This window comes from Oleomonas cavernae (assembly GCF_003590945.1).
Taxonomy (GTDB): Bacteria; Pseudomonadota; Alphaproteobacteria; order Zavarziniales; family Zavarziniaceae; genus Zavarzinia; species Zavarzinia cavernae.
In genome coordinates this window covers 3458220-3680585 of sequence record NZ_QYUK01000011.1, presented here as the reverse complement: position 1 = coordinate 3680585, position 222366 = coordinate 3458220, and the positions used below count along the sequence as shown (strand labels likewise).

The 222366-nt window shown below is 66.1% G+C and carries 219 protein-coding genes, 5 tRNA genes and 10 pseudogenes (1 of these 234 cut by a window edge); 114 read left to right on the top strand and 120 right to left on the bottom strand.

The window, feature by feature from the left end; genetic code table 11:
- Positions 1-564: 564 nt before the first annotated feature.
- Positions 565-1326: a DUF899 family protein gene (locus D3874_RS21730; RefSeq protein ID WP_199699193.1), complete on the top strand. Its 762-nt coding sequence runs from the start codon at positions 565-567 to the stop codon at positions 1324-1326.
- Positions 1327-1496: 170 nt separating this feature from the next.
- On the opposite strand, the gene D3874_RS21725 is transcribed toward D3874_RS21730, so the two are convergent.
- Genes D3874_RS21725 through D3874_RS29560 form a run of 3 tightly spaced genes read right to left on the bottom strand, consistent with a single transcriptional unit; the run spans position 1497 to position 3055 of the window.
- Positions 1497-1988, bottom strand: coding sequence for a PIN domain-containing protein (locus D3874_RS21725; RefSeq protein ID WP_119780819.1), 492 nt, complete (start codon positions 1986-1988; stop codon positions 1497-1499).
- Positions 1989-1991: 3 nt separating this feature from the next.
- Positions 1992-2570, bottom strand: a complete 579-nt coding sequence (locus D3874_RS29565) for an ImmA/IrrE family metallo-endopeptidase (RefSeq protein ID WP_199699192.1) — start codon at positions 2568-2570, stop codon at positions 1992-1994.
- Positions 2546-3055 carry a helix-turn-helix domain-containing protein gene (locus D3874_RS29560; protein WP_199699191.1) on the bottom strand — a complete coding sequence of 170 codons (510 nt, stop codon included), beginning with the start codon at positions 3053-3055 and terminating at the stop codon, positions 2546-2548. Before D3874_RS29560 ends, D3874_RS29565 begins: the two co-directional genes overlap by 25 nt.
- A gap of 237 nt (positions 3056-3292) precedes the next feature.
- Between D3874_RS29560 and D3874_RS21715 the strand changes: the two genes are divergently transcribed.
- From D3874_RS21715 to D3874_RS21695, 5 genes are read left to right on the top strand one after another with little or no spacing between them, the layout of a single operon-like run.
- Positions 3293-4237, top strand: a complete 945-nt coding sequence (locus D3874_RS21715; RefSeq protein WP_119780816.1) for a CBASS oligonucleotide cyclase — start codon at positions 3293-3295, stop codon at positions 4235-4237.
- 3 nt (positions 4238-4240) lie between these two features.
- Positions 4241-4735 carry an HORMA-1 domain-containing protein gene (locus tag D3874_RS21710; RefSeq protein ID WP_119780813.1) on the top strand — a complete coding sequence of 165 codons (495 nt, stop codon included), beginning with the start codon at positions 4241-4243 and terminating at the stop codon, positions 4733-4735.
- Positions 4732-5628 (top strand): AAA family ATPase, encoded by an 897-nt coding sequence (locus D3874_RS21705; protein ID WP_119782431.1) that lies wholly within the window; start codon positions 4732-4734, stop codon positions 5626-5628. Before D3874_RS21710 ends, D3874_RS21705 begins: the two co-directional genes overlap by 4 nt.
- Positions 5628-6794 carry a hypothetical protein gene (locus D3874_RS21700; protein ID WP_119780810.1) on the top strand — a complete coding sequence of 389 codons (1167 nt, stop codon included), beginning with the start codon at positions 5628-5630 and terminating at the stop codon, positions 6792-6794. The genes D3874_RS21705 and D3874_RS21700 overlap by 1 nt, the downstream gene beginning before the upstream one ends.
- On the top strand, positions 6791-7348 hold the full coding sequence (locus D3874_RS21695; protein WP_119780807.1) for a 3'-5' exonuclease: 558 nt from the start codon (positions 6791-6793) through the stop codon (positions 7346-7348). Before D3874_RS21700 ends, D3874_RS21695 begins: the two co-directional genes overlap by 4 nt.
- A 135-nt stretch (positions 7349-7483) precedes the next feature.
- Here the strand turns inward: D3874_RS21695 and D3874_RS28150 are convergent, their stop codons facing one another.
- Both D3874_RS28150 and D3874_RS21690 read right to left on the bottom strand, forming a co-directional pair.
- Entirely contained in the window at positions 7484-7987 is a 504-nt protein-coding gene (locus D3874_RS28150; RefSeq protein WP_147385772.1) for a hypothetical protein, read from the bottom strand.
- 358 nt (positions 7988-8345) lie between these two features.
- Positions 8346-8422: transfer RNA gene (locus tag D3874_RS21690), tRNA-Arg, on the bottom strand.
- Positions 8423-8571: 149 nt separating this feature from the next.
- On the opposite strand from D3874_RS21690, the gene D3874_RS21685 reads away from it, so the two are divergent.
- From D3874_RS21685 to D3874_RS21670, 4 genes are all read left to right on the top strand, one after another.
- Complete coding sequence (locus D3874_RS21685; protein WP_119782430.1) at positions 8572-8757, top strand: zinc-finger domain-containing protein; 186 nt, start codon at positions 8572-8574, stop codon at positions 8755-8757.
- A complete protein-coding gene (gene polA / locus D3874_RS21680; protein ID WP_119780805.1) occupies positions 8717-11566 on the top strand; it encodes a DNA polymerase I in 2850 nt (949 codons plus the stop codon). Before D3874_RS21685 ends, polA begins: the two co-directional genes overlap by 41 nt.
- Before the next feature lie 196 nt (positions 11567-11762).
- Complete coding sequence (locus tag D3874_RS21675) at positions 11763-13844, top strand: molybdopterin-dependent oxidoreductase (protein ID WP_119780802.1); 2082 nt, start codon at positions 11763-11765, stop codon at positions 13842-13844.
- Between the two features lie 67 nt (positions 13845-13911).
- Positions 13912-14169: a hypothetical protein gene (locus D3874_RS21670; RefSeq protein WP_147385771.1), complete on the top strand. Its 258-nt coding sequence runs from the start codon at positions 13912-13914 to the stop codon at positions 14167-14169.
- Between the two features lie 144 nt (positions 14170-14313).
- Here D3874_RS21670 and D3874_RS21665 read toward each other — a convergent pair whose 3' ends face one another.
- From D3874_RS21665 to D3874_RS21655, 3 genes are read right to left on the bottom strand one after another with little or no spacing between them, the layout of a single operon-like run.
- Positions 14314-15159, bottom strand: coding sequence for a phytanoyl-CoA dioxygenase family protein (locus D3874_RS21665; RefSeq protein WP_119780796.1), 846 nt, complete (start codon positions 15157-15159; stop codon positions 14314-14316).
- The gene (locus D3874_RS21660; protein WP_119780793.1) at positions 15144-16526 is read right to left on the bottom strand and encodes an MATE family efflux transporter; all 1383 of its coding nucleotides are present in this window, start codon (positions 16524-16526) and stop codon (positions 15144-15146) included. The genes D3874_RS21665 and D3874_RS21660 overlap by 16 nt, the downstream gene beginning before the upstream one ends.
- A gap of 7 nt (positions 16527-16533) precedes the next feature.
- On the bottom strand, positions 16534-17274 hold the full coding sequence (locus tag D3874_RS21655; protein ID WP_119780790.1) for an aldolase: 741 nt from the start codon (positions 17272-17274) through the stop codon (positions 16534-16536).
- A gap of 168 nt (positions 17275-17442) precedes the next feature.
- Between D3874_RS21655 and D3874_RS21650 the strand changes: the two genes are divergently transcribed.
- Positions 17443-18330, top strand: coding sequence for a TauD/TfdA dioxygenase family protein (locus D3874_RS21650; RefSeq protein WP_119780787.1), 888 nt, complete (start codon positions 17443-17445; stop codon positions 18328-18330).
- 214 nt (positions 18331-18544) lie between these two features.
- On the opposite strand, the gene D3874_RS21645 is transcribed toward D3874_RS21650, so the two are convergent.
- Complete coding sequence (locus D3874_RS21645) at positions 18545-19477, bottom strand: 2-hydroxyacid dehydrogenase (protein ID WP_119780784.1); 933 nt, start codon at positions 19475-19477, stop codon at positions 18545-18547.
- A gap of 323 nt (positions 19478-19800) precedes the next feature.
- On the opposite strand from D3874_RS21645, the gene D3874_RS21640 reads away from it, so the two are divergent.
- The 7 genes from D3874_RS21640 (at position 19801) to D3874_RS21610 (ending at position 26066) form a co-directional block, all read left to right on the top strand.
- Entirely contained in the window at positions 19801-20610 is an 810-nt protein-coding gene (locus tag D3874_RS21640) for a transporter substrate-binding domain-containing protein (protein ID WP_119780781.1), read from the top strand.
- Positions 20611-20790: 180 nt separating this feature from the next.
- Positions 20791-21498, top strand: coding sequence for an ABC transporter permease (locus tag D3874_RS21635; RefSeq protein ID WP_119780778.1), 708 nt, complete (start codon positions 20791-20793; stop codon positions 21496-21498).
- A gap of 7 nt (positions 21499-21505) precedes the next feature.
- Positions 21506-22276, top strand: coding sequence for an ABC transporter permease subunit (locus tag D3874_RS21630; protein WP_119780775.1), 771 nt, complete (start codon positions 21506-21508; stop codon positions 22274-22276).
- Positions 22273-23043 (top strand): amino acid ABC transporter ATP-binding protein, encoded by a 771-nt coding sequence (locus tag D3874_RS21625; RefSeq protein WP_119780772.1) that lies wholly within the window; start codon positions 22273-22275, stop codon positions 23041-23043. The genes D3874_RS21630 and D3874_RS21625 overlap by 4 nt, the downstream gene beginning before the upstream one ends.
- A gap of 150 nt (positions 23044-23193) precedes the next feature.
- Entirely contained in the window at positions 23194-24375 is a 1182-nt protein-coding gene (locus D3874_RS21620; protein ID WP_119780769.1) for an acetyl-CoA C-acyltransferase, read from the top strand.
- A 157-nt stretch (positions 24376-24532) separates the two neighbouring features.
- Positions 24533-25366, top strand: coding sequence for an SDR family NAD(P)-dependent oxidoreductase (locus tag D3874_RS21615; protein WP_119780766.1), 834 nt, complete (start codon positions 24533-24535; stop codon positions 25364-25366).
- Positions 25367-25373: 7 nt separating this feature from the next.
- Positions 25374-26066 (top strand): lysoplasmalogenase, encoded by a 693-nt coding sequence (locus D3874_RS21610; protein WP_119780763.1) that lies wholly within the window; start codon positions 25374-25376, stop codon positions 26064-26066.
- Here D3874_RS21610 and D3874_RS21605 read toward each other — a convergent pair.
- The 4 genes from D3874_RS21605 to D3874_RS21590 all read right to left on the bottom strand — a co-directional run bounded on the left by D3874_RS21605 (position 26014) and on the right by D3874_RS21590 (position 28725).
- Complete coding sequence (locus D3874_RS21605; protein WP_119780760.1) at positions 26014-26637, bottom strand: DUF3592 domain-containing protein; 624 nt, start codon at positions 26635-26637, stop codon at positions 26014-26016. The two genes, D3874_RS21610 and D3874_RS21605, sit on opposite strands and share 53 nt — an antisense overlap.
- Before the next feature lie 5 nt (positions 26638-26642).
- Positions 26643-27320, bottom strand: a complete 678-nt coding sequence (locus D3874_RS21600) for a hypothetical protein (protein WP_119780758.1) — start codon at positions 27318-27320, stop codon at positions 26643-26645.
- An 83-nt stretch (positions 27321-27403) separates the two neighbouring features.
- Positions 27404-27637: a hypothetical protein gene (locus D3874_RS21595; protein ID WP_119780755.1), complete on the bottom strand. Its 234-nt coding sequence runs from the start codon at positions 27635-27637 to the stop codon at positions 27404-27406.
- Positions 27595-28725 (bottom strand): hypothetical protein, encoded by a 1131-nt coding sequence (locus tag D3874_RS21590; protein WP_119780753.1) that lies wholly within the window; start codon positions 28723-28725, stop codon positions 27595-27597. The genes D3874_RS21595 and D3874_RS21590 overlap by 43 nt, the downstream gene beginning before the upstream one ends.
- A gap of 137 nt (positions 28726-28862) precedes the next feature.
- Between D3874_RS21590 and D3874_RS21585 the strand changes: the two genes are divergently transcribed.
- From D3874_RS21585 to D3874_RS28710, 3 genes are all read left to right on the top strand, one after another.
- Complete coding sequence (locus tag D3874_RS21585; RefSeq protein WP_158596149.1) at positions 28863-29393, top strand: opioid growth factor receptor-related protein; 531 nt, start codon at positions 28863-28865, stop codon at positions 29391-29393.
- A gap of 255 nt (positions 29394-29648) precedes the next feature.
- Entirely contained in the window at positions 29649-29798 is a 150-nt protein-coding gene (locus D3874_RS28715) for a hypothetical protein (RefSeq protein WP_158596148.1), read from the top strand.
- Positions 29799-29815: 17 nt separating this feature from the next.
- Entirely contained in the window at positions 29816-30523 is a 708-nt protein-coding gene (locus D3874_RS28710) for a helix-turn-helix transcriptional regulator (RefSeq protein ID WP_158596147.1), read from the top strand.
- A 4-nt stretch (positions 30524-30527) separates the two neighbouring features.
- Here D3874_RS28710 and D3874_RS21575 read toward each other — a convergent pair whose 3' ends face one another.
- The 7 genes from D3874_RS21575 to D3874_RS21545 all read right to left on the bottom strand — a co-directional run bounded on the left by D3874_RS21575 (position 30528) and on the right by D3874_RS21545 (position 36825).
- Complete coding sequence (locus tag D3874_RS21575) at positions 30528-30947, bottom strand: acyl-homoserine-lactone synthase (RefSeq protein ID WP_158596146.1); 420 nt, start codon at positions 30945-30947, stop codon at positions 30528-30530.
- On the bottom strand, positions 30944-31156 hold the full coding sequence (locus D3874_RS31345; protein WP_158596145.1) for an acyl-homoserine-lactone synthase: 213 nt from the start codon (positions 31154-31156) through the stop codon (positions 30944-30946). Before D3874_RS31345 ends, D3874_RS21575 begins: the two co-directional genes overlap by 4 nt.
- Before the next feature lie 125 nt (positions 31157-31281).
- Entirely contained in the window at positions 31282-32679 is a 1398-nt protein-coding gene (locus D3874_RS21565; protein ID WP_119780739.1) for a multicopper oxidase family protein, read from the bottom strand.
- Between the two features lie 62 nt (positions 32680-32741).
- Positions 32742-33908 carry a succinyl-diaminopimelate desuccinylase gene (gene dapE / locus D3874_RS21560; protein ID WP_119780736.1) on the bottom strand — a complete coding sequence of 389 codons (1167 nt, stop codon included), beginning with the start codon at positions 33906-33908 and terminating at the stop codon, positions 32742-32744.
- Positions 33909-33982: 74 nt separating this feature from the next.
- Positions 33983-34816, bottom strand: a complete 834-nt coding sequence (gene dapD, locus D3874_RS21555; RefSeq protein WP_119780733.1) for a 2,3,4,5-tetrahydropyridine-2,6-dicarboxylate N-succinyltransferase — start codon at positions 34814-34816, stop codon at positions 33983-33985.
- Between the two features lie 80 nt (positions 34817-34896).
- Positions 34897-36024 (bottom strand): ISAs1 family transposase, encoded by a 1128-nt coding sequence (locus D3874_RS21550; protein WP_119779739.1) that lies wholly within the window; start codon positions 36022-36024, stop codon positions 34897-34899.
- A 33-nt stretch (positions 36025-36057) separates the two neighbouring features.
- Positions 36058-36825, bottom strand: a complete 768-nt coding sequence (locus tag D3874_RS21545) for a pyrimidine 5'-nucleotidase (RefSeq protein WP_233560093.1) — start codon at positions 36823-36825, stop codon at positions 36058-36060.
- Positions 36826-36895: 70 nt separating this feature from the next.
- Between D3874_RS21545 and D3874_RS21540 the strand changes: the two genes are divergently transcribed.
- Both D3874_RS21540 and D3874_RS21535 read left to right on the top strand, forming a co-directional pair.
- A complete protein-coding gene (locus D3874_RS21540; RefSeq protein WP_158596144.1) occupies positions 36896-38593 on the top strand; it encodes a diguanylate cyclase in 1698 nt (565 codons plus the stop codon).
- Positions 38587-39864 (top strand): DUF2336 domain-containing protein, encoded by a 1278-nt coding sequence (locus D3874_RS21535; protein ID WP_119780724.1) that lies wholly within the window; start codon positions 38587-38589, stop codon positions 39862-39864. Before D3874_RS21540 ends, D3874_RS21535 begins: the two co-directional genes overlap by 7 nt.
- 164 nt (positions 39865-40028) lie before the next feature.
- On the opposite strand, the gene argB is transcribed toward D3874_RS21535, so the two are convergent.
- The 7 genes from argB to D3874_RS21500 all read right to left on the bottom strand — a co-directional run bounded on the left by argB (position 40029) and on the right by D3874_RS21500 (position 45434).
- A complete protein-coding gene (argB, locus tag D3874_RS21530) occupies positions 40029-40874 on the bottom strand; it encodes an acetylglutamate kinase (RefSeq protein WP_456306453.1) in 846 nt (281 codons plus the stop codon).
- Positions 40875-41029: 155 nt separating this feature from the next.
- On the bottom strand, positions 41030-41701 hold the full coding sequence (gene yihA, locus D3874_RS21525; protein ID WP_233560092.1) for a ribosome biogenesis GTP-binding protein YihA/YsxC: 672 nt from the start codon (positions 41699-41701) through the stop codon (positions 41030-41032).
- On the bottom strand, positions 41698-43287 hold the full coding sequence (gene yidC / locus D3874_RS21520; protein ID WP_338016741.1) for a membrane protein insertase YidC: 1590 nt from the start codon (positions 43285-43287) through the stop codon (positions 41698-41700). The genes yihA and yidC overlap by 4 nt, the downstream gene beginning before the upstream one ends.
- Before the next feature lie 197 nt (positions 43288-43484).
- Positions 43485-43802, bottom strand: coding sequence for a membrane protein insertion efficiency factor YidD (yidD, locus tag D3874_RS21515; protein WP_119780718.1), 318 nt, complete (start codon positions 43800-43802; stop codon positions 43485-43487).
- Positions 43799-44233: a ribonuclease P protein component gene (rnpA, locus tag D3874_RS21510; RefSeq protein ID WP_119780716.1), complete on the bottom strand. Its 435-nt coding sequence runs from the start codon at positions 44231-44233 to the stop codon at positions 43799-43801. The genes yidD and rnpA overlap by 4 nt, the downstream gene beginning before the upstream one ends.
- A 5-nt stretch (positions 44234-44238) precedes the next feature.
- Positions 44239-44373: a 50S ribosomal protein L34 gene (gene rpmH, locus D3874_RS21505; protein WP_119780713.1), complete on the bottom strand. Its 135-nt coding sequence runs from the start codon at positions 44371-44373 to the stop codon at positions 44239-44241.
- A gap of 119 nt (positions 44374-44492) precedes the next feature.
- A complete protein-coding gene (locus D3874_RS21500; RefSeq protein WP_119780710.1) occupies positions 44493-45434 on the bottom strand; it encodes a hypothetical protein in 942 nt (313 codons plus the stop codon).
- 209 nt (positions 45435-45643) lie between these two features.
- Between D3874_RS21500 and parA the strand changes: the two genes are divergently transcribed.
- Positions 45644-46288, top strand: a complete 645-nt coding sequence (gene parA / locus D3874_RS21495; protein ID WP_119780707.1) for a ParA family partition ATPase — start codon at positions 45644-45646, stop codon at positions 46286-46288.
- Positions 46285-47313 (top strand): P1 family peptidase, encoded by a 1029-nt coding sequence (locus tag D3874_RS21490; RefSeq protein WP_119780704.1) that lies wholly within the window; start codon positions 46285-46287, stop codon positions 47311-47313. Before parA ends, D3874_RS21490 begins: the two co-directional genes overlap by 4 nt.
- Here the strand turns inward: D3874_RS21490 and D3874_RS28705 are convergent, their stop codons facing one another.
- Positions 47314-48498: a hypothetical protein gene (locus D3874_RS28705; protein ID WP_158596143.1), complete on the bottom strand. Its 1185-nt coding sequence runs from the start codon at positions 48496-48498 to the stop codon at positions 47314-47316.
- A 344-nt stretch (positions 48499-48842) separates the two neighbouring features.
- Between D3874_RS28705 and D3874_RS21480 the strand changes: the two genes are divergently transcribed.
- Positions 48843-48919: transfer RNA gene (locus D3874_RS21480), tRNA-Arg, on the top strand.
- Positions 48920-49030: 111 nt separating this feature from the next.
- Here D3874_RS21480 and D3874_RS21475 read toward each other — a convergent pair.
- On the bottom strand, positions 49031-49282 hold the full coding sequence (locus tag D3874_RS21475; RefSeq protein WP_147385768.1) for a hypothetical protein: 252 nt from the start codon (positions 49280-49282) through the stop codon (positions 49031-49033).
- 282 nt (positions 49283-49564) lie between these two features.
- Here D3874_RS21475 and D3874_RS21470 point away from each other — a divergent pair, with 282 nt between their 5' ends.
- Both D3874_RS21470 and D3874_RS21465 read left to right on the top strand, forming a co-directional pair.
- Complete coding sequence (locus D3874_RS21470) at positions 49565-50215, top strand: hypothetical protein (protein ID WP_199699190.1); 651 nt, start codon at positions 49565-49567, stop codon at positions 50213-50215.
- Positions 50216-50836, top strand: coding sequence for an RES family NAD+ phosphorylase (locus D3874_RS21465; protein ID WP_119780698.1), 621 nt, complete (start codon positions 50216-50218; stop codon positions 50834-50836). It begins immediately after the preceding gene.
- Between the two features lie 154 nt (positions 50837-50990).
- Here the strand turns inward: D3874_RS21465 and D3874_RS21460 are convergent, their stop codons facing one another.
- Entirely contained in the window at positions 50991-51905 is a 915-nt protein-coding gene (locus D3874_RS21460; RefSeq protein WP_119780695.1) for an SDR family oxidoreductase, read from the bottom strand.
- Between the two features lie 75 nt (positions 51906-51980).
- On the opposite strand from D3874_RS21460, the gene D3874_RS21455 reads away from it, so the two are divergent.
- Entirely contained in the window at positions 51981-52583 is a 603-nt protein-coding gene (locus tag D3874_RS21455; RefSeq protein ID WP_119780691.1) for a TetR/AcrR family transcriptional regulator, read from the top strand.
- Between the two features lie 16 nt (positions 52584-52599).
- On the opposite strand, the gene D3874_RS21450 is transcribed toward D3874_RS21455, so the two are convergent.
- The gene (locus tag D3874_RS21450) at positions 52600-52992 is read right to left on the bottom strand and encodes a GFA family protein (protein ID WP_119780688.1); all 393 of its coding nucleotides are present in this window, start codon (positions 52990-52992) and stop codon (positions 52600-52602) included.
- Positions 52993-53583: 591 nt separating this feature from the next.
- Complete coding sequence (locus D3874_RS28700) at positions 53584-53919, bottom strand: hypothetical protein (RefSeq protein ID WP_158596142.1); 336 nt, start codon at positions 53917-53919, stop codon at positions 53584-53586.
- A gap of 79 nt (positions 53920-53998) precedes the next feature.
- On the opposite strand from D3874_RS28700, the gene D3874_RS21440 reads away from it, so the two are divergent.
- Entirely contained in the window at positions 53999-54646 is a 648-nt protein-coding gene (locus tag D3874_RS21440; RefSeq protein WP_119780685.1) for an AAA family ATPase, read from the top strand.
- Positions 54647-55349: 703 nt separating this feature from the next.
- Here the strand turns inward: D3874_RS21440 and D3874_RS21435 are convergent.
- From D3874_RS21435 to D3874_RS21410, 6 genes are all read right to left on the bottom strand, one after another.
- The gene (locus tag D3874_RS21435; RefSeq protein WP_119780682.1) at positions 55350-57239 is read right to left on the bottom strand and encodes a UvrD-helicase domain-containing protein; all 1890 of its coding nucleotides are present in this window, start codon (positions 57237-57239) and stop codon (positions 55350-55352) included.
- Positions 57236-59578, bottom strand: a complete 2343-nt coding sequence (locus tag D3874_RS21430; protein ID WP_119782428.1) for an AAA family ATPase — start codon at positions 59576-59578, stop codon at positions 57236-57238. The genes D3874_RS21435 and D3874_RS21430 overlap by 4 nt, the downstream gene beginning before the upstream one ends.
- Positions 59579-59701: 123 nt before the next feature.
- Positions 59702-60322 (bottom strand): hypothetical protein, encoded by a 621-nt coding sequence (locus D3874_RS21425; RefSeq protein ID WP_119780680.1) that lies wholly within the window; start codon positions 60320-60322, stop codon positions 59702-59704.
- The gene (locus D3874_RS21420) at positions 60297-61478 is read right to left on the bottom strand and encodes an XRE family transcriptional regulator (protein WP_119780677.1); all 1182 of its coding nucleotides are present in this window, start codon (positions 61476-61478) and stop codon (positions 60297-60299) included. The genes D3874_RS21425 and D3874_RS21420 overlap by 26 nt, the downstream gene beginning before the upstream one ends.
- Positions 61469-62857 carry a 7-cyano-7-deazaguanine synthase gene (locus D3874_RS21415; protein ID WP_119780674.1) on the bottom strand — a complete coding sequence of 463 codons (1389 nt, stop codon included), beginning with the start codon at positions 62855-62857 and terminating at the stop codon, positions 61469-61471. Before D3874_RS21415 ends, D3874_RS21420 begins: the two co-directional genes overlap by 10 nt.
- Positions 62854-63423 carry a hypothetical protein gene (locus D3874_RS21410; protein ID WP_147385767.1) on the bottom strand — a complete coding sequence of 190 codons (570 nt, stop codon included), beginning with the start codon at positions 63421-63423 and terminating at the stop codon, positions 62854-62856. The genes D3874_RS21415 and D3874_RS21410 overlap by 4 nt, the downstream gene beginning before the upstream one ends.
- Positions 63424-63985: 562 nt before the next feature.
- On the opposite strand from D3874_RS21410, the gene D3874_RS21405 reads away from it, so the two are divergent.
- Positions 63986-65353, top strand: a complete 1368-nt coding sequence (locus D3874_RS21405; protein ID WP_119780668.1) for a hypothetical protein — start codon at positions 63986-63988, stop codon at positions 65351-65353.
- 600 nt (positions 65354-65953) lie between these two features.
- Here D3874_RS21405 and D3874_RS21400 read toward each other — a convergent pair.
- Positions 65954-66604, bottom strand: a complete 651-nt coding sequence (locus tag D3874_RS21400) for a TetR/AcrR family transcriptional regulator (RefSeq protein ID WP_274380607.1) — start codon at positions 66602-66604, stop codon at positions 65954-65956.
- A gap of 108 nt (positions 66605-66712) precedes the next feature.
- Here D3874_RS21400 and D3874_RS21395 point away from each other — a divergent pair, with 108 nt between their 5' ends.
- Entirely contained in the window at positions 66713-67696 is a 984-nt protein-coding gene (locus D3874_RS21395; RefSeq protein ID WP_119780662.1) for an alpha/beta hydrolase, read from the top strand.
- Here D3874_RS21395 and D3874_RS21390 read toward each other — a convergent pair.
- Positions 67676-68515, bottom strand: a complete 840-nt coding sequence (locus D3874_RS21390; RefSeq protein ID WP_119780658.1) for a TetR/AcrR family transcriptional regulator — start codon at positions 68513-68515, stop codon at positions 67676-67678. The genes D3874_RS21395 and D3874_RS21390 overlap by 21 nt on opposite strands.
- A 72-nt stretch (positions 68516-68587) precedes the next feature.
- On the opposite strand from D3874_RS21390, the gene D3874_RS21385 reads away from it, so the two are divergent.
- The 10 genes from D3874_RS21385 to mobF all read left to right on the top strand — a co-directional run bounded on the left by D3874_RS21385 (position 68588) and on the right by mobF (position 81989).
- Positions 68588-70174: a flavin-containing monooxygenase gene (locus tag D3874_RS21385; RefSeq protein WP_119780655.1), complete on the top strand. Its 1587-nt coding sequence runs from the start codon at positions 68588-68590 to the stop codon at positions 70172-70174.
- Between the two features lie 61 nt (positions 70175-70235).
- Positions 70236-72650, top strand: a complete 2415-nt coding sequence (locus D3874_RS32535) for a DUF1329 domain-containing protein (RefSeq protein WP_119780652.1) — start codon at positions 70236-70238, stop codon at positions 72648-72650.
- A 7-nt stretch (positions 72651-72657) separates the two neighbouring features.
- Positions 72658-73827, top strand: coding sequence for a DUF1302 domain-containing protein (locus D3874_RS21375; RefSeq protein WP_158596140.1), 1170 nt, complete (start codon positions 72658-72660; stop codon positions 73825-73827).
- Positions 73828-73895: 68 nt separating this feature from the next.
- Positions 73896-74393, top strand: coding sequence for a DUF1302 family protein (locus tag D3874_RS28695; protein ID WP_158596139.1), 498 nt, complete (start codon positions 73896-73898; stop codon positions 74391-74393).
- A 14-nt stretch (positions 74394-74407) separates the two neighbouring features.
- Entirely contained in the window at positions 74408-74902 is a 495-nt protein-coding gene (locus tag D3874_RS21365; protein WP_199699189.1) for a DUF1302 family protein, read from the top strand.
- A gap of 34 nt (positions 74903-74936) precedes the next feature.
- A complete protein-coding gene (locus tag D3874_RS21360; RefSeq protein WP_199699188.1) occupies positions 74937-76166 on the top strand; it encodes a hypothetical protein in 1230 nt (409 codons plus the stop codon).
- 185 nt (positions 76167-76351) lie between these two features.
- Complete coding sequence (locus D3874_RS21355) at positions 76352-76918, top strand: TetR/AcrR family transcriptional regulator (RefSeq protein ID WP_199699187.1); 567 nt, start codon at positions 76352-76354, stop codon at positions 76916-76918.
- 1336 nt (positions 76919-78254) lie between these two features.
- Positions 78255-78635, top strand: a complete 381-nt coding sequence (locus tag D3874_RS21350; RefSeq protein ID WP_119780639.1) for a hypothetical protein — start codon at positions 78255-78257, stop codon at positions 78633-78635.
- A 137-nt stretch (positions 78636-78772) separates the two neighbouring features.
- Entirely contained in the window at positions 78773-79225 is a 453-nt protein-coding gene (locus tag D3874_RS21345; RefSeq protein WP_119780634.1) for a hypothetical protein, read from the top strand.
- A gap of 1 nt (position 79226) precedes the next feature.
- Entirely contained in the window at positions 79227-81989 is a 2763-nt protein-coding gene (mobF, locus tag D3874_RS21340) for a MobF family relaxase (RefSeq protein WP_119780629.1), read from the top strand.
- Positions 81990-82352: 363 nt separating this feature from the next.
- On the opposite strand, the pseudogene D3874_RS21335 reads toward mobF, so the two are convergent.
- Positions 82353-83116, bottom strand: a pseudogene (locus D3874_RS21335) (IS5 family transposase).
- A gap of 87 nt (positions 83117-83203) precedes the next feature.
- On the opposite strand from D3874_RS21335, the gene D3874_RS21330 reads away from it, so the two are divergent.
- From D3874_RS21330 to D3874_RS21315, 4 genes are all read left to right on the top strand, one after another.
- A tRNA-Arg gene (locus D3874_RS21330) sits at positions 83204-83280 on the top strand.
- Between the two features lie 492 nt (positions 83281-83772).
- The gene (locus tag D3874_RS21325; RefSeq protein WP_147385765.1) at positions 83773-86148 is read left to right on the top strand and encodes an ABC-three component system protein; all 2376 of its coding nucleotides are present in this window, start codon (positions 83773-83775) and stop codon (positions 86146-86148) included.
- Positions 86145-86792: an ABC-three component system middle component 1 gene (locus D3874_RS21320; protein ID WP_119780622.1), complete on the top strand. Its 648-nt coding sequence runs from the start codon at positions 86145-86147 to the stop codon at positions 86790-86792. Before D3874_RS21325 ends, D3874_RS21320 begins: the two co-directional genes overlap by 4 nt.
- Complete coding sequence (locus D3874_RS21315; protein ID WP_119780619.1) at positions 86789-89911, top strand: AAA family ATPase; 3123 nt, start codon at positions 86789-86791, stop codon at positions 89909-89911. The genes D3874_RS21320 and D3874_RS21315 overlap by 4 nt, the downstream gene beginning before the upstream one ends.
- 168 nt (positions 89912-90079) lie before the next feature.
- Here the strand turns inward: D3874_RS21315 and D3874_RS21310 are convergent, their stop codons facing one another.
- Entirely contained in the window at positions 90080-90541 is a 462-nt protein-coding gene (locus D3874_RS21310; RefSeq protein WP_147385764.1) for a transposase, read from the bottom strand.
- 32 nt (positions 90542-90573) lie between these two features.
- Between D3874_RS21310 and D3874_RS21305 the strand changes: the two are divergent.
- The 5 genes and pseudogenes from D3874_RS21305 to D3874_RS28690 form a co-directional block, all read left to right on the top strand.
- A pseudogene (locus D3874_RS21305) lies at positions 90574-90789 on the top strand (transposase domain-containing protein); the annotation flags it as partial.
- Between the two features lie 236 nt (positions 90790-91025).
- Complete coding sequence (locus tag D3874_RS21300; RefSeq protein ID WP_119780612.1) at positions 91026-91652, top strand: metallophosphoesterase; 627 nt, start codon at positions 91026-91028, stop codon at positions 91650-91652.
- Entirely contained in the window at positions 91649-91834 is a 186-nt protein-coding gene (locus tag D3874_RS21295) for a hypothetical protein (RefSeq protein ID WP_119780608.1), read from the top strand. Before D3874_RS21300 ends, D3874_RS21295 begins: the two co-directional genes overlap by 4 nt.
- A 13-nt stretch (positions 91835-91847) precedes the next feature.
- The gene (locus tag D3874_RS21290; RefSeq protein ID WP_119780605.1) at positions 91848-92177 is read left to right on the top strand and encodes a hypothetical protein; all 330 of its coding nucleotides are present in this window, start codon (positions 91848-91850) and stop codon (positions 92175-92177) included.
- Positions 92171-92341: a hypothetical protein gene (locus tag D3874_RS28690; protein ID WP_158596138.1), complete on the top strand. Its 171-nt coding sequence runs from the start codon at positions 92171-92173 to the stop codon at positions 92339-92341. Before D3874_RS21290 ends, D3874_RS28690 begins: the two co-directional genes overlap by 7 nt.
- A gap of 553 nt (positions 92342-92894) precedes the next feature.
- On the opposite strand, the gene D3874_RS32150 is transcribed toward D3874_RS28690, so the two are convergent.
- Both D3874_RS32150 and D3874_RS28685 read right to left on the bottom strand, forming a co-directional pair.
- Complete coding sequence (locus tag D3874_RS32150) at positions 92895-93236, bottom strand: helix-turn-helix domain-containing protein (protein ID WP_119780601.1); 342 nt, start codon at positions 93234-93236, stop codon at positions 92895-92897.
- Positions 93237-93374: 138 nt separating this feature from the next.
- Positions 93375-93542 carry a hypothetical protein gene (locus D3874_RS28685; protein WP_158596137.1) on the bottom strand — a complete coding sequence of 56 codons (168 nt, stop codon included), beginning with the start codon at positions 93540-93542 and terminating at the stop codon, positions 93375-93377.
- A gap of 335 nt (positions 93543-93877) precedes the next feature.
- Here D3874_RS28685 and D3874_RS28145 point away from each other — a divergent pair, with 335 nt between their 5' ends.
- The 3 genes and pseudogenes from D3874_RS28145 to D3874_RS32145 form a co-directional block, all read left to right on the top strand.
- The gene (locus D3874_RS28145) at positions 93878-94213 is read left to right on the top strand and encodes a hypothetical protein (RefSeq protein ID WP_147385763.1); all 336 of its coding nucleotides are present in this window, start codon (positions 93878-93880) and stop codon (positions 94211-94213) included.
- A 149-nt stretch (positions 94214-94362) separates the two neighbouring features.
- Positions 94363-94767, top strand: coding sequence for a hypothetical protein (locus tag D3874_RS28140; protein WP_147385762.1), 405 nt, complete (start codon positions 94363-94365; stop codon positions 94765-94767).
- 228 nt (positions 94768-94995) lie between these two features.
- Positions 94996-96051 (top strand): annotated as a pseudogene (locus D3874_RS32145) (recombinase family protein); the annotation flags it as partial.
- Positions 96052-96570: 519 nt separating this feature from the next.
- Here D3874_RS32145 and D3874_RS21270 read toward each other — a convergent pair.
- The 4 genes from D3874_RS21270 to D3874_RS21255 form a co-directional block, all read right to left on the bottom strand.
- Positions 96571-96646 (bottom strand) — tRNA-Glu (locus D3874_RS21270).
- Between the two features lie 42 nt (positions 96647-96688).
- Positions 96689-97822, bottom strand: a complete 1134-nt coding sequence (locus D3874_RS21265; RefSeq protein ID WP_119780595.1) for a threonine aldolase family protein — start codon at positions 97820-97822, stop codon at positions 96689-96691.
- Complete coding sequence (locus D3874_RS21260) at positions 97819-98244, bottom strand: Mov34/MPN/PAD-1 family protein (protein ID WP_158596136.1); 426 nt, start codon at positions 98242-98244, stop codon at positions 97819-97821. The genes D3874_RS21265 and D3874_RS21260 overlap by 4 nt, the downstream gene beginning before the upstream one ends.
- Positions 98245-98302: 58 nt before the next feature.
- Positions 98303-98542: a hypothetical protein gene (locus D3874_RS21255; protein WP_119780586.1), complete on the bottom strand. Its 240-nt coding sequence runs from the start codon at positions 98540-98542 to the stop codon at positions 98303-98305.
- On the opposite strand from D3874_RS21255, the gene D3874_RS21250 reads away from it, so the two are divergent.
- Entirely contained in the window at positions 98541-99485 is a 945-nt protein-coding gene (locus D3874_RS21250) for an RluA family pseudouridine synthase (RefSeq protein ID WP_119780582.1), read from the top strand. The genes D3874_RS21255 and D3874_RS21250 overlap by 2 nt on opposite strands.
- 109 nt (positions 99486-99594) lie before the next feature.
- Positions 99595-100500 (top strand): RNA polymerase sigma factor RpoH, encoded by a 906-nt coding sequence (rpoH, locus tag D3874_RS21245; RefSeq protein WP_119780579.1) that lies wholly within the window; start codon positions 99595-99597, stop codon positions 100498-100500.
- Between the two features lie 116 nt (positions 100501-100616).
- On the opposite strand, the gene D3874_RS21240 is transcribed toward rpoH, so the two are convergent.
- From D3874_RS21240 to D3874_RS28680, 5 genes are all read right to left on the bottom strand, one after another.
- Entirely contained in the window at positions 100617-101909 is a 1293-nt protein-coding gene (locus D3874_RS21240) for an adenylosuccinate synthase (protein ID WP_119780577.1), read from the bottom strand.
- Positions 101891-103102 carry an ATP phosphoribosyltransferase regulatory subunit gene (locus D3874_RS21235; RefSeq protein WP_338016739.1) on the bottom strand — a complete coding sequence of 404 codons (1212 nt, stop codon included), beginning with the start codon at positions 103100-103102 and terminating at the stop codon, positions 101891-101893. Before D3874_RS21235 ends, D3874_RS21240 begins: the two co-directional genes overlap by 19 nt.
- An 80-nt stretch (positions 103103-103182) precedes the next feature.
- Positions 103183-104391, bottom strand: coding sequence for a DUF1329 domain-containing protein (locus D3874_RS21230; RefSeq protein ID WP_199699184.1), 1209 nt, complete (start codon positions 104389-104391; stop codon positions 103183-103185).
- Complete coding sequence (locus tag D3874_RS29540; RefSeq protein ID WP_199699183.1) at positions 104388-104567, bottom strand: hypothetical protein; 180 nt, start codon at positions 104565-104567, stop codon at positions 104388-104390. The genes D3874_RS21230 and D3874_RS29540 overlap by 4 nt, the downstream gene beginning before the upstream one ends.
- Before the next feature lie 185 nt (positions 104568-104752).
- Positions 104753-105790 carry a spirocyclase AveC family protein gene (locus tag D3874_RS28680; RefSeq protein ID WP_158596135.1) on the bottom strand — a complete coding sequence of 346 codons (1038 nt, stop codon included), beginning with the start codon at positions 105788-105790 and terminating at the stop codon, positions 104753-104755.
- A gap of 342 nt (positions 105791-106132) precedes the next feature.
- On the opposite strand from D3874_RS28680, the gene D3874_RS21220 reads away from it, so the two are divergent.
- On the top strand, positions 106133-107290 hold the full coding sequence (locus D3874_RS21220) for a helix-turn-helix transcriptional regulator (RefSeq protein WP_119780574.1): 1158 nt from the start codon (positions 106133-106135) through the stop codon (positions 107288-107290).
- Between the two features lie 95 nt (positions 107291-107385).
- Here the strand turns inward: D3874_RS21220 and D3874_RS29535 are convergent, their stop codons facing one another.
- Together D3874_RS29535 and D3874_RS21210 are read right to left on the bottom strand one after the other, a co-directional pair.
- Positions 107386-109233, bottom strand: a complete 1848-nt coding sequence (locus tag D3874_RS29535) for a fatty acid desaturase (protein WP_119780571.1) — start codon at positions 109231-109233, stop codon at positions 107386-107388.
- A 74-nt stretch (positions 109234-109307) separates the two neighbouring features.
- Positions 109308-109910, bottom strand: coding sequence for a TetR/AcrR family transcriptional regulator (locus D3874_RS21210; RefSeq protein WP_119780567.1), 603 nt, complete (start codon positions 109908-109910; stop codon positions 109308-109310).
- 214 nt (positions 109911-110124) lie between these two features.
- On the opposite strand from D3874_RS21210, the gene ykgO reads away from it, so the two are divergent.
- The 4 genes from ykgO (at position 110125) to D3874_RS21190 (ending at position 112574) form a co-directional block, all read left to right on the top strand.
- Complete coding sequence (gene ykgO / locus D3874_RS21205; protein WP_119780565.1) at positions 110125-110250, top strand: type B 50S ribosomal protein L36; 126 nt, start codon at positions 110125-110127, stop codon at positions 110248-110250.
- A 29-nt stretch (positions 110251-110279) separates the two neighbouring features.
- Positions 110280-110918 carry an HAD family hydrolase gene (locus D3874_RS21200; RefSeq protein WP_119780562.1) on the top strand — a complete coding sequence of 213 codons (639 nt, stop codon included), beginning with the start codon at positions 110280-110282 and terminating at the stop codon, positions 110916-110918.
- Between the two features lie 28 nt (positions 110919-110946).
- The gene (locus tag D3874_RS21195; RefSeq protein ID WP_119780559.1) at positions 110947-111981 is read left to right on the top strand and encodes a CorA family divalent cation transporter; all 1035 of its coding nucleotides are present in this window, start codon (positions 110947-110949) and stop codon (positions 111979-111981) included.
- Between the two features lie 200 nt (positions 111982-112181).
- The gene (locus tag D3874_RS21190) at positions 112182-112574 is read left to right on the top strand and encodes a response regulator (protein ID WP_119780556.1); all 393 of its coding nucleotides are present in this window, start codon (positions 112182-112184) and stop codon (positions 112572-112574) included.
- Positions 112575-112598: 24 nt separating this feature from the next.
- Here D3874_RS21190 and D3874_RS21185 read toward each other — a convergent pair whose 3' ends face one another.
- Complete coding sequence (locus D3874_RS21185; protein ID WP_158596134.1) at positions 112599-112817, bottom strand: DUF1127 domain-containing protein; 219 nt, start codon at positions 112815-112817, stop codon at positions 112599-112601.
- A gap of 104 nt (positions 112818-112921) precedes the next feature.
- Here D3874_RS21185 and D3874_RS31340 point away from each other — a divergent pair, with 104 nt between their 5' ends.
- Positions 112922-113458 carry a LysR family transcriptional regulator gene (locus D3874_RS31340; protein ID WP_158596133.1) on the top strand — a complete coding sequence of 179 codons (537 nt, stop codon included), beginning with the start codon at positions 112922-112924 and terminating at the stop codon, positions 113456-113458.
- The gene (locus D3874_RS31335) at positions 113455-113814 is read left to right on the top strand and encodes a LysR substrate-binding domain-containing protein (protein ID WP_119780546.1); all 360 of its coding nucleotides are present in this window, start codon (positions 113455-113457) and stop codon (positions 113812-113814) included. Before D3874_RS31340 ends, D3874_RS31335 begins: the two co-directional genes overlap by 4 nt.
- Positions 113815-113843: 29 nt before the next feature.
- On the opposite strand, the gene D3874_RS21170 is transcribed toward D3874_RS31335, so the two are convergent.
- Complete coding sequence (locus D3874_RS21170) at positions 113844-114254, bottom strand: MAPEG family protein (RefSeq protein WP_119780543.1); 411 nt, start codon at positions 114252-114254, stop codon at positions 113844-113846.
- Positions 114255-114336: 82 nt separating this feature from the next.
- On the opposite strand from D3874_RS21170, the gene D3874_RS21165 reads away from it, so the two are divergent.
- Positions 114337-114828, top strand: a complete 492-nt coding sequence (locus D3874_RS21165) for a winged helix-turn-helix transcriptional regulator (RefSeq protein ID WP_119780540.1) — start codon at positions 114337-114339, stop codon at positions 114826-114828.
- On the opposite strand, the gene D3874_RS21160 is transcribed toward D3874_RS21165, so the two are convergent.
- Complete coding sequence (locus tag D3874_RS21160) at positions 114825-115277, bottom strand: nuclear transport factor 2 family protein (RefSeq protein WP_119780537.1); 453 nt, start codon at positions 115275-115277, stop codon at positions 114825-114827. The two genes, D3874_RS21165 and D3874_RS21160, sit on opposite strands and share 4 nt — an antisense overlap.
- Positions 115278-115364: 87 nt before the next feature.
- Complete coding sequence (locus D3874_RS21155; RefSeq protein WP_158596132.1) at positions 115365-116297, bottom strand: hydrogen peroxide-inducible genes activator; 933 nt, start codon at positions 116295-116297, stop codon at positions 115365-115367.
- Between the two features lie 226 nt (positions 116298-116523).
- Between D3874_RS21155 and D3874_RS21150 the strand changes: the two genes are divergently transcribed.
- Positions 116524-117099, top strand: coding sequence for a hypothetical protein (locus tag D3874_RS21150; protein ID WP_147385761.1), 576 nt, complete (start codon positions 116524-116526; stop codon positions 117097-117099).
- 133 nt (positions 117100-117232) lie between these two features.
- On the opposite strand, the gene D3874_RS21145 is transcribed toward D3874_RS21150, so the two are convergent.
- From D3874_RS21145 to glnK, 4 genes are all read right to left on the bottom strand, one after another.
- Positions 117233-119074 carry a long-chain-acyl-CoA synthetase gene (locus D3874_RS21145; protein ID WP_119780526.1) on the bottom strand — a complete coding sequence of 614 codons (1842 nt, stop codon included), beginning with the start codon at positions 119072-119074 and terminating at the stop codon, positions 117233-117235.
- Between the two features lie 193 nt (positions 119075-119267).
- On the bottom strand, positions 119268-120179 hold the full coding sequence (locus D3874_RS21140) for a cation diffusion facilitator family transporter (RefSeq protein WP_274380639.1): 912 nt from the start codon (positions 120177-120179) through the stop codon (positions 119268-119270).
- A gap of 199 nt (positions 120180-120378) precedes the next feature.
- On the bottom strand, positions 120379-121827 hold the full coding sequence (locus D3874_RS21135; protein WP_119780520.1) for an ammonium transporter: 1449 nt from the start codon (positions 121825-121827) through the stop codon (positions 120379-120381).
- A 23-nt stretch (positions 121828-121850) separates the two neighbouring features.
- Positions 121851-122189, bottom strand: coding sequence for a P-II family nitrogen regulator (gene glnK / locus D3874_RS21130; RefSeq protein WP_119780517.1), 339 nt, complete (start codon positions 122187-122189; stop codon positions 121851-121853).
- A gap of 290 nt (positions 122190-122479) precedes the next feature.
- Between glnK and D3874_RS21125 the strand changes: the two genes are divergently transcribed.
- From D3874_RS21125 to D3874_RS21115, 3 genes and pseudogenes are all read left to right on the top strand, one after another.
- Positions 122480-123835, top strand: a complete 1356-nt coding sequence (locus tag D3874_RS21125) for an RsmB/NOP family class I SAM-dependent RNA methyltransferase (protein ID WP_233560085.1) — start codon at positions 122480-122482, stop codon at positions 123833-123835.
- A 130-nt stretch (positions 123836-123965) separates the two neighbouring features.
- A pseudogene (gene rlmJ / locus D3874_RS21120) lies at positions 123966-124673 on the top strand (23S rRNA (adenine(2030)-N(6))-methyltransferase RlmJ); the annotation flags it as partial.
- A 78-nt stretch (positions 124674-124751) separates the two neighbouring features.
- Positions 124752-126389, top strand: a complete 1638-nt coding sequence (locus tag D3874_RS21115) for a bifunctional diguanylate cyclase/phosphodiesterase (protein WP_119780508.1) — start codon at positions 124752-124754, stop codon at positions 126387-126389.
- 152 nt (positions 126390-126541) lie between these two features.
- Here the strand turns inward: D3874_RS21115 and phaR are convergent, their stop codons facing one another.
- Complete coding sequence (gene phaR / locus D3874_RS21110; RefSeq protein ID WP_119780504.1) at positions 126542-127168, bottom strand: polyhydroxyalkanoate synthesis repressor PhaR; 627 nt, start codon at positions 127166-127168, stop codon at positions 126542-126544.
- A gap of 242 nt (positions 127169-127410) precedes the next feature.
- Between phaR and D3874_RS21105 the strand changes: the two genes are divergently transcribed.
- The 4 genes from D3874_RS21105 (at position 127411) to D3874_RS21090 (ending at position 130943) form a co-directional block, all read left to right on the top strand.
- Positions 127411-128586, top strand: coding sequence for an acetyl-CoA C-acetyltransferase (locus D3874_RS21105; protein ID WP_119780502.1), 1176 nt, complete (start codon positions 127411-127413; stop codon positions 128584-128586).
- Positions 128587-128675: 89 nt separating this feature from the next.
- The gene (gene phbB, locus D3874_RS21100; RefSeq protein WP_119780500.1) at positions 128676-129401 is read left to right on the top strand and encodes an acetoacetyl-CoA reductase; all 726 of its coding nucleotides are present in this window, start codon (positions 128676-128678) and stop codon (positions 129399-129401) included.
- A gap of 7 nt (positions 129402-129408) precedes the next feature.
- Entirely contained in the window at positions 129409-130281 is an 873-nt protein-coding gene (yddG, locus tag D3874_RS21095; protein WP_119780498.1) for an aromatic amino acid exporter YddG, read from the top strand.
- 32 nt (positions 130282-130313) lie between these two features.
- Positions 130314-130943, top strand: coding sequence for a glutathione S-transferase family protein (locus tag D3874_RS21090; protein WP_119780496.1), 630 nt, complete (start codon positions 130314-130316; stop codon positions 130941-130943).
- Positions 130944-130947: 4 nt separating this feature from the next.
- Here the strand turns inward: D3874_RS21090 and D3874_RS21085 are convergent, their stop codons facing one another.
- The 5 genes from D3874_RS21085 to gloB are packed head-to-tail and all read right to left on the bottom strand — an operon-like array spanning position 130948 to position 133631.
- Positions 130948-131220: a hypothetical protein gene (locus D3874_RS21085; protein WP_119780494.1), complete on the bottom strand. Its 273-nt coding sequence runs from the start codon at positions 131218-131220 to the stop codon at positions 130948-130950.
- Positions 131217-131759: a PIN domain-containing protein gene (locus D3874_RS21080; protein ID WP_233560267.1), complete on the bottom strand. Its 543-nt coding sequence runs from the start codon at positions 131757-131759 to the stop codon at positions 131217-131219. Before D3874_RS21080 ends, D3874_RS21085 begins: the two co-directional genes overlap by 4 nt.
- Before the next feature lie 21 nt (positions 131760-131780).
- Positions 131781-132245, bottom strand: a complete 465-nt coding sequence (locus D3874_RS21075) for a cupin domain-containing protein (RefSeq protein WP_119780491.1) — start codon at positions 132243-132245, stop codon at positions 131781-131783.
- Positions 132242-132850, bottom strand: coding sequence for a glutathione S-transferase N-terminal domain-containing protein (locus tag D3874_RS21070; protein WP_119782422.1), 609 nt, complete (start codon positions 132848-132850; stop codon positions 132242-132244). Before D3874_RS21070 ends, D3874_RS21075 begins: the two co-directional genes overlap by 4 nt.
- Entirely contained in the window at positions 132789-133631 is an 843-nt protein-coding gene (gene gloB / locus D3874_RS21065; RefSeq protein WP_456306429.1) for a hydroxyacylglutathione hydrolase, read from the bottom strand. Before gloB ends, D3874_RS21070 begins: the two co-directional genes overlap by 62 nt.
- A 47-nt stretch (positions 133632-133678) precedes the next feature.
- Here gloB and D3874_RS21060 point away from each other — a divergent pair, with 47 nt between their 5' ends.
- From D3874_RS21060 to D3874_RS21045, 4 genes are all read left to right on the top strand, one after another.
- On the top strand, positions 133679-134446 hold the full coding sequence (locus D3874_RS21060; RefSeq protein WP_199699182.1) for a class I SAM-dependent methyltransferase: 768 nt from the start codon (positions 133679-133681) through the stop codon (positions 134444-134446).
- 125 nt (positions 134447-134571) lie between these two features.
- Entirely contained in the window at positions 134572-135549 is a 978-nt protein-coding gene (locus tag D3874_RS21055) for an HlyD family secretion protein (protein ID WP_119780485.1), read from the top strand.
- A gap of 5 nt (positions 135550-135554) precedes the next feature.
- A complete protein-coding gene (locus D3874_RS21050) occupies positions 135555-136760 on the top strand; it encodes an ABC transporter permease (RefSeq protein ID WP_119780482.1) in 1206 nt (401 codons plus the stop codon).
- Positions 136757-137929 carry an ABC transporter permease gene (locus D3874_RS21045; RefSeq protein ID WP_119780479.1) on the top strand — a complete coding sequence of 391 codons (1173 nt, stop codon included), beginning with the start codon at positions 136757-136759 and terminating at the stop codon, positions 137927-137929. Before D3874_RS21050 ends, D3874_RS21045 begins: the two co-directional genes overlap by 4 nt.
- Here D3874_RS21045 and D3874_RS21040 read toward each other — a convergent pair.
- The 3 genes from D3874_RS21040 to metX form a co-directional block, all read right to left on the bottom strand.
- Positions 137926-139521, bottom strand: coding sequence for an inorganic phosphate transporter (locus D3874_RS21040; RefSeq protein WP_119780476.1), 1596 nt, complete (start codon positions 139519-139521; stop codon positions 137926-137928). The genes D3874_RS21045 and D3874_RS21040 overlap by 4 nt on opposite strands.
- 96 nt (positions 139522-139617) lie before the next feature.
- On the bottom strand, positions 139618-140220 hold the full coding sequence (metW, locus tag D3874_RS21035) for a methionine biosynthesis protein MetW (protein WP_456306452.1): 603 nt from the start codon (positions 140218-140220) through the stop codon (positions 139618-139620).
- A 29-nt stretch (positions 140221-140249) separates the two neighbouring features.
- Positions 140250-141449 (bottom strand): homoserine O-acetyltransferase MetX, encoded by a 1200-nt coding sequence (metX, locus tag D3874_RS21030; RefSeq protein WP_119780467.1) that lies wholly within the window; start codon positions 141447-141449, stop codon positions 140250-140252.
- Between the two features lie 127 nt (positions 141450-141576).
- Between metX and D3874_RS21025 the strand changes: the two genes are divergently transcribed.
- From D3874_RS21025 to D3874_RS21015, 3 genes are read left to right on the top strand one after another with little or no spacing between them, the layout of a single operon-like run.
- The gene (locus D3874_RS21025; RefSeq protein WP_119780464.1) at positions 141577-142428 is read left to right on the top strand and encodes a chorismate mutase; all 852 of its coding nucleotides are present in this window, start codon (positions 141577-141579) and stop codon (positions 142426-142428) included.
- 58 nt (positions 142429-142486) lie between these two features.
- Positions 142487-143590 carry a histidinol-phosphate transaminase gene (gene hisC, locus D3874_RS21020; protein ID WP_456306451.1) on the top strand — a complete coding sequence of 368 codons (1104 nt, stop codon included), beginning with the start codon at positions 142487-142489 and terminating at the stop codon, positions 143588-143590.
- The gene (locus tag D3874_RS21015; protein WP_199699181.1) at positions 143583-144518 is read left to right on the top strand and encodes a prephenate/arogenate dehydrogenase family protein; all 936 of its coding nucleotides are present in this window, start codon (positions 143583-143585) and stop codon (positions 144516-144518) included. The genes hisC and D3874_RS21015 overlap by 8 nt, the downstream gene beginning before the upstream one ends.
- Positions 144519-144694: 176 nt before the next feature.
- Here the strand turns inward: D3874_RS21015 and D3874_RS21010 are convergent, their stop codons facing one another.
- Positions 144695-145765: a DUF2125 domain-containing protein gene (locus D3874_RS21010; RefSeq protein WP_158596131.1), complete on the bottom strand. Its 1071-nt coding sequence runs from the start codon at positions 145763-145765 to the stop codon at positions 144695-144697.
- Between the two features lie 148 nt (positions 145766-145913).
- On the opposite strand from D3874_RS21010, the gene D3874_RS21005 reads away from it, so the two are divergent.
- The 4 genes from D3874_RS21005 to D3874_RS20990 all read left to right on the top strand — a co-directional run bounded on the left by D3874_RS21005 (position 145914) and on the right by D3874_RS20990 (position 149403).
- Entirely contained in the window at positions 145914-146468 is a 555-nt protein-coding gene (locus D3874_RS21005; protein WP_233560083.1) for a gamma-glutamylcyclotransferase, read from the top strand.
- A gap of 5 nt (positions 146469-146473) precedes the next feature.
- Entirely contained in the window at positions 146474-146770 is a 297-nt protein-coding gene (locus D3874_RS21000) for an HNH endonuclease (RefSeq protein ID WP_119780452.1), read from the top strand.
- A gap of 256 nt (positions 146771-147026) precedes the next feature.
- Positions 147027-148073 (top strand): PDDEXK family nuclease, encoded by a 1047-nt coding sequence (locus D3874_RS20995; protein ID WP_119782419.1) that lies wholly within the window; start codon positions 147027-147029, stop codon positions 148071-148073.
- Between the two features lie 160 nt (positions 148074-148233).
- Entirely contained in the window at positions 148234-149403 is a 1170-nt protein-coding gene (locus tag D3874_RS20990) for a DUF3800 domain-containing protein (RefSeq protein WP_119780447.1), read from the top strand.
- A 16-nt stretch (positions 149404-149419) separates the two neighbouring features.
- Here the strand turns inward: D3874_RS20990 and D3874_RS20985 are convergent.
- The 18 genes and pseudogenes from D3874_RS20985 to dcd form a co-directional block, all read right to left on the bottom strand.
- Positions 149420-150377, bottom strand: a protein-coding gene (locus tag D3874_RS20985) for an IS630 family transposase (RefSeq protein WP_119780444.1) whose coding sequence is annotated in 2 segments (ribosomal slippage) — positions 149420-150056 and positions 150055-150377 — 960 coding nt in all. Because the reading frame shifts where the segments join, the coding sequence is not laid out codon by codon here.
- Between the two features lie 112 nt (positions 150378-150489).
- On the bottom strand, positions 150490-150771 hold the full coding sequence (locus D3874_RS28135; protein ID WP_147385759.1) for a hypothetical protein: 282 nt from the start codon (positions 150769-150771) through the stop codon (positions 150490-150492).
- A 600-nt stretch (positions 150772-151371) separates the two neighbouring features.
- A tRNA-Phe gene (locus D3874_RS20980) sits at positions 151372-151447 on the bottom strand.
- Between the two features lie 76 nt (positions 151448-151523).
- Positions 151524-151739: a DNA gyrase inhibitor YacG gene (yacG, locus tag D3874_RS20975; protein WP_119780441.1), complete on the bottom strand. Its 216-nt coding sequence runs from the start codon at positions 151737-151739 to the stop codon at positions 151524-151526.
- Positions 151736-152026 carry a hypothetical protein gene (locus tag D3874_RS29530; RefSeq protein WP_199699344.1) on the bottom strand — a complete coding sequence of 97 codons (291 nt, stop codon included), beginning with the start codon at positions 152024-152026 and terminating at the stop codon, positions 151736-151738. The genes yacG and D3874_RS29530 overlap by 4 nt, the downstream gene beginning before the upstream one ends.
- Positions 152027-152071: 45 nt before the next feature.
- Positions 152072-152179, bottom strand: a pseudogene (locus D3874_RS32140) (hypothetical protein); the annotation flags it as partial.
- 68 nt (positions 152180-152247) lie between these two features.
- A pseudogene (locus tag D3874_RS32135) lies at positions 152248-152394 on the bottom strand (ribonuclease E/G); the annotation flags it as partial.
- Positions 152395-152438: 44 nt separating this feature from the next.
- Positions 152439-152861, bottom strand: coding sequence for a ribonuclease E/G family protein (locus D3874_RS30720; protein WP_119780434.1), 423 nt, complete (start codon positions 152859-152861; stop codon positions 152439-152441).
- Positions 152858-153460: a Maf family protein gene (locus D3874_RS20955; RefSeq protein ID WP_119780429.1), complete on the bottom strand. Its 603-nt coding sequence runs from the start codon at positions 153458-153460 to the stop codon at positions 152858-152860. Before D3874_RS20955 ends, D3874_RS30720 begins: the two co-directional genes overlap by 4 nt.
- Positions 153461-153482: 22 nt before the next feature.
- Positions 153483-153701: a translation initiation factor IF-1 gene (gene infA / locus D3874_RS20950; protein WP_119780426.1), complete on the bottom strand. Its 219-nt coding sequence runs from the start codon at positions 153699-153701 to the stop codon at positions 153483-153485.
- 160 nt (positions 153702-153861) lie between these two features.
- A complete protein-coding gene (locus D3874_RS20945) occupies positions 153862-154038 on the bottom strand; it encodes a CopG family transcriptional regulator (protein ID WP_233560082.1) in 177 nt (58 codons plus the stop codon).
- Between the two features lie 24 nt (positions 154039-154062).
- Positions 154063-154527 (bottom strand): arsenate reductase ArsC, encoded by a 465-nt coding sequence (locus tag D3874_RS20940; RefSeq protein WP_119780423.1) that lies wholly within the window; start codon positions 154525-154527, stop codon positions 154063-154065.
- A gap of 5 nt (positions 154528-154532) precedes the next feature.
- Positions 154533-155012: a UPF0262 family protein gene (locus tag D3874_RS20935; protein WP_119780420.1), complete on the bottom strand. Its 480-nt coding sequence runs from the start codon at positions 155010-155012 to the stop codon at positions 154533-154535.
- A complete protein-coding gene (gene hisD, locus D3874_RS20930; protein ID WP_199699320.1) occupies positions 155012-156313 on the bottom strand; it encodes a histidinol dehydrogenase in 1302 nt (433 codons plus the stop codon). The genes D3874_RS20935 and hisD overlap by 1 nt, the downstream gene beginning before the upstream one ends.
- 9 nt (positions 156314-156322) lie before the next feature.
- Positions 156323-156973, bottom strand: a pseudogene (gene hisG, locus D3874_RS29525) (ATP phosphoribosyltransferase); the annotation flags it as partial.
- A complete protein-coding gene (locus tag D3874_RS20925; RefSeq protein ID WP_119780413.1) occupies positions 156973-157419 on the bottom strand; it encodes a DUF2948 family protein in 447 nt (148 codons plus the stop codon). The gene D3874_RS20925 and the pseudogene hisG, both read right to left, overlap by 1 nt.
- Positions 157419-158684, bottom strand: a complete 1266-nt coding sequence (murA, locus tag D3874_RS20920) for a UDP-N-acetylglucosamine 1-carboxyvinyltransferase (RefSeq protein ID WP_119780410.1) — start codon at positions 158682-158684, stop codon at positions 157419-157421. The genes D3874_RS20925 and murA overlap by 1 nt, the downstream gene beginning before the upstream one ends.
- A 4-nt stretch (positions 158685-158688) precedes the next feature.
- The gene (gene dcd, locus D3874_RS20915) at positions 158689-159243 is read right to left on the bottom strand and encodes a dCTP deaminase (protein ID WP_119780406.1); all 555 of its coding nucleotides are present in this window, start codon (positions 159241-159243) and stop codon (positions 158689-158691) included.
- A gap of 150 nt (positions 159244-159393) precedes the next feature.
- Here dcd and pabB point away from each other — a divergent pair.
- The 7 genes and pseudogenes from pabB to D3874_RS31325 all read left to right on the top strand — a co-directional run bounded on the left by pabB (position 159394) and on the right by D3874_RS31325 (position 164813).
- Positions 159394-160757: pseudogene (pabB, locus tag D3874_RS20910) on the top strand (aminodeoxychorismate synthase component I).
- On the top strand, positions 160754-161440 hold the full coding sequence (locus D3874_RS30715) for an anthranilate synthase component II (RefSeq protein WP_233560081.1): 687 nt from the start codon (positions 160754-160756) through the stop codon (positions 161438-161440). The pseudogene pabB and the gene D3874_RS30715 overlap by 4 nt, the downstream one beginning before the upstream one ends.
- Positions 161437-162285 (top strand): aminotransferase class IV, encoded by an 849-nt coding sequence (locus D3874_RS20895; RefSeq protein ID WP_119780403.1) that lies wholly within the window; start codon positions 161437-161439, stop codon positions 162283-162285. Before D3874_RS30715 ends, D3874_RS20895 begins: the two co-directional genes overlap by 4 nt.
- A gap of 51 nt (positions 162286-162336) precedes the next feature.
- Positions 162337-162564, top strand: coding sequence for a DUF4160 domain-containing protein (locus tag D3874_RS20890; RefSeq protein ID WP_119780400.1), 228 nt, complete (start codon positions 162337-162339; stop codon positions 162562-162564).
- A complete protein-coding gene (locus D3874_RS20885) occupies positions 162561-163001 on the top strand; it encodes a DUF2442 domain-containing protein (RefSeq protein ID WP_119780396.1) in 441 nt (146 codons plus the stop codon). Before D3874_RS20890 ends, D3874_RS20885 begins: the two co-directional genes overlap by 4 nt.
- 271 nt (positions 163002-163272) lie before the next feature.
- A pseudogene (locus tag D3874_RS31330) lies at positions 163273-163641 on the top strand (AMP-binding protein); the annotation flags it as partial.
- Positions 163642-163739: 98 nt separating this feature from the next.
- The gene (locus D3874_RS31325; RefSeq protein WP_199699179.1) at positions 163740-164813 is read left to right on the top strand and encodes an AMP-binding protein; all 1074 of its coding nucleotides are present in this window, start codon (positions 163740-163742) and stop codon (positions 164811-164813) included.
- A 174-nt stretch (positions 164814-164987) separates the two neighbouring features.
- On the opposite strand, the gene D3874_RS20870 is transcribed toward D3874_RS31325, so the two are convergent.
- The gene (locus D3874_RS20870) at positions 164988-165176 is read right to left on the bottom strand and encodes a ferredoxin (protein WP_119780389.1); all 189 of its coding nucleotides are present in this window, start codon (positions 165174-165176) and stop codon (positions 164988-164990) included.
- A 162-nt stretch (positions 165177-165338) separates the two neighbouring features.
- Between D3874_RS20870 and D3874_RS20865 the strand changes: the two genes are divergently transcribed.
- The 3 genes from D3874_RS20865 (at position 165339) to D3874_RS20855 (ending at position 173085) form a co-directional block, all read left to right on the top strand.
- Entirely contained in the window at positions 165339-170531 is a 5193-nt protein-coding gene (locus D3874_RS20865) for an MG2 domain-containing protein (protein WP_119780386.1), read from the top strand.
- Positions 170532-170615: 84 nt separating this feature from the next.
- Positions 170616-172730: a penicillin-binding protein 1C gene (gene pbpC / locus D3874_RS20860; protein WP_119780383.1), complete on the top strand. Its 2115-nt coding sequence runs from the start codon at positions 170616-170618 to the stop codon at positions 172728-172730.
- Positions 172731-172797: 67 nt separating this feature from the next.
- The gene (locus tag D3874_RS20855; protein WP_233560079.1) at positions 172798-173085 is read left to right on the top strand and encodes a lipid-A-disaccharide synthase N-terminal domain-containing protein; all 288 of its coding nucleotides are present in this window, start codon (positions 172798-172800) and stop codon (positions 173083-173085) included.
- Here the strand turns inward: D3874_RS20855 and D3874_RS20850 are convergent.
- Complete coding sequence (locus D3874_RS20850) at positions 173057-174292, bottom strand: class I SAM-dependent methyltransferase (RefSeq protein ID WP_119780377.1); 1236 nt, start codon at positions 174290-174292, stop codon at positions 173057-173059. The genes D3874_RS20855 and D3874_RS20850 overlap by 29 nt on opposite strands.
- Positions 174293-174490: 198 nt before the next feature.
- Between D3874_RS20850 and D3874_RS20845 the strand changes: the two genes are divergently transcribed.
- Genes D3874_RS20845 through D3874_RS20825 form a run of 5 tightly spaced genes read left to right on the top strand, consistent with a single transcriptional unit; the run spans position 174491 to position 180366 of the window.
- Positions 174491-176632, top strand: coding sequence for a GumC family protein (locus D3874_RS20845; RefSeq protein WP_119780370.1), 2142 nt, complete (start codon positions 174491-174493; stop codon positions 176630-176632).
- The gene (locus D3874_RS20840; RefSeq protein ID WP_119780368.1) at positions 176623-177384 is read left to right on the top strand and encodes a polysaccharide biosynthesis/export family protein; all 762 of its coding nucleotides are present in this window, start codon (positions 176623-176625) and stop codon (positions 177382-177384) included. The genes D3874_RS20845 and D3874_RS20840 overlap by 10 nt, the downstream gene beginning before the upstream one ends.
- The gene (locus tag D3874_RS20835; RefSeq protein ID WP_233560077.1) at positions 177345-178178 is read left to right on the top strand and encodes a WecB/TagA/CpsF family glycosyltransferase; all 834 of its coding nucleotides are present in this window, start codon (positions 177345-177347) and stop codon (positions 178176-178178) included. Before D3874_RS20840 ends, D3874_RS20835 begins: the two co-directional genes overlap by 40 nt.
- The gene (locus tag D3874_RS20830; protein WP_119780366.1) at positions 178141-179484 is read left to right on the top strand and encodes a hypothetical protein; all 1344 of its coding nucleotides are present in this window, start codon (positions 178141-178143) and stop codon (positions 179482-179484) included. The genes D3874_RS20835 and D3874_RS20830 overlap by 38 nt, the downstream gene beginning before the upstream one ends.
- A 9-nt stretch (positions 179485-179493) precedes the next feature.
- Entirely contained in the window at positions 179494-180366 is an 873-nt protein-coding gene (locus D3874_RS20825) for an FkbM family methyltransferase (protein ID WP_119780363.1), read from the top strand.
- Here the strand turns inward: D3874_RS20825 and D3874_RS20820 are convergent.
- From D3874_RS20820 to D3874_RS20805, 4 genes are all read right to left on the bottom strand, one after another.
- Positions 180353-181420, bottom strand: coding sequence for a glycoside hydrolase family 18 protein (locus D3874_RS20820; RefSeq protein ID WP_119780361.1), 1068 nt, complete (start codon positions 181418-181420; stop codon positions 180353-180355). The genes D3874_RS20825 and D3874_RS20820 overlap by 14 nt on opposite strands.
- Before the next feature lie 119 nt (positions 181421-181539).
- Entirely contained in the window at positions 181540-182952 is a 1413-nt protein-coding gene (locus tag D3874_RS20815; protein ID WP_119780359.1) for an undecaprenyl-phosphate glucose phosphotransferase, read from the bottom strand.
- Positions 182953-182964: 12 nt separating this feature from the next.
- Positions 182965-183813 (bottom strand): class I SAM-dependent methyltransferase, encoded by an 849-nt coding sequence (locus tag D3874_RS20810; protein ID WP_119780357.1) that lies wholly within the window; start codon positions 183811-183813, stop codon positions 182965-182967.
- Positions 183814-183951: 138 nt separating this feature from the next.
- On the bottom strand, positions 183952-184308 hold the full coding sequence (locus tag D3874_RS20805) for a hypothetical protein (RefSeq protein ID WP_119780355.1): 357 nt from the start codon (positions 184306-184308) through the stop codon (positions 183952-183954).
- Positions 184309-184486: 178 nt separating this feature from the next.
- Here D3874_RS20805 and D3874_RS20800 point away from each other — a divergent pair, with 178 nt between their 5' ends.
- The 4 genes from D3874_RS20800 to D3874_RS20785 all read left to right on the top strand — a co-directional run bounded on the left by D3874_RS20800 (position 184487) and on the right by D3874_RS20785 (position 187894).
- Entirely contained in the window at positions 184487-184831 is a 345-nt protein-coding gene (locus D3874_RS20800; RefSeq protein WP_119780353.1) for a hypothetical protein, read from the top strand.
- A 26-nt stretch (positions 184832-184857) separates the two neighbouring features.
- A complete protein-coding gene (locus tag D3874_RS20795) occupies positions 184858-185559 on the top strand; it encodes an OmpA family protein (RefSeq protein ID WP_119780351.1) in 702 nt (233 codons plus the stop codon).
- A gap of 34 nt (positions 185560-185593) precedes the next feature.
- Positions 185594-186415: an FkbM family methyltransferase gene (locus D3874_RS20790; RefSeq protein WP_233560075.1), complete on the top strand. Its 822-nt coding sequence runs from the start codon at positions 185594-185596 to the stop codon at positions 186413-186415.
- Positions 186416-186490: 75 nt separating this feature from the next.
- Entirely contained in the window at positions 186491-187894 is a 1404-nt protein-coding gene (locus D3874_RS20785; protein WP_119782414.1) for a WS/DGAT/MGAT family O-acyltransferase, read from the top strand.
- A gap of 141 nt (positions 187895-188035) precedes the next feature.
- Here D3874_RS20785 and D3874_RS20780 read toward each other — a convergent pair whose 3' ends face one another.
- Positions 188036-189337, bottom strand: a complete 1302-nt coding sequence (locus D3874_RS20780) for a gamma-glutamyltransferase family protein (RefSeq protein WP_274380636.1) — start codon at positions 189335-189337, stop codon at positions 188036-188038.
- Positions 189226-189798, bottom strand: a complete 573-nt coding sequence (locus D3874_RS31320) for a gamma-glutamyltransferase (protein ID WP_274380606.1) — start codon at positions 189796-189798, stop codon at positions 189226-189228. The genes D3874_RS20780 and D3874_RS31320 overlap by 112 nt, the downstream gene beginning before the upstream one ends.
- 590 nt (positions 189799-190388) lie before the next feature.
- On the opposite strand from D3874_RS31320, the gene D3874_RS20775 reads away from it, so the two are divergent.
- Both D3874_RS20775 and D3874_RS20770 read left to right on the top strand, forming a co-directional pair.
- Positions 190389-191087: a septal ring lytic transglycosylase RlpA family protein gene (locus tag D3874_RS20775; RefSeq protein WP_119780346.1), complete on the top strand. Its 699-nt coding sequence runs from the start codon at positions 190389-190391 to the stop codon at positions 191085-191087.
- 34 nt (positions 191088-191121) lie between these two features.
- Complete coding sequence (locus tag D3874_RS20770; protein WP_158596130.1) at positions 191122-192360, top strand: aminotransferase class V-fold PLP-dependent enzyme; 1239 nt, start codon at positions 191122-191124, stop codon at positions 192358-192360.
- Positions 192361-192460: 100 nt separating this feature from the next.
- Here the strand turns inward: D3874_RS20770 and D3874_RS20765 are convergent, their stop codons facing one another.
- Together D3874_RS20765 and D3874_RS28120 are read right to left on the bottom strand one after the other, a co-directional pair.
- Positions 192461-193831 carry a flavin monoamine oxidase family protein gene (locus tag D3874_RS20765; RefSeq protein ID WP_199699178.1) on the bottom strand — a complete coding sequence of 457 codons (1371 nt, stop codon included), beginning with the start codon at positions 193829-193831 and terminating at the stop codon, positions 192461-192463.
- A complete protein-coding gene (locus tag D3874_RS28120) occupies positions 193831-194022 on the bottom strand; it encodes a hypothetical protein (RefSeq protein WP_147385757.1) in 192 nt (63 codons plus the stop codon). Before D3874_RS28120 ends, D3874_RS20765 begins: the two co-directional genes overlap by 1 nt.
- Between D3874_RS28120 and D3874_RS20760 the strand changes: the two genes are divergently transcribed.
- The 3 genes from D3874_RS20760 to D3874_RS20750 are packed head-to-tail and all read left to right on the top strand — an operon-like array spanning position 194021 to position 196610.
- Positions 194021-195061 (top strand): ABC transporter substrate-binding protein, encoded by a 1041-nt coding sequence (locus D3874_RS20760; protein ID WP_119780340.1) that lies wholly within the window; start codon positions 194021-194023, stop codon positions 195059-195061. The two genes, D3874_RS28120 and D3874_RS20760, sit on opposite strands and share 2 nt — an antisense overlap.
- Positions 195058-195867, top strand: a complete 810-nt coding sequence (locus D3874_RS20755; protein WP_119780338.1) for an ABC transporter permease — start codon at positions 195058-195060, stop codon at positions 195865-195867. Before D3874_RS20760 ends, D3874_RS20755 begins: the two co-directional genes overlap by 4 nt.
- A complete protein-coding gene (locus tag D3874_RS20750; protein WP_119780335.1) occupies positions 195855-196610 on the top strand; it encodes an ABC transporter ATP-binding protein in 756 nt (251 codons plus the stop codon). Before D3874_RS20755 ends, D3874_RS20750 begins: the two co-directional genes overlap by 13 nt.
- A 126-nt stretch (positions 196611-196736) precedes the next feature.
- Here D3874_RS20750 and D3874_RS20745 read toward each other — a convergent pair.
- The 5 genes and pseudogenes from D3874_RS20745 to D3874_RS20725 form a co-directional block, all read right to left on the bottom strand.
- Positions 196737-197618, bottom strand: a pseudogene (locus D3874_RS20745) (dipeptide ABC transporter ATP-binding protein); the annotation flags it as partial.
- Positions 197615-198631: an ABC transporter ATP-binding protein gene (locus D3874_RS20740; RefSeq protein ID WP_119780333.1), complete on the bottom strand. Its 1017-nt coding sequence runs from the start codon at positions 198629-198631 to the stop codon at positions 197615-197617. The pseudogene D3874_RS20745 and the gene D3874_RS20740, both read right to left, overlap by 4 nt.
- Before the next feature lies 1 nt (position 198632).
- Positions 198633-199538, bottom strand: coding sequence for an ABC transporter permease subunit (locus D3874_RS20735; RefSeq protein ID WP_119780331.1), 906 nt, complete (start codon positions 199536-199538; stop codon positions 198633-198635).
- Positions 199535-200545, bottom strand: a complete 1011-nt coding sequence (locus D3874_RS20730; RefSeq protein WP_119780328.1) for an ABC transporter permease subunit — start codon at positions 200543-200545, stop codon at positions 199535-199537. The genes D3874_RS20735 and D3874_RS20730 overlap by 4 nt, the downstream gene beginning before the upstream one ends.
- A 173-nt stretch (positions 200546-200718) precedes the next feature.
- A complete protein-coding gene (locus D3874_RS20725; protein WP_233560074.1) occupies positions 200719-202335 on the bottom strand; it encodes an ABC transporter substrate-binding protein in 1617 nt (538 codons plus the stop codon).
- Between the two features lie 202 nt (positions 202336-202537).
- Here D3874_RS20725 and D3874_RS20720 point away from each other — a divergent pair, with 202 nt between their 5' ends.
- On the top strand, positions 202538-204142 hold the full coding sequence (locus D3874_RS20720) for a hypothetical protein (protein ID WP_119780322.1): 1605 nt from the start codon (positions 202538-202540) through the stop codon (positions 204140-204142).
- A gap of 7 nt (positions 204143-204149) precedes the next feature.
- Here D3874_RS20720 and D3874_RS20715 read toward each other — a convergent pair whose 3' ends face one another.
- From D3874_RS20715 to D3874_RS28115, 4 genes are read right to left on the bottom strand one after another with little or no spacing between them, the layout of a single operon-like run.
- On the bottom strand, positions 204150-204578 hold the full coding sequence (locus D3874_RS20715) for a hypothetical protein (protein ID WP_119780319.1): 429 nt from the start codon (positions 204576-204578) through the stop codon (positions 204150-204152).
- A 49-nt stretch (positions 204579-204627) separates the two neighbouring features.
- On the bottom strand, positions 204628-205344 hold the full coding sequence (locus tag D3874_RS20710; RefSeq protein WP_119780316.1) for an extensin-like domain-containing protein: 717 nt from the start codon (positions 205342-205344) through the stop codon (positions 204628-204630).
- Positions 205345-205350: 6 nt separating this feature from the next.
- Positions 205351-205812, bottom strand: coding sequence for a TA system VapC family ribonuclease toxin (locus D3874_RS20705; RefSeq protein WP_119780313.1), 462 nt, complete (start codon positions 205810-205812; stop codon positions 205351-205353).
- 7 nt (positions 205813-205819) lie between these two features.
- Positions 205820-206050, bottom strand: coding sequence for an antitoxin (locus D3874_RS28115; RefSeq protein WP_147385756.1), 231 nt, complete (start codon positions 206048-206050; stop codon positions 205820-205822).
- Between the two features lie 84 nt (positions 206051-206134).
- On the opposite strand from D3874_RS28115, the gene D3874_RS20700 reads away from it, so the two are divergent.
- Positions 206135-206971 carry a hypothetical protein gene (locus D3874_RS20700; RefSeq protein ID WP_147385755.1) on the top strand — a complete coding sequence of 279 codons (837 nt, stop codon included), beginning with the start codon at positions 206135-206137 and terminating at the stop codon, positions 206969-206971.
- On the opposite strand, the gene D3874_RS20695 is transcribed toward D3874_RS20700, so the two are convergent.
- From D3874_RS20695 to D3874_RS20685, 3 genes are all read right to left on the bottom strand, one after another.
- Positions 206968-207675, bottom strand: a complete 708-nt coding sequence (locus tag D3874_RS20695) for a lipid-binding SYLF domain-containing protein (RefSeq protein WP_119780308.1) — start codon at positions 207673-207675, stop codon at positions 206968-206970. The genes D3874_RS20700 and D3874_RS20695 overlap by 4 nt on opposite strands.
- Positions 207676-207753: 78 nt before the next feature.
- A complete protein-coding gene (locus tag D3874_RS20690; protein ID WP_119780306.1) occupies positions 207754-208578 on the bottom strand; it encodes an ABC transporter permease in 825 nt (274 codons plus the stop codon).
- Positions 208575-209399, bottom strand: coding sequence for an ABC transporter ATP-binding protein (locus D3874_RS20685; protein WP_119780304.1), 825 nt, complete (start codon positions 209397-209399; stop codon positions 208575-208577). Before D3874_RS20685 ends, D3874_RS20690 begins: the two co-directional genes overlap by 4 nt.
- Before the next feature lie 15 nt (positions 209400-209414).
- On the opposite strand from D3874_RS20685, the gene D3874_RS20680 reads away from it, so the two are divergent.
- Both D3874_RS20680 and D3874_RS20675 read left to right on the top strand, forming a co-directional pair.
- The gene (locus tag D3874_RS20680; protein ID WP_119780301.1) at positions 209415-210773 is read left to right on the top strand and encodes an ActS/PrrB/RegB family redox-sensitive histidine kinase; all 1359 of its coding nucleotides are present in this window, start codon (positions 209415-209417) and stop codon (positions 210771-210773) included.
- A complete protein-coding gene (locus D3874_RS20675) occupies positions 210770-211327 on the top strand; it encodes an ActR/PrrA/RegA family redox response regulator transcription factor (protein WP_199699177.1) in 558 nt (185 codons plus the stop codon). Before D3874_RS20680 ends, D3874_RS20675 begins: the two co-directional genes overlap by 4 nt.
- A gap of 165 nt (positions 211328-211492) precedes the next feature.
- Here the strand turns inward: D3874_RS20675 and D3874_RS20670 are convergent, their stop codons facing one another.
- Both D3874_RS20670 and D3874_RS20665 read right to left on the bottom strand, forming a co-directional pair.
- Positions 211493-211981: an MmcB family DNA repair protein gene (locus tag D3874_RS20670; protein WP_119780296.1), complete on the bottom strand. Its 489-nt coding sequence runs from the start codon at positions 211979-211981 to the stop codon at positions 211493-211495.
- A 68-nt stretch (positions 211982-212049) separates the two neighbouring features.
- Positions 212050-213165, bottom strand: coding sequence for a ferritin-like domain-containing protein (locus D3874_RS20665; protein WP_119780294.1), 1116 nt, complete (start codon positions 213163-213165; stop codon positions 212050-212052).
- A 253-nt stretch (positions 213166-213418) separates the two neighbouring features.
- Here D3874_RS20665 and D3874_RS20660 point away from each other — a divergent pair, with 253 nt between their 5' ends.
- A complete protein-coding gene (locus D3874_RS20660) occupies positions 213419-214798 on the top strand; it encodes a methyl-accepting chemotaxis protein (protein ID WP_158596129.1) in 1380 nt (459 codons plus the stop codon).
- A gap of 25 nt (positions 214799-214823) precedes the next feature.
- Here the strand turns inward: D3874_RS20660 and D3874_RS20655 are convergent, their stop codons facing one another.
- Together D3874_RS20655 and D3874_RS20650 are read right to left on the bottom strand one after the other, a co-directional pair.
- The gene (locus D3874_RS20655; protein WP_119780291.1) at positions 214824-216461 is read right to left on the bottom strand and encodes a DHA2 family efflux MFS transporter permease subunit; all 1638 of its coding nucleotides are present in this window, start codon (positions 216459-216461) and stop codon (positions 214824-214826) included.
- Between the two features lie 25 nt (positions 216462-216486).
- A complete protein-coding gene (locus D3874_RS20650; protein WP_119780289.1) occupies positions 216487-217563 on the bottom strand; it encodes an HlyD family secretion protein in 1077 nt (358 codons plus the stop codon).
- 182 nt (positions 217564-217745) lie between these two features.
- Here D3874_RS20650 and D3874_RS20645 point away from each other — a divergent pair, with 182 nt between their 5' ends.
- Positions 217746-218393, top strand: a complete 648-nt coding sequence (locus D3874_RS20645; RefSeq protein ID WP_158596128.1) for a TetR/AcrR family transcriptional regulator — start codon at positions 217746-217748, stop codon at positions 218391-218393.
- A 75-nt stretch (positions 218394-218468) separates the two neighbouring features.
- A complete protein-coding gene (locus tag D3874_RS20640; RefSeq protein WP_119780283.1) occupies positions 218469-220991 on the top strand; it encodes a cation:proton antiporter in 2523 nt (840 codons plus the stop codon).
- On the opposite strand, the gene D3874_RS20635 is transcribed toward D3874_RS20640, so the two are convergent.
- The 3 genes from D3874_RS20635 to D3874_RS20625 form a co-directional block, all read right to left on the bottom strand.
- Positions 220952-221461, bottom strand: coding sequence for a hypothetical protein (locus D3874_RS20635; RefSeq protein ID WP_147385754.1), 510 nt, complete (start codon positions 221459-221461; stop codon positions 220952-220954). The genes D3874_RS20640 and D3874_RS20635 overlap by 40 nt on opposite strands.
- Before the next feature lie 175 nt (positions 221462-221636).
- On the bottom strand, positions 221637-222275 hold the full coding sequence (locus tag D3874_RS20630) for an HAD-IA family hydrolase (RefSeq protein ID WP_119780277.1): 639 nt from the start codon (positions 222273-222275) through the stop codon (positions 221637-221639).
- A protein-coding gene (locus D3874_RS20625) for an HPr family phosphocarrier protein (protein WP_119780274.1) crosses the window boundary here: on the bottom strand, positions 222275-222366 show its final stretch. It continues 226 nt past the right edge of the window; the window shows 92 of its 318 coding nt (coding positions 227-318); its start codon lies off the right edge, out of view; the stop codon is at positions 222275-222277. Before D3874_RS20625 ends, D3874_RS20630 begins: the two co-directional genes overlap by 1 nt.

The following is a 222366-nucleotide window of genomic DNA, read 5'->3' as shown; positions in this document are numbered from 1 at the left end:
AAGCCTCTGTCGCCCCTTGGCATATGTGCACGAGGAAATGCCATTATACCGACTCTGATTCCAACAGCTGAGGGAATCGCAGCCGATTTGGTAATCAGATACGATCCAACGGCGCACACATATGTTCCTATCAAAATCTGGTAACTTCTCTGATTATTCTGGCGAAAAGCGTGCATCCGTTGGATGCAACGGTGCTCAAACTTAATTTTCGCATTTCATTGAGGGTAAGGACGGTGGCATGGGGCGTTGGCCTCTACGGTTTGCCAGTTTCGCTCATGTCGGTGACCTTCAGCTTGACGATTTAGGGCTACGCGCTACTGATTATCAAAGGCCCTCTAAAGAATTGAAAGCGGCTTCAAACCTCGGCTATCGCCATGTCGTGAACCGGATACTTCTCCATATCGCGCGCAACCGGGCTCAGAGAGAGCCTGCCGATCGGGCACACGGTCTTCGAGCATCGTGACGGGAAGTGGACCAACGAGGCGAACCCGCTGGCGTCCCATCGGCCTTGAACTATCCACGCCGACGGACGTTGACCTGGCGCAAGTCGAAGTGAAGGATCCCATGGCAAATAACCTGCTGCCCGCCGCCGACCTCGCCCTCCGCAGCCCCGTACGGTTCCCTAATGAGAGCGTTGCATACCGAACCGCCCGCACAGCCTTGCTGGCGGAGGAGATCGACCTGCGCCGACATCTTGAGCGAGTAGCTTCCCAACGCAGGGCGTTGCCGCCTGGCGGAGAGGTGATCGGTGACTATCGCTCCGAGGGCGAACAAGGCCCCCAATCCTTCGCCGACCTATTCGGCACCAAGCAGACACTGGCGATCTACAGCTACATGTTCGGGCCCAAGCGCGAGCGACCATGCCCTATGTGCACCAATCTGCTGGGTGGCTGGGATGGCAATGCCGCGGACATCGAGCAGCGAATTGCGCTGGCCGTTGTCGCTCGTTCACCGATCGAACGCCTAGTAACGTGGAAGCGCGAAGGGGGCTGGAGAAATCTAAAGCTCTTCAGCGACCTCAACGACAACTACTCCCGTGACTATCATGGGCTGTTGCCAGATGGCGCAGAGATCCCGAGCTTCAATGTGTTCACCAGGCGCGACGGGACTATCCGCCACTTCTGGAGTGGCGAGATGACGGACGACTCTGCCAACCCAGGCCAGGATCCCCGTGGTGCACCAGACTTCGCCCCACTATGGAATGTGCTGGACACCACGCCGGAGGGGGCAAGGGGATCATTGGTATCCAAAGCTGGACTACGAGCGCGGTTAGCCGGTTTGATCGCGACGACCGGGTTCGGCCGAAAGCTGTCTGTCCACTTTTGAGAGGTTAGTCTGAAAAAGCGCTCGTCAACAACTCGTTCGGTGTTGAACGACAGCGGTTCGAGTCCCTTTGGGCGGGCCATACCCGATGAAGATGGGCACTACGTCTACCCATAGCCCTCTTAAGATGCGCCAAACGGAGCCACGCTAAGTGTGGCCGTACCGAATTAGCATTAAATGACATATCGCCCCAGGCGCACACGTACCTCGGTCGCGGGCAGACGGCAGCGTGGGTGTGAGGAAATCGCCATGAGTCCCGCATGTAATCTCGGGCCGGGAACGTGTTGCCCTTCTTCGAACTGATCGCATATCCACAGGACGCCATGAAATGCGATCTGACGTTCGGCCGCGAGACGGCGCAGGCCGCCATCGCCGGTGAGCAGTGGCCACCGTCGTCCTTCGGCGATGGCGAATGCAAAGGTATCGGCCGTTGATAACTCCTTCCTCTCCCGCCTTATCGTGGTAGCGCTTGCTAGTTCGATGGAGGTGAGTTCCTCAACCCGCAACCCAAGCGCCACGAGGCGGTCTCCAAGCGGACCCGCTAACTCGCGGCTGAACAACAAGTCGGGCACTGCAAATTCAAAGGGCAGCCGAAACAGATCCTCTAGAAGGGCTCCGCGTTCCAGGTCGATGATGACCGAGGTATCGGAAACGAGGACCGGCATGGGCTATGCCACAACCTGATCGAGACGGGCGTCGAGCTCACGGACGGAGATGTCAAGAAGCTCGGCTGCGCGAGATTCACCGATAATTCCCTCTGCCAGGGCCCGGTAGCATAGTCGCTCGAATCGCTTGGGCTCCTCAAGCTCTGGCTTCATCGTCGCCGGTTCCGCAAATGGAGCCGTCCTCCAACCTCTCTCTGCGAAGGTCCTGAACAGCTTTGAAAAAGCCGCTTGGTTGATGATACCCAGATCCTTGCAGCGATACGTTAGCGCCTGAATGCTCACGCCGAATCGTACTTTCAGGGCCACGAGCTCGCCTAGGCTGAGAGACGAACGATTCGCGCCGACTTCCGCGCGTAAGACGTCCGCTGGCACCAGAAAAGCGCCGGCAAACCGATGCGCGGCCTTTTCCTCGTCTATGCCTGGCATGACGTGCAAGACCATGTGGCCAAGCTCATGTGCAAGATTAAAGCGCTTTCTTTCCGACCACGTGCTGCGCTTGATAACGATCACGCGTGCAGCGTCTCGATCCCGTCGACGCACTTTTGCAGCTAGACCGTCTATATCGTCGAGATCAAGCGACATAACCTTGATACCCCGCTCCTCGAGAAGCTCTGCGAGCTGGGGAATAGGGTCATTGCCCAACCCCAGTCGTCACGAACTGAACGAGCGGCATCCTCAGCGTCGCGCAGGTCGGCAACGGGGTGCGGCGCACTGCGTGGCTGCTCCCAATCCACGCTACGAAGGTGCAGCAGGTCCTCGACCGCCAAATAGCGCTCCAGCATATGTATCGTGCGGGCCTCGAGCGCTGCCTCCTCGCGGGCGGAGGATCCCGCCTTTTTTCGGAAGTCGACGCCTTCTAGGGCAATCTCATCCTCGGCGAGCAGGTAGTCCTCCGTAACGCGCAGGGTGTCTGCGAGAGCGATCAGAACGCGGGAGCTCGGCATATCCTCATCGCGCTCGTATTTGCCAATGGCCTGCGCGGATACCAAGCCGCCCATTGCCTCAGCTAGGCCGCGCAGGGACATGCCGGATGCCGCGCGCGCGACCTTAAGCTTGTGTCCAATCATGTCGACCTCCTATGAGGATCCGGTTTTGTCAGTTTACATAGAGGCAATATAGTGCATTTTTTGTAAACTGATACCCTTGAAATCGGTCTCCGGATTGACCATCTCTGGTGTAGACGAGCAATTCTCTATGGTTTTGTAAACCGCAGCACGATGGGGCGGGGATTTCGTCGGATGAAGCGAGGTGGCCGGCCTGACGGTTGCCGCCCGATTCGCCTGCAACTTGGAAAGGGGCGGCCCATGGCGTTGAGTAATACAGAGCTTCGATACTACGACAGCAACGTGCTGCGCCTGCCCGCTGACAAGCGCAAAGAATACCACGCTCAAGTTGATCGATTGATTTTCGAACTCTGCAGCAGCATTCAAGATAAAACAGAGATTAAGATCACTAAGGTCGTGAAGGCCGGATCTTTCGCAAAATATACTATCCTGCGCAAGACGGCGGTAGACCCCGTTGACGTCGACGTGGTGTTCTACATCTCAGGGAGGGACGCTAGTAAGGAGACACTCGTCAGCCTGAATGATCTGATCTACAATCTGCTGATCAAGATTTACCCAACGAAGTCCGTTGAGGACTTTGAGATCCAGCGCAAGGCGGCGACCGTTACCTTCGTTGGCTCGGGCCTTAGTGTCGATATCGTGCCCGTCATCGAAGACCCCAGCCGGCCGGGTTATGGGTGGCAGTTCGACATTCGCGACGGATCGAAGATTCAGACTTGTGCGCCTTGCCAGATTAAATTCGTTCGCGACCGTAAGGAACAAGACAAGGAGTTCCGCACGCTCGTTCGAATGGCAAAGAAGTGGCGTAACCATGCGGGCGTCAAGCCACTTAAATCCTTCACTATCGAACTGATCATGGCTTATGTCCTGGCTGAGCAAGGTGCTGCCGGCTCGATTGAACAGCGCTTCCGCAACTTCCTGCTCTACATCGCGCAGTCGGGCCTGAAGGACGAAGTTCGGTTCCCCGAAAACGTCGGGCCCTTCACCACTTTCACCGATCCGGTGGTCATTCTCGATCCGGTTTACAGCCTGAACAACGTCGCCAGCCGCATCTCGGAGGCCGAACGCAAAGAGATTGCGTCGGCGGCCCAGGAGGCTTGGGAAACGGCGAATTTCGCATCGGCTGAAAACGACAACGAAGTCTGGAAGGAAATCTTCGGGCCTCGTTTTAAGACGGAGGACTGAGCTGTGTCACAAACGCAAACGCGAACAGCCACGTACACGGTCATCGACATCGAGAATGTAGCTCGTCGGGTGAAGGCCGACCTCATCATGATCGCGGATAGCACGGCTGGCTGGACCCCAGAGCGAGCCAACCAATACGCACACGACGTCGAGGTCCTCGCGAAGGCCGGATACCTAGAGTACGTCGACGTCACGCTCTTCAGCGCCGGCGTCGAGATAAAGGCCACGCGATTCGATGTCGACACGGATGCTGGAGGCCTGACCTCCAGCCGCCCCGGCGGAGTGCTATGGCCAAGGGTGGCTATTCCTTTTCTGCGGATCGTTCTCGGCTACACCAACGCTTACACCGCCTCTGCGAAGGAGGCCATGAAGGGCAAGCTAAAAATCAGCTGGTCGCCAACTGATGCCGATACCAGCCACAGCGGTCTGAAATCGACCGGCGGGCGTGCATACGCCAGCAACAGCTACGGCATGCAGCGAAAGGATTGGGCCGCGTGAGCCAGGTTTCGATTTTTGACAGTGAAACACCGCTTCCTGACGACGGGCTGGCTCGCCGAGCAAAGACGCTGTTGGGCTTTGATGCGCGCTATGCCCGCGTCCATGACCAGCTTCGCTTGCTGCTCAATGTGGGCGAATTGGCGAGCTGGAATAAGCTGCACCATGGGGGTCGGTTGACGCTATGCGACCTCGTCGCCGAGCAGTATCCGCTTGTCATTTTCCACGGGGACGTCGGGACTGGAAAGACGGCCGTCGCCGAATGCATGGCCAACCGGCTGGTGGCCGAAGCGCGCAGCGAAGACTCGACTCTCTTCAAACTCAGCAATCGTGTACGCGGTAGCGGTATGGTGGGCGAGATGGGCACGCTGATCGCCGATGCCTTCAAGAAGGTAGTGCAGTCCGCGGGCAAGCACCGCCGGGCGATCCTCGTCATCGACGAGGGCGACAGTCTTGCGGCCGCGAGGTCGCAGCAGTACAGCCACCACGAAGACAAGGTGGCTGTGAATACTCTGATCCAGTGCGTCGACGATCTGCGCCAATACGGCGGCCGGATCGTGGTCTTCCTCTGCACCAATCGCCTATCTGCACTTGACGCCGCTCTCCAGAGGCGTGCGGCTATCATCGAGGAGTTTCGTCGGCCCTCCGACGAGGAGCGGCGCCAACTCCTGTCGATGGATCTTGCCGCGCTTTCGTTGAACTCCGCCCAGATCGGCCAGTTGGTGACCGCTACAGGTCCGCGGAGCGGACAGCCGACGTGGACCTATTCTGATATCCGCACGCGTCTCTATCCGGCGGCTTTAGCTAGGGCCTATCCCAAGGATCCGTTGCGGTTCGAGCACCTGTACGAAATTGCAACGACGCTTAGAGCTTCTCCCATCATGGAGGACAAATAATGGCCCGCTCACCTCTGTTCGGCCGCCGCATCCATATCGCCGGCAGCATTGTCGAAGATGTCGCGGTCGCGGCCGGAGATGATGTCCGCCTAGCGCGCGACCTGGTGGCCGGTCTGGTCAAAGAGCTGGTAAAGCGGGGTGCCAACTTCGTTGTGCCGGTGGATGCGGAGCCAAAGCGCAAGAGCGATGGATCGCCGATCTGTTTCGACTGGCTGATTTGGCAAACTATCCGCGACAACCTGGCCCGTCGGCCGGCTGATGCGCCTGGGCCGTTGGCGGTCGCCGTTCAGCATCATAAGAGCGAGGATCAGATTCCGGCCGAGTTCATCGATTTGTGGGACGATTTGCGCAGCTCATCGCTGGTGCAGATTGAGAACGCCGCGTACTGGAACATGAACAGCAAACGCATGGAGGCTCAGGCGAGGTTCGGAGATATCCTCGTACCGTTGGGCGGAACCGAGGGTGTGTTATTCCTCGCCAATCTCTATCACGACGCAGGCAAACCCATCGTTCCATTGAACCTTCCCCTGTGCCCAGAGAGCACTGGCGCGCGTCGGCTCTACAGTTTCGGGCTCACCAGTCATCAAACGAGGAGGCTGTTCCAGATTGCCGATGGGGGTGACGCGCATCATTGGTTGAACCGCATCCGTTTTCCCACTCGGCAATCGACCGCCGAGCGCGTCGGCGATCTAGTGGATCTGCTGGAATCGCTCGAACGCCCGCCGGCGTTCGCGGTGCGGCTGCTGAACCCTGACCTGCCCGAATATGCTGACGTACAGGATTTCTTCGATATCGTGGTGCAGCCCGTCATAGAGAGTGAGTTGGGCTATCGCCTCGTCGTAATCGATGGCCGCCAGGCCTATGATCATGCGCGCATCGATGAGGAGATTTTCGCCAAGCTGCATCGCAGCAGCGTCGTTCTTGCTGACATCACTGGCGCCAGGCCTAACTGCTTCCTCGAACTGGGCTATGCGCTGGGGCGCGGCCTGCCAACCATGGTCATGGCGCGAGAGGGCGGTAGTCTTCCATTCGACATCACTACACTATCGGGCCTGCACTGGTCGACCAAGGGATCGGCCGAGGACCGCCGCAGCGCGTTTCGTGAGCATTGGAAGGCGATCCGCAACAGGCCACCTCTCGTTCCAGCGGAGCCCTTGATCTCATGAGCAGCAAGCGCGAAATATTCATATCCGTCGACGTGGAGACTGCCGGGCCAATTCCCGGCGAGTTTAGCCTGCTCTCGATCGGCGCTTGCGACGTTGATGACGAGTCCAAGTGGTTTAGCATCGAGCTGAAACCAATCAATAACAATGCCGATCCCAGGGCCCTGGAGGTGACGGGCCTATCGTTGGAGGAACTAGCCGAGCGTGGCAGTGATCCGACGGTGGCCATGAAAGCGTTCGCCGATTGGGCGCTGGCGCTTGCGGGACACGATGCCTCGCTTGTGTTCGTTGGCTTCAATGCGCCGTTCGACTGGTCGTTCATAAACTACTATTTCCATCGCTTCACGGGTGTGAACCCATTTGGCTTTGCCGCATTGGACATCAAAGCTTTGTATATGGGCGCAACGGGCAGCACATGGTCCGACACTCGATCGAGCCAGATCTCCAAACATCTCTCGCCTACGCGCCAGGGCGATCATGACGCCCTTCATGACGCGAAATACCAGGCCGAGTTATTCCGGCTGGTTCGTGCGCTTGGCGGCAGGGCAGTTAGTTGAATGCGGCCAGAATGGCCGAGACAGGCGCGAAGCTGCCATTGGGACCGACGTACGGCCGCGGTCATCCATGGGGTAACAGGAACAGTTTGAGCCAACGCTTGGCCACGAGAGTACGACCGCGTCAACAGGCGCGGCTCATGTACCTGTCAGCCCCTTAAGTGCCTTGGAGATCTTGGATATCGGCTGCAGGTTCACAGCTTCCGCGAGCGAACTGGGCAGCTTTAAGATCACCAGGCGTTGGCTTTCCTTGCGCAGCAGCCCAAGGGGATTCGTTAAATCGACGACACGGCCTCCTGCCTCCATACTCATCGCGAGTCGTCGAGTTTTCTGGGCATCGAGTTCAGCAACGAAAATTCCAGCTACGTCGCGCTCATAGCCTTCTGGTATGGAACTTCCGCGTCTGAAAATCGGATGGAAATTGATGGCCAGAGCATATGGCACAGACAATTTCTTTGCCGCGTCCGAAGCCTTGGATGATTTTATCAGCTTTAAGCCGGGGAACTTATCCCTGGCATTTATAAACCCATGACGATCCTTTGTTTCGTCAAGGACAGATAATTGCGAGAGATATTCCTCCGCGCTTTCGTGCGTTGTGACGCTGTCGGGAAGTATGGGGTCGCTTTCGCCGCTGTCGTTCACGCCGTCGCTCCGTCGCTTCCCCCGCTTCACCATTGAAGTGGGGTACGCCACTAAGCGTGCCGAACGACAATTGACCTTTTCAAGCGATACGGCCCGATTGCTAAAATTGTCGGATTGTGAATCACTATTCTGCGACGCGTGTCGTCGCAGAATCCAACACTGACCGATCAGCAGCCGTATCCGTCATCGGATCGAGCACATCGGCATGCCATCCAGAACAAACCTGGATTTCGCGTGTCAGAAACGTGTCAGCAACGTGCCAAACGAGCTGCATGTTCCTGCATCGTTCTGCACTAAATGGGTCAGGAATTTTGACCTGTTATCAGGTCAATTTCCTAGCAATATCAATATGTTAGATTGGCGGATCCGAAAGGATTCGAACCTTCGGCCTCTGCCTTCGGAGGGCAGCGCTCTATCCAGCTGAGCTACGGATCCGCGAGGCGCGCACATTAGCTAAAAGGACGGGACTGGGCAACCCCGGTGAAAGGCCCGGCTTTCCGCCCCTTTCGTTCCCTTTGCCGGGATGGTGGACAGCGCGGTAGGCTCGGCTAATATCCGCCCGCGTTGAAGGAGATTTGACCATCATGGCGATCGAAGCGCCCGAAACCATCCATGTCGATACCCCGACCGTCGCCTGCGACGGCGGCGACGGCGCCCTGGGCCATCCCCGGGTCTACCTGAACATCGAAGGCCATGGCGAGGTGCAGTGCCCCTATTGCGGCCGCCTCTATGTCCTCGAGGGCGACGCCGCCCACGCCCACGCCCACTGAAGGCCGCGGGGCCTTGGCCGAGACGGGCGAACATCTCTATCTGGTCGACGGCTCGGGCTATATTTTCCGCGCCTATCATGCCCTGCCGCCGCTGACCCGGCCGGACGGCACGCCGGTCAACGCGGTCTTGGGCTTTTCCAACATCCTGGCCCGCTTCCTGGCCGATCTCGACGACGGCGACCGGCCGACCCACCTCGCCGTGGTCTTCGATGCCGGCCGGCTGACCTTCCGCAACGAGATCTATCCCCAGTACAAGGCCCACCGGCCCGATCCGCCCGAAGACCTGATCCCGCAGTTCGCCTTGATCCGCGACGCGACCAAGGCCTTCAACGTGGTCTCGATCGAGCTGGAAGGCTTCGAGGCCGACGATATCATCGCCACCCTGGCGGCAGAGTCGCGCCGGCGCGGCGCCCGCTGCACCATCGTCTCGTCCGACAAGGACCTGATGCAGCTGGTCGGCGGCCCGGTCGAGATGATGGACCCGGTGAAGATCAAGCGCATCGGCCCGGCCGAAGTGGTCGAGAAATTCGGCGTGCCGCCGGAAAAGGTGGTCGAGGTCCAGGCCCTGATGGGCGATTCGGTCGACAATGTCCCGGGCGTGCCCGGCATCGGCCAGAAGACCGCGGCCGAGCTGATCAACACTTTCGGCGACCTGGAAACCCTGCTGGCCCGCACGAGCGAGATCAAGCAGCCCAAGCGGCGCGAAAGCCTCGAGACCAACGCCGGCTTGGCCCGGATCAGCCGCGAACTGGTGAAACTCAAGGACGATGTCGTCCTCGCGCTCGATTTCGATACGCTGAAGGTGCGCGCGATCGATGGCGACAAGCTGCTGCCCTTCCTCGAGGAAAACGGCTTCCGCAGCCTGAAGAACAAGCTGGGCACCCGGCTGGCCGGCTCGCTCAGCAGCGCCGCCAACAGGGCGAGCGCCGTAGCAGCGCCGCCCCCGCCGGCCGCGGCGGGCAGCCCCGGCGATTCCCGCTTCGAGACGGTCAGCGACCTGGCCACGCTGGAGGCCTGGATCGCCCGCGCCCTGGCTGCCGGCGCCGTCGCCTTCGATACCGAGACCACCTCGCTCGATGCCATGCAGGCCGAACTGGTCGGCTTCTCGCTGGCGATCGAGCCGGGCCACGCCTGCTACGTGCCCCTGCGCCACCGCGCCCGCGGTGGCCTGGCGCTGGACGGCGAGGTGCCGCAGCAGATCCCGGTGGCGGCCGCCCTGGAACGGCTGAAGCCGCTGCTGGAGGCCGACGATGTGCTGAAGATCGGCCAGAACCTGAAATACGACATGCTGGTGCTGCGCAAGTCAGGCATCGAGATCCGCCCGATCGACGACACCATGCTGATCTCCTATGCGCTGGAGGGCGGCGCCCATGGCCATGGCATGGATGAGCTGTCGTCCCTGCACCTGGGCCACGAGACCATCAAGTTCTCGGATGTCGCCGGCACCGGCAAGGAACGCATCGGCTTCGACGAGGTGGCGATCCCGGACGCGACCCGTTACGCGGCCGAGGATGCCGATGTCACCCTGCGCCTGCACCGCGCCCTGAAACCCCGCCTGTTCCGCGAGCACGTCACCACGGTCTACGAGACCCTGGAGCGGCCCCTGTTGTCGGTGCTGATCGAGATGGAGGCCGCCGGCATCCTGGTCGATCGCGCCGAACTGGCCCGGCTCTCGGCCGATTTCGCCACCCGCATGGCGGAGATGGAGGGCGAGATCCACAAGCTGGCCGGCCGCAGCTTCAATCTAGGCAGTCCCAAGCAACTGGGCGAGATCCTGTTCGACGAGATGAGCCTGCCCGGCGGCAAGAAGATGAAGACCGGCGCCTGGGGCACCGGCGCCGACGTGCTGGAGGAATTGGCAGGGCAGGGCCACGAACTGCCGGCCAAGATCCTGGACTGGCGCCAGCTCGCCAAACTCAAATCGACCTATACCGATGCCCTCCAGGGCCAGATCAATCCGGTAACCGGCCGCGTCCACACCTCCTATGCCATGGCCTCGACCTCGACCGGGCGCCTGTCGTCGACCGACCCCAACCTGCAGAACATCCCGATCCGCACGGAAGAAGGCCGCAAGATCCGCAAGGCTTTCGTCGCCGCCCCCGGCACGGTGCTGATGTCGGCCGACTACAGCCAGATCGAACTGCGCCTGCTGGCCCATATCGCCGATATCGGTGCGCTCAAGGAGGCCTTCGCCAACGGCCTCGACATTCACGCCATGACCGCGTCGGAAGTCTTCGGCGTGCCGGTCGAAGGCATGGACCCGATGGTGCGCCGCCGCGCCAAGGCGATCAATTTCGGCATCGTCTACGGCATTTCCGCCTTCGGCCTGGCCAACCAGCTGGGCATCCCCCAGGGTGAGGCCAGCACCTATATCAAGCGCTATTTCGAGCGCTTCCCCGGCATCCGCGCCTATATGGACGCGACCAAGGTGACCGCTCGGGCGCAAGGCTGGGTCGGCACCATCTTCGGCCGCCGCTGCCACCTGGCCGGGATCAACGACAAGAACCCGGCGCGCCGCTCGTTCATGGAACGCGCCGCCATCAATGCGCCGATCCAGGGTTCGGCCGCCGATATCATGCGCCGGGCCATGATCCGCGTGCCCCCCGCGCTCAACGACGCCGGCCTCTGCGCCAAGATGCTGCTGCAGGTCCACGACGAACTGGTGTTCGAGGTGCCCAACGCGGAGGTGGACGCCACCCGCCGCGTGGTCATCGAGGTCATGGAAAAGGCCGCCCTGCCGGCGATCGACCTGAGCGTGCCCCTGGTGGTCGAGGCCGGCACCGGCCATTCCTGGGCCGAGGCGCACTGACCTCACGGGGGCGCTTCCCTCCTCACCCAACCCTCTCCTCTCAGAGGAGAGGGCTCAAAAACTCCCCTCTGCCCTTGCACGCGGAGGGGTTGGGGGAGGGGGGTGGCCAATAACGCTCAAGGTAATGGCGGATCAATTCAGAGCGAGCTAGGCTCCCCCGATAAAAGAAATAGTGATCACGGTGGGAGAGGCGTTCATGTCCGTTCATTATCGGGCCTGCCATTTGTGCGAGGCGATCTGCGGCCTGGAACTGACGGTGGAAGCCGGCCACGTCACCACCATCAAGGGCGACAAGGCCGACGTTCTCTCCCGCGGCCATATCTGCCCCAAGGGCGTGGCGCTGAAAGACCTGCACGAGGATCCCGACCGCCTGCGCACACCGGTGAAGCGGGTCGGCGACCGGTTCGTCGAGATCGGCTGGGGCGAGGCGGTTTCGACCGTGGCGACCAGGCTGGCAGAGACCGCCAAGGCCCATGGCCAGGACGCCGTGGCACTCTACTTCGGCAATCCCAACGTCCATTCGTCGGGCCTGCTGACCCATGGCGGCGGCCTGGGCCGGGCGATCAAGACCAGGTCGGTCTATTCCGCCACCTCGGTCGACCAGCTCCCGGCGCAATTGATGGCCCTGTGGATGTACGGCCACCAGAATTTCCTGCCGATCCCCGACATCGATCATACCGACCTGTTCATGGTGTTCGGCGGCAATCCCATGGCCTCGAACGGCAGCCTGATGACGGTGCCCGATTTCCCCGGCCGCCTGCACGCGCTGAAAGCCCGCGGCGGCCGCATGGTGGTGGTCGACCCGCGCCGCACCGAAACCGCCAAGGTGGCCGACGCCCACCATTTCATCCGCCCGGGCACCGATGCCCTGGTGTTGCTGGCCATGGTCAATGTGCTGTTCGCCGAGGGCCTGGCCAAGCCCGGCCGCCTGGCCGACTTCACCGACGGGATCGAGGCGGTGCGCGACGCCGTGGCCCCCTTCACCCCGGAACGGGCGGCCGCCCAAAGCGGCCTCGACGCCGATATCATCCGCGCCCTGGCCCGAGAGGTGGCGCAGGCGCCCCGTGCCGCCGTCTATGGCCGTATGGGGGTTTCGACCCAGGCCTTCGGCACCCTGTGCCAATGGGCGATCCAGCTCCTGAACCTGCTGACCGGCAACCTGGACCGGGAGGGCGGCACCCTGCTGGCCCATCCGGCGATCGAGGCCGGCATGGCACCGCGCGGGGCGGGCGGCTTCGGCCGCTGGCACAGCCGCATCCGCAACCTGCCCGAATTCTCCGGCAACCTGCCGGTGGCGGCCCTGGCCGAGGAAATCCTGACCCCCGGGCAGGGCCAGGTCCGCGCCCTGCTGACCATCGCCGGCAACCCGGTGTCCTCGACGCCCAACGGCCGGCAACTCGACGCGGCGCTGGACGATCTCGATTTCGTCGCCTGCGTCGATTTCTATGTGAACGAGACCACACGCCACGCCGACATCATCCTGCCGCCGGCCTCGCCGCTCGAACGCGGGCACTACGACCTCGCCTTCTACAATCTGGCGGTCCGCAATGTCGCCCGCTGGAGCGAACCGCTGTTCGACAAGCCCGAGGGTGCGCGCCACGACTGGGAAATCCTCACGGCACTGGCCACGGAATACGCCCGGGCCATGGGCAACGAGCCGCCCAACCTGCTGCCCAGCGAGACCATGATCGATTTCGGCCTGCGCACCGGGCCCTACGAACTCGATCTCGAGACCCTGAAGGCCAGCCCCCATGGCGTCGACCTGGGCCCGCTGCGCCCCTCGTTCCCGGAACGGCTGGTGACCAACAACGGCCGCATCACCGCCGCCCCGGCCGGCTGCCTGGCCGATCTGGCGCGCCTCGCGGCGGCAAAGCCCGAGGCCGGCCTGGTCCTGATCGGGCGGCGCCACGTCCGCTCGAACAATTCCTGGATGCACAACAGCACCCGCCTGGTCAAAGGCCCTAACCGCCAGCGCCTGCAGATGCACCCGGCGGACATGGAGGAGCGCCAGATCCGCGACGGCGCCCGGGTGGCGGTGAGCAGCCGCATCGGCACGGTCGAGATCGAGGTCGAGGCCAGCGGCGATGTCATGCCGGGCGTGGTCTGCCTGCCCCACGGCTGGGGCCAGAGCACGCGCGACGGCATCCAGATGAGCGTTGCCAACGCTTCCGGCGGGGTCAGCTTCAACGATCTGTCGGACGAGAACCGGCTGGACGTTGCCAGCGGCAACGCCGTGCTGAACGGCGTGCCGGTCGAGGTGCGCGCGCTGGCGGTGTGATCTGGGTCCTTGCGGGGCGGATCCTGGCGCCACCATGGCGCCGTCACGGTGACATGGGGGGAAAACCATGGTTGGACTTCGTCGCACCGCCTGCCTAGCGGCCGTGCTCATGACCGTTGCTGCCGGCACCGCCCGGGCCGGCGATTACAATGTCTATTGCGCCGGCACGCACCTGGAAATCGACAGCCGCAACTGGGACCAGATGCTGTCCGCCCGCGGCACGCCGTTGTGCAAGCTGGGCGAGTTCAACTACCTGTCCGATGCCGAGAAGTTCGTCGAGAAGAACTTCGGCGGCAAGGACAAGGAATGCTACTGCCCGCGGTGAGCCTCATTTGCCCCCCTCCGCCCGCTTGCGGGGGGAGGGGCTGGGGGAGGTGGGTCGGGCCGCTTCGAGGTGCCGGTGTTTTGGCCCCACGACCTCCTCACCCAACCCTCTCCTCCCGCGGAGGAGAGGGCTTTTGATCGCCCTTCAATAAGGCCGGTCGGGGAAGGTGATCGTCTCGCCGGGCAGGCGCGGGCCCATCAGCACGTTCTCGTGATAGGTCGAGAGCATGGCCCGGCGGTTCAGCACGTTGGTCTCGGTCAGGCCGGGCTCGGGCACCGGTTCGTGGCCCCAGTGGCCCCAGGTGTCCACGCCCCGCACCAACTGTCCCGAGCCGCGGCCGACATGCTGGCGCGCCTTGGCCGGGGTGTAGTCGTAGAGGATCGCCACGCGGCGCTTGTCGCTCATGTTCGCGGCCGAGCCGTGCACGGCATTGCCGTGGAAGATCGCGATCTCGCCCGCCTCTAAGGTCAGGTCCACGGCCTGGTCCGGGTCGGCGCCGACGACGCGGGCGACCAGGCGGTTCAACTGGCCCGGCCCCTCGGTCAGGGTGAAGGGGCGGACCCGGTCGTGGGTCGCCGGGATCACCCGCAGGCAGCCGTTCTGCGCCGTCGCCGGCGACAGCGCCACGAAGACGATGACGAAGGCCGGCTTCACCTCGATGCGCGCCGAATCCTGGTGCCAGCCGTAGTCGATATGGCTGCCCGGGTTCTTGATCCGGAAGGTCGCGTTGGTCATCAGGATGTCGGGGCCGATCAGGTCCTCGACCGCATCGAGCAGCAGGGGATGGCGGCCCAGCTCGTAGACCCAGTCGAACAGCAGGTTCGCCTTGATGTCGAAGGCCCAGGAGAGGTCTTGCGGCCGCTCGGCCTCGAAGGCCTCGGTGCGGGCGTTGAGCTCGGCCACCTCGGTAGGGTTCAGGACGGCCAGGTTCGAAACGAAGCCGTCGCGCTGAAAGCCGTCGACCTGCGCCTGGTTCAGGAACTTGCCCATGTACCCTCCGGTTTGGGGTGGAAGAACGGCGGCCGCGCCGCCAGCCAGATGAAGCGCGAGAACAACAGGATGGTGGCGACCACGCTGGCGACGACGATCGCCAGGATCAGCCCCAGCGAACCATGGCCCAGGGCGACGCCGAGGTAGTAACCAAGCGGGATCATCACCACGAGGTAGGCGATCAGGTGGGCCGTGGTCGGCGCCCAGGCCTCGCCGTAACCGCGCAGGATATTGGCGACCACACGCTGCGAACCGTCGATCAGCACGACGATGCCGACCAGGGCGACCAGCGGCCGGGCCGCCGCGGTCAAGGCCGGATCGGTGGTATAGAGCGCGGTGATGGTCTCGGGGATGGTCAGAAAGACGGCGGAGACCACGCCCATCAGCCCGGCATAGACGCCGACGCCGGACCAGCCGGTGCGCGCCATGCCGGCAGCGTCCTGGCGGCCATAGGCCTGGGCGACCCGCACGGCCGAGGCCCCGCCGACGCCGACCGCCAGCATGAACAGCAGCATGTTGAGGTTGATGGCGATCGAATAGCTGGCGAGGTCGAGCGCGCCCAGTTGCCCGGCGAAGATCACCATGACCGCGAAGGCGCCGCTCTCCATGCCCATGCTCAGTCCCTCGGCATAGCCGATGCGGCGCTGGCGGGCACCCGGCGCCCAGGCATGATCGGCCCGGGCGGCGCGGCCTAAGCCGTGCCGTTCCGGCATCAGCCACAGCACGTAGCCGACGGCACTGCCGGCCAGGATCAGGCGGGCGATCAAGGTCGCCCAGGCGGCCCCCAGGGCACCTAGGCCTGGCAGGTCGAACAGGCCGAAGACCAGGACCTGGTTCAGCACCAGGTTGACCACATTGGCGCCCAGCAACAGCCACACCCCGACATAGGGCCGGCCCACCGATTCGAGCAGCATGATGGTGGCGAGATAGACCAGCATCGGCGGCAGCGACCAGGCGAAGATCGCCGTGATGCGGGCGGCGCTGTGCGCCAGGTCGGGTGCCTGGTCCAGGCTGAGGTACAGCCACTCGGCCCCCATGGTCAGCCCTAGGCCGATCGCGCCGATCACCAGGGCGTAACCCATGGAGCGGCGCCAGATCCGGCCGCATTCGGCCAGGCTGCCGCGGCCGAAGGCGCCCGAGATCTCGACCATGCCGCCCAGCAGCAGGCCCAGGCCCACGGTCTGCATGGTGTGCACTAGGCTCAGCCCTAGCGAGAAGGCGGCGAGGTCGGCGGTGCCGTAGTGGCCGACCATCATGTTGTCGACCACCAGCATCAAGGTCAGGCCGATACGCGCCATGATGATGGGCAGGGCAAGCCGCGTCAGCGCGATGGCTTCGCCCGTTCCACCCCCGCGCGCTGTGCCCATGATGAGATCAGTCCCGGTAATCCGGTGCCTCGACGCTCAGGATGCGTTCCAAGGCATCGAAGTGATAATTGGCTTCCAGTTCGAACACGCTGGCGAACTGCGCCGCTGTGGCGGCTGCCACATTGGGGCTGATCTCACGCAAGGGTGCGCCGGTGCTGGCCGCCAGGACCTGAACCTGGGCCGCTCGCTCGAGGTAATAGAGGTCGTTGAAGGCCTGGGCGATGGTGCGGCCGTGCACGACCACGCCGTGATGGGCCAGGAACACGATGTCCTCGCCGCCGGCTGCCCCGGCCGAGATGCGGCTGCCTTCCTCGGCATCCATGGCCAGGCCGTTGTAGTCGTCGTCATAGGCGAGGCGGCCCCAGAAGCGCAGCGAGTTCTGGTGCACGAAGCGCAGGCGCCCGCCCTCGACACAGGTCAGCGCCGTGGCATAGGGCATGTGGGTGTGCATGATGCACAGGGCATCGGGGCGCGCCTTGTGGCCTTCGGTATGAATGAAGAAGGCGGTCGCCTCGGCCACCCCGTCGCCTTCCAGCACCACGCCGCCGCCGTCGACCAGCAGCAGGTTGCTGGCCCTGATTTCCGACCAGTGCAGGCCCATGGGGTTGATCAGGTACAGTTCCTCGTCGCCGGGGATCCTGACACTGAAGTGATTACACACACCCTCGTGCAGGCCAAAGCGCACGGCCAGGCGGAAGGTCGCGGCTAGCTGGCGCCGCAGCTCGGCGGTTTTCGAGATCTCCAGCATGGGCGCCCTCCAGCAATCGAACAGGTCTGCCAATCGGGTATCACACTGCCCCAAGGGCGGCAATCTTCCTTAGTAAAAACAAAGGTTTGAGAACATTCAAAGGATGTTGCGGGGAAGCTTCGAACTGGCATCATCGATGCTGGTTTATCGATCCGATGGAGTTGTCCGATGCGTGCCAGGGCCGACTATCAGCATATCGACGTGCAGCCCATCGGCGGCACCTTCGGCGCCCGGATCGACAGGCTCGACATCGGCCGGCCCATCGGCGACGCCGCCTGGGCCGAGGTCGAGCGGGCCTTCCACGACCACCGGGTGGTGATCCTGGCCGACCAGCCGCAGGCGCCCGAGCGGATTGTCGAATTGAGCGGCCGCCTGGGCTTCACCGAGACCCATATCGATTCCAGCCATCTGCTGGACGGCCACCCCGAGATCATCCTGATCGGGAACCTGAAGGTGAACGGGGTGATGAAGTCCCTGTTCGTCAACGCGCGCGAGGAATGGCACTTCGACTATTCCTATATCGCCAAGCCCTCGATCGCCGCCCTGTTCTATGCCGTCACCGTGCCGCCGGAAGGCGGCGACACCCTGTTCGCCGATGCGACGGCGGCCTTCGACGCGCTGGACGAGGCCGAGAAGGCGCGCCTGCGCAGGCTGACCGCGGTGCATTCCTGGGCCCAGCTCCACAAGCAGTTGGAGGCCATGGATCCGACGCGCAAGCCCTTGTCGGAAGAAGCCTTGCGCAAATACGCGCCGGTGCCCCAGCCGCTGGTCTACCAGCACCCGGTGACCGGTCGCGAGTCCCTGTGGCTGGCGCCCCAGGTGATCTCGGAAATCATCGGCATGGACCCCGGCGAGGCGACCGCGCTGCTCGATCGGCTGACCGCCCACGTTACCGCACCGGCCTTCACCTATCGCCACAAGTGGCGCCAGGGCGATCTGGTGTTCTTCGACAACCGCGCCGTCCTGCACACCGCCACGGTCTTCGATTTCGAACGCCACCAGCGCCTGATGTACCGCACCACCATCCTGGACGGCGGCCCGGCGATCGCGGCGTGAACGTTATTAACCGCCGTCATCCCGGCGAAGGCCGGGATCCACGGTAGGGGAAAGCGCGAACAGACCCGTATTGCCACAACAGTGGATCCCGGCCTTCGCCGGGATGACGATGGATGGTTGGGTGAGGATATCCCCCGAGGCAATGCCCGGTACGCAGGGCATTACCTCGGGGCACCGCGCGCCGGGCAGGGGTGTCATCGCCCGGCGGGGCGGATCAGTAGCCGCGCGCCGGGTCGACGGCGTTCAGCAGCGGCTTGCCGGCCAGGGTCCGGTCATAGTTCTCGATCACCGTCGCGGCCGCGGTCCCGGGTGCGATCCCGCCTGCCACGTGGGGCGTTACCAGGATTTCCGGCCGGCCGTAGAGCGCATGGTCGCGCGGCAGCGGTTCGGCCGAGAAGACGTCGAGCGTGGCGCCGGCAATCTGCCCGGCCTCGATCGCCGCCACCAGGTCGGCCTCGACGAGATGGGCGCCGCGGCCCATGTTCATGACATAAGAGCCCCTGGGCAGCAGGGCAAAGGTCCGGGCGTTGAGGATGCCCGCCGTCTGCGCCGTCAGGGGCAGGACGCAGATCACCATCTTCACGCTGCCCAGGAAACCCGGCAATTCATCCAGCCCGGCATAGGCGGTGACGCCCGGCAGCGCGCGCCGGCTGCGCGACCAGCCCGCGACGGGAAAGCCCAGGCCCGCCAGGCAGGCGGCGGTGGCGCCGCCCAGCACGCCGGTACCCATCACGCCGACCGGGAAATCGGCCTTGCGCGCCGGCGTGGCATAGTTCCAGGCCCGCTCCCGGGTCTCGCGCTCATAGCGGTCGAAGGCGCGGAAATGGCGATAGGTCGAGGCGACGGCATAGTCGACCATGGTCTCGGTCAGCGAGCTGTCGATCAGCCGGGCAAGCGGAATGCCCGCCGGCAGTTCGGCCAAGTCGAGCTGGTTGACGCCGGCGCCCAGCGACTGGATGCCCTTGAGGTTCTTGTAGGGGCCGAGGCCGCCCGGCGGCGGCTTCCACAGCAGGGCGAATTCGACCGTCTCGGGCGCCGTGACCGCGCGCCAGTCGACGATCTTGAGCTCGGGCCGCAAGGCGGCGATGGCCCGGGCCCAATCCACCGGATCGTCGAGATCGCTCGAAAACAGGATCGTCTGTGTCATTTGTCATTACACGCCCACCAAGGAGACAGCCCAAGTCGTTGCGGCGCGGAAAGCGCGTGCGGCCACTGAAAAATCGCAGAACAACCGCACCCGGCGATTACAAATTTTTCAAATCATCATTTGATCGCGGATAAAGCTCAAATATTGGGCGCGGCAATCCGGTCGTTTCGGCGGGCATGCCGAAGTTTTGTGCGAATATGCCCAAATGATGACCACGGCCCGGCCAATTGACATCAATCTGGGCACCCCTTGTATTTGAAGGCGACGAGCCGGACGGCCGGAAGACACCGTCAACTTAAGGTCATCGCGAAGGGGTATCGATCATGCGTATCGTGAAGAGTGGGTTGCTTGGTCTCGCCCTGCTGGCGCTTGCCGGCCCGGCGCTGGCGGAAGACAAGCTGATCATCGGCAACGAGGGCACCTATCCCCCGTTCAGCATGGTGACGGCGGACGGCCAGTTGACCGGCGTCGAGCCCGACCTGACCCGCGAGATGTGCACGCGCATGAAGGTGACCTGCGAATTCGCGGTCATGGATTTCAAGGCGCTGATCCCCTCCCTGCTCCAGAACAAGGTGGACGTGGTCGCCAGCCAGGTGACACCGACGCCCGAGCGCAAGGAAAAGGCGCTCTTCAGCGTGCCCGTGGTCTACAACCCGGACATCTTCGTCACCCGCAAGGACAAGACCTACGAGTTCACCGTGGCAGGCCTGAAGGGCGTGCGCATCGGCGTGCAGCGCGGCTCGGCCATGGCGACCTACATCACCGCACAGTTCGGCGACGCCCCGGTGATCAGCCTCTATGACAACCCCGACCAGATCCGCCTCGACCTGCTGGCCGGGCGCATCGACATGACCTACGGCGCCAAGCTGAACTGGACGGCCGAGCTGATCGACAAGCCGGAAGGCAAGGATTACACCCTGGCCGGCGGCGACCACTGGAGCGGCGACATGTCGATCCCCGAGGATCAGCGCGGCTCGTCCTGGATCGTGCGCAAGGGCGAGGATGCCCTGCTCGCCAGGATGGACGAGGCGATCAAGAGCATGATCGCCGACTGCACCTTCACCCAGATCCGCAAGAAGTACCTCTCGGCCCCGATCGTCGCCGGCGAGGCCGCCTGCGTGAAGGCGGGCTGATCGGCCTCGCCCGCCCCGGAAGCCTTCGCCGGCTTCCGGGACCTGTCGGTAAAGCCACCCTCGTCATCCCGGCCTTGAGCCGGGATCTCGCGACCAGTGTTCTCAGTGTGAGAGCGTCGCAAGATCCCGGCTCAAGGCCGGGATGACGCATGTAAAGCAATTTGAGGCGGGAGTGGGTGGATGGAGCTGCTTTCCTTCGGTGACACCGGCTATGGCGACGAGCTGTTCTTCGGCGCGCTGATCACCATCAAGCTGGCGGTCTATGGCTATCTGCTGGCGCTGCTCTTCGGCGTGCTCATCGCCATCGTCAGCCTGAAGGGCCGGGGCATCCGCTGGACCCTGTGGCGCGTCTATTCCTCGATCTTCACCGGGGTGCCGTCGCTCCTCGTGATCTTCCTGTTCTATTTCGGCGGGGCCGAGATCGTCCGCGCGCTGCTGTCGCCCCTGGGCTTCAAGCTGCGCCTGGACGTGACGCCCTTTGCCGCCGGCGTCGCCGCCCTGGGCATCGTCTATGCCGCCTACATGGCCGAGCTGGTGCGCGGCGCCATCCTCAACGTGCCCAAGGGCCAGTTCGAGGCGGCCGATGCCCTGTCGATCCCGCGCCGGCACCTGTGGCTGCGCGTCATCCTGCCCCAGGCCGCGCGCCTGGCCATGCCCGGCCTCATCAACATCTGGATCGTGCTGCTGAAGGATACCGCCCTGGTCTCGCTCGCCGGGCTCAACGACATCATCGCCCAGTCCAAGATCGCCGCCGGCTCGACCAAGGAGCCCTTCATCTTCTTCACCGCCGCCGCCCTGTTCTTCGTGGTCTTGAGCATGCTGACCCTGCGGGTGGTCCGGCGCCTGAACCAGCGGCTCGCGCGCGGCGTGCGCCCGGCCATTACGTGAGGCGGCGATGAGTTTCGACCCGGTGCTTGCCTGGGAAAGCCTGCCCGCCCTGCTGACGGGGGCCTGGATGACCCTGCTGGTCACCTTCACCTCGCTTGTCGTCGGCGGGCCGCTGGGCTTCGTCGTCGCCTTTGCGCGGATGTCCAGGAACCGCTGGCTGGCCGCCTTCGGCGCCTTCTATGTCGCGGTGTGCCGGGGCGCGCCCAGCCTGATCCTGCTCTATCTGGTCTACAACGGCCTGGCCCAGGTCGAGCTGATCCGCAACGGCCCCCTGTGGTTCTTCTTCCAGAACGCCTTCTTCTGCGTCGTGGTCAGCTTCTCGCTCAACCATTCGGGCTATGTCGTCGAGATCCTGAAGGGCGGCATGGAAAGCGTGCCCGCCGGCCTGCTGGAAGCCGCCGCCGCCCTGGGCCTGTCGCCGCGCGAGATCCTGTTCAAGGTCAAGCTGCCGGTCGCCATCCGCTACGGCATGCGCGCCTACCAGAACGAGTCGCTGATCTTCATGAAGAGCACGGCGGCGGTCAGCGCCGTCACCCTGACCGACCTGACCGCGGCGGCCAACGAGATCTTCTACCTGACCTACGATGCCTTCACCCCGATCATCACCGCGGGCGCCATCTACTGGGTGATCAACAACCTGATGCGCCTGGGCTTCGACGCGGCCGACCGCGCTCTCAACCGCCACCTCTACGTGATGAATGCCGAACAGGCCGGCAAGCACAAGCCGGCCGCGGCCAGGCGGGCGGCCCCGCGCAAGATCGAGGATCCGGCAGCATGACGACCCAACCGGCGCAATACCCCTCGCTCACCCGGCATCCCGCCATCGCGGTGAACCATGTCCAGAAATGGTATGGCGATTTTCATGCCCTGAAAGGCATCGACCTGGTGGTGGAACGGGGCGAGAAGGTCGTCATCTGCGGCCCCTCGGGTTCCGGCAAATCGACCCTGATCCGCTGCATCAACCATCTGGAGCATCACGACAGCGGCACCATCGTGGTCAACGGCATCACCTTGGGCAACGACCGGGGCAGCGTGCTGGACGTGCGCCGCGAGGTCGGCATGGTGTTCCAGCAGTTCAACCTGTTCCCGCACCTGACCATCCTCGAGAACTGCGTGATGGCGCCCCGGGTGGCCCTGAAGCTCGACAAGCGCAAGGCCGAGGACCTGGCCATGCGCTACCTCGCCCGGGTCCAGATCGCCGACCAGGCCCACAAGTTCCCGGCCCAGCTTTCGGGCGGCCAGCAGCAGCGCGTGGCGATCGCCCGCGCCCTGTGCATGGAACCGCGCATCATGCTGTTCGACGAGCCGACCTCGGCGCTCGACCCGGAAATGGTCAACGAGGTCCTCCAGGTGATCGAGGAACTGGCGGCCGACGGCATGACCATGATCTGTGTCACCCACGAGATGGGCTTTGCCCGCAACATCGCCGACCGCTGCATCTTCATGGATCATGGCGAGATCGTCGAAGTGGCCGACGCGGAGGGCTTCTTCACCGCGCCCAAGAGCCCGAGACTGGCCGGTTTCCTGGCCCAGATCCTGAAATAGGACCTGGCGCCCGAGCGGCATTTTTGCGCAGCAACAGAAATCTTATTGCGCCGCCATTGCGAAAGAGGTGTTTGAGAAGCCGGTCGCGCGGGTTAAAAGTCCGCGCGCAAATTAACGGTCGTCAAACGACCGCCTGCTGTGGAGAGAGCCATGAGAGAAGCCGTCATCGTTTCCACCGCCCGCACGCCGATCGGCAAGGCGTTCCGCGGTGCCTTCAACGCCACCCATGGCGCCACCCTGGGCGGCCATGCCATCCAGCACGCGGTCGCCCGCGCCGGCATCGAAGGGGCCGAGGTTGACGACGTCTACATCGGCGCCGGCCTGCCCGAAGGCGCCGCCGGCCACAACGTCGCCCGCAACGCGGCCCTGCGCGCCGGCCTGCCGGTCAGCGTGCCGGGTGCCACCGTGAACCGCTTCTGCTCCTCGGGCCTCAACGCCATCGCGCTCGCCGCCCAGCAGATCCTCTCGAACAATGCCGATATCGCCGTCGGCGGCGGGCTGGAGACCATTTCGCTGGTCCAGCACAACCTCAACGTCAACCACTTCACCGAAGAATGGCTGATGCAGCACCACGCGGCGCTGTGGATGCCGATGATCGATACCGCCGACATCGTCGGCAACCGCTACAACGTCAGCCGCGAGTCCCAGGACGAATACTCGCTGGGCAGCCAGCAGCGCACCGCGGCCGGCCAGGTGGCAGGCAAGTTCGATGACGAGATCGTGCCCCTGAAGGCGGTCATGAACGTTACCGACAAGGCGACGGGCCAGACCAGCCAGAAGGATTTCGAGCTGAAGAAGGACGAGGGCAACCGCCCCGAGACCACGCTGGAAGGCCTCGCCGCCCTGCAGCCGGTGAAGGGCCCGGGCAACTTCGTCACGGCCGGCAACGCTTCGCAGCTCTCCGACGGCGCCTCGGCCAGCGTGCTGATGGATGCCAAGACGGCCGAGAAGAAGGGTATCGAGCCCTTGGGCATCTTCCGCGGCTTCGCCGTTGCCGGCTGCGAGCCCGACGAAATGGGCATCGGCCCGGTCTTCGCGGTGCCCAAGCTGCTGGCCCGCCATGGCCTGAAGGTCGACGACATCGACCTGTGGGAACTGAACGAAGCCTTCGCGGTGCAGGTCGTCTACTGCCGCGACCGTCTCGGCATCGACCCCGCGAAGCTGAACGTGAACGGCGGCGCCATCTCGATCGGCCATCCCTACGGCATGTCAGGCGCCCGCATGACCGGCCACATCCTGATCGAAGGCAAGCGCCGCGGCGCCAAATACGGCGTCGTGACCATGTGCATCGGCGGCGGCATGGGGGCTGCCGGCCTGTTTGAGATCCTGTAAGACAGAGCCTCTACTCCCCTCCGCCCGCTTGGCGAGCGGAGGGGCTGGGGAGGTGGGTCGGGCCGCTTCGAGCTGTCGACGTTCTGCCCGACGACCTCCTCACCCAACCCTCTCCTCCCGTGGAGGAGAGGGCTTTTGTGCTGTTGGGGGACGAGACATGGGCAAGGCAGAGGGCGTGGGACGCACCGCGCTGATCACCGGCGCCTCCGCCGGGCTGGGGACCGCCTTTGCGCAAGCGCTTGCCGGGCGCGGCTTCGACCTGATCCTGACCGCCCGCCGGCTGGACCGGCTGGAGGCAACCGCCCAGGCAGTGCAGGCCGTCCATGGCGTGAAGGTCACCGTGATCGCCGCCGACCTGGCCGACCCGGCGGCACCGGCCGCCCTGGTCGAGGCGATCAGGGCCCGCGGCCTCAAGGTCGACATGCTGGTGAACAATGCCGGCTACGGCATCCCCGCCGCCTTCGAGAAAACCACCTGGGAGGCGCAGCGCGACCTGATCCAGGTGCTGGTCACCGCGCTCGCCGAACTGACCCACCGGCTGCTGCCCGACATGCTGGCGCAGCGCTGGGGCCGGATCATCAATGTGGGTTCGCTGGCGGTCTTCGCGCCGGCCATTCCCGGCTCCACCCTCTATGCCGGGGCCAAGGCCTTCGTCGTGCGCTTCTCGGAATTCCTGGGCGCCGAGGTGGCCGGGCGCGGGGTGCATGTGCTGGCGACCTGCCCGGGCTTTACCCGCACCGAATTCCACGAAGCCGCCGCCATGACCGCGGTGACCAAGGCGATTCCAGACTGGCAGTGGCAGAGCGCCGAGGCGGTGGTCGAGGAAGCCGTGAAGGCGGTCATGGCCGGCCGCGAAACCGTGCTGATCAACGGCACGGCCAACCGGGTGACCGCCGGCGTGCTGAAATATCTGCCGGGGTTCCTGGTGCGCCGGGTCGCCGCGCGCCACCCGCTGGCCCGGCGCGCCGCCAACGCCGCCTTCGAGGAGTGACACACAGATGATGTTCGTGCCGATGCTGGGCCCCCGCGGCGACGACCTCGATGCCGTTCGCTATGGCTTCTTCCTGCTCTCGTTGCTGACCTCGATCTTCTACCTGGCCCGCACCGGCGGCGCCTGGTACCCGCTGATGCCCTGGCTGAAGGCGGTGCCGATCGGGGCCCTGGCGGTGATCGCCCTGCTGTCCAATCCCAACGGGGTCCTGCTGGGCTGGCTGCTGCTCGCGGCATTGGTGCTGTCGGTGGCCGGCGATGTCTTCCTGGCCCTGCGGGACGAGCAGCGCTGGTTCGTCTATGGCCTGGGTTCGTTCCTGCTGGCCCATCTGGCCTATATCGCGATTTTCGCCATCGTGATCATCGGCGTCGGCCATCGCATCGTGCCCTGGCAGGTGATCGCTTTGGGCCTGGTCGCCGCCTTTGCCGCGATCATGTTCGCCACCCTGCGCGCCAAGCTGGGCGAGATGGCGGTGCCGGTCGCCGTCTACATGCTGGTGATCGTGGTCATGGCCGGCGGCGCCCTGCTGGTGCCGGCAACGACGCCCTGGATCGCCGTGGGTGCGCTGCTGTTCGTCGCCTCCGACGGGATGATCGCCATCGCGCGCTTCGGCACGCCGTTCGGCGGCGTCCACCAACTGATCTGGATCACCTATTATCTGGCGCAATTCTTCCTGCTGGTCGGGATTCTGCGAGGCTGACCACGGCGCCGAAGATGCGGCGAAGCCCGAAGGCGGCCAGCATCGCCGCCAGCAGGCCCAGGGCCGACAGCACCCCGGCATAGGTCAGCGCGCTGGCGCGGCCGACCCGGCCGAGGCGCACCTGGGCCGGGTGCTGCGGCGCGTAATAGACAAGGGCGGTGGCATGGGGCGCGGTGTCGCCCGGCAGCCGCGTCGTCTCCCGCAGCATGGCCAGGCGCCGGTCGCCGATGGTATCCCCGGTCACGGTCTCGACCGGGGTGCCGCCCGGCGGCCGGTAGCGCACCCGCAGGCGATACTGTGCCTCGTCCTCGCGCCAGATGATGGTCTGCGCCGGTTCGACGCCGATGACTTCCGCGGTGGCCGCCGGCCAGTCGGCAATGGTCCAGTAGGGCCAGGCATGACCGACCGCCTGCGCCATGCCCCAGGCACCGGCAGCACACAAGACCAGGCCCAGGACGAGGTGAAACCAGTGGCGGATCATGACGCGCATGATCGGCCGGCGCGGGGCCGCCCGCAACAGGCGAAGGGCCCGGCCTTTGGGATCGGCCGGGCCCTTGTGGTTGCAATTCACCCCATTCAGAGGCTGGCGAGGTAATCCTCGAGCTTCTTCCGCACCGCTTCCGCCGCCTCGTCGGCATCGGCGATCTTGGTCTGGAGGCCTTCGATCGCGGTTTCCTGATCGTCGAGCTTCTTCAGGTAGCGGCGATAGAGGTCGCTGTCGCGCGGCACCGCGTCGAGGTTGGCGCGCAGGCGCGACTGTTCCTCGGTCAGGGCTTCCAGCTTGGCGGCCAGGCTCTCGCTCAGCGTCTCGTGCTCTTCCATGGTGCGCTTCAACTCGGCGATCTTGGCGAAGGCCGCGCGGGTCTTGGCGTCGAGCGCGTTGTTGACCGCGTAGTAGGCGATCTGGCCGTCGCCCATGTCGTCGACCGCGACGCTCTCGACCGACGGCCGCTGGGCGATCACCTTGACCTCGACGGTCTTGCCGGCGGCGACCTTGGCCGGGATGCGCCAGTAGAGATCGCTTTCCTCGACCCCTTCCTTGGGCTCGACCAGGGTGTAGCCGGCGAGCTTGGGGATCTCCAGGATCAGCTTGCGGGTCTCGCGGGCCGGGCCGGCGATCTTGTAGGTGATCTCGCGCTGCTCGATCGAGGTGGTGCGGAACACGCCGCGCTCGATGCTGCCCGACTTCAAGGTCGAGTCCGAGGTCTCGGCCCGGTCGATGCGGACCTTCTGGTCGAGGGCGTAGGAGACCATGCGCTCCTCGCCCGCCGGCAGGGCGGCCAGGCGGGCGTCGCCGACATAGGCATAGGACGCGGTTTCGCTGCGCTCGTAGAGGGTCAGGATGCCCGGGGCAGGCCGGTCTGGCCGTCGTTCTTCAGGCGGACCGAGGCCAGCGGGTGGCGCTGGTGGACGCCGGGCTGGTACAGGGCCAGGCGCTCGGCCGGCACGTCGCGGTCGATGATCGGCACCGAGAGCGAGCGGCCGGAGCCGACAGAGACCGGCTGGCCCAGCTTGAACACGACCTGGGTCAGGGCTTCGGTCGAGGCGACCTCGGTCGAGCCGCTGGCCATCTGCGCGGCATAGGGTTCGGGTTCCCCGGAGCGGTAGGCGATGATTGGCGCCGGGGCGGCGCCGCCATCTCCGGCGCGCCGCCGACGGCCCCCTCGGCCAGGGCGCGGCCGTAGTCGCGCCGGGCACGGGCGCCGTCGTCGGCATCGGCGGCGCCCGTGCCGCCGGCGGCATAGGCGCTGGAACCGGTGTCGACATTGGGCAGGATCCGCCCCACCACCTCGACCGGCACTTCCTGGCGATCGACATAGTAGCTGGCATAGAGCGCCTGGCGGAAGGTGACCGGGCTGCCCGAGACCAGGGTCAGCTCGACATCCTTCCAGTCCTGGCCGCTCATGTTCTCGATCACCGCCCAGCCTTGCAGGCGGGACTGGGTCGACTCGAGATCTGCGGGCAGGATCAGGCGGTAGGAGGTTTTCCACAGCGGCGTCGCCACGACATAGGCGACGCGCACGGTACGGGCACCCTGGCCGTTGCTGGCGATGGTCAGGCTGCGGCGGTCGCGGGCATGGGCCACCGACAGGGCGGCCAGCGCCTTGTCGACCTGGGCCTGCAAGGCGGGGTCGGCGAATTTCACCGACTGGGCATCTTCCAGGACCAGTTGCTGCAGGCCGGACTCGGTTGCCAGGGTGACCCGGTGGCGGATGGTGACGCCGCCACCGTCGGGCAGTTGGACCGTCTCCGGCTCGACCTTCAGCAGGCGGCCGGTCAGGGTGCGGCTGCCGGTGGCGATGACCTCGCTGCCTTGCAGGGCATTGAGCAGGGCGACCGGCGATTCCAGGGCCTCGGGGCCGAAGGGCAGGTCGCGGAACAGTTGCGAGACGGGCTCCAGGCCCGGCAGTTCGATGCCGCCGACGCCGCCCTTGTCGTCGAACACGACCAGGCTTTTCAGCACGTCGTCGACCTGGTCCAGGGGCACGTCGAGGGTCAGGGTGGTGTTGCCCTCGACCTTGGCTTCCCATTCGAAATAGCCGACGCCGCCGGTGGACAGCATGACCCGTTCCAGGGTCAGGTCGGCGGCGGCGGCACTGCCGGCTGCGATGCCCGCTAGGCCGATCGTGGCCGCTGCAAGGGCGTTTCTGATCGCCATGGTTTCCCCCTCTTTTGATTCAGGCGGCCGCAGTCTAGCTGCGAAATCATGACCGCAATACGGCCTGGGCGCGGCGACACCGGGGAGATGACGGCGTCTGTAGCGTGGCGCACATTATGGGCGAGGGAGACGGTTGCATGAGCGTGGTTATCGAGTTTCTGGCCGGCCGGGGCGCCGACAGCGAAGGGCGGATGATCGGGGAGATTCAGGGCAGGCCGGAAATCTGGCTCGAGTCCCGCCACGATTTCATCCAATGGCTGTTCCCCCTGCCCGAGCCGAGCGGCGCCAACCCCGACGCGCCGCTGCTGACCCGGGCCGACGCGGCCGCCATCGCCGGGGACGGGGCGCTGAAGGCGGCCCTGCTGGCCTCGGTCGATGCCATGGCCCGGCTCTATGGCTTGCACCGTGCCGGTGCGCTCTTCGCGCGCGGGCCGGCGTTTCCCGGGCCGTTCCGCGACTGGCTGGGGCCGATCGATCACAACCACCTGCGTCTCACCCGCATCCTGCGCTGCCTCAGCCTGTGCGGCCTGGTCGAGACTGCGGACGGGCTGCGCCGGCTGCTCGACGAGATCGCTGCCGCGGAGGCGCTGGGGGCCTGGGGCCTCAGCCTGAAATACTGGCGCGATGCCGGGGCTTGGCCGGCGCACTGGACGGCACCCGGCGGATAAGGTTTAAATTACTCGCAAGTGTATATAACAGGAAAATAACAACCAGGAGGCGGATCGCGTGGGTAATGCCAGGGGCAATGGCGACCAGCCCTACCCCGTGCCCGACGATGAACCGGGCGATAGCGCGCCGCACGCGGCGGCGCGGCTGCGCGATATCGCCGAAGGGATTGCCTCGTCCTGCGGCGAGGGGTCCTGCGCCACCTCCTGGAGGAGGAGTGGCGCCAGGCGGCCGAGCGCTCGCGGCTCGATCAGTCGATGCCCATTGCCGACCTCGAGGCGCTGCTGATCTTCATCGCCGAGCGGATCCGGCGCGAGCATGGCCTCGATGTCCTCGTCCGCCTGTTGAAAGACATGCGAGTCCTTGGCGAAACCCGCGAAAATGTGGACAATCAGAACGCGCACTGATTGAGGCGGGATCGCCTGTGGACGACTTTTTCGATGTAGCCGAGCAGATCGATACAGCCGAAACGGCTTTCGATGCGTTGGCGCACCTGACCAGGGCCGCCGCCCGCCATGGCTTCAGCGCCGCCGCCTGCATGGAACTGGTCATTCCCGACCAGATGCCGCCCGATGCCCTGGTGCTGCTGAACCTGCCGCTGCCCTGGGTCGAGCATTACATCGCCAATGATTTCGCCGTGGTCGACCCGGTGCTGGGGCAGGTGCTGAAGGGCACGGCCCCTTTCACCTGGGAGGAGGCGTCGGTCGGCGCCCGCCACGGCGCGCGCCGGGTGATGAACGAGGCCGCAGATTTCGGCCTGCGCGCGGGCATCACCTTTCCCATGCACGGCTCCAACGGCTACCGGGCCGAATTGACCCTGGCCGGGGATCGTTTCACCGACGATCCCAAGGCCCTGCGCGCCTTGCGCTTCCTGGCGATTTCGACCCACGACCGGGCGCGTGCCCTGATCCCCCGGCTGTCGCTGGCGCCGCCGCCCAAGCTGTCGGACCGCGAGCGCGAATGCCTGCACTGGGTCGCCGGCGGCAAGTCCGACTGGGCGATCAGCCAGATCATCGGCATCAGCGAAACCACCGTCCATTGGCACATCGAGCGGGCCAAGCGCAAATTCGCCGCCGCCACCCGCATCCAGGCCGTGGTGGCCGCCATTCGCGCCGGCGAATTGCGGCCCTGAAGGTTCAGGCCGCGAGGGCCGCCGACTCGAAGCGGATCGCCAGCACCGGATCGGGGACCTGGCGCTGGCGGCGCAGGTTGGCCAGGGCGCGGGTGTCGACCGGCGCGCTGATCCCCACGATCGGGGCGCCGCGCAGGACCACCGTCTCGCCCAGGATGGTCGGTGCCCAGTCGACATCGCACATGGTCTTCACCATGCGGGTTTCCATCACCGCGGTGATGGCGTCGGCCTCGCGCAGCATCGAATATTCCAGCATGGCGCAGGTCAGCTCGCCCCAGATGCGGCCCAGTTCCTCCCGCCCGCGCGACTCAGGCGCGATGCAACTGCGGCTGCTCTCGAAGATGGCCGGCCCCCGGGGCACCGGGCCGTTGCACAGGTGCGGGAAGACATCGGCGAGCAGGTGCGGCTCGGTCGTCGGGATCATGCGCATCGAGCCGGCGATGCCGCCCCGGGGTTGCGGCAGACGAGATAGACGGCGCGCGGGCCGTCGAATTCATCGCGCTCCATCCCGTCCTGCGCCAGCGGCAGATCCCACTGCAATTCCTCGATGAAGACGTGGTGGCGCAGGCGGAACATGGCGTCGAGGGTGGCGCGGTGGTGGCTGCGGTTCCAGGGCCCGATAACGTCGATCATTGGCTTCCTCATGGTTGTGGAAGTCAATGGGACAACTTGTAGGAAGTGCCCGCGCCTAACTGATCAGAGGGTTTGACAAGTGGTTGTGGTATTGATCAGAACATCAAATTTGATGTATTCCGGCGTCAGGTGACGCGGTAGTAGCCCATCATGCCGGTTTCCTGGTGCTCGATGATGTGGCAGTGGAGCATCCAGCTTCCCGGCTCGCCGGCGACGAAGGCGATCTGGGTGCGCTCCTTGGGTTCCAGCAGCACCGTGTCCGCCCAGTGCGGCGGGATCTCGTTCTTGCTGGAGCCCAGCACCTGGAAGGTGTGGCCGTGCAGGTGGATGGGGTGGCGGTGCGGCGTCGCGTTGAAGATCTCCACCACATAGCTTTGCCCGGACTTGAGCTCGGCCAGGGGCGGGGGCAGGTTCTCGTGCGAGGCACCGGGCCAGGGCTTGCCGTTCAGGGCCCAGAAGATCTTCTCGCTGGTGCAGATCTGCGCCGCGGTGAAACCGGTCAGGCGGCGGAATTCCTCGATCGCGGGATCGTCGACACCGGCGGCCAGTTCGAGCGGAAGCCGGGTCGCACGCGCCAGATCCGGTTGCGGCAGCTCGGCCGCCGGCAGGGCTAGGGGCCGCGCGTTTGCCGGCATGGGCTCGCCCTGCGTCTCGATCCGCGCCAGCAGCACCGGGGTCGCCTGCCAGATGTCCTGAAGCAGGACGACCGCGCCCTGCTCGCCAGGGGCGACGAAGGCGATGTCGGCCCGCATGGCCGGGCCGAGCGGCCGGGCTTTCAGCGCGAAGGGATCGCAGGCATTGCCATCGGTCGCGATCACCATTGCCTCGGCCCCGGTCATTCCCAGCATCGGGATGCGGGTCGCGTCGACATTCACGCAGCGCAGCCGCACCCGCGCCCCCGGCCGCACGGTGAGGGTCGGCGCCGGGCCGCCGTTGACCGTGCGCAGGGCGCCGAAGGTGCCGGCGCGGGCCGCGGCCTTGTCGCTGGTGATGGCATCCAGGCTGCCGTCGGGCTTCACCCGCCAATCCATCAGGACCAGGGTCTGGTCCAGGTCGAACAGGCCGTCCTCGCGCGGATCCTCGACGATCAGCACGCCGGCCAGGCCCCGGGTCAGCGCCGTCAACGTGTCGCAATGGGGATGGAAGAAGAAGGTGCCGGGATCGGGCGGCACGAAATCGTAGACGAAGCGCTCGCCCGCCTTCACCGGGGCCTGGGTCAGATAGGGCACGCCGTCCATGGCGTTGGGCACGCGCACGCCGTGCCAGTGGACCGCGTTGTGATCGGCCAGGTTATTGACGAAGGTCGCGGTGAAGCGTTCGCCGCGCCGCACCCGCAATTCCAGCGGCCAGGCATCGGCATAGGTCCAGGCCGGGGTCGGGCCGCTGCAGCCGGGCAGGGCCAGGGGGCGGGGCCGGGCGTCGAGCGTGAAGCCGCCGTCGCCCGCCCGGACCCTGCGGGCCAGCAGCGGCACGCAGGCCAGTGCGGCCCCGCCAGCCAGGACCTGCCGTCGCGAGGGGGCCATCGTCGTTCTCCTGAAACCAACTGCCGCGCACCATAGCTGCGAACGACTCTCAGGAACAGGCGTCAGGGCCGCCGTGCGAAGAAACGCCGCAACACGTCGAGATAGATGCGGGTCAGGCGCTCGATATCCTCGACCCGCACCTTCTCGTCGGTCTTGTGCATGGTCTCGCTCACCAGGCCGAATTCGACCACCGGGCAATAGCGGGCGATGAAGCGGGCGTCCGAGGTGCCGCCGCTGGTCGAGAGTTCGGGCGGCCTGCCGGTCTCGGCCACCACCGCCTGCACCAGGATGTCCGAGAGCGGCCCCGGCTGGGTCAGGAAGGCTTCGCCCGAAATCGTGGTCTTCAGCTCATAGGCGATGCCCGCCGCATCCAGGGTCGCCCGCAGCAGGCGGTCGAGCGAGGCGCCGGTGTGGCGGTCGTTGAAGCGGATGTTGATGCGGGCACTGGCCACCCGCGGGATCACATTGGTCGCCGGGTTGGCGATGTCGATCGTGGTGATTTCCAGGTTGGAGGGCTGGAAATGCTCGGTCCCGTCGTCGAGGTGCAGGCTCAGCAGGGCGTCGAGCAGGCGCACCAGCTTTGGCGCTGGGTTGTCGGCCAGGTGGGGATAGGCGACGTGGCCTTCGACGCCGGTAACCGTCAAGGTGGCGTTGATCGAGCCGCGGCGGCCGATCTTGGCCATCTCGCCCAGGGCGTGCGGGTTGGTCGGCTCGCCCACCAGGCAGCCGCTCCAGGTCTCGCCGCGGGCGCTCAGGGCTTCCAGCATCTTCACCGTGCCGTTGACCGCCGGGCCTTCCTCGTCGCCGGTGATCAGCAGGCTGATCGCGCCATCGCGGGGGATGCCGCCGTGGTTCTCGTCCAGGTATTGGCTGGCGGCGGCGGCGAAACAGGCGATCGCCGCCTTCATGTCGGCGGCGCCCCGGCCCAGCAGCCAGCCCTGGTCGAGCGTGGCGGCAAAGGGATCGACGCTCCACCGCGCGGCTTCGCCCACCGGCACCACGTCGGTATGCCCGGCAAAGCAGAAATGCGGGCCCTTGCCGCCGATGCGGGCATAGAGATTGTCGATATCGGGCGTGTCCGCGGCCGAGAACGGCAGCCGTTCCACGGTGAAGCCGATGCCTTTCAGCACGCTGCCCAGGGTATCGAGCGCACCGGCATCGGCCGGCGTCACGCTGGGGCAGCGGATCAGTTCGATCGCCAGCGGCAGCGCATCGAAGGCGCGGGTCATGGTTGCTTCCTAAAAGCCCTCTCCGCCCTTGAGGGCGGAGAGGGGACAGGAGGCGAGGCGTTCGGCGGTCATCTTCAGTCGCGCAGCAGTTCGTTGATCGAGGTCTTGGAGCGGGTCTGGGCGTCGACCCGCTTCACGATCACGGCGCAGTAGAGGCCGGGGTCGGTCGGGCCCTTGCCCGGCAGGGTGCCGGGGACGACGACCGAATAGGCCGGCACGCGGCCGCGGAAGACCTCGCCGGTGGCGCGGTCGACGATCTTGGTCGAGGCGCCCAGGTAGACGCCCATGGAGAGCACCGAGCCGGTCTCGACGATCACGCCTTCGGCCACTTCGGCGCGGGCACCGATGAAGCAGTTGTCCTCGATCACCACCGGGCCGGCCTGCAGGGGTTCGAGCACGCCGCCGATGCCGGCCCCGCCCGAGAGGTGGCAGTTGGCGCCGATCTGCGCGCAGGAACCGACGGTGGCCCAGGTGTCGACCATGGTGCCCTTGCCGACATGGGCGCCGACATTGACGAAGCTGGGCATCAGCACCACGCCCGGGGCGATATAGGCCGAGCGACGCACGATGCTGCCCGGCACGGCGCGGAAGCCGGCGGCCTTGAAGCGATTCTCGCCCCAGCCTTCGAACTTGGTCGGCACCTTGTCGAACCAGGCGCCCTGCAGCCCGGGCCCGCCGGCGACGACGCTCGAATCGTTCAGGCGGAAGGACAGCAGCACCGCCTTCTTCAGCCACTGGTTGACCACCCAGGCGCCATCCTTGGGGGCGGCGACGCGCACCTCGCCCTGGTCGAGCAGGCCCAGCACCGTCTCCACGGCCTCGCGCACCGCGCCGGTGGTGCTGGCGCTGATGGTGTCGCGCGCCTCCCAGGCGGCGTCGATGGCACTCTCGAGATCGGTCAGGGACATGAAAAGGCTCCAGCGAAAATTGCCCCGGACATTAGGGCGCTGTTGGGGGCTGTCAACCGAGCTGGGCCAGGAAGGCAGGGTTATCGCATTTGGCCGATGATGGACCTTGCGAAGTCATCGGACCAGCCTGAGCGTTTGCGCTTGCGTCGGACGGAGATGTCGCGGCGAGCGCGGTTGAGGACATTGAGGGCGAGCTTGCGCAAGGTGGCGAGGTTCTCGGGGCCGTGATCCTTGCGGTTTCGGGCGAGGTCCTCGTCGAAGACGACATCGAGAACCCAGTGCAGGCCGTTCTCGATGGCCCAATGGGATCGGGCGGCATCGAGATAGGCCTGGGCGCTCAAGCCACGGGAGGAGAGGTGGAAGTGCCGGGTGATCGTGGTCTTGCCGGCCCGTTCGACGGTGGCCTCGATCATGCCCAGGCAGGCCATTTCGGGCAGCATCACCGGCTCGTGGCAGGAGCTCTTCGCCCCCCGCATCCAGCGCAGATCATGGCTGACCCAGGCGCGCCGGGTCTCGATCCGCCCGTGGCCGCCATCGATCGTCGCCGCCGTGTCCAGGCCGGCGCGGACCGCCGGCGTGTCGAAGTAGCTCGCCACCATCTCGTGCAGGGCGGGACGGTTCGCTTTCAGCCGCAGAAGATAGTCGCTGCCGCGGTCGCGGATCAGTTGGGCCGTCTCCGTCTGGCAATGGAGTGCGTCGGCGGTGACCAGGCGGCCTTCCAGGTCCAGGCAGCGCAGAAGCGCCCGCGCGGCCAGGATTTCGCTGTCGCCGGCCGCGGCCCGGAAGCTCTCCTGCCCGATCACCAGCCGGCTCGACGAAGCAAAGGCCGTCACCACCGCCAGCGGGTTGCCGTGCGAGGCATCGTCGAACGAGCGTCGCAGCGTCTTGCCGTCGATCGCCACCACGCCCTCGCCCACCGCCCCGAGATCCGCCACGAACTGCCCGAAGCAACGCGCGAAGGCCGCCGGATCCAGCAGACGGAAAATCCGCGAGAAAGTGTCGTGGCTCGGCACCCCGTTCTCGAGCCGCAGGAAATCCCGGAACAGGCCCTCCCGGTCCACCGCGAAATCCGCAAAGTCCGAGCAGGTCTCCGCCCCGCACACCGCCGCCGTCAGCGCAATCGTCAGCACCTCCAGCAGGTCATGCCGCTTCGCATTCCCCGTCCGCGGATCCGGCAACGACGCAAACGCCTTCTCTATCCACGACATCCAAGGCTCCAAACATACCCATCAGAGCCTCCTTCAGAATCCCTTTCGCCCCGCCGCGCTACTCAATTTTCCAAATGCGATTCCCCTGGCCAGGAAGGCGGCCAGATCGTGGGTGGTGTGGTGGATGTGATCGCCCTGGCCGTGGTCGCCCCATTCGGTGCCGTTGGGGATCCACACGGTGGTCATGCCCAGTTCGGCCGCGGGCGCCAGATTGCGGGCCATGTCCTCGACCATGACGGCGCCGGCGGCCTGGACGCCCAGCAGATCGAGCATTTCCCGGTAGGGTTCGATCTCGGGCTTGGGCACGAAGCGGGCGGCGACGATATCGAAGACGCCGTCGAACTGGTCGGTGAGCCCCAGGCGCGCCAGCACCCGGCCGGCATGGGCGGTGGAGCCGTTGGTGTAGATCACCTTGCGCCCCGGCAGGCGCGCCAGCACCCCGCCCAGGGCGGGGGAACCGTCCAGCGGGCTCAGATCGATGTCGTGGACGAAATCGAGGAAATGATGGGGATCGACGCCATGGTCCAGCATCAGGCCCTTCATGGTCGTGCCGTGGCGGCGGAACAGCTCGCTCTTCAGGGCGCTGGCGCCGGCGTCGTCCAGCTTCAGGTGGTCGGCGATATAGGCGCGCATCTTGGCCTCGATCTGGTCGAACAGGCGGCAGGACGCGGGATAGAGTGTGTTGTCGAGGTCGAAGACCCAGGTCTGGGCCCGGGCAAGGTCAGTCATCGGCATGGCGGCGGCAGATTGGGCGGATGGGGCGCCGCTGGCAAGGGTTTCGCGCGCATTGGACCCGCGCATCAACCAATTCTTGACGAAGCGCCGTCTAGTATTCGCCGGTTCGGTGAGAACGGGTGGGCCAGCAGTCTTGATGATGCGCGACATTGGCGATGAGAGGGCCCGGGGCGGGATCACCGCCGCGGCTGCGCTCGATCGCCTGGTCAACCAGTATCCAGGCCCGGCCCTGATCGTCGGCCCGGGCGGGCGCATCGTCGGCGCCAACGAGGCCGCGCGCGTGCTGTCGGCCATGCTGCGGGCAGGGCATGACGGTCTGGCGCGACTGGTCGACCGCAGCCGGCTGTCGGTCCAGGGGCTCAAGGAAGAACTGGTTTTCCAGGGCGAGGACGAGGATGACCTGGTGCTCGAGGTCACCGCCCTGGCGATGGGCGCCATGGTGCTGCTGCTGGCCCGCGATACCACGGTCGAGCGGCGCCTGATCGTCTCGCTGTCCGACTCCCGCCAGCGCCTGACCGATATCATCGATTGCCTGCCCGACTTTTCCTGGGAGACCGATTCCCGCGGCACCCTGACCTTCGTTGCCCCGCGCCTGGCCCTGGGCTATCCGGCCGAGGAATTGCACGGCCAGGATGCCGCCGTCCTGATCGACGCCGAATGGCTGGCGGGGCGGGCCAATCCCTTCCGGGCCGAGCAGCGCCTGACCGACAGCGAAGTCTGGCTGCGGGCCAAGGACGGCACCCACCTGTGCGCCCGCCTGTCGTGCGTGCCGGTGTGCGACGATCACGGCCGCCAGATCGGGGTGCGGGGCGTTGCGCGCGACATCACCGCCGCCCGGGCGCGCGAGAATGCCTTGAGCCTGGCCCTGGACCGCGAACGCCTGCGCGGCGCCGTCACCGAGGCGATGCGTGGCGCCGGCGGCCTGGAGCGGGCCTTGCGGGTCGCGGCGGAAGCGCCGCTGAGCGCGCTCAATGCCGGCGGCGCCCTGATCCTGGCGCGCAATGACGCTGGCGGCGTGGCCAATGTCCTGATGACGGGCTCGGTGCTGCCGGTCACGGCCTGGTCGATCCGGGAAGAGGTCGCCCGGCTGATGGCGCGGGACACCATGCCCGGCGCGGTCCACGTGGTCGAACTGGGCACCGACACCGCCCTGGTGGCGATCGCCTGGGAGAGCGGCGCGCCGATCGGCGCCCTGGTGCTGGTGCGCTCGGCCCGACAGCCCTGGCAGGGCGGGCAGATCAGCCTGCTGGGCGCGGTCGCCGACCAGCTCGGCCTGGTCCTGGGCCTGCGGGCGCGGGTGGCCCAGCTCGAAGCCTTGTCGCTGGTCGATGCCCTGACCGGGGTAATGAACCGGCGGGCCTTCGACCAGGAACTGGCGACCAAGATGCGCCAGGCCGACCGGCTGGGACGCCGGGGCACCCTTCTGCTCATCGATTTCGACGGCTTCAAGGCGTTGAACGATCGCTTCGGCCATGCCTATGGCGACCGCGCGCTCAGCCTGTTCGGCAGGGCGATCCAGGACAATCTGCGGGCGGGCGACCTGGCGGCCCGTCTGGGCGGCGACGAATTCGCCCTGTGGTTGGACGGGGCCGATGCCGCCGGCGGCTTTGCCAAGACCGATTCCCTCTACGAGATGATGGGCAGGGTGAACGGCGCCTTGGGCTCGCCCGAGGCGGCGCTGGGCCTGTCGATCGGCATTGCCGTCTACGAGCCAGGGGGCGGCGAGGGGCGGGACGCGATCACCTCGCGTGCCGACCATGCCCTGTACCGGGCCAAGCGGGGTGGCCGCAACCGGGCGGAGTTGGCGTTGACCGCGGGGAGCGTGGCATGTTGAAGCGCTTTATCGGCCGCCTGCGGGCGGCCAACCGAACCCCCCTCAGCTATGAAGAGCAGCGCAGCCGCCTCGAGCAGGGCGACCTGGCGGCCCGGCGCGGCCTGGCGCGCCTGGAAGCCACCCGGCCCGAGGTTCTCTACTACCTGGCCGAAGACAGCGACGGCGGAGTCCGCCAGCTGGTGGCGGCCAATCCCTCGACCCCGTTCCAGGCCGACCGGCGCCTGACCGCCGATACCGACAGCGAAGTGCGCGAGGAGTTGGCGCGCAAGCTGGGGCGCCTGCTGCCGAACCTGACCGCGCGGGAACAGGCGACCCTGCGCGAGCGCACGGTCGAGCTGATCGAGATCATGGCCCGCGATCAGCTACCCTCGGTCCGCCGCGTCCTGGCCGAGGAGCTGAAGCACGCGACCAATGTCCCGCGCGACCTGATCCGGCGCCTGGCCCACGACCTGGACCTGATCGTGGCGGCGCCGATCCTGGAGTATTCGCCGCTGTTCAGCGACGACGACCTTCTGGAAATCGTCGCGACCTCCCGGGTGGAAGGGGCGCTGGCCGCGCTTGCCCGGCGCAATCACATTCCAGGTGCCGTGGCCGATGCCATCGTCGCCACCCTGGACATTCCGGCCGTCGCCGCCCTGCTGGCCAATCCGTCGGCCCGCCTGCGCGAGGACGTGCTCGACCGCATCATCGATTCAGCCCCCCAGGTCGAAGTCTGGCACCAGCCGCTGGTCCTGCGCGCCGAGTTGTCGATGCGGGCGATCCGCCGCATCGCCAGCTTCGTCGCCTCGTCATTGATCAACGAACTGATGATCCGGACCGACCTCGACGAGGAAACCGCCCAGGCCCTGGCCCGGCGGGTCCGCGACCGGGTCGCCAGCGGTGACCTGGAAGGTAGCAGGAGCGGCATCGAAGCCCTGCTGGCCGAGCTCGCCGCCCTGCACGGCCGCGGCGAGCTCGACGAAGCCATGATCGACCAGGCGATCGAGAGCGGCCGGCGCGATTTCGTCGTCGCCGCGCTGACCGTGCGGTCCGGCATCACCCTCAACGGCGTGAAGCAGATCCTGGGCTCGCGCCTGGCCAAGTCGGTCGTGGCCCTGGTCTGGCGGGCGCGGCTGTCGATGCGCCTCGCCTTGAAGATCCAGCGCCAGATCTCGCTGATCCCCCAGGGCAGCCTGCTGCTGCCCCGCGGCGGCGTCGGCTATCCGCTGACGCCCGAGGAAATGAACTGGCACCTGGAGTTCTTCACCCAGGAGGGGCAGGGCACGAGGTAGGTCGGGCCGCACTGCCGGTTGCAACTTCCCCCACCGTCATGGCCGGGCGAAGTCCCGGCCATCCACGTCGGCAAGCTGCCTCTCCCGTCAACGGATGTGACTCGTCCCGACGTGGATGCCCGGGACACGCCCGGGCATGACGATAGAGAGTGGTGCGCGGCGGGTTATGCGGCGGGCGTTTCGCGCTCGATCATGGTGCCGGCGCCGTGCTCGGTGAAGGTTTCCAGCAGCAGGGCGTGGGGCGTGCGGCCGTCGAGGATGACGGCGGCTTCGACACCCTTGTCGACGGCGTCGAGGCAGGTTTCGATCTTGGGGATCATGCCGCCATAGATGGTGCCGTCGGCGATCATGGCGCGGGCCTGGGTCGCGGTCATGCGGTCGATCAGCTTCTTGTCGCCGTCGAGCACGCCGGCGACGTCGGTCAGCAGCAGCAGGCGCGAGGCGCGCATGGCGGCGGCGATGGCGCCGGCCGCCGTGTCGGCATTGATGTTGTAGGTGTGGCCGTCCTCGCCGATGCCGATGGGCGCGATCACGGGGATGAAGTCCGAGCGCTCGAACAGGTAGAGGATGCGCGGGTCGACCGACTCGGGCTCGCCCACGAAGCCCAGGTCCAGCACCTTCTCGATGTTGGAATCGGGGTCGCGCTTGGTGCGGGCCAGCTTGCGCGCGCGGATCAGCGGGCCGTCCTTGCCCGACAGGCCGATGGCATTGCCGCCGGCGGCGTTGATGGCGCCGACGATCTGCTTGTTGATCGAGCCGGCCAGCACCATCTCGACCACCTCGACCGCCGCCTGGTCGGTGACGCGCAGGCCGTCGACGAAGGACGACTTGATCGCCAGGCGTTCCAGCATCTTGCCGATCTGCGGGCCGCCGCCGTGGACCACGATCGGGTTGATGCCGACCTGTTTGAGCAGGACGATGTCGCGGGCGAAGGACTGGGCCGCCGCCTCGTCGCCCATGGCATGGCCGCCGTACTTCACCACGAAGCTGCGATCGGCATAGCGGCGCATGTAGGGCAGCGCCTCGGTCAGGGTCGCGGCGGTGTGCAGCCAGCGGGTGCGCAGCTTGAGGTCGGCACGTTCGCGATCGGGCGCGGCGGTCTCGGTCTTGTCGCTCATGACGTCCTCGTGAGGCCAGTCGTGGGGAGGGCTTGGCGGGGTCTCGCTTAGCCGATCGCGGCCGGCTTGCCAAGGGTTGCGAGCGTCGCCCGCAATTCGGCGATCCCGGCGCCCGCTTCGGCCGAGGTCGGCATGATCACCGGATGGGCCGCGACATGGGGGCGGATCGCCTCGGCCACGGCCTTCATCGACGCCGCCAGTTCGTGGGGCTTCAGCTTGTCGGTCTTGGTCAGGATGATCTGGTAGGACACCGCCGACTGGTCGAGCAGCTTCATCGCCGCCTCGTCAGGGGCCTTGGGGCCATGGCGGCTGTCGATCAGCACCAGCACCCGTTTGAGATTCGGCCGCCCCGCCAGGTAGGTCTCGGTCAGGTGCACCCATTGGGCGACCTTGTCCTTCGAGACCTTGGCGAAGCCGTAACCCGGCAGGTCGACCAGCATGAGCCGGTCGGCAAGGTTGAAGAAATTGAGCTGCTGGGTGCGCCCCGGCGTGTTGGAGACCCGGGCCAGGGTATTGCGCCCGGTCAGGGCATTCACCAGCGACGACTTGCCGACGTTGGAACGGCCGGCGAAGGCCACTTCCGGCAGGTCCGGCCCGGGCAGGTCGCCCAGCTTGGTGGCGCCCCAGACGAAGCCGCATTCGCCGGCGAACAGCAGCCGCCCCGCCTCGAGCGTTTGAGGCGTGGCGGCGCCGTCTTCGGCGCGCAGCGCGTCGGTCACCGCTTGCCCGTGGGCTTGCCGCCGGTCGGCGTGCTCTTGGCGGCGGCCGGCGCGGGCACGGCGGCGGCGGTCGCGATCTTCGCCGGCGTCTGCTTGCGGATCAGCCATTGCTGGCCGATCGACAGCAGGTTGTTCCAGGTCCAGTAGATCACCAGCCCGGCGGCGAAGTTCGCCAGGAAGAAGGTGAAGATGATCGGCATCATCATGAACACGCGCTGCTGCACCGGATCGGGCGGGGCGGGGTTCATCTTCTGCTGCAGGAACATGGAAATGCCCATGGCCAGCGGCCAGGCGCCCAGGGCCAGGAAGCTGGGCGGATCCCAGGGGATCAGGCCGAACAGGTTCAGCACATGGGTCGGGTCGGGTGCCGCCAGATCCTGGATCCAGCCGAAGAACGGCGCGTGGCGCATCTCGATGCTGACGTTCAGCACCTTGTAGAGCGCGAAGAACACCGGGATCTGGATCAGGATCGGCAGGCAGCCGGCCAGCGGGTTGATCTTCTCGCGCTTGTAGAGGGCCATCAGCTCCTGCTGCATGCGCGGCTTGTCGTCGCCGAAGCGCTCGCGCAGCTTGGCCATTTCCGGCTGCACGTCCTTCATCTTGTTCATCGCGCGGTAGGACTTGCTCTGCAGCGGATAGAACAGGCCCTTGATGATCAAGGTCAGGATCATGATGGCAACGCCGAAGTTGCCGATCAGGCGATAGAAGAAATCGAGGATGATGAAGATCGGCTTGGTCAGGAAGAAGAACCAGCCGAAGTCGACGGCATATTCGAACATCCCGATGCCGAGGTTGTCGCGATAGGCGCGCAGCAGGTCGACGACCTTGGCGCCGGCGAACAGGCGGTGGGTGACGGTCGCGCTGGCGCCGGCCTCGATCTTCTGCGCGCCGTCGAGGAAGCTGACCTCGTAGGTGTCGCGCTGGCCGACCTTGGCGTGGCGGAAGCTGCCGGTGATCTCGCGCCCCTGGTCGGGGATGATGGCCGACAGCCAGTATTTGTCGGTAATGCCCAGCCAGCCGCCCTTGGACTTGATGTCCGGGACCGTCTCGTCCCGCAGCTTGTCGTAGGCATGTTCCTGCAACTGGCCGCCCAGCACGCCCAGCGGCCCCTCATGGACGATGAACTCGCCCGCGATTTCCGGCGTCTCGATACGCCGCAGCAGCCCGTAGGGGTAGAGATCGACGGCGGCGGCGCCCTTGTTTTCGACCTTGTCCTCGATCGTGAACATGTAGTTCTCGTCGAGGCTGATCTTGCGGGTGAAGAGGAGGCCGGCGCCATTGTCCCAGGTCAGGGTGACCGGGGTGGTGGGGGTCAGCTTGCCGCTGCCCGTCCACACGGTCTGGTCGCCCGGCAGCGGCAGGTTCACGCCCGCGGGCAGTTGCCAGCCGAATTCGGCGAAATAGGGGGCCTTGGCATTCGCCGGCGACAGCAGCTCGATCTCGGGGCTGGCGGGATCGGTGGTCTGGCGGAACTTGCGCAGGGTGACGTCGTCGATGCGGCCGCCGGTCAAGGCGATCGAGCCTTCCAGGCTGGGGGTGTCGATGACGATGCGCGGCGACGCCTCCAGGGCGACGGAGCGGTCCACCAGGGGGGCCACGCCGGGGTGGCGCTGCCGGGGGCGGTGCTGCCGGGGCCGCCCCGGGCTGGGCGGCGGGTGCCGGGGCAGCGGCCGTGGTTTCGGTAGTGGCGACCTGGGCCTGGCGTTCCCGCTCGCGCGGACCCTGGACCAGGAACTGGAAGCCCAACAGGATCAGCAGCGAGGCGACCACGGCCAGGATGAGATTACGATTCTCGAGCATCACCGACACCTGTGCGTGTGATGGGGGCACTGCCCGGGGGGCAGCATGAATGGCGTGCCGCGCGATTGCGCGGCGGTACTGGGTCATAACCATGGCCGCCCCAGGGATGACAGCGGGCAAGGCGCCGCACGGTCAGATAGCTGCCGCGGATCGGCCCGTGGACGCGCAGGGCCTCCAGGGAATATTCCGAGCAACTGGGCAGATAACGGCAGGCGGGCGGCATGGCGGGCGAAATGAGATAGCGCCAGATCAGCACGGGCAGGCTGAGCACGGCGGCGAGCAGGCGCGAGGCCCAGGTCATGGCGCCGGCGCCCGCAGCAGCTTGAGCCGCGCCAGCGCCGCTTCCAGGTCGCTGCGCAACTGGGCATAGGGGCGGGTGGCGGTGTCCTGGCGGCAGATCAGCACATAGTCGGTGCCGCCGGCGGCACGGGCGGCGATGACCTCGTCGGCCAGGGCGCGCAGGCGGCGCTTGGCGCGGTTGCGGGTGACCGAGTTGCCGACCTTGCGCGACGCCGTGAAGCCGACCCGCGCCGATGCCGGATCGCCTTGCGGCTGCGCCATGGCCTGCAGCATCAGGCCCGGGGTGGTGAACTTGCGCCTTGCCCCTGCCACGCTCAAAAACTCCTGCCGTGTCTTCAAGCGAACGAGCCGCAACCGTACCGCGACCTCTTGCTCAAGGTCGTGGGCCGGCTGCGGCTGATCAATAGACGCCGGCCCGTGTTCGGCCGGCATGGCCGTCAGGCCGAAAGGCGCTTGCGGCCCTTGGCGCGGCGACGCGCCAGCACCACGCGACCGCCGACGGTCGACATGCGCGAACGGAAGCCGTGACGGCGCTTGCGCACCAGGGCGCTGGGTTGATAGGTCCGCTTCACCGGATTACTCCATATCGATAGCAGGCGAGACCCTCGGGCAAGGGCCGCCGTCGAAAACGAGCCCCGGTCTATACGGGGGCAGCGCCTTGAAGTCAACCGGATGATCGGGCCAAGGCCCCTCAATGCAGCCCGGCGACGAAGCCGAAATAGTATTTGTCGAACAGCGAGAAGGCCATCTTCTGGCCGACCGGCGGGATGAAGTGCGGGCCGTCCCAGGAATAGACCTCGAAGCGGTCGACCTGGCAATTGGGGCCGGGCAGCGACATGAACACGGTCGAATTCAGCCCCACCCAGTGGTCCGAGGTGCGCACCGCGCCCGGGTTCTGGAAGGCGCTGGCCTTGAGCAGGTCGGACTTGATCAGCAGGATGACCCGCCAGCCGCGGTCGTAGAGGTCGGTCGCCTCGACGAAATTGTTGTAGCCGCCACCGCCTAAGCCATCGGCCTTGGAAATTACCCGGGAATAGCCGCCGGCCTTGAATTCGCGCACCACGTCGCTGGGAAAATTCCAGGCCTTGATGTGGAACGGGCCTTCGTCGGCGCCATAGGCGAAGACCGAATTGAAGCTTTCCCGGATCGCGGCCAGCACCACCCAGTCGGCATGGTCCAGGCTTTCCTTCTCGCTGATCCGGGCGACGGCGGAATTCAGCAGGTCGGGCGAGGCGGTGATCTTCTCGCCGTCGCTGCGCTTGTCGACCAGGGTCTTGGGCCCGCCCTTCAGCCAGCCTTCGCCCTTCTCGAACAGGTCGGCGGCCAGTTGGACGTATTCGACCGGGTGGTCATAGGCCCAGACGCGGACGAAGGTGGCAATGCCGCACAGCCAGGTCTGGCCCTGGTTGAAACTGTCCGGGTTGTCGAGGCGGTATTTCAGCCCGGCCGCGACCTTGGCCCGCTCGACATGGGGCCACAGGCCCTTGCCGCCGCGCTTGCCGAAGGCATCGGCCATGCCCTTGGCCTTGTCGACGGCGGCGGCATCCCGTTTGCCCAGGCCCGTCTGCGGCTTGCCCAGTTCATCGGCGTCGGTGAACCAGTCGGTATCGTATTTGCTGGGAGTGTCGCCCATCGCTGCCCTCCTAATCGAACCATGTCCGGGTCATGGCGCAAGCGCACCGGAAAGCCGTGATCGGGGGAGCGGAGAGGATGACTCGGATCGTCGCCGCCGACAATGCCGCGACGCGGTTTTCAAGGACTTTCACGCTTGCGTCATTTGCACAGCAACGCATTCTATTGCGCAATGCAGCGGCGGCTCGCGGCAGAGAATCGGGGGATTCCATGGCGGCAAAGGTGGTGACGGTTGCGCAGCAGAAGGGCGGGGCGGGCAAGACCACGGTGGCGGCCCACCTGGCGGTCGCCCTGGCCGAGATGGGGCACAAGGTCTGCGTCGTCGACACCGATCCGCAGCAGAGCCTGGCGGCCTGGGTGCGGGTGCGCGCCGCCTTCGGCGCCGGCAATGTCGCGATCGCGGTGAAGGCCGCGCCGGGCTGGAAGGCGGGGAGCGAGATCGACCGGGCCAAGCGGGAAGCCGACATCGTGGTGGTGGACAGCCCGCCCCATACCGAAAGCACGGCCAAGACCGCCATCCGCGCCGCCGACCTGATGCTGGTACCGATGCAGCTCAGCCCCATGGACATGTGGGCGACCAAGCCGACCCTGGACCTCGCCACGTCGACCAAGGTGCCGTTCCTGCTGGTGCTGAACCGCGTGTCGCCGCGCGGCAACCTGAACGAACAGGTGCTGCGCGAGATCGCCAAGGCGGCCTATCCCGTGGCCCTGGCGCGCCTGGGCAATCGCACCGCCTTCGCCGCCAGCCTGCTCGACGGCCTGGGCGTCACCGAATCCGCGAGCAAGAGCCCGGCGGCCGAGGAGGTGCGGGCCCTGGCCCAGGAAGTGGTGGAGCGCTTCGCGGCACGGAAATGAGTGCCCCGCCAAGCCCGAGGCCCGGCCCCCGCAACCTGATCACCGATGTCGCCGGGCTGCGGGTCGGCAATGCCCAGGACCAGGGCGCCCGCACCGGCGTGACCGTGGTGCTGCCCGACGGGCCGGTGGTGATGGCGGTCGACCAGCGCGGCGGCGCACCCGGCACGCGCGAGACCGATGCCCTCGATCCGGTCAATTTCCTGCAGGAATTCCATGCCGTGGTGCTGTCGGGCGGGTCTGTCTTCGGCCTGGCCGCGGCGGACGGGGTGGTGGCAGAGCTGTCGGCCCGGGGCGTCGGCCTGAAGCTGCCCAGTGCCCCGATGGCGATCCCTGTGGTGCCGTCGGCGATCCTCTACGACCTGGGCAATGGCGGCGACAAGGCCTGGGGCGTCGTGCCGCCCTACCGTCGCCTGGGCTTCGAGGCGTTGGGCCGGGTCGATCATGATTTCGCCCTGGGCAACGTCGGGGCTGGCCTGGGGGCCGCCTGCGGGCGGTTGAAAGGCGGGCTCGGCTCCGCCTCGGTGGTGATCGACGGGATCGAGGTAGGCGCCCTGGTGGCGGTCAATGCCGTCGGCAGCGCCACCATGCCCGGCAGCCCGGTGTTCTGGGCCTGGCCGTTCGAATGGGGCGACGAATTCGGCGGGGTGCGGCCATCGGCGGCAGACCTGGCCCGGCCGCCGGCCTACGACCTGCCGGAAGAAGGCAAGCTCATCCTGGCCGGCCATACCACCATCGCCGTGGTGGCGACCAACGTGGCGCTGGATAAGGCGCAGGCGACCCGCTTTGCGATCATGGCCCAGGACGGCCTGGCGCGGGCGCTGCGCCCGGCCCACACGCCGTTCGACGGCGACACGGTATTTGCGATCTCGACCGGCCGGCGGCAACTGGACACGCCGGCGCCGCTGGGCATCGCCCGGCTGGGCCACCTGGCGGCGGAATGCCTGGCCCGGGCAACCGCGCGCGGTGTCTATGCCGCCGCCACGCTCGGCGCGCTCAAATCCTACAGGGAGGCCTGGGGCCGCTGATCAGCGGATGTAGACCCGCACCTCGGGCACGTCGGCATCGCCGCTGGTGGTCGCCGCGACCGAGACCCGGTCGGAGGGCAGGCCCATGTCGGTCAGGGTGCGCAGGACGCCCTGGGCGTTCTGCTTGGAGCGGGTCTGGTTCATCGCCACCTCGGCCGCCGTGCCGCCCGAGGGCGAGACCGCGACCAGGTCGAAGCCGGTCTCGGGCCGGCGTTCCAGCACCTTGCTGACGGCGGTGTAGAGCGCCTGCTGATAGGCGACGTCCTGCTGGTCGAAGCGGATCACCACCAGCGGGCGGCGATCGTCGAGCACGGCGGAGGCGCCGCCGGTGCGGGCGGGCTGGGCTTGGTCGTAATAGCCGGGGTTGGCCGAAACGCGGCCGGGCGTGAAGCTGCGGGTGGTGATCGATTCGCCGTAGAGCTCGCCGTTCTTGATCGCCAGCGCCAGGGTGGTGAGGTTGCCGCGCTCGCCCGAGACATAGACGGTCTGGCGTGAGATCTGGTCCGACAGCGAACTGAGCAGGCGGTCGATGCGCACCAGCAGGCGCGCGGTATCGTCCTCGATCATGTTGAGGGCGACCCGGTCCTGGTCGATACCGCCCGACAGGCCGAGCGCCGCCTGGGTCGAGTCGAGCAGATAGGCGGCGGACGTGGACGAGCCCGAGACGCCGTTGGCGAGTTCGCCCAGTTGGGTGACGCTGCCGGTCAGGGCGTCGAGTTCGCGCTGGGCCTGGTTCCACTGCTGGACCAGCAGCGGGTTGCCGGGCGTGGTGCCCAGTTGCAGCCGCGCCTGGATCGCGGCGACGACGCCGTGATAGGCCTCGGAAGCGCGGATGGTCTGGGCCAGGAGTGTGTCGTAGTTCTGCTGCTGGGCCTGGACATTGCCCTTGAGGCGGGTCAGGTCGCCATTGAGCTGTTCGACCTTGCGGCCGACGATGGTGCCGGTGGAGGAAATCTCGAAGCCGCCGGTCGCCGAGGCGCTGGAACTGCTGGCACTGCCGCCGCCGGGATAGGTTGCCTGGGTCACCCAGCTGCAGCCGCCAAGGCCGGCGAGGCCCAGGGAAATTGCCGCGACACCCAGCAGGCGCCGCGCCGCCGGAGTATGTTGGCCGGGCGCGCGCCGGCTGGCACTGGCGGCGGCGATCATCGCGGCAGCATCAAAGGCACGATCGGTCGCAAAAGCCATCCCGGTCCACTCGTCTTTTATCGGTGGGACAGCGCTGCCCGGCTTCGCCCCGTTGCCCGACAAGATGCCAGGGTCGATCGGTACGCCAAGCCAAACCTCACCCTGCAGGTCCCCCATTAGCCGAGGGGATACTAGCCAAAGGGGTAAGGGGCCACAAGCGCCCAAAGCCGAAAGATTTCATGTCGTTGCAAGAAGGTCGCGGCACTGCGGCATCGCGGCGCACCCGGGGCCCGGTGCAGGCCCCGGCGGTCGATCGGTTTTTTTGACGCGAAGGGTGTTGCATGGCGCAGCCGCTTCGGCTAGCTTCCCGGCCTCGCAAGCGGGACACCCCGCATGACGGTCGCGCGCCCGTAGCTCAGCTGGATAGAGCACCAGACTACGAATCTGGGGGTCAGGAGTTCGAATCTCTTCGGGCGCGCCAATCTTTATCAATGATCTAGCGGAAATCACCGCTTGAATCTTGAAAACCAAAACGGTTTTCCAACGGTTTTGGTCGATGGATTCTCGTCGGGTAGGGCTGCCTCGTCTGCCGTCAGTCGAACCTGCCCCAGCGCTTTTGGCTCACCTCGACAGCTGCACCATCCAAAGCCTCAATCATGTGGGAAGAGAAGTCTGGGTGGCGCTTTGAAAACCAGGCAGCGACCGCATCGGCGATGGGAGTCTTGCGGTTGATCAACGGCGGTGAGCGGTTTGGGCCGATTGCCCTGCTGTGAATCAGCACCGGGGCGCCGATCACCATGCCAGGAGGCAGCTGCGCCGTCCGGTCGTGAATGTCGACGACCATTGCCGTGACGGCTTCCTGCGGCCTGTTCAACTCCGCCTGCGCAGCCGCTCTCGGGGCTTTGCGCTCGTTTTCCTGGATAGGCTCTCCGACCTCTATGATGTGTGTCTGGGGCGAAGGGAGCAAGCTATACGAACTTGACGAACTTATCGACCTTTGCCATATATATATTTCGGCGGAGGTAGAGGCATGGCATCCCCAAAATCCAAGATTGGCGCATGGAGTGGTTCTGGGCCGCATGCGAAGCCCACCCTGACCACAGCTTTTTTTAGCCTTGGACCCACGTTGCCGAAGGGCACGACCGGATTCAAGCTGAAGGTCCCGGACAATGCGACGAAGGCGCTTACCAGCAGCCCCAAGCGGATGACGGCGCTTCTGCAAGGATATGGCGACGCGCTCGTCAAGAGTCGCGCGGCCGGCCAGCCGGTTAGTTTCCGAGTCGATGTCGATCCCGAAGGCGAGATGGTGGTGACCCTGGTCGAGGAGGTCGTCGGGTCGGCTGTGCCGGTGGCGCAAGAGGCGGGTGCAGCGGGTGCCGAACTGAATGATGCACTGGCCGCCGCGCGTGCGCGTGGCCGCCTGAAGGCGGCAGAGATTCTCGGCGGGGACGACATGCTGAGCGCCGATGGCTTCGCCGAATTGCTCGGCACGACCCGGGTGACGGTAAACACGAAGCGCCGGAGTGGCCAGGTTCTGGGGCTGGATGGCGCGAAGCGCGGCTTCCGCTTTCCGGTTTGGCAGCTCGATGCCGATGGCAAACCCTATGCCGAGCTTGCGGCGTTGCACGAGCGACTGGGTGGCCCTTGGGCAGTCTATCGCTTTCTGGTGCAGCCCCATGGTGAACTCAATGGGCTGACTGGGCGCCAGGCCCTTGAGCGAGGGAAAACGACGGCCGTGCTCGAGGCCGCCGAGAGCGCCGGGAGAGATTTCCGGTAAATGGTGAAGGTTCTTCCGCCGAAGGACTTCGCAAGTGCGAGCCTTCGGCTGCATACGGTACCGGCCGGACATCAGTTCGGTCGTATTTATCTGGGGCTCTATCCGGACCCGCTGGGCTTCGGCAAGACGCCGAGCCGGTTCAGTGATCCACGCCGCCGCATCGCCGCCAACCGGTTCGGCGTCCTGTATTTGGGCGAGACGCTGAAGGTCTGCTTCCTGGAAGCACTGCTGCGTGATCAGCGCGACGGCATGATCGGCGATCTGCCGATCGCGGAAGCGGAATTCCATGCACGGGAATATGCGGAAATCGAGGTCGTCACGCCGCTCAAGACGGTCGATCTCCGCGCGGATGGCGCCATCGTTATGGGTGTTCCCAGCGATGTCGCGAAGGCAACCGATCAGAGGCTGGCGCGAGCTTGGTCTGTCGCCTTTCATGATCATCCTGAAAAGGTCGACGGCATCATTTTTCCTTCGCGGCTCAATGGGCGAACCAACCTGGCGGTTTTCGACCATTCGATTGTTAAGCTGCATGTGGCCCGGAAGATGAAGCTGATCGAGGCTCCGGGACTGGCCGCGGTACTGAACGAGTTGCATGTCGGCATCGTCGAGTCTGATTCTTGATGACCGGCCGCACTACGAATCTGGGGGTCAGGAGTTCGAATCTCTTCGGGCGCGCCAAATCCTGCCATTCCGGAACAAGCCCTGGCACATCGGCCGAAGCGCGCTCCTGCCTGTCGCATCGACCTGGCTCGAATGCGTGCCGAGCTTGAAGTGGCTAGCCGAAGCGGACCGCGGTCAGCGCTTGCGAGATGTCCCAGAGACGCGCGGCAGCAGCCCGGTCCAACGCTTGCGGCGGGACTTTTGACAGGGCCGGGTGCCCCCGCGTTTCGCTCATCCTGTCCGGGCCGTAATAGGCGCCGGCCTTGGCAAGAGGCGCGGTGGCGGCAAACAGCGTCGGGAGCGCGCCCTGCGCCACGGGCTGGAACAGGAACCAGAACAAGGATCGCGCCACGCCCATGGCACTCCAACGGCCGGGAGCGTTGTGCAAAAGGTCCGTGCGGGAAATGCCCGGATGCGCGGCGATGCTGGTGATGCCCCACGCCCCCGCGTCACTGCGCCGCTGCAACTCGAAGGCAAACATCAGACAGGCGAGTTTCGACTGGCTGTAGACCGGCATCGGCCGGTAGCTCTTCTCCGCGTTGAGATCGTCGAAGTCGATCGCCCCGTTGCGCGCGGCAATGCTCGACAGCGTGACCACGCGCGCATCCCTGCCCTTGCGCAGAAGCGGCATGAGCTGACCCGTGAGCGCGAAGTGGCCGAGATGGTTGGTGCCGAACTGCAATTCGAAACCGTCCACCGTTTCCTGGCGCTGCGGCGGCACCATCACACCGGCATTGTTGATCAGCAGATCGAGGTTGTCCCGCTGGCCGCGCAACCGTTCGCCGAAGTCGGCAACGGACGCGAGGCTGGCAAGATCGACCTGCTCGAACCGGATGGCCGCCGATGGCACCTCGGCGCGGATTCTCGCGACCGCAGCCGCACCTTTTTGGGCATTGCGGCCGGCGACGATGACCTCGCAGCCCGCCCGCGCCAGGGCCAGGGCATCCTCAAACCCAAGTCCCCCAGTGCCCGTGACGACGGCCGCGCGGCCTTGTTGAGACGGAATGTCCGATACCGTCCACTTTGCCATGGTCTTCCCTTTATAAAAATCGCACTTGGTGTAGAATTATATTGCACTGAGTGTAATTTTCAACGGGTTAGTTTCATGACGAAGAGCAGCGACACGACGGCGCCCGGCGAGGGCCTGCGGGGGCGCAAGCGCCGCGAGACCCTGCGGCGCATCACGGATGCCGGCATTCGCCTTTTCATCGAGAAAGGTTATGCGGCGACGACGCTCGACGAGATCGCAGCCGAGGCAGGCATTTCCCGGCGTACGTTCTTCTATTATTTCAAGTCCAAGGACGACATTCTGCTGTCGCTCCAAAGCGGCATGGGCGACATGCTCGTCGCCGCACTGCGAAGCGCACCGCCGGACAGCCGGCCGCTCGACGCCATTCGCGATGCGATCGTGAAGGTTTGCGCGCCCATCCCCGCCGACGACATGATCGCTATCGACCGCCTCATGCGCTCCAGCCAAGCCGTTCAGGCGCGCAAGCAGGCGACCTACATCCAGCACGAGCGGGCGCTGTTCGAGGCCCTGCGCGAACGATGGCCGGCGCCTGAGCGCGAAACCGGCCTCAGGCTCGTCGCCATGCTGGCCGTTGGCGCGATGCGTCTTTCGTTCGATGCCTTGAGCCGGGAGGCCGGCAAACGGCCCATCGCAGTGCTGCTGCACGAAGCGTTCGACGCGCTGGCGGCCGAACGCTGATCCTGCCGCCTGCGGCCTAGTCCTCGAAGCGACCCGTGGCCTCGCGATCGCGCTCGTAGCGTCGCTTGAGCGGAAACGGCGGCAACCAGGACTCGCGACGGATGGTCCAGTTTTCGTAGGTCGGCGTCAGTTGGTCCGGGGCATCCAGGGAGCCCAGGTTCACTTCGATTTCGTCGGCGCTGCGGGCGAAGACGGAGGAGCCGCAGCGCGGACAGAAAAACCGGCCGCGGTAGTCCTGCGTTTCGCCAGCGATGGTCACGGCATCCTGAGGGAAGATCGCGGAAGCGTGAAAAAGCGCCCCATGATGCTTGCGGCAGTCGAGGCAGTGACAAAGGCCGACCCGGTACGGGCGACCCGACGCCACGATTTTGACGTTGCCGCACAGGCACCCGCCGGTGAATCGATCCATGCTGTGTTTCCTCTAGAATCCATCGCGTCCAGGCGAACAGAGCCTATCAAATGGCATGCCTGCAACATCGGTGCGTTTGGGCGGCGCGCTGCACCATTGGGCCGTTGGGATCGCAACAGGTTACGTCGGCGCACAGGCGACGAGCAAGCCTCCCGAGGTCTGCGGGTCGGTCGGGAGATGGCGCTGCCATTCGGGCAGGGCCGCGGGCAAGGCCACGCCCTAACCGACGGCCCTGCCAGCGATCGACGCCCAAGAACCGCCACCTGCACCAGGCGCAGGGGCACAATCGAGACAGGCTTACCCGATCACCGTGTGTTGCATCGCCTTCGGAAGGCGAGCAAATCTTCCCAACCCGCTTCAAAGTTTGGGATATCCGGGCGAATGTCGCCGGGAAGAACATCGGCCCGGCGATCGCTCGGCGTGGTCTAGGAAATGAAGATAGGCAATGGAAGATATTGATAAGATTGGATAATTTTTGAGAGTTTAGTCGTCTTGTGCGCTACCTGTGCCCACCAAGTGCCCACCAGGACCAAATGATGGCCTCTCCGAACGTTCCGCCGTGGGTGGCATAAATTGCCCAAAATAGCTAAATTAGGAAAAATTAGAAATTTGATCTATCCTGTCCGCGTAAGCCTGATCATCCGCTAGCGAGATCGCACCATGATCACTCAACTCCCCAATATCGAGGAGCTTCCCCGGCAGAACGCGTCCCAGGTGAAAAACAAGTGGGCCGATGTGGTCCGCCTTGTCCGCCAGTCGGGCAGTGTCGCCGTTACCAATCATGCGGCGATTGAGATGGTCTTGCTGGACGCGGCGACCTATCGCCAACTGGTTCAGGACGTCCTCGCGCTCAAGGTGCGCGAGCAGGGGGCGCTGGATGAGCTGGCCAATCGCTTCAATGAACGCCTGGCCGTTCTGCAGCAGCAAGACGCCGCGCAGAAGGTTGCCGCCCTGGTCAAGGCCCGGGCAAACTGGCCCGCCGGCCGAAGGCGGGTACCTCCTATTGATGGCCGGGACGGCGCGCCCGTTCATCTTCGTGCTGGCCGGTGTCAACGGCGCCGGCAAAAGCTCGGTTGGCGGCGCCATGTTGGTCGAGCATGGTCTGACCTGGTTCAACCCGGACACCTACACGCGCGAACTGATGGCTCAATTGGGCATGGATCTCGCCGCGGCCAATGCTCGGGCATGGGCCTTTGGCCGCGACCAGCTCGAGGCGGCCATTGCCCAGGGCACGAACTACGCCTTCGAGACCACCCTGGGCGCGCGGACGATGCCCGCCTTGCTCGCGAAAGCCTCCCACACCCACGACGTCGTCATGCTGTTCTGCGGTCTCTCGTCTCCCCAGCAACACATCGAGCGGGTGCGATCACGCGTTGCCAACGGCGGCCACGACATCCCGGAGAGCAAGATCCGTGAGCGCTGGGTCGCATCGCGCGCCAACCTGATCAAACTGCTGCCGTTGCTGGCGTACCTGCAGGTGTTCGACAACAGCGTGGACGTGGCGCCGGGTGAGGAAATTCCTGATCCGGTACTCGTGCTGGAGGTGGTCGCCGGCAAAATGGTGTTCCCCGACGAGCACGATGTGGTGGCCTTGGGTGCTATCCCCGAATGGGCGCGGCCAATCGCTCAAGCGGCTATTGAGCTGGGGCCATGACGTCGGCTTTTGGGTATCTACTGAGGTAGGCCGGCGTCGCCGGAAAGCATGGCAAGATCCTATGCTTATGGCGCATTTGGCGTGGTCTAGGAAACGAAGATGGGCACTGGAAGCTATTGATAAGATTGGATAATTTTTCGGGAGTTTAGTCGCTTAAGCTTTCATCGTGCCACACGTGCCCATTGGAACCAATGATCGCCGCTACGGAGCTTTCCGCCGCAGGCGACCAAAGTTATCCAAAGTGAATGCCCGCAAGGGAGCGCCGCGCAGCTGCACCCGAGACGACCGAGAACGTTGAAGGTGGCCCTTCAAGGGGACCCGGCAGGACGCCGCCATCTCAACACCAGCCTTTGTCCGCAAACCCGTCCGACAATCAAATTGTCCGGAAAACCATCGTCTGTATCGTTCACGGACAGGCTGCGATTTGGTCGTCAAACGGCCGATTGGCGGACCGAGCCGGCTCCTTCGCTCGTGGTGTAGCCTCGGGAGTGAATCGGCGTCGGAATGACCCCCATGGCAGCGAAGAAAAGTCAATGAAGAAAAGGTCTTGCAGGCAAGATAGGTAAGCGAGGCTAGGAGATGGTGGACGTCAATCCGGATCACGCGGCCGCCTCCTCGGATTGACCAAAGCAGCCGATAGGCGCTGAACCATGAGCTTGTTGTTTTTCCTTCCGTCGCACACTCCGTAATTCCATCCCACAATCTACGCGATCAACTCTATCTCTTCAGCGTCAAACAAAGCTTGCCTAATCATGGCGTCACGCGCCATTGTCGGCTGCGCCGCGTAATACACGACGGCGAGACTTCGCTCGGCCCGGCTACATGTCACATAGAAGAGGCGCCGGGTGCGATCGACAGTGGTTTCCTTACCAGCCGCCTCATTGTCCAGATCGGTCTTGCTCTTTTCCTTGGCGCCGAAGAGCTTGTCATAGGAGAACATGAACCCACGCGCCTCGTCGTCGCTGACGACGACCATCACGCGCGGAAACTCAAGTCCCTTCACACCTTGGTGCGTGTCGAACTGCGAGACGCCGCGAACATAGCGGTCGTATTTCGCGATCTGCTCAAACGGCGCTTCGAGCGCCAATCGCCACCCTCCAAGCTCGCTCTTCTGATCGGCTTCGTCCTCATCCTCTTCCGCGTCACTATCGGCGCCGGTCACATCGGCCGCCGTGAATGGCGCGAGAACGTCCGGAATGGTGAAGAGGTTGGTTTCAGCGACGTAACGGAGGACAGTGCGCGCGGTCGGCGCATCCTTGGCATCCACCAGTGCCAGGAGCCCCTCGCAAGCCGCCCTCACATTCCCGAGGATCTCGATTTGCTTCTCGCCTGCCGCTTCGAGCGCCTTCCTGTCGAGCAGAGGCGATGTGCGCCTCGCGATCGCCGCTGCCGCGAACCGATCGCCCTCGCGCAACGCAGCAACGAGCGGCAATATTTCCCGGGTGAATAGGCCGATGCCGGCGCCGGAGCCTTGTAAGAAGCTCGTTCGAATTCGCTCGACGGCGTAGAGAGGCTCGAAAAACTGCTCAAACTCGAAGCGCCGCGCCGACATCAGATGCTCCAGGGCGAGCGTCTTGATCGCATCCGATCCAGCCGCCCAGCTTCGGTCGCCGGTGATTTCCGCCATTCGCGTTGCGATCGCAGCCTCGGCGGCGGTCTTGTCGACGGTCGCCTGCGGCACGACGAATAGGCGAACGATGCCTGGCTCGGCGTCGCTTCGCGGCGTTTGCTCCTCACCGTCCTCATCGCGGCGGATTTGATTGATCAGGCTGATGACCCGCGTCGGGCACCGATGGTTCATCCGCTTTCGCGGTTTCGCCCACTCTGCCGGGATTGCTTCGGCCAAGTGCTCTTTCCCATCCGCGTAGATGCGCTGCATCGTGTCGCCGAATAGGCCAAGGCAGAAGGCGTCACGGTATCCCGCCTCGACGTCGAGCAAGGCTTCCATAAGCCGCCGGCTTGTATCTTGGCTCTCGTCGATCAACAGGATGGGGAAGCGGGTCGCGAGCAGGCGGCGAAGGCCCGGCTTTGCGCTCAGGAAATCCGCGGTCATGGCAATGACCTCGGCATGGCTGAGAGAGTCGCGCGTCCGGTTATCGCTGGTGGGGCTATATACGAAACGAGTGATGCCAGGGAGGTTGGCGTGGCGGCGCCGTTTGCTCTCGATGGAACGAGCCCGATCCGACGCCGCTTTGCTGTTCGCTCGACCCTTGGCCTGCGCCTCTTCCAGCTCGACGATATCTTGGAGCAGCCTGGTCGCCACCCACCTGCGAATATCAGAATCATAGCCAGCAATCAGCGACCAGGCGAAGGCGTGAATTGTCGACACCTCCACGCGCGGATCGAACTCAAGGCGCTGCTTGATTTCGTCGCAGGCTGCGTTCGTATACGTGATCACACCAATCTTTTGACCGGTAAGCGAGAGGCGCCGCCCTTGGTCTCGACACACGGCGCGTATCGCTTCGACGAGCGAGCGGGTCTTTCCCGAGCCCGCGCCGGCGTAAAGAAAAAAGCTCCTGGGCTTCTCTATGTCGAGGCAGGCGAGGATTGCTTCGTCGGCCTCGGCGTCGAATGCATCGTCAATGGCGCTCATGCGTCGACCTCTTCGAGTGGTGCCGGAGGCCCTTCCATGATCTGGGGGAGGATCTCGACCTGCTTTTTCTTGAGTTGAGACAGCAGCCACTCAAGCCCTTCAGCAATGTACCGGGGCACGACGATCTCCTCGAACTTCTCGACCTCGAGAACGTCGAGGGCGAATTCCGCCTTCTTGCCGTTCTTCAGTGCGAGATACATTTGCTCACCGACGGCAGTTGCCCCGCCGCCCGCGGTGATCGCGTCCCGGAATTTTCGCACCAGCCCCGTTCCGGCGAGCGCCGAGAAGACGCCAAGGTTCTCAAACGCGAGCGCATCCTCAAACGTGTAGGGATATGCGACTTCGGGTCCCACGACGCCTGTAGTCGTAACGCCGATCGGCATCTGGAAGGCGGCCCGCACCGCAAAGAGGGGGTCCACACCCCCGCGCAAGGTCTTGGCCGCGCCATCGGCAGACATCAATTGATCGACGTCATCGAACCCTGGCACCCAAGTCTTGAGCGTTGCATTATTGGTCTTCTGACCAGCGCCCTTCGCAGGCTGTACCGATGCGCCACCTGTTTCCGCCAGCGTATCCAAGTCCGTGATGATAAGTGTCAGTAGCCCGAGGTGATCTATGAGCGGCTTAAGCCGGTGAGCGTGACTCCCCCCGATCTCCAACAGCGTGATGTAACATTGGTTTAGTTCATCATAGTGGGCTCGGACGAAATTCGGCACGAGCATCCGTTCGGCAGGGCCCTCCACGAGGATCGCTGCGTCTGCAAAGAAGAGATCGGCATGCTGGGCACGCAGATATCGGGTAACGAAGCGCTCGGTCTCGCTTCCTAGGCCGAAGACTTCCGACAGGTTGATCACCGTGGAAACCGGCACCTTGGCAGCCATGCCCGCCGGCAGGCGGCGAAAATATCTTAGGCAAGCGAATGAGGTTTCGTGCGCGACGTGACTTGAGTGCGTGCTGACGACGAGCTGGGTCCGCAGCTTTTTGCTGTCACCTAAATCTTCATGGGCCCGCAAGACGGCATAAGCCTTCTTGATAAAGACCTGCTGCACCTGTGCATGCAGATGCGCCTCCGGCTCTTCGACCAGGACCAAGTGCAGAGGCTCGGTAGCGGCCGCTGTGAGGCCGGTCGAAGCCTTACCAACGCGCATCCACGCGTCGCGAAAGCTCATCAGGCGGAAGATCATCGATATCAGGTTTTGATAACCCAACCCGTTATTCGCTTCAGGTAATCGCAACACAGGCGTCGTTGCCCCATCCTCGGCAATCACGTCGACTTCGAAGCTAATCGCGGCGCTATGATTGAGCCCGTCGATCGCCTTCAGTCGTGTCGACACCCTGGGGCGCGGATCGGTCACGCCCGGATATCCCATTCCCTCGACCTCGGTGAAGGCAGCCTTGAAGCTTTCGGTCAGACGCTTGTCAAAGGCGTCCTGAGCAGCCTCGATCGCTTGTAGGGCGCCAAGGTCCTTCGGGTCCGGCCCCTTCGTGGGATCGAGGTGCTTGGAGTAGTAGCTCTTTAGCTGATCGGACAGGCGACTTCCGGCCGCCGCAGCCGGGGAGTCATCATCCTCCGGCACCTGCTGTTCCTCGCCGAATCCGCGCTGCGCGGATATATCGTGCACGCGGATCAGCCCGCTCAGCGGGTCGCCCTCAATCGCCCGCGAGGTGCTGGGCAGAAGCTGCGGCTTGGCGAGTGACTTCTCCGGCGGCGCTAGCTGAGCAGGATCCAATGAGTAGGCGCGGATTGTGAAGTGCGTGGAGAGGCGTTTGCTCAGGAAGTCGACGAGGCTTTCAGGCCATATTGTCAACTTGGGCGGCGCAGGAGGTGGATCAGCATCGGGATTGTCGGCCTGCATGGCGGCGATAGCTGCCACCTTCATGGCCTCGGCGTCGCCTATGGCGCCTATGAAGGCTTTGTACAGCAGACCAAGATCCTTGGGCTCATAACGCAGCCGCACACCCAACCTTCCGCCTTCCCAATCCAATGTCGGGATGAGATCGCGGACATGGTGCATTTCGCCTGTCTCAACATGCAGCCACAGGTCGAGCGTCGGCAAAGAGCTGACCCAAGGCTCGACGACCAGCTCCACCACCTCCTCAGCATTCCGGGCCGCAACCCACTTTGAGCCGAGCGCGATGATCGACGGCCAGTGACACAAGGTGAAATCGTGCATTTCGAACGGACAGCGTCTAGGCGAAAGAAACCGTCGCAGCACGAGCATCGCTGAAGTCTTACCGCTGTTGTTCGCTCCTACGAATAATGTGGTCGTGCTCGAGAGATCGACGCGTGTCGATAGAAGTTTCCTAAAATTAGCAATTTCGAGAAACTCGATATGCACTTCGCATTCCCCCCACCGATGCCCGTGCAGCAAGGGCATCGTCGCCCGCATGCTGCCATTTTTTTATATATACTTTTGTGTACTCAATGGCGGCAGTCACCGCTGCGAATATTCCTGCGTCGCCTAGAAATCACTCTTTTGAGCGCTGCGAACGCGCGCCGGCAAGCTGGGGCAGAGAAGGGTTTTGTCAGGCCCGAGGCAGGCGCAGACCTCGTCGAGCAGATGATCCGGAACCCGCATCCGCGCCTCGGCGAGCGTTGCGAACAGCGCATCCGAGAGATCAGCCGGAGTCAGGACGGACCGTATCCGATCGCTCAGCAGAAGATCGGTGGTCGTAGCGACGTTTAGGGTCGGAAAGCGGGTGGCGGCGATGCCAATCGCCTTGCGCTCGTCGATCAAAGCGGTTGCGCCGAGGTCTAGCGCGAGCGCGAGTGTGGCAGCCTCGCCATCGTCCAGCGTCTGATTGGCGCGCCCGGCAACAAGGCTTAGATAGACGTCCTCCGCTGCGGGCGGAAGATCGACGACGGTGACATGGCCCGTATCGATCAGGGCGGCGAGGCCGTTGGCGGCGCTACGGCCTTTGTCGCGCCCGCGCTCGAGTTCGCCGAACGCAATGTTCGAGATGATCATGGGCCGGCCCAACGCCCGTAGAATGTCGAGCGCACGCCCGCCGGCGATGAGGTTAATCCAGACGCTGGCGTCAGCGACGAGCGGCGATTCAGGCCGAAAACGAACGGGATCCATTCGTCTCAACTCCTTCCGCTTCGAACTCGTCGATGAGGGTCCGAGCATCGACGCGGTCGATGTGGAGGAGCCGGGCGATCTGCCCTTCGCTGAGCAGCGACTGCCGCCACGCTTCGCTTGCCATCACCCCCATGCGCATCGAGATCAGACGCCGCGCGTCGACCTTCGCGTCGTCGGGCGGGATGAGGTCGCCGAGCACCTCAAGCGCCTGAGCGTCGGTGATCCCGCCCTGCTGGACGAACCAGTCCCAGGTTCCCGGCTTGGTGAGTCCAAGCTCTTCGAGGCGCCGGACCGTTGCCTCGCGGGAGACGCCGAAGACATGGGCCAGGAGGATGATGTGACGGCGAGTTAGTTTCGAGGCGCCCGCAGTTAGTTCCTGGAACTTGACGCTGACAGCCCGCGCCGGGGTCAGGAAGCAGCGGGCGAAAGTGTTGGCGTAGCGCTCTTCGCGGCTCGACTCGGCGGTGCCGTCATGGAGCGTGTCCGGGGCCAACCGGGTCGAGATAAAGTGGCCGAGTTCGTGCGCCCCGGTCTGGGTGCGGCGGTCGCGCGGATGCGACGCGTTGAGCAATATGCAGGCGCCGGCCCTCTCGTCGAAGGCGTAAAGACCCGATATCTTCGGATCGAGCTTCCGGACATAGACCCGCGCGCCCAGCTGCAGCTCGAGCATGCTCACGATATCGCGGACCGGCGCCAAGCCAAGCCCCAGCCATTGACGCAGTTCCGCCGCATCCTGCTCGGCCTGGAGGACGACATTGCCCGGCAGCAAGGGCCGCTCGGGAGGGTCGAGACGCGAACGCTGGATGCCGAGCAGGTCTTCGAATTCGACCTCGGCCTGGACCAGCGCGTTGAGCAGTTCGATCGCGGCTTCGACTTTCTCGTTCTGCTCGCCGGCCTTGCGGAAACGAGGCCGGAGATCGACCCTGACGGTGTCCTGGCGCAGCAATTCGTTGAGCGACAGACCATACAGCGCCGCAAGCTTCTGGAGCTCATCAACGCGCGGGCGGCGTTGGCCCTGTTCCATCGCGACTAGAGTGGTGCGTGCGACATCGAGCGCGGTCGCCGCAGCGGCCTGCGTGATCTCTGCGTTCTCTCGCGCCTGCCGCAGCAGATCTCCAAGCTCCTTGGGCGAAAGGCCGCCGGGGGTCAGTGCCATGGCGACACCATGGCGACGCGCGCGACGAAGGACCGGCTGCCTAGGCTGACGAGGAAATCGAGCCATTCCGCGCGGTGACGTTCGAGGAGCTCTATCATTTTGCGCTCGCCCTCGGCCATCTCAATCCCAAGCGCCTCTGCAGTTTCCCGCGCAACGCGCCGGACGGTGCGCCAGTGCAGCTCCGACCCACTGAGCGCGGCCAGATGATCGAGGTGGAGGATGCCGGCGAAGGCGTAGTCCCGGAACGCCGAAGACATGCCAGAGAAGCCCATTACTGCGCCGTCTTCCATCTCGGCCGCGCCAAGGTCCTCCCAGATATACCCCGAGCTCGGTTCGTCGATGCCCGCGCGGTGGATGCTCATACGCCGCAGCATGCAGGCCGCGCAAATCCCGCATTGCCGCCGGGCGCCGTCGAAACTAACCCGGCGCGAGTCCTGCCAGCACGAACGCGTATCGTGCCAAGTCGGCGGCTTGGGGAGCGCAGTCGCCGCGGCGAGGGTCTCGCCTTTGGTGTTCCATATTCGTGGGTATTCATAAGACGGCGCCTTGTTGGTAAGCGCTTCGAACAACCGCTCGATACGTCGGGTGAAAGCGGGATGGACGCGGTAATCCGGGTAGCTCTGCCCGGAGGAGGCGAGAATCGGGCCGAGCGCGCCCTGCCCGCTCTCGGTGACGACGATCCGGTCGACAGGCGCCAGCTGCGCGGCGATACCGGTGACGACCGCGAACTTGAAGCCGCGCGACCGCGACGAGGATTCGACGCGCTGCCGTTTGTCGAGCTTGACCTCGAACGGGACAACGGCGAACCGGCGCTTTTTTCGGGGAATCCGGGCACTATCCACGCCCTTCGAGCCGAGACGAACCCGCACCAGGCCGCCCTTTTCCCTCTCTTCGACCAGAGCGGCCACTGCGCGAGAGTCGAGCCCGTCGCTATAAGGCATGATCACCTTGTCGGGAGTGTCGAACACGAAGCGGCGCGGCGAGACCTTCACAACAGCATTGCGTCGCTTGGTGAAACTCAGTCGCCAGCGATCGCCCGTCAGGAAAGCGAGCGCCTCTTCGAGCGCATCACCGACGGGAGCCGCGCTCCATTGCTCGTCCTCATGGACGGCGACGAGTAGGTCGAAAGACCGTGCCCAGCCCCAGGAGGGACGACGTACGCTCAGGTCGCAATATTCGACCGCGGCGGCGATCACGAGAAGATCGATCAGCTCCGGCCGCCAGTCCGCGAAGAAGAAGTCCTTCAGCCCTTCGATCGACAGGGTGATGGTTTGGCCGAGGGTCGCCAGGCGCGCACCGTCGCGCGGCGCCTCGCCGATTTCGATGGCGTCGACACGGTGGGGCACCGCATCTGCGACGTGAAAGGCTTTCGGGATCAAAACGCAACTCCGTCGTCGAGACCGGAATAGACGGCGGTGGCGGTCCGGGCCGGGGCATCCGGCGCGCGCAACAGCATGCGTGCGACACCAGTCACATCGACACCACCATGCGCGTCCTCGAGGCGCGACCGGGTCGACCGCGCCCGATAATCCGATGCTTCGCGGTGCATATGTTCCTCGATCTGCCGGTATCCGGCGAGCAGCCTGTCCGACACGGTATTCTCAGCGGCCTTCTGGAGCGCCGCTTGCCCGGTATGGCCGTCCTGAAGCGCGTCGATCGCGTTGCGCACGAACCCGGCCTCCATAGTGGACGCGCACTCCCGGTGCAGGGCATTCAGTTCGGCGGTTGGCAAGTCGCGAAAGAGCCCTGGCTCGTCAGGGCCGATGATCAAAGCCGAGACGTGGCGGACGAGTCCGGCGGAGAGCTCCGCACGGCAATCGCGCTCCGCGGCCTGCTGCAGCGCCTCGGAGATTTCGGGCGCCGAGAAGGACGATACATAAGCGCGCTTCGCGGCCTGCTTCCAACGCGGTGACATTGGCAATGAACGGTACGGACCATCGCTCATGTGAAGCCCTCCTGCGAGCTTAGATATTGCCCAGACCTGACATTGTCAACATTATTTCGATACAAACCTGCCATATACCATATGCGCCATACTTTTTGGTGGGCCGTCTCGGTCGTTCAGCCCATCCTAGCAGTGACGTTTTTTCCCACGGGGGTATTGGCCAGCCGGAATAGCAGGCCGAATTAGAACAGCGCTGCTCTCGCTGCTCCGCGATGGAATCCGACTTTGCCGCAGGAATAGGCCTAGAGCGTCACGCCTTCCACGTCCTCGCGCGCGCGCTCGGATCTTCGGGATCGCGGTCTCATCGAGATACGCCATTGGCAAACAGCGAACCGACGGCGACATCTGGGGCGCCTTCGAATTACTTCAGCCCGTCAAGGATGAGCCACTTGGCCCCGCAGCAAGCTCGACTTGCTGCTCACGATAGATGCCGGCATCCTGCTCATATTTCGTGATCGCGACCTGACACAGGCGACTGATCAAGGTAAAGACGCGGGATTTCCGGGAGCGTATGAGGGGTAATATTGTTTCTCCGCACACCGCACCGCTTGGATAGAGAACCGTGGACACTGGATTTGTAGATCTCGACATACTGCTCACACGAATTCGGCATCCGCAGTCGAAGGTGTATTTTCTTGATGCGGTGAAAGCCTACAAGGCGGGCGCGTTGCGTGGCGCACTCACCTCCGCCTGGGTCGCCCTCGTCTACGATCTGATCGCCAAGTATCGCGAGCTAAGCGCCATGGGCGATGCGGCCGCGACGGCTTTTCTTCAGTCGTGGGATAATGCGACCGCCGCAGGCGACATCGCCAAGCTGCTCCAGCTTGAGGGAGGCATCCTCGAAGACGCAACGGCCAACACCCAGGTCGTCAATCGCATCGCCCGAACGCATCTGGAGCGCCTTCGCGAAGATAGACATCTTTGCGCGCATCCGGCGTTCTCGGCCGAGGCCGATCTCTTCGAACCATCGCCGGAGCTGGTGCGACTTCACCTCGTCAATGCGGTCGATCTCGTGCTGTCGCAGGAACCCCTGCAGGGCAAAGCGATCTTCGACCTCTATGACGTCGACGTGCAGTCGCCAGGCTTTCCAACTGCCTACGAACGCATCCTCGACTATGTCGAGCAACGCTACCTCGCGCGCGTCCGCGCTCAGAACGTCCGCAACTTCGGCACAGTGCTCGCAAAATCCCTTCTCAAGGGCGTGCCAGCGCAATGGGAACCTCTCCATCGCAAGATCATCCCCTCGCTGGTCGCGGTGCGCGACCGCGCCGCCCCCGCCTGGCCCGACGTTTCCCTAGCAATCGTCAGGCTGATGGACAATCTCGAGCCGGCGAACCGGCCTCGCGCCATCGCCTTCATCGCCGCTTTTCCGGATTTCTGGCCACGGCTGCAGGAGCCGACACGCACGGCCCTGCAGGAGACCATTGATAATGCCGACCCCGCGGCTCTCGCCGACTATCGCATCCTGGCAGGCGTGACCGTCCCGCAATTCCGCGCTGTGCTGTTGCCTCTCATCGCCGGCCTCAATCGGGAGCACTTGGCCGCCGCAATCGCCTCCCAGCCGCTCGCCGAACTCTGGCCCCGAGCGGTCGAAGAGTATCAAGGCTCGGGTAGCTACCGTGGATCCGAGACCAACTTCAGCGACCTCATCACGCCGTTCGCCGGCCGCCTCAACAGCCAACAGCTTGACCAACTCCTCGATGCCGTCATCGACGACGGACAAAACTGGGATGCAGCCCAGACGGACACGCTCCTGCTCGGGGTGCTCCGCAACATGACGCCCGCTGATCGGCCGACCCCTGACGCGCGCAATCGTTTCTACCAACACGTTCGTCGCATGCGCCGGACCGATAAGTACGAAGACGTTCTCACCTTCCTCCAGTCCGACGGCTGGGTGCTGCCGCCGCCGGAACAACCGGTCGACGACTAACCGATGTAGAACCCAGGCGCTCAAAAGGCCCACGCACGAAGCAGAGTCAGACAGGCGGCTCCGGATCGCCGCACTTCCACGAGCTTGCGATCCCTGGGATCAGTCAGCTCGACGTCGCCGCTATAGAGTTTCGCCGACCCGATTAGGAAATTGGCCAGCCCCTCCCCGCAGAGCGAACGCGGCATATCGGTCGCCGCTCCGAGTACGAGCCGTAGCTCCGTCCGCGCAGTTCGCGATCGTAGTGGCGATTTCCCAGGTCTCCTTCGAGATGGGTCGTGTGATCGTTTTTTTGGCGGACGCAGCGCTGCTGATCGTTAGTCAGGCCAGTGAATGTCCGCTTCAGGGGATTCCAACGGCTTCAACGAACGACAGAGATGGGCGCGAAGCGGTCATTCTCGCCTTTGTCCATCAAACGGACCCAATCCGGACAGCTTGGACTTGTCCATCAACCGGCCGATTGGCGGATCGAGCGGGATTGCGCAACGAGCGTATCGCATTTGCTGCATGCCTGGATCCGTGCAACCGACGAGACCGCACCTCATCAATCAGTGTCCGGCTCGTTTTCCGGACTAGGCCGCTGCCTCCGCCGGTACCCCCGCTTTACGCCCAGATAGCCAGATAGCTGATGACGGCTTTGCCGGCATGGTCGCAGATCGCCTCTGACGCTCGCCCCTCGTGGCTGTAACCGTATTTGAGGCAGGCGAAGGCGATCTCGACGGCGAGCGCCATGACGTCGGGAACCTCGGGCAGCTTCGCAAGACCGGCGTCGGCGAACTGGGTTCGGAGCCACCGTGCGAGATTAGCGTCCTTGGCCAAATGGGCATCGTGGTCGGTGCTGCTGAAGGGGCCCTTGAGCAGAAGGACGCTCGCGGCCGCATTGGCGTTGTAGTAGGCCGCTGTGTCGGCCAAGACCGCCCGCACCATCGTCCGCCATTCGGTGTGACGCCCGGCCGGATGCGCCGCCATGATGAAAGCCATATAGCGCTGCATGTGGTCCTGCGACAGGCGCGAGAAGATCGCGTACTTGTCAGGAAAATACTGATAGATACTCGCCCGCGGCACCTTGGAAGCCTTCTCGATCTCCGGAATCGAAACCCGTTCCAGCCCAACCTCGACCACCAGTCGCTCGGCCGCCGCAAGGGCCCTCGCAATCCGCTCTTGAGAGCGCTCTTGAACAGGCCTTCCGGCGCCGCGTGTGCGTGCAGCACGCAAAGCACTGGGCACCGCTGGCCGAGACAAGGAATCCGACATATGTTGCATTTCCCTTAAATCCAACATAAGTTGGATTTTGTGAATGTCAGCCCGCTAGGTCGCTACGTCAAGCTGGCGCTGCGTGCAGCAGGGGATGGAGCATGAATAATGACCACGTTGCCTGACGGCTATCGAGGACAAGAGGCTTGGCGCAACATCCAGTCGTTTCTCCCGGCCGAATATCAGCTCGGCCCGGATCGCGAGCCGCAGGAGGAATGGTGGGATTGGCGCGGTCACCGCATCCACCTCGATCGGTTTTGGAATCCGGCGGCCAAATTCAGGGTGATCCTCTTCCATGGTGTCGGCACCAACGGGCGCCAGATGTCGACGATCCTCGGTGCACCGCTCCATCAAAGCGGCCTTGAAGCCGTCGCTATCGATATGCCGGGATATGGCGTCACGAAGGTCGCGCGCGGCGCCGCCGTCTCCTATGACGATTGGGTGGAGGCCGCGAGTGACTTCATCAACGCCGAACTCGCACGGGATCCGCGCCCAATCGTGCTCTACGGGCTCAGTGCGGGCGGCATGCTGGCCTATCATGCCGCCGCCTTGAACAGGAAGGTCAAGGGCATTGTCGGCATGACCTTCCTTGATCAACGGATCCAGCGGGTCGGCGACGAGACGGCGGCGAACCTGGTCATGAGTCGCGCAGGTCTGCCGATGGCGCACCTTTCCACGGCGCTGGGACTTGGCGCGATCCGTCTACCCATGTTCCTGGTCAGCAAGATGCGCGCGCTGGTCAACGACAGGGCGGCCCTCGATGCCTGCCTTAGTGATCGCACTTCGGCTGGAAACTGGGTGTCGCTGAAGTTCCTGAGCAGCTATGCACGCTATCGGCCCGAGATCGAGCCCGAGGCCTTCGATATCTGTCCGATCCTCCTGACCCAGCCAGCAGAGGACCGGTGGACACCGCTCTCTCTCAGCGAACTGTTCTTGAGCCGGATCAGGAAAGTGCCGGTCACGACCGTCATGCTGGAGAATGCCGGCCACTATCCGATCGAGCAGCCCGGCTTGCGGCAGATGCACGACGCCATCGTCGCATTTGTCAACCGCTGCTGCCCCCCAACTTCGCTATCGCGCTTCGAGAACTGAACACAGGAGGTCGACAATCACGTCCTCCTGCTGAGGCAATTCCGCCACCCGGTTGTCGACGGATGCCGTCGTGATCAATTCGCTGACGGCGCCGACCAGGCCGATGTAGGTGGCGGGTTGAACCTCCCGCCAGTCATCGGGCGCCACGGCGCGGGCAGCGCCGTGCCATGCCTTGATCATCGTCACCCAGCGGTGGACCATCGCGAAGCGCAATTGAAGCGCGGCGCCTCCTGCTTCCATGGTACCGATCGCGATACATCGGGTGAACTCGGGCTCTTCCGCCATGCCCTGAAGGTTCAGCCTGATGGCAGCACGCAAGGCGCTGCGGGGCTCCCAAATATTTTGATTTTCCAAGAGGTTGGACATCCGTCCCATCATCACGTCGAGGCCTGTTTCGCAAGCGGAGAAGAAGCACGCTTCCTTGCTTTCAAAGAGCGCATAGAACTCCCGCCGAGAGACGCGGGCTCGGGCAACGATCTCGGCAATCGTTGTCGTCCCGTATCCCAGTTCCGAGACTGCCGTGACGGCTGCGCGAAGCAGCCGCAGCTTCTGGGCCTCCCTCGCCTGATCGGCCGGAATGCTGGAACGCCCGCGCGGCAGGCCTGGTTCATCCTTGCCGTGAATGGCAGCGAGCTTGCTCCGCGGCGGACCCGTACGTGTTTTGACCACTGACCTACTCATTCGATAAGGGAAACCATTATCCGTTTTTGCCGGATCGGCCTTGGCGGTACTGGAGCTGCCGTCGGATTTGACTTGCCCGCCGCCGCCTCCAGGGGCTGTCGAAGAATTGCCTAAAACGGGGTCCGCTTTCAAACGCATTGACGATCGCCTCTGTCACTGGTACTTCATTGTACCAGAAGTACGATATCGTACCATAGAGCGAGCGACCAGATGCAAATCAAGAGCCCGACGTTCACCAAGCCTGACTACGAAGTGGCCATTATCGGTGCGGGCTTCGCCGGCATCGGCGCCGGCATAAGGATGCGGCAGAACAAAATAGATTCCTTCGTCATTCTCGAAAAAGCGGCCGATGTCGGCGGAACATGGCGCGACAATACATATCCCGGCATTGCCGTCGATATTCCTTCATTTACTTATTCGTTTTCGTTTGAGCCCAATCCGGATTGGTCGCGCGTTTTCGCACCGGGAGCGGAACTGAAGAAATACGCCAACGACTGCACCGAAAAACATGAGCTCCGGCAGCACATGAAATTCAATGCCGCTGTCGCTGATGCCGTATTCGATGCGCAAAACGATCTTTGGAGAATCCGCCTGGAGTCGGGCGAAGCCATTTCGGCCCGCTTCATCATCAATGCGACGGGCGGATTGTCCCTGCCCAAGCTGCCGCAAATCACGGGAATCGACACTTTCCGGGGCAAGGTGATCCACACCGCACGGTGGGATCACAATTACGAGCTCCGAGGTAAGCGTGTCGCGATCATCGGTACGGGAGCCACTTCGGTGCAACTGGTGCCGGCGATCGCCCCGCTGGTCGACCAACTGGATGTCTATCAGCGCACGCCGATCTGGGTCCTGCCTAAACCGGACCGCGAAATACCAGGCTGGATGCGGTGGGCCTTCAAGCGCCTGCCCTTGCTGCAGCGATCGTTCCGCCTGGGCACGACCATTTATTCCGAGGTCGTGATGGTGCTGGCGCTCATCTACTTCGAGCGGTTCCCCGGAATCGCCGGCAGCGCCCAAAAGGCGGCGTTGCGCCATCTCGAGCGACAGGTTTCCGACCCCGAGATTCGCCGGAAACTAACGCCGTCCTATGGCTTCGGGTGCAAACGGCCGAGCTTCTCCAACACCTACTGGGCCTCTTTCAATCGGGAAAACATCGAGCTGGTGACCGATGCTATCGGTGAGATCACGCCTAGAGGGATCGTCACCAAGGATGGCCGTGGCCGGGATGTCGATGTCCTGATCTGCGCCACCGGCTTCAAGGTCTTCGAAAAGGGCAACCTTCCCACCTACACCATCCATGGCCTGGGCGGACTGGAATTGGGGGCCTTCTGGGAGGAACAGCGTTACCAGGCCTACGAAGGCGCGACGGTGCCCAACTTCCCCAACCTGTTCCTGGTGCCGGGGCCATATGCCACCTCCGGATCATCCTGGTTCTCGATGATCGAAACGCAGACCGCACATGCTCTTCGTTGCATCACGCAAGCCCGGCGCCGCAACGCCACCTATGTCGAGGTAAGGCAGGAAGCCCACGACCGGCACTTCCAGATGACACTGGAGCGACAGAAACACACGGTCTTCTTCAACAACAACTGTTCATCGGCCAATAGCTACTACTTCGATCGCCACGGGGATGCGCCCTTCCTAAGGCCGGCCTCCAGCATCGAAGTGTGGTGGAAAAGCACTCACTTCCCGCTGCAGGACTACGTTTTCAGTAATCCCAATAATTACGCCACTTCGCGGACGGGGCCGAAGTCGCCAGGCGATCTCAAGGTTTCGTCGGCAACAGCCGATTGAAGCTTGGACCTCGATCGGGAATGCGGGTCGAACGGACCGGGCTGAAGGCTGGAGATGTCAGATGGCGAGTATTCGCGGGCGAGTAGTCAAATCCATCATGAGGCGGTCGGACCCGATGGGGCTCGGCGCCGGCCTTACGCCGGCCACGATCTCCAAGGCCCGTCGCCGACTGGATGGCATGTCTTGGTTGGCGAAACTCTATAGGGTCCGCGTCGCTCCCGTCACGGCCGGCAGCGTACCCGCGGAGTGGGTGGTGCCGGGAGGCGCCAAGGACCAGCGGGTCATCCTGTACATCCACGGCGGCGCCTGGTGCCTCGGGTCGCCCAAGGCGAGCCGCGGTTTTGCAGCGAGCATCGCCTCGGTCTGTCGCACCCGGGTCTTGTCGGTGGGCTACAGGCTGGCACCGGAAAACCCGTTCCCGGCGGGCTTGTGCGACTGCATCGAAGCGTATCGCTGGCTGGTCAATGTTCAGGGCGTGTCGCCGAACAATATCATTGTCCTGGGCGATTCCTCGGGCGGCAACCTGGCGCTCGCGCTCCTGGTCGCCCTGCGCCGGGAAGCCGATCCTGTGCCCGCCGGTGCAGTCGTCTTGTCGCCCCCCACCGACTTGGCAAGAACCGGCGCCTCGCACAAGGCGATGGCAAAAAAGGACGCTCTTTTCTCTCGTCTGTCCGAAGCCGGTATCGAGGAGATCGCCAAAAATTATGTCGGCGATCATGATCGAACAGATCCCCTGATCTCGCCGCTTTATGCTGACCTCAGCGGGCTTCCCCGATCCTCGTGCATGTGGGGGAAGAGGAGATTCTGTTCGACGATTCCGTCAGCTTTGCCCGGCGTGCCCGCGAGGCAGGGGCCGACGCCACGATCGTTGTGTGGCCGCAAATGTTCCATCTCTTCCACATGTTTGCGTCAGTCATGCCGGAAGCCCGCCTTGCCCTCAAGGGTATCGCAGACTTCATCACCAAACTCCGGCCGCCAGGGCCAAATAGCCGGGAAATTCACGCATCCGTCATCAAATCGGGTTCTGTGCGCGCCTAACGCCGCGCGCTGCCGGCAACGTCTGGCGTGCCTGCCAAAAAACTCTATGGGGAGAGAAATGAAGATTTTGTCATACACGCTCGGCTTGATCCTCGCGGTGACGACTGCAGGCCAGGTGCAAGCGAAGGTTTCCCAGGTCGAGGCAGCCAGGCTGGAAACTGACCTGACCCCGCTGGGCGGTATTCGGGCCGGAAACGCAGATGGTTCCATTCCGCCCTGGACCGGCGGCTTGACCGTCCCGCCGGCAGGCTATGAGCCGGGCAGGCACATGATCAACCCCTATCCGCAGGACAAACCGGAATTCACCATCACATCGGTCAACTTGGACAGGTACAAGGACAAGCTTTCTGCCGGTCAGCAGGCACTGTTGAAACTCTATCCCACCTACAAGCTGCCCATCTACGAAACCAGACGCTCCTGCGCATTGCCCGAGCGCGTTTACGAGGCCAACAAGCGAAACGCCCTGACCGCGACGATGACGGAGGATAATAACGGCCTGAACGACGCCCTGCTCGGCAGTCCGTTCCCCGTTCCACAATCAGGCGCCGAAGTCATTTGGAATCATCGGCTTCGCTATCGGGGCTTTAAGTTTCGCCGCTATTTTGCTGCTTCCCTGGTCAACCGCGATGGCAGCTACGATCTCATCCGGGGCAAAGACTTCGGCATCTTTCACTATAGCGGCCCTGGCATAGGCCAGATTGGGGATGTCACGGATATCAAGCAACTGAAGAACGTCTTCGTCTCCTATCTCAACTTCATTACCTATCCCCCGAGGTCGGCCGGCTCCATCGTCCTGGTGCTGGATACGATCAATGCGAAGGAACTGCCGCGCCAAGCCTGGCTTTACAATCCCGGAACGCGGCGCGTTCTGAAGGCGCCAGACATTGCCTATGACAATCCCGCGCCGCAGACGGATGGCCTGGCACCTGCCGACACGTTCGACATCTATAATGGCGCGACCGATCGCTACACCTTCGACATGAAGCCGATGAAGGAAATGTATATCGGCTATAACGCCTATGAGCTGATTTCGGGAAAACAAAAATATTCTGATCTGATCCGGCCGAATCATCTCAATCAGGATTTCAGCAGATACGAGCTTCATCGGACATTTGTCGTTGATGCCAAATTGAAAGAAGGCTCCCGCCATGTATACGGCAGGAGGGTCTTCTACGTCGACGAAGACGGCTTCAACATCGCGTTGGTCGACGTTTATGACACCCGCGGCGCGCTGTGGCGCCTGCAGGACGGCCCCGTCGTCAGCTATTACGAAATCCCGATGTGCTCGTCCGCGCTGGAACTTGCTCATGACCTGCAGTCGGGGAAGTACCTGGTATTCGGCCTTAAGGGCGAGGAGAGACCCAGCGAAAGCAATCCAAGCGGTATCGACAATTCCATGTTCACGCCGGATGCCATCAGGCGTCTGGGCGCACAGTGAGGCGACCATGAAACCCGATCGCCTTTTGATCCGGGCCCGGCCGGAAGAGCCGTCCCAGTGGCGTGCAGCCACCAGAGTGACCCAAGCCGCCGCCCTTGTCCTCGCAACCGCCGGTGCCGCGACCGCCTACGATTTCGAGGTCGGCGATGAGGTTACGGGCTCCATCGTGACATCGCTGTCCGTTGGCGTTCAACTGCGCGTGGCCGATCGGGATCCCCGCGTCGTCGGCCAGGAGAATGGCGGCGCGGCCGTACCGGCGGTAGCCGATGACGGCGATCTCAACTTCGATAAATACGATGTCGTGAACCAACTGTTCACGGCAACGTCGGAGATGAAGCTGAGGTGGCGAGAATACTTCGCGACGATAAGCGGCACAGCGTTCCTCGACACCATCGCGATGAACAACGACCTGGCCGAGAACGGGCCGGAGTCGCGCCCCTATCGTGGACGATACTCTCCCCCTGCCAAGGACGAGGCGGACTGGGACATCGAGCTGCGCGAACTATATGTCGGGGGCAATTTCACCCTGTTCGATCGACCGCTGACCTTGAAGGTTGGCAACCAGATCCTGAATTGGGGCGAGGCCTTGTTCACCCTGAACGGCATCTCGGTCATCAACGGCTTCGACGTGAGCAAGCTGCTGACTCCCGGCACCGAATTCAAGGATGCCCTTATCCCGATGCCGCTGGCGACGGCAAGCTACCAGATCACCGACAACCTGTCCGCGGAAGCCTTCTACGGTTTCGGCTTCGAGCCGATCCGGGTCCCCGCCTGTGGGGCTTTCCTCAGCTTCAGCGATATCATTTGCGAGGGTGTCGAAGGCACGTCGATCGTGACGGACTATGGCGACACCCGCTCCTACACCGTCGGCCGGGACAACGCGAGAGATTACGACAATCCCCCCTATCCGCTGGGCACGGGTCCCCAGGCAATATCCCTGAGCGTTCCGATCCTGAAAGACGACGATCTGACGACCAACGACTATGGGGTGTCGATTCGGTACTTTGCGCCGGAACTCAACAATACCGAGTTCTCGTTCTACTACGCGAAGTACCGCAGCCGCCTGCCGTCGGTATACTTCAGGACCCCCGAGGTTCTGGCCGACGGCACGGGCGAGGCAGATCTTCTGCGCGTGTCGCGTGGCCTTCTGGGGTCGGCCCTGGGAGTCTTGGGCTGAACGAACAGGAACAGATACGCGACGCACTGAGGATCCTGTCTCCCGGGTTCCAGACCTCTGGCGACCTGTTGTCCGACCTTCTGAGCCCCGTGGCCAGCCCTCTGGCCGAATTGATCCTTGCCCCCTCGCCGGGCACATTTCCCCGCAGCGTAGCGCTCGAGAATTTGGACAACAGTCGTATCTATCAATACTACCCAGACAACGTCCAGATGCTGGGCCTTGCGTTCAGTACGACTGAGAATTACACCGGCATCGCTATCAATGGCGAGATTTCCTACAAGCACGATGCGCCGATCCTGATTTCGACGCAGCAGTTTTTCATCGAGGGGCTCAACCGAATTGGAGGGGTGCCGTTCGACCAGGCCAGCTTCGTCGATCTTCCCCTGGGCCGATCACGATCCCGAATATCGGTAACGCGGCAAAGATTGCGGGCCCGAACGGACAGCCCTTCGATGACAGATACCTGGCAAATTATAGCGTCCTGGGCGACGAGCGGCACGACGTCTGGCAGGCGTCGCTCAGGTTCACCAAGATCTTCGGCGGCTCCGATTTCCTCACGCGGGTAACAGGCGCGACCCAGGTGCTCGGGCTTGTCGAGTTCGGCGGGATCTATGCCGATCTCAACAGGGAGACGGCCTATCTGTCGTCAGGCCAGTATGGTTTCTCCGGTTACTACACGCCGGTCGTGAAGATCCTGGGCATCGAGCTCTTTCCCGCTCGTGAGTTTCCCGACCTGGGAAAGCCGTTCGTTGCGGACTACAAGCTTCCGACCAGGTGGTCGGGCGGCGTTCAGGGCCTCTTCGTTTTCGAGTATCCCGATCTGGTCGACGGGGTTCGAATTTCGCCTTACGTCGCCTTCGCATCTGGCCTGTTTGGTACGACACCGGCACCGCTCCCCGGGTTCACCAAAGGCATGAACGCGATCGTGCTGGGGACGAGGGCCGAATTCAGCCAAAGCCTTACGGTCAGCCTCAGTTACTTCAAGTCCTTCGGCGCCGGCGGCGGTCCAGGCGGCTCGCGAAACCCGCTGATCGACCGGGACTTTGTCGGCGCCACAGTGACGTATCAGTTCTGACTGCGGCTTCCGGCTGCGTTTCTGGAGCGGTGCCATGGAGCCCCCACACCTGCTGATTGCGGAGTTCATGCGCGATCCCCTGACCTACGCCTTGATACCGGTCGTCGCTGCCGTGGTCGGCTACGTCACCAAGTCGTTGGCGGCACAGATGATGTTCTACCCGCTCGCGTTCGTCGGCATCCGGCCATGGCTGGGCTGGCAGGGCGTTGTCCCGCGCAAGGCACGGAAGATGGCCACCAAGGCAGCCGACTTGCTGCTGTCTAAACTCATCTCGCCGCAGGAATTGTTGGTCCGCCTTGATCCCGAGCGGATGATCGCGGAGCTCGAACAGCCCATCACGCGGGCCTGTGAAGATCTCGTGCGGGAAATAGGGCGTCATCATCTGCCGGATGCCTGGAGCGTGATGCCCGACTTCGCCCGCAAGCGCGTGATCCGCCGCGCAACGGAGCAGGTTCCGCGGATCACACGTCAGCTCTGGCGGGAAATCAGCGGGGACTTCGATCGCTTCTTCGATACTCGACACCTCATCATAGAGAATTTGGTACGGGACAAGGCGCTTTTGTGCAATGTGCTGCTTGCCGTCTCGTCCAAGGAGATGAGATTCTTCCGCTGGGCCGGCTTCTGGTTCGGCCTTGTTCTTGGTGCCATTCAGCTCGGCTGCTGGATGACCTGGCACGAGCCATGGATCCTGCCGGCATTCGGTGCGCTGATCGGTCTCAGCACCGACTGGGTGGCCCTCCAGATGCTGTTCCGCCCGTTGAACCCGCAAAGATTCCTATGGTTCAGGGTGCAGGGCCGCTTTATCGCCCGGCAGAACGAGGTGGCGCGCGACTATGCGATGATCATGGCGCGGCAACTCCTGACACCTGCCAACATGATCGAGGAACTGCTGCGCGGGCCTTCGGCGGACCGGCTGACGGAGGTCCTTCATCGCGAGGTGGAGGATGCGATCGACGCGCAGCTCGGGATCACGCGCTCCTTTGTCGCCCTCAGCATCGGCAGCGAGAAGATGGTGGCAATCCGGGCCTTTGTCGTGCAGCGGATCATCGACTTGCTGCCGGAAACTTCGCGCCATGTAGAGCGATATGCGATCGATGCGCTGGACATCCACAACACGATTGTCGAGCGCATGCAGCGCCTGACTCCGCTGGAATTCGAGAGCCTCCTGCGGCCCGTCTTCAAGGAGGACGAGATAACCCTGGTCCTGGCCGGTGCCGTCCTCGGCTTCGCCATCGGTGAACTCCAGGTGCAGTTCATGCTTTGAGCCAGGTTTGGGCGGGTCTCGGTATGCACAACAGTCGCCACCAACGGATATACGGAACATGGATCGTCCTACCCTATCGATGGTGCGCCGTGCGGCCTCGCACTCGGCAATCGCGCTGGTGCCGCCACGGTCGGGCAGCGGTGGTCTGGCATGACTGGGGGGCGGATCGGTGGGAACGGCGCAAGATGGAAAGTCGAGCGAGGCTCCTGCAAGCGGCCTTTGTCTTGGTGGCAGAGCGGGGTTTCGCCAATTTCGCCGTCGGCGAAGTGACCGAGGCCGCTGATGTGGGTCTTGGAACGTTTTATAACCACTTTTCGTCCAAGGAGGAAATCCACAAGGCGCTCCTTGAGAATCTTATCGGTGATCTCGATTTAGCCATGGAAGGCGCCAAGGGGTCGGCCGACTCTCCCGCCGCCTGCGTTAAGGCGTACATCAGTCAAATCCTTCGGCGGGCCAACGACGATTCCCATTGGTCGATGTTCATTTCGAATTTGGGGCCTTATCAGGTCGAAATCATCGAACATCTCGACGCCTCGCTGCGCCGTCTTGCAGGTGATCCGACGAACACCGCCCAGGCGCCAGATGTTACCGCGCCCGGCAAGTTCATCGTTGTCTCCTGCGCGGTCCTGGGGATGTTGATCCGCTTCGGGGCCGGCAGAAGTGTTTGTGGCAACCTGCCCACATGTGCTCCCGATTCTGCGCTGGTAGATAAAGCGACGACTGAACTACTTCGCATCGTGGCCGAGTCATAGCCTGCACCGATTGAGCCAGTTGCAGGCGTTCCTTCAGTCCGAGGCCGGCTATGTGTCGTGGCCCCGAATGAAATTGCTCGCTGCACGCGACGGAAGCTTCATGACATCCTCCGCATTTGCGTTTGTGCGGCCTGCATCAAGACACCCGACCGAGACCACGAGCGTGCTACATCGGGCGCTAAGCGGTCGCTTTGGCCTTTGTCCGTCAAACGGACCCAATCTGGACAGCCCTGAAGGGGACGTGACCACGCCGCTGCCTTCGCTATGACGTCCTTGAATGATCGGAGAGCGCGATGGTCAAGGCAACTCCGTACCCTACGGATCGCCAGAGTCTTCTACTGGCACTATTGATCAGGCGCGCACCAGCCATCAATTGGGGCGGCTTGCCGGGCCAACTCATTTCGGTGACCTCTCAGGCTTGTATCGGCATGTCGCATTGTCGATCCGACAGGCTGCTGCGCATTCCAATGTTGCGACCCTTGCTGGACAGATGGGCATTGATGCGGTCTTGCTGGTCGTCGGACTCATCGCACGATCACAATCCGCTAACAATCGATCAGCGGCAAGAATAGCGAAGGCGATTTTCGGGCAGCCTTATGCGGACGAGCTTCGCGATCTCGCTGTGGAACTGGACCTCATGCCGAAGGAACGGGGCCCCATCATGGCATTGAGGGCTTGGTTTCGGGGGGCATTGAGGAGCGGGGCACAATTCACTGCTGGGACGCCAAGAATTCGGCGGCGTCGAGCGTCAATTCACACTCGCCGCTTCCCGGTCCTGTGCTTGCGAGGCGGTACCTTAAGCCTCAATAGGTGGCGCGCACTTCTGGGGTATCAGATCATGCACCTGACGGGATTGGCGGCGCGGTGGGAGCACGAATTCGAAGTATTTCCCGACACCCAATTTCCCCAACCATTGATGTGCACCTAAGGCAATGCTCTCCTCAAACACTTAGGACCGCCCCATGTTTCGCCGGTCAAACACTTAGGTCAGTTTTTTTGTTATGGCACCTCTGCACCGAGGTGCTACAGGCATAGACTTGAGACGCGCCATCCCAGATATGGGATCTATCTCGGATTCCGTTGAGGCGCTTGCCTTCCCCTGACTACCCGTCTTGCCGCCGGGCGATCCCGTACTACGGCATTGTTGGTGGACCCTCCGCCACCGGCCACGGTGTCGACAGCGCGAACCCGTAGATCCCAACCGTGGCGGTTGGCGGAGACGCCGCCCAGGCCGACGATCGACCCCATATAGGTGCTGGACAGGATTTCGCAGGCCCGATGACGCGGCAGCGGGCGCGTCACGCCTGAGATACCACCTGGCAGGGAGGAAATCACGATGCGGCTCGAGGACAGGCTCTTTGAGGTCTGGCCCGGCACCAGCTTCATTATGTACAGCCGCGGCCACCTGCTGTGGCGGAACGACTTCTCTGGCTTGGCGACGGATGCCTTGGCAGACAAACTCGAGGCAGCTGGCGATGATACCACGATCTACCGGCGCCTCGCGATGCGGCTTCGCCATCCCCTCCCCGCGGATCCGCCCGCGGACTTCGAACTGCTGTGCGGCGCCATCCTGCTTGGCAACGGCATTGGACTGGCGGGTGCCTATGGCACGATCGAGCCGGCCCTGCTCCTGTGGGCGGCTGCCGTCCGCCTGATGGAAGCCCTGGGGATCGATCACCCCAACGAGTTGCTCGGTGTGAGGACAGGCCCAAGATAATACTTGGGAGTCAAGAAGTATTCGACGCAGCAGTATCGCGATTCACCTTTCTACGACTGCCTCTGCAGTTATGGTGATTCACTATTGCGCAAGCGTTGACTCACGCTGAGTTCTCTTCAGATCGCGATACCTTGGTCATGAAGGCGCCCGATCCCGGGTGCCACCCGATCGAGGATCGCGCCATGACCAATGCCTCCGTTCCCGTGCGCATCGCACCGGAGACACTCGAGAGATTGCGGCACCTCTTTCCCGAGGAGCCTATCCCGCAGGCGATCGCCGTCTGCGTCGACCGGGCGGCACTCCTGGCTCAGTTCGAGCACGAGCGGCAGCAATTCCTGGATCGCATGCTCGTCGCATTCGTCCAGCGAATCGACCAGCACTTGTTTCCTCTCGTGTCACTGTTCGAGACGGTTTTGCGGCATCAGGCCGACAACGATCAGCGCCTGGCGGCGCTGTTGAACCGAATCCTGGAGAAGCTGGTGAGCGCTCCGGCTCCGGACAGCGAGTCGCTGCGGAGGATGTTCCTGGCCCTGCTCCAAGAGATCCAGCAACTGGGCGCCTATCTTCAGCAGCTGCAGCCCCGGCGGTGAGATGATGGTCGTCACCGTGAGGCATGCGTCGGGCGCCGACTATTATCTTGATGCGCCGACGCTTTATTATCTCGAGGGCCAGGCATCGGGCGGCTACTGGGTCGGCTTCGGCGCAACCGCGGCAGCTCTGGGACTCCGAACGGGCGATGCCGTGCAGGCCAAGGCCTTCGAGCGGGTCTTCCAGGGACTTGATCCTGCCAGTGGGGAGGAGTTGATCCGCCCCTACCAGGGACGCCGGGAAGCCGAGGATGCGACCCACGCCGCCCCTAAATCCGTATCGGTTTTGCGGGGCCTGGGATCGCCCGCGATCGTCGCGCAGATCGATGCGGCACAGTCCATAGCCGTGCAGGCGTCGCTGGAACAGGTCTTCGACCGGCACGCCACCTCCCGGCGCGGCAAGCAGGGCCAGGACAAGCCGGATCCAGCAGATCTCATCGTGGCCGTGTTCCCCCACGGCGACGCCAGACCGACCGATGGATCGATCGGGGACCCGCACTTGCATAGCCATGCCGTGATCATGAACCTGTCGAAGGGCGGCGACGGCAAGTGGCGCGCCATCGACGGCGAGACGATTTACGATCACCAAAGGGAGGCCGGGAGTGTCTATCGCCTCACGCTCGCGAGAGAGCTGCAGGCACGCCTGGGGGTGGAGATCGTCCCTGGCAAGCACGGCCTTTTCGAGCTGGCCGGGATTCCACAGGCCGTCATCGACGCGCTGTCGAAGCGCGGCAATGAGATCGACCGGCGCGCCTCCGCCGCGCGCCAGGGCTTACAGCAGCGCAAGGGCCGCCGCCCCAAGGGCTCGGCCGACGAGGCGCTGCAGCGCCTGGTCTGGTGCGATGAAGTTGTTGCGCAGGGATTCAGCCCAGACGGCATCGTGCGGGATACAGTGGGACGCCAACCCGCGGCACGGCCGTTGCCGGACTGGGAGGCAGTGGCCGACGCGGTGACGGCGACGGACTCTTGCCCGGCCAAGCGCGTCGTTCGGCAGCACATCAATGAGGCCTTGGTCGGATGCGACCTGGGCGGCCTCGAGCCACAGGCGCTACAGCAGCAGGTGATCGCCCGGCATTTCATCGACCTTGAGGCCGAGGGCGATCGCCGCAGCCTCGCCTACACCACCCAGCGAGTCCTCGAGGCGGAGCGCCGGATCACGCAGATCGCGCCACGGCTCGCAGCGAGGATGGATCGGCGGCTGGCCCCGGTCGATGTCGAAGCAGCGCTGTTCCGCGCCAACTGCGACGGCGAACAATCGCGCACCGTACGCGCCGTGACCGGAGGCGGGGATCTGGTGGTGATCGAAGGGCCGGCAGGTGCCGGCAAGACCACCCTGCTCAAGCCCGTCATCGAGGCCTATCTGGCCGCGGGCTACGCTCCGATCGTCACGGGACCGGCATGGAAGGTCGCCCAGTCGCTTGGCGAGGCCACAGGCGCGCCCTATGAGGTCCTGGCGAACCTTGCCGGCGGCAAGGGGGATGTCCCCTCTCGAATCGGGCCTGCCTCGATCGTGGTCGTCGATGAATCCGGTATGGTGGGCGCGCCGACGATGGCGGCGGTCCTCGACCGGGTTGAGCACGCGGGCGCCAAGGTGATCTTGGTAGGCGACCGGCAGCAACTGCAACCGGTCGAGGCCGGCCCCGCCCTATCCCTGCTACTCGACCATGTGCCGCGCGATTGCTACACCGAGGTGAAGGAGGTCCGGCGGCAGCGCTCGGCCACCGACCGGGTCCAGGCCCTGCGCTGGCGCGACCAGTCGCCGGACAGTGCCGAGGCAGCCATTGAGCATGCTCGCGAGACCGGCACCTGGCATGCCGTGGATACGCCCGAGACCGCGGTGGACACGGCCGTCGATCTTTGGTCGAGGCTGGAGCGCGACGATGAGCACGTCCTGCTGCTTGCCCGCAGCAATCTGGAAGCCCGGGTGATCAACGAACGTATCCGGGCACTTCGCCGGCGTGCCGGCCAGATCGGCGGGGAGGATTACGAGGTCGTCGCCGCGGACCAGTCCGGGAACCTGTTCGCGTTGGCGCTCGCCTGCGGCGACCGCATCCGTCTCACCCGCAAGATCGCGGGCCGGAAGGGCCTGGTCAACGGTACCGAAGCGACGATCACGGCGATCACGATGGATGAAACGAAGATGCTCACGATCACGATGGCGGTCGGCGGCGAGACCGTCAGCGTGACGGAGCGGGAACTGCGCCACCCCATCACCGGCGGGATCAAGCTCGCCCATGCCTATGCCTCGACTGTGCACGCCGCACAAGGCGCCACGGTCGATCACGCGATCATCGTGGCGGCCGGCGGCACCCGGCGCTGGGATGCGAACCTTGCCTATGTTGCCGCATCGCGCCACCGCGACGAATGCCACTGGGTGGTCAACGAAGCGCCGGCCCGCATGCCCAGGAATGGACGCGACCCGGACGAAGGTGAGGTCACGAAGCGCCTGGCGGCGGATCTTGCCCGGCCCGCTGAGAAGGCGAGCGCATTGCTCCTGTTCGAGCAATTGATTCGCCTGCGGGAGAAGGATGCCGCGGTAATCGAGCACGATCGGCCAAACTCACTGAACTTCCTGGCCAGCTTTGCAGAAGACCGCTTCCAGGACAAAGTCGCGAATGCCCTGCTGCATGTCATGCATAACCTTCAAAGTCTCGCCCGATCGATGGGCGAGGCGATCGAGCGCCTTCGGGCAGCGGTGCCTCGGGTTGCCGAGCCACCACGGCTCGTCCCGCCGCGCAGCCGTACTCGGGACGACTGGGAACGTTGAAGGTGGCCCTCCAGGGGAACCGGCAGGACGCCGCCATCTCAACACCAGACTTTGTCCGGAAAGCAATCGTCAATATCGTTTACGGACAGACTGAGATTTGACCGTCAAACGGCCAATTGGCGGACCGCACAGAATTGGGCAAAGAGCGGATGGCAATATCTGGCCGAAAACAGACTGGCAGCTTCGGATGATCGGACGGACGGTGGCAGACGCTCAGCATGACGGGTCTGAAGTATTGGCTTGAACCCAATTATTCGTTCGCCTGCGCCCATTGGTCCGATGGGTGCCACAAGCAGACGCTCGTAGAGCATTTTCAGCGTCTATCTCAAGCGACCTTACGGACACTGGGCCTAGGGTCGGGACTCAATTGCACCAATAGGTGATAGACGCGGCGATAAGAGCGGCAGCGAGAAAGTTTCGGGCGAGTTTGTCGTATCGGGTTGCGATGCGGCGCCAGTCCTTGAGGCGGCACCAGAGGCGCTCGACGAGGTTGCGGGCCTTGTAGGCGACCCGGTCGTAGGGGATGGGCGCGCGCCGGCTGGTGGTCGAGGGGATCACGACCTGGGCCCCTTGGGCGACGATGGCAGCGCGGATGGCGTTGGTGCCGTAGCCGCGGTCAGCGATAAGCCGATCGAAGCGGCCGGTGGCAGCCTCGATCAGGCTTGCTGCCATGGTCATGTCGTTGATGTTGCCGGCCGACAGCATCAGCAGGCGTGGCCGGCCCAGCGCGTCGGTCAGTCCGTGGAGCTTGCTCGTCCGGCCGCCGCGCGAGATGCCGAGGGCTTGCGCGAAGGCCCTCCTTTTGCGCCGCCTGCCGAGCGGTGCGCCTTGATGTGGGTGGCATCAATGGCTACCGTCCCCCATACCCCACTATGGCCAGTCAAAGCCTCGAACATGCCCAACCAGATGCCTTGCCGGCTCCAACGGTTGAAGCGGTTGTAGACGGTCGTATAAGGCCCATACTCGGGCGGACAGTCGCGCCAGCGGGCGCCGCACTTGAGCATATGCACGATGCCCGAGATCACTCGACGATCATCGACCCGATGCGCTCCCTTGCGGCCACGTGGCAGCAACGGCTCGATCCGAGCCCATTCCGCATCGCTCAGCCACGTCAACTGTCGCTTCATCACCACCTCCGCTTCTCAACGGAGATTGAATCAGCGCGCCATCATCCGCGCAACTTATTGAGTCCCGACCCTAGGCGAATGAGAGATGCACCCGTAGCTCAGCTGGATAGAGCGCCACCCTCCGAAGGTGGAGGCCACACGTTCGAATCGTGTCGGGTGCGCCATCTCTCCCTTGTTGCAAGGCTGGAGTCGACAGCGCTCCCCTCACGCAATAGGTCGAGCTTCCAGATCTAAGCACCCTCGCCTGATCAGTCGTCCATCGCTTGGGACCTGCTCTTCCGGCACCGAAGCGCCGAAAATGTCGTTCAACTCTTCTGGGGTGTGCTTCGGGCGATTTTGTCTGTTTGGATACCCAGAACCCCGACGGTGCCCCAGCTTAGGCCGACGGGTCCCGCGAGGCCGCAGTCAGCGCCCCATCGATTGGTCTCTTTATAGTCGCCATCCGATCAGACATAGTCGCCATCCGATCAGACAGCGCTAGGCGCTCAGGCAAAATTCGTTGATGATCCGTCGTTTACCGTGCATGACGCGATGGGGCTTAGATACGGTCGGGGGGAATATGGGCAGGAACGCTAGGACCGCCTGCGGGAGGCGGCACCAATTAACAACCGCGCCAGACGTTACTACGAGGCCCCGCCTTTTCTCTCTGGTTTAAAATGGCAGGCGGTGGTCTCCCTTTCGATGATTGGCTGTTACTGGCGGGGAATCCCGCTGACGCCGGGCTGCATTTCGTTGGGACATTTGATCGACGCATAACATTCTATTCGCAGCAGGTTCGGGCGCTGCGGCTCGTCCATGCGCTAAGCCGTCCCGGCAATCTTCAGCCGACCGATCATATCGCCGTCGTTGGCGCCGGCGCCGCAGGCGTCATGGCAGCCATCGGGCTAGCGCTGCTCGGCAACGACGTGATGCTGTATGACCCTGCCGGGTCGATCCTGCAGCTCCAGAGCGCGTCACCGCGATTGCTGCACCCTCATATCTATGAGTGGCCGGGGCTAGGATCTTTGGACGACCGCGCCGGGTTGCCCATCCTGGATTGGTCCGCCGACAACGGCGGCGCGGTCCGCACCCGGCTCCTGGCGGATTTCCAATCTGCGCAGGCGCGCCTGCCGAACTTCACGTTCAAACCCGCGCATACCCTGACATCGCTCGAGAAGGACGGAACCCGCTGGCGACTCGGCCTCACGGTGAACGGCGGGGTCGATTACCGGGTGTTCGATCGCGTCGTCCTTGCGATCGGCTTCGGTGATGAAATCCCCTGTGGCGCCGCAATCCCAATCCACTACTGGAGGCACAATTCCACCGGCTCGGCCGCCGCTGAACCACATAGCCCGGCGACCTATATCGTCAGCGGCAATGGCGATGGTGGCCTCACCGATCTGCTCAGTCTTCTGATCCAGAATTTTGAGCATGTCGCCTTCACACGGCGCTTCCTGAACTATTTTCCCGATGACGCCCTTCGCGTCACGGCCCAGGCCGCGTACGCCGGCATTGCGGCCGGAGACGATCTTGAGGCGGCGTTCAATGCCCAGCTCTTGCCGCTGCTCGTCGAGCGCGGCGTGCTGGACCGACTAAACCAACTGCTAAGATCGGATCGACAGGTCACGATCAATAGCTCCGGCCCGTTGCTCGCTGCTGCCAAAGCGGCGCAGCTGAATCAGGTCATGGCTTTCGCGGTTCTCGAGGCGGCGAAGCAAGCCGGACGGCCGGTTCAACGAAGCGCCGGCCTGGTCGCGGACGTGGTCCCAAGCGGCGGCGGCTTCCAAGTCAGTGGCCTTGACATTGGTGGAGCGCCGCTGACCGAGACGTTCGAGCATGTGATCCTGCGGCACGGCCCCGACCGACCCCAGCGCTATGCGCCGGCAGGCGCGTACTTCGGCTCCTACAGGGCGCACGCCACCGCTCTCCTCACAGCGCGGCCCGAACTGAGTGCGCCGCCAGTTCTCGATCCCAACACATACGATTTCTTCGAAGCGCTTCGGATTGCCAAGCTGGAAGACCAGGCGTCTCAACTGGCATCCCAAGCAAGTGTCGCCTCGGTCAAGGCCACATTGGTCCTCGGGGTCGATCCGGCTGCCCATGTTCCAGTCGAACAGGGAAGCCACCGGCTTTTGGACGTCGCCGATCAATGTGAGCGACTGACAAGCACGATCGTTCTGCACCTTGCTGCTGCTCCCGCGAAGATACCGGCGTCGGCAGACATCGTTCGTCTGGCGCGGGCCAGTGGCGGCCGCATCACGCTGGCCGCTGGTCCCAATGGACTGGTCGATTGGCAGAAAATCATGCCGACAATCGCGGCGGCGCCGTCGGCCGTTTCACATTATTCCGCCCTCGCGTTGGACCTGACCGGCTTGGCCGGGGCAATCGACGCCTGCCTGCTCCGCCTCCTGGATCAACGCATCCGATCGGCGCTGGCAAGTCATCACTGCGACACGCTCGGTCCGATCAATGCGTCAATCGCCGGCGCGATCGGACCGACGTGGACCGCGTGGCACGCTTCGCTCACCGCCGACAAAGCGCTCCTCGACGCCTTTCTGCGTTGGCTCGCCAATGTGGAACAGCACGAGCACACGCGCTGGAACGGCGATCACGCCCGCATTTCTCACCTCGCGACAGCCCTGGTGATGATGTTGGCGACACACCACGGCGAACCGCTGGAGCCGGCCTTGGTCGACCGCGGAAACCTGAAATTCAGTCACAATGCGGTTGCGCTGGGTTCGGGATGCGAGATGGTAGGCCGGCAGCCGATCGCGATTTGGGATCAGCCTGACCAATGGGGCGTTGATGCCCTGATCCTCTCCGGCTCGGCGGAGGTTGAGGTCATGGATCCACCTGGGCGTGTCCTCGATGGTGGCAAGCCGGCCATGGGAATGGCGGCGGCGAGACGGGTACGCCCTGTCGTAATCCGCAACGACAAGCTATGGCGTGCCCGCCTGACAAACGATCTGGCTACCTGGCAAACCGCGGTGGCAGCGGAGTTCGCCGCCTTGCGCGAACGCCAGGATAAGGAACTGGAGGAACTCTCCAAGTGACTCCCGAAATTCTCAGGGACAAGCTCCTCGCGTCCGCCAAGGCCCTGGGATGGCCGGCCACGGTCGAGCCAGACTTTGCATCCCCACGCTTCAGGGGACGCCAGGACCCGTCCGCCGCACCGCTTTCCGGCACCGCTATCGGCCTGCGCCTCGGCGCATATCCCGTCCTCGTCGCGCCGATCGCTTTGACCGCCAGCGATCAGATGCAGACTTCTCTTCGTGCGCTCCACAACCAGATGGTGATCGCCCGATCGTATATGCGTGCCGAAGAGGTGATCAACGCGCATATCATGCTCTGCGTGACGGCGACCAACGCTCAGGCTGACTGGCGGGGTATCATCGACCTTGCCGAGCGGGACGAGACAGTCTGTCGGAAGGTGATCTGGATGCCGGACGCGGATGCCGTCGACGCGTCCTACGAGCTTTTCCTGGCGCGAACTTTCCTCGCCCAGCCATGGCGGTCGCTGGAAGCTGTCCTCAACGCTCCGCTCGACCACAATCAGGGCCTCGCCGAGCGAATTCTCGTAAGGCACGGATTGTCCGAGCCTGCCGCGACGCGTTGGGTGGCCCTGGCTGAGACTTACAAGGATGACCCCGACGGGTTGATTCCGCAGCTCGTCGCCGCCCGGGAGCAGGCCCAATGACGCCGCTCTACCTCAAGCACGTTGCGCTCCGGCAGTTCCGAAGCTTCGCCACGCTCGACGTTGAACTAGCGGCGCAGCCTGGCGTGCTGATCGTCCACGGCAGCAACGGCTTGGGCAAGTCCTCGCTATTCGACGCGTTAGAATGGGCGCTTTCCGACCGGATCGATCACTTCCGCGACGCAAACGGCGTCAACAAGCCGGGCACTTATTTGTGTCGCTGGCGTGAGGGAGAGCCGGGCCCAACGAGCACGGCGATGACATTCTCGGACGACAACGTCATTGAGCGAAGCCTGTTGTCCGCCAAGTCGACCAAGTCACAGCTCGGCGGCAATGTTCCCGATATCACGGCTTTTCTGCGCGCGCCGGCCTGGCAGCAAGGAATTTCCGAATTACAGCGCTATTTGTTGCTGACGCATTTCTTGGGACAGTCGACCCTCTCCCGCCTGACCTATCGCAAGTCCACCGAGCGGTTCGACATCCTGAAAGAAGCTGCACAGAGCACAGCTATCGAGGCCATTGCCAACGCTCTCCATGGTCAAGGCAACAACACGGTCGTTCGCGCCTACGCCCGGCAAATCGAAGCGCTTGAGCGTGACGCAAAGACTATGGGCGATCTCCTCGAGCAGGAGGCCGCACTCTGGGCCGAGGCGCAGATCTCCGGCGCGATTGACGAGACCAGTGCAAGAATCGAAGCCCGCCGGATCGCTGTGCAGCTGGCCGGCGCGCAGCTTGGCGATCGGGATGCCTCCGGCACGCCGGATATCGACATCGAACCCACGGTCGAGCGGCTGCAGGCGACGGCAGATCAGATTGAGCGTGACTGTCTCATGGCGGAAGGCCAGTTGGAGGACGCCCGGCGACTCCATGGCGAGCGACAACGGGCCCTGGCCGATATTGCCGAGGTCGCAGCGTCACGCTCCGCGACACAGACTAGGCTGGATGTGCTCGGCGGCGAACTCGATCGGGTCTGGGCACTCCAGAGTGAACGACGCACGGACGTAGCGACACATCAAAATGCGTCGGCGGGCGCGACCAGGGCCGTTGCGCATCTGCGCGCTTTGCGCGACGCGCGGGCGCTGGTGGCCAGGCTGACGATCGAGCATCGCGACAGCGTCATCGCACGAGCGGCAGCCGAGCAGGCCAAGGTCGCAACGGAGCGCGATGTCTCGCTGGCCGAGCGCAGGCGGCAAATCGTACAGCGGATAACTGGCGAAATCGGCCAATGCGACGAGGAGCTCGACCGCCTGCGCGACAGCATGGCGACGGTCGACCAGGTGATCGCGTGCGACGGCCGGATTCGCGATCAATCGAACGCGCTCGCTCAAGCCGAGGCGGCCAATCCGAACATCGATCACGCCGTGGAACGCGCCGAAGCAACCGTTGCGGGCGCAGCAGAGAGCGTCAACGCCCAGGCGGCCGTTGTTGAGGGGCTGCGCGACACGGTCGACACCATGTCCAACGCGATCGCATCGATTGCGACGCACCTCCCCGTCGATGCATGCGATTGCCCGCTTTGCGCGACCCACTTCGACAGCGCTGCGGCTCTGCAGGCGCGGGTCTCGACCGCTGCGCAACGCCTCGCGCCCGCGCTTCTCGCCCAGGAAGACGCACTCCGCAGCCTGTCGGCCGCGCGTGATGCCCGTATTGCCGAACTCCAGCAGCTGCGAGCCGCGCAGTCGGCGATCCGTTTGGCCCGGACAGCGCTAGACGCCGAGCGTGAGCAGCGGGTCCGTCTGCTCGCGCGCCTGGATGGAGGCGCGAGTGATGAGCCGGCCACGATGAGCGCGAGACGGGCGCGACTAGCTGATGCCATCGCTGCACTCAGCGCGAGCCGTCACCGAAAGGTGCGTTGGCAAACGCATCAGGCCCTGGGCGGCCCGACATCGAACGCCGAACACTCGCGCGCCGTCCGCGCACGGGACGCAGCCCAACGGGCCCTGGACGCCGCCACTCGCGCGTCCGCGGACCTTGCAACCGCTCTCGAACGGGCGAAGGCGGACGAGGCAAACGCGAACTCCGCGGTGGGTTCAGACCGCGAAATCGGTCCCGACGAGCTCCCCGCGATGCTCCAGGAAGCAGAGGCAACGTCGCGCCGCGTTCAGGAGGACGTCAGCTCGGCAACGCGGGTGCTAACCGACGCCGACGCGGCCGTCGGTGCTCTCGAAGCGGAGCAAGCCGGATTGCGGGCGCGTCTGGTCGAAATCGATTCACGTAAGACCGACCTCGATCAGACGCAGCGCAGGATCAGCGACGACTGGCTTGCCCTTCGACGGTTCGGCCCTGAACCCGATCTCGCCCCCGTCCAAGACGTTGAACGTCGCATTGCCGCATCGAGGCTGGCGGCCAAGGACGCGACAGGCCAGCTCGCGCGTCTGCGCGAGGGGCGTCTAGCCTGGGCCCGACAGCTCAGCCATCGCGCCGTACTTGAACAAATCCGTGAACAGGTCGATGGACCGCCAAACGGCGCGCGCGAGGAGTTGTTGGCCAGCGCGACATCGCTTCGTTCCCAGAAACAGATGGACGCCGAAGCCATACGGCAAGTCAAAGAGATCGCGAGAGCGGCGAGTGTCGATATCAGCGCCGAATTGGAAGATTTCAATTCAGAATACATCAAACCCCTGGGGTTCTTGATGTCCCGGATCAACCAGGCGATTTTGTGCGATTCACGCGTCGGCATCGATCTTCACGTTAAGAAGAAGAAAATCGAACAGAGTGCTGTTAAGGTCGGCGAGGTTCCCAAGGCTGTGGGCGATATAGATCCGGTGCTCGTGCATAGCGAGGGCCAGATGGCGGCCCTGGCGGTCAGCATGCTGTGCGCCGCAAGCCTGACCTTTCCGTGGTCCCGGTGGAAGGCGCTCGTCCTTGACGATCCGCTGCAGCACAATGATTCAATTCATGCCGCTGCCTTTGCGGACCTTATGGGGAACTTGGTCACCGCCGAAGGCTATCAGATCCTCTTGTCGACTCACGACGTTGCCCAAGCGGAATTTCTCCTGCGCAAATTTCGCTCGCGCCGCATCCCCTGCACGACATTGAATCTACTGGGCATTGGCAAGAACGGCGTCGAGTGGTCGGTCCAATCCTCTTCGCCAAGCAGCTCCCACGCAGCGTCAGCTTGAACGAGCGCCATTATTCGCCGGGCTGGTAGAACTAGATGAACTCGCTAGCCTGCCCAGTGTGGGTCAGAGGCGCACGGCCGTTCACCGCGACGGTAGGTTTTTGAAGGGGCTTCGCGCGCCGTTTGCGAAGTCGACGCTGTCAAAAATGCTGCGCCCTAGGGTCGGGACTCAATTGCGCCAATAGGTGATGGACGCGGCGATAAGAGCGGCAGCGAGAAAGTTTCGGGCGAGTTTGTCGTATCGGGTTGCGATGCGGCGCCAGTCCTTGAGGCGGCACCAGAGGCGCTCGACGAGGTTGCGGGCCTTGTAGGCGACCCGGTCGTAGGGGATGGGCGCGCGCCGGCTGGTGGTCGAGGGGATCACAACCTGGGCCCCTTGGGCGACGATGGCAGCGCGGATGGCCGCCCCTATCAACAGCCGCTGCAACTCGACGAGTGCGGCCAGATCGACGCGCGGCGCGCCGATGGTCATCCCTGCGCAAAGCACGGGATCGAGCATCCAGCCGGCGATCGTCACCACGATGCCGGCCGGACCTTGCACGCTACAAAATTGGCCCGTCGCTCGCTGCGCTACGCCGCGCACCAAAACCTTGCGGCCGAAATAGGGGTGATGCCGGGAATGGACTTCCAACTCCTGCCCGACATGGGCAGAATGAATGGGTGATGGCGATCGGGCGGAAGAACTATCTCTTCGCCGGCTCCGACAACGGCGGGGACCGGGCCGCGGCGATGTATACCCTCATCGAGACCGCCAGGATGAATGCCGTCGATCCCCACGCCTGGCTCGTCGACGTGCTCGACCGCCTCGCCAAGGGCCACACCATCAACCGCATCGGTGAACTGCTGCCATGGGCTTGGTGCAAAGGCAGGGCCGCGTAGGGTATCACACCGCCAGCGGTCCTCACCGGACGCTTACGGTATTCCCGCTTGGTGACCTGGCTTCCGGCTCGCTGCCCGAACGACCATCTCCGTCTCCCCATCCTTTTCCTTGATGACTCCTGCCCTGTCCCCGGTTGCGGGCGCCACCGCTGGTCGCGGCGCCCGCAACCGGGGACAGGATCCAATGGTGAATCACTGCCCCACCGGCGCCCGCGATCACCATCACGGGAGCGACCATGAGTATCGAGATAATACGCCGCGACTGGCAGCCGATGCCGGTCATGAGCGACGTTCGAGCCTTTGCCATCGGCGACGTCCACGGCCTTTCGGCCGCCCTGCGCAGTGCCTTCCTCGAAGTCGCCGAGCGGGCGGCGGCCGGTGGCCCGAACCATCTGGTCATGCTGGGCGATTACATCGACCGCGGCCCCCACAGCCGTGCCGTCATGGCCCAGGTCATCGCCGGGATCCCCGGCATCAAGGTGACGGCACTCGCCGGCAACCACGAAGGCGCCCTGGCAGCAGCCTTTGACAGTGGCCGGCGCGACCACCTCGGCACCTGGCTCGGCAACGGCGGCTTCGCGGTGCTCGAAGAATTGGGCCTGCCGCCCACGGCTACCGCCGGGGATGCCTGGGAGGCCCTCAGTGAGGCGGAACGGGGATTCATCAATGGCCTCAGCCACCACTACCTGGAAGACAACCTGCTGTTCATCCACGCCGGTCTGCACCCCCAGCAACCGCTCGAGCGCTCGCTCGCCTGGCCATGGCGCCAGATCCCCGCCAACCACGCCGAGGAACGCGCTTCACCCTTTTGGGTGCGCGAACCGTTTCTCACGGCGGACGCCAATCCGACGAACTCTTCGTGATTCATGGCCACACGCCGGAATACCGGGGCGAGCCGGTCCTGACGCATCACCGCCTGGGGCTCGACCTCGGCTCATACCAGACCGGGCGGATCGGCCTCGCCGAGATCGACGGCGACCGGGTGCGGATCACGACCATCCAAGATACCGAACAACCCCGCCGCCACCGCACCCCCTGTTACTAAGGAGTGATCCACCATGTCGATGATCAACCAAGCCCCGCTGCCCCGCCCGGTCACGCTCGAGCGCCTGCAGTGGCAGCCCAAATCCATGCGCCTGACACCGGCGAGTGCCTACCGCGACCCCGAGTTCCTGATCAATCTCAAGGGTTACATCGAGGCCCTGCTTCCCTTCGACGGCCCGCCCCTGCGCCTCAGGCGCGAGGCCCATGAGGCAACAGCCCGGCGCTGGCGCCCCGCGGCACCGAGATCATCACACCCCGCCGCTACGCCCTGCTCTACCACGTCGGCGCTGCGCTGGGCCATGAGGCAGGGCCGAAGGCACGCGAGTGTTTCCGGCTGTTGGTGACTCAATGCCCCGACGTGGGCCTCTACGGCGATGCCATCGATCGCATCATCGACGGCGGCAAGGCCGACCGCCTGACCGGCGACCTGATTCACCAGACCAGCCGCGAGCTTCGGCTCGACACCGAGTACCAGCCGACGATCGGCCCGTTCCTCCATATTGCGTAACGGATTCGATTGTAATGCGGCGAGCACCCCAAAAGGGTCTCGCCGCCATCGACGTGCTCGCGCAACATCCTTTCAGCGCCCCCGATGGGTCGCAGCAAAGCTCAGGCCGTCATATGCTTGCCAGCCCAAAGATGTCCGGATCGCGGGGATCCACCTGGTGTCCTCTCCCACCCTCAACTTCGTTCGGCGCCCATCGCTGTCTCTGCATGTGGTTCGGCGTGGAACTTTGGCTCTGACTCATATGTGGAGCGGCTCCAACAGCAAGGCGCTTTTGCGATCGTTGTTCCACAGGGAAGGTGCAGGCGGCGAGGAAGGTCTTCGCCATATTGCGAGGGTCCTTGATGAGCTTTGGATCGATCATTGCCGCGAGCCTCTTGCTTTCGCCCAGTCGAAGCGCACCGTCGCCGTCTTTAAGGTCAGTTCTCTGCCCATGTCGTGTCCTTGCTATTCCTGGGAGATGGAGTCGCCGCCGGTCGGTGGTCGAGGGCCATCTCGGGTTTCCATGCCGCGCCTGATGAGCCCGATGATCGAGACGGCGATCTCGAATGGGACCTCAAGTTGGCGGATCGTCAGTTCGACAAGCCGGAATCCGGAACCTCCTTGATCTCATAGCTGGGATGGCTCTGCCATGAGGCTCCGCCGAGGGCGCCCTTGGGAACTGCAGAAAATCTGTCGGATCGATTCTGAATACCGCGGCGAGCTTCCGTCTCTGTGGACTACGCGGAAAAGCCTTTTGGGAAAGGTAGGCATTGATTAGGGACTTAGAGAGCCCAGACATCGAAGCGAGCTCGGTCTGGGTAATACCCGCCTTCGCCATCAGCGCGCGCAGCTGCCGGGAGAAAAGCTCCCTGGCCAATTGGATTGGATCCTCGGATGCCTCGGCGGTGCCTGTCATGTTGCCTCTTCCCTGTGTGAATTGAGATTCCTCAGGGGTTGGCAAAAAGAGTCAATGCACTTTGGTTCGGGACTCCCGCATCGCGGAAAGGTGAATCACAATCCGCCACCGTTTATGTCAATGGCGGGATGGATTTCCTCAGAAGTTGGAGTGGGCCCCTTCGAAGGACGGAGGACGCTTCTCGAAGCCGTAGCCCAGAATGACTTCGTGCGAGCCGCTCTTGAAGATGAGAACATCTCCAAGTATGGCGCGAAGCTCGACGTTCTCAACTAACGGGGCATAGTATTTCAGCTTGTCGTGGATCACGAAGCGGATCTTCGCGAACGCCCATACCTGCTCCTACCTGCGCAGTATCGGCGGCGGGGCGGGTGGTCGCGGTGCTCGTGGGCAGCCGGGTCCCTTGCGCGGCCAAGTCAGTTTCGGCAGTGACTTCATTGCCTCGGGCATGAGTTCGGCATAGCGGATCGCGGTCGCCGTGCGCGATGTGAAGCACTGTGCGGCCAAAGTCTCTATCGCGTTCAGGCCGTCATTCAACTCATCCATCGCCTTGCGGAAAGGAGACTCCGGCATAGGGAGGCCAGCGGCGAAATGGTCGGCTTCCAACTCGAACGGGTCGGCCGCGACAACGCCTGCGTGGAAACATGGACGCCGTTCTGCAGGACCTGATCGATGTGGCCTTCGAGGAAGTGGTGCCCCAACTTGTGGCTGACTCCGAACCTGTTGCCGTGCCGCAGGAGTATGCCAGACACGCCACCCTGCGACTCGGGCTTGCTCTCTACGACGATGTCCCGGCTGGCAGCGATCGCGAATGGATCGACGGGCAAAGTCGTGATCCCTTCCTCAGGGAGGAAGGGAGGTCCCACAAGCGCGCCGATCGGGCGTGTTATCACGGGGACCACGCCCTCATGGATGCTGGCGATTCAACAAATTGTGCCCAGTGCCTCTGTTCGGGTCGACCGGATCTGGGCGAGAAATAAAGGGCTTCTGCGGATTTGCGGTTCGCAAGGGCGCAGCCAAGTGAATCAGCAAGCTTGAATTTTTTGACCTGGAGATGCGCAAAGGCTGGCGGGCCGGAATTCTGCCTCCAGGTGGTCCTTAGGGCCGTGTTGGCCTGAAGGAGATCTAAATGCCCAAGGTCAAACCCCGCGTTACCCATCTGGCCATTTTTGCCAGCCGATCTGCCGAGATCTGTGCGGCTCCTCTGCCAGACGCAGTCCTGACTGCGCGGGAATTCATTCACAGCTCTTATGAGCACATTGCGGCCATGCTGGCACACCGGATGTCATACGACGCCATCGCTGTTGAGCTGGCAAAGGTCGATTGTCACGTATCGGGGCCGACACTTCGCCGATACCTGTCGGCTTTCCGTCGGACGGAAAGGGTCGCAAAACTCCAGAAGGCCACGAAGCCGCCGCGTCCATCGGCAACGCCTACCCGGGCCATGGTGCCCATCGGCGCGAAACCCGCGCTCCCTCAACCCCGCACAGGGTTTATGGGTAACGTGCTCGACGACGATGATGAGGCCTTGTAGGGCCAAAGTAGTCGGACGCCTGCAATGGCGAAGCGAGCAGCAACCCCGCGTGTGCCGGTGCCGAAGAAATCGGCGCCGGCCAGTGGGCGTTGCCGTCGCTCGCCGACCGGCGCAGGTGGACAGCTTCGCGTCGTTCTTGAAATGGAAGATGCAGTGTCACGAGAAGAGGCCGAGTTCGTGTATCTTTGGCTTCGTGATGCCATTGCCGACCTTATGAGGTAAGCCGCTATGCGGGCAGCTCTGTATCTCCGGGTCTCGACCGGTCGACAAGCCGAGCAGGATCTATCAATCCCCGACCAGCGCCGCCAGATCACGAGCTATTGTTTGGCGAAGGGCTGGACAATAGTCGCGGAATTTGTCGAAGCGGGAGCGAGCGGCATGGACGCTCAGCGTCCAGAGCTCGGCCGAATGCTCGAAGCGGCTGCCCTTGGCGATTTTGACGTTGTGCTCGTCCATTCGTTTAGCCGCTTTTACCGCGATCATTTGGAGTTAGAGATTAGCGTTCGAATCCTTGCCAAGCGGGGAGTCCGCCTCGTAAGCATTTCCCAGGAGCTCGGCGATGACCCCATAAGTTCCATGGTACGTCAGATTCTCGCGTTATTCGACGAGTATCAAAGCCGGGAGAACGCCAAGCATACGCTTCGGGCCATGAAGGAGAATGCCAGGCAAGGCTTCTGGAATGGCTCGAGACCCCCATTGGGTTACAAGGTTGAAGCTGCTGAAACGCGGGGTGTCCGCGTTAAGAAACGGCTGGCAATCGATCCCGCCACTGCCGAGGTCGTTCGATTGATCTTTCAACTATACCTAACGGGTGCAGGGCGGGGAGGGCTGGGCATTAAAGCCATAGCCGTGCATATGAATGAGGAGGGTTACAATACGCGGACCGGTGGGGACTTCGCTGTAAAAACCATTCACCAAATTCTGACCCGCGAGACTTATGCGGGGCTTCATCGTTTCAATCTGACGGAATGCAAGACTCAGCGCAAAAAAACCGTGGATGAAATTATCGAGGTCAAGGTGCCGGCGATCGTGGATCGGGCCACCTTCGATGAGGTCCAACGCAGGCTAGCAAGCCGGAATCCAAAGGCGATGCCACCACGCGTCGTGAGTGGCCCCACGCTGCTGACGGGTCTTGCGACTTGTGTGAAATGCGGTGGTGCGATGACGGTCAGGACCGGTAAAAGCGGTCGCTATCGGTACTATGCCTGCTGTACATCGGCCCGTAAGGGAAAGACCGCCTGCGCGGGGCGGGCCCTGCGGCAGGAGTTGTTGGATGGTGTGGTTCTTGACGCTGTCATTGGACAGATCCTCACACCGCCTCGGTTGACTGAAATGCTGGCGATGCTTGTTGCGAAAGCAGCTGAAAGGGAGTCTGGCATTGCGGATCGGGCGAAGGAGCTTAAGGAAGCGGTCGCCCAAGCAAACCTGAAACTTTCTCGACTTTATGAAGGGATTGAAGCCGGAACTCTGGACGCAACCGAGCCAAATCTGAAGGCGCGGCTGGAGGCTCTGAAAAACGAGCAAAGCCGTGCAGCCGCCCAACTTGAGCGGATTACCTCGTCAACTTCCATCGATGCCGGGAGAGTACAAGTCACGGCAGAAAGGCTCGAAAGGTTCGCCAAGGCGTTTCGCGAGAAACTGCAGGATCCCGAATTCAGGCGCAGTTATCTGCGACATCTTATCGCGCGTATCGATGTGGGAGACGATGAAGTCATCGTCGTAGGCCGCACAGATCAGTTGGCGAAGGCCATGTCAGGCACCAACCGGGACGACGGGGCAGGAGTGCCCAGTTTTATTCCCGAGTGGCGTCCCCAAGGGGATTCGAACCCCTGTTACCGCCGTGAGAGGGCGGTGTCCTAGGCCTCTAGACGATGGGGACAAGGCCGAGAGGCAGGGTTGATAACCTCTGTGGCGGTGCCGATCAAGCGATTTCTGCAATGGCTTCGTTGCCGTCGCCGGCAGGGACGGGGGCCGCATCCGCCATCGCGATCTCAACCGCCTCTGCGGGCGCCGCCGCCGTCCGGGCCGTGGCGATCAGGGCGTCGACCGCACCGGGGTCGCTGTCGAAGGCGGTGACGAAGCGGAACAGGCCGGGGGTCTCGCTGTCGGGCGGCGGCGCACCCCAGGGATAGAAATGGAAGCCGGCGGCGAAGAGGGCATCGGCCACCTTGGCCGGCAGGCGCACGAACAGCTCGTTGGCCTCGACCGGGTATTCGAGCTCGATGCCGGAAATGTCGACCAGGCCATAGGCCAGGCGCGTGGCCAGGGCATTGGCGTGGCGTGCATTGGCCAGCCACAGTCCGTCTTCCAGATAGGTCTCCAATTGCGCCGACAGGAAACGCATCTTGGAGAACAGGTGGCCGGCCCGCTTGCGGCGATAGAGGAAATCCCTGGCCAGTTCGGGCTTGAAGAAGACCACGGCTTCCGCCGCCAGGGCACCGTTCTTGGTGGCGCCGAAGGAGAGCACGTCGACCCCGGCCTTCCAGGTCAGCTCGGCCGGGGAACAGCCGATCGAGACCAGGGCATTGGCGAAGCGGGCGCCGTCCATGTGCAGGTGGAGGCCGTGGTCGCGGCAGAAGTCGCCGACGGCACCGACCTGGTGCGGGGCATAGACGGTGCCGGCCTCGGTCGCCTGGGTGATGGAAACCGCGGCGGGCTGGACATGGTGCTGGTCGCCGATGCGGATGGGGGCCACCCGCGCCTCGAGGGCGGCGCGGGTCAGGCGGCCGTCGGGCGCCTCCACCGGCATCACGCGGGCGCCGCTGATCGCCTCGACCGCGCCGCATTCGTCGATCTCGACATGGGCCTCGGCCGCGCACAGCACGCCACCCCAGGGCGGGGTCAGGGCCGACAGGGCCAGGGCATTGGCCGCCGTCCCCGTCGCCACCAGGAACACCGCCGTCTCGCGCTCGAAGATTTCGCTCAGGCGCTTTTCGACATTCGAGGTTATCGGGTCGGCGCCATAGGCCGGGAACGGGCCGGCCGCGGCCGCACGGACCAGGGCCTCGACGATCTTGGGGTGGGCCCCGGCGGCGTTGTCGGACGAGAAATTCATGGAACCACCTCGATGACCCATTCCGTAAAGGTGCCGCCTGCAGGCACCCATCCCCTTATTTCGCCGGCCCCGGCGATGTCTGTAGCGATGATCACCCAAATGAGCGATTCGTCCCATGCCCCGGCTGCATCCCGGCCCGACGGAATCGGGGGGGCGCCGGGGTGGGAATGATAGAGGCCGACCACCCGCCGCCCGGCCGCCCGGGCCTGGCGCTGAACGGCCAGATGCAGCGCGGTATCGATCTCGAAGGTATCGTCGGCGCCGGCGGGGGCCAGATTGGCCGAGGGCACCGCCTCGTCGCCGGTCACGGCCCCTGCTGCCCCGGCCGGCCCCAGGATCAGGCCGCAGGCCTCGCGCGGGAAGTCGCGGGCGGCGTGGGCGCGCATCGCCTGGGCCGTGGCCGCGGTCAGGCGCAGGATCACGGGGCCGCGATGATGGCGGTGGTCCCTAAGGTCCGGCCGCTGGCGGGATCGACGAAGATCAGCCGCTCGGCCCCTGAGCATTGCGCAGGCGCAGCACCAGCCGGTCGCCGGTGCCGGCCATGTCGACGACCTGTTCGCCGGGCTTCACAGCGACGGTCGCCGCGATCTCGCCACCTTTGCCACCCATCTTCACGATCACGCCGTAGACCACGGCCGCGAGCATGCCGAGCAGGATGATGCCCAGAATGATGACGACGGCCTTGAGGCCGCGGGGGTTGCTGGGCAATTCTTCAGCCATGGTAGATACGCTCGCAACGCTTCATCGCGCGGTAGTCGACGCGGGCGACCGGCTGGACAAGTTCCTGGCCCGTTCGACCGGCTTGAGCCGCATGCGTCTTAAAGGATTGATCGAAGCCGGGCAGGCCACGATCGACGGGGCGACCATAAATGACGCCTCGGCCAGGGTCAAACCGGGCCAGGCGATCACCCTGGGCGTGCCGCCCAACGCCCCCGCCAGGCCGCAGGCGCAGGAAATCCCCCTGACCATCGTTTACGAGGATGTGGATCTGATCGTCATCGACAAGCCGGCCGGCCTGGTTGTCCATCCCGCCCCGGGCAACCCGGACAATACGCTGGTCAATGCCCTGCTGGCCCATTGCCGGGGCGCCCTGTCGGGCATCGGCGGGGTGGAGCGGCCGGGCATCGTCCACCGCATCGACAAGGATACGTCGGGCCTGCTGGTGGTGGCCAAGAGCGAGGTCGCCCACCATGGCTTGGGCGAGCTGTTCTCCCGCCACGACATCGACCGCGGCTACAAGGCGGTGGTCTGGGGCAATCCCAAGGGCAAGGCGGGGGTGGTGGAAGCGCCGATCGGCCGCGCCCGCTTCGATCGCAAGAAGATGGCGGTGGTGGCGGACGGCAAGCCCGCGATCACCCATTGGACGGTCGAGGCGCGTTTCGGCACGCCGCCCATCGCCGCCCTGATCGACTGCCGGCTGGAGACCGGGCGGACCCACCAGATCCGCGTGCACATGGCCTCGCTGGGCCATGGCCTCGTCGGCGACAAGACCTATGGCCGGGCCCCGAAAGGCGCCCCGGGCATGGCGGTGAAATTTCCCAGGCAGGCCCTGCACGCATGGCTGCTCGGCTTCCGGCACCCGGTTACCGGGAAAAGCCTGGCCTTCGAGAGTAACCTGCCAAGCGATCTGAACGAACTCCTTGACAGTCTGGAATCAATCTAAACTAATTGGGGTTATCCGATCGTATTAGTCAGGTATTGCGCGAAGGCGCGTATATCCGGACTGTAGCGATCGAAGGTTTGGCCTGGCCCCTGAGGCTGGAGGTTGTCCGATGAGTGTTCCTTCGACGATGAAAATGCCCATGCTGCCCGACGAAGGCAGCCTGTCGCGCTACCTGTCCGAAATCCGCAAGTTCCCGATGCTGGAGCCGGACGAGGAATTCATGCTGGCCAAGGCCTGGCGCGAGCACGGCGACGCCGATGCCGCCCACCGCCTGGTCACCAGCCATCTGCGCCTGGTCGCCAAGATCGCCATGGGCTATCGCGGCTATGGTCTGCCGGTGTCTGAACTGATTTCCGAGGGCAATGTCGGCATGATGCAGGCGGTGAAGCGGTTCGAGCCCGACAAGGGCTTCCGCCTTGCGACCTATGCCATGTGGTGGATCCGCGCCGCGATCCAGGAATACATCCTGCGCTCGTGGAGCCTGGTGAAGATGGGCACCACGGCCGCCCAGAAGAAGCTGTTCTTCAACCTGCGCCGCCTGAAAGGCAAGCTGCAGGCCCTGGAGGAGGGCGACCTGCATCCCGACACGGTGAAGGTGATCGCCCACAAGCTGGCGGTGCCCGAGGCCGACGTGGTCTCGATGAACCGCCGCCTGGCCGCCCCCGATCACAGCCTGAACGCCCCCTTGCGCATCGACGGCGACGGCGAATGGCAGGATTGGCTGGTCGACGATTCGCCCAGCCAGGAAACCGTGCTGGCCGACCGCGAGGAAATGTCGATCCGCCGCAACCTGCTGACCCAGGCCATGGGCGGCTTGACCGACCGCGAGCGCGACATCCTCCAGCGCCGCCGCCTGGAAGAGGAGCCGGTAACGCTGGAAGACCTCAGCCAGGAATACGGCATCAGCCGCGAGCGCGTGCGCCAGATCGAGGTCCGTGCCTTCGAGAAGTTGCAGAAAGCCATGCGCAACGCCGCCCGCCACCAGGTGGTGCCGGTGGAAGGGGCGACAGCGTAACACCATCAGTTCCCTCGCCCCCGACGGGGGGAGAGGGCTAGGGTGAGGGGTGCTGGGCCTTATCACCGCCGCCCCTCACCCCAACCCTCTCCCCGCACGCGGGGCGAGGGAGAATTTCATCCCCTGAACGGGTCGTGGACCAGGATGGTGTCGTCGCGTTCCGGGCTGGTCGAGAGCAGGGCGACCGGCGCCTCGATCAGTTCCTCGACCCGGCGCACGTACTTGACCGCGGTCGCCGGCAGGTCGGCCCAGCGGCGCGCACCTTGGGTCGACTCGCTCCAGCCTTCCAGGGTCTCGTAGACCGGCTCGACCGCGGCCTGGTCGCCGGCGGACGAGGGGAAGTGATGGATCACCTCGCCACGCAGCTTGTAACCGGTGCAGATCTTGAGCGCGTCGAAGCCGTCGAGCACATCCAGCTTGGTCAGCGCGATGCCGTCGATGCCGCCGACCTTGATCGCCTGGCGCACCATCACCGCGTCGAACCAGCCGCAGCGCCGCGGCCGCCCGGTCACCGTGCCGAACTCGTGGCCGCGCTCGCCCAGGCGCTTGCCGACCTCGTCGGTCAACTCGGTCGGGAACGGGCCGCCGCCCACCCGGGTGGTGTAGGCCTTGGTAATACCCAGCACGTAGCCCACGCCGCGCGGGCCCACACCCGCCCCCACCGCCGCCTGGCCGGCCGCGGTGTTGGACGAGGTGACGAAGGGATAGGTGCCGTGGTCGATGTCGAGCATGGCGCCTTGCGCGCCCTCGAACAGGATGCGCTTGCCCTGGGCGCGCAGGGTATCGAGGGTCAGCCACACCGGCTTGGCGAAGGGCAACAGGCGCGGCGCGATTTCGGCCAGTTTCGCCTCCAGCGCCGCGCGGTCGACCGCCGGTGCGCCGAAGCCCGAGCGCAGCGCGTCGTGGTGGGCGATCAGGGCGTCCAGCCGTTTAGCCAGGGTCGGCGGGTCGGCCAGATCGGAGACGCGCACGGCGCGCCGGCCCACCTTGTCCTCATAGGCCGGGCCGATGCCGCGCCGGGTGGTGCCGATGCCGCCGGCCTTCTGGCTGTCCTCGCGGAAGCCGTCCAACTCGCTGTGCACGGGCAGGATCAGGCAGGCATTGTCGGCGACCTGGAGATTGTCCGGGGTGACCACCACGCCCTGCGCCTGCAAGCGCTCGATCTCGGCGAACAGGGCCCAGGGATCGACCACCACGCCGTTGCCGATGACCGACAGCTTGCCGCCGCGCACGATGCCCGAGGGCAGGAGAGAGAGCTTGTAGGTCTGGTTGCCGATCACCAGCGTATGGCCGGCATTGTGGCCGCCCTGGAAACGCACCACGACATCGGCGCGTTCCGATAGCCAGTCGACAATCTTGCCCTTGCCCTCGTCGCCCCACTGGGCGCCGATCACCGCAACATTGGCCATGGTCGTTCTCGGTCCTTGGAAGAATGACGACGGGGGTCAGGCGGCGACGGGCCGCACCGTGCCGTCGAGATAGAAATGGCTGCAGCCGAGCCGCCGGGCTTCCGCCTGCGGGTCGACCTGGGGCTCCAGCCCCGCGACCGTACGATGCCCGGCCTGGCGCAGGTCCCGCGCCGCATCCGCCGGGACACCCGCGGGCAGATAGACGAAGGCCGGCCGCGCCGGCTGGGGCAGGGCGCGCAGCAGCGAGTCCACATAGATGGTAAAGCCGACCGCCGCCTCGGACCCGCCATCGGGCCCGACCAGCAGATAGCGGCCGCCCCGGCCCAGCTCGCCCGAACGCCGGCGGCGAACAGGGTGAAGCCGAAGCCGGTGTGATATTCGTGCGCCCGGTATTCGCCGGGATCGATGGTCAGGGCGATCGACGGCCCGGCGGCGCGCACGGCCGCGACCAGGCCGGCCAGCTCGTCCACCTCGGCCCGCGCCGCCGGCGGCAGGGCCAGGGTCCCCAGGCGCTGCAGGGCACGGTCGGCCGGGCCGGCGGCATCCAGCAGGCCGCGGAACAGCACGCCCGCCTCGCCCGGGATATCCTGCAACTGGGCGGCATCCTTGCCGTCCAGGGCATCGCGCGCCTGGCGGGCAACCGAATCATCGAGGCCCAGGGCAGCGGCGATGGCCGGCACCAGGGTGGGCAGGGTCAGGTCGACGGTGATCGGCCGCGGGTGGCCGGTGGCGGTCAGGGCCTCGATCGCCAGCAGCACCACCTCGGCATCGGCGGCGACGGATTTCACCCCGATCAGCTCGACCCCGGCCTGGGGGAACTGGCGTTCGGGCCGCAACTGGCTGCCCTTCACCCGCAGCACCTGGCCGGCATAGGACAGGCGCAGCGGCCGGGGCGCCTTGCGCAGGCGGGTGGCGGCGATGCGGGCGACCTGCACGGTCATGTCCGAGCGCACGGCCATCATGCGCTGGCTGACCGGATCGATCAGGCGGAACATGCCGGTGGCCTGGGCCGCGCCGGGGCCGGTGGTCAGGCTTTCCTCGAATTCGATCAGCGGCGGCTTCACCCGCTGATAGCCATGGGCAGCGAAGCTCGCCACGAGTTCGCCCACCACCGACGCCTCGTGTTCGGCGGCGGGGGGCAATTCGTCGTGCAAGCCTTCGGGCAGCAGGGCGCGGGCGGCGTATTCCGTCATGGCGGGCGGAGTTTACTCATGCCCGTCCATCCGTCCATGGAAAAGGCGAGGGGGCGACGATGCGCCCCCTCGATAGCTCTTTACTTCTGCCCCAGGCGCCGGATCGCATCCGGGGTGAACTGGGACGGGTTGATGTCCTGGACGTTCCAGTCGAGCATTTTCTCCTCGGCCTTCATGCCGAAGGCGACATAGCGGCCCGATTGCAGGTCGTAGGTCACTTCCAGCACCGACGAGCAGAGCGGCAGGTCGTAGTAATTCACGACCGGGCCTTCCTGGTTGCGCCAGAGCTGGCCGCGGCCGTCGTAAAGGTCGGCGTTGACGATGTTCCAGCTATCCTCGTCCAGGTAGAAGGTCCGCCGGGCATAGACGTGGCGGGTGCCCTCCTTCAGCTTCGCCTCGACCACCCAGACCCGGTGCAGCTCGTAGCGGCCCAGGTCCGGGTTCAGGTGAGTCGCGGTCAGCAGTTCCTTGTACTTGTGCTTGTCCGACATCAGCTCATAGGCGTTGTAGCCGATGAATTTCTCGACCGTCGGCTTCAGCTCGAAGTCGTAGCGGTCGGTGGCGCCGTTATACATGTCGAACTGGTCGGTGGTGGCCAAGCCGTCCGAATTGAACAGCGGGTTGTCGTAGGACAGCTCGGGCGCCCGCAGCACCCGCCTTGTGCCCGGGTTGTACTGCCAGGCCTGGCGCGGCAATTCCTTGGCGTTGATCGTGTCGAGCACCAGAATCACCGAACCGGCCAGGCGGGCGGGGGCGGTGGTGATGTTCAGGTACGAGATGCCGATGTTCTTGAGCTGCTTGATGTCGGTGACATCGCCGATCTGGTTAATGCCAGGCCCCGAATAATGCAGGATGCCCTCGTCCTGGGTCTTGAACAGGGTGAAGCTGCCGTCGCGGTTCACCGCGGCCGCGCCGAAGAAGCGGCGGAACTTGAAGCCGCGGTAGCGCAGGCGATGGTTCCAGATCGCCTCGACGCCGTTGGTGGGGATCGGAAAGGGAACCCCCAGGATTGCATCGTTGAGGCCGTTCTGGTCCTCGGTCATGGTCGCGGTGACGGCGTTGCGCTTGTTGGCCTCGTAGACCCGTTCGGGGAAGGCGCAGGAGCGGCGCGTCTGGTAGACGTTGAGCTTGTAGGTCGGATAGATCTTCAGCATCGCCTGCTGGCCGGCAGTCAGCTTGGCGGCGAACTGGGCGGCGTTGGCCTGCGTGATCGTTTCCTTGATCGGGTCCGAGGCGAACGGGCTGATGTGATGCATGCCCGGGGTATAGCCGGCGGGCGGGCGGGTCACGCCGCCTTCGAAGGCCGGAATCGAGCCGTCGGCATTGGCCTTCGGGTTGCCCCCATGGGGGTCAGGTCCTTGCCCAGGCGGTCAGCCTCGGCCTGGGGCACCTTGGCGATCGCCGGTGCCAATACGGTGAAGCTCAGCAAAGCACCGGCCAAGGCGCCGGTCAGCAACCTGTTCATGACTGTTCCCCCCTATCCGTCAGGCCCGAGGGCCATGCGGCATGCGGCGCGTCATTTTGTGCGCGCCTCCTTATAGAGCTTAGGCTCTATTCGACCTGTTTGGGCCGTTGAGTCAGGATTGGGCGAAATTTTTCCCGGCGCCACGGCGCTGCGCGGCTTGTCCCGGAACGGTTGAAATCCTTGGGTTACAACGGCGCCGGGGGGACCAGATGGCTGGGAATCGGCAGGGCGGGATCGGGGCAGGCATAGCCGGTGCCGGCACCGCAGATGCCGTTGGTGAAATAGCTGGGAAAATCGGTCGGCCAGGGATCGGAATAGAGCGAGATGAACATGAAAGGCAGGTAATAGGCGAGAATCGCCAGATTGGCAGCACCAGCCATGGCAAGGCAGCGCAAGCCGTTGCTCGCGCCCCGGCCCAGATCCAGCCGCTCGATGCCCTGCTCGACCGCGGTGCGCCCCGCCTGGTCGCGCCAGAACAGCAAGGCACCCAGGGCGACCGTGCCGATCGACCACAGGAAGGCGCCGTAGACCGGGAATTGCCAGCGCGTGCCGGGAAACACCGAGAGCGCGTGAATGGCGCCGCCATAGGCGAAGATCTCGCCCCGCACCATCGCCACCTCGGCCCCGGTCTGGGCCACGGTGATGAAGGCCATCGCGATCAGGAACAATTGCGGGGCCACCAGGCGCGGCCACAGGCGCCGGGCAAGCTTCATGACCCCATAGGCGGTCAGCACCCAGGTCGGGATCATCACCAGGTACAGGCTGGACTGGAAGGTCAGCGGCTGGGCGTTCAAGACGCCGTGGGGGCTGAACCAGAAGGGGATGTGCTCGGCCCAGCTGCCCATGTTGGGGTAGTGGGTGTTGTAGAGCGCCACCGGGCGCAGCAGGTTGATGGTCGCATCCTGCCACAGGCAGGTCCAGCAGCCGACCATCAGGATCTGCGTGGTGCTCAAGGCCCGCTCCCGGACCAGGGTCCAGCCGATCCAGGCCAGCCCGCCGATGGCGGCGCCGACGAAGGTGATGGCCACGCCCCACATGGTGATCGTGCCGATGGGCGACAGCGCATCGGGGCCGGGGGCGACCGGCTTGAAGTCGTCCGACAGGATCCAGGCGGTGAGAATGTAGAGCTGCAGCGCCAGGAAACCCGCGCCCAGGGTACCCCACCACAGGATCGGCCGGGCCTGGGCCGCCGGTGTGCCGGTGCTCGCGCTGATGCTCGCCATCGTTTCCCCCAAAGGCTCGCTTTCCGCTGGTTTCACCCCACCCGAAACGGGACGGTCACGGAATTGTTCACATTGCGAGACACATGCTAGAGTTTGCCCAAGGAAAGCCGTCGGGCCGTCGTCCAATTGGGGGATGAGCCGCGAGGCGTGGAGGAAAGCGGGGAAATCCCGCCGGGCCGTCGGCAGGCGTGGAGGCCGCGACGTCCCAAGGGAGACATCCCCAGAGACGACTGAACCGGGTCGGGCCTGCCCCTGTCGGCATGCCGTCGCATCTTGAACCGGGTGGATCGTGGCGGCCCTGGCGGCCGGTCGGCACAGCGTTCGACGTTTACGAGGCTCGATATGGTGGAATCGCAACCCGAAGGCCCGTCGCAGGAAAAGCTCAGCCTGCTGATCGGGCAGATCTATCAGGGTTCGTTCGAGGATGTGTCCTGGAAGGAGAGCCTGGAACTCCTGCGCGAATATCTGGATGCCAAGTTCGTCACCCTGTCGATCGTGGCCAAGACGGCGCTGCGCCAGGAGGCGACGATCAACGTCGGCCCCATCGCCTTCGACGAATTCGTCCAGTACGAAAGCGAATACCAGAAGTACCGGCCCAATGTGGAAACCAGGCTGGGCGAGGTCTACACGATCAACGACTGGCTCACCCTCAATCGCTCGGAATACGGCAAGTTCAACGAGTTGCTCGAGATTTCCGACATCAACCACTACATGGGCGCCTGGGTCTGCAGCCTGGAAAACCTCGACTGCTTCATCCGCGTGATGCGCACGCGGGGCTCCGAGCCCTTCGTGAAGGAGGAGGAGCGGCTGATCTCCCTGATCGCGCCGCATTTCGCCCGGGCGCTGGAAATCCGCTCGCGCCTGGCCCAGTCGGAAATCGTCAACCAGATCTATTCCGATGCCATGGACCGGCTGGCGGTGGGCGGCATCGTGCTGGACCAGAACGGCAAGGTGCTGGTGATGAACGCCATCGCCGCCGACCTCCTGAAGCGGCGCGACGGCATCACCCTGGTGAACGGCACCATGCGCGCCGTCTCGACCCAGGACGACCGTGCCCTGCAGACCCTGATCCGCGCGGCCTTGAGCGGCGAGAACGCCAACGAACCGCGCCACGCCCAGGCGGTTTCGATCACTAGGGCCTCGGGCGCCCGCGACCTGGGCGTGGTGGTGGGCGGTATCCGCTTAGGGGCCAAGGTGGGCGACCGCTGGCGCACCGGGGCGACCGTGTTCATCCGCGATCCCGAGAACGGCGTGCGCACCGATCCCGCCATCCTCAAGCAGCTCTTCGGCTTCACCCAGGCCGAATCGGCCCTGGCCATGCAGCTCGCCAAGGGCGAAAGCCTGGAAGAGGCGGCGGCACAGCTCAACATCCGCTACAACACCGCCCGCGCCCACCTGCGCTCGATGTTCTCCAAGACCGGGGTCACCCGGCAGGCCGAACTGGTGCGCATCCTGGTCAACGGCGTCGCCCCGCTTGGCTGCTTCGACAAGACGGCGTGAGTTGGGCTGACATGCCAATCAGAGGATCGGGCCTGCCCTGCACTGATCCGTCATCCATTCGGACAAAGCGTTCACGACCCGCTCGGACCGGCTGATCAGAGATCGAGCACCAGGCGCTCGCCTTTCGGCGCGCGGGAGACGCAAGCCATCATCTGGTCGCCCACCGCCCGTTCCTCGGGCGTAAGGACGCTGTCGCGATGCTCGATCGTGCCGGCCAGGACCTTGCAGCGGCAGGTGCCGCAGACGCCCTGGCGGCACAGGGTCTCGGTCGGCAGGCGCCTGGCTTCCAGGGCTTCGACGATGCTCTGCCCGGCAGCCACGTCGATTACCCGCCGCGACTTGGCCAGTTCCACGGTGAAGGCGTCGCCCAGCCCGCCGGCGGGGGTGAAATCTTCCCAGAAGACCGCCTCGGCAGGCCAGCCGAGGCCGGCCGCGGCCCCCTTCGCCCAGGCCATGAAGCCGGCCGGCCCGCAGAGGTAGAGCTGGTCGCCGGCCCCGGGCGCGCCCAGGTCGCGGGCGGGGTCGAAACGGGCGCCGTCGTCCAGGTGGATCCGCGTGCGGCCGGCGAAGGGCGCCTGGTCGAACCAGGCGGCGAAGGGCAGTTCGGCGCGGCTGCGGGCGCAGACATGCAGCACGAAGTCGCGGTGTTCCGCCGCCATTGCCGCGGCCATGGCCAGCAGCGGCGTGAGGCCGATGCCGCCCGCGACCAGCACCGCCCGGCTGCTGCCGGGCCGAAGCGGGAAATGGTTGCGCGGCCGGCCGATGTCGAGCCGGGCCCCCGGCACCAATGTGCGATGGACTTCGCAGGACCCGCCGCGGCCCGCGTCGTCGCGCTTCACCGCGATCCGATAGGCCGCCGCCGCGCCGGGCCTGCCGACCAGCGAATATTGCCGGACCACGCCCGAGGCCAGGCGGAGGTCGATATGGGCGCCGGCCGCGAAGGCGGGCAACGGGCCGCCGTCCGCCGCTTCGAGGACGAAGCTCGTGATGCTCGGCGTCTGGACCTCGACCTCGGCCACGCGGGCGGCGATCCAATGGCGCTCGGCCGGCGAGGGCGGCGGAACGAAGCGCTTCACGCTGCCGCCGATGCCGCGCCAGAACAGGTCGTGGGCGGTCAATGCCCCCGCCACGGCGTCCCAGCCCGCCTCCAGCCGGTAGAAGGGGAGCTGGGGATAGAGGTGATGGATCAGATGGGCGCTTTGTCCGAGCATGAAGAGGCGCGTCAGCGGGTGGCGCGTGATCATGGCCGTTGCATGGAGCGGCCGGTCGCGCTGCACGACTTCGGGCGGGTGCTGGATGTGGGCGAAGAGATAGGCCGTGATGACGAGGCCGAGGCGCATCGGCAGGAACCACAGGATCAGCCATTCGTAGGCATAGGGCGATGCGATCCAGGCGACATGCCAGGCCGCGAACAGCGCGAAGCCGGCGAAGAAGCGGAGGTTCTGGCGCACCGCGAAGCGCTCGATCCGGCGCAAGTACCAAGCGAACCAGACCACGTCGACGAAACCGAGCATGAAGGGCAGGGTCCACTTCGGCGCGATCACCAGGATGTCGTCGGGATCGTCGTGCAGCTCGCCGGTATGCTTGTGGTGTTCGAGATGGAGGATGCGGTAGACCGCGACCTCCATCCCCGGCAGCAGGAGCTGGCCGCCCAAGGTTGCGATGACCTCGTTCAGGACCGGGCTTCGCGAGATGGCGCGGTGGGTGCCGTCGTGCAGCACGGTGAAGGCGGCATAGAACAGCGGCGCCGCCAGCGGGACCGAGAGCCACCCGGGCAGCAGGCCGGCGAGCCAGGCCCAGGAAACCAGGGCGAAGGCGCTGTAGCAGCCCGCCATGAGGCCGAGGGTCGGCATCGGCAGCAAGGGCAGGCGATGCAATTCGGCAAGCCGCGTCTCGCCCCGCAGACGCCCGACCAGGTCCCAATCCCCCTCGACCGTGCTCATGACCGCTTCCTCCCGATGGCCGCGTTGGGCGGCTCGGTTCTCACTATGGAGGGTATTACGGTGTTATAACAGTGTTATTTATACCGATCCGGCGACATTCCGGTGACCAGCAGCAGGTCGAAGCCGCGCATCATGCGAGCTTCGTGGTCGGCGGCGGCGGGATAGGTGCCGGACAGCTCGAAGGTCAGCATGCCGTGGGCGGCGGCCCACAGGATGTCGCCGAATTCGCCGGCGTCGAGTTCGGGCCGGAACAGGCCCTCGGCTTTGCCCTGTTCGATGGCAGCGAGATAGGCGGCATAGGACGGCCGGTCGCGCATGGCGACGACCAGCGAATGGCCGCGCCGGGTCAGCAGCTCGAAGGCGGCCGGGTGCTCGAGGGCGAAGAGGCGGTAGGCCCGGGCGAAGCCGCGCAGGCGATCGAGCGGCGGCAGCGCCGTGTTGGCGTCCAGGATATAGGCGTTCATCAGGTCGGTCGCGCGCGCCGCCAGGGCTTCGTAAAGGCCGGGCATGCCGCCGAACAGCGAATAGATCGCCATGGTGGAGATGCCGCATTGCTTGGCCAGGCTGCGCGCGCTCAAGGCCTCCAGCCCGCTCTCGCCGACAAAGGCGAGGGCCGCCTTGACCACAGCTTCGCGCCGGGCCGCAACTTCGCCGCCGAGGGGGGGCGTCAGGGTCATCGCAATGTCGCCACTCTTGCCATCGAGGCCGCTTATAGCCGACCGGGCGGGACAAGACGAGGGACCCGGAAGCCCGCTTTCCGCTTCCACATTCTCGATGATTTCCCGCTTGGCTCGATTGACATTGGCGGGGACCGCCCCTATGGTCCGGCCTCACTTCGGCGCTTTCGGGCGCCGTCTCGTATTTTGGGCCACTGGCCCTGGGTTGGTTGTCATGAAGATCGTCAATTCGCTGAAGACCCTCAAGACCCGTCACCGCGATTGCCGCGTGATCCGTCGTCGTGGCCGGGTCTACATCATCAACAAGACGCAGCCGCGCTATAAGGCCCGCCAGGGCTGATCTGACGCGGTGAGCGGCCGGGGCGACGCATGAGCGGCCGCCCCCTGGTGCCCGATTCACCGCCGGTTGCCGCGGTCGTCTTCGACCTCGGCAAGGTCCTGATCGACTGGGACCCGCGCTACCTCTACCAGAAATACTTCGAGGATGACCGCGCGGCGATGGAGCGGTTCCTCGCCGACGTCTGCTCCATGGCCTGGCACACCCGCTGCGATGCCGGCGTGCCCATGGCCGACAATGTCCGCGCCCTGGCGGCCCGGCATCCCGGCCAGGCCGCGCTGATCGCCGCCTGGGACGCCGAATGGCCCGCCATGTTCCGCGGGCCGATCGAGGGCACGGTCCGCCTGCTGGAAGCACTCGATGCGCGCGGCATGCCCCTGTTCGCCATCACCAACTACCCCGGCGACAAATGGGCACAGGGCCTGGCCCAGTTCCCCTTCCTTGGGCGCTTTCGCGCTGTCCTGGTCTCGGGCATCGAGAAGCTGGCCAAGCCCGACCCGGCGATCTTTCGCCTGAGCATCGAGCGTTTCGGGATTACCCCGGCCACAACCCTGTTCATCGACGATCTGGCCGCCAACGTGGCCGCCGCCGCCGCGCTGGGTTTCCAGGTTCATCACTTTGCCGGGCCCGAAGGCCTGGCCCAGGAGCTTGCCCGCAAGGGGCTTCTCTGAGGGTGGGGGTTGGGAGCACACTGCCGCCATGGACCGTTTGCTTCATCCAGACACGACCGAACCCGCGCGGCGCAGTGTCGTCGCCTATGCGCCGGTGGACGGGGCGGTGGTGGCCCTGGGCCTGGTGCCGGGCACCCAGAAGCCCGATGGGCTGATCTGGATCGACATGGTCGCCCCCGACGACGAGGATCGCCGCCTGGTCGAGGAATGGACCGGTATCCGCCTGCCCAGCGCCCAGGCCATGCAGAACATCGCCGCCAGCCAGCGCTTCCGCCGGCGCGGCCAGTCGCTGCTGCTGGTGGTGCCGCTGCTGGTCGCCGATGCCATGGGCCATCTCTCGGCCAAGCCCACGGCCTTCGTGCTGACCGCCGACCTGCTGATCACGGTGCGCGACTACGAGCCCAACGCCTTCAAGCAGTTCGCCGATGCGCTGATCGAGCGCGACCCGGGCGAGATCGAGTGCGCGGAAGATACCCTGGTCGGCCTGCTCGAGGCGGGGGTCGACCATATGGCCGACATGATCGAGGCCATCGGCCGGGAACTGGCGCCCCTGTCGCGGCGGGTGTTCATGGCGTCGGGCAATCTGGTCGGCCACGGCCGGCGGCTGGACCTGCACCTTCAGGCGATCCTGCGCCAGATCGGCAAGCTGGGCGACAAGGTGGCGGTCGGGCTCTATGCCATCGGCTGGATGGACCCGCTGCCCGAATTCCTGGGCGAGATGTCGCGCCACGACTTCACCCCCGAACACCGCCGCCGCATCGACCTGATCGACCGCGACCTGGCGGGGCTGGAGCGCACTGCCGACCACACCTTCCAGCGGGTGCAGATCCTGCTCGACGCGACGCTGGGCACCATCACCATGCGCCAGAGCGCGATCAACAAGGTCATGTCGATCGTGGCCACGATCTTCCTGCCGCCGACCCTGATCGGCACGGTCTACGGCATGAATTTCAACGACATGCCGGAACTGGGCTGGCCCTGGGGCTATCCGGTGGCGCTGCTGCTGATGGTTGCAACCGGGGTGGTGCCTTATCTGTTCATCAAATGGCGCGGCTGGTTTTAAGCTCTTGTTAAGGCCTTCGGGTTTAAGCTGAAGTGCGGTCGTCTGGCGCTGGCGCAGACCCCTGAATACTCCCAAAAACGGTTTGTTTTCAAATGGTTGGGACTAGTCGCGATTGCCTGAGGCGGGCGTTGCGTGGTTGCCTTTAACCAAGGTCGGCGCCGCCGTTGCGCCCCGGCCCCGAGCAGATCGTGAGGGTTGTGATGGTGGCGCCCGGTTCCCATGGCGGACAGACCGCCCAGAAGGTCATCCTGGTGCTGGACGATCACCACGCCCTGCGCGAAGAACTGTCGGAGTATTTCGAGTCGATGGGCTACCGCGTCATGCAGGCGGGCGATGGGCCCAGCCTGTCGGCGGCCCTGCGCAAGGAGCGGCCGGATCTGGCGGTGCTCGACGTCGACTTGCCGGGCTGGAACGGCATCGAGATCGCCCAGGCCATGCACCGGCGCGATCCCACCATCCGCATCATCCTGATGACCGGCAACCCGCATTGGGTGAACCCGGCGCTGACCACCAATTCGGGCGCCTTCGCCCTGGTCGAAAAGCCGATCGAACTGGCCCGGCTGTCCCGCGTGGTCAAGGCCGCGCTGGTCTGAACCAGCGCGGCCGCCAATCCTGGATTACCAGGGGGTGAACAGGCCCTTGGCCGGGGCGCGTTCCGCCTCGACGACCTCGATGCCGATATCGCGCAGCAAGTGCTTCGAGGTGGCGCCCAGGCGGCTCAGCTCGCGCCGGGTGGCGCGGCGCTGCCGCCATGCAGCATGATCAGCGATCATGTTGGCGGCGAGGCGCGAGAAGAAGCTGGAGGTGGTGTTGGTCTTGTAAGCGATGGTCGACATGGGGTTGATCCTTGATCTCGTGGGCATAAGATGTGCCCCGGGTGGCGCCGCCGCCAGGGAGTTCTAGTCATGAACTCATCAGCTTTTCTCATGAGGTCGGTGCGTTGATCGGTCGCGGCAACTTGCCCTCGCTGAATGCGTTGCGCGCCTTCGAGGTGGCCGGGCGCCTGCAGAGCTTCTCGAAAGCGGCGGGCGAACTGGGCGTGACCCAGGGCGCAATATCCCGCCAGATCAAGCTCTTGGAGGGGCAGTTGGGGATCGACCTGTTCCACCGCACGGCGACCGGCGCGGTGCTGACGGTCGAGGGGGCGAAATTCCTGCCGGTACTGACGCAATCCTTCCATCGCATGGCCGAGGCGGCGGCGGCCCTGCATGACGATCCGGGCAGGCTTGCGCTGGGCGCACCGCCCAGTTTCGGCATGCGCTGGGTGATGCCGCGGCTGTCGCGCTTCCAGGCGGAAAACCCGCGCATCGACGCCCGCCTGACCATCACCACCGACGAGATCGGCGACCTGCCCGGTTTCGACGCCGCGGTCCACTATGGGGCGACGCCGCCGCCCGGCTTCTATGCCCTGCGCCTGGCCGGCGAACGCCTGATCCCGGTGGCGGCGCCCCGGCTGATCGACGGCAACCCGCCCTGAAGGTCCCGGGCGACCTGGCCCGCCATACCCTGATCGACACCAGCGAAGATCGCCGCTATTGGCGGCTGTGGCTGGAGGTGGTGGGCCTCGACACGCTGAAGGGCGAGCGGGCGCAGGTGATCACCATCCTGGACATGGCCCTGCGGGTGGCCGAGCAGGGCCTGGGCGTCGCCATCGGCGACGTGCCGCTGATCGCCGACGATATCGCCCTGGGGCGCCTGGTGGCGCCGTTCCGGTCGAGGTGCCGTCAGGCTTCTACCATTGGCTGGTGGCCCGGCCCGAGGCCAAGGACCGGCCCAAGATCAAGGCCCTGTTCCGCTTCATGGAAAAGGAGGCCCAGGCGACGGCCCGGCTGAAACTGACCGTGCCGCCGCGTGGCTGAGGTTCAGTCGATGAAGAAGCCGGGGCCGGTGTGCACCAGCAAGACCATCAGCACGATGGTCGAGAGCGAGAACAGCGCAAAGCGGATCATCACGATGTTGATCGTGCCCTGTACCAGGCTGTGCAGCACCCGCAGGCCGACATAGGCCCAGCCGAGCAGGACGCTGAGCCCGTCCGCCTGGCCGCTAAGCTGAACCGCGAAGGCCAGGGCGTAGAAGATCGTCGGCTGTTCCATCAGGTGGTTGTAGTTTTCCGCCACCTGGCGAACCTCGGCGGGCAGGACATTCAGCGAGCCGGGATGGCGCGCGTCCTGCGGGTTGAGCCCGGCCTTGCTCATGGCCGGGATGCGCCTGGCATACATCCAGATCCAGACGAGCAGGGTCCAGGCGATCAATGTCACGATGGGGGCAAGCATGTCGGCTCTCTGTTCTTGTTCTTGCGCAACGGTGGCATAATACGACCGAGCCGTCGAGAGTCGCCGCGGGCGGGGAGGTTACATGGTCGCAAAGACGGACTTGAGCGGTTTCAACTGTTCCCTGGCTAGGAGCCTGGACATCGTCGGCGACTGGTGGACCCTGCTGATCCTGCGTGATGCCTTCCTGGGAGCGGATCGTTTCGGCGAATTCCAGGCCAGCCTGGGCATCGCCAAGAACATCCTGGCGCGCCGCCTCGAAGCCCTGGTCGACCAGGGGATGCTCGAGCGCGCCGGCACCGCGGCCCGGCCGACCTACTGGCCGACGCAGAAGAGCCGCGACCTGCTGCCGGCCATGCTGGCCCTGATGCAATGGGGCGATCGCTGGACCGCGCAGGGGCGGCCGCCGATGCGCGCCGTCGATCCGGCCGGCAACGAGATCGCGCCCGTCACCTTGCGCGATGCCGGGGGGAAGACTGTGCCCCCGGCCGATGTGCGCTTCGTGCCCGGCCCCGGCGCCACCCCGCGCACCCGGGGCTATATGGCCGCAGTTCAGGCGAAAGTCGCGGGCGACTAGCCGGTAATCGGTGTCGCCGCCGCGGCGGCGACGCCCTGCGCGGCGAGGATGCCCAGACTCTTCTCGATCCGCACGGTGTCGCAATAGACGTGGAAGGCCGTCACCCTGCCCCAGCGGATGGTGATGACGAAGGCGCCCTGGTTGGGCAGGGGCCTGCCTTCGCGGTCGAAGATCGTGTCGGTCCATTCGACGGCGGCGTGGCTGCGCCAGGGCGGGCCGCTGACGAACAGCTTCTTGATGTCGAACTTGATGCCGGGAAAGACGGCGGCCAGCCGCCGATACCATTCCTCGATGCGGGCGTGGGTCACCCGCCGGCCCGACATGGCGTGATCGCCGGCAAACCAGTGTTCGGCCTGCGGGTGAAACTGCCGGGTGATGAAGGGGTAATCGCCGGCGTTCAGGCGGCTGAAGACGGTGCGCAGCTTGCGCCTGAGGATGAAGTGATACATGCGGCATCCCCTCTTGCCGCGCCATGCGGGCAACGGTTGCAAGATAGCACTGTCGCCCGCATGGTGGCAATATGAAACCGATAAGGCTTACTCGGCGGCCATCGGGAGAAGGGCGGGGATCTGGGCCTCGTCCTGTGCCGGCTTCAGGCGGCCCAGGGCCTGGGCCAGGCGGCGCCAGCAACGCTCGCCCGTGGCACCCTTGCGCCACGCGATGCCGATGGTGCGGCCGGGCGCCGGGTCGGGCAGGGGGCGGACCACGGTGCCGTCGCCGACATGGCTTTCGACCGACACGGCCATGGCCGGCAGCAGGGTGATGCCCTTGCCCCGGGCGACCAGGCGCGACAGGGTCGAAAGCGAGGCGGCACGAACCGGCCCGCGCTTCTGGGTCTCACCGCACAGGCTCAAGGCCTGGTCGGCCAGGCAATGGCCTTCCTCGAGCAGCAGCAGGGTGCGCTCGGACAGATCGTGCAGCGACACCTGCGGGCTGCCGGCCAGGGCATCGTTGTCGGGCAGCAGCACGAAGAAGGATTCGGCAAAGGCGGTGGCGGTTTCCAGGTCGCGGCCCAGGGTGCCCTGGTCGGGTAGGGCCAGCAGGGCGGCATCCAGCGTGCCGGTGCGCAGGCCGGCAATCAGGTCGGCGGTGCGGCCTTCGACCAGTTCCACCCCCTCGGCGGCATAGGCGCCGCCGAATTCCACCGCGTCGGGCCCCAGGTAGGGGGCCACGGTGGGGATCACGCCCAGCCGCAGGGGCCGGGCCGCCGCCGCCACGCCCAGGGCGCGCAGGCTTTCAACCTCGTTGAGGATGCCGCGGGCCTTGGCGATGACCGCCTCGCCCAGCGCGGTCGGGGCGACGCCGCGGCGCGACCGGGTCAGCACCAGGCCGTCCAGCGATTGCTCCAGAAGCTGGATCTGGGCGGTCATGGCCGGCTGGCTGACATTCAGCGTCGTGGCCGCCTTGCGGAAACTCTGGTGGTCGGCCACCGCCACGAGATAGCGCAATTGGCGCAGCGAGATCGACATGATCATCCCTTCCTATCATTCGTTTGCATATGTGATTGGAATTCTTCCAAACAAGGCGGAAAGATCGCCGCAGCGGGCGATTCCGGCCGCTTGCCGGTGCCCAAAGCGTCTGCCGCCGATCGCGCTTGCACTGTCATGGTGCCCATCTAAGCCTATTTGCGAATGACTTGCAATTGCGTTCGCGAAACCGCTAGATTGCACCATGCAATTTGGGAAGGAATGCGGCATGCAGGACGATGACGGCGTCGGGCTGGCGACCACGCTGATACCGGCCGAGACGGCCCGGCGAAAACGGCCAGGGGCGGCACCGGTTCCTCGCCTGCCGGTGGAGCCGACGGTGCAAGACCTGCGTTTTGCCGGGCAGCTTGCCCTGTGGTCGCTGCGCCAGGGCCTGGCCCTGTTGAAGGGCGACAGCGATACCAGGCACCTGATCGAGGAAGCCTTCGCGGTGGCCGAGGTGCCGCGTGCCCTGGCGCCGCTCGAAGCGTTCCTGCGGATCGTCGCGGCCGGTGCCCTGCGCCCGGTCGAGCTGCGCAGCCCCCTGGTCGTCGCCCTGGGTCATGACGAGGCGGTGATCCTGCGGGCGCTCGCCGCCTGCCAGGCCGGCGAACCGGGTCTCGCCGGGGCGGTGCTGGGTGCCCTGCTGCCGCCCTCGGCCGCACGGGCCGCCGCCGCGGCCCTGGCCCATGTCGGCGCTGCCTTCGCCCTGCAGGGCCTGCGCCTGGCCGATGCCGACGACGGCCGCCTCTCGGCCTTGGAAGCCGTGTTCGCCCAGGGCGCGATCAGCGCCCGGGTGCATTGAGGCTGATTGCCCACCTCCCGATTTCGTCATGCCCGGCCTTGTGCCGGGCATCCACGTGAACTCGGTGAGGCCGGTGTCCACGTGGATGGCCGGGACAAGCCCGGCCATGACGGTTAGGTAATGTGTCGGGTGGCTAGAACCGCAGCCGTCCCGCGGTGATGTCCTCGTAGACCGCGGCCGTCAGCGGCTTGATGCCGCCCAGGTCCGGGTGGCGGATGTAGAGCGGCTCGGCGACCTTGCCGGGATCGAAGCCGTCCTTCACCAGGTCCACCTTGCGGTGCTTGAAGGTGCCGGTGATCTCCATCTCGGCCTTGACGCGGATGAAATAGGGCTGGGAATAGGCCGGCAGGGCCTTGCCGATGTGGGCGTGGAAGGCTTCCAGGTCGAGGTCGTCGCCCGCCACCAGCGAGGCCATGCCGGCGCGCCCGTCGGTGCCCGGCACCTGGACGCCGTAGACGTTCACCTCCTTGATGCCGGGGAAGGTCGACAGCGCCTCGGCCACCTCGGCGGTCGAGACGTTCTCGCCCTTCCAGCGGAAGGTGTCGCCGATCCGGTCGACGAAATAGAAGTAACCCTGGGCATCGCGGCGCATCAGGTCGCCGGTGCGGAACCACTTGTCGCCCTTGGTGAAGACGTCGCTCAGGATCTTCTTTTCGGTCTCTGCCTTGCCCTTGTAACCCTCGAAGCGCCCGACGGTCTTGTTGGGGTTCTGCGGGATCAGGCCGATCGTCTCGCCCGGCTCGTCGGGCGCGCATTCGATGCAGAAGCCTTGCGCATTGCGCACCGGCTGTTCGGTCTCGACGTCGAACTTGATGATCTTGGTGTTGAACACCCGGTCCAGATAGAACGGGATGCGGCCGATGGCGCCGACCTTGCCGTCGGCGTTCATCAGGATGACGTTGCCCTCGGTCGCGCCATAGAATTCGCAGACCCGGCCGATGTTGAAGCGTTCCTGGAAGGTCGGCCAGATTTCCGGGCGAAGGCCGTTGCCGCAGGCGACGCGGATCTTATGGGCCTTCTCCTTGGGGTGCTCGGGGCTGTTCAGCAGGTAGCGGCACAATTCGCCGATATACTGGAACAGGGTCGCGTCGTAACGCGAGACATCCTCCCAGAACTGCTTGGCCGAGAATTTGCGCTTCAGGATGACGGCGCCGCCGACCGACAGCATCGAGCCGACCGCGACGATGCCGCCGGCCGAATGATAGAGCGGCAGCACGCAATACATGCGGTCGCGCCAGGTCGCCTCCATCGCGCCGGCAAAGCCGTTGGAGGCCTGCAGGAAGCGGTAGTGGCTGATGTGCGCGGCCTTGGGATTGCCCGTGGTGCCCGAGGTGTAGATGTAGAAGAGGTTGTCGCGGCCCTTCAGCTTGGGCCGCGCGCTGCGCGGCAGTTGCGTCTGCGGCTGCTGCGCCACCGCCTCGTCGAAGCTCGCGGCCCCGGCCACCGTGCCGCCCTGGGCCCAGACCTTGGGCGTGGTTTCCAGCGAGCCGGCGATGGCGGTGAAGGCTTCGCCCAGCTCGGCGTCGACGATCACGTGCTTGGCCGCGGCGACGTTCAGGCCGTGGGCCAGGGGCCCGCCGGTCAGGTTGGTGTTGATCAGGGCGATGGTGGCGCCCGCCTTGGCCAGGCCGAACCAGGTGGTGATGTAGTCCGGCTTGTTGTTCATCAGGAGCGAGACGATGTCGCCCTTTGCGATGCCGATCGACTGGGCCCAGTGGGCGACCTGATTGGCCCGGGCGTCGAGCTCGCGCCAGGTGATCACGTCCTTGTCGAAGAAGATCGCCGGGCGGTTGATGCTGCGGCGGGCCTGCTGCTCCACCATGTCGACGACGGTATAGGTGCCGTCGAGCTTGGCCACGCGCACCCGGCGCAGCACGTCGAGCATGCCCCGGGCATAGCGCAGTTCCAGATTGGTGCGTCCCACGACGCCGGTCGGATCAAGCTTTGCCGCACTGTCCAGAATGCCGTTGAACATAGCGTCTCCCCTGGGCTTTGAGCGCTTTCCTATACCGATCGACCGGACCGGTCCAGCGCTTCATGATTATTTGTCATTTTAATAGGCGCGACAACGTGGGCCGGCGCCCGCGGCGTTGAGCGGCACGAAACGCAAAGCGACGGGAGACGCCGAACCAGACCGGCCCGCCCGCGTGGGGCGCGCGGGCCGTCGATCAGCCCTGTATCTGGCCTTGATAGCCAGAAGCGGGCGCCAGCGCCACTGCCTCGACATAGAAATGGCGCACCTCCGGGGCGACCGCCTTGACCGCGGCCTCGAGCGCGCCGATGGCCGCCTCGATATCGTCGCCGGAGAGGCCGCCGCGGAAGTCGAGCGAGACCAGCACGATCAGGTCATGGGGCCCGAAATGGACGCTCAGGATCTCGCCCACCGCCTCGATGCGGGGATCCCGGGCGACCGTGGCGCGGATGGCGTCGACAACCTCGGGCGCCGCACCTTCGCCGATCAGCAGGCCCTTGCACTCCACCGCCAGGATGACGGCGGTCAGCAGCAGCAGCACGCCGATGACGATGGCCGCGATGCCGTCGAAGACAGGCATGTCCAGCAGTTGCCCCAGCACGATACCGGCCAGGGCGACGACGAGGCCGGCCATGGCGGCGCTGTCTTCCAGGAGGACGGCGACCAGGCTGGGATCCTTGGTATCGCGAATCGCCCGGATCATCGATTTGCCGCCGCGGCCCTTGTTGAATTCTCCCAGGGCGACCGAGAAGGAATAGGCCTCGAACAGGATCGCTACGCCCAGGACGATATAGTTGACCAGCGGGTCGTGCAGTTCGCCAGGCTCGCTCACCGCATGGATGCCCTCATAGAGCGAGAAGCCGCCGCCTAAGGCAAAGATCAGGATCGCGACCAGGAACGACCAGAAATACAGCTCCTTGCCATAGCCGAAGGGATGGCGCGAATCGGCCGGGCGGGCGGCGCGGCCCAGGCCGTAGAGCAGCAGGAACTGGTTGCCGACGTCGACCAGCGAATGGATGCCCTCCGAGAGCATGGCCGACGAGCCGGTCCAGAAGGCGGCCGCGAACTTGGTCACCGCGATGCCGGCATTGCCCAGCGCCGCCGCAATGATTGCCTTTTTGATGAACCCGACATGCCGGAAGCCCCCGAACCCGATGTGCGGCGAGTGTACGGAGTCGGGCGCCTCTTGTGCAGTGCCAAAGAAAAAAGGGGAATGCACCGCACTCCCCCGTGCCCGCCGATACGACGGAAGACCAGGACATCCACTGCCTGGCCGGATCCGGTCGCCCGGACCCGGCCAGGGGTGATCAGTTGTAGGCGCGTTCGCCGTGCTCGGCGACGTCCAGGCCCTCGCGCTCGGCATCCGCCGGCACGCGGAGACCGACCACGACGTCGACGATCTTGTAGAGGATGAACGAGCCGATGCCCGACCACAGCAGGGTGATGCCGACGCCCTTGGCCTGGCGGATCACCTGGGTCAGGGTGCCGTCATAGATCGCGGGCAGGGCCGGATCCAGGTAGTTGACGATGCCGGCGCCGCCCAGGGCGGGATTGACCAGGATGCCGGTGGCGATGGCGCCGATGATGCCGCCCACGCAGTGGATGCCGAAGACATCCAGGCTGTCGTCGTAGCCGAGCGCGTTCTTCACCGTGGTGACGAAGAAGAAGCACACGATCGCGACGATGAGGCCCAGGATGATCGCCCCCATCGGGCCGGCGAAGCCGGCCGCCGGGGTGATCGCGACCAGACCGGCGATGGCACCCGAGACGGTACCCAGCAGGCTGGGCTTGCCCTTGATCAGCCATTCGACGATCAGCCAGCCGAAGGCCGCCGCGGCGGTGGCGACGAAGGTGTTGATCGCGGCCAGCGAGGCATAGGCGTTGGCTTCGAGGTTCGAACCCGCGTTGAAGCCGAACCAGCCCACCCACAGCAGCGCCGCACCGACCATGGTCAGGGTCAGCGAGTGCGGGGGCATCGCTTCCTTGCCGAAGCCGATACGCTTGCCCAGCACGAGGCAGCCCACCAGACCAGCGATGCCGGCATTGATGTGCACGACGGTGCCGCCGGCGAAGTCGATGGCGCCGAAGCCGAAGATCAGGCCAGCCGGTGCCTCGGCCGCGCTCGGGCCGCCCCAGAACCAGACCATGTGGGCGATCGGGAAGTAGATGAAAGTGACCCACAGGGCGATGAAGAGCAGCAGGGCCGAGAACTTGATGCGCTCGGCAAAGCCGCCGATGATCAGGGCCGGCGTGATGCAGGCGAAGGTCATCTGGAACATCACGAAGGTGAGTTCGGGGATGGCGACACCCTTGGAGAAGGTCTCCGACAGGGTGGTCACGTCGACCCCGGCGAGGAATGCCTTGCCCAGGCCGCCGACATAGTCGTTCATCGAGCCGCCGTCGGTGAAGGCCATGCTATAGCCGTACAGGCACCAGATGATCGCGACCATCGCGGTGATGGCGAAACACTGGGTCAGCACCGACAGCATGTTCTTGGCGCGCACCAGGCCGCCGTAGAACAGGGCGAGGCCGGGCACCGACATCATCAGCACGATCACGGCCGAGATCAGCATCCAGGCGTTGTCGCCCTTGTCGACGGTCATGGCCGGGGCCGCGGCGGCCACGGCTTCAGCCGCCGGGGCGGCGGCATCGGCCGCCGGAGCAGCGGCATCCTGCGCGAAGGCCGCAATCTCGGGCACCATTATCGCGGCGCCCGCTGCACCCAGCAGGAGGGGGAGTTTCCAGGACAGTTTCATATGAAGGACCCTCTCGTCGGCGCTCAGAGCGAATCTGGGCCGGTTTCGCCGGTACGAATGCGGATGGATTGCTGAAGGTCGACGACGAAGATCTTGCCGTCGCCGATCTTGCCCGTGTGGGCGGCCTTCTGGATCGCCTCGACGACCTGCTCGACGATTTCGTCGGCGACCGCGGCCTCGATCTTCACCTTGGGCAGGAAGCTGACGGTGTATTCCGCACCGCGGTAGATTTCGGTGTGGCCCTTTTGCCGACCGAAACCTTTCACTTCGCTGACCGTGAGCCCAGGCACACCAACGGCTGCCAGGGCTTCGCGCACGTCATCCAGTTTGAATGGTTTGATGACGGCCATGACGAGTTTCATGGGTGTTCCCCTCACGATTGACCTAAGGGCCGCGCCAGCCCGACAAACCCCCGAAAATGAAGGCCGGGCACGCTTACCCCGCCGACTAGGAGTCAAGAACCATGCCAATTCAGGGCCAAGGCTAATCCAGGGCCAATCATTGGCTGTGCGCGGGCCGATTATCGCCATGATTTGGCCAAATTGCTGCACAAAAGACCAGCAATGCACAAATAATGTGCAGCGTGCGTGCGCCGCAACCCAGGCTTTCCGCCCTCGCCTTGTGCAGTGCGGATCGCTAGTGTCGCGCCATCATGGCCGATCACAGAAAATCCCCTGCCGCGCGCGCCGCCGGCTTTCGTCCCCGCCAGCCCCGGCCCAAGCTCGAGGCCGAGATGGCGGCGGTGGTGCTCGACGCGCTGATCGCGATCGAGGCGGGGCGGGCGGCCGACAAGGTGCTGAAGGCGGCCTTCGACAAGCGCAAATGGCCGCCGCCGGCCCGTGCCCGGATCGCCAAACTGGTTCTGGGCCTGGTGCGCCATCGCCGGCAGATCGACTGGTGGCTGGATCACGTGGGCTCGCGGCCGGCGCCGCTGGCCCGCCTGGTGGCGGCCCTGGCCCTGCTCGACGGCCTGGACAAGCCGGGCATCAACAAGCACCTGCCCGACCTGCCGGCGCCCGAGAAGCGGGCGGCGGAGAAGCTGATCCAGCGCAGCCTCGATCATCCCGACCAGCCGGCCGCGGTGCAGGCCAACCTGCCCGACTGGCTGATGAAGCCCTTTGCCCGCCGGTTCGGCACCAGCCTGGCGGCCGAGGCGGCCGCCCTGTGCGGCGAAGCGGGCCTGGACATGCGTGTGAACACCATCAAGGGCACGCGCGACGCCGCCATTGCCGCCCTGGCCGAGGACGGCATCATCGCCTGGCCCACGCCCCTGTCGCCGGTCGGCCTGCGGGTCGACGGCCGGCCGCCCATCGCCCGCAGCCGCGCCTGGCGCGAGGGCCTGGTCGAGGTCCAGGACGAGGCCTCGCAGCTTGCCGCCCTGGTGCTGGGGGCAAAGCCCGGCGAACGGGTGCTCGATTTTTGTGCCGGCGCCGGCGGCAAGACCCTGGCCATCGCCGCCGGCATGGCCAACAAGGGCCGCCTGATGGCGACCGACAGCGATGCCCGCCGGCTGGACGAGGCGGTGCCCCGCCTGCGCCGCGGCGATGTCCACAATGTAACCCGCCGCGCCATCGGGGCCGAGGGCGATGCCTGGCTGGGGCGCCAGAAGGGCGGCTTCGACCGGGTACTGGTCGATGCGCCCTGCACCGGCACCGGTACCTTCCGCCGCAACCCCGATGCCAAGTGGCGCACCAGCCCCGAGGAGCTGGCCCATCTGGTGCAGTTGCAGGCCCGCCTGCTGGACCGTGCGGCGGCCCTGGTCAAGCCGGGCGGCCGGCTGGTCTATGCCACCTGTTCGGTCCTCATCGAGGAAGACGAGGACCAGGTCGACGCCTTCCTGGCGCGCCACCCCGATTTCCGCGCGGTGCCGATCGCGCAGGCTTGGCGGGAGGTCGGCTCGGCCCGCCCGGTGCCGGTCGACGGCAGCCATCTGGTGCTGACCCCGGCCCGCCATTCGACCGACGGCTTCTTCGCCGCGGTGCTGGAGCGGACCGCGCCCTTGACATGAACTATCGGCATGGCTTCCACGCCGGGAATATCGGCGACGTCCTCAAGCACGTCGTGCTGACCGCGGTGCTCGAGCGGCTGCTGGCCAAGCCGGCGCCGATCACCGTGCTCGACACCCACGCGCGGGGGGTTACAGCCTGGACCCGGCCGGGGGCGAGTGGCGGGACGGCATCGGCCGCCTGCTGCGCCACGAGGCCGGCGCCTGGCCGGCCGTGGCCCGCTCCTACCGCGAACTGGTGGCCCCCGGCATGGCGGCGGCTGCGCCGTTCTACCCCGGGTCGCCCCTGCTGGCGCTGGGCCTGCTGCGCGAGCAGGACCGCCTGATCGCCTGCGACCTGGTGGACGAGGTGGCGGCCGACCTGAAAGCCGCGCTGCGCGGCGATCTCCGCGCCGCCGTTCATGCCCGCGACGGCTGGGCTGCGATTCGCGCTTTCCTGCCCCAGAAGACCGGCCGCACCGTGGTGCTGATCGACCCGCCGTTCGAGGCCAAGGCGGAATTCGACCTGCTGGCGCACCACCTGATCGAGGCGGCGCGGCGCGCCCCGGCGGCCATCGTCCTGGGCTGGTATCCGCTCAAGGGGCGGGCGGCGGCGGACCGCCTGCACGCCACCCTGGCCCAGTCCGGCGTGGCCAGGATCCTGGCCGCCGAACTGCTGACCCAACCGGCCGACGATGCCGGCCGCTTCGCCGGCTCCGGGATCATCGTCATCCGCCCGCCATGGCAACTGGACGCAGCTCTGGCGCAAGGCCTGCCGCGCCTGCTGGATTTGACCGGGTTCGGCGCCACGGGAACGACCGCCGTCACCTGGCTCGCGGGCGAAGAGAACGACAATCGGTAACGCTTCCGTAAGGTCGATAGGGCAAGGTCGCCCGGATCTGCGGATGGCGCCCTGGCGCGCCTGGAATTGGAGAACCGATTGAGCGACGGTGGCGCGAGGGCACCAGGCGGCGGGATCGCCCTGGCGCAGGCGCTCGAGGCGGCGGGCGTCATGGCCTATTGCCTCGACCTTGCCACCGGGACCCTGGCCTGGAGCGGCGCGCCGGCGTGCGACGGCGTCGCGCCCTTGCCCTTGGCGCTCGACGACCTCCTGGACCAGGTTGCCCCGGCCGACCGGGTCACGGTGGCGCGCAGCTTCGCGCTCGCCGACGCGCAAGGGGGCAGCTTCGACCTCGAATACGCCCTGGCCTGCAACCCCGGCGAGGAAATCCGGCTGCGTGATCGCGGCCGTGTCGACGGCGGCGGCGCTCGCCGCTGCCGGATCGGTGTCATGAGCCTGCTGTCCGCCCGCCACGGCAGCCCGTCGATCATGGGGTTCGACGACCTGACCGGCTTTTCGAACCGCGGCAGCTTCCTGTCCCGCCTAGGCCGGTATCTCGATGGCGAGCCGGATGGAGCGACCCTGGGCCTGCTGACCATCGCGGTCGGCAGCCTGGGCGTGGTCAACGAAACTTACGGCGTCATCGGCGGCGACCGGATGGTGGCCGCCGTGGCCGCCCGCATTCACGGCGTCCTCGACGGCCGCCTCGAGATCGGCCGGCTGGCCGGCAATCGCTTCGCCGTGCTGGTCCCCGGCGGCGACAGCGAGGCCCTGGCGCAACTGGCCGAGCGCATCATCAACACAGTGCGCGGCACCGTTCTGGCTGAGGTCGGGATCGCCATGGTCGCGTCGGTCTCGATCGGCGGGACGGTCCTGGCCTGTGGCTGCGCCTCGATCGAGGATGCCCTGGCCCATGGCAAGGAAGCGCTGCGCCGGGCGCGCCGGCGCGGCCATGAGGGCTATGCCGAATTCCGCCCCTCGCCGGCCCATCTGGAACGGGTGAGGCGCCAGGCCCAGACCGCGGTCACCGTCATGGAAGCGCTGCGCGACGACCGCATCGAACTGGCGTTCCAGCCGATCGTCCGGGTCGCCGACCGCAGCGTGGCCTTCTACGAGGCCCTGGTCCGCCTGCGCCAGCGCGACGGTGCCGTGATTCCCGCCGGCGATTTCGTGCCCTTCGCCGAGCGCAGCGGCCTGGTCCACATGATCGACCGGCGGACCCTGGAACTGGCGGCCGAAACCCTCAAGGCCCGGCACGATGTCGAACTGTCGATCAATGTCTCGGCCCGCAGCCTGGAGGACGAGGGCTGGAGCACCATTCTCGAGCGCTTCGGCCGGGAGGCGCCCAAGGCCGTCGTTCGCCTGGCGATCGAACTGACCGAATCGGCCGCGATCGAGGAGATGGAAGAAGCCTCGCGCATTTTAGGGATCGCCCGGGCGCTGGGCTGCCGCATCCTGCTCGACGATTTCGGCGGCGGCTACCTGACCCCGCGGCATCTGCGCCAGCTCTCGGTCGACCTGGTCAAGATCGACGGCTCCTATATCCGCAACCTGGCCAGCGATCCGTCGAACAGCCTCAGCGTGGCCAGCATGGTGGCGCTGGCGGCGGCCTATGATATCCCGACGGTGGCCGAACAGGTGGAAACGGCAGCCGACGCCGAGACCTGCCGCGGCCTCGGCGTCAAATATCTCCAGGGCTATCTGTTCGGCCGGCCCGGCCCGCTGCCGCCGGCCTGAACCCCCAGGCTTCGCCTGTTTGACATCGCCCGATTATCGTCATCCCGGACGCAGCGAAGCGGAGATCCGGGATCTCGGAACCCGTGTTTCCGGTGTTTCCGCGTCACAAGATCCCGGCTCGAGGCCGGGATGACGCGGTTTAAAACAGTCCCTCAGGCTTCGCCTTCGGTCTTCTTGGCGAGCTGGTCGAGCTGGCGCTGCATGGCGTCGATCTGCGCCCGCAGGGACGAGATTTCGCCCTCGCCGGCCGGCGCCCCCTCGATGATGCGCTCAGGCCCTGCCGGCCCGGCTTCCTTGTCACCGGTGGCGGCGCGCAGCGCGGCGAAGGGCGAGAAGGTGCGGATGGCACGTTCGAAGAGCTGGAAATTCTGGCGCGCCAGTTCCTCGAAGGTGCGTAAGGGATTCTTGCCGGAAAACGCCTCGGAAATGACGGTCTTCACCTGATCCTGGTTGCGCGAGAACGATTCCATCGACACTTCGAGGTACTTGGGCAGCACGCCCTGCAACTGGTCGCCATAGAAGCCGATCAACTGGCGCAGGAAGCGGATGGGCAGCAGGTTCTGGCCCTTGCCCTCCTCCTCGAAGATGATCTGGGTCAGGACCGAGCGGGTGATGTCCTCGCCGGTCTTGGCGTCATAGACGACGAAATCCTCGCCGTTCTTCACCATCTGGCACAGGTGGTCCAGGGTGACATAGCTCGACGTCGCCGTGTTGTAGAGCCGCCGGTTGGCGTACTTCTTGATGGTGACGGGAGCTTCGCCTGTCGTTTTCTTTGCCACGAGCCCTACCGATCCTTGAGGACGTTCCCACCCGATTGTTGCTTGTTGCGGTGCCGTCACGCAAGTGCCGCGTGCGCTTTCGCGCAGCAAAAGGGGACGGATTGCCGCGCTACTAATTTCCGATTTACCCGCATCGCGGCCTCGTGCAAATGTGGCGCGCGCGGCGGAAGCCCTGCCGCCCAGGCTTTTAAAGACTTTGATGCCGCACTGCCGCAGTGCCGCCAATCATTTGGGAGTGAACCATGACCGACGTCGTCATCGTCGCCGCCGCCCGCACGCCGGTCGGCTCGTTCAACGGCTCCTTTGCCGACACCCCGGCCCATGTGCTGGGCCAGACGGTCATCACCGAACTCCTCAAGCGCAGCGGTGTTGCCGCCGCCGACGTGTCGGAGGTCATCCTCGGCCAGATCCTCTCGGGCGGCCAGGGCCAGAACCCGGCCCGCCAGGCCTCGATCAACGCCGGCCTGCCGGTCGAAGTCCCGGCCTGGGGCATGAACCAGCTCTGCGGTTCGGGCCTGCGCGCCGTGGCCCTGGGCTTCCAGGCCGTGAAGAACGGTGACTCGTCGATCGTCATCGCCGGCGGCCAGGAAAGCATGAGCCAGGCGCCGCACGTCGCGCACCTGCGCGCAGGCACCAAGATGGGCGACATGAAGTTCGTCGATTCGATGCTGAAGGACGGCCTGACCGACGCCTTCTACGGCTACCACATGGGCGTCACCGCCGAGAACGTGGCCCGCCAGTGGCAGTTGACCCGCGAGGAGCAGGATGCCTTCGCGCTCGCCTCGCAGAACAAGGCCGAAGCCGCCCAGACTGCCGGCAAGTTCAAGGACGAGATTGTCCCCGTCACCATCAAGACCCGCAAGGGCGACATCGTCGTCTCCGAGGACGAGTACATCCGCAAGGGTGCCACGCTCGACATGATGGCCAAGCTCAAGCCCGCCTTCGACAAGGAAGGCTCGGTCACCGCCGGTAACGCCTCGGGCATCAACGACGGCGCCGCCGCCGTGGTCCTGATGAGCGCCGAGGAAGCCAAGAAGCGCGGCCTGAAGCCGCTGGCCCGCATCGTTTCCTGGGCCCAGGCCGGCGTCGACCCCAAGGTCATGGGCACCGGCCCGATCCCGGCCTCGCGCGCCGCGCTGAAGGCGGCCGGCTGGTCGGTGAACGATCTCGACCTGGTCGAGGCCAACGAAGCCTTTGCCGCGCAGGCCCTGGCGGTGAACAAGGACCTGGGCTGGGATACGTCCAAGGTCAACGTCAACGGCGGTGCCATCGCCCTCGGTCACCCGATCGGTGCCTCGGGCGCCCGCGTGCTGGTCACCCTGCTCCATGAAATGCAGAAGCGCGATGCCAAGAAGGGCCTTGCCACGCTGTGCATTGGCGGCGGCATGGGTGTCGCCCTGACGGTCGAGCGCGACTGACATATGTCAATGACTCGGGCGCCGGCCGGGGCTCAAATCCGGCCGGCGCTTTCTACTGGCCAACACGAATAGCGGCATTGGAGGATAACATGGCTCGGGTTGCGGTCGTCACGGGCGGCACGCGCGGTATCGGTCACGCGATTTCGGTCGCGCTGAAGGACGCCGGTTACAAGGTCGCGGCGAATTACGCCGGCAACGACGAAGCGGCGGCCAAGTTCAAGGCGGAGACCGGCATTCCCGTCTACAAGTGGAATGTCGCGAGCTTCGCCGAATGCAAGGAAGGCCTCGCCACCGTCGCGGCCGAACTGGGCGCGATCGACGTCGTCGTCAACAATGCCGGCATCACCCGCGACGCCACCCTGCACAAGATGAGCGCCGAACAGTGGGGGGCGGTCATCGACACCGACCTGACCTCGGCCTTCAACATGTGCCGCAGCGTGATCGAGGGCATGCGCGAGCGCGCGTACGGCCGCATCGTCAACATCGCGTCGATCAACGGCCAGAAGGGCCAGATGGGTCAGGCCAACTATTCGGCCGCCAAGGCCGGCCTGATCGGCTTCACCAGGGCGCTGGCCCAGGAAGGCGCGTCCAAGGGCATCACCGTCAACGTGATCGCGCCGGGCTACATCAATACCGAGATGGTGGCGGCGGTGCCGCAGCCCGTGCTCGACAAGATCATCGCCACGATCCCGGTCGGCCGCCTGGGCAAGGCCGAGGAAATCGCCCGCGCGGTGGTCTTCCTCGCGGCCGAGGACGCGGGCTTCATCACCGGCTCGACCCTGACCATCAACGGCGGCCAGTACATCGCCGCCTGATCCTGCGGTGACCACCGGTACAGCGCGCGGCCCCTCGGGCCGCGCGTCCTTGTTGGGGACGGGGGCGATCGCCCTGTGGGCGGTGCTGGCGGTCTTGACCGCCCAGGTTACCGCCCTGCCGCCGTTCCAGATCACCGCGATCACCTTCGGCATCGGCGGCGTGCTGCTGGCCCTGGCCAATGTCGTGCGCGGCGAGGGCCTTGCCCTCTATCTCCAGCCGGCACCCGTGTGGTTGCTGGGACTGGGCGGGCTGTTTGGCTATCACGCCCTCTATTTCCTGGCCCTGACCTCGGCCCCGCCGGCGGAGGCGAGCCTGGTTTGCTATCTGTGGCCGCTGCTGATCGTGCTGGGCAGCGCCCTGCTGCCGGGCGAGCGGCTGCGCCCCAACCATGTGCTGGGTGCCCTGCTGGGCCTGGGCGGGGTCGCCTTCCTGCTGGGCCCCAAGGCGCAATTCTCGCTCGATGCCATGGCGGGCTATCTGGCGGCCCTGGCGGCGGCCGTGACCTGGGCGGTCTATTCCCTGGCTTCGCGGCGCTTCGCCGGCGTGCCCAGTGGCATCGTCGCCGGCTATTCGATCGGCACCGCCATCCTGGCGACGGTGTGCCATCTCGCCTTCGAGACCTGGGTTCCACCCGGCGGGACCCTTGGCTGGGCGGCGCTGGCCGGCCTGGGCCTGGGGCCGGTGGGCGCTGCTTTCCTATTGTGGGATATCGGCATGAAACGCGGCGACCCGCGCCTGCTCGGCGCCCTTGCCTATGGCGCGCCGTTGCTCTCGACTGTGATCCTGGTTCTGGTCGGCAAGGCCGAACCGACGCTGGGCCTGGGCGTCGCCTGCCTGGCGATCACCGGCGGGGCCATCCTGGCCAGCCGGCGGGGATAGTAAAAGAAGCGCAACAACGGGAGAGAGCGCCGATGATCAAGGTCCACCACCTGAACAATTCACGGTCACAGCGCATCCTCTGGCTGCTCGAGGAACTGGGCCTGCCTTACGAGATCGTGTCCTACAAGCGCGACGCGGTAACCAATCTGGCCCCGCCCGAACTGAAAGCCATCCATCCCCTGGGCAAGTCGCCGGTGATCACCGACGGCGACCTGGTGGTCGCCGAGTCAGGCGCCATCGTCGAATATCTGGTGGCCCAGTACGGCAAGGGCAGCCTGGTGCCGCCCAAGGGCGCGCCGGCGCAGGCGGTGCCCTATCACCATTGGCTGCATTTCGCCGAAGGCTCGGCCATGCTGCCGTTCCTGCTGGCGCTTTACCTCAGCCGCCTGAACGACGGCGCGGCACCGCTGATGCCGCGGGTGATGAGCGAGATCATGAACCACCTGAGCTATATGGAAGCGTCGCTGGGCGACAAGCCGTATTTCCTGGGCGACGAGATCAGCCCGGTCGACATCCAGTTGAGCTTCGTGGTCGAGGCGGCCGAAAGCGGCGGGGCGATCGCGGCCTTCCCCAATCTTGCCGCCTATGCCGCGCGTATCCATGGGCGTCCCGCCTACCAGGCGGCGATCGCGAAGGGCGGGCCCTACAAGCTGGGCCGCTGAGCGGTCAGCGCCGCCGCCCGGCTTCCTCGTCCCAGTCGGGCGGCAGCAGGTCCTTGGGCGAGGGGGCTGCCGTGCCGGCCCGGTCCAGGATCTTGAAGGCCTTGGTGATATCGGCACGGGCGGCGCGCTCGTGATAGAACTGGCCGGTGCGCAGGGCGGCGATCTTCTCCGCCACCGCGACATTGACGAACTGGTTGAGCGTGGTGCCCTCGGCCTGGGCAAACCGCTCGGCCTCCTCGCGCAGCGAGGCCTGCAGGCGCAAATCCGAACGCGTCATGAATCGCACTCCATCGATCGCAACCAGTCGAGCAACTGCGGCGGGTCTTCGATCCGCACGCCCAGGTGGCGGGCATGCTCGAAGTCTGCGGGCCGGAACGTGGTGATGGCGCCGGCGCCGCCGTTCAGGGCGGCCTCCAGCACGATGTCGTCGGTGGCGCCGAACAGGATCGGGCGCCAGCGGAAATCGATCCCGGTTTTCACGGCGACCGCGCACAGGGCATCCAGCACCGCGCGCACGTCGGCCATGCTCAGGCCCGGCACCGGGGGCGCCGCCGGGCGCAGCAACAGATCTTCGTAGGCAAGGACGAGAGAGACCGAGAGGGCGATCTCGATCTCGCCGAGAAGCGCCCATTCAAGCAGAACACGGCTCGCCCCCGCCTTGGCCTGCAGGGCAGCGACGAGGACTTCGGGATCGAGGACGACGCGCATCGGGCGCCAGCATATGTCATGACGCTGGCTGCCGCCATGCTCCCTCTCCTCCTTCGAGGAGGAGAGGGCCGGGGTGAGGAGGATGGCCGCTATTTCAGCGCTGCCCACCTCCCCCAACCCCCTCCGCCCTCAGGGCAGAGGGGGCTTTTCAGGCCGCGGCACAGGCCGCCAGCCGGGCGGGGCCATTTCGAAGCCGGCGAAATCGAAGGCGGGGGCCACGGTGCAGCCGACCAGGGTCCAGCGGCCCAGGCTTTCGGCCGTCTGCCAGGCGAGCGTGGGCACCACGACCTGGGGCCGCTGGTGCTGGGCGAGGTCCGGCCCCAGATGGAACCCCTGGAGGTCATGGCCGTTGGGCGAGATGGTCAGGGCCAGGGGGGCGCCGGCATACCAGTGCCAGATCTCGACCGCGTCGACCCGGTGCCAGGCCGACAACTCGCCGGCCTCGAGCAGGTAGTAGATCGCGGTCGAGGCGCCGCGCCCGGCGATCGGCCCGGGCCGGGTGTCGCGAAAGGTTTCGCGGAAATGGCCGCCTTCGGGATGCGGCTTCAGGTCCAGGAGGCGGATCACCTCGGCGGCGCTCTCGGCCTCGATCATGTCGGGTCGTAGGGCGCCGTGGCGGCGTAGGCGGGGCGGGCCGAGGCCTGGGCGAACCAGGCGGCCAGCCTGGGCCGGCCCTGGCGCCAATCCTCGTGCGAGAAGCGGAAATCGAGGTAGCCCAGCGCCGCCAGCAGGGTGATCTGGCCGACATCGAGCACCTCGCCAAAGCCCGCTGCCTCGGCTTCCAGGGCATCGAGGCCGCGGATGATCGCCGCGCGCTGGCGCTCGACCCACGCCGGCGAGCGTTCGCCCTCGGGCCGCCGGCTTTCCAGCAGGCGCGAGACGGCCGCGTCGAGAATGCCGTCGGCCAGGGCCTGGAGACGCAGCACCGACCAGCGTTCCTTGCCCTTCAGCGGGATCCGGCGCGCGCCGTCGTGGTGGTGGTCGAGGTAATCGAGGATGACCGGGCTGTCGAACAGCACGGTGCCGTCCTTGGTGATCAGGGCCGGCACCTTGCCCAGCGGGTTGACCGTGCCGATGTCGGTCTCGGGCACCCAGACATTGGTCGGGACCAGTTCGATTCCGGCGGCGAGGCCGGTTTCATGGGCGAAGATCAGGACCTTGCGGACATAGGGCGAGGTCGGCGAGAAACGCAACTTCATGGGATCGGTCACCTGAAATTGTCCTTGGCCTTGCGCGCGGCGGCGAAGACCGTGACCGGATCGGCCCGGGCAGGCCCATGGCCTTGGCGAATTCCGGCACGTCTGCGCGCAGGAACGGGTTGGTCGCCAGTTCCACCGCGATGGTGGTGGGCACCGTCGGCTCGCCCAGGCGGCGGGTGGCGCGGACGCTGGCCTCGCGCACCCGCAGGGCCGGGTTCTCGAAATCGACCGCCAGGGCAAAGCGGATGTTCGACTCGGTGTATTCGTGGGCGCAGTAGACCCGGGTCGTGCCCGGCAGATGGGCCAGCTTGGACAGGGAGTTCCACATCTGTGCCGGCGTGCCTTCGAACAGGCGGCCGCAGCCGGCGGCGAACAGGGTATCGCCGACGAACACCGTCTCGGCATCCTCGAACCAATAGGCGATATGGCCGGCGGTATGCCCCGGCGTGTCGAACACCTGGGCCACGCGCTGGCCCAGCGCGACCTTGTCGCCTTCGCCGACCGCCCGGTCGAGGCCGGGGATCTTGTCGGCCTCGCCCCGCGGCCCGACGATGGTCAGGCCGTAGCGTGCCTTCAGCTCCAGATTGCCGCCGACATGATCGGGGTGATGATGGGTGTTCAGGATCATGGCCGGGCGCCAGCCCAGCCGGTCCAGCGCCGCGGCCACGGGGCCGGGATCGGCGGGATCGACGATGGCGGTCTGGCCGCTGTCGCGATCACGCACCAGGGGGACGTAGTTGTCCGTGAAGCACGGCACCAGATGAACGTCGATCAGGCTCATGGGTTCAGTATAGGCAATCCCGGCCGGATCGGCCACGATGCCGGCGGATGAGTTGGAACAAAATGCGGCTGGACGTTCTCGAATTTCGGCATTTCTACGACAGTGCGCTGGGTGCGGTCACGCGCCGCCTGATCCGGCGGCGCCTGCGCGAGATGTGGCCCAACCTGCGCGGCATGACCGTGCTGGGCCTGGGCTATGCCACACCCTATCTGCGGCCGTTTCGTGACGAAGGGACAAGGGTCATCGCCCTGATGCCGGGACAGCAGGGCGTCACCCGCTGGCCGCGCCGCGGCCCGGCCGCCGTGGCCCTGTCCGAGGATACCGAACTGCCCCTGGCCGACGGTTCGATCGACCGCATCATCCTGGTCCATGAACTGGAGATGACCACCGAATTGCGGCCGCTGCTGCGCGAGATCTGGCGGGTGCTGGCGCCCGACGGCCGGATCCTGGCGGTGGTGCCCAACCGCCGCGGCATCTGGGCGAGGCGGGAGGCGACGCCGTTCGGCGCCGGCCGGCCGTTTTCCGCGACCCAGATCGACCTGACCCTGCGCGGGGCGATGTTCGAGACCCTGCGCGTGGTGCCCGCCCTCTACCTGCCGCCCACCCGCTACCGCTTCCTGATCAAGATGGCACCCTTCTGGGAGCGGCTGGGCCACCGCCTGTGGCCCGGCTTCTCGGGCCTGCTCGTGGTCGAGGCGGCCAAGAGCCTCTACGCCCTGACCCCGCCGGGCGAGCGCGTCACCGGCCGGGTGAAGGTGCTGGTCCCCGCCGTGGGTGCCCCGCGTAACGGCGTTCACGCGGCCACGGCCGACTAGCGGCGGCCGATTTACAAGGCGCCGAAAATCGGCTGCTATCGGGACGGTTTGGTTAATCGGCGGTCGACCTGGACAAGCCGTAATCGCGGGGCGCCCTGCGCCCTGTTTGCCCATAGGTGTGTACGATGAACCGCCGGATCAGCCGATATGTCGTTCTCGGGCTCCTGTTCGTCGGGGTCGCCATCGTCTTCTGGTTCGCTGTCCAGCCCCCGCCGTTGATCGTCCAGGGCGAGGTCGAGGCGACCCGTGTCGACCTCGCCCCGCGGGTCGCCGGCCGGGTGAAGACGCTCAACGTCGACGTCGGCGACATGACCAAGGCCGGCGATGTCGTGATCGAGCTGGAAAGCCCGCAGTTACAGGCCAGCCTGGCCGCGGCCCAGGCCGCGCTGCTGGTCGCCCAGGCGGACCGCAACCGCATCTACAGCACGCGGGTGGAGGTCATCGACGCGCGCAAGGCTGAGTTGGAGAAGGCGCAGGCCGACGTGGTGCTGGCCCAGCAGAGCTACGGCCGGCAGAAGCAGCTTGCCGAATCCGGCAACGCGCCCCAGCAGCGCCTGGACGAGGCCGCCAACAGCCTGCAGGCAGCCCTGAAGGCCAAGGAGGCGGCGCAGGCGAACCTGACCCTGGCCGAGGAGGGCAGCAGCGAGGAGGAGAAGGCGCTGGCCGATGCGCGGGTCAAGCAGGCCGATGCCGCCTATGGCCAGACGCGCACCGATGTCGACGAACTGGTGATCCATGCCCCGGTGGCGGGCGAAGTCACCACCCGCGTCGCCGAACGCGGCGTCCTGTTCAGCCCCGGCGCGCCGCTGCTGTCCATCGTCGACCTTTCCGACGTGTGGCTGACCTTCAACCTGCGCGAAGATCTGCTGGCGGGCCTGAAGGTCGGCGATACTTTCGACGTCCAATTGCCGGCCCTGTCCAATCGAACCGTGACCGTCCGGGTGACCGCGATCAATGCCCAGGGCCAGTATGCCAACTGGCGCGCGACCAAGGCGACCGGCGACTTCGACCTGCGAACGTTCGAGGTCCGCGCCAAGCCGGTTGCCCCGGTCGACGGCCTGCGCCCGGGTATGAGCGGCATCGTGCCCTGGAAACGGCACTGACCGCGATGGCACGCCCCCGGCCCCAGCCCGGCCTTCTTCTGGTGGTCCAGCGTGAACTGCGCTGGATCCGGCACCGGCCGGTCATCACCTTCCTGGCCCTGGTCTTTCCCCTGCTGGTGTGCGGCCTGCTGGCCGGGATCTTCAATAGCGGCCTGCCCACGGACCTGCCGGTCGCGGTGGTGGACAAGGACCGTTCCGATCTTTCGCGCCAGGTCATCCGCATGGTCGATGCCACGCCTGATGTTGCGGTGGCCTATGCGGTCGAGGATCTGGCGGCAGGCCGCCGCCTGATCCTCGAAGGCACGGCCTATGCCGTGGTCATGCTGCCCGCGAACCTCGAGCGGGACGTCAAGGCCGGCCGCCGGCCCGACGTCGCCGTGTTCTACAACAACCAGTTCATGACCATCGGCAGCATCGTGTCGCGCGCCATCGGCAGTGCCGTGGCAACCGCCGCCACGGGCGTCGGGGTGGCGGCAAGAACCAGCCGCGGGCAGGGCGCCGATGCGGCGCTGGCCTCGCTGATCCCCATACCGGTGCAGCAGAGCCCGCTGTTCAACCCGACGCTCAACTACGTCTTCTTCCTGCTGGCGGCCCAGATCCCGACGGTGATGCAGATCTTCATCTGCGTCGTCTCGGCCTATTCGATCGGGCTGGACCGCCGCGGGGTGATCGGCCTGCGCCTGCTCTCGAAGCTGGGCGGCGGGATCGGGCCGGCGATCGTGGGCAAAATGCTGCCCTACACCTTCGCCTTCATGGCGACGCTGGGGATCGCGGACAGCATCCTGTTCGGCTGGCTGGGCGCCCCGTTCCGGGGCCATTGGCCGCTGCTGCTCGCCGCCAACCTGCTGTTCGTCCTCGCCTACCAGCTCGTGGGCGCCCTGTTTGCCCTGGTCGGGCGCGACCTCGTGCAGTCGCTCAACATCGCCGGCCTGTTTACCGCGCCCGCCTTCGGCTTTGTCGGGATCAGCTTTCCCCGGCTGGCCATGGGCTGGTTCGCCCAGGCCTGGGGCGCCATCCTGCCACTGACCTGGTACATGCAGATCCGCATCGACCAGACCCTGCGGGGTGCCCCCGTCGAAGCCTCGCTGCGCCCGCTGGCCTACCTCGCCCTGTGTGTCGCCGTCGCGGCGCTCCTGGTGGTCCTGCGCGTCGCCAAGCTGCGCCGGGACCGCCTGCGCGCCGGCCAATTGGTCCTGGAGGCGGCGACATGACAGCCCTGTGGCAGGCCTTCCGGGCCGAATTCCGACGCCTGCGGGGCAATCCCATTGCCATGGCGGCCATGGTGGGGGCGGTCGTCCTCTATGGCGTCTTCTACCCGCAGCCCTACCTGAACGAGGCGATCAAGAATGTGCCGGTGATCGTCGTCGACCAGGACAACAGCGCGAGCAGCCGGGAGTTGATCCGGCGCATCGACGCGGGCGAGGGGGCCGTCGTCGCGGCCACCGCAAACGACCTGCCGGCCGCGCGGGAAGCCTTCTTCGCAAGGCGGGTCTACGCCATCGTCGTGGTGCCCCCGTATTTCGAGCGCGACCTGCTGGCCGGGCGGCAGTCGCCGATCGCGGCCTTCGGCGACGGCGGCTATTTCCTGATCTACCGGCAGGCGATGGCGGCGGTCAGCGGCGCGGCCCAATCGCTCGGTGTCCAGGTCGAGACGCGCCGGCTGGTGGCGGCCGGGACCGACCCGGCGGCGGCCAGGGCCCTGGTCGATCCGATGCCGACCACGCTGGTGCCCCTGTTCAACCCGCAGGGCGGCTATGCCAGCTATATCGTGCCGGCCGCCTTCGTCATGCTGCTGCAGCAAACACTCCTGATGGGCATCGGCGCCCTGCGCGGCGGCACCCGCGGCCCAGCCCCGCCGGAAGATGCTGCGGCCGGCCCGGTCGGCGGCGTCTTCGGCCCGGCGCTGTGCTACGTGACGATCTTCACCGTGTGGATGATGCTCTATCTGGTCTTGCTGGCCTATGTGTACCATCTGCCGCGGCTGGGCGCGCTCGGCGACATGCTGGGGCTTGGCCTGCCGTTCCTGCTGGCCACCAGCTTCCTGGGCCTCACCCTGGCCTATCTGATGCCGAGCCGGGAGAGCGTCGTCCTGCTGCTGGTCGGGCTGGGGATGCCCTTGCTCTTCATCTCAGGGATTTCCTGGCCGACGGAGGCCATTCCGGCGGGCCTCGAGATGATCGGCCGCCTGATCCCCAGTTCCTCGGCCATCCCCGCCCTGGTGCGGGTCAATCAGATGGGCGCGACGCTCGCGCAGGTGCGCCACGAATGGCTTACCCTGCTGGCCCTGGCGCTGCTTTACGGGACGACGGCGGTCCTGGCGCACCGGTGGCGCACGGGGCGGATCAGGTCGACGATCCGCCCCGTGGCCGGGACACCTTAGAACAGGTTGCGGAACAGCCAGAACAGCGAGCCCGACAGGACGATCGAGACCGGCAGGGTGAGCAGCCAGGCCATCAGCATGTTGCGCACGGTGGCCATCTGCAGGCCCGAGCCGTTGGCCGCCATGGTGCCGGCGACGCCCGACGACAGCACATGGGTGGTCGAGACCGGCAGGCCGTAGACATCGGCGGCGCCAATGGTGGCCATGGCCACCAGCTCGGCCGAGCCGCCCTGGGCGTAGGTCAGGTGATCCTTGCCGATCTTCTCGCCCACCGTGACCACGATGCGCTTCCAGCCGACCATGGTACCCAGGCCCAGCGCGATGGCGACGGCGACCTTCACCCAGTCGGGGATGAACTTGGTCGCGTCGTCGAGCTCGCCCTTATAGGTCTTCAGCACCTTGATCTCGTCGGCGGTGAAGGCCGGCGTGCCCGCCTTCAGCATCAGGCGAAGCGACTCCGACAGCAGGTACATGTCGTTGCGGACGTTGCCGACCTGGGCCGCCGGGATCGCCGCGATCGAGCCGTAGGTGGTGATGTCCTTGGACACCGACTGGGCCAGGGCCTTCACCCCGGCCGGGGTCTCGGCCGCCAGGGTGTGGCTGCGCACGAATTCCTGCACCTGGGCCCGGCCGTTCTCGGCCGGGGCGGCCGCACCTTGCGGGATGTAGTGGTCCATGACCGTGGAGACCTGGGCCGTGACGCTGGCGAAGGCCGCGATCTCGGATTCGGGCACCGCGCGGTTCAGGGCATAGGCCGTGGGCACCGTGCCGATCAGGATCAGCATGATCAGGCCCATGCCCTTCTGCCCGTCGTTGGAGCCGTGGGCGAAGGAGACGCCGGTGCAGGTCAGCACCAGCAGGCCGCGGATCCACAAGGGCGGCGGGTTCTTGCCCTCCGGCGCCTTGTAGAGGGCGGGCTGGCGGATCAGCGCCTTGGCCGCCAGCAGCAGCAGGGCCGCGGCGGCGAAGCCGACCAGGGGCGAGAGCAGCAGGCTATAGCCGATTTCCGTGGCCTTGCCCCAGTCGACGCCACTGGTCGCGGTGCCGGCGGGGGCCAGCAACTGGTTCATCAGGCCGACGCCGATGATCGAGCCGATCAGCGTGTGCGAGCTCGACGAGGGCAGGCCGAAATACCAGGTGCCCAGGTTCCAGATGATCGCCGCGATCAGCAGGGCGAAGACCATGGCGAAGCCGGCGGAGGAGCCGACCTGCAGGATCAGCTCGACCGGGAGGAGCGAGATGATGCCGAAGGCGACCAGGCCGCTGGAGGTCAAGACGCCCAGGAAGTTCCACAGCCCCGACCAGGCGACCGCGATGGTGGGCGGTAGCGAGTGGGTATAGATCACGGTGGCGACCGCGTTGGCGGTGTCGTGGAAGCCGTTGACGAATTCGAAGCCCAGCGCGATCAGCAGGGCGACGCCCAGCAGGATGAAGGGCAGCCACGAGGTGGTCTGCTCGACCTCGAGGTCGCCGACCAGTTGGCTGCCGGCATAGCCCATGCCGACGATCAGCAGGAGGATGAAGATAAGCGAGCCGAAGGCGCCGGGGCTGCTGCCGCCATGATGCCGATCGAAGACCGATTGCTGTGCCATGACGTTCTCCCCAAGCTACAACGATGGGTAGAGGCTACATCCCTGCTGTGAAAGATTTTTGATCGCGGCGTGGCAGCGCTGCAAAAAACTTACCGTTCAGCGACCGGTGGTCAGCAGGAAAACCGCCTGCTCGCCGAAGATATTGGCGATCGTGCCGGTGCCGCCGACGCCGCGTGCCCGGCCGCTGCGGTCGACCGCCAGGCCGCGCTCGATGGTGATGCCGAGTTCGCGGGCCAGGTCGACGAAGTCGCGGATGGTGCATAGGTGGATGTTGGGCGTGGCATACCAGGGTTCCGCCAGGCACGAGGTCATGGGCATGGTACCGCGCAGCAACAAGTGCGCCCGCACCCGCCAATAGGCGAAATTGGGGAACGAGACGATGGCGTGGCGGCCGATGCGCAGCAACTCGGTCACCACGGCGCGCGGGTTGCGCGTGGCCTGCAAGGTCTGGCTCAGGATCACGAAATCGAAGGCGTCGGTGGGATAGTCGACGAGGTCGGTATCGGCGTCGCCCTGCACGGCCGAGAGGCCGCGGGCGACGCAGGCATTCACGCCCGCCTGGGACAGTTCCACACCCCGGCCGTCGACGCCCTTGTGCTCGCCCAGCCAGGCCAGCAGGTCGCCGTCGCCGCAGCCGACGTCCAGCACCTTGGCGCCGGGCGCGACCATCTCGGCGATGGCGCGCAGGTCGACGCGGATGGCGTCGACATTGGGCCGAACGGGTTCACTCATGGCATGGTCTTCTGGCGGGCGGCCCAGGCCGAGGAGATGAAGCCGGTCAGGGTGCGGTTGAATTCCGGCTCGTCCAGCAGGAAGGCGTCGTGGCCCTTGTCGGTCTCGATCTCGACGAAGGAGACGTTGGCGGCGACGGCGTTCAGGGCATGCACGATCTTGCGGTTCTCAGGCGTCGGGAACAGCCAGTCGGAGGTGAAGGAGACGACGCAGAAGCGGGTCTTCGTGCCCTTGAAGGCGGCGGACAGCACCCCGTCATGGGGCTGCGCCAGGTCGAAATAATCCATCGCCCGGGTGATGTAGAGGTAGGAATTGGCATCGAAGCGCTCGACGAAGCTCGAGCCCTGGTAGCGCAGGTAGGATTCGACCTGGAAATCCGCGTCGAAGGAAAAGCCCAGGCGGTCGCGCGCCTGAAGCCTGCGGCCGAACTTGCGGTGCAGGGCCGGTTCCGACAGATAGGTGATGTGGGCGGCCATGCGCGCCACGGCCAGGCCTGCGCGCGGCCGCGTGCCCTGGTCGAGGTAGCGGCCCTCGCGCCATTCCGGATCGGCCATGATCGCCTGGCGGCCGACCTCGTGGAAGGCGATGTTCTGGGCCGAATGGCGCGCCGCGGTGGCGATGGGCACGGCCGCGAACACCCGCTGCGGGTAGGCGGCGGCCCATTGCAGGACCTGCATCCCGCCCATCGAGCCGCCGATGACGCAGAACAGGCTGTCGATCCCCAGATGGTCGATCAGCATGGCCTGGGCCCGCACCATGTCTGCGATGGTGATGACCGGGAAATCCAGGCCGAAGGGCTTGCAGCTATTGGGATTGAGGTCCTTGGGCCCGGTCGTGCCCATGCAGCCGCCCAGGACATTGGCGCAGATGACGAAGAATCGGTCGGTGTCGACCGCCTGGCCCGGCCCGATCAGGCCGGTCCACCAGCCCGGCTTGCCGGTGACGGGGTTGATCGAGGCGACATACTGGTCCCCGGTCAACGCATGGCAGACCAGCACCGCGTTCGATTTTGTTGCATTGAGCGTGCCGTAAGTCTCGTAGGCGACGGTCAGGGGCCCTAGCAGGGCGCCCGAATCCAGTTGCAACGGCGCGTCGAGGCCCAGCAAGGCGCGCTTGCTGTGACCCCCCTCCGGGGCGGTGTCGAGGGCGGGGGAGGGCGCCGACGGCAGTTGATCGGGCGTGTTGACGACGGTCATCTTTTCTCCGCCCCATCGGTTATGGGCGGGCATGGCCCAAGTCAATGTTTTCTTTGCGTTCCTGGTTTCATCCGTCTAAAAACGGTTCGCTTCGGGCAACCCGTCCGGGCTTCGACAGTCCCATAAAATGAGCGAGCAGAAGAACGACCTCGACGACCTGCGGCGCGAGATCGACGAGATCGACGACCGCCTCCAGGATCTCCTGATCCTGCGCACCGACGTGGTGCAGCGGATCGCCGCGTTCAAGCGCGGCGCCGGCGGCGGGGCCATGCGCCCCGAGCGCGAGGCCAATATCCTGCGCCGCCTGATCGGCCGCCACCGCGGGCCCTTCCCGGCGGTCGTGGTCGGGCGGATCTGGCGCGAGATCATCGCCGCCCTGACCCATACCCAGGCCCCCTTTGCCGTGGCCCTGCATTCGCTGCACCGCCCGCTCGATCATTTCGACCTGGCCCGCAACCATTTCGGTGCCAGCCGGATCGACATCTACGACACACCGGGCCAGGCCCTGCGTGCCATCGCCGAGGGCGCGGGCCAGGTGGTGGGCGTGCTGCCCCTGCCGGCGGGCGACGACGAAGTGTGGTGGCCGCTGCTGGCGGCGACCGACGCGGCGCGGCCGCGCATCGTCGCGCGCCTGCCCTTCGCGCGCGATGCCCAGGCCCCGGTCGAAGGCGTGGTGGTCGCGCCGTTCGAGCCCGGCGCCAGCGGCGACGATGCCGCCTACCTCATCATCGTGACCGGGGACGGCACCGAAATCAGCCGCGGCCGCCTCACTGATCGCCTGGCCGCCGCCGGCCTGATCGGCCAGTGCATCGACAGCCGCCAGCGCGGCGGCGATGTCCTGCACCTGTTCGAGATCGACGGCGCGCTCGAAGATCACGACCCGCGCCTCAAGACCCTGCTTGCCAATCACGGCGAGGAAATCTTGCAGGCCATCGTCGCCGGCGGCTATGCCCGTCCGATCGAGGTCCGCCACTACTGATGCCCCGCCACTGAGCCTAGATCTAGACAAAGCCTTCAGGACAGGCGCCATGCCCCTTATCGCCAATACCCCCGTTCCTCGCCCCGGCATTCTCGAGATCGCGCCCTATGTCGGCGGCCGCTCGAAGAGCGAACCGGGCCAGCGGGTGATCAAGCTGTCGTCCAACGAATCGGGCATCGGCCCCAGCCCCAAGGCGATGGAAGCCTATGCGGCGGCGGCCCAGGCCCTGCACCGCTACCCGGACGGCGGCGCCGGCGAACTGCGCCAGGCCATCGCCCGGCGCTTCGACGTGCCCGCCGACCGGATCGTCTGCGGCGCCGGCTCCGACGAGATCATCTATCTCCTGACCAAGGCCTATGCCGGGCCGGGCGACGAGGTGCTGTTTTCCGAGCATGGCTTCCTGGTCTACGCCATCTCGGCCCATGCGGTGGGGGCGACGCCGGTGAAGGCGCCCGAGACCGAGCTGAAGGCCGATGTCGACGCCCTGCTGGCGGCGGTGACGCCGGCGACGAAACTCGTCTACCTCGCCAATCCCAACAACCCGACCGGGACCTATCTGGCCCAGGCGGAGGTGGCGCGCCTGCATGCCGGGCTGCCCGCCCATGTCGTGCTGGTGCTGGACGCGGCCTATGCCGAATTCGTCGGCGCGGAAGATTACGAGGCCGGCTTCAAGCTGGTCGCGGCGGCGCAGAACGTCGTCATGATGCGCACCTTCTCCAAGCTCTATGGCCTCGCCGCCTTGCGCCTGGGCTGGGCCTATTGCCCGGCCGGCATCGCCGACGTGCTCAACCGCCTGCGAGGGCCCTTCAACGTCTCGACCGCGGCCCAGGTGGCCGGCGTCGCGGCCCTGGGCGACGAGGCCTTTCTCGAGGAAGCGCGGCGTCACAACGATGCCTGGCGCGCCTGGCTCACCGGCCGGCTGACCCAGCTTGGCCTGAAAGTGACGCCGAGCGTTGCCAACTTCCTGCTGGTGCGCTTCCCCGACGAGCCGGGCCGTACCGCGGCCGATGCCGACAATTACCTCACGGGGCGCGGCATCCTGCTGCGCCGGGTCGAGGCCTACGGCCTGCCGCAATACCTGCGCATCTCGGTCGGCCGGGGCGACGAGTGCGAAGCGGCGGCGGCGGCGATCGCCGATTTCCTGCGAGGCGATCATGGCTGAGGAGACGCCGCTGTTTGCCCGTGTGGCGCTGATCGGCATGGGCCTGATCGGCTCGTCCATGGCGCTGGCGATGCGCCGGGCCGGCCTGGCCGGCGAGATCGTCGGCGCGGCACGCTCGGCGGCGACGCGCGACACCGCCCTGCGCCTGAGGCTGGCCGATGCCATGTTCGCCGAGGCGGCGGAAGCGGCGCGCGGCGCCGACCTCGTCGTGCTGGCCACGCCGATCGGCGCCTTCGGCGCGATTGCGGCCGAAATCGGCGAGGTGCTGGAAGCCGGCGCCATCGTCACCGATGTCGGCTCGGTCAAGGGCATGGTGCTGCGCGATGTGGCGCCGCACCTGCCGCTCAACGTCCATCTCGTGCCCGGCCATCCGGTGGCGGGCACCGAGCATTCGGGGCCGGAGGCCGGCTTTGCCGAATTGTTCGAGAACCGCTGGTGCATCCTCACCCCGCCCGACGATGCCGAGGCCGCGGCGGTCGACAAGGTCGCCGAACTGTGGCGGCGGATGGGCGCCAAGGTCGAGATCATGCCCGCCCAGCACCACGACCTGGTGCTGGCGATCACCAGCCATGTCCCGCACCTGATCGCCTACAACATCGTGGGCACCGCCTCGGACCTCGAGACGGTGACCCAGTCGGAGGTGATCAAGTTCTCGGCCGGCGGCTTCCGCGACTTCACGCGTATCGCGGCGAGCGACCCCACCATGTGGCGCGACGTGTTCCTCAACAACAAGGAAGCGGTCCTGGAAATGCTGGGCCGCTTCGTCGAGGACCTGACCGCCCTGCAGCGCGCCATCCGCTGGGGCGAGGGCGAGACCCTGTTCGACCTCTTCACCCACACCCGCGCGATCCGCCGCTCGATCGTCGAAGCCGGCCAGGAAACCGCCGTCGCCGACTTCGGCCGCCGCCAGCCCGCGCAGGGCGAGTAGCGTCGGCTCCAGGCGGGCACAAGTCCTTCCACCACAAAGACGCGTCATCCCGGCGAAGGCCGGGATCCACGGTGGTGGCGATACGGGTCCGCCCCAGTGTTCCCCGACAGTGGATCCCGGCCTTCGCCGGGATGACGGCATGGGTTACCCGGAAGCCTGGTGGTGATTTCAAGTTGCTAGAAAATCGGCCCGACCTGGCCCACCGGGACCGGGCCGAACATGATCCTGCCGTCCTGGATGTTGATCGCCACGGGCACGCGGCCCTGGGCGTCGCGGGCGATGAAACCGATGGCGTTCAAGGCCTGCTTGATGCTGCTGGCCTGGCCGTCGCTGATCCGGCCGCGGGCGACGGCGCCGTCGATCAGGGGCTCCAGCCCGCCGATTCTCCCTGAGGTGGCGCCGATCGGGCGCATCTGGCTGTCGACCGAGAACGAGCCGGTCATTGTAAGGTCCAGGCTGGCCCATTTGGTCTCGGCCCGGGTGATCTCCAGGGTGCCGCCGGCCTGGGCCCAGGCCGCGACCAGTTCGCGCGGGGCCGTGCCGGGGACCAGCCGGGGCAGCGGTCCGGCCAGGCCGAGCGTCAGCGCCAGCCGCTCGATATCGGGGCCTAGCGGCTGGTCGGGCGTGGCCGCCATGTGGATGTTTTCGCCGTCGATGGCGACTTCGACCGCCAGCGGCGCGGTGGGCGACTGGCCGCTGCCGCCGTCGGCCGCGGGGGCCGCACCGCCGGCCTGGCGGCGGGCGTGGATCTCGAACACCTTGGCGGTGATCGGCTCGGGCGCCGTGGTCGAGACCAGTCTGAAATCGGCCAGCGACAGGGCCAGGCGCTGGGGCTGGCCGCGCTCCAGGCCGACCGAGAGCCCGGCCGAGGCGGCGGTCGCCGTGGCGCGCTGCTCGACCCCCTTGGCATCGGTCCAGCGGAACTCGCTGGGGCCGGTGATGCTGGCGATCACCAGGTTGGGGTTCCAGGGCAGGCCCAGCACGGTGACATGGGGCACCGCCGCCGCCGGCCGGCCCGGCTGCCGCGGGGCGGAGACGGTCAGGTTGTCGATCTCGATCTCGATCCGGTAGGGATAGCCGCCGACCTGGAAATCGGTATAGGCGACCTCGACGCCCTGGGCGGCCTGGGCCGTGATCCAGTCGTTGGTGCGGGTGCGCACCTCGCCGGCCAGGTAGAACCACCAGCCGGTCCAGGCACCGATCGCGACCAGGACAAACAGGATCAGGTAAACGTAACGTGCGCGCAAAGCGGCTCTCCCCTGGGCGTCTGGGCATTCTCTATAGGCGGCGGATGGCCGCTGGACCAGCCCCTACCGCCTGGGCCATCTTGGGGGTGGAATCAGGCGGTCAGAGGGCAGCGTGGGCGGACAGGCAGCAGGCAGGGGCGACTTGTGGGTGTTCGGTTATGGCTCGCTGATGTGGCGGCCGGGCTTTGCCTATCTGGGCGTGCGGCCGGGCACGCTGCACGGCTGGCACCGTTCCTTCTCGATCTACACCACGCATTACCGGGGCACCCCGGCCCGGCCCGGCCTGGTCCTGGGCCTTGACCGGGGCGGCTCGTGCCGCGGCCTCGCCTTCCAGGTGGCGGCGGGCGAGCGGGCGGCGACGCTCGCCTATCTGCGCGAGCGCGAACTGATCACCCATGTCTACCTGGAGCGGATGGTGCCGGTGGTGACCGGCCAGGGCACGGTGAGCGCGGTCACCTATGTGGTCGACCCGCGCCACGAGCAATATGCCGGCAAGCTGCCCTTCGACGAGCAGGTGCGCCTGATCGCCGGGGCCGAGGGCATCGCCGGCCGCAACCGCGACTATCTCGCCGCCACCGTCGCCGAACTGGACCGCCTGGCCATCGCCGACAGCCTGATCCACCGCCTGCACAAGGCGGTCGAGGCGGTGCCCGAGGAACAGCCCCTGGGCGACCGCCCGGTGACCCATCTGGGCGACGACTGAGCGCCATGCGCGCCGCTGCCAAGGACAAGCGCAAACGCCTGCGCCAGTTCCGCGAACTCGCCCGGCAGCGCCAGAACGGCCTGTGCTTCTATTGCCGGCAGCCGATGGCAAAGGCCGGCTCGGCGGCGGCGCTGGCAGCACCCATGAGCGTCGAGACCATCGAACACCGCCGCCCCAAGTGCCGCGGCGGCACCGATTCGGCCGCGAACCTGGTGCTGACCTGCCGCGCCTGCAATACGCGCAAAGCCTCGATGAACGAGACGGCGTTTCTCGCCCAGTTGAGCGAGCGGGACCACATCTGATTGGCTTGGCGGCGGTCAGGGCCGGATTGACAATTTTTCCGGCTATCGCATTGAAAATAAACGGATTTCTGTTGGGCGCGATTCCGATCGTATGCCAATCGTGTTACGGAGTAGCAGCTGGCCAGCGTTGCGGTGGTCTTCATAATTTCCCAAATCGTGCTGTAAGCTCATGGTTGAGTGAGTAGACTCGCTCTTATCCTTGGTTGAGCCGAGGGGCAGCGGGGGACGTCGAGGCGAAGCCGGGAGCAGTAAGCAGATGACGCGGCTCTACCAACTATTCGGCGATTCCCTAGTGCCCGTTGCGCGGGGCCGCTTGGCCAACGAAAACCTCATCGAAGGTTGGTTGGAGAAGCAACCTGACCTTTTGGGCCTCGAACTCTTGGTGATCGGGCGGCAGGTGGTGACGGGCTTTGGTGGTCGAATTGACCTCCTGGGCCTGGACGCAGACGGCAATCTTGTGATTGTCGAGCTGAAGCGCGACCGGACCCCTCGCGAAATTGTGGCACAGATGCTCGACTACGCGAGCTGGGTCGTGGGCCTTACCACACGGCAGGTTCACGATATTGCTCAGGATTACCTTAAAGGCCGGCTTGGGGCCGCTTTCCGGGAACGCTTCGGTGCGGCAATACCGCAGACGCTAAACGGGACGCACACGATGGTGATTGTCGCAAGCGCCTTCGATGCCTCCTCACAGCGCATCGTTCGGTACCTGTCAGAGGTCCATGACATTGCGATCAATACCGCCTTCTTCGCGATTTTTGAGCAAGACGGTCAAACCTTGCTGACAACCGATTGGTTGCTCGACCAGGCTGAGGTCGTCGAGCGATCGGAGGCGCGTGTCCAAGCACCCTGGTCGGGCCTCTGGTACGTAAATGTTGGCGATAGCGCCGCTCGCTCTTGGGAGGACATGCAACGCTACGGGTTCATAGCTGCTGGGGCCGGAGAGAAGTATTCAGGGCCGTTGCGTCGCCTTGAGCCGGGTGATCGCATTGTCGGCTACCAGAAGCAGGCAGGCTATGTTGGCTATGGGCGGGTTACCGCTCCCGCTCTGATGGTGCGTGACTTTGTGACGGGGGCGGGGCCGCTGCTCGATCAGCAACTCACGCAGTCTAACATTGGCCACGACAAGGACGACCCAAAGCTGGCCGAGTATGCGGTTGGCGTGGAATGGATTAAGGCCTTCCCAATTGCTGAGGCCAAGTGGTCGGACGGTCTGTTTGCCAACCAAAACATCGTCTGCAAGCTACGGGACCCAAAGACAATTGAGTTTCTGAGGGAGCAGTTTGGCGTGGCGGATGACTAAGTTTTGAGTCGCTAGCCGTTGCGTTGGAGCGAGCAACCCCGGGGAAGTTTGGCGGAAAAATCTGAGCGGCCATCAGACTATCCGGTTTTTGGCGCTCTCCCCCTCCAGGCCCCGGTCTATTTTGGCCCAATTATTCGCCTCAAAGAGTGAGCGGTTACATATGACCGAGATACTCCAAATTTCATGCGATGAAGCAGGGCATACAGGCCCTGATCTCCTTGAAAAAGACCAGCGGTACTTCACGTTTGCGTCGGTCTCGATACCTGATCCTGAAGCTTTCGACACCATTCAAAGGGTGCGTGCGCTTTACCCTGTTCAGATGCCTGAATTGAAAGCGAGTAGGCTTATGGCGTCCAGGCGCGGTCGAAAATTGATTCTGGAGTTACTAAAGGCCTGTGAGGGGCGTTATATCGTAAGCTTGTACGACAAACTTTTGGCGCTTTGCGGCTGGTTCTTTGAGTATATCTACGAACCGGTATATCAGCATAACCCAAGACTTCTTTACGAGAAGAATCTTCATCGTTTCGTGGCAATGTACGCTTGGCTTTGGATGAGTGATGGCGAAAGCAATGCAAGGGGTACTATTGAACAGTTTCAAAAATACATGCGTACACGTGACCCCGCAGACGCGCCTTTTCTCTTTGATAGTCCGCGCCCACCTCTCTCTCCAGAGGGCCAAGAGCATCCCTTTGAAACCGTCTTGCGCTTTGCCTATGGCTATCGCGATACAATCATCGCCGACAATGCACAGTTGGATACGGCGCTTCCCGATGGCGGACGTTGGACATTGGACCTTTCGGCGTCAGGGCTTTGGAGCCACCTAAACTATTGGGGTGCAGCCGGGAAGCCTCTTTCTGTGCGGTGCGACGTTAGTAAGCCACTCCAATCGATCGCTCCTTACTTTACCGGGGACGAGCGCGATCCAGGCATCCGCCGTGCTCGCATGAAGCGTCATCCTGATGCACTTGGGTGGCGTCTCTTCAAGCCCATTGACTTTGTTGATTCGCGAAATCACCCGGCTGTTCAATTGGCGGACGTGGTTGCAGGCACCGCTGCCGTGATGATCACCCAGGGGTTTCCAACTGGGTGCGAGGAGATTAGCGAGGCTATATCCCGCCATGTGCATGAGCACTCAATTCTTCCGGATTTGGATGTCGTTAATCTCGCCAACAGGAGCGCGGCTGTTAATGCGCTTATCCTCTACGATCTTGCGAAAAGGGCGGAGCGCCAGGGTGACCCGTATGAAAACCTTGAGCAAATGTATCGTATTGCAGAGGTCAGTTGGGTTCGCGGCGATTATAACCTTATGGGTGACATTGGCCAACAATAACTAGAGCATCGAGCGATTAATCCGAAGCATATCCAGCGGCCTTGAGGTAGTTGAGGCATTCGCCTGGGGCGTAGAGATCACAGATGTCGCCGACGGCGCGCCAGAGTGCATCGATGGTCCTGGCGCCGATGCGACGCAGATGGGCCTTGAGTTTGGCAAAGGCCATCTCGATGGGATTGAGGTCCGGGCTGTAACGGGGCAGGAACAGGAACCAGGCGCCGCGGGCTTTGAGGCTCGCCTTGGCATTCTCGCTTTTGTGGCAGGCCAGGTTGTCGAGGATCACGACATCGCCGGGGGTGAGCGTCGGCGCGAGTTGGGTCTCGACGTAGGTTTCGAAAGCGGTCCGGTTCATCGCCCCGTCGATCAGCCAGGGCGCGGTGAGGCCATCGCTGCGCAGCGCGGCGATGAAGGTCTGGGTCTTCCAGTGGCCGAAGGGCGCGCGGGCTTTCAGGCGTATCCCGCGCCGTGCCCGGCCGCGCAGCCGGGTCATCTTGGTCGTGGTCGCGGTCTCGTCGATGAAGACCAGGCGCTGCGGCTGCTCGCGCAGGCGCGGCTGCCGGTAGACCCGCCAGGTCCGGCGCTCCTCATGGATTTCGTCGCGCCCGCACTCCGAGGCCAGCAGGCTTTTTTTTGAAGCTGAAGCCCGCCGCCAGCAGCGCCCGCGACAAGGACGCGGGATGCACCGTCACCCCCGCCACCGTCTTCAGCCGCGCCGCCAAGGCAGGCATCGTGATGTCGGGCTCCGCCTCGACCCACCCGATCAGCAAGCTCATGTGCGGTGCCAGCTTGCCGCCGCCAGGCGGGCGGCCCTGGCGGGCTGGGGCCACGGAGCCAGTGGCCGCCACCCACTGCACCAGCTTCACCGCGCAACTCGGGCTGACACCGAAGTGCCTGGCCGCATCCCGCCGCGAATGGCCCGAAGCCACGTGAGCCTCGATCCGTTCCCGCAAATCAGTCGAGTAAGGTTTTCCCATGATCCACCTCCTGAGAGGATGAATCACAATTCCGCCGCCAAGGGAATCCCGACGATTCAGGTTTCAAGCAAGATGCTCTAGTGGATTGACTCCAAGCGTTGGAGTCAATCCACTAGAAGCCCTTGATCTCCATGGTTCCGAATTGGGGCTTGGGGATCTCTTCGACAAATAGCATCACCTTGTGCGTCACGTCGGGCCCCGCATTCCAGAGGCCGTGCTCGATCTTGGTAACCTGCCAAGGTGAGCCTGGCATGGTTGGTGATGGTGCGTCAGGCAGGTTGACGAGATCACCTGGAGCGATATGACCGAACGGGGTGGAACTCGTGAAGTGAGCCGCAACTGTGGTACCGTTCGATCCCGGCTCGTAGATTTCGAGATGATATTTTGTCGTCATATTGCCCCCAGTTTGTACTAGCGCTAACGATACAAGTCTTTATACGAGCCCTTTAGAATAGTGACACCATTAGTGCCGCCATCTATCTTCGATATTATTTCGTGCACTAGATCAGAGCTCTCGCCTATTTCTCTAGCAACAGCGTAACTAAGATAGGAATAGGCACCGTCCGGCTGATTGGAGACCTCTTCGTTCAAGTATTTTTGGACCAGGTGGGCGACCCGATTGTATTCGTCGCACTTCTGCCGCTTGCGTCGGTCAATCCCCTGATACCCACACCCCGGCACATAGATCGGATATTGCTTCATTTGGCTAGTTCCACCGCTCGTCGACCGCAAAACCACCATACCGTGAAATCAGTGATTCGGCACTCTTCCGGATGGATTGCTCGGGGCCTTGGAGATGGTTTTGCTTACACCGTTGTTGACCCAAGCGGGTTCTTAGGCCCCGAAATTTTCTGGAAATATTCTGTGGAGCCACAGGAGCGCACTGGAAAAGTGAGGAGAATCAACGGTCATTCTGTAGCGTTCTGGAAAGGAAAATTGAGACCATGAGAATCACTCATAATCACGTAAGCTATTAAAATATAATGGTTTTTTATGGTGCCCAGGGCCGGAATCGAACCAGCGACACGCGGATTTTCAATCCGCTGCTCTACCAACTGAGCTACCTGGGCCCAAGGACGGCGGTGACGTGCAAAGCAGGGCACCGGTCGGCGAGGACGCCGTTATTAGAGGATTAGGCGGGGGCCGTCAATCGTCACCGCTGGCATTGCCGTCGTCGGGCAGGATTGTCTCGTCGTCGGGCTCGTCGGTCTCGACCGCCGGGATCGCGTAACGCCCGCCCAGCCAGCGGTGCAGGTCCACGTCAGCACAGCGCGCCGAGCAGAACGGCCGGTATTTCTCGGCCGAGGGCTTGCCGCAGATCTGGCAGGGCTTGGGGTTGTCGTTCGCGGGATCGGGTTTCATGGGGCCAGACTCACTTCCACGTCGCGACCATCCCCCAGGGAGGCCTCGATGCGCAAGGGCGCACCCAGCGGGCGCACCAGCTCCTCGAAGCGCGGGGCGGCGAAATCGAGCACGTCCTGGGGCGCCCGGGCAATCAGGGCGCGGCCGGGGTGGTGGCGGGCCAGCCCCTCGGCCCGGCGCAGCAGGCGGGCGGCCAGATGGCTGGCGGTCAGGCGCCGGCCGTCGGACGCCGGGCAGGGTTCGGTCACCGCGCCGCGCAGGGAGGGGCCGATTCGCGTCCGCGTCACCAGGACCAGGCCACCCAGGTCGCCACGGGCCAGTTCCGGCCGCAGCGGGTCGGCCTGGAGGGCTTTCGCCAGGGCCTGGCGGCCGGCGGCGATGTCGGCGCCGTCGCCGATGAAGTCGATGACGATCTGGCCGGCGAGGTTGCGGCGGCGTATCTCGGCTGCGGCGGCCCTGGCCCCGGCCTCGTTGGCGGCGCGGGGCTGAGGCCCGCCCCGTCGATGTCGATGGCGGTCAGGGCCTCGGTCTCGTCGATGGCCAGGCTGCCGCCGCCCTCCAGGGCCACGTGGCGCTCGAGGGCGGCGAGGAAGGCGCCTTCGAGGTCTGCCGTGTCGAACAGGGGGCGGGTGCCCTGATGGCCGCGGGCACCCAGATCGCTGAGGGCGGCGCGCAGGCCGCCGGCGGCGCCCTCGACGATCAGGTCGAGCGGGCCTGTCGCGGCTGCCGCCCTGGCCAGGCGCAGGGCGGGATGGGGGGCCGCCAGCAGGCGGGCCGGGGGATCTGGCCTGTGGGGTCCGCCACAGCGCCCAGGCGGGTGGTGACGCGGGCGGCCTTGGCCCCGGTCGCCTCGCGGATGATCTCGACGACAATCGCCGCCCCTTCCGCCGGGCTGGGCCGGCCGGCGTCCTTGAGCTTCAGGAAGGCGGGGCGGTCCAGGCCGATGTCGACGAAGAGGGCGCCCATGGCCTTCTCGACCGAGGCGACGCGGCCCAGGCGGATCTCGCCCACCAGGGACGGGCGGCCTTGCGGAAAGACGTGGAATTCGATCGCGCGACCGTCCTCGATCAAGGCGGTGCGGGTCTCGAGCGGCCCGGCTTCGATGACGAAGCGCCGGGTCATGGCGCGGGCAAGGTCACGTCGAGGCCGTTGCCGGCCAGCAATTGATAGGTCTCGAACAGGGGCAGGCCCACCACGTTGGAGTGGGAGCCGGAGAGGAAGCGCACCAGGGCCTCGGCCCGGCCCTGGATGGCATAGCCGCCGGCCTTGCCGTGCCATTCGCCGCTCTCCAGGTACCAGGCGATCTCGGCCCGGGTCAGGCGCTTGAAGGTGACGCTGCTGACCACGGTGCGCCCCCGCGCGAGCCCGTCGGGGCGGACCAGGGCCAGGCCGGTGATCACCTTGTGGCGGCGGCCCGACAGCAGGTCGAGGCAGGCGCGGGCCTCATCGATCGTCTCGGCCTTGGGCAGCACCCGGCGGCCGCAGGCCACCACGGTGTCGGCGGCCAGGACGAAGGCGCCGGCATTGCGCGCCTGCGCGGCGATGGCCTGGGCCTTGGCCACGGCAAGGCGCGCCGCGAGAGCCAGCGGCTCTTCGGCTTTCAGCGGCGTCTCGTCGAGATCGGCGGCGTCGATGCGGTCAGGCACCAGGCCCAGACGGGCCAGAAGCTCGCGCCGGCGCGGACTGGCCGAAGCGAGCACGAAAAGGGGGCGTTGGACCATGGCGTGATGCCTGGTCGTCAGCTCACTTGAAGCGGAAGGTGATGCGACCCTTGGTCAGGTCGTAGGGGGTCATCTCGACCAGCACCTTGTCGCCGGCCAGGACGCGGATGCGATGCTTGCGCATCTTGCCGGCGGTATGGGCCAGCACCTCGTGGTCATTATCCAGCTTCACGCGAAACATCGCATTGGGCAGAAGCTCGGTTACCGTACCCGGAAACTCGATCAACTCTTCTTTCGCCATGAATTCTCCTGAAGGGCGCGAAATTTGGCCAGGAACATGCGACCGGGCGCCCACTTTTGCAAGCGCGCAGGCATCAGGTCGGCCCTGTTTGGGGTGCAAGAGGCGAGAATGCAACGCCAAGACGGCGTTCAGGTTCCCGGGCGCTGAGATCCGTGAACTGCTATTCTGGCGGCGGCAGTTCGTTCGGTGTGCCCCAGGACAGCAGCCACGCCCGAATTTTCTCGTGTGAAATAGTGCGGCCAGCGGCAATGTCGGCACGGCCCTCCTCGATCGCTGCAACAAATGCAGGGTCGAGATCTTCAGGGTCGATTTTCCGCTTAGAGACCATGCCCGGCATATTGCCATGCTTGGCGCAGTCTGTCTAAACGGTCGGTGCCTTGACCACGCCGAAGCGGGCGCGGATGCGCTTGAAGAGCTGGTCGCGCACGCCGCGATAGCTGTCCATCACCTGGTCGCGGCTGCCTTGGGCGATGCTGGGGTCGAAGGTCGGCCAGTATTCGACCTCGCAGGCCATGGTGCGGGTCAGGTCCACCGCCTTGTGCTGGGCCTCGGGGCTCAAGGAAATGATCAGGTCGAAGCTGGTGTCTTCCAGGTCGTCGAAGCTCTTGGGCCGGTACTTGGCGATGTCTATCCCCAGTTCGTCCATGGCGGTGACGGCGAAGGGGTCGAGGTCGCCGGCGCGCACGCCGACCGAATCGGTGAAGATCACCTTGCCGTAGAAATGCTTCATCAGGCCCATGGCCATGGGCGAGCGGATCGCGTTCTGGGTGCAGCAGAACAGCACGGCCCCCGGCAGATCGACGTCGAGCCCCCCCGGGAACGCCATCCCGCTCAGCCCTTCATCAACAAAACGTTGATCAGGGTGAACAGGCGCCGGGCGGTGTCGAAATCGATCTCGATCTTGCCCTTCAGGCGTTCGATCAGCAGCTCCGAACCCTGGTTGTGCAGGCCCCGCCTACCCATGTCGATCGCCTCGATCTTCTGGGGCGAGGCGGACTTGATCGCCATCTGGTAGCTGTCGCAGACCGCCAGATAGTCGCGGATGATGGTGCGGAAGGGCGACAGGGCCAGGATGATCTTGCCGAGCGGCGCCACGAAGGAATCGCGGATATCGAAGACCAGGCGGTTTTCCTCGATGCCTAAGTGCAGGTGATAGGGCCCGTCGTGATCGCCGATGGGCGAGAAGTGGTTTTCTTCCAGCAGGTCGAAGATCGCCACCTTGCGTTCATGCTCGACATCGGCGCCGCGCCTGGCGACGGAGCCCTGGTCCAGGGTCACCCCCACCAGCTTGCGGGTCGAGCCTTCGGTCATCAGTTGGCGCCGCCCAGTCGAATGGCGACCGACAGGGCATGGGCATCCAGTCCCTCGGCCCGGGCCAAGGTTACTGCCGCCGGGCCGATCGCCCGCAGCGCGGCCTCGTCGCAGCCGACCAGGGTGGTGCGCTTGAGGAAGTCGAACACCGACAGGCCGGACGAGAAGCGCGCGGTGCGCGCCGTGGGCAGCACATGGTTGGGCCCGGCGACATAGTCGCCGATGGCTTCCGGCGTGTGGCGGCCCAGGAAGATGGCGCCGGCATGGCGCACCTTGTTAGCAAAGCCGTCAGGATCGTCCAGCGCCAGTTCCAGGTGCTCGGGCGCGATGGCATCGACCAGGGGCACCGCCTCGGCCAGGTTGGCCAGGCGGATCACGGCGCCGTGGTCGTGCCAGCTTTTGGCCGCGGTCACCGCCCGGGGCAGGCGCTTCAAGTGGTCCTCGACGGCGGCAATGACCTTGTCGGCGAAGGCATTGTCGTCGGTCATCAGGATCGACTGGGCGCTTTCGTCGTGCTCGGCCTGGGACAGCAGGTCGGCGGCGATCCAGGCCGGGTCGTTGGTGCCGTCCGCCACCACCAGGATCTCGCTGGGCCCGGCGATCGAATCGATGCCCACCAGGCCGAAGACCTGGCGCTTGGCCGCCGCGACATAGGCATTGCCGGGGCCGACGATCTTGTCGACCGGTGTGATGCTCTGGGTGCCATGGGCCAGGGCGGCCACGGCCTGGGCCCCGCCGATGCGGTAGATGTCGGTGACCCCGGCCCGGTGCGCCGCCGCCATCACCGCCGCGTTCAGCACGCCGTCCGGCGTTGGCACCACCATGACGATGCGGTCGACACCCGCCACCTTGGCCGGCAGGGCGTTCATCAGCACCGACGAGGGATAGGCCGCGGTGCCGCCGGGGACATAGAGGCCGGCGGCCGAGACGCTGGTCCAGCGCAGGCCAAGGCGCACGCCGGCCGCGTCGGTATAGTGGTCGTCCATCGGCATCTGGCGGGCATGGAACGACTCGATGCGCGTCGCCGCCAGGTCGATCGCCGCCAGCAGTTCCGGGCTGAGGCCGGCGACCGCCTCATCGATCTCCTGGGTCGAGACCCGCAGCTCGGCCGCGTCCTTGATGGTTACGCGGTCGAAGCGGTTGGTGTACTCGATCACCGCCGCGTCGCCGCGCAGCTTCACGTCGGCGACGATTTTGGCGACCGCCGCGTCGACGTCTTCCGACATCTCGCGCTTGGCGTGGAGCAGGCCCTGGAAGCGGGCAGCGAAATCCGGGTCCGCGGTGGTCAGGTCAAGCGGCACGCAGGGCCCCCGGAAAGCATCGATCCAGCCGCCGATCTCCTCGACCCTGGTCTTGAAGGCGGCGCGGTTGACCACCAGTCGCGAGGTTACCTCGGCGATCTGCTCGACCTCGACCAGGCCGTTGGCCTTCAGCGTGTCGCCGGTCGAAACCAGGTCGACGATGCGCCGGCATAACCCAAGGCTGGGCGCCAGTTCCATGGCGCCGTTCAGCTTGATGCACTCGGCCTGGACACCGCGGGCGGCGAAGTGGCGGCGGGTGACATGCGGATACTTGGTGGCAACGCGGACGTGGCTCCAGCGGCTGGGGTCGTCCTTGTTGGCCATGTCGACCGGCTCGGCCACCGACAGGCGGCAGCGGCCTATCCCCAAGTCCAGGGGCGCATAGATCTCAGGATAATCGAATTCCATCAGCACGTCGTTGCCTGCCACGCCCAGATGCGCGGCGCCGAAGGCGACAAACGTGGCGACATCGAAGGAGCGCACCCGGATCAGCGTGATATGGGGGTGGTTGGTGCGGAATTGCAGGGCGCGCGATTTCTCGTTGTCGAAATCGGGTTCCGGCGTCAGGCCGACCCTGTCGAGCAGCGGGCGCAGCTCTTTCAAGATGCGGCCCTTGGGCAGGGCGAAGACGAGCCCTTCATTGGGCGGTTTGGTTACCATCAGGGTTCTTTCCCGTCGAGCGCATGGCGCGGCGCGCGCGCCGTGGGCCAGGCTTCCGTCAAATCCTTCAAACCGCCGTCGACCACTTCCGCGTCGAGGCGGATCTGCGCCTCGCCGGCGAAGATGAGGTCGATCAGCACGCCGTTCTCGTATTCCTGGGTCTCGATGGTCAGGAGTTCCAGCACCTGTTCCACCGCGTTGCGATCGACTCCGCGCAGCTTGACCGACCGCACCGTATCGAAATGCACGCCCGCCCGCCGGCGCAGGGGCGGCATCTCGCCGCCTTCCCAGCAGAACCGGTTGGCCACCAGTACGAAGCGCTTCATGCCCCCCAGATAGGCGAGGTCGGCCGCCTTCACCACGGCATCCTGCAGGACCGCGGCAACCACGCTCAGGTCTTCCGCGTCCGCAAAGCCGAGGTTGAGCTTGGCCGGGGGCGTGGTCATCAGTCGGCCAATCGTTCGATCTTGGCGCCCACGGCGCTCAGCTTCTCGGCCACGCGCTCATAGCCGCGGTCGAGGTGATAGATGCGGTTTACCACCGTCTCGCCCTCCGCCGCCAGGCCCGCCAGCACCAGGCTGATCGAGGCGCGCAGGTCCGTCGCCATCACCGGCGCGCCTTTGAGGCGTTTGACCCCGCGCACCAGGGCCGACGCCCCGTGGACAGTCACATTGGCGCCCATGCGCGCCAGTTCGGGCACATGCATGAAGCGGTTCTCGAAGATGGTCTCGGTGATCATGGCCGCCCCCTCGGCGGTCGCCATCAACACCATCAACTGCGCCTGCAGGTCGGTCGGGAAGCCCGGATAGGGCTGGGTCATCACGTCGACGCCGACCACACGGCTGCCGTTGCGTTTCACGAACATGCCGCGCGGCGTCGGCGTCACTTCGACCCCGGTGCGGTTCAGCACCTCGATCACGCCTTCCAGGGTTTCGGGCCGGGCGCCGACCAGTTCGACCGCGCCGCCGGCCACACCCACCGCCATGGCATAGGTACCGGTCTCGATACGGTCGGGCAGAATCGAATAGCGGGCGCCGCGCAGCCACTTCTTGCCGCGGATCACCATGCGTTCGGTGCCGACACCCTCGATCTCGGCACCCATGGCCAGCAGGCAATTGGCCAGGTCGATGATCTCGGGCTCGCGCGCTGCATTGTCCAGGATGGTCTCGCCATCGGCCAGGCTCGCCGCCATCAGCAGGTTCTCCGTCGCCCCGACCGAGACGAAGGGGAAGCGGATGGTGGCACCCTTCAGGCCCTTGGGCGCGGTCGCATGGACATAGCCGTCGACCAGTTCGATCTTCGCGCCCATGGCCTCCAGGCCCTTGAGGTGCAGGTCCACCGGCCTTGTGCCGATGGCGCAGCCGCCGGGCAGCGAGACCTTGGCCTCGCCCATGCGGGCGACCAGCGGCCCCAGCACCAGGACGCTGGCCCGCATCTTGCGCACGATGTCATAGGGTGCGGTGGTGTTGTCGATCCTGGCCGTGGTGATCTCGACATGGCGCGGGCCGCGCACGATGCCGGCGCCATGCTGTTCGATCAGGCCCAGCATCGAGCCGATGTCGGCCAGTTCGGGCAGATTGTCCAGGGTCAGGGTCTGGTCGGTCAGCAGGCCGGCCGCGATCAGGGGCAGGGCGGCGTTCTTGGCGCCCGAGATCGGGATCTCGCCGCGCAACTCGCCGGCACCACGGATGACGATGCGTTGAAGGGCCATGATCTCAAAGCCTCGGCAGGGTGACGCCGGTCTGGCGCATGTATTTGCCTGCCCGGTCGCCGTAGGAGACCTCGCAAGGGCGGTCGCCCTTCAGGAACAGGAACTGGCAGGCGCCCTCGTTGGCATAGATCTTCGCCGGCAGGGGCGTCGTGTTGGAAAATTCCAAGGTGACGTGGCCTTCCCATTCGGGCTCCAGCGGCGTCACGTTCACGATGATGCCGCAGCGGGCATAGGTGCTCTTGCCAAGGCAGATCACCAGCACGTCGCGCGGGATGCGGAAATATTCGACGGTGCGGGCCAGGGCGAAGGAATTGGGCGGGATCACGCAGCAATCGGTCTTGCGATCGACGAAGCTGTCGGCCGAGAAGTCCTTGGGGTCCACCACGGCCGAATTCACATTGGTGAAGATCTTGAATTCGTCGGCCACCCGCGCGTCATAGCCATAGGACGACAGGCCGTAGGAAATCATGCCCTCGCGCTTCTGTGCCTCGACGAACGGCTCGATCATGCCCGTGGTCTGGGCAAGCTCGCGGATCGAGATGTCGGACAGGATGGCCATCGGCGGATTTCTTTCAGGGTAACGCGAGATTTTGACCGCCCTATCTAGCCGGTCGCGGGGGCGGCCTCAACCTCTGTGGCAGGGCTGTGTTGCGCGTAGGCGGAATACCGCCTGTTGCGTCGGCGCTTGGGCGTTGCGACAAATCGGATCATGACGATCGTACCCCTTGGGCCCCTGGACCCCGTGGCGACCGCCCGGCGCCTCGCCGGGCTGGGCGGCACCGTGTTCCTGGACAGTGCCTATGCCCATGAAATCCAAGGCCGATTCTCCTATCTCGCCGCCGATCCGGCGGGCCTGTTCGAGATCCGCGAGGGCCGGGGGCACTGGCACGGCCAGCCGCTGCCAGGTGCGCCGCACGCGGCGCTGCGCGGCCTGTTGAAGCAGGGCCGGGCGGCGGCGGGGGCAGGGCTGCCCGCCTTCAAAGGGGGGCCATGGGCTTCCTCGCCTATGAGGCCGGCCGCCTGTTCGAACGCCAGCCGGCCATGCCGGGCGGCGTGCCCGACGCCATCTTCGGGATCTACGACTGGGTTATCGCCTTCGATCATGGCAGCGGCGAGGCGATCCTGATGGCCGATCTGTGGCCGGAGGCGGACGGCCAGGGCAACCGCGACCGGGTCCTGGCCCTGCTGGCCACCCCCGAACCGCGCCGGGTGGACACCCCCCTGGCGCTCGACTGGCAATCGAATTTCACCCCGGCGGCCTACCGGGCGGCGGTGGCCGGGGTGATCGAGGCGATCCTGGCCGGCGACCTCTTCCAGGCCAATATCGCCCAGCGCTTCACCGCCAGCCTGGGGGCCGGTTTCGACCCTTGGGCCTATTACGAGCGGCTGCGCGCAGCCAACCCCGGCGATTTCGCCGCCTACCTCGCGTTCGGCGACCTCGCCGTCGCCTCCTCCTCGCCAGAGCGATTTTTGAAAGTGACCGGCGACAGGGTCGAAACGCGGCCGATCAAGGGCACCATCGCCCGCGATCCAGATCCAGCCATCGACGCGGCCCGCGCCGCCGCCCTTCTGGCGTCGGAGAAGGACCGGGCGGAAAACGTCATGATCGTCGACCTGCTGCGCAACGACCTCTCGCGCGTCTGCCGGCCCCACACGGTCGAGGTGCCGGCCCTGTGCGCGCTGGAGACCTATGCCGGCCTGCACCATCTGGTCTCGACCGTCACCGGGCAGTTGGAAGCGGGCCGGGACGCGCTCGACGCCGTCGCCGCCGCCTTCCCCGGCGGTTCGGTCACCGGCGCGCCCAAGCCCCAGGCGATGCAGGTCATCGCGCAGACCGAACAGGTGGCGCGCGGCGTCTATTGCGGCTCGATCGGTTACTTGGGGTTCGACGGCAGCGCCGATTTCAACATCGCTATCCGTACGGTGACCTTCACCCAAGGCCAGGCCAGTTTCCATGTCGGCGGCGGCATCACCGCCCTGTCGGACCCCGTGGCGGAACACGAGGAGACCTTGACCAAGGCGGCGCGGATCTTTGCGGCATCGGGTGCCCGGGCGGACGAGGCGGCCGAATGATCCTGGTCATCGACAATTACGACAGCTTCGTCTTCAACATCGCCCGCTATTTCCGCGAACTGGGCGAGGCGGCCGAGGTGGTGCGCAACGACGCGATCACCGTCGCGGCGGTCGAGGCCCTGGCGCCCAGGGCGATCGTCCTGTCGCCCGGCCCTTGCGCGCCCGACCAGGCCGGGATTTCCCTGGGCATCGTCGAAGCCCTGTCCGGCAAGATCCCAATCCTCGGCGTCTGCCTGGGCCATCAGTGCATCGGCCAGGTCTTCGGCGGGCGCATCGCCCGCGCCAGGCGGCCCCTGCACGGCCGCGCCTCGCCCGTGAGCCACGACGGCACCGGCCTGTTTGCGGGATTGCCGGCGCCGCTGACGGTCGGGCGCTACCACTCCTTGGTGGTGGAACTCCCAACATCAATCGTCATCCCAGCGAAAGCTGGGATCCATGGCGGTGGCATGCTGGACACGGCAGAACCTGGCATCGCCATGGATCCCAGCTTTCGCTGGGATGACGAAAGGACGCGGGAGGAGAGAGGTGCACCATTGGAAATTACCGCCCTGTCGGTAGAGGGCGAAATCATGGCCCTGCGCCACCGCGACCACCCCACCTTCGGCGTGCAGTTCCATCCCGAATCCGTGCTGACGCAGGGCGGCCACCGCCTGCTGCGCAATTTCCTGGATCTCGCGGCATGATCTGGTTCGACGGCAGCGTCCGCCACAGCCCGACCTTGACCTTGGAGGCCGGCGACCGCGGCCTGACCTTGGGTGACGGCATTTTCGAGACCATCGCCGTCTTCGGCCGCGTGCCCTTCCGCCTGGGCGACCACCTGGCCCGCCTGGAAGACGCCGCCCAGGTCCTGGGCTTCCCCCTGCCGCGCGCCACCGTCGAGCAGGCGATCGCCGACCTCGTCGCCGCCATGACCGACGATCACGCCGCGCTCCGCATCACCGTCACCCGCGGCCCCGGCCCGCGCGGTCTTGCCCCGCCGGCCGAGCCCCGCCCCACCGTCTTCGCCACGCTCGCCCCTTGGTCGCCTTCCATGGCGTTCCAGCCGATCCGCCTGGTCACCAGCACCATCCGCCGCAACGAAACCTCGCCGCTGTCCCGCATCAAGTCGCTCGCCTATCTCGACAATGTCCTGGCGTTCCAGCAGGCGAAGGCGGCCGGCGCCGGCGATGCCCTGATCCTCAATACGGCCGGCAATGTCGCCTCGACGGCGATGGCCAACCTGTTTGTGATTCAGGGCGAGGAACTGGTGACGCCGCCGGTCTCCGACGGTGTCCGGCCCGGCGTGATGCGGCAGCTTTTGTTGGGGGTCGTTTCCGGCTTTCGTCCCGCCGAGCGGGCGGTGGAACCAGCCGGATTGGGTGAAGCCAATGCGGTCTTCGCCACCAACAGCCTGCGCTTGCTGTGCCCCGTCACAGCGTTGGACGGTAGGGCACTGCCTCAAAACGACGAGATCGTGCGCCGCTTGTCGGCTATCCTCCGCGACGCCGTCAAGGCTGAGTGCGCCGCAGACCCATTCGAGCCGGAATGACCGCCTGAGATCGCGTGACACGGTGCAATAGTTGCACTACGCTCGCGGTGCATGGTCACGATGCATCGGCAAGGCGCGTGGAAGATCGCGGTCTATGGCAATGAGCACGGCATCCCGCATTTCCATATCGAGGGGCGGGATTTTCGTGCCTCGGTGAACATCGCGACGTTGGAACTGATCATCGGCACTGTATCCGGTGAGATTTTGCGCGAAGCGACGGTTTGGGCCAGGCAGAATCGAGAGGCCTTGCTGGCAAAGTGGCAGGAATTGAACGGATGAGCGCCCTAGACCAAATGCGGACCATTGGCGACGTCCACCCGGTTGGTACGGCGATGGTCGACGTTTCGTGGGTGGGCGGCGTCAAGGCTCGCCTCGATCTGGGCGCCATGCTCCATCACAAGGCCTTCGCGGCTTTGCGGGACCCGGCGGCGTTTCGCGAGGTCAGGGTTGGGGAGTGGGGGCATGCCCTCGAATGGCCCGGCGGCGTGGAGATCGGTGCGGATGCCCTCTGGCTCGAAACCCTTAGCGCCACCGGCCATGAGGATGCGCGCAAGTTTCTCGAATGGCGGCTGCGCCACGGCTTGTCGCTGACCAAGGCCGCGGAGGCCTTGGGGCTTTCCCGGCGGATGATCGCCTACTACTCGAACGGCAAGAAACCCGTGCCGAAGCATGTTCTTCTGGCCTGCCGAGGCTGGGAAGCCACGGCGGCGGCCTGACCGGCCCCTATTCCTGCTCGTCCTTATCATCGCCCAGCGCCCGTTCCACCGCTTCGCGGCCGCGGGTCTGGGCCTTGCGGCGGCGCAGGTTGTCGCGCAGGGCTGGGCTAGGCGTTCGGCCTTCAGGTCGGCCGGGGTCTTGGGGGGCGGCTTTTTTTCGGTCATGTCGATAAAGGTGACGATGGCGTCATCATTGGTTAGATTATAGTCCAAGCATAACGATAAGCGACGGACCTGGGCAAACGGGCCGCGCACCAAGGGAGAGACAAGCATGCATATCGGTGTCCACGCCGCTGCCAATCCCGACAAGATCGCCTATCGCATGGCCGGCAGCGGCAAGACGGTGACCTATGCTGAGCTCGAGGCGCGCTCCAATGCCTGCGCCCATCTGTTCCGCAGCCTGGGGCTCAAACCGGGCGACCAGATCGCCATCCTGCTGGAAAACCACGCCCGCTTTTTCGAAATCACCTGGGCGGCCCAGCGCGCCGGACTCTATTATACCGCCATCTCCACCCGCCTGACCCTGGGCGAGGCCGCCTATATCGTCAACGACTGCGGCGCCAAGGTCCTGATCACCTCGAAATACATGGCCGATCTGGCGGGCAAGGTGGCCCAGGCCTCGCCCAACCTGATCGCCCGCCTGATGCTGGACGGGCAGGTGGCCGGCTTCGAAGCTTACGAGGCGGCGGTCGAGGGCAGCCTGCGACGCCGATCGCCGACGAGACCGAAGGCGCCGACATGCTCTATTCCTCGGGCACAACCGGCCGGCCCAAGGGCATCAAGGTGGCGCTCAGCGGCCTGCCGTTCGGCTCGCCCAACACCTTGTTCATGCTGGCCAGCGCGCTCTATGGCCCCTCGGAAGGGACGATCTACCTCTCGCCGGCGCCGCTCTATCACGCGGCCCCCTTGCGCTTCTCCATGACCATGATGCGCTTCGGCGGCAGCGTGGTGGTGATGGAGCATTTCGATCCCGAGGAATACCTGGCCCTGATCGAAAAGCACCGGGTCACCCACAGCCAGGTGGTGCCGACCATGTTCGCGCGCCTGCTCAAGCTCGACCCGGCGGTGCGTGGCAAATACGACGTCTCGTCGCTGCAATGCATCATCCATGCGGCGGCGCCGTGCCCGATCCCGGTGAAGGAACAGATGATCGCCTGGTGGGGCCCGATCATTCACGAATACTATGCCGGGACCGAGGGCAACGGCTTCTGCGCCTGCAACAGCGCCGAATGGCTGGCCCACAAGGGCACGGTCGGCCGTCCCCTGTTCGGCGTGCCCCATATCGTCGACGACGAGGGCAAGGAGTTGCCGGCCTTCGAGCCGGGCACGATCTATTTCTCGGACGGGACCGAGTTCCAGTACCACAACGACCCGGAAAAGACCGCGTCCAGCCGCAACGACAAGGGCTGGTCGACCTTGGGCGACATCGGCTATCTCGATGCCGACGGCTTCCTGTTCCTGACCGACCGCAAGGCCAACATGATCATCTCCGGCGGGGTGAACATCTACCCGCAGGAGGCCGAGAACCTGCTGATCACCCACCCCAAGGTGGCCGACGTGGCGGTCTTCGGCGTGCCCGATCCCGATTGGGGCGAGGCGGTGAAGGCGGTGGTCCAGCCGGCCGACATGGCTGACGCCGGCCCGGCGCTGGAAGCCGAATTGATCGCCTTCTGCCGCGAGAACCTGTCCCACGTCAAATGCCCCAAGACGGTCGACTTCGAGGCCGAACTGCCCCGCCATCCCACCGGCAAGCTCTACAAGCGCCTGCTCAAGGACCGCTACTGGCAGGGCGAAGCCCGGCGCATCGCGTAAAGCGTTCCCTCGCCCCGCTTGCGGGGAGAGGGCTAGGGTGAGGGGTGTGGCAGGTCAAGGTCCTGCCGACCGTCGCCAGCCCGGCGAGCGTTTTGGCAGCGACTATCGCGGCCCCGGCAACCCCTCACCCCAGCCCTCTCCCCGCAAGCGGGGCGAGGGAGTAAGGGCAAGCTCTCAACCCTCGACCGAAATGGCCTGGGTGGGGCAGCGCTTGACCGCGCGCATGACCTTCTCCCGCAGGTCCTCGGGCGGTTCGGTTTGGAGAATGTCGAGTTCCTCGCCGTTCAGGCGGAAGACCTCGCGGGCCATGGCGACGCAGACGCCGTTGGATTTGCAACGGTCCCAGTCGACGGTGATTTTCATGTGATCACCTCCTCCGATCACCTGGGATCGGCCTCTCTTGGTCGCGCGTCAAGCGGGCATGTGTGATCTGGCTCCTTGAATTTGCCAAAATCTTCTGCGACCCCTTAGGTGCCGAGCCTTGCTTCGTGTAGGATCGGCCGGCAACGAGGGGGGAATTATCTCATGGGCCGTGTCACGTCGGCGTTTATCCGCCGTTTGGCATTCGTTTGCGCTGTTCTGATCGCCGGTACCGGCATCGTTCACGCGGATCCCTTCTCCAGGGTGGCCGACCAGGCCAATTCCTACGTCCAGGACATCAAGCGCCGCGACGACGGCGCGCGCAGCGCGGTCGAGGCCAAGAAATCCTTCGACGCGGCCGAGCTGGAAGCCCGGCGCGAGCGCTGGTGGCAGGCCGCCGACCTCTACGAGCGGGCGATCGCCTTGGGCCAGGACGACGCCACCACCTGGGGCCGTCTGGCCGAGGCGCACCTGCGCAACACCAATTACTGGCGCGCCATTCCCGCCGCCTACCGCGCCTATCAGCTTTCCACCACACCGGCGGGCAAGGTCGCGGCGCTGGACATCCTGGGGACCGCGCTGGAGCGCAACGATGCCCCCGGCCAGGCGCTGGAGGTCTACCGCGAAGCCGCCAAGATCAAGTCGAGCCCGGACATCGCCGAGCGCATCGCGGCCCTGGAGGAGGCGACCCGCTTCCGCCTGACCAATGCCTATGCCCAGGAAGACGCCGATACGCCGTCCCTGTGCCTGGAATTCTACGGCGACCTGTCGCCCACGGCGAAATACGACGATTACATCGATGTGACGCCGAAGTTCGACGGCGCCTTCGCCGTTCGCGGCCGCAACATCTGCATCGACGGCGCCCGCTTCGGCGAGGCCTATGAGCTGACCGTCGCCAAGGGCCTGCCGGCCGCCGACGGGACCAAGCTGGACCGCACCGAATCGGCCACGATCACGGTGGGCAACCGGCCGGACAGCTTAGGCTTTACCGACAGCGCCTATATCCTGCCCAAGGTCGGCGCGGTCGGCGTGCCGCTGATCTCGGTCAACACCGACAAGGCCAAGCTCAGCCTCTACCGCATCAACGACCGCAACCTGCTCAGTGTCGTGAACTACGGCAATTTCATGCGGGCGCTCAGCGAATACGACGCCGGCGAAATCGCCCAGACCACCGGCGAGCTGGTCTGGAAGGGCGAGGTCGACATCGAGAACGAGGCCAACAAGCGCGTGGTCACCGCGCTGAACCTCGACGAGATGCGCAAGGTCGCGACGCCCGGCGTCTATGTCCTGACCGCGGCCCCGGCGATCGGCGACGTCGATCCGTGGGACTATCTGGCGACCCAGTGGGTGGTGGTGACCGATGTCGGCCTGACCACCATGGACGGCCGCGACGGCCTCACCGTGGTCACCCGCTCGCTGTCGACCGGCAAGCCGGCGCAGGACATCTCGGTTCGTCTCTATGCCCGCAACAACGAGGAACTGGCCAGCATCAAGTCCGATGCCAACGGCATCGTGCGCTTCGACCCCGGCCTGATGCGGGCCGAGGGCGGCCGTTCGGTCGCCGCGGTCATGGCTTTCTCGGGCGAGGGCGACTTCACCTTCCTGGACCTCACCCGTTCCGCCTTCGACCTGTCGGACCGCGGCGTGTCCGGCCGGCCGCAGCCCGGCCCGCTCGACCTCTTCGCCTATGCCGAACGCGGCGTCTACCGGCCGGGCGAGACCGCCCACATCATGGCCCTGCTGCGCGACGAATCCGGCAACGCCATCGACGGCATGCCGCTGACGGTCAAGATCCGCCGCCCCGACGGGGTCGAGATCGACCGCCGCGCCGTGCAGCCGCAGGGCGCCGGCTCCTACGAGGTCACTTGGGACATCAGTGCCGGTGCCCGCACCGGCTCGTGGAGCCTGAGCTGGCACACCGACCCCGAAAAGGACGCGATCGGCGGCCTGTCGGTGCTGGTCGAGGACGTGATCCCGGCGCGGATCGAGACCAAGGTAACCGCCAGCGCCACGGCGCTCGAGCCGGGCCGTCCGCTGCAATTGTCGATCGATGCCAAATACCTGTTCGGGGCCCCGGCGACGGATCTGCGCAGCGCGGTCGAGGTCGTGATCGGCGCGGCCTCCACGCCGTTCCCCGATTATGCCGCCTATGCCTTCGGCCTGGTCGACGAGCGGGTCGAGCAGCAGCGCGTCAACCTCGACGACCAGACCACGGACGCGAAGGGCCAGACCGTCTTCGAGATCGAGGCGAACGACCTGCCTGACACGGTCCAGCCGCTGGTCGCCATGATCCGCGCCGATGTCTTCGAGACCAGCGGCCGGCCGGTCTCGACCAAGATCGAGCTGCCGATCCACAACAAGCCCTTGTGGCTGGGGGTCAAGTCCACTTTCGACTATGACCAGGTGGCGGAGAACACCAGTGCGGGCTTCGACATCGTCGCCCTCGACGATGGCGGCAAGCCGCGCGATGCCGGCGGTGTCCGCTGGGCCCTGATCGAGGAAGACTGGGACTATCAGTGGACCTTCCAGGACGGCAGCTGGAACTACCATACCGTGGTGCGCGACAAGCCGGTCGCCAGCGGTACGGTGGACCTGAAGGCGGCCGGGCCGGCGCGCCTGGCCATGCCTGCCGTCGGTTACGGCCGCTTCCGCCTGGAGGTGACCGACAAGGATACAGGGGCGGCCACGTCGACCCGCTTCCATGCCGGCTGGTATGTCTCCCCGTCGATCGGCGACACCCCGGACAAGATGACGGTGGTGCCCGACAAGGAGCTCTACAACCCGGGCGAGACCGCCAAGCTGCGCATCCAGGCGCCCTTTGCCGGCGAATTGCTGCTGACGGTGGCGACCGACCGGGTGCTGGAGACCCGCGCCATCACGGTGCCGGCCGATGGCATCACGGTCGAGGTGCCGGTAACCGAGTCCTGGGGCGCCGGCGCCTATATCCTGGCGACCGCGTTCCGCCCCGGCGATGCCGATGCCCAGCGCGGCCCCGGCCGTGCCATCGGCCTGGCCTGGCTGGGGGTCGACCCCGCCGCGCGCAGCCTGAAGGTCGCCTTCGCCACGCCCGAGGCGGTCGAGCCGCGCCAGAAGGTCTCGGTGCCGATCGAGGTTTCAGGGATCGCCGGCAGCGCGCCGACCTATGTCACCATTGCGGCGGTCGACGAGGGCATCCTGCAGCTCACCGATTTCGCCACGCCCGACCCGGTCGCCGACCTGTTCGGCAAGCGCCGGCTGGGCGTCGAGATCCGCGATGCCTACGGCGAATTGCTGAATGCCAAGCTGGGCAAGCCGGGCCGCCTGCGTGAAGGTGGCGACGGCGATGCGCTGGGCCGCCGCGGGGCGCCGCCCTCGGATATCAAGCTGGTCTCGCTGTTCTCGGGCGTGGTGGCGCTCGATGCCCAGGGCAAAGGCACGGTCAGCTTCGACGTGCCCGATTACAACGGCCGCCTGCGCCTGATGGCGGTGGCCTGGAACGGCCGCCAGGTCGGCAGTGCCGACAAGGGCCTGATCGTGCGCGATCCGGTCGTCGTCCTCTCGGCGACGCCGCGTTTCCTGGCGGTCGGCGACACCAGCCGGCTGACCGTCACCTTGAGCAATGTCGCCGGCAAGCCGGGACCCTACAAGGTCTCGATCGGCGGCGATGACGTGGTCGGCCTGGTGGCGGGCACCAAGCCGGGCCCGGTGGATCTGGCCGTGGGCGCGTCCAAGACCGTGGTGATCCCGGTCAAGGGCCTGTCTTCCGGCCTGGGCAAGCTGGCCTTGATCATCGAAGGGCCGGACGGCTTCCGCTTCGAGCGGACCGTGGGCCTGGGCGTGCGGGCGCCGCAGCTGCCGACGATCGATCGGCTGGTGCGCCAGCTCAAGCCGGGCGAGGCCTTGACCGTCGGCCAGAAGGCGCTGGACCCCTATGTCCCCGGCACGCCGGAGTTCCTGCTGAGCCTGAGCCCCAGGCCCAATATCGATGTCGCCGGCCTGCTGCGCAGCCTGGACCGCTACCCTTACGGCTGCCTGGAACAGACCACCAGCCGGGCAATGCCGCTGCTCTATGTCAGCGAGGTCGCCAAGCTGTGGGAACAGCCGGGCGAGCCCGACCACAAGGCGCGGATCGACAAGGCGATCGGCCATGTCCTGGAAATGCAGCGCTCGGACGGCAGCTTTGCCCTGTGGGACGATGGCGGCTCGACCGAGCCCTGGCTCACCGCCTATGCCCTGGACTTCATGACCCGCGCCCGCGCGCAGGACATCAAGGTGCCGGACTTCGCCTATCGCCGCGGCCTGGCCTGGCTGAAGCGCCATGCCGAAAACCGCCGCGACGACGGGCCGGAAGCCCTGGCCTCGCGCTCCTACGCGCTCTATGTCCTGGCGGCGGCGGGTGTCGGCGAGCTGGGCGCCAGCCGTTACATGCACGACGCGGTGGGGCTGGCCCTGCCGACGCCGCTGGCCATGGCCCAGGTGGGTGCGGCGCTGTCGCTGATGGGTGACGGCGGCCGGGCGGCGGAAGCCTTCGACCGGGCCCTGGCGGCGCAGGAAAAGCGCGACATCTGGCGCGACTACGGCACCAATGTCCGCGACATGGCGGCGATCGTCACCCTGGCGGCGGAAACCAAGGTGCCGGGCATCGATGCCGAGGGCCTGGCGGCCAAGGTGGCCGACATGGTGGCCGGCAAGCGCTGGCTCTCGACCCAGGAAGAGGCCTGGCTCCTGATGGCGGCCCGCTCGCTGGCGGATGCCGACAACAAGATGCAGGTGAGTGTGGGCGGCCAGTCGATCCCGGCGCGCTCGACCACCTACTCGATCCGGCCCAGCGTGGCCCAGGTGGCGCAGAGCCTGAAGCTCGAGAATTCGGGCGAAGGCTCGGTCTGGTACACCGGCACCGTGACCGGCGTGCCGGCCAAGGACCAGCCGGCGAACGGCAATGGCATGGAGGTCTCGCGCCAGTTCTTCACCCTGGACGGCAAGGCCATCAACCCCAAGGCGGTGCCCCAGGGGACGATGATGATCGCGGTCGTCGTCGGGCGTACCACGTCGGGCTATGCCAACCAGTTGATGGTGATCGACCTCCTGCCCGCGGGCTTCGAGATCGAGAACCCGCGCCTGGTCGGCACCACCTCGGCCGAGGAGATCGGCTGGCTGCCGCAGATGAGCTACCCGCTCTACCAGGAGGCGCTGGACGACCGCTATGTCGCGGCCTTCGACACCGACAGCGGCAACCAGAGCTTTGCCATCGCCTATGTCGTGCGCGCCGTGACGCCTGGGACCTACAGGATCCCGGCGGTGGCGATCGAGGACATGTACCGTCCCGAGTACCGCGCCCGGTCGGCCATGGGCACGGTCACCGTGGTGCCGGTGGAGTAACCTCTTCCCCGCAAGCGGCGGAGAGGGACATCTTGGTAGCCCTCTCCGCCCTTCAGGGGGGAGAGGGTGGGGTGAGGTGGGTCGATGGTCTGGGCAAGGCGTTTGGGGCTCGTCGTCACGATCGGCATGATCTGCCTGGTCGCGGCGGCGTTCGTGCTCGACCGCGTGTTCCCCCTGCCGCTGGACCGGGTGACCGGCCGCTCGACCCTGGTGCTGGATGCCAAGGGCGAGCCGTTGCGGGCATTCCAGACCGATGACGGGCACTGGCGCTTCACCGCGGCGCCGGCCGATGTCGATCCGTTGTTCCTGCGCATGCTGATCGCCTACGAGGACCGGCGCTTCGCCGATCATCCAGGCGTCGACCCGGCTGCCGTGGTGCGCGCGGTGGGCCAGGCGATCGGGGCTGGCCGGGTGGTCTCGGGCGCCTCGACCCTGACCATGCAGACGGCGCGCCTGATCGAACCCCGGCCGCGCAACCTGGGCGCCAAGCTGATCGAGATGGCCCGTGCCCTGCAGCTTGAATGGCACCTGCCCAAGGACGAGATCCTGGGCCTGTACCTGACCCTGGCGCCCTACGGCGGCAATCTGGAAGGCGTGCGGGCCGCCTCGCTGTTCTATTTCGGCAAGGAGCCGGACCGCCTGACGGTGGCGGAAGCCGCCCTGCTGGTCTCGTTGCCGCAATCGCCCGAACGCCGCCGGCCCGACCGCAACGCAGGCGTGGCCCAGGCCGAGCGCGACCGGGTGCTGGGGCGCCTGGTCGAGGCCGGCGTGATCACCCAGGTCCAGGCGGCCGAGGCGATGGAGGAGCCGGTGCCGGTGACCAGGCTGCCGGCGCCCTTCCTGGCGCCCCACCTGGCCGAACGGCTGCACCTGGCCGCCCCCGACCAGTCGATCATCCTCAGCAATATCGACGCCGACCTCCAGGGCAAGGTCGAGGCACTGGCCGTCCGGGCCATCACCCAGTTCGAGGCGAGCGCCAACATCGCCATCCTGGTGGTCGCCAACGACAGCCGGCGGGTGGTCGCCAGCGTCGGCTCGTCGGGCTATTTCGAGACCAGGCGGGCCGGGCCGATCGACATGACCACGGCCATCCGCTCGCCCGGCTCGACCCTGAAGCCCTTCATCTACGGTCTGGGCTTCGAGGACCTAGTCTGCCATCCCGAGACCATCGTGGTCGACCGGCCGATGCATTTCGGCGGCTATGCGCCCAAGAATTTCGACCGGATGTACCGGGGCGAGGTGAAGATCACCGAGGCGTTGCAGCTCTCGTTGAACATTCCGGCGGTGGCGGTGCTGGACCTGATCGGGCCGCGGCGCTTTGCCGGGCGCCTGGCCCAGGCCGGGGTCACCCTGCGCCTGCCCGACAAGGCAGCCGAGCCCAGCCTGCCGATCGCCCTGGGCGGCGTCGGCCTCACCCTGCGCGACCTGGTAACCCTTTATGCCGCGCTGGCCGACGGCGGCCGGGCGCTGCCGCTGCGCGACCGGGCCGATGCCCCGGCGGGCGAGGCGGCGGCGCTGCTCAGCGCGTCGGCGGCCTGGCAGGTCGCAGCCATCCTGCGCGACACCCCGCCGCCGCCGCACCTGCTGCCCGGCGAATCGACCGCCAACGGCCGCCAGATCGCCTATAAGACCGGCACCTCCTATGGCTTCCGCGATGCCTGGGCGGTGGGCTTCGACCGCGACTATACGATCGGGATCTGGGTCGGGCGGCCGGACGGCAGCTTCTCGCCCGGGCGCATGGGCCGCGATGCCGCCGCCCCCGTGCTCTACGCCGCCTTCGGCATGTTGCCGCCGCCTAGCGCCGAGGCGTTGCGCCGGGCACCGCCGCCGGCCGGCACCCTGATCGCCACCCAGTCGGAATTGCCGCCGGGGCTCAAGCGCCTGCGGCCCCGGCGTGCCGACCCCCTGGCCCTGGCCCCGGCCGAGCGCAGCGGCCCGCGCCTGACCCTGCCGCTGAACGGCAGCACGGTCGAGGTGGCGCGGGGCAGCGACGGCACCTTGCCCACGGTGCTGCTCCAGGCCCAGGGCGGGACCATGCCGCTGACCTGGCTGGTCAACGGCGTGCCCATCGGCACCAGCCCCTTCCGCCGCCAGGCCGAATGGCAGCCCGATGGCCTTGGCCGCGCCAGCGTCACGGTGATCGATGCCGCCGGCCGGGCGGTCAGCGCCGACTTCTGGCTGGCGACCGCCGGAAGCTGACGGCCGCGACAGCTTGGGCGAAACCGTCTATAAGGCGGCCCACCGACGCCCCCGCAGGACTCGCACCGTGCACGACACAACCATCTGGATCATCATCGGTTTTGCCGGCCAGGCCCTTTTCACCATGCGCTTCGTGGTGCAATGGATCGCCAGCGAGCGGGCGCGGCGCAGCCTGCTGCCGGTGGCCTTCTGGTTCTTCTCGGTCGGCGGCGGTCTCGTGCTGCTCGCCTATGCGATCCACCGTGAAGACCCGGTCTTCATCGCCGGTCAGGCCGGCGGCCTGGTGATCTATGCCCGCAACCTGTGGCTGATCTATGGGGCGAAGGCTAAGGACGGCGCAGGAACAGCCGGCTGATCCCATTCAGCACCGCGTAGGTCTGCGGCCAGGCCCGGTCGAAGGCCGCCGGCCCCACCACGCGCGCGATCTCGCGCAGCGCCGCCTTGCCGTCGATCGCCTTGAGGATCGCCGGCGCCTGCTGGGGCAGGGGAAAGCGCAGGGACAGGCCGTCGAGGCTCAGCTTCAGGACCCGGTCGCTGCCCAGGGCCGCGATCATCTCGCCAGAGCCCGTGCGCGACCACACCGGCACCAGGCTGTGGTCCGCAGGATCGGGCGGGGGCGTCTGGTGGTCGGGCCCGACCACATAGGCGATGTGGCGGGCGATGTTGCCGGCCAGCCGTTCGGCCAGCATCGCCCGTTCCCGGGGCCTCAGCGCCGCCGCCGCCCGGCCCAGGGTGGGATCGTTCAGATAGGTTTCGGGGGCATAGCGGGCGGGATCGATCAGGCTGGCGAGCCCTAGGCCCGCGTCTTCGACCAGGGCGACGAAATCCTCGATCGCATAGGCGCGGTCGCGCGAATGCAGCAGCAGGTCGAAGATCCCGGCATCGCCGCCCACCAGGTGGTCGTTCACGGCTTCGTTGCGGCGCAGGCGGTTGGTCGCCGGCAGGTTGGGCAGCAGCCGCCTGGCAATCCCCAAGCGCGCCGCCGGCGCCTCGTCTTCCGGGCTCAGCAGGCGCAGGGCGTCCTGGACGTCGTAGACGCCGCTGCGCCCGATTTGGCCATAGACCATCAGGCCCATGCCGCCGCCCGGCGCCAGGGTGCCGCGCAGGGCGGCCAGCCCTGCGGCCGGGTCCTCGAGGTGGTGCAGCACGCCGCAGCAATCGATGTAGTCGAACGGGCCGAGGCCCAGCTTTTCGACGTCGAGGATCGAACCGCCGACGAAGCGGATGTCCAGGCCCCTGACGGCGGCCCGCTCGGCGGCGATCTTCTGTGCCGGGGCCGACAGGTCGAGGTGGGTGATCTGCGCCTCGACGCCCCGGTCCGCCAGTTGCTGGGCCAGCATGATGCAGCCGTCGCCGGTGCCGCCGCCGGCGAACAGAACGCGCAGCCGGGCCGGCAGGTGCCCGCCGAAGATCCAGTGTTCGATCTCGGGCAGGGCGCTGGGGCTGCCCTCGATCAGGCGTATCTTCTCGTCCCGGGCGGCCCGCGCCGGATAGGGCAGGGCCTCGTAATGCCGGGCGACCAGGGCGTCCCGGCGGGCGGCGGCATCATCGGCGTTCTTCATGATACGGGATCTTGCGACATCGGGCCGGAGCGGACGAAAAGCGGCAGCCACCGCGGCCGCCGTGACTTGTTAATACCTTACTCGATGAATGTCATTCTCCTGTACGTTGTTGAATTGACATGACAGTTTGGCCAATCTGTCGAGGAATGACGGCCTTGCGGCTGGTCGAATCGCCGAACAGGCGATGGAGCGAAGTGGATGGTGGATCAGCACGCTTCGATGCGGCTCGGCGCGCGGCCGGTGGCGGTGCCTCGATCCGGCGGCTATACGCTGCGCGATGTCCTGATTTTCGTCTTCTACAGTTGGCGCACCATTGTCATCGCCGGCCTGATTCCGCTGCTGATCGGCGGTGCCGCGGCCTTGGTCACCAAGAAGGAATACACCGCCAAGGGGCTGGTCCTGGTGCTGGTCTCGCGCGAGCACGCCGGGACCGACAAGGCGACCGGCGAAGGCCCGGCGGTTCTGTCGATCGAGGGATTGAAGCTCATCGAATCCGAGGCGGAAATCATCGAAAGCGATGCGGTGCTGGACGAGGTGGTGCAGGCGATCGGGGCCGAACTGCTCTATCCCGAACTGGGGCGCCGCCGCGTGCTCGGCCTGCTCGGCCCCCTGCCCGCGGAGGAGCGGCCGCGCAAGGCGATCGAACTGTTCCGGCGCGACCTGGGCGCCGAGGTCCAGGGCGATTCCAACGTCATCCGTATCAGCTTCCGCCATCCCGATCCGCAACTGGCCGCCGCCGCCGCGACGGCCGTCATCGATGCCTACCGCGCCCGCCGCAAGCAGGTCTTCGACGTGGTCCTGACCCCGTTCCTCAGGGGCGAGATGCAGCGCTTCACCGCCGACCTGCAGGGTATCGACGGGCAGATCCGCGCCATCAAGCTGCGATTCGGCGTCATCGACATCGACCAGGACGTGATCCTGGGGGCGAATCAGGCCGACACGATCCTGCAGCGTACCCGCCACATCAAGGAGCGGCGGGCCACCGTCCGGCGCGAAGTTGTCGCCGGCCAGGCCCGGTTGGCCGCGCTGCCCGACAAGCTGTTCGATTTCACCGAACAAACCAACGTCATGGCCAATGACGAAGACCGCAACACCCTGACCAGGCTGTTGCTCGAGCGCGATTCCCTGGTGCGCAACTATGCGCCGGATTATCCGCCGCTGGTCCAGGTGAACGAGAAGATCGCCCGCCTCCGCGCCCAGATCGTGGAAAAGAGCAAGCCGCTGTTCAATACCGGCCGCACCGTGCGCAACCCGGTGGTGGACTTCATCACCACCCACCTGATGGAACTGGAAATCGAGAACGAGGCACTGGACGACCAGATCGCCGAACTCGACCGCCAGTATGCCGACGCGATCAAGCGGGTCGACGCCCTGCGCGATGCCCAGGCGTCGCTCCACGAGCTGGAGCGCACCCGCAAGGTCATGGAAACCATCTACAGCGAGTATGCGATGCGGACCGAAGCCGCCCGCATCGACGAAGAAGCGTTGACCTCCCAGCCGACCAACGTGCGGGTCATCGAGATGCCCACGGTGCCGATCACCGGTACGACACTGTCCTGGAGCTTCCTGGCGGCCGGCGTCTTCGGCAGCGTGCTGTTCGGGGTGGCCGGTGGCTTTGCCGCCAATTGGAACCGCCAGGTGTTCCTGCTGCCGGGCGAGGCCGAGAAGCGCCTGGGTCTGCCGGGCCTCGCCAGCTTCGTCGTCGGCGCGCCCAAGGCGGGCGACCCTGTTTCCGAGGGCGAATTGAGCCACCTGGCGGCACAGATCATCGACGCCCAGGTCGGCGAGCAGCCGATCCGCGCCTTCCAGCTTCTGGCCGCTCATGGCAACGACGGCGAGGTCGAGGTGGCGCAGGGCCTGGCCGACGAATTCGCCAGCCGGCGCGGCCTCCAGGTGCTGCTGGCCGATCTCAGCGACGGCCAGGTCGTGGCCCGGGCGCTGGGCCTGCGCACCGCTGCGGCCGCAACCGAAGAAATCGGGGGGCTGGCGGTGTTGCCCTTGCCGGGATCGCCCAACCTGTTCGCCGCCGTGGCCGGGGCATCCGCGCCGCTGTTTGAGATGCGTACCTCGCTGCGCCAGGCCGTGGGCCTGATGGGCGAACTGCGTCAGCGCTTCGACGTGATCATGGTGGTGGCGCCGCCGCTCGCGCGCAATCACCTGGGACGGCGCACGGCGGCCCTGGTCGATGCCACCATCCTGGTGCTGCGGGCCGAGGCGACGCGCGGGGCCGCCGCCGCCTGGACGCGGGACGCCATCCTCGATTCCGGCGGCGACCTGCTGGGTTTTGTCATGACCGGTCGCCGGTTCCATATTCCGTCCAGGATTTACCGATGGCTGTAACAGATGGCATCTGCCGCGCCCTGGCGGGGCTTGCCGCGGCGGCCTGGCTCCTGGCCGGCTGCACCGGGCAGGAGATCTATATCCAGGACGATGTGAACCGGCCCGACCTGTTTTCGACCTGGGTCGACACCAAGCCGGTCTATCGCATCGGGCCGGGCGACGTCATGCAGGTCAAGTACCTGGTGACACCGGAAATGGACGAGGAGGTGACGGTCGCGCCCGACGGCATGGTCGGCCTGCGCACCACCGGCCAGATCGAGGTCGGCGGCCTGACGCCCAAGGAGCTGGAACAGAAGGTGACGGCGGCGGCGCGCCGCTTCCTGACCGATCCAATGGTAACGATACAGGTAACTAAATTTTCCTCGTCGCGCATCTATATCGGCGGCAGCGTCAACGCCCCCGGGCCCTATGCGGTGTTCGGACCGGTCAGCCCGCTGGAGGCGATCATCAATGCCGGGGGCTTCCGCGACGAAGCCCGGCCCGACGAGGTGGTGCTGATCCGGCGCGACCCGCAAGGCAAGCCGATGATGCGAACCATCGACGTGCAGAACTTCATCCAGCGCCTCACCCCGGAAAACGACGTCAAGCTGGTGGCCGGCGACATCCTCTTCGTGCCGCGCAGCATCGTGGGCGAAGTCGGGCTTTGGATGGAGCAGTACATCGACAATGTCTTCCCCTGGGATCCGCAGTTCGACTACACGATCAACCGGACGTGGTCGACCGGGACGGGCAGGACCTTGCCGCCGCTATGACCGAGTTCGCCGCCATTCCCCCCGTCGACTTCCTCGGCGCCCGCCTGACGCCGATCGATGTCCTGGCGGCGGCGGCGATGATCGAGGCCCGGCCGCCGGGCGCGCCCTTTCGCTATGTCGTAACGCCCAATGCCCAGCACATGGTCTCGCTCGACCGGGCCGTGCCGGGCTTCCGCGAGGCCTATGCCCATGCCTGGATGACGACCTGCGACAGCCAGATCCTGCGCCTGCTGGCCCGCCTGCTGTTCGGCCGGCGGCTGGCCCATTGCCCCGGCAGCGATCTCACCGCCCATCTGCTGCAAAACCACATCCGGCCGGACGAGATGATCCTGGTCATCGGCGGCGACGATGCCCTGGCTGGCGCCTTGCGCGAGAAATTCGGCCTGACCGCGCTGACCCAGCACCAGCCGCCCATGGGCCTGCTCAAAAATCCTGCGGCGATCGAGGCTTGCGTGCGCTTCATCGTCGAGCGTCCCGCGCGCTATGTCTTCATCTCCTGCGGCAGCCCGCAATCCGAAATCATCGCCCACCGCACCCTGCTGAACGGCGGGGCCGTGGGCACCGGCCTGTGCATCGGCAGCTCGCTGCATTTCGCCACCGGCCTGGTCACACGGGCGCCGGTATGGATGCGCCGGAGCGGCCTGGAATGGCTGCACCGGCTGCTGCTCAACCCGCGGCGCCACGCCCGGCGCGTCTTCGGCGATTCCTTCCCCGTGCTGCTGATCGCGCTCAAGACCAGGCTGGGGCTTCGGTCTCATGCGCCGGCCGTGGCGGCGGCAAGGCCCGACGAATGACCGGCGGCGCGGTCATCCCCTGCGCCGGGGCCGCATCCTGCTGCCGGTCCGCGCCGATGCGCTGCCCGCCCGGGGACACGAAGCGGTGGCGGGTGCGGGCGACCGATGGAAGGTGGCGTTGCTGGTCGTCCTGCTGCCCCTGTTCGGGCAGAGCTTTCACTACCTGATCGACCTGGCGCCGACCTACCTGCTGTCCAAGGCCTGGCCCTTCGTCACCTTGCCGCTGGCCCTGCTGGGCCTGATGCGCGCCGCGCCGCCGATGACAGTGCTGGTCCTGACCATGCTGGCCTATGTGCTGGGGGTGACGCCGCTGTTGTCGATGGTGCAGCTGGGCAACGGCTTCTTCGATGCCCTGGCGACGACGGTGAAGGCCTGGCCGCTGGCCTATTATTTCTCGCTCACCGGCCTGCTTGCGCTGACCCTGCCCAAGCCGGCGACGATCCAGCGGGCACTGGTGATCCTGGGGATCGCCACCTTCGGCCTGATGATCGCGCTGTGGTTCGTGGTGCCGCGCTCGTGGTACGTGACCGATGTCGCCTTGAGCAAGTTCTTCATCTTCGAGACCGAGCGCGGCTATCGACTCTACATGCCCATGTTCCTGGGCACCCTGGCCCTGTTCCTGTGCGGCCGCTATGCCATGGCGACACCCGGCCGGCGCTGGCTGTTGCTGCTGATCCCCCTGGCCATGCTGGCGCAGATCCTGATCTACAAGCAGCGGGTGGTCATTGCCGGGACGGCCGGAATCATCGGCCTGGGCATCCTGGTCATGATGCCCAGCCGGTTGCGTCGGCTGGGCATCATCGGGGCGCTGGTGGTCGGGGCCGTTGGCCTGTTCCTCCTGTTCAGCGGCATCCTGACCGCGGGCCTCGACCAGAGCCTGGGCCACTCGCTGTCGATCCGCCAAAATTCATTCTCATTGGCCATTGAGTATGTCGCCCAGGATCTGATGCGCCTGATCTTCGGCGTCGGCTCGGTCACCCGTCACAGTGCCGTGACCATGGCCGACCTGTTCGGCGATGCCAGCTTCTATCTCGCCGACATCGGCTGGGCGGGCATCCTGTTCGAATATGGCGCTATCGGCACGGGGCTGATCGCCGTGGTCCATGCTGCCGCCGCGATCATCACCTGGCGCAATGCCCGGCTGCTGGGCGACCCTCTGTCGGCAGCTCTGTTCGATTACGTGCTTTACATCATCCTGACCTCGTCGATCTACTCGGTGATGTTCCTGCCCGGCGAATTGGCGACCGTTACCGCCCTGTCGGTCTATCTTGTCCGTTGTCGCAGCGGCGCGTTGCCGTCTGCCTGAGGAAGCTCCATGCTGCGCCGTATCGCCAAGCTTGTCGGTCATCCGGGATTTCGCGCCAACCCGATCGCCGTGATCTGGCGCGGCATGGTCTGGGCGCTGTGCGTCCTCTTCAAGCGCAGCCCGGCCTTCGCGCTCAGCCCCGGCGGCGGGCTGATGCGGGTGCCGCCCGACCTGCGCTATACCTCGGTCACCGCCTATCTGATGCGCGACTGGGCCGAGCCTGAACTGCACTTCCTGGACCGTGTGGTGCGCCGGGGCGACGTGTTCATCGATGCCGGCGCCAATGTCGGCCTCTACACCCTGCGCGGGGCGCCGCTGGTCGGCCCGGCGGGGGCCGTGGTGTCGATCGAGCCGGGCAAGGTCGCGGCCGACCAGCTCGAGGCCAACCTTGCCCTCAATCCGGGCTTCAAACATGTTCGCGTGGTGCGCAAGGCGGCCTCGGACGTGCCGGGCACGGCGGTCCTGCATCACATCCAACTGGGCGACGATCCCCAGGCCTTCTCGCTCCTGTCGGACGGCCGGGCGACCGAGGGCGAAACGGTCGAGGTTACTACCGTCGATGCCCTGGTCGAGCAGTTCGCCCTGCCCAGGGTCGACTGCATCAAGATGGATGTCGAAGGCGCCGAGCCGCTGCTGATCGCCGGCGCGCGCAGCACCATCGAGCGGTTCCACCCGATCATCCTGTTCGAGATCAACACCATCGTGCTGTCGGGCAGCGCGGTCGAGGCCAACGCCGCCTACGACGCCCTGGCGGCGCATGGCTACAAGTTCTTCAGCTATGGCCCCGGCGGGCGCCTCGACCCGGTCACGACCCTGCCCGAGGGCTGGGGCAACCTGGTGGCGATCCATCCGGCGGGGCCGCAGCCGGTCAAGGCAGGCTGACCTCGCAGCCGGTGAGCGCCAGCGCGCGGCACAGCGCCTGGGCCATGCCGCGCCCGTCGGGCCGGTCGGCGGTGGGCTTGGTCGGCTGGCGTGCCAGCAGGCCGTAGAGCATGGCACCGGCGGCCGGATCTTGCCCGGTGATCGCGGCGAAGCGCTGCGCCACCTGGGGCAGGTCCCATTGCGGGCCGCCGTGCAGGCTGGGGGCCACCGGCAGCCCCAGGGCCAAGGGCCCGGGCCACACTTCGCGATAGGCGCGGTAGGCCGCCACCGGGTCGAAGCTGGGCCCGGCGTCATAGGCCATGATGGAAATCAGGTCGATCTCCCGGGCCAGCGGCGAGCGCAGCAGGTCCAGCATCACCCCGGTATAGCTGCCGCCGGGTGGGGCATCGCGCCACTTGCCTTCACCAAAGGCGCCGGTGCTCCAGGCCGGCAGGGTCAGCAGGAAGGGCCGGGGCAGGGCCGCCCGCGTCCGGGCGACCAGGCTGCGCCAGGTGGCGTCGGTGGCGCAGGCGATGCGCCCGGTGCCGCCGTCAGGCGCGCAGGCGGCATTGGCGGCTTCATAGTCGAGGTCGACGCCGTCGGCCTCGAGGTCGCGCACCAATTGGCCCAGGGCTTGCGGGTTGTAACCACCCCAGCCCCCTGCATAGCCCGACCCGCCGACCGACAGCACGACCCGGGTGCCCGGATGCCAGTGCTTGAGCTGGCGGATCGCCTCTCTCAGCACCGTGCCCGGGAAGCTGTAGTTCAGCCCCGTGCCGCCCAGGTCGAGGTCGCCGGCATAGGCCAGGTCGGGCTTGACGAAGGCCAGCGCCACGATCGAGACATAGTCGGGTACCATGACCAGGGTGGTTGCGGCGGGGCCTGTGGCCGGGCGCTCGAACCAGCTTTCGTGATAGGCCAGGAAGGGGCGGCGGGGCGCGGCATCCTCGGCCGCGGCCAGGCGTGGCGCCAGGACCAGGCCCGCCAGCAGGATCGTGGCGAGGCGGCGTCCCTGTCGTCCCTGCCGGCAGGAGCGTCGGTTAGAACGCTTTTCCGTTGAATGGAAGCGCGTCATCCCCGCGAAGGCGGGGATCCACCGTCGGGCATACTGGAACGGACCCGACCTGTCACAGCCGTGGATCCCCGCCTTCGCGGGGATGACGGATCGATGTTTCAGCTTTTCGGAGAACCGATCTAGAAGACATCGCGGCCGAAAAGGCCCGTCAGCACGGTTTGCGCCATGATCTTGATGTCGAACCACAGCGACCAGTTCTCGATATAGAAGATGTCGAAGAGCACCGCCTTCTTGGCCTTCTCGATCGAATGCATGCCGCCGCGGGCGCCGTTGATCTGGGCCCAGCCGGTAATCCCGGGCTTCACCCGGCAGCGATAGGCGTATTGGCGCACGGCATCGAAATAGGCGTGATCGCCTACCAGCATGTTGGGCACGTGCGGGCGCGGCCCCACCACCGACATCTCGCCCTTGAACACGTTGAACAGTTGCGGCAGCTCGTCGATGCTGGAGCGGCGCAGGAATGCCCCGATCCTGGTGATGCGGGGGTTGTCCTTGGCCGTGCCGACCGTGCCGTCGTCGGTGGGATCGACGGTCATGGTGCGGAACTTGTAGACCTGGAAGGTCTGGTTGTTGAAGCCGACGCGGGTCTGGCGGAACAGGATCGGCCCCGGCGAGGTCAGGCGGATCGCGATCGCCGCGGCGACCAGGATGGGCGAGACCAGCAGCACCCCGATGCTGGCGACGAGGTAATCCTCGGCGGTCTTGAACAGGCCTTGCGTGCCTTTCAGGGGCCGGTGGGCCACCTGCAGGGCGGGCATGCCGCCGACCCGGATGACGTTGGAGAAGTTCAGCCGGAAATCCTCGTTCTCGAACGGGATCACCACGTCGGCCGAGAAGCCCTGCAATTTTTCCAGCATGGAGTGGATGCGCAACGCCGCCATCCAGGGCAGCGCGACCACGACCATGTCGATCTTGCCCTGGGCCGCGACCCGGCGCAGGTCGTCGACGGTGCCGGCAACGGCGATGTTGTTGACCGATTCCGGGCGGCGGTCGGGGCCGCGGTCGTCATAGATGCCGACCACTTCGAAGGCCATCTGGTGTTCGGCATGGCTCAGGTCGTCGATGATCTGGCCCGACCGGTCGGAGGCACCGATGATCGCCACGCGCCGCCGCAGCAGGCCGCGCCTGAACACCGCTGCGATGGCGAAGCGGGCGAAAATCCGCAGGCCCAGGAGCCCGGCCAGGCACAGCGCCGCCCTGAACAGCAGGGCGTCGGTCAGGGCCAGGACCGGCGGGACGAAGACCAGGAAGATGATCAGGACGGTGAGCGCGGCCAGCAGGAAGCCGGCGATCGGCTCGATGATCGAGCGCCGGATCGAGCGATAGTGCTCCACCCGATAGGCGTTCATGGCGCTCATGGCGCGCAGATAGATGCCCAGGCCCAGGGCCAGGGTGAACACGCCCTGGAGCACGGTCAGCGGCAGCGGCGCCGGCCAGGCGATCAGCGAGGCAAAGCCCGAGGCCAGCAAGAGCGCGGCCACATCACCAAGCCGGACCAGGCGATTGATCAGGCCGAAAGTCCACGTCACCATGATCGTCTGCCATCAACCTTGTAGAATTCGACGTACGAGCGGCTTGAGCCAGCGCCCGACCGGGTGGTCGCGCAGGCGCCGCGCCAGGGCCGATTGCCGGATCCGCAGCAGCAACCCCCTGGGTGTCCGGAACACGGCGAGTTCCCGGCCGAACATCAGGGTATTGTGAACCTTGAAACGATCGGCGACCAATGCGTTCAGGCGGTCGCGGTAGTGGGCCGCGACGGCGGGCCGGCACAGGAACAGCTTGTTGTCGCCGATGGCGAAGGCCGCGAGATGGCCGGGCCGCTCGAACATCACCTTGTTCAGGGCCACGGAGACGGCGGGGAATTCGACATTGAAGTAATCGTCTAGGATAACGACGCCGCGCTCGTGCAAGCCGTCGTCGGCGAGGCGCAGGTCGTTGGCGGCGACCTCCTCGGTATGGCCGCCGTCGACCGAGAACAGGCGGGCCCTGGCACCGACCTTGCCTTCGACCATGGGCCATTTCAGGTCCATCGAATTGCCGCGGAACGTGTCGACCCGCGCGGCATCGACCTGGAAACGTGCCATGTTGCGCGCAAAGGCGGCCTCGTCGCCTTCGCCCGAGCGGTCGATATTGGCGGCCTGTTCGGCGAACAGGTCGGCGGCGAAGGCGCGCTCGCCCGCTTTCGTGGCCAGGGCCAGGGCGATGAACAGGCGGCCGTGATGCACGCCGATCTCGCCGACCGAGCCGGCGACGCCCTCCTCCGCCTGGATCATGGCAATCAGCGCTGTGAGATGGGCATCGAGCGGTGACAGCCAGCCGTCGACCTTCTTGTGACCGCCCTCGATATAGCGGCCCAAGGCTGCCGTACCGTATTGCGCCGTCGAACTGCCCATCGTTGCTTTTCCGAATGCCGTTACTCGATCCGCCCCACCGGGCATCAGCATGGCGGCAACGGGATTCCAGTCAAGCCGCCATCGGCCGCGATCATGGAATCGAAAGGTTAACGTTTTGAGGCGCCGGAACGGAAGCGGCTATTTTCGGCACTCGAAGGGCGGCCAGCGGCGGTTGTCGTATTCCGGCTGGATTTCGAGGATTTCCGCAACCTGCCACAGGCGATGGTCGCGTTCGGGGCAGAAGCTCATGGCCTTGCCGGTCGGATTGCCGCGCCAGCCGTCGGGATAATGCACCACAACCCGGTAGCCATCGGGAATCCGCTCCGGGTCCTCGGCCCACCAGGTGGTGTTCAGGACCGCGCGGAAATGGCGGCGGATCTCGGACATCGGATCGACGATCGACTGGCGATCGTCCAGCGGGGCCTCGGTTTCCACCTGGGCCGATGCCGGCGGGGCGACGCCATGGAGCAGGGCGAGCGCGGCGGCCAGGGCCATGTGACATCCACGTTTCATCGCCTCGATCTGCCTGTGTTTCGGCCGGAAGGCCCCAGGATAGCCGACATTTCCGGCCGGCGGTTCATTTGGTTCGGCGCGCCGCCCGTCTTTGATTGAGCCGCCAACCCCTGGATGTTAAGAACGGAATGTTGGGTGTTGCGGCAGGTTTGGGGGTTTCATGCGCCATTTCTATCATTCGGCATCGGTCGTTGCCCTGTTCCTGGCGGCTACGGGCAGTGCCTGGGCCGGCGAAAGCTATGGCCCCTACCTCGGCGGCTACGGCGCCTTCGTCATGCCTGACTCGGTCGACGTCGACGGCGATGCCGACGGCGACGGCATCAAGGACTATGCCAAGGCCACGTTCGACAACGGCTTTGGCGTCGGCGCCATCGCCGGCTACGACTACGGCGCCATCAGGTTCGAGGCCGAGGTCGGCTACCGGATGTTCGACGGCGCGCGGATCGAAGACCTCGCCCTGGGCCTGCCGGCGGCGGCGCGGTCCCGGCCGGCGACTTCGACCTGAAATCGGAATTCGGCCTGCTCACGGTCATGGCCAACGTCCTCTACGAGTTCGAAAACGATTCCCGCTTCACCCCCTACCTCGGCGCCGGCCTGGGGGCCGGCTGGATGTTCGTCGACACCCCCAACACGATCTCCACCGGCATCGGCGTCGCCGACGGCAACGACGTCGGCTTTGCCTACCAGGGGATCGCCGGCGCCAAGGTGGATGTAACCGAGGCCTTGGCCGCCTTCGTCGACTACCGCTACCTGGGCACCTCCGACATTCAGGTGAACGAGTTCAAAACCTCGTACTCGACCCACAATGTCACCGCCGGCCTGATCTATGCCTTCAGCGCCTACGACCCGCCGCCGCCGCCGGTGCCGCAACCCGGCACGGCCGAGGTGGCGCCGGCGGCCAGCGCCCGTTCGTTCATGGTCTTCTTCGACTGGAATTCGGCGGCGATCACGCCCGAGGCGACCGCGATCATCCAGGACGCGGCACAGTCGTCGATGACCCTGGGAGTCAGCCGGATCGAACTGACCGGCCATGCCGACCGTTCCGGCGCGCCCGGCTACAACCAGGCCCTGTCGCTGCGCCGGGCCGAGGCGGTGAAGGCGCAACTGGTCTCGCTGGGCCTCAATGCGGCCGAAATCGTCACCGTGGGCAAGGGCGAGTCCGCCCCGCTGGTGCCCACCCCCGACGGTGTGCGCGAGCCGCAGAACCGCCGGGTGGAGATCGTGCTGCCCTGAGGGCAGCACGCGCGCCGGCCGGGGGAAGCATCCATTGCCGGGGCGCCTGAAGGGGATTGTCGAAGCCCGGTTTCCGCGCCTGTTCGGTGTCCTCGCCGATATCAGGGATCGGCGCGCCCTGATCGACGGCGAGCCCGAGATGCGCCTGCTGTCCAGCCTGGTCTCGGCCGGCGAGGTGGCGTGCGATATCGGCGCCAACCGCGGGATCTACACCTTCTGGCTGCTGCGTTACGGTGCCAGGGTCATCGCCTTCGAGCCCAATCCGCGCCTGGTCGAGGTCATGAGGCGGCGCTTCGCCGCGGCGATGGGCGACGGCCGCCTGCGGCTGGTCGGCTGCGCGCTGAGCGACGGCGAGGGCGACGCCGTGCTCCATGTGCCGGTCGGTTCGGCGGCGCTGGCGACCATCGAGGCGGCAGCGATCGGCCAGCTTCATACCGCCGTCGAGACGATCGACGTGCCGCGGCGGCGCCTTGACGATTGCGTCGCCGAGGACGTGGCCTTCATCAAGATCGACGTCGAGGGACACGAGGATGCCGTGCTGGGCGGCGGCATGGCGCTGGTCTCGCGCTGCAAGCCCAGCCTGCTGATCGAGGCCGAGGAACGCCATCGGCCGGGCGCCCTGGCGGCGCTGCGCCGGCGCCTCGAGCCGCTGGGCTATGCGGGGTTCTATCTCGATGGCGGCGTGCTGCGGCCCGTGGCGGCCTTCGACCCAAGCCGCGATCAGGACCCGGCTGCCCTGAACGAGGCTGGCACCCGCCGGCGCGAGGGCCGATCCTATATCAACAATTTCATCTTCGTGGCCCGCCCCGAGGTCCAAGCCCGCCTGACGGGGCAGCGGCGCGAAGCACCGGAATGATGGCAGTTCCGGCCGCGGGGTCTTGACGCCGCCGTGCAGGCCCTGTCGCATGGGCAAAAGCCTGCGGGGGAGATCATGGCGACTCGGGTACTGAAACCAACGGATGCGGCCTGGATCTTTATCGAGAAACGGGAAAAGCCGGTTCACGTGGCCTCGCTTGCCATCTTCTCGCTGCCCGAGGGGGCCTCGGCCACCTATCTCCAGGATCTGGTGAACGAATGGCGGGCACGGCCGCATTATGCGCCGCCGTTCAACCTGCGCCTGCGGCCGGGGGCGGTCGCCTCGCTGCTGCCGGCCTGGCAGGAACTGCCGCCCGAGGATATCGACCTCGACTATCACTTCCGCCATTCCGCCCTGCCCAAGCCGGGCGGCGAGCGTGAACTGGGCGTGCTGATCTCGCGCCTGCATTCCCACCCCATCGACCGGACGAGGCCACTGTGGGAATGCCATGTCATCGAGGGACTGGAGAACAACCGCTTCGCCCTCTACACCAAGGTCCATCATTCGCAGATCGACGGCATGGGCGGCATGCGCCTGCTCTCGCGCATCATGAGCCCGGACGCCGGCGCGCGCGACCTGCCGCCGCCCTGGGAGGTCGGCCTGTCGGGCGGCAAGAAGCCGGAAGACGGCGAGGCCGACCAGGGCTCGCTGATCGAACGGCTGGTGACCCTGGGGCGGGAGCAGTTCCGCTCGGGCGTCGCGGCGCTCAAGGCGATCGGCGCCATGGCGGGCGAGGCCCGCAAAAGCGGGCCCGACGGCCCGGCCTATCCCTACAGCGCGCCCGAAACCATCCTGAACGGCAAGATCCGCGGCAAGCGCCGCTTTGCCACCCAGCACTATGCGCTGGACCGCATCAAGCGCGTGGCCAAGGCGGCCGATGCCACGGTGAACGACATCTTCCTCGGGCTGTGCGCGGCTTCGGTCCGCCGCTATCTCAAGGAGCTGGGTGAGCTGCCGGACAAGCCGCTGACCGCCTCGGTGCCGGTGTCGGTCCGGCCGGCGGATGATGCGAGCGTGGGCAACGCCATCACCACCCTGTTCGCCAACCTGCACACCGACATCGCCGACCCGGTCGAGCGCATCAAGGCGATCAGCCGGACCACCGCCCCGGCCAAGGAAAAGCTCCAGGCCATGTCCAAGGGGGCGATCGAGAACTATACGCTGATGCTGATGACGCCCTACATGGTCCAGCTCATGCTGGGCCTGGGGACGGCGACGCGGCCCTTGAACAACCTTGTGATCTCCAACGTGCCAGGGCCGTCGCAGGTGCTCTATTTCAACGGTGCCCGGCTGGAGCAGATCTATCCCGTCTCGCTGCTGTTCGACGGCCAGGCCCTGAACATCACCGTGCTGTCCTATGCCGGGCAGTTCAACCTGGGCTTCACCGGCGACCGCGACAGCCTGCCCCACATGCAACGCATCGCCGTCTACACCGGCGAGGCCCTGGCCGAGCTGGAACAGGCGCTGAAACTGAAGTAGTTACGCGTCCCTCTCCGCCGCAGGCGGGGGAGAGGGAAGGGGCCCATTGCGCAAGCAATGGGAAGGGTGAGGTGGTGGGCCGGACCATGCCATCGACCCTCCTCACCCAACCCTCTCCTCCAAGGAGGAGAGGGCTTTGAGTTACTCCCCGATGGCGACGCCTTCGCGGCGGGGATCGGCGGCGCCCTGGAGGCCGCCGGGGGTGATCGCCAGGGCGGCCAGGCCGGAATTGAGGTCCTGTATCTGGACCTTGTAGCCGATCTCGGCCAGGCCCGGCCCGAACCGTTCGGCCGGGGTGCCGGCCTCGAGCTCGTAGGGGCCGAAGCGGTTCAGCATATGCGGCATCGAGACCGCCTGCTGGACGTCCAGGTCCCAGGCCAGGTGGGCGATCAGGCTCTGGGCGACGAAACCGATGATGCGGCTGCCGCCGGGGCTGCCCAGGGCCAGGATCGGCTGGTCGTTGCGCAGCACGATGGTCGGCGCCATGGACGAGCGCGGCCGCTTGCCGCCTTCCACCCGGTTGGCGACGGCGCGGCCCTGGTCATCGGTGGCGGTGAAGGAAAAATCGGTCAGCTCGTTGTTCAGCAGGAAGCCGCGAACCATCAGGCGCGCGCCGAAGGCATTCTCGATCGTGCCGGTGTAGGAGATGACATCGCCTTCGCGGTCGCGGATCACCACCTGGGTGGTCGAGGGCAGTTCGGGCGTGTGCCCGGCGCCGGGCGTGGGCACCAGCGCGCCGTTGTCGAAGGCCGGCGTGCCGGGTGTAACCTTGTCCAGCGCCTTGGGCCCGGACAGCAGCTTGGCGCGCAGGGCCAGGTAGCCGGGTGCCAGCAGGCCGCGCACCGGGATGTTGGCCTTGTCGGGGTCGCTGAGCCAACGCTCGCGGTCGGCGAAAGCCAGCCTGGAGGCGTCGCCGATCAGGCGCCAGGCCTCGATCGACTGCGGGCCCAGGCGGTCGAGACCATAGGGTTCGACCAGCGAGAGGATCTGCAACACGCCGATCCCGCCGGACGAGGGCGGCCCCATGCTGCAAACCTCGGCCCCGGCGAAGGGGCCGCACACGGGGGGCCGGGGCATCACGGCATAGTGCTCGAGGTCGCCCAGGTCGAGCAGGCCGGGGTTGGTCGGATCGTTACGCACCTTGGCGACGATGTCGGCGGCGATCTCGCCGCCATAGAAGGCATCGGCGCCTTCGGCCGCGATCCGCCGCAGCGTATCGGCATAGGCCTGGTTGCGCAGCAGGCTGCCGGCGGCCAGGGCCTTGCCGTCGGCATTGAAGAAATAGGCGGCGGTGACGGGATCGTGCTTCAGCCGTTCGCCCTCGCCGGCGATCAGCTCGGCGAGACGCTGCGAGACACGGAAGCCGCCCTCGGCCAGGCGGATCGCCGGCGCGAACAGGTCGGCCCAGGGCAGCCGGCCGTGGCGGCGATGGGCTTCCTCCAGCAGGCGCAGGGTGGCCGGTGTGCCCACGGAACGCCCCCGACCACCGCGGCGAAGAAGCCCAGCGGCTTGCCGTCCGGCCCCAGGAACAGCTCAGGCGTGGCCGCGGCCGGCGCGGTTTCGCGGCCGTCGAGGCTGGTAATCTCTTGTGTTGCAGCGTCCCAGTGCAGCAGGAAGCCGCCGCCGCCTAAGCCCGATGATTGCGGTTCGACCAGGCCGAGGACCAGTTGCACCGCGATCAGGGCGTCGGTGGCGCTGCCCCCGGCGCGCAGGATGTCGGCCCCGGCGTCGCTGGCCAGCGGGTGGGCGGCGATCACCATCCAGTCGCGGGCCTTGACGACCCCGGTACCCGCCGGCTCGAGACGGGTGGCCGCTTCGGGGGCCACGGCGTCGGTCGCCTGCTGTGCGCGGGCCTGCACCGAAACCATCAGGGCGAGGGTAAAGACGGCAATCGCCAGTCGCATCTCGCCTCCCGGGGCCGTGCTGAAAATCGAACAGGAAACTATATTGCCCCGAGACGGCGGCCGGGGAAACGGCAATGCCGAGGTGAACTGATGTCGCACCTTGCGGCGTATTGTTGGGGATACATAAGATGTTGAAAACACTGCTGTAATATTCGTGGCGAGGCCTTGGGAACGTTAGCTCCCCCGGGCGGTTATAATGCCCTGCGGCAGGGTGGGGTTGCCAAGCGGGTGTTTTTTCGGCAATGTTCGGCCGTGGCAACCCGCCCATGGGTCCCGCTTGGCGGGCAAAATGGGTGTCCCTAAAGACCGGTACGGTCGCCGCCGGCCCAGAAGGTTGAGGACTATTGAGTCCTGAAATTTATGTCGTGGCCTTGGCTGTTGCCATGTGTTTCGTCGGTCTCCGGTGGCGCCTGAAGGCGGTCACCCCACGTCGCCCGAATCGTTGAACGGGCGCCTTTCAGTCTAGAGTTGATGGTGTCGGAGAACCGACCTCATCCACTTGTGTTCGATGGCCTTGGATTTAGGGGTCTGTCCGGAACGCGAGCGGCACATCCTCCGTGTGCGCACGCCTAATCAAGGAGAGGAGGACGATGGCAGCGACTCGCTTGTTCGCGCTTGACTCAATCGCGGCAGTCGCCCTGGCGGCGGCTGTATCCCTGATGGTCCCCGCGACCACCTGGGCGAAAGACAATGCCGACGATCCCATCAGCGCGCGCGACGAAGCGCAAGCCGTTGTTCCCGCACCGCCTGTTCCCGTACCGTCCAACAAGCCGGTGCCGAGCCGGTCGATCACCACCAAGATCCTGGGCACCGCCGCCGACGCCGGCGCCGAGATCGCCATCGTCTCGCCCATTCCCGATCGCGAAAAGGCGCTCGGCGCCCAGCCCGAAATCGTGCTCAAGGAACTGACCGGCGTTGCCTCTTGGTACGGCCCGGGTTTCCATGGCCGGCGTACCGCCAACGGCGAACGCTTCGATCAGAACGACCTGACGGCGGCGCACAAGACGCTGCCGTTCAATACCCGGGTGCGTGTAACCTCCATCGCCACGGGAAAATCGGTAATCGTCAAGATCAACGATCGCGGGCCCTATATTCGCGGCCGCACCATCGACCTGTCGGCCGCCGCGGCCCGCACGATCGGCATGCAGGGGCGTGGCGTGGGCAAGGTGAAGCTCGAAATCCTCGATACCCCGCTCGAGATCGCGCATGAGGGCGGTTCGCGCGCCGCCGACACCCGCGAGGGTGCCGCCGCACCGCGCCGGGTGACCACGGTCATCGCGACGGAGTAACTCTCAACCAGCATTCCCCGGGGGCGTCGTCATCGTGGTTTCGCGTGCAATCGACGGCGTCGAACTCGACGTCGGCTTCGCCCGGTCGCAGTTTCCCCCGCTGGACAATGGGGTTGCCTTCCTCGAAAACGCCGGCGGCACCTATGTGCCGCGCCAGGTGATCGACCGCGTTACCCACTACATGACCGCGCTCCAGGTCCAGCCGGCCTGGGGCTTTGCCGCCTCGGCGCAGGCGGCGCGCCTGATCTGCGAGGGCCAGGCCCTGGCCGCCGCCTTCCTCAACGCCGATGCGGACGAGGTGCTGGTCGGCCCGTCGACCACGGTCAATGTCCTGGTCCTGGCCCAGGCGATGCGGCCGTTGCTGGCCCCGGGCGACGAGATCGTGGTGACCAACCAGGATCACGAGGCCAATTCGGGCGCCTGGCGGCGGCTGGCCGGCGAAGGTGTCGCGATCCGCGAATGGCCGCTCGACCCCGTCACGGCCGAGCTCGACCTTGCCGTGCTGCAAGAGCTGGTTGGCCCGCGCACGAAGCTGGTCGTGATGCCCCATTGCTCGAACGTGGTCGGCAGCTTCAATGATGTCGCGGGTGCGGCGCACATTGCCCGCGCGGCCGGCGCCCTGATTGCCGTCGACGGCGTCGCCTATACACCCCATCGGCTGCCCGATGTGAAGGCTTTGGGCGTCGATTTCTACTATTTCAGCCTCTACAAGACCTTCGGCCCCCATGTGGGAGCGGCCTATGCCCGGCGCGAGGTCGCCGCACGCCTGGGCCCGCAAAACCATTTCTTCGTGACCGAGGCACCCAAGACCCTGAACCCGGGCGGCCCCAGCCACGAGTTCACCGCGGCGCTGAACGGCATCGCCGACTATTTCATGGCCCTGGACGAGCACCACTTCGCCCTGCCGGCCAACGGCTTGCGCGCGCGGATGGAGCGGCTCTACGCCATGTTCGCGGCCCACGAGGACAGGCTGGGCCAGCGCCTGCTCGACGGCCTGAAGGCAATGCCTGGCATTACGGTCGTGGGGCGCCAGGCGATGGACGGGCACCGCGCGCCGACGGTGTCCTTTACCGTGGCAGGGCGCGATTCCGAAACCGTCGCCCAACGCCTGTGGGACCAGGGCATCGCGGTCGGCTGCGGCGATTTCTACGCCCGGCGCTGCGTCGAGGCCCTGGGCCTGCTGCCCCAGGGCGGCGTGGTGCGTGCCAGCCTCGCCCACTACAACGACGAAAGCGACGTCGACCGCTTCCTGGCGGCTCTGGCACGGGGCTAGTCCCACCCACCGCCGTCATCCCGGCGAAGGCCGGGATCCATTGGGACGTCGCGCGCTGCCCCAGAATGGATCCCGGCCTTCGCCGGGATGACGACTGGGGTTATGGCGTGCTACGCAATGCGTCCAGCACTTCCGCCGCGGCACGTTCGCCCGACTCCAGCGCGCCTTCGACATAGCCGGTGGCGTCGATCGCGGTTTCGGTGCCGGCGAAATGGACCAGGCCGGCGGGCTGGCGGATCACCGGGCCGAAGCCGGTCATGGTCGCCGGGGCCATCAGCCCGGCATAGCAGCCGCCCGACCATTCCTCGGCCAGCCAGTCGTTCTCGACATAGTCGATGGGCGATGCCGCCGGCGGCCCGAACAGGCGCACCAGCGTGTCGACTACGGCCTGGCGCCGTATCGCGGGCGGTGCCACCGTGAACCGGCGCGCCGCCTCGCCCTCGAGGAAGCCGCTCAGCACGCCGTGGCTTACGCCTTCCGGCGTGCCGTCGAAAATCGGCGAAAACGGCCCCCGGTCGGAGACCGCCTCGCCGGCCAGGCCGCGCGCGCGCCAGAACGGTGTCGCATAGGCGACGTGGCATTTGATGACGCTGCCCATGGCCATGCGCTGGTTGAGGCCGGCGCGCAGGGCGGGCCAGGCGGGCTGGCCGGCGAGGCGCCCCAGCAGCGCCGGCGGCAGGGCCAGCACCACCCGCCGCGCCCGCAGGCTATCGCCGCCCCCCAAGCGCAGGGTAACCCCGTCCATATCCTGCTCGACCGCCAGCAACGGCGTCGACAGGCGCAGGCGGCCGCGGCCGACCTCGTCGGCCAGCCGCTCCGACAATTGGTGCAGGCCGCCGCGGAAGCGATCCTGCTGGGCCCCGCCGCGGACCGACACCAGCGGTTCGAGCCCGCCCGAGGCGCGCAGATAGGCCAGGAAGAACAGCATCGAGATTTCCGCCGGCTCGGCGCTGAAGACCGCGCGCACCGCGACCGCCATCAGCATTCTGGCGCCCTTGGTGCGGACATGGGCATCGAGCCAGCCGGCGACGGTGACGGCATCCAGGGCGGCGGCATCGGGGGCGTTCCAGGGAGCACTGGCGGCCAGGGCCGCCGCCATGCGCTCGATCCGCTTCATCACCCGGTCGACCTCCAGCAGGGCCAGGACCGGCAGTGCCGGGATCAGCCCGGTATAGGGGCGGACCTGGCCCTGATAGTCGATCAGCTTGGCGCCGGCATCGAACTGCGGCTCGAGCGCCACCCGGTGGCGCGCGGCCAGGGCCAGCAGGCGGCGATGGTCAGGCCCCACCCATTGGCCGCCCAGGTCGACCACCGACCCGGCCAGGTGCCCCGGCTTGGTGCGTCCCCCCACCCGGTCGCGGGCCTCGATCACGGTGACACTGCGGCCCGCCCGGCTCACGGCCAGGGCGGTATTCAATCCCGCAAAACCGGCACCCGCCACGGCGACATCGACATCATAAGGCCGGCTCATCATTCCCCCTTGGATGGCCGCCCCATCATCACGCTGGTGCCTTGCGCCGCAAGCCGCATATTTTTCAATAAATGAGTGTGGAAAATTTCTATTCTCGTTTTCCGGTTGACCAATGCGGGTGGATCGTCGTTCACTCGCCGCCCGCTGCCCGTGGATCGGGTGGAAGCAAGGAAAAAGGGAAAGCCGGTCATGGTCACGATCGATCGTCGTAGAGTTCTGGAACTTGGCGCCGCCGCCGCGCTGGCGGTTGCCGGCGGTTCGCGCCGCGCGCTGGCGGCCGACCCGGTCGAGGTTCGCGTCGGCTTCATCCCGGTGACGGGCGCGGCGCAGTTGTTCGTGCTGGACGGCGAAGGCTGGGCCAAGGACGCGGGCCTCAACCTCAAGCTCACCCAGTTCGCCTCCGGCCCCAACCTGATCCAGGCCGTCGCCTCGGGCGGCATCGATGCCTATTTCGCCGGCGTCGGCCCGCTGATCGTCGCCCGGGGCAAGGGCATCGGCGTCAAGGTCGTGGCCGCCACCGCGGTCGAAGAAATCGCCGTCCTGGCCAACAAGGCGCTGTCGGAAGAGGCGGCCAAGGCCGGCTCAGTCGCCGAGGCCTTCGCGGCCCAGGCCAAGGCCCTGGGCCGGCCGGTGAAGGTCGCGACCCAGCCCAAGGGCTCGGTCCCGCAGACCGTGCTGCTCTATTGGGTGCGCAAGGTCGCCAAGATCGACGAGGCCCATATCGAAGTGGTGACCTTAGGGATCGAGGAAACCCAGCAGGCCTTGCTGGCCGGCGGCGTCGAGGCCGCGACCATCCGCGAACCGGCGATCACCGTCACCCAGCAAAAGAACCCCGACATCAAGATCCTGGCCGCCGGCGGCCAGATCCTGGCCAACCAGCCGGGCACCGTCTTCGGCCTGACCGAGGATTTCATCGCCAAGCAGCCGGCCGCGGTCCAGACCCTGGTGGACCTGACCCTGCGCGCCACCAAGCTGCTGAAGGCCGAGCCCAGGAAGGCCGCACCCCATGTCGCCGCCGCCATCGGCAAGGGCCTGATCAGCGTCGAGACCATCGAACAGGCGCTGGTCTCGCCCGGCTCCAAGTTCATCACCGATCCCGACAGCATCGTGGCGGCCACCGGCATCCTGCAGGATTTCCAGGTGGAAATCGGCGCCATCGACAAAGCCGGCGATCTCGGCCAATTGTTCGACTCGAGCTTCTACAAAAAGGCCCTCGCGTCGAATCAATGAGTGGCGAGCACCCCCGCAGCCGCGGGCGCACCGCGGTTGCGGGTGTGCCCGGCGGCTTTGCCGTGAATCCGACGCTGCTGGCGGTCATCGGCCTGTTGCTGTTTTTGGGCTTCTGGGAAGGCGTGTCGCGCCTGGGCTGGATGTCGCCCATCTTCCTGCCGCCGCCCTCCAGCATCCCCGAGGCCTTCTGGCGCGAAGTGACCTCAGGGATCTGGCTCGACCGCATCCTGAAAAGCCTGGATCACTATCTCAAGGGCCTGGTCCTGGGCTCCGCCCTGGGGGTGCTGCTGGGGATTGCCACGGGCATGTCGCGCCTGCTGGAAGGCCTCACGGCCTGGATCATCCGGGTGCTGCGGCCGATTCCGGGCCTCGCCTGGGTGCCGTTCGCCATCCTGTGGTTCCAGATCAGCCCGGCCGCCGCCACCTTCATCGTCGGCGTCGGCGTGTTCTGGATCAACTACTACAGCACCCTGGCGGCGGTGCAGGGCGTCGACAGCGACCTGATCGAACTGGCCGATTCCTTCGGCCACCGTTCGCGCCTGGTGAAACTGGTGAAGGTGGTGCTGCCGGCCTCCACCCCCGGCATCCTGGCCGGGGTGCGCACCGGCCTGGGCCAGGCCTGGATGTCGGTGGTCGCGGCCGAATTGTTCGGTGTTGCGGGCCTGGGCCAGCGCATGAACGAGGCAGCGACTCTGCTCGCCTCCGACATCGTTGTCGTCTACATGCTGACCATGGCCCTGCTCTACGGCATGGTCGATGCCCTGTTCGTGCTGGTACGGAGTCGGTTGCTCAAATGGCGCCCGTGATCGAGATCGCAGACCTGTCGATCGTCCTGGGCGGCAACACCATCCTAGAAGGCTTCGACCTGGTGGTGGAACAGGGGGAGTTCGTCGCCGTGGTCGGCGCCAGCGGCGTCGGCAAGTCGACCCTGCTGCGCATCATCGCCGACCTCATCCCGGCCGCCAAAGGCAGCGTGCGGGTGACCGCGACCGACGATCCCCGGCGCCGGCCCTATGCCATGGTGTTCCAGGATGCCCGCCTGCTGCCCTGGCGGCGGGTCCAGCGCAATGCCGAATTCGGCACCGAGGGGCTGGGCCTGGCCCATGCCGCGCGCCGGGCCCGGGCCCTGGCCGCGCTGCAACTGGTCGGCCTGGGCGACCACGGCGCCCGTTATCCCCATCAATTGTCCGGCGGCCAGCGCCAGCGCGTGGCGATCGCCCGGGCGCTCGCGGTGGAGCCGGACATCCTGCTGATGGACGAGCCCTTCGGCGCGCTCGATGCGATCACCCGCGCCGGCCTGCAGGACGAGTTGGTCCGCCTGTGGCAGGAGACGCGCAAGACCGTGATCTTCGTCACCCACGACATCGACGAGGCGGTCTATCTCGCCGACCGGGTGATCCTGCTGGGCGGCAAGCCCGGCCGCATCCAGTCGCAGCACCAGGTGGCGACGCCACGGCCCCGCCACCGCGACCATGTCGAGGCCCAGCACCTGGCAGCCGAGATCCGCGACAACCTCCAGAACGCGGTCTACGACGGCGCGGGGATCTGATCGCCGGAATGACGATGGTGACGGGCCGCCGTTACACCGTCTCGGCGAAGTGGCAGGCCACCATACTCCCCCGACATCGCGCAGTTCCGGCCGTTCCGCCGCGCAGCGCGCCTGTGCGTAGGGGCAGCGGGTGCGGAAGACGCAGCCCGACGGCGGGTTGAGCGGCGAGGGCAATTCGCCCGTCAGCGGCGGCGTGCGGGCAGCCCGCTCGTCGGCATCGATCTTGGGCCGGGCCGCCAGCAGCGCCCTCGTATAGGGATGGCGCGGGGTCTCGAACAGGGCGGCGGCCGGGGCATGCTCGACCGGCAGGCCCAGGTACATCACCAGCACCTCGTCGGCGACGAACCGCACGACGCCCAGGTCATGGCTGATGAAGACCATGGCCAGGCCCATCTCGTCCTGCAGGTCCATCAGCAGGTTCAGGACCTGGGCCTGAACCGAGACGTCGAGGGCCGAGACCGGCTCGTCCGCCACCAGGATGCGCGGGCGCAGCATCAAGGCCCTGGCGATGGCGATGCGCTGGCGCTGCCCGCCTGAGAACATGTGCGGGTAGCGGTCGGCATGTTCCGGCCGCAGGCCGACCTTGGTCAGCATGGCGATCACGGCCACCTGCCGCTCGGCCCGGGTCATCTCCGTGTTGACGATCAGCGGTTCGGCCAGCGCGGCACCGATGGTGCGCCTGGGGTTCAAGGAACCGTAGGGGTTCTGGAACACCATCTGTACCGTGCGGCGCAGGGCCTTGCGCGCCGCCGGGGTGGGATCGGTCGCGTCGATGCCGTCGACCAGCAACTGCCCGCTGGTCGGGTGTTCGATCAGCGTGATCTGGCGCGCCAGGGTGGACTTGCCGCAGCCCGACTCGCCGACGATCGCCAGGGTGCGGCCGGCCTGGAGCTGGAACGAGACGCCGTTGACGGCGCGCAGGTCCCGGGCCTTCTGGAACAGGCCGCGCGAGACCGAATAGGTCTTCTTCAGGTCGATGGCTTCAAGCACGGTGGCACGCGCGCTCATGCAGCACCTTCGAGTTCGAACGCCGGCAGCCCGTCGGGGCCCAGCGGGCGGTGGCAGCGGGCCGCGCCGACCGCCAGCCGGTGCAGGGGCGGGTGTTCGACCACGCAGCGCTGGTCGGCGAAGCGGCAGCGGGGTTGCAGCAGGCAGCCCTTGGGCCGGTCGAACGGGCCCGGCACGACACCGGGGATGGCGGGCAGGCGGCCGCGCGGCGCCCCCACATCGATCTGCGTGCCCGCGGTGACCGCCCGCTCGGGCAGGGCATTCAGCAGGGCGGCGGTATAGGGATGCTGGGGGGCCCTGAACAGGTCGGCGGTGCGCGCGGTCTCGACCACTTCGCCGGCATACATGACCACGACCCGGTCGGCGATTTCGGCCAGCACGCCCAGGTCATGGGTGATGAAGACTAGGCCCATGCCTTGCTTGCGCTGCAATTCGACCAGCAGGCGCAGGATCTGTGCCTGGATGGTCACGTCCAGCGCCGTGGTCGGTTCGTCGGCGATCAGCAGGCGCGGGTCCAGCGCCACGCTCATGGCGATCATCACCCGCTGGTTCATGCCGCCCGAGAGCTGGTGGGGATAGGAATCGAGCCGGCGGGCGGCATCGGGAATGCCCACCAGGTCGAGCAGTTCGACGGCCCGGGTGCGGCGCTTGCGCCGGTCTTTCAGGCCATGGACGGCCAGCACTTCCTCGATCTGGAAACCGACCGTGTAGGACGGGTTGAGGCTGGTCATCGGCTCCTGGAAGATCATGGCGATGTCGCGGCCCAGCAGCCGGCGCCGGGCCCTGGGCGACATCGCCAGCAGGTCCTGCCCGTCGAACGACATGGTCGAGGCCTCGACCTTGCCGGGCTGGGCGATCAGGCCCATCAGGGCCAGCGAGGTGACCGACTTGCCGGATCCGGACTCGCCCACCACGCCGACGATCTCGCCCGCTTCCACCGTCATGTCGACATTGGAGACCGCCTGGAACCGGCCGAAGCGGACGTTGAGATTGCTGACCTCGAGCAGGGCCATCTCAGCGCTCCTTCAGCTTGGGGTCGAGGGCATCGCGCAAGCCGTCGCCCAGCAGGTTGAAGGCCAGCACGGTCAGCAGGATGGCGAGGCCCGGGAAGGTCACCACCCACCATTGGCCCGACTGGATGAATTTCTTGGCGTCCGCCAGCATGGTGCCCCATTCGGGCGTCGGCGGCTGCGCGCCCAGTCCCAGGAAGCCCAGCGCCGCCGCGTCGAGAATGGCGGAGGAGAAGCCGAGCGTTGCCTGCACGATCAGGGGCGCCAGGCAGTTGGGCAGGACCACGATGATCATCAGGCGCCAGATGCCGGCGCCGGCGATGCGGCTGGCGGTGACATAGTCCTTGGCCAGTTCGGTGATCACCGTCGCCCGGGTCAGGCGCACATAGTGGGGCAGGATGACGATGGCGATGGCGATCATCGAATTGGCCAGGGACGGCCCCAGCACGGCGACGATGGCGACCGCCAGCAGCAGGCTGGGCAGGGCCATCAGGATGTCCATCAGGCGCATGATGACCTGGTCGACGATGCCGCGGGCAAAGCCGGCGATCAGGCCCAGCAGCACGCCGGCGCCCAGCGAGATGGTGACCACGATGACGCCGATCAGCAGGGAAAGCTGCGAGCCCCAGATGATGCGTGAGAGCAGGTCGCGGCCGACGTCGTCGGTGCCTAGGATGAACTGCCAGGAGCCGCCGTCGACCCAGACCGGCGGGTTGAGGAAGTTCTCGCGGTACTGCACATCCGGTGCGTGCGGCGCGACCCACGGCGCAAAGACCGCGCCGATCACCACGATCGTGATGAAGATCAGGCCGGCCAGGGCGCCTTTGTTACGCCGGAAGTCACGCCAGAACGCGGCCAGGGGGCTGGGCGGGGCGGCCATCGCCGGGGCGGCGGTTTGTGTCGTGCTCATCGCTGGTGCCGGATACGCGGGTTGATCAGGCCATAGAGCAGGTCCACGGCCAGGTTGACGCCGATGATGGTGATCGCGATCAGCAGGATGCCCCCCTGCACGGCCGGGAAATCGCGCCGGCCGATGGCGTCGATCAGCCATTTGCCGATGCCCGGCCACGAGAAGATGGTTTCGGTCAGCACCGCGCCGGCCAGCAGGGTGCCGACCTGCAGGCCGATCACCGTGACCACGGGAATGAGGGCGTTACGCAGGGCATGGACCCAGATCACCCGGTAGGGCGACAGGCCCTTGGCCCGCGCCGTGCGGATATAGTCCTCGCCCAGCACCTCCAGCATGGCCGAGCGGGTCATGCGGGCGATCACGGCGAGCGGAATCGTGCCCAGCACGATCGACGGCAGGATCAGGTGATGCAGCGCCGACCAGAAGGCTTCCGGCTCGTCCGACAGCAGCGTGTCGACCAGCATGAAGCCGGTCACCGGCTCGATATAGAACAGCACGTCGAGGCGGCCCGAGACCGGAGTCAGGCCCAGGATGTTCGAGAACAGCACGATGAGCAGGATGGCCCACCAGAAGATCGGCATGGAATAGCCGGTCAGGGCCGCCCCCATCACGCCGTGATCGAGCACGCTGCCGCGTGTCAGGGCCGCCAGTATCCCGGCCGGCAGGCCCAGGATCACGGCGAACAGCATGGCGACGATGGAAAGCTCGATGGTGGCGGGGAACAGTTCGAAGAATTCGGTCGTCACCGGGCGCTGGGTGACGAAGGATTTGCCCAGGTCGCCCTGCACCACCTGGCCCAGGTAATCGACGAACTGCTCGACGATCGGCTTGTCCAGGCCCAGGGCGTGCCGGCGCTGGGCCAGTTGCTCGGCCGTGATGCCGCGTTCGCCGCCGCGCGCCTCGACGGCATCGCCGTGCAACTGACGGACCAGGAAGAAGGCAAGGAGGATGACCCCGAACAGGGTCGGGACGAGGACGATCAGGCGGGAGGAAAGAAATCTCAGCATGCATGAGCCTTGAGGGAGGTAACTCTTGAAGCCCCTCCGCCCCTTGGGGGGAGGGGGTTGGGGGAGGTGGGCTTGCGCACAACGGTGGCGCTTCCCGCCTCACCCAACCCTCTCCTCTCAGGGGAGAGGGCTCAGGGCCCCGGCTGAACCAGCCAGGGCCCTGAGCGGGCGCCTTACTTCAGGTCGACTTCCTTGAACTCGTGGCTGCCCAGCGGGCTCAGCTTGTAGTTCACGACCTTGTCGCTGATCGGCTCGTTGACCAGCGAGTGGGCGATGATGAACCAGGGGGCTTCCTCGTGGAAGATCACCTGGGCCTGCTCGTAGAGCTTGGTGCGCTCGGCTTGGTCGGGCACTTCCTGGGCCTTGCGGACGAGGTCGTCGAACTCCTTGTTGCACCACTTGGCGAGGTTGCCGCCGCCGGGACGGGCCGCGTCGCACGAGGCCAGGGTGTAGAGGAAGTTGTCGGGATCGCCGTTGTCGCCGGTCCAGCCCAACTGGCACATCTGGTGTTCGCCGGCCTGGCAACGCTTGCGATACTCGCCCCATTCATAGGAGACGATCTTGGCGTTGAAGCCGACCTTGGCCAGGTCGGCCTGGATCAGTTCGGCGATCTTCTTGGCATCCGGGTTGTAGGGACGCTGCACCGGCATGGCCCAGACATCGGTTTCGAACGGCAGGGTCACGCCGGCCTGGGCCAGCAGCGCCTTGGCCTTTTCCGGGTCGTAGGGATAGTCGGTGATGTCCTTGTTGTAGGACCAGATGGTCGGCGGGATCGGGTTCACCGCGGGCTGGCCCGAGGGGCCGTAGACCGCCTTGATGATCGCCGCCTTGTCGATGGCCATGTTCAGGGCCTGGCGCACCAGCTTGTTGTCGAACGGCGGCTTCTGGGTGTTATAGGCCATGTAACCGACGTTGAGGCCCGGCTGCGACATCAAGACGACGCCCGGCGTCTTCTTCATGGTCTCGAGGTCTTGCGGGTTGGGATACGGCGCGATCTGGCATTCGCCGGCCTTCAGCTTGGCCCAGCGGGTGGCCGCGTCCGGGGTGATCGAGAACACCAGCGCGTCCAGCTTCACCTTGCCCGCCCAATAGCCGTCGAAGGCCTTGTAACGGATCAGGGCATCCTTCTGGTACTGCACGAAAGTGAAGGCGCCGGTGCCGATCGGCTCCTGGTCCAGCTTCTCGGGCGTGCCGGCCTTCAGCAGGACGTCACCGTATTCGGCCGACAGGATGGTGGCGAAGTCCATCGCCAGGTTGGCGATGAAGGGCGCGTTGGGCTTCTGCAGGGTGAAGCGGACGGTGTAGTCGTCCACCTTGTCGATCGCCTTCAGGATGTCCGGCATGGACATGTCGCCGAAGTAATCATAGGCGCCGCCCGAGACGCCGTGATACGGGTGGTCGGCCTTCCACATGCGGTTGAACGAGAACAGCACGTCGTCGGCGTTGAAGTCGCGCGTCGGCGTGAAGGTCTTGCTGGTGTGCCACTTCACGCCCTTGCGCAGCTTGAACTCATAGACCGTGCCGTCGGCCGAAACGGTCCAGGATTCAGCCAGCCCGGGCCGGGTTTCGGTCGTGCCGGGGACGAAATCCACCAGGCGGTCATAGACCGGCCGGGCGGCGTCGAACGACGTGCCGGTGGTGTTGAGCTGCGGGTTGAAGTTTTCGGGACTGCCCTCGGAGCAGTAGACCAGCGTCTTGGCGGCAAATGCCTGCCCGCTCGCGCCGATCGTCAGCGCCGCCGCGGCGGCGGTAGCAACGAGCAGACCGCGCATCCTCGATCGCAATGCCATGAGTAAAGCCTCCATTTTGTTGCAGAGCGGTCCTCGGACTCCCCCGTAGCCGCGCTGGCACACCAGACTAGCCCTACATTTGCCTCGATTTCGAGGGGCTTTCGCAACTTAGGCTTTGGTCGAGTGCCCCTCTGGTCAAGCGCGGGCGCAGTCGGCATGATGGCAGCCGTTTCATTTCCGGACCTGCGGGTGCCGCATCGTCATGTATCGTCTGTTACTCTCCTCGGGCCGCGCAGGTCTGGCGGCCCTCGGCCTGGTTGTTGCCGCCTCGGTGTCGTTTGGCCCCAACGCGCCGGCCGCGGCCGCCGTCACCGCCACCAACATGGTCGAAGCGGCCCTGGTCAGCGCCAGCCAGATCGCCGATGTCAACGAGCGCGGGCTGGTCATCTCGACCATTGCCGAGGAGCGTGCCAAGGCCGGCGACTGGGCCATGGTCGACCGAATCGTCGCCGGCATCGACGACGTGGCGGTGCGCGACGATGCCCTGACCCAGGTGGCCTTGATCGCCGCAGGCAAGGGCGAGGCCGAACGGGCGCTGGGCCTGGCCGCGCGCGTCACCGACATGGACGGCCGCGGCGATGCCACCGCGGCGATTGCCGCCGCCCTGGTGCGCCAGGGTTCGGTCTCGGCCGGCCAGGCCCTGGCCCGCGCGGTCGAGGATCCCGAGCAGCGCTTCCGGGCGCTGGTCGACGTCGCCCGTGCCATGGCGACCCGGCGCGATCCCGCTGCCGGGCGGGCGCTGGACGATGCCCTGACCTCGCTCAACCTGATCGTCGATGCCGGCCTGTCGGCCCGGATGCGCCAGACCGCCGCCCAGGCCGCGGTCATGATGGGCGACGTGCCGCGCGCGCTGGCCATCACCGACGGGCTCGACGATGCCGCGCGCCGGCTGCAGGTGTTGCGCAACGCCGCCCTGGGCTTTGCCCGGGTCGGCGAGAAGGCCGGTGCCGTGGCGGCGGCCGACCAGGCGCTCGAACATCTCGCCGATGCGCCCGACGCCCGCGAACAGGCCTTCATCCTGCTCGACCTGGGTACCGCGCTGGGGCTGGCCGGCGACCAGGACCGGGCCCGCCAGGCCTTCGCCGGCGCAGTCGAGGCGGTCCGGGGCCTGACGCCCGAGACGGCGGGCGAGATCGAGGGCTTCGTTGCCGGTGCCGCCATCGACGGCGGCCTGACCGGCTTCGGGATCGAGGCGGCCCGCGGCCTGACCGAGCCGGTGGTGCGCGATATCGCCCTGCGCGGGGCCGTGGCGGCGCTGGTCGCTGCCGGCCGCCTGACCGAGGCACGGGCCATCGCCGACGAAATCAAGGATGGCCAGGTGCGCGACGCGGCCCTCCAGGCGCTGGTCAACGGCGCGGCCGAGGCGGGAGACACGACCTTGGCCGCCCAGGCCGCCGCCGCCATTGCCGGGCAGCAGGCACGCCAGTCGGCCACCGGCACCATCGCCGAGCGTCAGGCGCGCGCCGGCGACGTCGCCGGTGCCTTCGAGGCCCTGGCCCGCATGGCCGAATCGCCCGAGCGCGAGGATGTCGCCCTGGAACTGGCCAGTGTCTTTGCCGACAGCGGCGACGTTGCCGCGGTGACCCGGGCGGTTGCCGATGTCCAAAGCACCGAGAATCGCGAGATCGGTGCCGCCAACCTGGCCCTGGCGCAATTGTCGGCCGGCAATGTCGGGGCGGCGTTGGAAGCGGCGCGCGGCTTGGCCGAACCGACCCTGCGCGCGCTCGTGCTGGCGCGCATCGCGACCCGGCTGGGCGACGGCACGCTGCCGGACGCGGTCCCCCTGGCCCCGCCGCAGGCGGAATGACCAGGCCCTATTGGCCGATGACGGGCGGTAGCGGCGGCAGCGCCGCGGCCGGCCGCAGGGCCTGGGGCAGGGGCACGAAGCTCTTGCTGCAGTAGAGGATATTGCCGCCGCCGAAGATGCCCGAGACCAGCCCTTTGGTATCGACGAAGGCGGTGACGGTGCAATCCTGCGGGATCACCCTGCCGTCGACGGTGGTCTCGCCCTTGCGCGCCCAGGCCACCACCTCGCCGCCCTCCTGGGCCGGCCGCCGGCTGCTGGGGGGGCCGAATACCGCCAGCATTTCATCCAGCGGCTGGCCCTGGAAGGGTTCCATATGGTCGCCAAAGGCGGCGCGGGCCGGTGCGGTCGGGTCCGGCGCCGGCGCCGCTTCGCGCCGCTGGGCGCAAGCGGCAAGGGCAAGCCCGGTAATGGCGATGGCGACGAAGGCAGGGTGCAAGGCGGGCAACTCGATGAGGGCGGGCGGAGACCCTAGCGTGTAAACGCGCTCAGTGACAGGACGAGAACGGGCCCATATCGAGGTGGAAGTGATCCTGGTGGTCGGTGTTGTACGCAGGCCCCAGTACCACCGCGAACAGGCCGCAGGCGCCGTCGCGCACGGCCAGCAGGAACTTGCCCTCGGGCCTGGTCATGGCGCCCCAGTCAGCGGCCACCGCAGCGCGGCGGCCGTTGGCGGTGGCGAAGGCGGTGATGTCGACGGCGTTGGCCTTGGCGTGTTCGCTGCGTCGCCGGCCTTCCTCGCGGCCGATGTTGCGGCAGCTGTAGGTGCCGTAATCCTCCAGCCTGATCACCCGGCTGCCCAGGTAGTGCTCGGCCGCCGGCTGGATCACCTGGCGCTCGAACAGCACCAGGGCCGCGGTCATGGCGCAGGTCAGCACCACGGGTTCCTTGAAGCGCGCCTTCTCGCCCTGCCAGCGCAAGGCATCGGCAAAGCCGCAGCCATTGACGATCGGCTCGTCGGGCATCGCCTGGTAGCTGATTCGGGCCGCCTTCAAGGCGGCGAAACAGGCCACCGGATCATCGCGCAACTTGCCCAACTGGTATTTCGTGAACCAGCCCGGCGCCGCGTCCAGGTCCAGCCGCGCCCAAGGGTCGTCGCCGGCGGGAATCAGCTTGTAGCGATGGGCAAGCCAGGCACCGCCCCCGGCCAGCGCCGCCAGCGTGGCGAACAGGACGAGCGCAATCAGCGGCCAGCGGCGGGTCATCGGCTTCTAGTTGGTAACCTGATCGATCAACTGGTCCCGCTCGAGCGCGCTCGACAGTAGCTGAGCAATGCCCTTGTCCAAGGTGGCGAGCCGGCCGCCATGGTGCTGCGCCAGCGCCAGCAGATAGGCGTCCGTTACTTGCCGATGGCCTGAAAGCGTCACGCTTTGGAAAAGCGGCAGTGCAGATGGCGCCAGATCGCAATTCCAGAAAACATGGTTTGGCAGGCTGACGATCCGCTGCAAGTGCAGGGTCGCGTTACGTGGGCTGACGGCGCCCGAAATGATTTTGGGGTTCGACGAGATCCGTAAGAAGGCGAGTTGTGTGAGGGCGCAAGTCGCCCAGGGATGCTTTCCGGCACTGCCGAACCAAGCATGAGCGGCAGCGTGGTGTATATGTTGCGGCCACGCCAGGGCAATCAGCAGGTTGGCGTCAAGCAAGGCGGCGCCACTGCTCGCCGATTGTGTCATGACCGGATCAACCCTCGTCGTCGTCTCTACGGATATCGTCGATGGTCAGCGGAGGGCTGCCCGGCGGTACCTTGAAGATCGGAAAGCCGCTAGAGGTTTGCCGGGGCGTGGGGGATGGGGCTTCCAGGCCGCGCCGCACCAAATCCGAAACCACCTGTCCAAGGCTTTGCTCGCGGGCGCTTGCCAGTTTGCGCACCGTGTTGAGGATGTCAGGCTCAAGATTGAGTGTTGTTCTCATGCGAAGAGTCCGTGTGCAGCATCAACGCATCATAGCATTGTGACATCACATCATCAAATGGCTGGGAAGTCAGGGGGAAGAGACGTGCCGGATGACTTGGTTATGTGGGCCCTGGGCCAGCCGACGGCACCGGCCCTGCTTGCCCTCCTGATCGATCGGGCCTGGCCGCGGCGGCGGGCGGCGCCACCGGTTTTTCTGATGCGCGCGATCGGGGCGGTGGTCGGACGGCTCAACCGGGTGGACCGGCCGCCCGCGACCCGGCAGACCCGCGGGTTCTTGCTGTGGGCCCTGGGCAGCCTGCTGGCCCTGTTCCTGGGGGCGGCCGTGGCCGGCGGCCTGGCCGATCACCTGGATCGGCCCTGGGGCGTCGCCGTTGAAACCGTGCTGCTGGCGGCCGGCATCGGCTATCAGGCGGCGCGGGCGACGGCGCGGCGCGCGGTCGACGGCGTCGCCGGGTTGACGCGGACACAGGGCGAATTCGCGGCCGCCCCGGTGGCGGCCGAGGCGTGCCGGCGGCTGGCCGCGCGCCTTGCCGACGGGGCGGTGGCGCTGGTCCTGGCCTGGCTGCTGCTGGGCCTGCCGGGCGTCTTCCTGGTCAAGGCCGGGCAATGGCTGGTGCTGGCGGTGGAGCGCGACCGCGACGGGGCGTTCGGCCGGGCCGTGCGGGCCTGTCACGGCCTGGTGACGCTGCCTTCGGCTTGGCTTGCCGGGATCCTGCTCAGCCCCGGCCACGGGGCGCCGCTGGCCCTGGGGCCGCTGCCGGCGACCGCCGCCATGACGGCGGCGCTCGACCGTGCGGGCCTGGGTGCCGCCATGCCCGCCGCGCAGGTCGCCGCTGCCCGCAGCCTGGCCGACCAGGCCCATGCGACCTGGTTCTGCGTGCTGGTGGCCGGCACGGTGCTGGCGTTGGTCCTCAGCTAGACGACGCGGGAGACCCGGGCCAGGGTCTGCTTCAAGCTTGCCGCTGCCGGATTGTCGACAAGGCGATTCACCACAATGTCGCGCGGGTTTAGCGCCCGGCCGTAGTAGGTCTTGTTCCAGCTTGCCGACGACAGGACACCGGCACCCTCCAGCGAGGCGCCGGCGAACAGGCCCTTGGCCCTGGCGTAGGAATAGATGTCGGCTTCGAAATTGGTGGTCGTTGCGGCCTCCACCCCCGAGCCGACCGGGCCCACGGCGATCGAGGCATCGGCGCCCAGCTTCATCTCGTTCTTGAAGATCGCTTCCAGGCCGCGCTGGTCGTTGATGACGAGCACGACTTCAGATGATTGTGCGCCGATCTGCAGCCCGATGCTGCCTGCTGCCAGCGAATAAAATGCCGGGCTGGACCAGGTGCCGTCGCTCTTGCTGCGGCCGAGCAGGACGCCGTCGCCGCCCGAACCGCCGACGATGAAACCGGCTTTGAGCAACTGCGGCACGATCAGGCAGCCGACCGATCGCGCCAGATAGGCCCGCATGTCGCCATAGGACGGGTCGGCACCCATGCTGTCGATGGTGATGCGGGCACGGTCGACCAGTTCTTGCTGATCGGAGGCCATGGCGAGCTTGCCGAAGCCGCCGATCGCCACCACGGTGATGGCTCCACCAAGAAGGTGACGACGATTGATGTGGAGATCGGTCTGCATCTTTGCCGTTCCTTGCAATAAGGCGTCGTTCAGCCGTGAACCCCAAGAACTAACCTGTACCAGGGCCGCGGGTTCCCGTCATTCGCCCATCTGGATCAGGCGACCCCGGTCCCTGGCACTCTCGTAGAAGGCGAAAAAGCCCCAGACGCCCAGGCCCAGGTACAGGCAATCGAGGCCCGCCGCCATCGCCAGATGATCGAGTTGGATCACCCCATCGTGGAGCAGGGCACGCATGCCCTCGAAGACATGGGTCGAGGGCAGGATCCGGGCCGGGATCTGCAGCCAGCCGGGCAGGGTGGAAAGCGGATAGAACACGGCGCTCAAGGGCGCGATGGCAAAGATCAGGCCCCAGGCCAGCGCCTCGGCCCCCAGGCCCACCCGCATCAAAAGCCCCGAGATGAACAGGCCGATGGCCCAACCCATGACGACCAGCAAGAAGAAGAAGGCGGCCAGCGACAGGCCCATGTCATAGACCGAGAAGCCGAAGAACCAGATCGCCAGCAGGCTGGTCGGGACCATGCCCACCAGGGTGCGCAGCAGGCCGATGGTGGCCAGCGCGATCAGGAATTCGCCCGGGCGCAAGGGGCTGGCCATCAGGTGGCCCAGGTTGCGCGAATACATCTCCTCGAGAAACGACAGCGAGGTGCCCAGTTGCGAGCGCAACAGCACATCCCACAGCAAGGCCGCCCCCAGCAGCACGCCGATGCCCTGTTCGACGATGGTGGCGGGCGTGCCCAGGGACAGGGTGATGAAGCCCCAGGTGAGCATCTGCACCGTGGGCCAGTAGACGAGGTCGAGCAGGCGCGGCCAGGAACTGCGCAGCAGGTACCAATAGCGCAGCACCATGGCGCCGACGCGGCCCGGCGACAGGCCGGGGCGGATCCGGGCGGTCAGGACGGTCATGGCGGCGCACCCTGCGCCCGCTGGTTCCGGGCGATGTCCAGGAACACGTCCTCGAGATTGTCGCGGCCGTAGCGGGCCAGCAGCATGGCCGGCGTGTCATGGTCGACGATCCGGCCGGCCTGCATCATCACCACGTCGGCGCACAGCCGCTCGACCTCGGCCATGTTGTGCGAGGCGAGCAGGATGGCGGCCCCGGTGCGCCGCTGATAGTCGGTCAGGTAGGTCCGCACCCAGTCGGCGGTGTCGGGGTCGAGCGAGGCGGTCGGTTCGTCCAGCAGCAGCAGTTGCGGCTCGTTGATCAGCGCTTTGGCCAGGGCCACGCGGGTCCGCTGCCCGGCCGACAGCCGCCCGGTGGGCCGTGCCAGCAGGCCTTCGAGGTCGAGGTCGGCGGCCAGTTCGGCGACCCGCTGGGCCGGCCGGCGCAGGCCGTACAGCCGGGCAAAGACCGACAGGTTTTCCGCCACCGTCAGCCGGTGGGGCAGGTCGACATAGGGCGAGGAGAAATTCATCAAGGGCTTCACCGCCCAGGCCTCGCGCGCCAGGTCGTGGCCCAGCACGTGGATACTGCCGGCGCTGGGTTTGATCAGGCCCAGGATCATCGAGATGGTCGTGGTCTTGCCGGCGCCGTTGCCGCCCAGCAGGCCGGTGATGGCGCCGGCCGCGATGGCAAAGGAGACATCGGCAACCGCCACCACCTCGCCAAAGCGCTTGGCCAGGTTCTGGACGGTGAGGACGGGGCGAGTCGTTGGAGCAAGCACGGGCAGACTATGGCAAAGCTCCGCCTCGGGTTCCAGGAGGGGATGGTGCGCCAGCCGTCGCATCTCTAAAGTCCTGCCATGGCGATTCTGACGCAGGGCGACTTCGACGATCCCGAAGACCGGGCGACCGGCCTGACACGGGCCGCCGCCGGCGGGCCTTTGCGGCTGCGCACCCTAGTGGTGCTGCGCTGGCTGGCGGTGGTGGGGCAGACCGGGGCCTTGATCGTGGTCGCCGCGATGCTGGATTTTCCGCTCCCCACCCTGGCGGTCTCGATCGCCATCCTGGCCTCGGCCTTGATGAACCTGGCGCTGCACCTGGTCTATCCGGCGTCGAAGCGCCTGTCGGACAAGGAAGCCAGCCTCTACCTCGCCTATGACGTGCTGCAACTGGCGGCCCTGCTGTACCTGACCGGCGGCCTGCAGAATCCCTTCTCCTTCCTGATCCTGGTGCCGGTGACGATCTCGGCGACCATTCTCGAACTGGGCCTGACCATCGGTCTGGGCGCCCTGGCGCTGGCCTGCATCACCACCCTGTCGGTGTTCCACCTGCCGTTGCCCTGGCGCGGCGTGCCGTTCAACCTCGACCCGATCTACATGGTGGGGATCTGGACCAGCCTGGTGTTGGGCATGGTCTTCATCGTCACCTACGCCTGGCGCGTGGCGGCGGAGGCGCGGCGCCTGTCGATGGCGGTGGCGGCGACCAAGGATGCCCTGGCCAAGGAACAGCGCCTGTCGGCCCTGGGCGCCCTGGCCGCGGCCGCGGCCCACGAACTGGGCACGCCGCTGGCCACCATCGCCATCGTGGTGCGCGAACTGGCCGACGACCTGGGCCAGAGCCCCCATGCCGACGACCTGACGATCCTCCAGACCCAGACCAAGCGCTGCCGGGACATCCTGTCCCAGCTCTCGCGCCGGCCCGAGGATATGCGCGATACCACCTTCTCGGTGTTGCCGTTGACGGCGCTGATGGAGGCGGCGGCAAGCCCGCATCTGCGCCGCGAGATCGAGTTCCAGCTCGTCGCCGACGGCGACGGGCCCGAGCCGCAGCTCTACCGCAGCCCGGAAATCGTCCACGGCCTGGGCAATCTGGTGGAAAACGCCATGCGCTATGCCGTCGACCGGGTGGTGATGATGGTCGACTGGGACGCCAAGGAGGTGACGGTGGCGATCAGCGACGACGGCCCCGGCTTCCCGGCCGAGGTGCTCGAATCCCTGGGCGAGCCCTATGTCACCACGCGCAGGGGCGAGGGCCTGGGCCTGGGCGTTTTCATCGCCAAGACCCTGATCGAGCATTCCGGCGGCAATATCAGCTTCTTCAACCGGGTCGGGCGCGGCGCGGAGGTTGCGATTCGCTGGCCCCGCGGCATATTGGACATCGGGGATGACAGAGACCCTGAGCAGACGACCGCCCCAGCAGAAGGTCGGGAGACACGATGACGACTGAAACGGTGACCATGGCCCCCGATCCCACGCGGACGCTGCTGCTGGTCGACGACGACGACACCCTGCGCGAGCGCCTGGCCCGCGCCCTGACCAAGCGCGGCTACACGGTGATCACGGCCGGTTCGGTCGCCGCCGGGATCAGCGCCGCCCGCGCCAACCCGCCGCGCTTCGCCGTCTGCGACCTGCGCCTAGGCGACGGCAATGGCCTGGACGTGGTCGAAGCAGTGCGCGAGGCCAACCCGGACGCCCGCATTGTAATGCTGACCGGTTACGGCAATATTGCGACCGCGGTGGCGGCGGTGAAGGCGGGCGCGCTCGACTACCTGGCCAAGCCGGCCGATGCCGACGATATCGTCGCGGCCCTGGAAGCCTCGGGCGGCGAGCGGCCCGAGCCGCCGGAACGCCCCATGTCGGCCGACCGGGTACGCTGGGAGCACATCAATCGCATTTACGAACTGTGCGACCGCAACGTCTCGGAAACCGCCCGCCGCCTGAACATGCACCGCCGCACCCTGCAGCGCATCCTGGCCAAGCACTCGCCGCGGTGAGCGGGGCATCTTCCGTCATTCCGGCGCAGGCCGGAATCCATGGCCATGGCACGCGGCTGGGTCATCGCCTGATCGGATAGCGGTCCAGGCCCTTGCACCCCGATGGATCCCGGCCTTCGCCGGGATGACGACGGGGGTTATACGGGCGCCGTCGCCCCTGTTTCCTCAATCCAGCGGGCTTTCCCCGGTCCAGGTGGGGTCGTCGCGGCGCGACAGGCGCAGGGCGGCGACCAGGGCGAAGCGCAGGGTTTCGGCGCGGCGCCGGCTGGCGTTCAGCTTGCCCCACTGGGCCTCGCGCACGACGGCGGCGCCGAAACGGTCGGCCACGATCAGGCCGATCTCGTCCGGCAGGGCCTCGAACGGCGCGCGGGGCAGGTCGGGCGGGATCGCAAAGTACAGGGCGTCGCAATAGCCGAGATACTCCGGCCATTTCCGGTCGGCGCGGAAATCGGCAAGGCTCACCTTGATCTCGACGATGACCAGCCGGCCCCCGGCATCAAGCGCCGCGACATCGGCCCGCCGGCCCGACCCCAGCACGAATTCGCGGATCGAGGCGAAGCCCAATTCGGCGAACAGGCGGATGGTGCCGCGGGCGACCGCGTCGGCGCCCTGGAAGGCCTGATCGAAGGGGATGGAATCGTCGGGCAGCACCATCGCCCGACCTTACGAGAAACCCCGGCCGATGGGAACCGGCCGGGGTTTTGAACGCGATCGGTGAAACCTCAGGCGACCTTGTTGACCTGGCGGCGGCCCTTGTTGATCTCGCGCAGGTAGGCGATGCCTTCCTCGGCGATGGCGTCGCCCACCATGTAGTCGCCTTCGGCCTTCAACTGCACCATGTCGACATACTGTTCGTAGAACCACCTGGTGCGGTCGGTGATGATGCCGGCGTTCAGCAGGGTCTTGATCAGCACGCGGAAGATGTCGGTGCCTTCCTTCATGCGGTCGCGGCGCACATCGTCGGTCGCCGCTTCCATCACCGCGGCCTGCACCCAGGCCGGATCCAGCCCCAGGCGCTCGTAGATCCAGCCCTTCTGGTCGGGCGAGACCAGGTTGAAGAACAGGGTCTGGAAGCAGTTGAAGGCCCAGTCCTCGACCTTGTTGTGCTCGTCGGTGCTCAGCTTGGAAATGGTCCGGTCGGCCCAGATTTTGCCGAACTTGTGGTGGAAGGCCTCGTCGGTCATGACGAGCTGGGTGGTGCGCTTCAGCAGGGGGTCGGTGGTGTTGGCGTGCAGCATGGCGAAGGCGCCCATGGCCAGGCCCTCGACCAGCATCTGCATGCCGACCAGCTTCTTGTAGACCTCTTCCGCCAGCACCAGTTCGCTGAGCAGGTTGCCCAGGATCGGGCCGACCTGCACGGGCTTACCCCAGCGCGCCTGGATGTAGCGGGTGAAGGCGGTGACGTGGCGGCCTTCCTCGCGCGCCTGGTTGGCGGCGTATTCCTGGGCGCCGGGATCGACCAGGATGTGGCACAGGCTGGCCGACAGGCTCATCGCGCCCTGCTCGCCGTGCAGGATCGACGACAGCGACCAGTGGGTGTTCATGTTGATGAGCTGGATCTTCTGCTTCTCGTTCAGCTTGTCGGCCACCGCCGACTGCAGCTCGATCGTCAGGTGCTCGGGCAGCAGCGCCTGGTTCTCCATGTCGAAGGGCGTGCTGAAATCGATATAGGCGGGGTCGAGCGGGTCCCAGAAATGGTCGTGGGTCGCGGTGATGATCTTGTCGAAGGCGTTCGAGCGCGTGCCGTAGCGGTCGACCTCGATCAGCGCGGCGAAATCCGTCGGGCTGACTGTGTTGTAGGCCGCATCCTTGGTAATCTGGGAGACCAACGCGTTCATGACCTAGTCCTCCGTTACGGGCCCGCGACGCTGGCGTGACCCTGTTCTTGTTCTTCCGGCCGGTGCGGCGAGGAAGCCTGACTTTCTGTCAGGTTATGATGGGATAATCGGATCGGCAAGCGGAAAAGGCGAATGACCCTCATATTTTGACCTTCGGGCGTTTACGCTTTCTTTGCGTCCCGTGCCCAAAGTGGTGCCCTAATAAACAGATCATCCGAAAGTGGATCCTGGGGCAATGTCTAGGGCGGACAACATGAGCGAAGCGAGCACCGTCATCGCCGGTATCGCGACCGAGGTCGGCCGGCTCAGCGTCGACATCGCCGACGTCACCGGAAACATCGAGGAGGTCCGCACGCTGGTCGAGGACCAGGCGCGCAACTTCGTCCAGATCAGCGAAGGCACCCGCGAGACCGCCGGCAGCAATCGCCGGATCGCCGAGGTGGCGGCGCAGACCCAGACCGTGGCGGCCCATGCCCATCACAGCGTGGTCGCGGCAAACCAGGAAATCCACAATTCGCTGGGCGCCATCCAGTCCCTGGTGACCTCGGTCAGTTCGATCGGGGCGCAGCTTGCCAGCCTCGATGCCGCCATGCGGCGGGTCAGTTCGGTGACCGGGGCGATCGACCGCATCGCCCGCCAGACCAATCTGCTGGCCCTGAACGCCACGATCGAGGCGGCGCGCAGCGGCGAGGCCGGGCGCGGCTTTGCCGTGGTCGCCGGCGAGGTGAAGGCCCTGGCGCGCGAGACCACCGGCGCCACCGCCGAAATCGCATCGGTACTGGCCGAGCTGACCCAGCAGGTCCGCACCCTCTCGGAACACAGCGCCGACGGCTCGCGCCACGCCGACGCGGTCGGCCGTAGCACCCAGACCATCGGCAGCGTCATGTCCGCCGTGGGCCAGGCGGTGGCCCAGGTCGACGACAATGCCCAGCGCATCGCCGGCGCCACCGAGGATATTTCGCAGCGCTGCGGCCAGCTCGAAGGCGTGGTCGGCGCCATGAGCGTCGGCGTCGGCAAGTCGACCGACGCGCTGGCCCAGGCGGCGGAGCGCAGCCAGCGCGTCCTCTCGGGCAGCGAGGCCATCCTGCAGATGACCGCCAGCTCGGGCTTCGAGACCGCGGACAGCAAGTTCATCGAGGCCGCCGTCGACGCGGCCAAGAAAATCGAAGGCCGGCTGAAACAGGCCCTCGACCGCGGCGAACTGACGGTGGCCGATCTCTTCGACAAGAACCTGGCGCCCATCGCCGGCACCAATCCCGTCCAGTACATGACCCGCTATATCCCGTTCCTCGACCGCGAAATCCAGCCGCTGGTCGACCCGCTCCTCGAGCTCGACGAGCGCATGGTTTTTTGCGCCCCCATCGATCACAACCGGCTGATCCCCAGCCATAATCCGCAGTTCCGCAAGCCCCAGGGCAAGGACCCGGTCTGGAACGCGGCCAATTGCCGGAATCGCCGCCAGTTCCTGGACAAGACCGCGGCCGCCATCGTCGTCAGCACCCAGCCGTTCCTGCTGCAGACCTATCGCCGCGACATGGGCGGCGGCGTCTTCGCGCTGATGAAGGATGCCTCGGCGCCGATCCGCGTGAACGGCCAGCACTGGGGCGGCATCCGCGTCTGCTACCGGGCCTGACGCGGGACGGCGCGTCCTTGCGCGCTCAGTGGTCGGCGGCCACGGGTGCGGCCGTCAACGGCCGGCGCATCAGCGGGATCAGCAGCAGGATGGCGAAGAAGATCACCGCCATGATCAGCAGGACATCGGTGAAAGCCAGGACATAGGCCTCGCGCAGGACCTGGCGCTGGACCATCAGCAAGGCGGCCTTGTCGCCGTCCATGGTTCCGCCGTAGAGGGTGCCCATGTAGGACGAGAGCATGTCCAGGCGCTCGGTGGCGATCCAGCGCGCCGGGTTCACCGCCTCCGACAGGCGGGCGACGTGATGGGCCAGGCGGTCGGTCAGCATGGTGTTGATGGCCGCCAGGCCGAAGGCGCCGCCGGTGTTGCGCATCAGGTTGAACAGGCCCGAGGCGTTCTTGACCTCATGCACGCCCACCGCGCCCAGGGCCAGCATGTTGGTCGGGATCATGCACAGCATGATGCCGAAGCCGCGCACCGCCTGGGGCAGCACCATGTCGGCGAAGCCCGATTCCGAGGTCAGGAAGGTGTTGAGATAGACGCCGACGGCGAACAGGAACAGGCCGAAGCCCAGCACCAGGCGGGTGTCGAACTTGCGTGCGAAAATGCCGGCGACCGGCGTGGCCAGGAACTGGCACAGGCCCGTGATCGCCAGCACGGTGCCGATGTCGTAGCTGTTGTAACCCGACACGCGGCCTAGGAAGAGCGGCAGGATATAGACCGAGCCGTACATGCCGAAGCCGACCGCGAAGGTGACGGCGCAGCCGATGGCGAAGTTCTTGTTGGCGAAGACCCGCAGGTCGATCACCGGGCTGGCATAGGTGAAGGAACGCCAGAAGAACCACAACCCGCCGCCGACCGCGAGCGAGGTGAAGAGCACGATCTCGTCCGATTCGAACCAGTCGTTCTTGGCGCCTTCCTCGAGCACGAACTGCATCGAGCCCAGGAACACCGCGACCGCGATGATGCCGGCCAGGTCGAAGCCCTTGAGCAGCTTGAGGTTCGGCTTGTCGATGTCCATCAGCAGGGCGACGCTGGTGGCGACCAGGATGCCCGGGCCGATGTTGAGCAGGAACAGCCAGTGCCACGACAGGGCCGAGGTGATCCAGCCGCCCAGCGTCGGGCCAAGCGTCGGGCCCATGGTGGCGATCAGGCCCATCAGGATCGAGGCGCGCGGGTTGTTGCGGCCCAGCACGAAATAGCTGGTGGCGAACACGGTGGGGATCATCGCCCCGCCTAGGAAACCCTGGGCGACGCGGAAGGCGATCATCGATTCGATCGACCAGGCGAAGGCGCAGGCGAAAGAGGCGAGGGTGAAGCCGGCGCAGGAGATGACGAACAGCCAGCGGGTCGAGATCACCTGGGAAAGCCAGCCCGACAGCGGGATGATGATGACCTCGGCGATCAGGTAGCTGGACTGGACCCAGCCGATCTCGTCGGGGGCGGCGCCCAGCCCGGCCTGGATCTCCGACAGGGACGAGGCGACGATCTGGATGTCCAGGATCGCCATGAACATGCCGACGACCATGATGAAGAAGCCGATGAGGTGCCGGCGCTCCGGGATCGGGTTGCCGTCGGCGTCAAGCGGCACGGTCGACGCCTGCTGGCGGCGCGGCGGCAGGACAGGCTCGCCGCCCGGGTCCAGAGTCTCGGCTACACTCATGGCGGCGGCTCACGGGTTACGCGGGTTACTGGCCGGCCATGGCCGCAGGGGCCGGGGCCGGGACATAGGCGAGCGGGGCGGGCGCCACCGAGGTGTCCACCGTCACCACCACCGACAGGCCGGGCACCAGCCGGGCGGCATCGGCCTGGTCCTTGTCGATGAGGATCTTCACCGGCAGGCGCTGCACCACCTTGGTGAAATTGCCGCTGGCATTTTCCGGCGGCAACAGGCTGAACAGCGCGCCGGAGGCGGGGCTGAAACTCTCCACCCGGCCGCGCAGGCTGACACCCGGGAAGGCATCGACCGAGATCTCGACCGGCTGGCCGGCGCCCATGGCGGCCAGTTGGGTTTCCTTGAAATTGGCCTCGATCCACAGGTCTTCGATCGGCACCAGCGACAGCATGATCACGCCGGGCCGGACATATTGCCCGGTGACCACGCCGCGATTGCCGACCACGCCGGCGACCGGGGCCCGGATGACCGTGTCGGCCAGGTTCTGGTCGGCCAGCGCCAGTTGCGCCTTGGCCTGGTCGAGGGCCGCGCGGCTCTCGACCAGCTTGGCCTGCAGCACCGTCCGCTCGGCCTGTTCGATTGCCAGGCTGGCCTGGGCGCGCGACAGCGCGGCACTGGCCTTGGCGGCGTCGGCCCTGGCGGTTTCGAGGTTCTGACGGGTGGCGAAATCGCTGGTCGCCAGCTTGGTCTGGCGGGCCAGGTCGCGGGCGCTGCGCTCGGCCTCGGCGGTGGCGCTGTCGATATCGGCCCGGGCGGCGGCGATGCGCGATTCCTGCTGGGCGACCTGCTGGGTCAGGGTCTCGACATCGGCGGCGGCTGCTGCGACCGAGGCGCGGGCGCCGTCGGCCTGGGCCTTGTAGGTCGCATCGTCGATGCGCAGCAGGATGTCGCCTGCCCGCACCATCTGGTTGTCGGTGACCAGGACCGTGGCGACCGTGCCCTCGACTTTGGTGCTGATCGGGGCGATGTCGGCATGGATATAGGCGTCGTCGGTCGAGATCAGGTGCCGGGTCAGGTACAGCCAGCCGGCGAAGGCGACGACGGCAACGACCAGCAGTCCGAGAAGGCCGAACTTAACCTGGGGCTTCATGGCACATGTTCCTTAGAGCTCGCAACCGGCCGGTCCGCTGCGGCGCTGCCATGCATGACAGGCGCTAGACTGAACCGTTCAGTTCAGGCACATATAGCACTGATCACTGCAACGCACATCGCCCAAGGACATGCACTGTCCGCATGGCAGGTCGTGCAGGGACAAGGCGAAAGGTTCTGCCGATGATGGCAGCCAAGGAAAATCTGGCGATACAGGCCGAACCCCGGGCGGGCAGCCCGGCCAAGCGCGAGCAGATCATGCGCGCGGCCAGCGCCCTGTTTCTCGACCACGGCTTCGCCGGCGCCTCGATGGATGCGGTGGCGCGCGAGGCCGGCGTCTCCAAGGCGACGGTCTATGCCCATTTCGCCTCCAAGGAAGACCTGTTCGAGGCGATGGTGGCGCGCGGCTCGGCCGAACGCTTCAGCCGCCTGCTCGATGCCGACCTCGACACGCTGGACGTCGAGGAGGCGTTGCGCCGGGTGGCCCACGACTTCATGGGCGTGCTCAGCGCGCCCGAATCGATGAAGACCATGCGCGTGGTGATGGGCGAGGCGGTGCGCCTGCCCGAACTGGCCGCGCGCTTCTACCGGGCCGGGCCCGGCCGCGTGCTGGCCGCGCTGACCGACTACCTCGCCCGGGCCACGGCCCGTGGCGCCCTGGCGCTCGACGATCCGCGCCTGGCGGCCGAGATGTTTTTCGGCATGATCCGCGGCGACTTCCACATGCGCCGCCTGCTGGGCCTGGCCGATCATCCCGACATGGCCGACCTGGCCCGCCTGGCCGACGCGGCGGTGGCCTTGTTCCTGAAAGCCTACCGCCCGCGCGTGTGATCACGATCACCGCTTCCCCGACTCAACGTAGCTGATACTCTCGCGCTGAACGCCATGAGGGGATAAGCGGCGAACATGAGCACTATCGTCGGGACGGTATTCGCCATTGCCGGGCTTCTGGCCCTGATCAGTATCCTGCCTTCCCTGGCGCAGCGGCTTTCCGTTCCCTACAGCGTGGTGCTGGCCCTGGTCGGCATCGCCGTCGGCCTGCTGTCGTCGGCCGCGGGCAGTATCGAGATGGCCGGGCCGGTCGGCGACATGCTGCTGGAGTGGCGGGACTTCACCTCCAGCTCGGTGGTCTTCATCGTCATCTTCCTGCCCATCCTGCTGTTCGAGGCCTCGCTGGGCATCGACGTGCGCGAACTGCTCGACGACCTGTTCCCGGTCCTGCTCCTGGCGATCGTGGCCGTGGTCGCGGCGACCTTCATGGTCGGCTTCGCCCTGTCCTATGCCGGGCCCTACGGCATCGTCGCCTGCCTGCTGCTGGCCTCGATCATCTCGACCACCGACCCCGCCGCCGTGGTCGCCATCTTCCGCGACCTGGGCGCGCCCAAGCGCCTGTGTCTGCTGGTCGAGGGCGAGGCGGTGTTCAACGACGCCGCGGCCATCACCTTGTTCTCCATGCTGATGGGGACGCTCACGCGGGGCGAGGTGCTGGACGGGACCGAGGGCCTGTGGCTGTTCCTGCAGCATTTCGTCATCGGCCTGGGCTGCGGCTTCGGCTTCGGCTTTGTCGCCACCCTGATGGTCCCGCAGCTCAAGGACAATCGCCTGGCCGAACTCACCCTCTCGGTCGGCGGCGCCTATCTCGCCTATATCGTGCCCGAGCAATATCTCCATGCCTCGGGCGTGGTCTCGGTGGTGGTCTTCGCCCTGACCTTCGGCTTCATCGGCCGCCTGCGCATCGCCCCGGAAAACTGGCACCACCTGCACGATACCTGGCGCACCTTGGGCTTCTGGGCCAATTCGCTGATCTTCGTGCTGGCCGCCATGCTGGCGCCCAAAACCCTGGCGACCATGACCTTTGCCGACGTGAAGCTGCTGGCGGTGCTGATCGCGGCGGCGCTGGTCGCCCGGGCCATGGTGATCTTCGGCCTGATGCCGCTGATCTCGGTCGCCGGCCTGGCCGAGAAGGTGGCGGCCACCTTCAAGGCGGTCATCGTCTGGGGCGGCCTGCGTGGCGCCGTCACCCTGGCCCTGGCCCTGGCCGCCACCGAGAACCGCCTGCTCGACCCTGAGATCAAGCGTTTCATCGGCGTCCTCGCCACCACCTTCGTGCTGTGGACCCTGCTGGTGAACGGCCTGACCCTGAAGCCCCTGATCAGGCTGCTGGGCCTCGACCGCATGTCGGCGGGCGATATCGCCACCCGCGACCGGGTCATGGCGCTCAGCCTGACCGCGGTCAAGGGCCATGCCGAGGAAATGGCCCACAACCATCGCATCGACGATGCCGCGGCCAAGGTGGTCACCGGCTACTACGACCGGCGCCTGGCGGAGCTGAACGCGGTCCAGGCGCTCGACCCGGTCCACCCCGATCGTGACGATATCGGTTCCGCCGGCCTGGTCACCCTGGCCCACCGGGAACAGGCGATCTACCTCACCATGTTCAACGACCGGGTCATCGGCCGCGATCTGGTCGCGCCCCTGGTCATCATCGCCGCGCGCCTGACCGATGCCGCCAAGTCGGGCGGGCGGGCGAGCTACCTGGCCGAGGCCGAGCGGGTCTTGAGCTTCCGCCCGTTCTTCCGCATCGCCTTGTTCCTGCAGCGGCGCCTGGGCTGGAACCGGCCGCTGGCCAATGCGCTGGAGGCCCGCTTCGAGCGCCTGCTGATCGCCCAGTCGGCCCAGCGGGAATTGATCGGTTACTTGAGGCGGACCCTGGCCCCGGTGTTCGGCGCGATCGCGGCGACCTCGCTGGAGCAGGTCCTGGACGAGCGGGTGGCCAAGACCGCCGATGCCCTCGACGCCCTGCGCTTGCAATATCCCGACTATGCCCGCGACCTGGAAGCCCGCTATCTCGCCCGCGCGGCGATGGGGCGCGAGGCCGTGGCCTATCGCGACATGCTCAGCGACGGCGTCATCAGCCAGGAAATCTGCGATGCCCTGCTGCGCGAGCTCGACGCCCGGCGTGCCCTGATCAACCGGCCGCCGCGCCTGGACCTGCGTCTCACCAGTGCCGAACTGGTCTCGCGCGTGCCGATTTTCGCCGGGCTGGGCAACAACCGCTGCAATGCCGTGGCCGGCCTGCTGAAGGCCCATCTGGCGGTGCCGGGCGAGCGTATCGTCGCCAAGGGCGAACACGGCGATTCGATGTATTTCGTCTCGTCGGGCGCGGTCGCGGTGGCGGTCGGCTCGACCCCCGTGCGGCTGGGTTCGGGCGCCTTCTTCGGCGAGATGGCGCTGCTCTACGATCGCCCGCGCAATGCCGACGTCACGGCGCTGGGCTATTGCCAGTTGCTGCAACTGTCGAGGCGCGATTTCGAGCGCCTGATGGCAACCGACGAGTCCGTGCGCCGGGCCATTACCGCGGCCGCGGCCGAGCGTTCGGAGGCCGGGCTTCAGCGCGAGATGTCGAGCTTGTCCAGCACGCCGGGGTAATCGGACTTCAGCTTGTTGACGATGCTGGCCCAGCGCAGCACCGGCATCTGGGCGCGCCCCGGCCAGAAGTATTCTTCCTTGGTCACCAGTTGCAGGCGGCGGGCGCAGTGGAACACGCCGAAGGGCGTGTCGATGCCCTTGGGATCGAAGATCACGTTCTCGGGCAGGGCATAGTTGATCGCGCGCGAGACCAGCGTGCTGCACACGCCCGAGCCGAAATAGTCGTCGTCGTTTTCCGCCGACTTGCGCACATATTCGACCACGTTGCCGGCATTGACCTGGCTGTTCAGGGTCTGAAGCAGGATCGGGCGATGCTCGTTCGCCTTCATGTACATGGTGATTTCCTTGGTCGACCAGCCGCTCGTCGCGCTCAGCCAGCCCCCGGTATTCTCGAAGGTATAGACCAGATTGCCCACGGCGACGGCCGAATGGCCGGGGCCTGCGCCATCGAAATTGGTCACGAACGTCATGATCCGCACGTCCAACGCCATTTTATCCCCCTCCGTTGCGTAAACCGCACTCTCACGCTTGGTTGAATGACGCTAGGCCTGCGGCCGCGCCCGAGCAATGCCAAGTCGAGGGGAATGTGACGGTCGGCACAACGCCGCGTGTTACGCGGGGCGAGGCCCGGGCGGCGGCAGGCGCCTAGCGCAGGGGCAGGTCGAGGACAGCTTCGAGTTCGCGCAGGGCCTGGTCGGCGCCGGCGACCTTGATCGTGCGCATGCCCATGGCCTTGGCCGGCTTGAGGTTTACCCCCAAGTCGTCGAGATAGACCGCCCGGGCCGGGTCGAGGTCCAGGATCTCGCAGGCCATTTCGTAGAACCGCGGGTCGGGCTTGCGCACGCCCACCTTGCGGCTTTCGATCACGGTATCGAACTGGGCCAGCACCGCGCCCACCTCCGCCTCGTAGGTGGCACCGGCGCCGCTGTCGTTCACATTGTTGGTCAGGCAGGCGGTCTTGTAGTGCTGCTTGACCCTACGCAGCGCCTCGACCATTTCCGGCCGGATCACGCCGTGGATCACGGCGACCACGTCGCGCCCGCGCAAGGTCACGCCCAGCGCCCGGGCATCGGCGGCGAAGGCCTCGTCAAAACCGGCCAGGTCGATCTCGCTGCGCTCGAAGCGGGCCCAGGCATTGTCGTCGGGGTTGGTGGCGTTGATCCGGCGGATGGTGTCGAGGGGCAGGCCCCGTGCCGCTTCCAGCCGGTTGAAGGCCTCGAAGGGCGAGGACAGGATGACGCCGCCGAAATCCCACAGGACGGCGTCGAAATCGCTGCTCGGCATTATTCGTCCTCGTTGAAGCGATTGGCGATCAACTCCTCGATCGCATCGAGGGCATCGCGCGCTTCGCGTCCCGTGGCCGAGACATCGATCG

What these genes read in the sequence shown, in the direction of transcription:
- polA (WP_119780805.1), top strand. Translation starts at nt 8,717, where the DNA reads ATGTCCTCGAGGGCGACGCCGCCCACGCCCACGCCCACTGAAGGCCGC.
- D3874_RS20785 (WP_119782414.1), top strand. Translation starts at nt 186,491, where the DNA reads ATGGCGACTCGGGTACTGAAACCAACGGATGCGGCCTGGATCTTTATC.
- argB (WP_456306453.1), bottom strand. Translation starts at nt 40,874, where the DNA reads ATGCGCCGCTATGCCGATCGCAGCTTCGTGGTGAAGTACGGCGGCCAT.
- D3874_RS29565 (WP_199699192.1), bottom strand. Translation starts at nt 2,570, where the DNA reads ATGTCGCTTGATCTCGACGATATAGACGGTCTAGCTGCAAAAGTGCGT.
- D3874_RS21070 (WP_119782422.1), bottom strand. Translation starts at nt 132,850, where the DNA reads ATGAAGTTGCGTTTCTCGCCGACCTCGCCCTATGTCCGCAAGGTCCTG.
- D3874_RS21620 (WP_119780769.1), top strand. Translation starts at nt 23,194, where the DNA reads ATGAGAGAAGCCGTCATCGTTTCCACCGCCCGCACGCCGATCGGCAAG.
- yacG (WP_119780441.1), bottom strand. Translation starts at nt 151,739, where the DNA reads ATGAAACCCGATCCCGCGAACGACAACCCCAAGCCCTGCCAGATCTGC.
- D3874_RS21540 (WP_158596144.1), top strand. Translation starts at nt 36,896, where the DNA reads ATGATGCGCGACATTGGCGATGAGAGGGCCCGGGGCGGGATCACCGCC.
- rnpA (WP_119780716.1), bottom strand. Translation starts at nt 44,233, where the DNA reads ATGCCGGCCGAACACGGGCCGGCGTCTATTGATCAGCCGCAGCCGGCC.
- phbB (WP_119780500.1), top strand. Translation starts at nt 128,676, where the DNA reads ATGGCTCGGGTTGCGGTCGTCACGGGCGGCACGCGCGGTATCGGTCAC.
- D3874_RS21395 (WP_119780662.1), top strand. Translation starts at nt 66,713, where the DNA reads ATGACCACGTTGCCTGACGGCTATCGAGGACAAGAGGCTTGGCGCAAC.
- ykgO (WP_119780565.1), top strand. Translation starts at nt 110,125, where the DNA reads ATGAAGATCGTCAATTCGCTGAAGACCCTCAAGACCCGTCACCGCGAT.
- D3874_RS21590 (WP_119780753.1), bottom strand. Translation starts at nt 28,725, where the DNA reads ATGGCGATCAGAAACGCCCTTGCAGCGGCCACGATCGGCCTAGCGGGC.
- D3874_RS20720 (WP_119780322.1), top strand. Translation starts at nt 202,538, where the DNA reads ATGTATCGTCTGTTACTCTCCTCGGGCCGCGCAGGTCTGGCGGCCCTC.
- D3874_RS21670 (WP_147385771.1), top strand. Translation starts at nt 13,912, where the DNA reads ATGGTTGGACTTCGTCGCACCGCCTGCCTAGCGGCCGTGCTCATGACC.
- D3874_RS21400 (WP_274380607.1), bottom strand. Translation starts at nt 66,604, where the DNA reads ATGTCGGATTCCTTGTCTCGGCCAGCGGTGCCCAGTGCTTTGCGTGCT.
- mobF (WP_119780629.1), top strand. Translation starts at nt 79,227, where the DNA reads ATGATGGTCGTCACCGTGAGGCATGCGTCGGGCGCCGACTATTATCTT.
- D3874_RS20650 (WP_119780289.1), bottom strand. Translation starts at nt 217,563, where the DNA reads ATGAAGCCCCAGGTTAAGTTCGGCCTTCTCGGACTGCTGGTCGTTGCC.
- D3874_RS28680 (WP_158596135.1), bottom strand. Translation starts at nt 105,790, where the DNA reads ATGGCGAGCATCAGCGCGAGCACCGGCACACCGGCGGCCCAGGCCCGG.
- D3874_RS21050 (WP_119780482.1), top strand. Translation starts at nt 135,555, where the DNA reads ATGGCACGCCCCCGGCCCCAGCCCGGCCTTCTTCTGGTGGTCCAGCGT.
- D3874_RS21435 (WP_119780682.1), bottom strand. Translation starts at nt 57,239, where the DNA reads ATGAGCGCCATTGACGATGCATTCGACGCCGAGGCCGACGAAGCAATC.
- D3874_RS21085 (WP_119780494.1), bottom strand. Translation starts at nt 131,220, where the DNA reads ATGACGCGTTCGGATTTGCGCCTGCAGGCCTCGCTGCGCGAGGAGGCC.
- gloB (WP_456306429.1), bottom strand. Translation starts at nt 133,631, where the DNA reads ATGAGCCTGATCGACGTTCATCTGGTGCCGTGCTTCACGGACAACTAC.
- D3874_RS21465 (WP_119780698.1), top strand. Translation starts at nt 50,216, where the DNA reads ATGGTGAAGGTTCTTCCGCCGAAGGACTTCGCAAGTGCGAGCCTTCGG.
- infA (WP_119780426.1), bottom strand. Translation starts at nt 153,701, where the DNA reads ATGGCGAAAGAAGAGTTGATCGAGTTTCCGGGTACGGTAACCGAGCTT.
- D3874_RS32150 (WP_119780601.1), bottom strand. Translation starts at nt 93,236, where the DNA reads ATGACAGGCACCGCCGAGGCATCCGAGGATCCAATCCAATTGGCCAGG.
- D3874_RS21610 (WP_119780763.1), top strand. Translation starts at nt 25,374, where the DNA reads ATGATGTTCGTGCCGATGCTGGGCCCCCGCGGCGACGACCTCGATGCC.
- D3874_RS20690 (WP_119780306.1), bottom strand. Translation starts at nt 208,578, where the DNA reads ATGACCGTCCTGACCGCCCGGATCCGCCCCGGCCTGTCGCCGGGCCGC.
- D3874_RS20795 (WP_119780351.1), top strand. Translation starts at nt 184,858, where the DNA reads ATGGCCAACGTCCTCTACGAGTTCGAAAACGATTCCCGCTTCACCCCC.
- D3874_RS21300 (WP_119780612.1), top strand. Translation starts at nt 91,026, where the DNA reads ATGAGTATCGAGATAATACGCCGCGACTGGCAGCCGATGCCGGTCATG.
- D3874_RS21325 (WP_147385765.1), top strand. Translation starts at nt 83,773, where the DNA reads ATGGCAGGCGGTGGTCTCCCTTTCGATGATTGGCTGTTACTGGCGGGG.
- yidD (WP_119780718.1), bottom strand. Translation starts at nt 43,802, where the DNA reads ATGACCTGGGCCTCGCGCCTGCTCGCCGCCGTGCTCAGCCTGCCCGTG.
- D3874_RS21185 (WP_158596134.1), bottom strand. Translation starts at nt 112,817, where the DNA reads ATGTCGACCATCGCTTACAAGACCAACACCACCTCCAGCTTCTTCTCG.
- D3874_RS28140 (WP_147385762.1), top strand. Translation starts at nt 94,363, where the DNA reads ATGCCCAAGGTCAAACCCCGCGTTACCCATCTGGCCATTTTTGCCAGC.
- D3874_RS20990 (WP_119780447.1), top strand. Translation starts at nt 148,234, where the DNA reads ATGACCGAGATACTCCAAATTTCATGCGATGAAGCAGGGCATACAGGC.
- rpoH (WP_119780579.1), top strand. Translation starts at nt 99,595, where the DNA reads ATGAGTGTTCCTTCGACGATGAAAATGCCCATGCTGCCCGACGAAGGC.
- D3874_RS21125 (WP_233560085.1), top strand. Translation starts at nt 122,480, where the DNA reads ATGGCCGATCACAGAAAATCCCCTGCCGCGCGCGCCGCCGGCTTTCGT.
- D3874_RS21200 (WP_119780562.1), top strand. Translation starts at nt 110,280, where the DNA reads ATGAGCGGCCGCCCCCTGGTGCCCGATTCACCGCCGGTTGCCGCGGTC.
- D3874_RS21375 (WP_158596140.1), top strand. Translation starts at nt 72,658, where the DNA reads ATGAAACCCGATCGCCTTTTGATCCGGGCCCGGCCGGAAGAGCCGTCC.
- D3874_RS21585 (WP_158596149.1), top strand. Translation starts at nt 28,863, where the DNA reads ATGAGCGTGGTTATCGAGTTTCTGGCCGGCCGGGGCGCCGACAGCGAA.
- D3874_RS28120 (WP_147385757.1), bottom strand. Translation starts at nt 194,022, where the DNA reads ATGACCGGCTTTCCCTTTTTCCTTGCTTCCACCCGATCCACGGGCAGC.
- D3874_RS21650 (WP_119780787.1), top strand. Translation starts at nt 17,443, where the DNA reads ATGCGTGCCAGGGCCGACTATCAGCATATCGACGTGCAGCCCATCGGC.
- D3874_RS21595 (WP_119780755.1), bottom strand. Translation starts at nt 27,637, where the DNA reads ATGGCCAGCGGCTCGACCGAGGTCGCCTCGACCGAAGCCCTGACCCAG.
- D3874_RS21015 (WP_199699181.1), top strand. Translation starts at nt 143,583, where the DNA reads ATGGCTGAGGAGACGCCGCTGTTTGCCCGTGTGGCGCTGATCGGCATG.
- D3874_RS20885 (WP_119780396.1), top strand. Translation starts at nt 162,561, where the DNA reads ATGAGCGCCCTAGACCAAATGCGGACCATTGGCGACGTCCACCCGGTT.
- dapE (WP_119780736.1), bottom strand. Translation starts at nt 33,908, where the DNA reads ATGACCCGCGCCTTCGATGCGCTGCCGCTGGCGATCGAACTGATCCGC.
- D3874_RS21455 (WP_119780691.1), top strand. Translation starts at nt 51,981, where the DNA reads ATGACGAAGAGCAGCGACACGACGGCGCCCGGCGAGGGCCTGCGGGGG.
- D3874_RS28135 (WP_147385759.1), bottom strand. Translation starts at nt 150,771, where the DNA reads ATGACGACAAAATATCATCTCGAAATCTACGAGCCGGGATCGAACGGT.
- D3874_RS21550 (WP_119779739.1), bottom strand. Translation starts at nt 36,024, where the DNA reads ATGTCGTGGATAGAGAAGGCGTTTGCGTCGTTGCCGGATCCGCGGACG.
- D3874_RS21235 (WP_338016739.1), bottom strand. Translation starts at nt 103,102, where the DNA reads ATGACGGAATACGCCGCCCGCGCCCTGCTGCCCGAAGGCTTGCACGAC.
- D3874_RS21045 (WP_119780479.1), top strand. Translation starts at nt 136,757, where the DNA reads ATGACAGCCCTGTGGCAGGCCTTCCGGGCCGAATTCCGACGCCTGCGG.
- D3874_RS21615 (WP_119780766.1), top strand. Translation starts at nt 24,533, where the DNA reads ATGGGCAAGGCAGAGGGCGTGGGACGCACCGCGCTGATCACCGGCGCC.
- D3874_RS21345 (WP_119780634.1), top strand. Translation starts at nt 78,773, where the DNA reads ATGAAGGCGCCCGATCCCGGGTGCCACCCGATCGAGGATCGCGCCATG.
- D3874_RS21545 (WP_233560093.1), bottom strand. Translation starts at nt 36,825, where the DNA reads ATGCGCGGGTCCAATGCGCGCGAAACCCTTGCCAGCGGCGCCCCATCC.
- D3874_RS32535 (WP_119780652.1), top strand. Translation starts at nt 70,236, where the DNA reads ATGGCGAGTATTCGCGGGCGAGTAGTCAAATCCATCATGAGGCGGTCG.
- D3874_RS20815 (WP_119780359.1), bottom strand. Translation starts at nt 182,952, where the DNA reads ATGGTGACGTGGACTTTCGGCCTGATCAATCGCCTGGTCCGGCTTGGT.
- D3874_RS20725 (WP_233560074.1), bottom strand. Translation starts at nt 202,335, where the DNA reads ATGGCATTGCGATCGAGGATGCGCGGTCTGCTCGTTGCTACCGCCGCC.
- D3874_RS20640 (WP_119780283.1), top strand. Translation starts at nt 218,469, where the DNA reads ATGAGCACTATCGTCGGGACGGTATTCGCCATTGCCGGGCTTCTGGCC.
- D3874_RS21135 (WP_119780520.1), bottom strand. Translation starts at nt 121,827, where the DNA reads ATGAAACTGTCCTGGAAACTCCCCCTCCTGCTGGGTGCAGCGGGCGCC.
- D3874_RS31320 (WP_274380606.1), bottom strand. Translation starts at nt 189,798, where the DNA reads ATGCGACTGGCGATTGCCGTCTTTACCCTCGCCCTGATGGTTTCGGTG.
- D3874_RS29535 (WP_119780571.1), bottom strand. Translation starts at nt 109,233, where the DNA reads ATGAGCACGGTCGAGGGGGATTGGGACCTGGTCGGGCGTCTGCGGGGC.
- D3874_RS20645 (WP_158596128.1), top strand. Translation starts at nt 217,746, where the DNA reads ATGATGGCAGCCAAGGAAAATCTGGCGATACAGGCCGAACCCCGGGCG.
- D3874_RS21390 (WP_119780658.1), bottom strand. Translation starts at nt 68,515, where the DNA reads ATGCGTTTGAAAGCGGACCCCGTTTTAGGCAATTCTTCGACAGCCCCT.
- D3874_RS20765 (WP_199699178.1), bottom strand. Translation starts at nt 193,831, where the DNA reads ATGAGCCGGCCTTATGATGTCGATGTCGCCGTGGCGGGTGCCGGTTTT.
- D3874_RS31345 (WP_158596145.1), bottom strand. Translation starts at nt 31,156, where the DNA reads ATGATCGACGTTATCGGGCCCTGGAACCGCAGCCACCACCGCGCCACC.
- D3874_RS29540 (WP_199699183.1), bottom strand. Translation starts at nt 104,567, where the DNA reads ATGAACAGGTTGCTGACCGGCGCCTTGGCCGGTGCTTTGCTGAGCTTC.
- D3874_RS21350 (WP_119780639.1), top strand. Translation starts at nt 78,255, where the DNA reads ATGCGGCTCGAGGACAGGCTCTTTGAGGTCTGGCCCGGCACCAGCTTC.
- D3874_RS21685 (WP_119782430.1), top strand. Translation starts at nt 8,572, where the DNA reads ATGGCGATCGAAGCGCCCGAAACCATCCATGTCGATACCCCGACCGTC.
- D3874_RS21145 (WP_119780526.1), bottom strand. Translation starts at nt 119,074, where the DNA reads ATGTTCAACGGCATTCTGGACAGTGCGGCAAAGCTTGATCCGACCGGC.
- D3874_RS20685 (WP_119780304.1), bottom strand. Translation starts at nt 209,399, where the DNA reads ATGCGACGGCTGGCGCACCATCCCCTCCTGGAACCCGAGGCGGAGCTT.
- D3874_RS21565 (WP_119780739.1), bottom strand. Translation starts at nt 32,679, where the DNA reads ATGGCCCCCTCGCGACGGCAGGTCCTGGCTGGCGGGGCCGCACTGGCC.
- D3874_RS20680 (WP_119780301.1), top strand. Translation starts at nt 209,415, where the DNA reads ATGGCGATTCTGACGCAGGGCGACTTCGACGATCCCGAAGACCGGGCG.
- D3874_RS20760 (WP_119780340.1), top strand. Translation starts at nt 194,021, where the DNA reads ATGGTCACGATCGATCGTCGTAGAGTTCTGGAACTTGGCGCCGCCGCC.
- D3874_RS20730 (WP_119780328.1), bottom strand. Translation starts at nt 200,545, where the DNA reads ATGCTGAGATTTCTTTCCTCCCGCCTGATCGTCCTCGTCCCGACCCTG.
- D3874_RS20955 (WP_119780429.1), bottom strand. Translation starts at nt 153,460, where the DNA reads ATGGTCCAACGCCCCCTTTTCGTGCTCGCTTCGGCCAGTCCGCGCCGG.
- D3874_RS21190 (WP_119780556.1), top strand. Translation starts at nt 112,182, where the DNA reads ATGGTGGCGCCCGGTTCCCATGGCGGACAGACCGCCCAGAAGGTCATC.
- D3874_RS21425 (WP_119780680.1), bottom strand. Translation starts at nt 60,322, where the DNA reads ATGGATCCCGTTCGTTTTCGGCCTGAATCGCCGCTCGTCGCTGACGCC.
- D3874_RS20830 (WP_119780366.1), top strand. Translation starts at nt 178,141, where the DNA reads ATGCGCCGGCCGTGGCGGCGGCAAGGCCCGACGAATGACCGGCGGCGC.
- D3874_RS20890 (WP_119780400.1), top strand. Translation starts at nt 162,337, where the DNA reads ATGGTCACGATGCATCGGCAAGGCGCGTGGAAGATCGCGGTCTATGGC.
- D3874_RS20870 (WP_119780389.1), bottom strand. Translation starts at nt 165,176, where the DNA reads ATGAAAATCACCGTCGACTGGGACCGTTGCAAATCCAACGGCGTCTGC.
- D3874_RS21040 (WP_119780476.1), bottom strand. Translation starts at nt 139,521, where the DNA reads ATGGCACAGCAATCGGTCTTCGATCGGCATCATGGCGGCAGCAGCCCC.
- glnK (WP_119780517.1), bottom strand. Translation starts at nt 122,189, where the DNA reads ATGAAACTCGTCATGGCCGTCATCAAACCATTCAAACTGGATGACGTG.
- D3874_RS21210 (WP_119780567.1), bottom strand. Translation starts at nt 109,910, where the DNA reads ATGACCCTGACGCCCCCCCTCGGCGGCGAAGTTGCGGCCCGGCGCGAA.
- D3874_RS21255 (WP_119780586.1), bottom strand. Translation starts at nt 98,542, where the DNA reads ATGGCTGAAGAATTGCCCAGCAACCCCCGCGGCCTCAAGGCCGTCGTC.
- D3874_RS21500 (WP_119780710.1), bottom strand. Translation starts at nt 45,434, where the DNA reads ATGGGCGACACTCCCAGCAAATACGATACCGACTGGTTCACCGACGCC.
- D3874_RS20660 (WP_158596129.1), top strand. Translation starts at nt 213,419, where the DNA reads ATGAGCGAAGCGAGCACCGTCATCGCCGGTATCGCGACCGAGGTCGGC.
- D3874_RS21165 (WP_119780540.1), top strand. Translation starts at nt 114,337, where the DNA reads ATGGTCGCAAAGACGGACTTGAGCGGTTTCAACTGTTCCCTGGCTAGG.
- D3874_RS21475 (WP_147385768.1), bottom strand. Translation starts at nt 49,282, where the DNA reads ATGGTCGTCGACATTCACGACCGGACGGCGCAGCTGCCTCCTGGCATG.
- D3874_RS20695 (WP_119780308.1), bottom strand. Translation starts at nt 207,675, where the DNA reads ATGCAGACCGATCTCCACATCAATCGTCGTCACCTTCTTGGTGGAGCC.
- D3874_RS21700 (WP_119780810.1), top strand. Translation starts at nt 5,628, where the DNA reads ATGGCCCGCTCACCTCTGTTCGGCCGCCGCATCCATATCGCCGGCAGC.
- D3874_RS20845 (WP_119780370.1), top strand. Translation starts at nt 174,491, where the DNA reads ATGGTGGATCAGCACGCTTCGATGCGGCTCGGCGCGCGGCCGGTGGCG.
- D3874_RS28715 (WP_158596148.1), top strand. Translation starts at nt 29,649, where the DNA reads ATGCCCATTGCCGACCTCGAGGCGCTGCTGATCTTCATCGCCGAGCGG.
- D3874_RS28145 (WP_147385763.1), top strand. Translation starts at nt 93,878, where the DNA reads ATGGACGCCGTTCTGCAGGACCTGATCGATGTGGCCTTCGAGGAAGTG.
- D3874_RS28115 (WP_147385756.1), bottom strand. Translation starts at nt 206,050, where the DNA reads ATGAGAACAACACTCAATCTTGAGCCTGACATCCTCAACACGGTGCGC.
- D3874_RS21290 (WP_119780605.1), top strand. Translation starts at nt 91,848, where the DNA reads ATGTCGATGATCAACCAAGCCCCGCTGCCCCGCCCGGTCACGCTCGAG.
- D3874_RS20895 (WP_119780403.1), top strand. Translation starts at nt 161,437, where the DNA reads ATGATCTGGTTCGACGGCAGCGTCCGCCACAGCCCGACCTTGACCTTG.
- D3874_RS20995 (WP_119782419.1), top strand. Translation starts at nt 147,027, where the DNA reads ATGACGCGGCTCTACCAACTATTCGGCGATTCCCTAGTGCCCGTTGCG.
- D3874_RS20850 (WP_119780377.1), bottom strand. Translation starts at nt 174,292, where the DNA reads ATGAAGAACGCCGATGATGCCGCCGCCCGCCGGGACGCCCTGGTCGCC.
- D3874_RS21675 (WP_119780802.1), top strand. Translation starts at nt 11,763, where the DNA reads ATGTCCGTTCATTATCGGGCCTGCCATTTGTGCGAGGCGATCTGCGGC.
- D3874_RS21075 (WP_119780491.1), bottom strand. Translation starts at nt 132,245, where the DNA reads ATGATCGAGGCCGAGAGCGCCGCCGAGGTGATCCGCCTCCTGGACCTG.
- D3874_RS21000 (WP_119780452.1), top strand. Translation starts at nt 146,474, where the DNA reads ATGCGCGCCGCTGCCAAGGACAAGCGCAAACGCCTGCGCCAGTTCCGC.
- D3874_RS20630 (WP_119780277.1), bottom strand. Translation starts at nt 222,275, where the DNA reads ATGCCGAGCAGCGATTTCGACGCCGTCCTGTGGGATTTCGGCGGCGTC.
- D3874_RS21600 (WP_119780758.1), bottom strand. Translation starts at nt 27,320, where the DNA reads ATGGTCTCCTACGCCCTCGACCAGAAGGTCCGCATCGACCGGGCCGAG.
- D3874_RS20775 (WP_119780346.1), top strand. Translation starts at nt 190,389, where the DNA reads ATGGCAGCGACTCGCTTGTTCGCGCTTGACTCAATCGCGGCAGTCGCC.
- D3874_RS21240 (WP_119780577.1), bottom strand. Translation starts at nt 101,909, where the DNA reads ATGGCCAATGTTGCGGTGATCGGCGCCCAGTGGGGCGACGAGGGCAAG.
- D3874_RS21150 (WP_147385761.1), top strand. Translation starts at nt 116,524, where the DNA reads ATGCAGGACGATGACGGCGTCGGGCTGGCGACCACGCTGATACCGGCC.
- D3874_RS21630 (WP_119780775.1), top strand. Translation starts at nt 21,506, where the DNA reads ATGAGTTTCGACCCGGTGCTTGCCTGGGAAAGCCTGCCCGCCCTGCTG.
- D3874_RS20945 (WP_233560082.1), bottom strand. Translation starts at nt 154,038, where the DNA reads ATGCCGGGCATGGTCTCTAAGCGGAAAATCGACCCTGAAGATCTCGAC.
- D3874_RS28705 (WP_158596143.1), bottom strand. Translation starts at nt 48,498, where the DNA reads ATGGCTTTTGCGACCGATCGTGCCTTTGATGCTGCCGCGATGATCGCC.
- D3874_RS20710 (WP_119780316.1), bottom strand. Translation starts at nt 205,344, where the DNA reads ATGACCCGCCGCTGGCCGCTGATTGCGCTCGTCCTGTTCGCCACGCTG.
- D3874_RS21440 (WP_119780685.1), top strand. Translation starts at nt 53,999, where the DNA reads ATGGCCGGGACGGCGCGCCCGTTCATCTTCGTGCTGGCCGGTGTCAAC.
- D3874_RS31325 (WP_199699179.1), top strand. Translation starts at nt 163,740, where the DNA reads ATGCTCTATTCCTCGGGCACAACCGGCCGGCCCAAGGGCATCAAGGTG.
- D3874_RS20820 (WP_119780361.1), bottom strand. Translation starts at nt 181,420, where the DNA reads ATGACGCGCTTCCATTCAACGGAAAAGCGTTCTAACCGACGCTCCTGC.
- D3874_RS21360 (WP_199699188.1), top strand. Translation starts at nt 74,937, where the DNA reads ATGGAGCCCCCACACCTGCTGATTGCGGAGTTCATGCGCGATCCCCTG.
- D3874_RS20750 (WP_119780335.1), top strand. Translation starts at nt 195,855, where the DNA reads ATGGCGCCCGTGATCGAGATCGCAGACCTGTCGATCGTCCTGGGCGGC.
- D3874_RS21355 (WP_199699187.1), top strand. Translation starts at nt 76,352, where the DNA reads ATGGAAAGTCGAGCGAGGCTCCTGCAAGCGGCCTTTGTCTTGGTGGCA.
- D3874_RS20865 (WP_119780386.1), top strand. Translation starts at nt 165,339, where the DNA reads ATGGGCCGTGTCACGTCGGCGTTTATCCGCCGTTTGGCATTCGTTTGC.
- D3874_RS20925 (WP_119780413.1), bottom strand. Translation starts at nt 157,419, where the DNA reads ATGACCACGCCCCCGGCCAAGCTCAACCTCGGCTTTGCGGACGCGGAA.
- D3874_RS21170 (WP_119780543.1), bottom strand. Translation starts at nt 114,254, where the DNA reads ATGCTTGCCCCCATCGTGACATTGATCGCCTGGACCCTGCTCGTCTGG.
- D3874_RS20840 (WP_119780368.1), top strand. Translation starts at nt 176,623, where the DNA reads ATGGCTGTAACAGATGGCATCTGCCGCGCCCTGGCGGGGCTTGCCGCG.
- D3874_RS20805 (WP_119780355.1), bottom strand. Translation starts at nt 184,308, where the DNA reads ATGGCCCTGGCCGCCGCGCTCGCCCTGCTCCATGGCGTCGCCCCGCCG.
- D3874_RS21655 (WP_119780790.1), bottom strand. Translation starts at nt 17,274, where the DNA reads ATGCTGGAGATCTCGAAAACCGCCGAGCTGCGGCGCCAGCTAGCCGCG.
- D3874_RS21060 (WP_199699182.1), top strand. Translation starts at nt 133,679, where the DNA reads ATGAGTTGGAACAAAATGCGGCTGGACGTTCTCGAATTTCGGCATTTC.
- D3874_RS20670 (WP_119780296.1), bottom strand. Translation starts at nt 211,981, where the DNA reads ATGGTGCTGCCCGACGATTCCATCCCCTTCGATCAGGCCTTCCAGGGC.
- D3874_RS20675 (WP_199699177.1), top strand. Translation starts at nt 210,770, where the DNA reads ATGACGACTGAAACGGTGACCATGGCCCCCGATCCCACGCGGACGCTG.
- D3874_RS20655 (WP_119780291.1), bottom strand. Translation starts at nt 216,461, where the DNA reads ATGAGTGTAGCCGAGACTCTGGACCCGGGCGGCGAGCCTGTCCTGCCG.
- D3874_RS20800 (WP_119780353.1), top strand. Translation starts at nt 184,487, where the DNA reads ATGCGCCATTTCTATCATTCGGCATCGGTCGTTGCCCTGTTCCTGGCG.
- D3874_RS20735 (WP_119780331.1), bottom strand. Translation starts at nt 199,538, where the DNA reads ATGAGCACGACACAAACCGCCGCCCCGGCGATGGCCGCCCCGCCCAGC.
- D3874_RS21385 (WP_119780655.1), top strand. Translation starts at nt 68,588, where the DNA reads ATGCAAATCAAGAGCCCGACGTTCACCAAGCCTGACTACGAAGTGGCC.
- D3874_RS20705 (WP_119780313.1), bottom strand. Translation starts at nt 205,812, where the DNA reads ATGACACAATCGGCGAGCAGTGGCGCCGCCTTGCTTGACGCCAACCTG.
- D3874_RS21410 (WP_147385767.1), bottom strand. Translation starts at nt 63,423, where the DNA reads ATGAGCGATGGTCCGTACCGTTCATTGCCAATGTCACCGCGTTGGAAG.
- D3874_RS20665 (WP_119780294.1), bottom strand. Translation starts at nt 213,165, where the DNA reads ATGAACGCGTTGGTCTCCCAGATTACCAAGGATGCGGCCTACAACACA.
- D3874_RS21250 (WP_119780582.1), top strand. Translation starts at nt 98,541, where the DNA reads ATGGTAGATACGCTCGCAACGCTTCATCGCGCGGTAGTCGACGCGGGC.
- D3874_RS20935 (WP_119780420.1), bottom strand. Translation starts at nt 155,012, where the DNA reads ATGACCGAAGGCTCGACCCGCAAGCTGGTGGGGGTGACCCTGGACCAG.
- D3874_RS21725 (WP_119780819.1), bottom strand. Translation starts at nt 1,988, where the DNA reads ATGCCGGTCCTCGTTTCCGATACCTCGGTCATCATCGACCTGGAACGC.
- D3874_RS21695 (WP_119780807.1), top strand. Translation starts at nt 6,791, where the DNA reads ATGAGCAGCAAGCGCGAAATATTCATATCCGTCGACGTGGAGACTGCC.
- D3874_RS21645 (WP_119780784.1), bottom strand. Translation starts at nt 19,477, where the DNA reads ATGACACAGACGATCCTGTTTTCGAGCGATCTCGACGATCCGGTGGAT.
- D3874_RS21055 (WP_119780485.1), top strand. Translation starts at nt 134,572, where the DNA reads ATGAACCGCCGGATCAGCCGATATGTCGTTCTCGGGCTCCTGTTCGTC.
- D3874_RS21160 (WP_119780537.1), bottom strand. Translation starts at nt 115,277, where the DNA reads ATGTATCACTTCATCCTCAGGCGCAAGCTGCGCACCGTCTTCAGCCGC.
- D3874_RS20635 (WP_147385754.1), bottom strand. Translation starts at nt 221,461, where the DNA reads ATGACGTTCGTGACCAATTTCGATGGCGCAGGCCCCGGCCATTCGGCC.
- D3874_RS21625 (WP_119780772.1), top strand. Translation starts at nt 22,273, where the DNA reads ATGACGACCCAACCGGCGCAATACCCCTCGCTCACCCGGCATCCCGCC.
- pbpC (WP_119780383.1), top strand. Translation starts at nt 170,616, where the DNA reads ATGGTCTGGGCAAGGCGTTTGGGGCTCGTCGTCACGATCGGCATGATC.
- D3874_RS21730 (WP_199699193.1), top strand. Translation starts at nt 565, where the DNA reads ATGGCAAATAACCTGCTGCCCGCCGCCGACCTCGCCCTCCGCAGCCCC.
- D3874_RS20940 (WP_119780423.1), bottom strand. Translation starts at nt 154,527, where the DNA reads ATGGCGTTCCCGGGGGGGCTCGACGTCGATCTGCCGGGGGCCGTGCTG.
- D3874_RS21490 (WP_119780704.1), top strand. Translation starts at nt 46,285, where the DNA reads ATGAGTGCCCCGCCAAGCCCGAGGCCCGGCCCCCGCAACCTGATCACC.
- D3874_RS20740 (WP_119780333.1), bottom strand. Translation starts at nt 198,631, where the DNA reads ATGGCCCTGCTCGAGGTCAGCAATCTCAACGTCCGCTTCGGCCGGTTC.
- D3874_RS21715 (WP_119780816.1), top strand. Translation starts at nt 3,293, where the DNA reads ATGGCGTTGAGTAATACAGAGCTTCGATACTACGACAGCAACGTGCTG.
- D3874_RS29560 (WP_199699191.1), bottom strand. Translation starts at nt 3,055, where the DNA reads ATGATTGGACACAAGCTTAAGGTCGCGCGCGCGGCATCCGGCATGTCC.
- dcd (WP_119780406.1), bottom strand. Translation starts at nt 159,243, where the DNA reads ATGGCCATCCTGTCCGACATCTCGATCCGCGAGCTTGCCCAGACCACG.
- D3874_RS21460 (WP_119780695.1), bottom strand. Translation starts at nt 51,905, where the DNA reads ATGGCAAAGTGGACGGTATCGGACATTCCGTCTCAACAAGGCCGCGCG.
- D3874_RS21090 (WP_119780496.1), top strand. Translation starts at nt 130,314, where the DNA reads ATGATCAAGGTCCACCACCTGAACAATTCACGGTCACAGCGCATCCTC.
- D3874_RS21575 (WP_158596146.1), bottom strand. Translation starts at nt 30,947, where the DNA reads ATGATCCCGACGACCGAGCCGCACCTGCTCGCCGATGTCTTCCCGCAC.
- murA (WP_119780410.1), bottom strand. Translation starts at nt 158,684, where the DNA reads ATGGCCCTTCAACGCATCGTCATCCGTGGTGCCGGCGAGTTGCGCGGC.
- D3874_RS21660 (WP_119780793.1), bottom strand. Translation starts at nt 16,526, where the DNA reads ATGGGCACAGCGCGCGGGGGTGGAACGGGCGAAGCCATCGCGCTGACG.
- D3874_RS21265 (WP_119780595.1), bottom strand. Translation starts at nt 97,822, where the DNA reads ATGAATTTCTCGTCCGACAACGCCGCCGGGGCCCACCCCAAGATCGTC.
- D3874_RS21640 (WP_119780781.1), top strand. Translation starts at nt 19,801, where the DNA reads ATGCGTATCGTGAAGAGTGGGTTGCTTGGTCTCGCCCTGCTGGCGCTT.
- D3874_RS20825 (WP_119780363.1), top strand. Translation starts at nt 179,494, where the DNA reads ATGCTGCGCCGTATCGCCAAGCTTGTCGGTCATCCGGGATTTCGCGCC.
- D3874_RS30720 (WP_119780434.1), bottom strand. Translation starts at nt 152,861, where the DNA reads ATGACCCGGCGCTTCGTCATCGAAGCCGGGCCGCTCGAGACCCGCACC.
- D3874_RS21420 (WP_119780677.1), bottom strand. Translation starts at nt 61,478, where the DNA reads ATGGCACTGACCCCCGGCGGCCTTTCGCCCAAGGAGCTTGGAGATCTG.
- D3874_RS20755 (WP_119780338.1), top strand. Translation starts at nt 195,058, where the DNA reads ATGAGTGGCGAGCACCCCCGCAGCCGCGGGCGCACCGCGGTTGCGGGT.
- D3874_RS21155 (WP_158596132.1), bottom strand. Translation starts at nt 116,297, where the DNA reads ATGTCGATCTCGCTGCGCCAATTGCGCTATCTCGTGGCGGTGGCCGAC.
- D3874_RS30715 (WP_233560081.1), top strand. Translation starts at nt 160,754, where the DNA reads ATGATCCTGGTCATCGACAATTACGACAGCTTCGTCTTCAACATCGCC.
- D3874_RS21025 (WP_119780464.1), top strand. Translation starts at nt 141,577, where the DNA reads ATGAGCGAGCAGAAGAACGACCTCGACGACCTGCGGCGCGAGATCGAC.
- D3874_RS21315 (WP_119780619.1), top strand. Translation starts at nt 86,789, where the DNA reads ATGACGCCGCTCTACCTCAAGCACGTTGCGCTCCGGCAGTTCCGAAGC.
- D3874_RS21220 (WP_119780574.1), top strand. Translation starts at nt 106,133, where the DNA reads ATGGTGGAATCGCAACCCGAAGGCCCGTCGCAGGAAAAGCTCAGCCTG.
- D3874_RS21665 (WP_119780796.1), bottom strand. Translation starts at nt 15,159, where the DNA reads ATGGGCAAGTTCCTGAACCAGGCGCAGGTCGACGGCTTTCAGCGCGAC.
- D3874_RS21195 (WP_119780559.1), top strand. Translation starts at nt 110,947, where the DNA reads ATGGACCGTTTGCTTCATCCAGACACGACCGAACCCGCGCGGCGCAGT.
- D3874_RS21450 (WP_119780688.1), bottom strand. Translation starts at nt 52,992, where the DNA reads ATGGATCGATTCACCGGCGGGTGCCTGTGCGGCAACGTCAAAATCGTG.
- D3874_RS21535 (WP_119780724.1), top strand. Translation starts at nt 38,587, where the DNA reads ATGTTGAAGCGCTTTATCGGCCGCCTGCGGGCGGCCAACCGAACCCCC.
- D3874_RS21105 (WP_119780502.1), top strand. Translation starts at nt 127,411, where the DNA reads ATGACCGACGTCGTCATCGTCGCCGCCGCCCGCACGCCGGTCGGCTCG.
- metX (WP_119780467.1), bottom strand. Translation starts at nt 141,449, where the DNA reads ATGACCGTCGTCAACACGCCCGATCAACTGCCGTCGGCGCCCTCCCCC.
- dapD (WP_119780733.1), bottom strand. Translation starts at nt 34,816, where the DNA reads ATGTCCCTGACCGATCTCGAGAGTGCCATCGACGCCGCCTGGGAGGCG.
- parA (WP_119780707.1), top strand. Translation starts at nt 45,644, where the DNA reads ATGGCGGCAAAGGTGGTGACGGTTGCGCAGCAGAAGGGCGGGGCGGGC.
- D3874_RS20810 (WP_119780357.1), bottom strand. Translation starts at nt 183,813, where the DNA reads ATGGGCAGTTCGACGGCGCAATACGGTACGGCAGCCTTGGGCCGCTAT.
- D3874_RS21635 (WP_119780778.1), top strand. Translation starts at nt 20,791, where the DNA reads ATGGAGCTGCTTTCCTTCGGTGACACCGGCTATGGCGACGAGCTGTTC.